Source organism: Allobosea sp. Root381 (assembly GCF_001429395.1).
Taxonomy (GTDB): Bacteria; Pseudomonadota; Alphaproteobacteria; order Rhizobiales; family Beijerinckiaceae; genus Allobosea.
This window is the reverse complement of the sequence record NZ_LMJT01000001.1, coordinates 224,132-446,454: the sequence shown is the minus strand read 5'-3', so window position 1 is coordinate 446,454 and position 222,323 is coordinate 224,132. Positions and strand designations below refer to the sequence as shown.

The window sequence follows — 222,323 nt, the reverse complement described above, 5'->3', positions numbered from 1 at the left end:
GCAGCAGCTCCATGCTTGACCGTGGAATGGCCACGATCACGCAAAAAACCACACGATCCCTGCCGAGCCCGCGCATCGAGCCGTCGTCAGCACGGCCTCCTTTATTGCCCGCTCCTGACGCTGTCAAGGCAGGGGAAAGCGGGTTAACGTATTGGAATATCTATAAATTCAGGCGGAGTGCGACATTCTTGCCGCATTGCGAAGGCGATTGTGGCCTTTTTTCAACCGGAGTCGGTTGGGTTTCGAAGGTTGGAGCAGGCTCGCCGTCATTTCGGGGCGTTGCGCGGCAACGAGCCCGGAACCCCTAACCGCCGGACTGCCAGGAAAAGTTGAGCGGCGGCCGCGCCGGTACATCGATGCTGCGGTCTTCATGGGTTCCGGGCTCAGGCCTGCGGCCTGCCCCGGAATGATGTCCGTTGCCGAGCGCGCGGATTCTCTTACCCCGCCTCGCGGATGCCCTCGGCCGTGGCGAGATCGACCGAGACCATCTGGCTGACGCCGCGCTCGGCCATGGTCACGCCGAAGAGCCGGTCCATCCGCGCCATCGTGATCGGGTTGTGGGTGATCAGGATGAAGCGCGTCTGCGTTGAGCGTGCCATCTCGTCGAGCAGGTCGCAGTAGCGCTCGACATTGGCGTCGTCGAGCGGGGCGTCGACCTCGTCGAGGACGCAGATCGGCGAGGGGTTGGTCAGGAACACCGCGAAGATCAGGGCGGTCGCGGTCAGGGCCTGCTCGCCGCCGGAGAGCAGCGTCATCACCTGCGGCTTCTTGCCCGGCGGGCGGGCGAAGATTTCGAGCCCGGCGTCGAGAGGGTCCTCGGCATCGACCAGCTTCAGCTCGGCCGTGCCCCCGCCGAACAGCACGGCGAAGAGCCGCTGGAACTCGGTGTTGACGATCTCGAAGGCGGCGAGCAGCCGCTCGCGCCCCTCGCGGTTGAGCGCGCCGATCGCCTGCCGCAGCCGGCGGATCGCCTCGCCGAGATCGTCGCGCTCGGATGTCAGCCCTTCGCGCTTGCCCTTGACCTCGGTCAACTCGTCCTCGGCCCGCAGATTGACCGCGCCCAGCCTTTCGCGCTCGCCCTTCAGCCCGGACAGGCGGCGCTCGACGCTCTCCTGTTCGGGGGGCGCTTCGCCGGGCTTCATCCCGGCCAGCGCGTTGAGGCCGTCGAGCCTGGTCTCGAGCCCGTCCTCGATCTGCCGCGTCACATCGGCGAGGCGCTGACGTGCCGCTTCCAGCTTCGCCTCCGCCGCGGCGCGGATCTCGCGGGCGCCGGCCAGTCCTTCGAGCGCGATGCGCGCCTGGCGGTCGGTCTCGGACAGCGCTGCCTCGCCGACGGCCAGCCGGTCGGCGGCCTCGCGGCGCAGCGTCTCGGCGCCCTCGATCTCGGCCAGCAGCCGGCGCCGCTCGGTCAGGAAGGTGTCCGGGGCCTCCAGCAGCGCGGTGCGCTCGACTGTCACGGCCTCGATTCGGCGGCGCGTCTCAGCCGCTGTCTGGCCGCTCGTGGCGGCGCGCTCGCGCCAGGCCTTCATGTCGGCGGCGATGGCGGCGCGTCGGCTGGCCCGCAACTCGGTCTCGCGCGAAAGCGTCTGCACGCGGGCGCGCGCATCCGAGGCGACGACGCGCTGCTCGCCGAGCACGACGCGCGCCTTCAGCAGCGTGTTCTCCAGCTCGGCCGAAGGCGGCAGCGCGCCGGCCGACTGTTCCTGCGCCGTCACCTGCGCTGCCGTCTCCGCGATCGTCTGGCCGAGCCGGCCGATCGCCTCCGTCAGGGCCGAGCGTCGGGCCGCCGCCTCGCTGGCCTTGCGCTCGGCTGCGGCGAACTGCTCGCGCGACTGGTCGAGACCGCGCCGGGCCTGCCGTGCGGCGTCGAGCGCGCTCGTCTCCGTCTGCGTCGCGGCCCTGGCCTCCTGCGCCGCGAGATCGAGCGCCTTGCGCGCCTCTTCGACATCCTCGCGCGCGGCCTGGGCCTCGCGTTCGAGATCGCCCAGCCGGTTCTTCTCGGCGAGCCGGCGCGCCGCCGGGGAGGGCGCCTCGGCCGCGCTGGTAAAGCCGTCCCAGCGCCAGATGTCGCCTTCGCGTGAAACCAGCCGCTGGCCGAGCTTCAGCGCCTCGCGCAAGCGTGCTCCGTTTTCGCGCGGGACGACGCCGATCTGCGACAGGCGGCGTTGCAGCGCGGCCGGCCCGCGCACATGCGCTGTCAGGGGCTCGGCGCCTTCCGGCAGGACGGGGTCGGGGTCGGCGTCTCCCGGCCCGGTCTCGCGCCAATGGCTCGGCGATGCGGTGTCCGTCGCCGCGTCGAGATCGTCGCCGAGCGCCGCGCCCAGCGCGACCTCGAAACCCTTCGCCACACTGATCGAATCGAGCACCGGCGGCCAGCGCCCGCCGCTCGCCGGCGCCAGCAGCTTCTGCAGGGTGCGGATCTCGGTTTCGAGCCGCTGCGCCTTGCGGTCGGCCTCGCTCAGCGGCCCGCGCAGCTGTGCCTCGCGCTCGCGGGCGGCGCCCAGCGCAGAGCGTGCGGCGGTGGCGGCGGTCTCGCTCTCGCGCATCGCGGCCTCGCCCGCCTCTATGGTCTCGCGCAACGCCTCCAGCGGCGCGGCCGGGCTGCTCGCATCGAGCGCAGCCTGGTCCCGCAGCAGGCGCTCGCGCTCGCTCGCGGCGCGGGCCTCGCGCTCCCTGGTCTCGCGCAGCGCCCGCTCCAGCGCGCCGCGGCGGGCCGCTAGATCGGACAGGGCGGCCTGGGCCGCGCCATGCTCGGTCTCGGCCAGCGCCAGGGCGGCCTCCGCCTGCGTCAGAGCGGCAGTGGCGGCCTCGGCGCTGCCGGACGCGCCCTCGCTGTCGCGGATCAGCGCCGCATCCTCGTTTGCCAGCCGCGACAGGCTCTCGCTGGCGTCGCGGGCGACGCTGTCCTGGCGGGCGAGATCGCCCTGCAGCTCGGCCAGGCGCTTGCCGAGTTCCTCCGAGCGCTGCCGGGCGCGCCGGTTCGCGGCCTCGAGCTCGTCGAGGCCGCGCTTGAGCCGCACCAGCGCTGCGGCGGCGGAAGCCTCTGCATCGCGCAAGCCGGGCAGCGCATGCGCCGCGACGGCCTGCCGCTTCGCAGCCTCGGCCTGGATGCCGGTCTGGTCGGCGACGCCGCGGAGAGCCGCCTCCAGCGCCTGTCCGGCCTGCGCCTCCTGCGCCCTTGTCTCGTGATGCGCGATCAGCGCCAGCGTCGCCTCGGCCCGGCGGATGTCGGCAGCGAGGCTGCGATAGCGCGAGGCCTGCCGCGCCTGGCGCTGCAGCGCCTCGATCTGTCCGTCGATTTCGCCGAGCACGTCCTCCAGCCGCGTGAGGTTCTCTTCGGCGCCCTTCAGCCGCAGTTCCGCCTCGTGGCGGCGGCTGTGGAGGCCTGCGATGCCGGCGGCATCTTCCAGGATGCGCCGGCGCGATTGCGGCTTGGCCGAGATCAGCTCGGAGATCTGCCCCTGCCGCACCAGGGCGGGTGAGCGGGCTCCGGTCGCGGCATCGGCAAAGAGCAGCTGCACGTCCCGCGCCCGCACCTCCTTGCCGTTGACGCGATAGGTCGAGCCTTCCTCGCGCTCGATCCGGCGCGTGACTTCGAGCACATCGGTCTCGTTGAAGGCGGCCGGCGCCTTGCGGTCGCTGTTGTCGAGCGTCAGCGCGACCTCGGCCATGTTGCGGCCGGGGCGCTCGTTCGAGCCGGCGAAGATGACGTCGTCCATCCCCGAGCCGCGCATGTTCTTGAACGAGCTTTCGCCCATCACCCAGCGCAGCGCTTCGACGAGGTTGGACTTGCCGCAGCCATTGGGGCCGACGACGCCGGTGAGCCCCGGCTCGATCAGGAATTCGGTCGGCTCGACGAAGGTCTTGAAGCCGGTGAGCTTCAGGCGCGTCAGCTGCATGGACGCATCCTCGCGTCATTGCGAGCGTAGCGAAGCGATCCAGAAGGGCTTGCTCGACGGCCCCTGGATTGCTTCGCTACGCTTGCAATGACGGATGAAACTCGTCCTTGAAGACGACCGCCCTCAGCCGCCGACGAGCGGCTCCAGGATCTTGTCGAATTCGGCGATCGAGAGCGCACCAGAACGCTTCTGCCCGTTGATGAAGAAGGTCGGCGTCGACTCCACGCCAGCCTTGGCCCCACGATCCTTCACTTGCGTGACGGCGTCATAGATATCCTGCCTTTTCAAGCAGGCCTCGAAGGAATCCTGTGTGAAACCGGCCTGCTTGACCATGGCCGACAGCGCGTCGACCGGCTTGTCGCTGAAGGCCCAGCTCTTCTGCTGGGCGAAGAGCAGATCGGTCATCGGTACGTATTTGTCGTTGCCGTTGCAGCGGGCGAGCATGAAGCCTGCCGTCGCCAGCGGGTCGAGCGGGAACTCGCGCAGCGTGAAGCGCACCTTGCCGGTGTCGATGTACTTCGCCTTGAGCGCCGGCCAGGTGTCCTTGTGGAAGGTCGCGCAATGGCCGCAGGTCAGCGACGCGTACTCGATGATCGTGACCTTGGCGTCGGCCGAGCCGAGCCACACATCGCCGAGCGGGCCGGGCGTGGCGAGGTCGGCCTGGGCCTGGGCGGAGGGCGAGCCCAGCATCGCGGCTGCCGCGATCCCGGCTGCGCCGGTCAGAAGCTGTCGCCTGTTCGTCATCGTCGCTGTTCCTGGAAGTGCAAAGGTTGAAGGTCGCAAATGATCCGCCGGGACCATAGAGGCCGGAACGATTGTGGCAAGATCGTCACCACCCGATGCGGCATGCGCTCACGAAGCTGTGTCGTCGCGGCTGTGCCTCGTGCTTTGCGCGATGTTTTGTCCCAGCCGCTCCAGCGCTGCGCGCAACTCCGGATCGGCCACGCCCGAGACCTGCCGGCCGACGCGCGCGACCGTTTCCGAATCGAGCGGCTGCGGCGCCCGCTTCGGTACGGCTGCCTCGACTGGTCCCTGCTTCAGCACCAGCTTGCCGACGGCCCGCCAGCCGAGATGCGTGTTGACGCGCTCTAGTACGATCGGCCCGAGCTGTTGCATCTCGAGCGCAAACGCGCTCTCGACCCGCACCACCATCGTCGCGGGCTCGGACGCCTCGCCGGGCGCCGGGCGGCGGCGCGGCCAGTCGATCTTGAGCGGCCGCGTGCGCTGCGCCAGCCTCTCGCCGACGATCTCCGGCCAGAGCGAGACGATGGCCCGCCCCGCGAAGCCCTGCGCGGCGAGCGCAGGCGCGAGCAGTTCGTCGATCAGGTCAGCGAGGGGTTTTGCGGCCATGCGCCATTGTGAGGCCGCAGGGAGCGGGCGGCAAGCGGCGGCGGGGAGGAGCAAGGGGAGGGCAGCTGGCGATCAGGTGTCACAATCAGCCATTATGGGCGCCGTTGGAGAGGCGTCGCCCTATGTCACACATCATCTTTCTGCATGGAGCGTCCAGCAGCGGCAAGTCGACCATTGCCAGGGCGTTGCAGGCCAGAATCGATCAGCCGTTCTGGCACATTTCCATAGATCACCTGCGCGATGCCGGCGTGCTCCCGACGGAACGCTTTCGCACGGGCGAATTCTCCTGGCGCGAAGCGCGGAAAGCATTTTTCGAGGGCTTCCATGGCTCGCTCCGCTCATATGCCGACGCCGGCAACAATCTCATCCTGGAGCATATTCTCGACACGGAAGGTTGGCTGGACATCCTGCGTGGTTTGCTGGCCGCACATGATGTGCTGTTCGTGGCAGTGCATTGTCCCTTGGAGCTTCTGGTCGATCGCGAGATGCAACGTGGTGATCGGCCGCCGGGGAGCGCAAAGCGCGACTTCGAAACGATACACCAGCAAAAGGTCTATGATATCGAGCTCGATACTCGAGATGGCGTGGATTTCAACGTCAGGCGCATCCTGACAGGATGGTGCTCTGGCGGTCGGTCATCGTCATTCTCCGGAACTATGCGAATCTGAGCGCAGAGAATGCGCGTCGAGCACGCCGATTTTGACGGAACCGCGCCGTCATTCCGGGATTTCGCGCCAGCGAAGGACCCGAAACCCATGCACACCTAAACAGATGCGAAGGCTCCTGCGCTCGACGTCTCGTCCGCAACCGTTGCGTTGTCCAGGCGTTGTTGCTCCGCCGCCCATGGCGATGAAACCCGAAAGCGCGAGATCACCATGAGATTGTCCGGCGGCTGCAACTGCGGACAGGTCCGGTACGAAATCGACGGCGAACCCATCCGCGTCGGCATCTGCCATTGCGAGACCTGCCGGAAGGATTCCGGCTCGGCCTTCTCCTATTTCGGCATCTGGCCGAGGGCCAGCGTGACACTGTCGGGCGAACTCGGCTGCTGGCAGAGCCGCGCAGGCGGCGAGCGCTTCTGCCCGCAATGCGGCTCGTCGCTGTTCAGCTGGGCGGAAGGGTCGGGCGAGATCGAGATCAAGCTCGGCACGCTGGACGGCCCTCCCAACGCGCTCGCGCCGGCCTATGAACTCTGGACCATCCGACGCGAGCCGTGGCTGGCGCATCTGAAGGACGCGGAGCAGCACGTGCGAAACGGCGAGGACACAGGCAACTGATGCCGGAGCCCTCGCGCGGGTTGAACACGCTCAGGCGTTCGCCCCGCCATCGACGGTGATGCCCGTCCCCGTAATCTGCCGCCCGCCCGGCCCGGCAAGGAAGGCGACCGCCGCCGCGATATCCTCCGGCTTGCCGAAATGGCCTAGCGCGGACAAGGCCCGCTGGCCGTCGGCCGTCTCTCCGTTCGCCGGGTTCATGTCGGTGTCGGTGGAGCCCGGCTGGACCAGATTGACGGTGATGCCGCTTGGCCCGAGCTCGCGGGCGAGGCCGCGCGTGAAGGAGAGCAGCGCCGATTTGGTCATCGAATAGATCGTGATGCCGCCGAAAGCCACGCGATCGGCGAGGTTGGAGCCGATCGAGACGATGCGGCCGCCCTTCGGCAAATGCGCGATCGCGGCCTGCGAGGCAAGCACGACCGAGCGGATATTGACCGCGAGCAGCGCGTCGATGTCGGCGAGGCTCGCTTCCGCAACCGGGCCGCCCCGGGCGATGCCGGCATTGTTCACGAGGATGTCGAGCCCGCCCAGGCTCTTGGCCGCCTCGTCCACCGAGCGCTTCACCGCCGCCGCATCGGCGCTGTCGGCCTGGATCGCGAAGCCGCGTCGCCCCTTGGCCTCGATGGCGCGCACCACCTCCGCAGCGCGATCCGCGGAGCGCTCATAGGTGATGGCGACGTCCGCGCCTTTTTCCGCCAGGGCCAGGGCAATGGCCGCCCCGATGCCGCGCGACGCGCCGGTGACGAGGGCGCGCTTGCCAGTCAGTTCGCTCATGGTCAGTCCTTTTTGTATCAATCGATACACAAATAGCTAGGAGCGTTGCATCGCCGGGTCAAGGGAATTAAATATCGAACGATGCAGAAAACGGGTGGACCAGATTCCGGGGCTGGAGCGGGGCAGCGGACGCGCGGCCGTCCGCGCGGCTTCGATCGCGATTCGGCGCTCGAAACGGCGACCCGGCTGTTCTGGCGCAAGGGCTATGCCGCGACCTCGGTCTCCGACCTCACCGAGGCCATGGGCATCGGCTCGCCGAGCCTCTATGCCGCCTTCGGCTCCAAGGAAGGCCTCTATGCCGAGGCGCTGCGCCATTACGGCGAGCGCTACGAGGCGCTGGTCTGGGGCAATTTCCGCGCCGCCGCCACAGCGCGCGAGGCCGTCAGGGCCCTGCTGATGGATTCGGCCGCGGCGCTGACCGGCTCCTGCGGCGCGAACGATCCGCTCGGCTGCATGGTGACGCTCTCTGCCGTGGGCAGCGAGGGCCATGCCGAGCTCGGCGAGCGTGTCCGTATGGCGCGGCATGACGGCCTGATGCGGATCGAGGAACGCCTGTCGCGCGCGGTGGCTGAGGGCGAATTGCCTCCGGGCAGCGACGTCGCCGGCCTCGCGCGCCTGTTCGTCGCGGTGCAGGCCGGCATGTCGATCCTGGCGCGCGACGGGGCGAGCCGCGCCGAGCTCGAGGCCGCGGCCCTCCACGCCATGCAGGCTTGGCCAAAACCCTCCGAAGGTTGAGACGCTGCGTTCCGGCTTGCCCGGTCCGATGAAGACGCTACACCAGCCCCATGACCGCGCCCGCCGCCGCCGATCTCCTTGCCTGGTATGACCGCCACCGCCGCGCGCTGCCCTGGCGTGCGGTCGCGGGCGAGCGGGCTGACCCCTACCGCGTCTGGGCCTCCGAGATCATGCTGCAGCAGACCACGGTCACGGCAGTGAAGCCCTATTACGAGCGCTTCATGGCGCGGTTTCCGACCGTCGAGGCGCTTGCCGCGGCGCCATCCGAGGATGTCATGCAGGCCTGGGCCGGGCTCGGCTATTACTCACGCGCCCGCAATCTCCATGCCTGCGCGATCGCCGTGATGGGCGAGCATCGTGGCCGCTTCCCCGACACCGAGGAGGGTTTGCGCGCGCTTCCCGGCATCGGCGCCTATACGGCCGGTGCCGTCGCCGCCATTGCCTTCGATCGGCCGGCGGCGGCGGTCGACGGCAATGTCGAGCGCGTGATGACGCGCCTCTTCGCCATCACCGACGAACTGCCCGGTGCCCGGCCGCTGGTGCGCGAGCGCGTGCTCAACCTGATGCCGCCGGGTCGGCCCGGCGATTTTGCGCAGGCCCTGATGGATCTCGGCGCGACCATCTGCACGCCCCGCAACCCGGCCTGCGGGCTCTGCCCCTGGCGCGAGCCTTGTGTCGCCCGCCGCTCCGGCACACAGGAGAGTTTTCCGCGCAAGGCGCCGAAGAAGGCGGGCGTTATCCGCCACGGCGCGGCCTTCGTGCTGCTGCGGCAGGACGGCGCGCTGCTGCTGCGCACCCGCCCGCCGAAGGGCCTGCTCGGCGGCATGGCGGAGGTGCCGACCAGCGAGTGGCGCGCCGGCTACGAGTTGGACGGTGCCGCGCAGGACGCCCCGTTCGTGACGCGCTGGCACAGGCTGAACCCGCCGGTGCGACACGTCTTCACGCATTTTCCACTGGAGCTGACCGTGTTCCGGGCCGAGGCCCCGGCGGACACCGCCGCCCCGCCCGGCATGCGCTTCACGCCGCGCGAAGACCTGGGCAGGGAGCCCTTTCCGAGCGTGATGCTGAAGGTGCTGGAGACGGCGGGGTTTGGGCCGTCCGGGCGCTGAGCCGGCGTGTTGCTGTCATTGCGAGCGTAAGCGAAGCAATCCAGAGGACGTAGGCTCTACGCCGCCTGGATTGCTTCGTCGCTTGCGCTCCTCGCAATGATGGGATTGGCCCGCCTTTGCCTCAGGCTGCCGTCATCTGCGCGCGAATCTCGCCGCGCAGGTCGTCGAGCAGCGTCAGCCCGGCCGGCCGCTCGACATGCCAGAAGGTCCAGCCATTGCAGCTCGGCAGGCCCTGGACGAGGGCGCCGACCTTGTGGATCGAGCCGACCGCCGGGCCGAGCACGAGCGTGCCGTCGGCGCGGATGACGGCCGTGTGGCGGCGTTTTGCATCGGTGACGGTTTCGCCCGCCTTGACCAGCCCGGCCTCGACCAGGCTGAGGAAGGGCACGCGCGGCTCGCTGCGCTTGGAGGGCGCGGTCGCGAAGGCCTCCGGAGGCAGGGGCTGGATGCCGGCGATGCGCTTGCGCGCCGCCTCGGCATAGGTCGTGTCGCGCTCGATGCCGATGAAGCGCCGGCCCAGCGCCTTGGCGACGGCACCCGTCGTGCCGGTGCCGAAGAACGGATCGAGGATCACGTCGCCGGGATTGCTGGCCGAGAGCATGACGCGGGCCAGCAGGGCTTCCGGCTTCTGCGTCGGATGCACCTTGGTCCCGGCGCCGTCTTTCAGGCGCTCTTCGCCCGTACACAGCGGCAGATACCAGTCGGAGCGCATCTGCAGGTCGTCATTGCCGCCCTTCAGTGCCTCGTAATGGAAGGTGTACTTCGAGCTTTCGCCGCGCGCCGCCCAGATCAGCGTCTCATGCGCGTTGGTGAAGCGCCGGCCGCGGAAGTTCGGCATCGGGTTGGCCTTGCGCCAGACGATGTCGTTCAGCATCCAGAAGCCGAGATCCTGCAGGATCGCGCCGACGCGGAAGATGTTGTGGTAGCTGCCGATGACCCACAGCGCCCCGTCCGGCTTCAGCACGCGGCGCGCGGCGGTGAGCCAGGCGCGGGTGAAGGCGTCGTAATCGGCGAAGGACGAGAACTTGTCCCAGTCGTCGTCGACGGCGTCGACGAGGCTGTCGTCGGGCCGGCGCAGATCGCCGCCGAGCTGGAGATTATAGGGCGGATCGGCGAAGATCAGGTCGACGCTCGCCGCCGGCAGCCGCTCCAGCGCCGCGACGCAGTCGTCGACGATGATCTGGTCGAGCGGAAGTTCGGCAGGAAGACCGATTTGTTCGTGAAGGCTCCTGGCCTTCAGACGGGGAGCCAGCGCAGGCCGTCCGGTACGCGAAACCTGAATCCGGACGGCGGCGCTGGTGGTCCCGGTACGCAGAATACCCATGAGCCCCAAGACCGTTACGCAACTTCAACAGTCGCGATCATGGCGAGTCAGGGTAAAAGCCGGGTTTCCAGGATGAAAAAAATGCGTCTCGTTTTGGGGCTGCAGATTTTGCCCAGGTCCTTGACGGATCAGGCGAATTCCTAACTCCGGGTTAACGGCGTAGCCTTTCCCCAGATTGGCCGCAGCCTGCAGCCGTCGCTTGACCGTTGCGGCGCGGCCGCGCTGCATGTCCGCGATGACGGCGCGGTTTCTCACGGAAACATGGGTCTTTCCGGGCAGGCCGCAGGCCTGGGCCCCGAACCCGGAAGCGACGTGCGTTATCGTTTGGCTCGTGGACAGCGAGCGCCCTTGCCGAAATCCGTATCGGTTCTGGGTTCCGGGCTCTTCGCTGCCCCGAAACCCCGGAAAGACGGCGCGGCTCCGAAAAAAACCAGCTTACTCTAAAAAGCGCTGGCGCTCCGGAAGGCCGGCTCGATGCCGGCGAGCAGCGGCGCCTCCACCGCGCGAAACCAGACGCCTTTCACCGGCGCGAAGCTGTAGCGATGTTCGGGGCAGGGGCCGTGCGCCGTCAAAGCGCTGCGGTGCCGCGCGGTCGCGTAGCCGGCATGGGCGGAGAAGCCATAGGCGGGGTAGCGCTGGCAGAGGCGCGCCATCATCGCGTCCCGCGCCACCTTGGCGACGATCGAGGCCGCCGCGATCGAGGCGATGAGCGCATCGCCGCCGATGATCGCTTCGCATCGGCAGGCCAGTGCCGGCGGGTCGTTGCCGTCGACCAGCACGCTGGCCGGCATGACCGGCAGCGCCGCCACGGCGCGGCGCATCGCCAGCAGCGTCGCCTGCCTTATGTTGATGGTGTCGATCTCGGCCGCGGTCGCGCTGGCGACGCCGACGGCCAGCGCCGATTCGGTGATGAGGGCGAAGAGTTCCTCGCGCCTGGCCGCTGTCAGGTTCTTCGAATCGTCGAGTCCGTCCGGCACCGCATCGGGGTCGAGAATCACGGCGGCGGCCACCACCGGCCCGGCGAGCGGCCCGCGGCCGACCTCGTCGACCCCGGCGAGCGGCCAGAGCCCGTTCGCGATGGCATGCGTCTCACGGCTGAAATGGGCGACCATCGCGGCGTTATGCCGGAGCGGCGAGGAGGAAACCAGACGGTTCCATGCGCTATCCCCGTCATTGCGAGCGTAGCGAAGCAATCCAGAAGGGCGTAGAGCGCTGCCGCCCCTGGATTGCTTCGCTACGCTCGCAATGACGGCTGCGGAGCAAGTCGTCGCTCAAAACAAACTCAACTGCGCCTTGTCCTTCTCCGGCTTGACGAAAAGGTCGTTGCGCAGGCGCGTGCGCGTGCCGTTGAACCCGAGGCGCTCGGCCGCCATCTCGAAGCGCCGGCCGATCATCCAGGCGTAAGGACCGGAGCCGATCTGCCGCTGGCCCCAGGCCGCGTCGTAATCCTTGCCGCCGCGCGTCGAGCGGATCAACGAAACGACATGGCGCAGCTTGTCGGGATGATGCGTCAGCAGCCAGTCCTGCACGAGGTCCTTCACCTCCAGCGGCAGCCGCAGCAGCACATAGCCGGCCTCGCGCGCACCGGCCGCCTTGGCCGCATCGAGGATGCGCTCGATCTCGTGCTCGTTGATGGCGGGGATGATCGGCGCGACCAGCACCGTCACCGGGATGCCGGCCTCCGACAGCCGGCGCACCGTCTCCAGCCGCTTGGCCGGGGAGGCGGCGCGCGGCTCCATGCCCCGCGCGACCTTCGGGTCGAGCGTCGTGATCGAGATCGCGACCTTGGCCAGCCCCTGCGCCGCCATCGGCGCCAGGATGTCGATGTCGCGCTGCACCAGCGCCGACTTGGTCACGATGCCGACCGGATGGTTGAAGCGCTGCAGCACTTCCAGGATCTGGCGCATGATCCGGAGCTTGCGCTCGATCGGCTGATAGGCGTCGGTGTTGGTGCCGATCGCGATGGTGCGCGGCTGGTAGGACGCCGCCGACAGCTCCTTCTCCAGCAGGAGCGCGGCGTCGGGCTTGGCGGTCAGCCTGCTTTCGAAGTCGAGCCCCGGCGACAGGCCGAGATAGGCGTGGCTCGGCCGCGCGAAGCAGTAGACGCAGCCATGCTCGCAGCCGCGATAGGGATTGATCGAGCGGTCGAACGAGATATCCGGGGAATCGTTCCTGGTAATGATGGTGCGCGGCTTCTCGACCGAGACCTCGGTCTTGAACGGCGCCAGCTCGCCGAGCGAACCCCAGCCGTCATCCTCCTCGATGCGCTGCTCGGCCTCGTAGCGCCCGCCCGGATTGAGCGTCGCGCCGCGCCCGCGCCGCCGCTCGGGGTCGATGCGGCTGCCGACATGGGCCAGCGGGTCGGCCGGCGCGATGCGGGCGGAAGCCGACATCGCCGCGCTGTCCGTTCGCTTCAGGTCCTGCCGTTTCAGGTCCTGCCGCTTCGGCGGCTGTGCCGGAAGAGGCCGCAAGGCGGGGCTGCTCTGGCGCATGGCTCGAAAAACCATCTCTGGAGCCACCGGGAATCGGCAGCCTCGATGCTGTTCAATGTGAACATATAGAGAACGAATTGCAAGCGGCGGGATTGCGGCCGCCTGCGCCGCCCCATAAGGAATGGCCGATGCTCACGGCGGTGATACGGGTCGATCTCTCGGCGGAGGCGCTTGCCGCCACCTTCTCCGTCCTGATCCCGGCGGTCGCAGAAGGCTTCCTCGGCCATGCCGTCGTGATCGATGCCACGGGCCTGCCCGAGATCGAGCGGATGGCCGATGCGACAGGTGCGAGCTATCTGCGCGCCGGCAGCGCCGGCGACTGGCATCTCGGCGCCGCGCAGGCGCGTGGCGACTGGCTCTTCCTGCTTGCGGCGGGCGATGTTCCGCAGGCGCATTGGCCGCAGGCGGTCGAGCGTCATTTGATCCTTTCGGCCGATGCCCCGGCCCTGGTTCCGCTGCGCGGCATCGTCGGCTCCCTGCGCGAGCGCGCCAGCCTCGCCTTCGGGCCCCGCGGCCTGCGGCCGGGGCTGGTGGTGCCGAAGCGCCAGGTCATGGCGGGGCGTCTGGATGCGGCGCCGCGTCGCCTGGCAGCGCGCCGCGAACGGGCGGCGCACTGAGCGGCAGCGCCGCAAAGACGATGTACTGCGTCGTCAACTTCACCTTTCGGCCCCGAGGGCCGGCAACGCGGGAGAGCGAAGATGGAAATCAAGCGGAGCGGCTCGCAGCCTTCGGGAAAAGGCCCGGCGGAGTATTTCACTGGCGCGGTGCGGATCGATCCGCTGTTCAACCCGCCCGAGCCGGCGCGGATCGCAACCGCGCTCGTCACCTTCGAGCCCGGCGCCCGCACGGCCTGGCATACCCACCCGCTCGGCCAGACGCTGATCGTCACCGCCGGCTGCGGCTGGGCGCAGCGCGAGGGCGGGCCGGTGGAGGAGATCCGCGCGGGCGACGTCGTCTGGTTCCCGCCCGGCGAGAAGCATTGGCATGGCGCCACGGCGACGACGGCGATGACCCACATCGCGCTTCAGGAGAAGCTGGACGGCTCCGCCGTGGACTGGCTGGAGCATGTCGGCGACGCGGATTACCGCCGCTGAGGCGCGACTGCTTCTTTCAAGATGGGGCGGGTCGAGATGTCGAAGTATCCTGCGGTCAGATCTGCTGCGCCCTGAACGTATCGCAGCTCTGCATCGAGCCCGTCCGGAATCCGGTGTTGAACCAGCGCTGTCGCTGCGCCGAGGAGCCGTGGGTGAAGGAGTCCGGCACGACCTGTCCGCGCGAGGCCTTCTGCAGCATGTCGTCGCCGATCGCGGCGGCGGTCCGCATCGCCTCTTCGATGTCGCCCTGGTCGATGCGCCCCATCGCCTGGATGTTGTGGGCCCAGACGCCGGCGAAGCAGTCCGCCTGAAGCTCGATCCGCACCGAGATCGCATTGGCTTCGCGCTCCGAGGAGCGCTCGCGCAGCTGGTTGGCCTTGGGCAGGATGCCGAGCAGGTTCTGGATGTGGTGGCCGACCTCGTGGCCGATGACATAGGCATAGGCGAAGTCGCCGCCGCCGCCGAGCTTGCGCTGCATCTCCTGGAAGAAGGAGAGGTCGAGATAGACGCGCTTGTCCGGCGGGCAATAGAACGGTCCCATCGCGGCCTGGGCGGTGCCGCAGGCCGAGCGGTCGACGCCGGAGAACAGCACCAGCCGCGGCGGCTCGTAGCGACGGTTGGCCTGCTGCGGCAGGATCTTGGTCCAGACGTCCTCGTTCTGCGCCAGCACGGCCGAGACGAAGCGGCCCATCTCGTCCTGCGGTGGCCCGGACGATTTGCGCGTCTCCTCGGTGGGGGCGCCGCGCCCGCCGATCCCGCCGATCAGCTCGGCCCCGCCGATCAGCAGGCGCGGATCGATGCCGAGCGCCCAGCCGACCAGGCCGAGCACGACGATTGTGCCGATGCCGAGCCCGCCGCGCCCGCCTGGAAGCCCGGCGAAATCGCCGCCGCCGCCGCGCCGGTCCTCGAGATTGTCGGACTGGCGATAATCTTCCCACTGCATGGCGCAGCCCCCGTGGACCATAGCCCGGCGCGCGCATCCTTCCGGACGCGGCGTGACGGCGATCTCATTGTTTCAGCATCGGATTGATCCGAAAAGTGAATTCCGCCTTCCGGTCCGATGCTCCAGCGCAATCTCATCGAGAGAGGGCAGGAACTCAAGCCGTCATTCAACCGGCCTCGGGTTCGGCGGTTCCGGCCGCCGCCGCCCCGTCGAGCGCCGCCTTCAGCGCGCGCATGTCGCGCCAGGCGAGCCGCTTGTCGAGCGGGCGGCGCAGCAGATAGGCCGGGTGCAGCGTGGCGATCGCGCGGATGCGCCGCGAGCCGGTGTCGTACTCGACCCATTTGCCACGCGAGGCCATGATTCCCTTGAAGCCGAGCAGCCCCTGGGCCGAGGGCGCGCCGACGCAGACGAGGATGTCAGGCGAGGCGAGCTCGATCTGGCGCTGGATGAAGGGCAGGCAGATCGCCACTTCCTGCGGCGTCGGCGTCCGGTTGCCCGGCGGCCGCCAGGGCAGGAGGTTGGCGATGTAGACGTCGTCCTTGCGGCTGAGCCCGATCGCCGCCAGCATCCGGTCGAGCAATTGTCCGGAAGGTCCGACGAAGGGCAGGCCGGCGCGATCCTCGTCGGCGCCAGGCGCCTCGCCGACGATCATCACCTTGCCGGCCGGATTGCCGTCGGCAAAGACGAGGCTCTTCGCGGTCGCCTTCAGCGCGCAGCCGTCGAAACGGCCGAGCGCCTCCTTGAGTTGGTCGAGCGTCAGCGCCTCCTGCGCCAGGGCCTTGGCACTCAGCGTCGCGTCGTCGGGGGCCGTGGCGGCTGCGGCATTCGGGCGCGCCACGGCGGCTGCGCCCTGTCCGGCGCGCGGCGGCAGCGTCCGCCGCAGGCGCGAAGCATCGGGCGCGGCCTGCGCAGCAGCGAAATGGTCATGCGGCGTCTCGTCCAGCGCCTCGGTGATGCCCATTTCGGCATACCAGGCGACAAGCTCGGCGGGATCGGGCGCTGCGGTCAGGGACATCGCCTGTGTCTATCATGGCCGGGTGGAGCTTCGCGAGCCCCGGGATTCGCACCCGGCCTATGCAGCCCTGATTCTGGGGAGCCGGCCTGAAACCCACCGGGTGATCCCGAGGGCTTGGTCCGCCACCATCTCCGCGCCGTCTTCCCGGAGCGGCGTGTCTTTGCTGCTTGTCCAGGATGATGCCGAGGAGGTGAGCGCGGGCGGAGACATGAGGCCAGACCGCGTGCGGCTTCGGCGGCCGACACGGTTGCAAATTGGAACTCACGCTTGGATAGAGGGGTTCCAGACTGCCGGGCCGGCCGCCTTGAACGGGCAGCCAAGACGGTTCATATGTAAACTAATTGGCTTTGAGGCCCGGCTCGGGCCTTCGGAGGACGGGATGGATCTCGAACAGGCGCAGGCCGAACCGCGCGAGAGCATGGACTACGACGTCGTCATCGTGGGCGCCGGTCCGGCAGGGCTCGCCGCGGCGATCCGCCTGAAGCAGCTCGACGAGAACCTCACCGTCGTCGTGGTCGAGAAGGGCGCGGAGGTCGGCGCGCATATCCTGTCGGGCGCGGTGATCGACCCCATCGGCCTCGACAGGCTGCTGCCCGACTGGCGCGAGGATCCCGAGCGCCCGCTGACCACGGAGGTCAGCGAGGACCTCTTCTACTTCCTGACCGGGCCCAACGGCATCCGCCTGCCGAATTTCGGCATGCCGAAGCTGATGAACAACCACGGCAATTTCGTCGGCTCGCTCGGGCTGGTGACGAAGTTCCTCGCCGCCCGCGCCGAGGCGCTCGGCGTCGAGATCTATCCGGGCTTCGCCGCCGCGGAACTGCTCTTCAACGAGGACGGCTCGGTCGCCGGCATCGCCACCGGCGACATGGGCATCGCCAGGGACGGCACGGTTTCCGACCGCTTCACCCGCGGCATGGAGCTGCGCGGCCGCTACACGCTGCTGGGCGAGGGCGCGCGCGGGTCTCTCTCCAAGATCGCGATCCGCAAGTTCGGCCTCGACGCGAACCGCGAGCCCCAGAAATACGGGATCGGCCTGAAGGAGATCTGGCAGGTCAAGCCGGAGAAATTCCACAAGGGCCGCGTGCAGCACTCCTTCGGCTGGCCGCTCGACAACTCCACCGGCGGCGGCTCCTTCCTCTACCATTTCGACGACAACCTGGTCTCGGTCGGCTTCGTCATCCACCTCAACTACAGCAACCCGACGCTCTCGCCCTTCGACGAGTTCCAGCGCTTCAAGACCCATCCGTTGATCCGCGACACCTTCGAGGGCGCCAAGCGCCTCTCCTACGGCTCCCGCGCCATCACAGAAGGCGGCTGGCAGTCGGTCCCGAAGCTGACTTTCGCGGGCGGCGCGCTGATCGGCTGCGCTGCGGGCTTCGTCAACGTTCCTCGCATCAAGGGCAGCCACAACGCTGTGCTTTCCGGCATGCTGGCGGCCGAGAAGCTGGTGCCGGCGCTTGCCGCCGGGCGCTCGCATGACGAGGTCGTCGAGATCGAGACCAGCTGGCGCGACAGCGCCATCGGCGCCGATCTCAAGCCGGTGCGCAATGTCAAGCCGCTCTGGTCGAAATGGGGCACCTTCGCCGGCATCGCGCTCGGCGGCATCGACATGTGGTTGAACCAGCTCTTCGGCTGGTCGCCTTTCGGCACGCTCAAGCATGGCAAGCCGGACCATGCGACGCTGAAGCCGCTCGCCGAGGTCACGCCGATCGTCTACCCGAAGCCCGATGGCAAGCTGTCCTTCGACAAGCTGTCGTCGGTCTTCCTCTCCTCGACCAATCACGAGGAAGACCAGCCGGCGCATCTGAAGCTCACCGACCCGTCGATCCCGATCGAGAAGAACCTGCCGCTCTACGGCGAGCCGGCGCGGCTCTACTGCCCGGCCGGCGTCTACGAAGTGGTCTACAAGGACCCCGAGGCGAAGACCGAGCCGCGCTTCGTGATTAACGCGCAGAACTGCGTCCACTGCAAGACCTGCGACATCAAGGACCCGGCCCAGAACATCACCTGGACCGTGCCCGAAGGCGGTGGCGGCCCGGGCTACGCGAATATGTGAGAAGCGGGCTTCGTTCCCTCCGCAGCCGTCGCGCAGCGTTTCCCGTCATTGCGAGGAGGCGCGGCCGACGAAGCAACGCAGGGGGACGCAGAGCTCTACGCCCCCCTGGATTGCTTCGCTTCGCTCGCAAAGACGGTGAGCGCGAACACGGCTCAAAAAAAGGGGCGCGCCGCTGCCGGCGCGCCCCTTTTCCGTGGCGCCCGCGGCTGCGGGCGAGAGGCCGCTCAGCCCTTGCGGATCACCGGCGCAGGGGTCGGCTTCTCAGGCTGGGCGCAGCCGGCCGCGAAGCCCGCAAGCAGAGCGACGGCGGCGACGCTAAGAACGATCTTCTTCATTGGAACAATCCTATACGAATCGCCTTGCAACCTCTGCTAGGCGAAGCATCGTAGCGTCGAAAACATGGATGCACCGCTAACGAATTCTTGGTGACGCTGCGGTGCTGCCTGTTTCCCGGCACTGTTGCATCGCCGCTACGACCATCCTGCATTTCGACGGGGAGCGGCTTGCCGCCCTGCCTGGAAAGAGCCATCTTGCGAGTCTAGGCGCAACGGTCACGGTCGCACTGAAGACCGCGTCTCCCGCCGCTTGGCGAGGCGGCGGACCGAGGGAGAATGGCAGTCGTGGTATTTGGAATGAAGAGCCGTGGTCGCGTCACGACGGCTGCCTTGGCGTTGCTGCTGGCCCTGCCTGTCGCGGCGGCAGCACAGGGCGCGACGCCGCGCGCGAACGAGCAGTTGGAGCCCGCCGAGAGCCTCGAGGGCAATTATCTCGCCGCTATCGTCGCAGGCGCCGGGCGCGATCTCGGCGCGGCCTCGGTCTATCTCCGCGAGGCGATCAAGGCCGATCCGCAGAACAACGACCTCCTCGAGCGCGCCTTCGTCGCCTTCCTGGCCGACGGCGCGATGCCGGACGCCTTTCGCGCCGCCGACAAGCTGATCCAGCGCGATCCGAGCAATGGGCTGGCGCAGCTCGCCGTCGGCATCCGCGCGCTCAAGCAGAAGAGTTATGCGACGGCCCGCAACCATCTCCAGCGCGGCGGGCGCGGCCGGGCGGCCGACATCACCGCGACGCTGCTCGCGGCCTGGTCCTTCCTCGGTTCCAACCAGACGAATCGCGCCATCGAGACGCTGGAGCGGCTGCGCGGCGAGCCCTCCTACAACCTCTTCCGTGATTACCATGCCGGGTTGATCCTCGATGCCGCCGGCCGCAAGGCCGATGCCGAGAAGCGCCTCAAGAGCGCCTATGAGTCCGAGAAGACGACCCTGCGCCTGGTCGATCTCTGGGCGCGCATGCAGGCGCGCAACGGCGATTTCGAGGGCGCTGCCGCGACCTTCAGCGAGTTTGACCGGCTGCTGCCGAACCACCCGATCGTGCGCGACGGCCTCGCCAAGGTCGCCGCCAAGGAGGCGCCGACCCGTCAGGTCGCAACCGCCCAGCAGGGTGCTGCCGAAGTGCTCTACGGGCTCGCCAGCGCCGGCAACCGCCAGGGCGACGAGGCGGCGGCGCTGCTCTATCTGCGGCTCGCGATCTATCTCGACCCGAATCACGACCTCGCGATCCTGACGCTGGGCGACATTCTCGAACGCGCCCGCCAGCCGGAGGATGCGGTCGCCGTCTACGAGAAGATGCCGGCCGCCTCGCCGCTGCGTCCCAACGCCGAGATCCAGGCCGGCCTCGCGCTCGAGAACCTCGGCAAGTCCGAGGAGGCGGTGAAGCACCTCAAGGACCTGATCGCCAGCCGGCCGGACGATGTCGACGCGCTCTCGGCGCTCGGCAACGTCTATCGCTCGCGCAAGCTCTTCCAGGAGGCGGCCGAGACCTACGACAAGGCCATCGCCAAGATCGCCTCGCCCGGCCGCGCCAACTGGGATCTGTTCTATTTCCGCGGCATCGCCCGCGAGCGCACCAAGCGCTGGGCCGAGGCCGAGGAGGATCTGCGCAAGGCGCTCGAGCTGCTGCCCGAGGCGCTCGGCCGCGAGCGGGCGCTGGTGCTGAACTATCTCGGCTATTCGCTGGTCGACCAGCATCTCAAGCTCGACGAGGCGCTCGGCATGCTGCGCCGCGCCGTCGAGCTGCGGCCGCGCGACGGTTACATTACCGATTCGCTTGGCTGGGCCTATTACCGCCTCGGCCGCTACGACGAGGCGACGCGCGAGCTGGAGCGGGCCATGGAGCTGCGCCCCTCCGACCCGGTGATCAACGACCATCTCGGCGACGTCTACTGGAAGACCGGGCGCAAGCTCGAAGCGGGCTTCCAGTGGAACCACGCCCGCGACCTCAATCCCGAGCCCGAGGATCTGGCCAAGATCAAGCGCAAGATCGAGCGCGGCATGGAAGACGGCCCATCCGCCAATGCGGTCGAGCCCAAGGAAGAGACCGGACCGAAGCAGGATGGCGGCTGAGGCCCCTTCGCTGCCTTCGTCGCCTCGCCATTACTTCCGCCCGTCATTCCGGGGCTTCGCGCCAGCGAAGAGCCCGGAACCCAGGACCGATGAGGTTGCTCTGAAATGCCCGCAGTCCCGTCATTGCGAGCGCAGCGAAGCAACGACGGGAAGTGCAGATCGACGCGATCGCAAGCTGCCTGAGGCCGGGGCGGCTCTTCCAGCATGAAGCAGAATTAGCGTGCCCGCCCTGCTGACGACCCGCGCCCGCGCCAAGATCAACCTGACGCTGCGCGTCCTCGGCCGGCGCGCCGACGGCTATCACGAGCTAGACAGCCTGGTCGCCTTCGCCGGCGTCGGCGATGCGCTCTCGCTCGAAGCGGGGGCCGAGCTCTCGCTGACGCTCAGCGGGCCTCGAGGGCAGGGCCTCCCCGTCGATGACGGCAATCTCGTGCTCCGCGCCGCGCGCATGCTCGCCGGCGAGGTTGCGGGAAGGGGCGCTGCGCTCCGGATGGGCCGCTTCCATCTGGTCAAGCGGTTGCCGGTCGCGTCCGGCATCGGCGGCGGGTCGGCCGATGCGGCGGGGGCGCTGCGCCTGCTCGCGCGGCTGAACGGGCTTGCGCCCGACGACCCGGCGCTGCTGCGCGCGGCGGCACGGATCGGCGCCGACGTGCCGGTCTGCCTCGATTCGCGCGCCCGCGTCATGGCCGGTATCGGCGAGAGGCTGGGGCCGGCCCTGAAGCTGCCGCCGCTTTTCGCGCTGCTGGTCAATCCCGGCGTGCCGGTCGAGACGGTGGCGGTGTTCAGGGCGCTCGGTCTTCAGGCCGGGCAGGCGGGGCCGGGGGCGGGGGGAGAGGCTCCAGCCGTCGCCGACAGCGCCGCCGGCCTGATCGCGACGCTTGCCGTCAGCGGCAACGACCTTGAAGCACCTGCCCGCCAGGTCGCGCCGATCGTCGATAGCGTGCTCGCCGAGCTGCGCGCGCTGCCGGGCTGCCGGCTCGCCCGGATGTCGGGCTCCGGCGCGACCTGCTTCGCCCTCTTCGACGACTGCCGCACGAGCGCCGCCGCGGGCAGGGCGCTCCGCCGGCTGCGGCCCGACTGGTGGATCAAGGCGACGCTGCTGCGTTGACGTCCGCCGAGATCGCTTGCGAAACACCACGTCATCCCGGACAGGCTGCATCCGGTACCGAGGCATGCGCAACAGGCACAGGCTTCCAGCGGAACCGCGCCGCCATTCCTGGGCAGGCCGCAGGCCGGAGTTCCGAACCTCAGAACCAATGCCTTTCATCGCATGGCTCATGGACAGCGCGCGCTCGTCGCAAAGGGGCATCGGTTCTGGGCTGCGCGCTCTTCGCTGACGCGAAGCCCCGGACAGACGACGTGTTGACCAGCAGGCTCATCCGTATCTGTAGAAGATGTGCCGGCCGATCACGTCCATCTTCTTCAGCTTCTTGGCCCAGTGAGGATGGACGTAGTCGGCATGGTAATGCGTCGAGGCGCCGACATCCTCGAGATAGATCTTGCCCTCATAGACCTCGCGCGCGATCCGCTCGGCCAGCTGCCATGGCTCGGGCTCTGTAATGCGCAGAGACTTGCCCTCGCAGGCGAAGGTGAACTGGCAGGCGAGCTTGCGGTGGCGGTTCTGGTAGACGACGCCGCAGACGGTGTCCGGATAGCGCCCGCTCATGACGCGGTTGAGCACGACCTGGGCTACGGCGGCCTGCCCGTCCTCCCCTTCCGAACGGGCCTCGAAATAGACCGCCTCGGCCAGGCAGCGCTGCTCCTGCGCGCGCTTCTCGGGCTTGATCAGCCCGGCATAGATCTGTTGCGGCTCCGGCGGGGGCTCGCGCGATTCCGGCCAGGCGAGCGGCGTCAGCGCGGCGATGATGGTGCGGTGGCTGATAGGCGTCACCGAGCGCCGGGCGGGCACGGAAATCGGCGGCGTCGCTCCCTCGCTGTTCTGCAGGCGCGCGCTCCGGGGCGGCGACGCCTCGGACGGGCCAGCGTCGCCGTCCGTGCGGGGGGCCAGGTGGAGCGCGAAGCGGCCGGAGATCAGGCCGGACCAGTCGTCGGGCTCGTCGACCCGGATCTCGTCGCCATCGGTGGCGTTCAGGTGAACGGGCTCGATGCCGATGCGCTGCGTATCGCTGTCGCTCCCGAGAGATGCCTCGGAATGGATGGGCAAGGTGGTTGGCGTGATATGGGCCGGCGGCACGACGAAAGCCGTGAGCGCGAGCAGCGCCGCAAGGGCGATGCGCGTCATGGGGTCTACTCCGGGGAAGGGTCAAGCCTGGCCTTCGCGGCGCCGGGCGAGCGGCGGCCGGATCGGCTGATCTTCTGACTTGGTGCTGTTCGGCGGCCTGGTTCGAGGGGAACGAGCGCGCCACTCAACTGCGATGAAGGGGCAGCCGCACGCATTGCGGCATCAAGCGATGTGTTTCCTTGCCGGCCGGCCCTCGGGAAAGCAGCGAGCCTGCGACGGATCGCAACTCCACTGGCCCGGCGGGATGGCGGAAGGGGGAAGCTCTGGGGAAGCGAAGGCATTGAGCTTGACCGGGGCGCCGGAAGCGATGACCGCATCGCGGTCGACAACGTGAACAGGCGTCACGAAGGAAAAAACTGGGATCGCAAGCGGACGGATCGCAGTTGTAGGCAGTGGCCCCGAATTATGTTCGGGTATTGTGTGTTGATGTTACTTTACGTCAAAGATTTTTGATCTCCGTCTCGTGTCGTTGTTTATCGAATGGTGCGCCCTATGGGCATAAAATCCGGCATCTTTGTGATCTGATCTATATAAAATTCAATCCTGCGGCATCATGTACATGGCGATGCACATCCCAGGAGGCGGCGCGAGGGGCGATGGCAGCGCCCCGCAGACGCAGGCTCAACCCGCAATTTGCGCTATCGCATTTGACGGTTGGCAGCGGAGTGCTATCGCTTGGGGCAAGGAGTGCAGCGCTTGCCCTATGGCCGCCACAGAACCGGGATGCGTGGATGGGTCGCCATAGCGGCTGCCTATCTGCTCGTCCTGCAGGCGGTCGTCGCGGGCCTGGCCTCGGGAGCCCATGCGGCCGACCGGGTGCTGGCGCAAAGCCTCGGCATGACGCTCTGTTCGCCGCTGGGCTCGCATGATCCGGGCGCGCAGGGCGGTGCTTCCGGCCAGGAAGCCGGGCAGCCCGACATGATGGAGCATTGCCGGACGGCCTGTGCGCTCGCATCGAACGTCCTCGTCCCGACCTCGGATACCCATGTCGCGGTCGTCTATCGCGACGTCGACCGCGTCGCCTTCGCGCGCCAGCTCGATACGCCCCAGGGCTATGTCGGCGGCCGATCCCCCGCCAATCCTCGAGCGCCGCCGTCCCGCGCCTGACGCCCGCCGCGCACCCTGACGGGGCGTGGCCGGGTATCGGAAGGGGACGCCCGTGATGCGCGATCGAGCCGCATCGACCGGGCCGGAAGCGCAGCCCGCCTAACCGGATCGGTCGGCACGCCGCAGACGCGCCGCCGCTCCAGCCGCGGCTTGCGCACCCCTCCCGCTGCCCCGGACAGACCGGCGCTTTCCTTAGGCGAGCGCCACCGCCGTCACGAGGACATCGATATGCTCAGCTCTCTCAAATCGCTTTTTTGCGCCCTGGCCCTGGCCGGGTGCTCCACGGCCGCGCTCGCCGCCCCGACCGAGGTCACCGATGCGCTCGGCCGCAAGGTCGTCGTCGATTTGCCGGTCAAGCGCGTCGCCGTGAACTTCAACTTCGAGGAATTCACCGCGGTCGCCGGCGTCGCCGGCTGGCAGAAGGTCGTCGGCATCTCGCGAGCGCCCTGGGAAGGCTGGCGGCCCCTGATCTTCGACCGCTACAAGACGGTGATCCCGAACCTCGCCGCGATGCCGGACATCGGCCACAGCGACGACGGCAGCTTCAGCGCCGAAAAGGTGATCGGCCTGAAGCCCGACGTGCTCCTGATGTCGGACTGGGGCTACAAGGCAACCAAGACGCAGATGGAGCAGATCGAAGGCGCCGGGATCCCCGTCGTCATCATCGACTACAACGCCCAGCGCCTCGACCGGCATCTCGCCTCGACGCGCGCCATCGGCAAGGTGATGGGCCAGGAAGCGCGGGCCGAAGAGCTCGCGACCATCTACAAGCGCGAATACGATGACATCCTTGCCCGCGTCGCGAAGGCCAAGGCGGCGGGCGCTGCGACGAAGACCGTCTATGTCGAGCTCGGCCGCGACGGCGCAGATACGATCGGCAACACCTACAACAACACCATGTGGGGCGGGATCATCACCGCGCTCGGGGCGACCAACCTCGCGACGGGCAAGATCCCGGGGCCCTGGGGGCCGCTCAATGCGGAAGCTGTCATCGCTGGCAATCCCGACCTCATCCTGTTCGCCTCGTCGTCATGGGTCGGCAAGACCAAGGCGGTCCGCACCGGCTACGACGTGGCGCCCGAAGAAACCCGCGCCAGCCTCAGGCCTTACACGCAGCGCCCGGGCTGGGCGGACATCAAGGCGGTCAAGGCCGGCGAGATCAGCGCCATCGAGCATGGCCTGGCCCGCACGCTCTATGACTTCGTCGCGATGCAGTACATCGCCAAGCAGCTCTATCCGGACGCCTTCGCGGATGTCGATCCGGTCGCGAATTTCAGGGCCTATCACGAAAAATTCCTGCCCATCCCGTTCGGCGGCACCTGGATGCTGTCGCTCAAGCCCTGACGCGCCGGCCCCTTGCGGCCCGTGAGGCTGCAAGGGGCGGTTCTCACCCTGATCAGGAGCGGCCCATGTCCGTCGATCTCATGCGTTTTCCCCGCCCTGCTTCCTTGCCGCCTTCACCGGCCGAACGCCTCGCCGCGCCGGTGCCGCGAACCGCTTCCCGCGATGTGCGTGGCCGCCAAGGCGAGATCGCGCAGCTCTACGCTGCGATGGCCTGGCGCCGGGCCGCCGTGCTCCTGTTCGGAGCGGCCTGCGCCGTGCTCGGGCTGGTGCTGGACGTCGCGACCGGCCCGGCGCTGCTGTCGGTGAGCGATGTCGCCGCGTCCGTCCTCGGCCTGGCGCAGGACCGCACGGTGGACGCCATCGTCTGGTCGATCCGGCTGCCGACGGCGCTCGTCGCGCTCGTCGTCGGGGCGGCACTGGGGCTGTCGGGCGCAATCATGCAGACCATCCTGAACAACCCGCTGGCGTCCAGCTATACGCTCGGCGTCTCGGCCGGGGCCGGCTTCGGCGCGGCCTTGGTGATCGTGCTCGGCGTCATGCTGCCGGTGCCTGAGGCCTATGCCATTCCGCTGATGGCCTTCCTCTTCGCCTGCCTGGCCTGCGCCGGCGTCTACGGCATCGGTTCGTCGCGCGATTCCTCGCCCCAGATGCTGCTGCTGGCGGGAATCGCGCTGCTCTTCCTGTTTCAGGCCCTGCTGGCGCTGCTGCAGTTCGTCGCTTCGCCAGAGGCGCTGCAGCAGATCGTCTTCTGGCTGTTCGGCAGCCTGCAGAAGGCGAGCTGGAGCAAGCTCTGGATCATCTCCGCCGTGCTCGTCCTCTGCCTGCCCGTCCTTGTCGCGGATGCCTGGCGGCTGACGGCGCTGAAGCTCGGCGACGAGCGCGCCCGCGGGCTCGGCGTCGACGTCCGCCGGCTCAGGCTGCGCTCCTTCGCGCTCATTTCGGCGCTCACCGGCGTCGCGGTCGCCTTCGTCGGCACGATCGGCTTCGTCGGGCTGGTCGCGCCCCACATCGCGCGCATGCTCGTCGGCGAGGACCAGCGCAGCTTCCTGCCGGCGTCCGCGCTCTACGGGGCGCTGCTGCTCTCGGCCGCCTCGATCGCGAGCAAGACGGTCCTGCCGGGGGCGATCGTCCCGATCGGCATCGTCACGTCGCTGGTCGGCGTGCCGTTCTTCATCTGGCTGATCATGCGCAACAGGAGGGCTTTCTGGTGAGGGTGACCGTCAAGGACCTGACCGTGCGCTACGGCGCGACCGAGGTGATTCCGGGACTGGATCTCGTGGCCGAGGCCGGAGAGGTGCTCGCCGTGATCGGCCCGAACGGCTCCGGCAAGTCGTCGCTGATCAAGGCGATCGCCGGGGTGATGCCGCATGGCGGCAGCATCGCCTTCGACGGTACGCCGATGCGGCCGTCGCGCATCGGCTACATGCCGCAGGACATTGCCGGCCGCACGGCGCTGACCGTGCTGGAGACGGTGCTGCTCGGGCGCCTCGGCCGGCTGGGCCTGCGCGTCGGCGCCGCCGATCTCGATGCGGTCGAGGCCGTGCTGCACGATCTCGGCCTGATGGCGCTCGCCTCGCGCTATCTCGGCGAGCTGAGCGGCGGCCAGCGCCAGCTCGTCTTCCTCGCCCAGGCGCTCGCCTCGGAGCCGGCGCTGCTGCTGCTCGATGAGCCGATCAGCGCGCTCGACATCCGCCACCAGCTCGCGGTCATGGAGATCGTGCTCGGCGCGACCCGGGAGCGGGGGCTGACGACGCTCGTCGTGCTGCATGACCTCAACGTCGCCGCCCGCTTCGCCGACGCGATCGCCGTGATGCAGCGCGGGTGCCTGGTCTGTCACGGCAGTCCCGCAGCGACGATCGAGCCTGCCATGGTCGCCAGCGTCTTCGCGGTCCAGGCGGCCATGTCGATGGCCCCGGACGGCAAGCCGATCATGACGCCGCTGAGGGCGCTGTGACCGGGCGCGCGTAGGCGAACTTATCCCCGCCGCCTTGGGCGGTGCCTATTCTGCACGCGCTGTGACCGACCAAGGGGGCTGTCGCGAGGCGTCGTGCGGCCGGGTGCAGGAGCGGGTTCCGCAAGGTTCCGGCCGTCGCGGGCCGGAGCGTGCGGAGGTGGCGCGGTCGTCTCGTCCCAAGGCAAGGACGAGGCCCTTCGCCGTCCCAAAATCCCCGCGCGCGGAGCCGGGCGGCGCCAAGGCCAGCGTCGCATCGACCTTCGACATCGACCTTCGACTTCGGCTCGCGGCCAGGCCCGCGCGCCGCCCGGCTCCGCGCATCCCCTTTCGGGCGTGCCATGCGAAAACCCTGCGGCGGCAGCCGGCCGGGGCTTTTGGTGTGGGCTCCGCCGCATGGTCGGGCGTGTCCCGACCATGACGGAGAGAGGACGCGCCTTCCGCGTCGGGAAACCTTGAGCGCTCAGTGCGCGCGTGCGACGCAGAAATCGACCGTCTCGTTCAGCGCCCGCTTCATCGGCGAGTCCGGGAACAGCCCGAGCGCGTCCTTGGCCATCTTGGCGTAGTGCTCGGCCCGCTCGATCGTGTCGTCGAGCGCGCGATGGCGTTTCATGATCGCCCGCGCCTCCTCGAGATCGCCGTCGCGGATCTCGCCGTCCTGCAGCGTGCGCTTCCAGAAGGCGCGCTCGGCGGCGCTGCCGCGCCGGAAGGAGAGCACGACGGGAAGCGTGATCTTGCCCTCGCGGAAATCGTCGCCGGTGTTCTTGCCGAGCTTGGCCGCGACGCCGCCATAGTCCAGCGCATCGTCGATCAGCTGGAAGGCGATGCCGAGATTGAGGCCGTAGCTGCGGCAGGCAGCGGCATGGGCCTTGGGCGATTCGGCGATCACAGGCCCGACCTCGCAGGCGGCGGCGAAAAGCTCGGCCGTCTTGCCGCGGATCACGGCGAGATACTCGTCCTCGGTGGTCTCGGTGTTCTTGGCGACCGAGAGCTGCAGCACCTCGCCCTCCGCGATCACGGCGGCGGCCGTGGACAGAATGTCGAGCGCGCGCAGCGAGCCGACCTCGACCATCATCCGGAAGGCCTGTCCGAGCAGGAAGTCCCCGACCAGCACGCTTGCCTCGTTGCCCCAGAGCATGCGGGCGGCGAGCTTGCCGCGGCGCATGTCGCTCTGGTCGACGACGTCGTCATGCAGCAGCGTCGCGGTATGCATGAACTCGACCGAGGCCGCGAGCTTGACATGGCCCTCGCCGCGATAACCGCTAAGGCCCGCCGTCGCGAGCGTCAGCATTGGCCGCAGCCGCTTGCCGCCGGACGAGATCAGATGGTTGGCGACCTCGGGAATCATGGTCACGTCGGAGCCGGTGCGCGACAGGATCATCGCATTGACGCGCTCCATATCGGCGCGCACGAGATCGACCAGGGCCTCGATCCGGGCATTCCCGGCGCCCTTTCCGGTCTCCTTGTCCTCGAACGCGACGACGACACCCATACGATCCACTCCGGTGGCCTTCCGCATTTTGCGGCGCGGTAAAGCCTTGCCACAACCGCCGCATGCCTGGCCAGCCCCGCAAACCGGCGCTGACGCCGCAGGATGAAGGAACGCGAGCCGGGATGCCCACTCAACGCTGGCGATCCCGCGCCCATGCCGAGGGGCGTTTCCGGTCAGCCGCTCAGGATGACGGCTTCGAAAGGATAGGGCTTGCGCCTCAGCCCGCGGATGGGCTCCATCGCTTCATGCATGAACTCCTCCGCACCAACGACCTCGTCCTGCTCGGCGCCATCGAGGCGCTGCTCGCCTCGGCCAATCTCGATTGCCTGATCGCCGACCAGCACATCAGCGCGCTCGAAGGCATGATCGGCGCCTTCCCGCGCCGGCTGCTCGTGCGCGATGCCGACCGCATGCGCGCTCGCGCTCTTTTGATCGAGGCGGGCTTTGGCGGCGAACTGCGCGATGAGTGACGTGAGCCCGGGGCTGGGCGAGATCGTCGAGGACAGGCTGCTGGATGGCCGGCTGATCCTGCGGCAGCCGAAGCGCGGACACCGTGCCGGCAGCGACGCGATCCTGCTCGCCGCCGCGATCCCGGCGCTCGGCGCAGGCCCGCTCCTCGATGTCGGCGCGGGCGTCGGCACCATCGGGCTCGCGGTTGCGCTGGCGCAGCCGGCATTGCAGGTTGTGCTGCTCGAGCGCGATCCCGAGCTCGCGGCGCTGGCGGCGGAAAATGGCGCGCTGAACGGGCTCTCGGGGCGCGTCTCGGTGGTGAATGCCGATATCGCCGGCCCCGAAGCCGACGTCGGCCTGCAGGCGGCGAGCTTCGCCTGCGTCGCCATGAACCCGCCCTTCTATCCGCCGCAGGACACCAAGGCCTCGCCGGTGCCGAACCGGCGCGCCGCCCATGTCGCCGAGGGTTCGCTCGACCCCTGGTTCAAGGCCGCGCGGCGGCTGCTGCGGCCGGGCGGGCGGATCGCCCTGATCCATCGGGCGGAGGCGCTGGCCGAAATCCTCGCCGCCCTCGGCAAGGGTTTCGGCGATGTCGCGGTCCGGCCGATCCATGCCCGCGTCGAAAGCCCGGCTATCCGCATCGTCGTGACCGGCGTGCTCAACAGCAGAAAGCCGGCAGCGCTGCTGCCGGCTTTCGTTCTCAACGGGCCCGATAACCGCTTCACCCCGGAGAGCGAGGCGCTCCATCGCGGGCGTGCCGTGCTGCCGATGGTAGCCGATCAGTAATAGTAGCGTGGCCCGTAGAAGGGCACGACCGGCGGCACGAAGACCGGCGGAGGCGGGCGATAATAGCGCGGCCCGTAATAGCCGCGCGGCGGGCCGTAATAGCGCGGCGGGCCATAGTAGCGGCGTGGCCCGTAATAGCGTCGCGGGCCGTAATAATACTGCGCCTGCTGCACCAGGCCGCCATCGTCCTGAACGGCCTGGCCGGCAGAGACCGATGCAGCGCTCGCGGGCGCGGCGATCAGCGAAACACTGCCCAGGGCCGTTACGGCCGCCAAGGCGAGAAGCATCTTGCGGAACATGGACTTGGTCCTCCTCGATGAACGCGGAGCCGGCTTTCGCGATGCGTGCGGCGGCCGTCTTGCAGGGAGGCTAGGCTCCCTGAGCTGAACGGCACCATGCCGCGCCGTTCAGCCTGTCTTCACATTGCGGCCACATCTCGGCGCGCAACACGCCTTACCGGCAGACGCGAACCGGGCGGATGACCCAGCGATAGCCGTTCCAGACGCGCCGATCGGTATAGAAGCAGCGCGGGCGATAGGCCGGGCGGCCACGGTAGCGCGGCGGGCCATAGTAGCGGCGCGGCCCGTAATACTGCGCCTGCTCCACCAGTCTGCCCTCGGCCGGAGCCGTCTGGAGGATGCCGGCGGAGATCGGCGCGGCCGTCGCGGGGGCGGCCGCGAAAGCTGCGGCTGCGAGGGTGAGGGCGCCGAAGGTGGCGGCGGCGATACGGGATGACAGCATTGGATTTCTCCTGGATCCTAGACACCGCCGACCCGGCTCGAGCGCTCGCCCCCGAACGCCGCGGATCTTGCGGACAGCCTTGACCATAAGCCCGCGAGGATGAACGGAAGCTGTCCGGCGCGCCATTGCCCGGCCTCAATCGGCCGGAAGATGCCGGTTCCTCCGCAATTCGCGGGATCGGAGCCGCCATCCTCGCAAAAGCGGATTCCACTTTTGCGGCACATGCTCTAAGCACGCCGCCACCCTTGAGAATTCGGAAGGCTCCAGTCTTGGCCGCCCCAGACATGTTTCCCGCTGCCCAGTCCGACGCGCTGGACCCGACGCGCTCCTTCCAGGGCCTGCTGCTGACGCTGCAGCGCTTCTGGGCCGAGCGCGGCTGCGTCATACTCCAGCCCTACGACATGGAGGTCGGCGCCGGCACCTTCCACCCGGCGACGACGCTGCGCGCGCTCGGGCCGAAACCCTGGAAGGCGGCCTATGTCCAGCCCTCGCGCCGCCCCAAGGACGGCCGCTATGGCGAGAACCCCAACCGGCTGCAGCACTACTACCAGTTCCAGGTCATCCTGAAGCCGTCGCCGCCGAATCTGCAGCAACTCTATCTCGACTCGCTGCGTGCCATCGGCGTGGATCTCGCCTTGCACGATGTCCGCTTCGTCGAGGACGACTGGGAAAGCCCGACGCTCGGCGCCTGGGGGCTCGGCTGGGAGTGCTGGTGCGACGGCATGGAGGTGAGCCAGTTCACCTATTTCCAGCAGGTCGCGGGCGTCGAATGCGCGCCCGTTGCCGGCGAGCTGACCTACGGGCTCGAGCGGCTGGCGATGTATGTCCAGGGCGTCGAGAACGTCTACGATCTCAACTTCAACGGCGGCGAGGGCGAGGATCGGATCTCCTATGGCGAGGTCTTCCTGCAGGCCGAGCAGGAGTTCTCGCGGCATAATTTCGAACACGCCAATACCGAGATGCTGTTCCGGCACTTCTCCGACGCAGAAACCGAGTGCAAGGCGTTGCTGGCGGCAGGTTGGGAAGAGCGTGCTGCGCCGGCTGAAGTTCCAGAGCACTACCGGGACGATCCCCGTTATGGAGCCTTTGGTAGCCCGGCGGTCGAGCAGCGCCATGCGCTGGCGCTGCCAGCCTATGACCAGTGCATCAAGGCCAGCCACATGTTCAACCTGCTCGATGCGCGCGGCGTGATCTCGGTCACCGAGCGCCAGAGCTACATCCTGCGCGTCCGCGAACTCTCCAAGGCCTGCGGTGCCGCCTGGCTGAAGACCGCCGGTGGGGGAGCCAACTGATGCCCGATCTTCTGCTCGAACTCTTCTCCGAAGAGATCCCCGCCCGTATGCAGCGCAAGGCGGCGGACGATCTCCGCAAGCTCGTGACCGATGCGCTGGTCGAACGCGGCCTCGTCTATGAGGGCGCAAAAGCCTTCGCCACGCCGAGGCGCCTGGCGCTGCACATCGCAGGCCTCCCCGTGCGCGGCCGCGACATTCGCGAGGAGCGCAAGGGCCCGCGCGTCGGCGCGCCCGATGCCGCCGTGCAGGGCTTCCTGAAGGCTGCGGGGCTGGCTTCGCTCGACCAGGCGACCATCGTCAGCGACCCGAAGAAGGGCGACTCTTATATCGCCGTCATCGAGAAGCCCGGCCAGGAGACGGTCGCGGCAATCGCCGAGATCGTGCCTGCCGTCATCCGCGCCTTCCCCTGGCCGAAATCGATGCGCTGGGGCAAGGCATCGAGCGCCGGCGCCAGCCTGCGCTGGGTGCGCCCGCTGCATTCGATCCTCTGCACCTTCGGCGCCGAGACCGAGGATACCGAGATCGTGCCCTTCGAGGTCGATGGCATCGTCTCCGGCAACGTCACCCATGGCCACCGCTTCCATGCGCCCGGCGCGATCACGGTGAAGCGCTTCGACGACTATGTGACGTCGCTGGAGAAGGCGAAGGTCGTGCTCGATGCCGACCGGCGCAAGGAAATCATCCTCGCCGATGCGAAGACGCTGGCCTTCGCGCAGGGGCTCGAGCTGGTCGAGGACGAGGGGCTGCTCGAGGAGGTCGCCGGCCTCGTCGAATGGCCGGTCGTGCTGATGGGCTCCTTCGAGGAACGCTTCCTGGAGATCCCGGGCGAGGCCATCCGCGCCACCATCCGCGCCAACCAGAAATGCTTCGTGCTGCGCGATCCGGAGACCGGCGCGCTCGCCAACCGCTTCCTGCTGACCTCGAACCTGATCGCCAGCGACGGCGGCACGGCGATCACCGCCGGCAACGGCCGCGTCGTGCGGGCGCGTCTCTCGGACGCCGCCTATTTCTGGCAGACGGATCGCGGCCCGCTGCCGGATCTCGACACCTTCCAGGCCAGCGCTGAAAAGCTCGACCTCGACCTGTCGAAGCCGCTCGACCAGCGCATGGCCAAGCTGGACAAGCTCGGCGTCGTCTTCCACGCCAAGCTCGGCACGCAAGGTGAGCGCGTCCAGCGCATCGCTGCGCTGGCGCGGGAACTGGCGCCGATCGTCGGCGCCGATCCGGAGAAGGCGGAGCGCGCCGCAAAACTCGCCAAGGCCGATTTGCCGACCGAGATGGTCGGCGAGTTCCCCGAGCTGCAGGGCCTGATGGGCCGCAAATATGCGGAATTGCAGGGCGAGGACCCGAGCGTCTCGGCGGCGATCGAAGAGCATTACAAGCCGGCCGGCCCGTCCGACCGCGTGCCGACCGATCCGGTTTCGGTCGCGGTCGCGCTCGCCGACAAGCTCGACACGTTGGTCGGCTTTTGGGCCATCGATGAGAAGCCGACCGGGAGCAAGGACCCCTACGCGCTGCGCCGCGCGGCGCTGGGCGTAATCCGGTTGGTGGTAGAGAATGGCGTCAAAGTCAGATTGACTGGGTTCTTAGATAGAGCATTTGGCCGAGTATCCACAGCCGGTCGTTTTGCCGAATTGGATAGCATCGCCGAGCAGGCTACCGAGCTTAATGAACGGGTTGGTCGACAGTTCGGTTTAGATGTGGAAGCGTACGTTCAGGCACAATTGAGTCCTGCGGCTGCTCGCGCCTTCATTGAGAAAACAGAAATGGGGATGTTGGCTGCGTACGCTGACCTCCTGTCCTTCTTCCATGACCGTTTGAAGGTGATGCTCCGAGACCAGGGCGCGCGACATGACCTCGTCGATGCAGTACTAAGCAAAGGCGCCTCCGACGACCTGCTGCTCATCACCCGCCGCGTCGCGGCGCTCGGCCGCTTCCTCGACACCGAGGACGGCCGGAACCTGCTGGCCGGCTACAAGCGCGCCGCCAACATCCTCAGGGCCGAGGAGAAGAAGGACGGTGAGGGCGCCTTCGCGGGCGCGCCGGAACTCCAGCTCATCGCCGATGCCGGGCTCATCGAGGAGAAGGCGCTCGCGGTCGCGCTCGCCCAGGCGACGCCGAAGGCGGAAGCCGCCGTCGCCGCCGAGGATTACGAGGGCGCCATGGCGGCGCTGGCCGAGCTGCGGCCGGCGGTCGATGCCTTCTTCGATCAGGTCACGGTCAACGATCCCGATCCGGCTCTCCGTGCCAACCGCCTGAAGCTGCTCAACCAGCTGCGCCAGGCGACCCGCGCGGTCGCGGATTTCGACCGCATCGCCGGTTGAGTCCGGCGCGGGAAACCCCTCTCCCTATGGGAGAGGGGCTCTGCGTCGCGCTTCCCGCCTCCTTCGCCGGCAAAGCCGCAATGGAACTCTTTTCGGCGCCGGAACGTTGTCTGCGCGGGGCCGAGCCGTCGCGAATGCGTCGGGGCGGAGGCCCCGGGGGGCCGGCATTGCGGCCGCGACGGAGGATTTATTTCATGGGTATTTTGATTTCGCTTCTGATCACCGTTCTCGTCATCGGCCTCGTGCTCTATCTCGTGCGGATGCTGCCGCTCGACGCGCAGATCAAGAACGTCGTCCAGATCATCGTCATCGTCATCGGCATCATCTCGCTGCTGCGCTATCTTGCCGTGTTCTGAGGGCCGGCATCGCAGACGGCGGTAACGGACTACCCCGACAGGGGCTGATTGACGCCGAATCGCGCTTGCGTCAGAGTTGAATCGTTCCAGAGGGCCTCGGACTTTGCGTCTCGGGGCCCTTTCCTGTTGCTGGGCGAAGTGACGATGAACGCGTCGAACCGCACGACCCATATCCGCCTGACCTCGCATCCCGAGCCCGGCAGCGCCGCGACGCGCTTTCCCATCCGCTGGGGCGCGGCGACGGCCGCCGAGCGCGGCCCCGTGATCGCATCGACCACGACGCCGGCGGACCGCAACGTCATCGGCGCCCATGGCGGCTCCTATTCGGTCTATCGCGCGCTCGCGATCTCGGCGCGCGCCATGAACCCCTCTCAGCGGCCGGATTTGCGCAACACCCACCCCACAGCAGAGATTCCCGAACAGCCGCAATGGTCTCAAGCCGGCACAATCGTCTCGCTGGACCCCTTCGGCCATCGCGTCGCGCAGGATTTCGGCGGGCTGATCGGGGAGGGCGTCGACATCCGGCCGACCATCGCGGTCACCAGGGCCAGGCTCAACCTGCCGGAGATTCTCGCCGCCATGGCGGCCCACAGGCTCGCCCCCGACGAGCAGATCCTGCACGCCTCCGGCGACATCAGCGTCACCAAGATCGCGATCGACCCGGTCTGGCACCTGCCGGGCATCGCCGAACGCTTTGGTACCAGCGAGCAGGAACTGCGCCGCACACTGTTCGAGCAGACCGGCGGCATGTATCCCGAGCTGGTGACGCGGCCGGATCTGCGCGTCTTCCTGCCGCCCATCGGCTCGATCACGGCCTATGTCCTCGGCGAGGTCGCCGCGCTCTCCGATCCGAAGCGCCGCATCGCCTGCCGCGTCCATGACGAGTGCAACGGCTCGGACGTGTTCGGCTCGGACATCTGCACCTGCCGGCCCTATCTGACGCATGGCATCGAGGAATGCGTGAAGGAGGCACAGAGCGGCGGCGTCGGCCTGATCGTCTACAATCGCAAGGAGGGCCGGGCGCTGGGCGAGGTCACGAAATTCCTCGTCTACAACGCCCGCAAGCGCCAGGAGGGCGGCGATACCGCCGCGACCTATTTCGAGCGCACGGAGTGCGTCGCCGGCGTGCAGGATGCGCGCTTCCAGCAGCTGATGCCGGATGTCCTGCACTGGCTCGGCATCACCCGGATCGACCGGCTGATGTCGATGTCGAACATGAAATACGATGCGATGGTGCAGTCCGGCATCGAGATCGGCGAGCGCGTGGCGATCCCGCCGGAGCTGATCCCGCTTGACGCCTCGGTCGAGATCGAGGCGAAGAAGGCGGCCGGCTACTATGCTCCCGATGGCGCGCCGGGCGACAACGCGCTGAAGGCGACCCTCGGCCGCAACCTCGACAAGTTCTGAAAGCCATGCCTGACCGTGATCCGGACGCCCTGCGTCTTCTCCTGAAGCCGGCCGCGGTCCGCGCCCGGGCGCAGGAGATGCTTGAGCTCGGCCTGGCCGGAAAGCTGCTGCATTTCACGGTGCGGCCGGAGCAGCTTTCCGCCTGCGTCGACTATGTGCTCGAGACGATCACGGCCAATTACCCCTCGCTCGACATCCCCTTCCATGCGCGCTGGCGCCATTTCACCATCGCCGGCATCGATCGCTGGGAGGTCCTGAACCGCGGGGCGGATTTCCGCGACGCGGCCGAGCGTGGCCGCGCCGCCTATGATCTCGCCGTCGTCAGCGTCCTGCTCGATGCCGGCGCCGGGCCCGCCTGGTCCTATCGCGACAGCGTGAGCGGCAGCCAGGTCGGCCGCTCCGAGGGGCTGGCGCTGGCCTCGCTCGACATGTTCGCCGCCGGCCTGTTCTCGTCCGATCCGGCGCAGCCGCTGCGGGCCGATGCGGCGGCGTTGAAGCGGCTCGACGCCGCCGCGCTTGCCGCGGGCTTCCTGGTCGGCCCGGCCAACCCGCTGCTGGCGGTCGAGGGGCGCTCCGCCCTGTTGAACCGGCTGGGCGAGGAGCTTGAGCGCCAGGGCATGACCCGCCCCGGCGACCTGTTCGACGCCTTCCACGCCGCGGCCGAGACCGGGACATTGCGCGCGGCCCATATGCTCGGCGAGGTCCTGGCGCGATTTGGCGGCATCTGGCCGTCGCGGCTGACGCTGGGCGGCGTCGCGCTCGGCGACACCTGGCGCCACCCTTTGATCGCGCCCGGAACCTCCACCGAAGGCCTGGTTCCCTTCCATAAGCTTTCGCAATGGCTGACCTATTCGCTGATCGAGCCGCTGGAATGGGCGGGCGTATCGGTCATCGACGTCGACGAGCTCACGGGCCTGCCGGAATACCGCAATGGCGGGCTGCTGCTGGATCTCGGCGTCATCGCGCTGAAGGACGAGGCCGATGCCGGGCGCCGGCACGAGGTCGGCTCGACGCTCGTCGTGGAATGGCGCGCGCTGACGGTCGCGCTGCTCGACGAGATCGGCAGCCTGGTCCGCCGGCGGCTGGGGCGCACGCGCGAGGACCTGCCGCTCGCCAAGGTGCTCGAAGGCGGCACCTGGGCGGCGGGGCGGCGCATCGCGGCCGGGAAGCGCGCAGGCGGCGGCCCGCCCTTGACGATCATCAGCGACGGCACGGTATTTTGACAGGCTCGCACGTAACCGCGCCGTCAACCCGGACAAGCGGCGAAACCGCGCGGCTCCGGGATCCATCGGAAGGGCTCCGGAACTCTACGATGGATCCCGGAGCGCCGCTTCGCTACGTCCGGAATGACGGCTCGCCTGCTGAGGTGGGAGCCTGCGCGACATGACAAAGAACAGGGCTGAGAGCATGACCACACAACAGGACGGGGTCACCGTCGTCGATCACCCGCTGGTCCAGCACAAGCTCACGCTGATGCGCCAGAAGGACCGCTCGACCAAGAGCTTCCGCCAGCTCCTCAACGAGATCGGCATGCTGCTCTGCTACGAGGTCACGCGCGACCTGCCGATCGAACTGGTCGAGATCGAGACGCCCCTCACGGCCTCGATGCAGCCTGTGATCGCCGGCAAGAAACTGGTGTTCGCGCCGATCCTGCGCGCCGGCGTCGGCTTCCTGGACGGCATGCTGGAGCTCGTTCCGGCGGCCCGCGTCGCCCATATCGGCCTCTATCGCGACCCCGACACGCTGCAGGCGGTGGAGTATTACTTCAAGGCGCCCTCCGACGTCGCGGACCGCATGATCGTGGTGATGGACCCGATGCTGGCGACGGCCAATTCCGCCGTCGCCGCGATCGACCGGCTGAAGGAGCGCGGCGCCAGGGATCTGCGCTTCGTCTGCCTGCTGGCGGCGCCGGAAGGGATCGAGCGCCTGCGCGGCGCCCATCCGGATGTGCGCATCTGGACGGCGGCGATCGACGAGCGCCTCGACGAGCACGGCTACATCGTGCCGGGCCTCGGCGATGCCGGAGACCGGATGTTCGGCACGCGCTGAGCAGGATGATCCCGCGCCGGGTTACCAGCGATAGGGGTAGTCCGCCCTGCCATAGCCATCGGGGATGTCGTCATAGTCATAATAGGCGTCGTAATCCGGCATGACCGGCCGCATCATGACCGGCCTTCCATAGCCATAGGCCGGCATCGGCCGCTCGACCACATAGCTCCGGTAGCGCGGCGAATCGTCGATCATCGTTCCGCCGGCCGGGTCGCGCGTCAGCGGCGGGGCGTAGTAGATCGTGCCGCGCACGCTCGCGGCGCCGCCGAGCGCCGGGTCGCGGGTCCAGCCGCCGGCCGGATCACGGATCACGAGGCCGGTGTCCTGTGCGAAGGCGCCGGCCGGAAAGAGCGCCAGCGCGGCAACAAAAGCCAAGCTCTTCATCATAGCCGATCTCCTGCCGGTTTCAGGGTGCCGAATCAACGTTGTCGCAGGGTCATGGTTCCGGAGGCGGCAGGGCGAATGCTTGGGCTGCGCTTGCTCGGATGCGGACGCAAAAGGCCCGCCCCGTTCAGGGGCAGGCCACCGTCGTGCGCTAAGGCGCGAAAACAGTTGTGATGTGATCAGTCGATGATCTGGATCACGCGGCGCGTCCGCGGCTCGACCACCACAGCGCGGTCGTTGACGACCGTGTAACGATAGCCATGCGCGCCGAACTCGTCCGGAACCTGACGATAGACAACGCCGCGGTTCGGCAGCACGCTACCCACCGCGACCTCCTGGCTATAGCGGTAGGACGGCACGTCCTGCTCCATCACATAGGTGCGGAAGCGCGTCGAATCGTCGATCATGGTGCCGCCCGCGGGGTCTCGCGCCAGGGACGGATTGGGGTTTTCGATCATCACGCCGGGCACCATGCCGGGGGCGGCGAGTGCCGGATCGCGTGTGAAGCCGCTGCCCGCGGGGTCTCGGATGATCGGACCAGTCGATTGGGCGAAAGCGCTGACGGGAATGATCGTCAGCGCGGCTGCAAAGGCCATGCTCTTCATCATGTCTCATCTCCTGCCGTTTCGGGGATGCAGGAACAACGCGGCAGCGGGAACGAGGTTCCGGCCGGATTCGGGCCGAAAACGCGGAAACCCGCCCCGTTGCCGGGGCGGGCTGCCTGTTCTTGCGCCATAAGGCGCCGGCTGGTCGCGATCAGTTGATGATCTGGACGACGCGGCGGGTGCGCGGCTCCACCAAGACCGTGCGGTCGTTCACCACCGTATAGCTGTAGCCCGACGGCGCGCCGTACTCGGCCGGGACGTCGCGATACACCACGCCCTGCTGCGGCAGGACCGTGCCGACCGCGACCGGCTCGGCATAGGTGTAGGACGGCACCGACTGCTCCACGACATAGGTGCGGAACTTCGGCGTCGCCGCATCGCCGATGATCGCGCCGACCACCGCGCCGCCGACGCCGCCGACTGCAGCGCCGATCGGCCCGCCTACGACGGCACCGCCAATGGCACCCGACGTGGCGCCGCTGACCGCGCCGCCCGCCGCGCCGCCGGAGGGCTGCGTCTGGGTCTGAACCTGGGTCTGGGCAATGGCGGCGGCCGGGACGATGGCGAGGGCCGCAACGAAAGCAAGCTTCTTGATCATGTCGTTCTCCTTCCGAGCGAAAGTTCGGGGGGACAACGGCGGTGGGGTGCGTGTGTTCCGAAGAATGTCGGTAACGAGATGTTACGCTCTGTGCCACTGCACCGGGAAAGCGCACCTTCTCAAAGGCTTGCGAAGTCAACTCTGCAGAGGCGCGACGGCTGCCGTTGCCGTCATTGCGACGAAGTGGCGTTTCAAACCCGGGATCACGCTCGGGTTCAAAGGAGTACGGTTCAGGAACACGCGCAAAAAAAAACGGCGGGCCCTGGGAGCCCGCCGTCATTGCATTCCCAGGCGAAAAGACTACTTCGGCGCAGCCTTGAGGGCCGGGCTCAGCTTCTCGGCATCGCGTTTGATGAGCGCGGCGAAGCCTTCCGGCGTCCGCTCGGCGGCCGTGGGGATGACGGTGCCGAGATCCATCAGGCGCTTCTTGGTGTTCTCGTCGTTGAGCGCCTTGTCGAGCGCGGCGACCAGCTTGTCCACGGCCTCCTTCGGCGTGCCCTTGGGTGCGACGATGCCGTTCCAGGCCTCGATCTGGTACTCCGGCAGGCCGGCTTCCTTGGTGGTCGGCACGTCGGGCAGGGCGGGCGAGCGCTCGGCCGAGGCGATGGCATAGGCCTTGATCGTGCCGGCCTTGACCTGCTCCGCGACGCTGACGATCTGGTCGCACATGAAGTCGATCTGCCCGGAGACGAGATCGTTCAGGGCCGGGCCGGTGCCGCGATAGGCGACCGAGTTGAGCTTCGGCACGCCGAGCTGCCCCTTCAGCAGGGTGCAGGTCGTCCAGGACACCGAGCCGACGCCGGCATGGGCCTCGTTGAACTTGTCGGGGCTCGCCTTCACAGCGGCGACGAAGCCCTTGAGGTCGGTCGCGTCGAGGTTCTTGCGGGCGACGATCAGGATCGGCGTGCCGCCGGCGAGGCCGATCGCCTGAAGGCCGTCGATGGGATCGTATTTCAGGTTCGGATAGGTGGCAGGCGCGGCCGAGAAGGTGCCGAGATGGCCCATCGCGATGGTGTAGCCGTCCGGGGCGGCGGTGAGCGCCCGCGTGATGCCGGTGGTGCCGCCCGCGCCGGCGACGTTCTCGATGACGATCTGCTGGCCGAGCGTCTTCGACATGTTCTCGGAGACCATGCGGGCGATGATGTCGGTCGGCCCGCCGGCGGCGAAGGGCACGATCATCGTGATGGGCTTCGTCGGATAGCCCTGGGCGCCGGCGCCGCCGGCGAGGGCCAGGGTCAGGGCGGCCGCGAGGCCGAGTGCTGCTTTCTTCATGGGCGTCTTCCTCGTCGGTTCTTTTGAAGGCCAAGGTTTCTTTGAAGGGAAAGTGGGGCTGCCCCGCGGGCGGGGCAACCCCGTCATTCGGTGAAGACCTCGTCGCGTTTCTTCGACATCGAGGGCAGGAGCGCGATGACCAGGATCGCGACGGCGACCACCAGCAGGCCGGCCGAGATCGGCCGCTCGATGAAGGTCATGAACGACCCGCGCGAGATGATCAGGGCCTGCCGCAGCTTCTCTTCCATCAGCTTGCCGAGCACGAAGCCCAGCAGCATCGGCGCCGGCTCGAAGCCGAGCTTGATCAGCAGGTAGCCGAACAGGCCGAACAGCGCGGTGAAGATGACGTCGACGGGCTGGTTGTTCACCGAGTAGATGCCGATCGAGCAGAAGATCAGGATCGCCGGGAACATCAGGCGATACGGCACCTGCAGCAGTTTCACCCACAGCCCGACCAGCGGCAGGTTGATGACCAGCAGCATCAGGTTGCCGATCCACATCGAGGCGATCATGCCCCAGAACAGGTCCGGGTTCTTGGTCATGACTTGCGGACCGGGGATGATGCCGTGGATCGTCATCGCGCCGACCATCAGCGCCATCACCGCGTTCGGCGGGATGCCGAGCGTCAGCAGCGGGATGAAGGCCGTCTGTGCGCCGGCATTGTTGGCCGATTCCGGCCCCGCCACGCCCTCGATCGCGCCCTTGCCGAAGCGGGACGGATCCTTGGCGATCTTCTTTTCCAGCGTGTAGCTGGCGAAGGGGCCGAGCACGGCGCCGTTGCCGGGCAGGATGCCGAGGATGCCGCCGATGAAGGTGCCGCGCAGCACCGGCGCCGTCGACTGCTTGATGTCGTTCCAGTCGGGCAGGAGGCGGCCGATCTTCGACCTGACGACGTCACGCGCTTCCGGATTTTCCAGGTTGCGCAGGACTTCGGCGAAGCCGAACACGCCCATCGCGAGCACGGCGAAGTCGACGCCGTCCGCCAGCGGCGGGAAGCCGAAGGTCATGCGTTCCTGGCCGGTTTCGAGGTCGGTGCCGACGGTCGAGAGCAGCAGCCCCAGCATGATCATGCAGAACGCCTTGAGGATCGAGCCGCGCGCCAGCACGACCGCGAAGCACAAGCCCATCACCATCAGCGAGAAGTATTCGGCCGGCCCGAACAGCAGCGCCAGCCGCGTCAGCGGCGCGCCGAGCGCCGCGATGATCAGGGTGGCGAAGCAGCCGGCGACGAAGGAGCCGATCGCGGCGGTGCCGAGAGCGACGCCGGCGCGGCCCTGCTTGGCCATCTGGTGGCCGTCGAGCGTGGTGACGACCGCGGTCGCCTCGCCGGGGATGTTGACCAGGATGGCCGTGGTCGAGCCGCCATACTGCGCGCCGTAATAGATGCCCGCGAGCATGATCAGCGCACCGACGGGGTCGAGCCCGAAGGTGATCGGCAGCAGCATCGCGATGGTGGCGACCGGGCCGACGCCGGGCAACACGCCAACAAGCGTGCCGACAAGGCAGCCGACGAAGCACAGGGCGATGTTCTTGAGCGTCAGCGCGATGCCGAATCCAAGCCCGAGATTGGCGAACATTTCCGTCATGGATCAGATTCCCAGAAGCCAGGGCGCGAGCGGGATAGGCAGGCTGAGTGCGTATTTGAACATCAGGGCGCAGCCGGCCGTCATCGCGGCGGCGAAGATGATGAGCTCCTTCGGGCGCACATCGGTGGCGGCGAAGCCCGAGACCAGCACGACGATCGGCCCCGAGACGAGCATGCCGAGCGCGGGTACCTTGAGCGGGCCGATCTCGAAGCCGCGGATGGTCAGGCCGAACAGGCAGGCGGCACCGAGCACGAAGAAGACCCCGCGCCAGGAGAAGCCGGTGAGCTTCTCGCCGTTGTAGCGCAGCGAGTTGGCCGACAGCAGCAGCCCGAGCCCGGCGCAGATCACGGCGAAGGACTTGGGCAGCATGCCCGGGCCGAGCTGGCGCAACGTCCCGGTCGGCAGGTCGCGCGACAGGAACAGGGCAAGCAGGGCCAGGGCCAGCATGAACAGGCCCGCGGCGAAATCCTGTGTCGAACGGATGCGCAGGCTCCGCGCGGCCTCGATTTTGTTGAGACTCATCAATGTCCTCCGGTTTGGGGAGCCGCGGCGCGCGTCGCGGGCTTTCGGGTCTGGGCCGGTATGGTAAAGGGCAGCGGGCTGTACTCGTCGATCAGGGTGACGCTCTCGCGCAGGATGGCAAGGAAGTCGTCGCGAGCGGAGAGCTTCTGGTGCGGCCGCCAGGCGACGCCGACGAGGGCGCCGGGGGGCGGAGGATCGAGCATGGCGCCGCGGAGGCGCCGGAGCGTCACGCCGGGGAAGCTCAGCCGCGAGACCCAGTCTGGCGCCAGCGCCATGCCGAGCCCAGCCGCTACCGCCGACATCATGGCGGGCTTCTCGGTCGCCTCGATCACCACGTTGGGCACGGTTCCGACGCTTTCGAAATAGGCCATGACGAGGTCGTAGGCGAAGGGGCGGATTCGCTTGGACGGCACCACGAAGGGCTCGCCGACCAGGTCCTGCATCGTCAGGTCGTCGCGCGCGGCGAGCGGGTGTTCCTCGTTCAGCACGACGATCGGCCGTTCGACCCGCAGCACCTCATAGGCGCAATCCGTCGGCTTGCGCGGCGGACGGGTCAGGGCGAGGTCGAGCTTGCCCGCCTCCAGCATCTGGATCAGTGGCGCCGTCATCGCCTCGACGAATTTGATCTCGACGCCGGGATAGCGCTCGCGGAAGGCGACCAGCGCCTCGGGAACGAAGCTCGACGATGCCGCGTCGATCGCGCCGATCCGGAGCAGCTTGCCGGAGGCCAGCGACGCGTCGCGGACGGCGCGCGCGGCATAATCCATCCGGGCCAGGATCGCCCGGCCCTCCTCGAGCAGGACGAGGCCGGCACGCGTCAGCGCCACCTGACGCGTGGTCCGCGTCAGCAGGGCGGCGCCGAGCTCCTCCTCGAGGGTGCTGATCTGCCGGGAAAGGGCTGGGGGCGCCAGGCCGAGCCGCTCTGCCGCGCGGCCGAAATGAAGCTCCTCCGCCACCGCGATGAAGCATCGCAGTTGCCGAACATCCATAGGCGTTCCTTCGTCCCCTCTGGCGTATCGTTTTGACCGATATCTTCCAGCCGATGCCGCAAAGCCGATTAGCGGCTTGAGCCGCGAAAGCGACCCTAGAACAATTCATAATCTTTGTGAAACAAAGCTCTTCGCAATCCCGGGGGAGCTGCGGCCTTCAGGCTGCGGCAGCACGCCGCAGGCGCCGCAGCAGCCTGCCGTCGATCAGGGCGAGCCCGGCGAAGATCGCCGCCATGCCGGCGAAATGCCGCGGCAGCAGGCTTTCTCCGAGGAACCCGACGCCGAGCAGGATCGCGCTGACGGGGATCAGGAAGGTGACGAGCATGACATTGGTTGCCCCGGCGGCGCGCATGATCCGGAAGAAGATGATGTAGGCGAGCGCCGTCGAGATCAGCGCAAGGCCGACCGCCGCAAGGATGGCCTGCTGCGAGGGCACGGGCAGCGTCCACGGCGGATGCAGGACGAAGACGATCGGAAGCATCATCAGCGTCGAGGCCGAAAGCTGGCCGGTGGCGGCGACGAGCGGCGGCAGGTTGCGGAAGCGCTTCCCGAACAGGCCGGAGAAGGCATAGGAGATCGCCGCAAGCACGCAGGCGAGCTGCGCCGCCAGATTGGAGCCGAGGCCGCCGAGAGCGTCCGGGCCTATCAGGATGCCGACGCCGATCAGCCCGGCCAGCACGCCGCCGAGCTTCAGCCCGGTAACTCTTTCATTGCCGAAGCAATGCATCACGAGCACGGCGAAGATCGGCGTGGTCGCGTTCAGGATCGAGGCGAGGCCGCTGGCGATCTGCTGCTGACCCCAGAGAAACAGGCTGAACGGAACGAGGTTGTTGAGGATGCCCATGCCGAAGAAGGCGAGCCAGATGCTGCGCCCCACCGCCATGGATAGCCCGCTGATCCGCACCGCGAGAAGCAGGGCCAGTGCCGCCAGCCCGACGCGGACCTGGACCACGGCGAAGGGCGGCCATTCCGCGACGGTGAGCTTGTTGAAGAAGAACGACCCGCCCCACAGGATCGACAGGAAGACGAGGAGGAGCCACTCGATCGGGCCCATGCGCAGCGAAGGGGCGGGAGGTGGCGGCGTCATGGCAGGATCGATGCTCGCGAAGCGGGACATCCTGCGTCAGTAGGCGGCCGGGCATGGCCCGGCCACCCGATTCGCGCAAATCTCGCCTCAGGCCGCCTCGGCCTCCCGCGCCTGCCACATTGCCTTGAAGGCGGGGCGGGCCTGGCAGGCGTCGAGCCAGGCTTTGACATGGGGAGCCGCCTCGAAAAGCGACGTCGCGGGCTTCGCGTAGCGGATGACCTCGGCGACGTTGATGTCGGCGACGGTGAAGCGCCCGCCCATGACGAAGCCGCCGCCTTCCGCCAGCGCCCGGTCGAGCACGGCGAAGGGGGCGGGCAGGGCGGTGAGCGCTGCCTCGACGAGCTTCGGATCGCGCTTCTCCGACGGATAGCCCGCCAGATGGTACAGCAGGTTGAGCGCATGGGTCTCGCATTCGGTGGCGGCCCAGAGCGACCACATCACGGCGAGCCCTTCCTCCTTCGCATCCTTGGGCGCCAGCGGCCCGCCATGCTTGCGGGCGAGGTAAAGGTTGATCGCCAGCGACTCGTGCAGCTTGAACCCGTCATCGTCGATGCTCGGGATATGGCCGTTCGGATTGACCTTGAGGAATTCGGGGCTGCGCGTGTGGAGCGGCGCATCCGGCGCCGACGGATCGGCCACGCGATAGGCCTGGATTACCGGCACATGCTTGAAGGCGAGGCCGAGCTCGTTGGCGAGCCAGACATTGCGCGTCGCGCGCGAGCGATAGCAGCCGTAGATCGTCAGGGACATGGCGGGTGGGCCTTTGCAGGAGAGACGTAGCGGCTGCTGTCGTAGCAGGAGAAGCCGTCGCCCCGCATCCCGTCCGGCAGGAAATTTTTATCCTGCCAGGACCCGCTGCGGCGGGAAGGTGATCTCCACCAGCGTGCCTTCCTTCTTGACGCTGGTGATCGACATCGCGGCACGATTCGCCTCGACCAATGCCTTGGTCAGCGGCAGGCCCAGGCCGGTGCCGCCGGCGCGGCGGGTCGTCGGCACCTGGCGGAAGGGCTCGAGCGCGAGCTCGATTTCCTTGTCGTCCATGCCGATGCCGGTGTCGCGCACCCGCAGGATCGCCTCGCCCTGGTCGCCCAGCGCCGTCGAGATGATGACTTGCCCGCCCGCATCGGTGAACTTCACCGCGTTCGAGAGCAGGTTGATCACGATCTGCCGGATCGAGCGCTGGTCTGCCACCACCGGCGGCAGCTTGGGCGACAGCCCCGAGCGCAGCACGACGCGGCCGCGCTGGGCCTCCGGCTGCAGCAGGCTGACGGCCGAGAGCGCGATCTCGTTCAGGTTGACGCTGACGAAGTCGAGATCGAGTTTGCCGGCCTCGATCTTGGCGAGGTCGAGCAGGTCGTTGACGAGGCTGATGACGTAGCCACCCGACTGGTGGATGTCGCGCAGGTACTCCTTGTAGCGCTCGTTCTCGATCGGCCCGAAGCGCTCCTCCGCCATCACCTCGGCGAAGCCGATGATGGCGTTGAGCGGCGTGCGGATCTCGTGGCTGATCTTGGCGAGCACGTCGGATTTCTGCGCGCTGGCCTTCTCGGCCGCCTTGCGCGCCTCGACGAGCTCTCCTTCCGTCTTCTTCCAGGCGGTGATGTCGCGCAGCACGGCGCAGTAGCGGCGCTCCGTGCCCTCGGCGATCTGGCCCATCGTCATGAACAGCGGGATCTTGCCGCCCTGCCTGACCCGCCCGACGACCTCGCGGCCGTCATTCATCACGGAGGCGACGCCGCCGCCCTGCAGCCCCTCGAGATAGTCGAGCGCGGGCGCATGGCTCTCGGCCGAGAAGAGCAGGGTGAACAGCTCGCCCGTGACCTCGCGCTGATCATAGCCGAATAGCGCCTCGGCGGTCTTGTTGAGCGAGAGGATGCGGCCGCGATCGTCGACGGTGACGACGCCGTCGGTCGCGGTGTCGAGCATGGCGACGAGCTCGCTCATCCGCGCGTCGCGGACGTCGGCGTCGAGCCTGAGCGCCTCGACCCGGGCGGCGCTCTCGCGCTCCTCCGCCTCGAACTCGGCCGCGAGTTCCGCCTCCTCTGCCTCCTCGGGCGTCAGCACCTTGACGTCGCCGCCGCCATTCGGATGGCGGAAGGCGATCAGCGTCGCCGCTTCTCCCTGCCAGGACACGCTGGAGAGCACGGCATCGACGCTGACGAGTTGGCCGAGCCGGTCGACCAGCAGGGTGCGGCCGCCATCGCTGCGGGTGGCCTCGCGGATCAGCCGGCCGACGCCGCCGCCCGCCGTCAGATCGGCGAGATCGGCGTAGTCGAGCAGGTCGAGCAGCGTGCGGTTGACGTAGAGCGCCTCCTCGCCGCGGTTGACGAGCACCGCGATCGGCAGCTTGTCGAGCACGTCGGCATGGGAATTGGGCAGGCGCGGGCGTGTCGCGCCGGCCTCGGCATCGATGTCCGTCGGCACGGTCGGAGCGCCGCTAGCCTCGGAGGCTTCTGTCGCTTCGGTGGGCAAGCCGGTCACGGGGGCCATGCTCGCCTCGGCCGCAAGGGCGGCATCCTCCTCCTTCAGGCGAAGCGGCATCGCCTGCGGCAACCGCTGCGCGACGGGCTCGTCCTCTCCGGCGATTCGGGCACCGAGAGCCTTGGCGATTTCGCGAAAGGCGTTCCGCTCGGCCTTGCTCAGATTGGCCTTCGACGGTTCGAGCACGGGGCGCACGGACGCCAGATGCCCGTTGCGCAGCGGCACGATGTTGCCGGCCGCGCTGGCGGGCTCCGCCGGGACGGCATCGTCGCTATCGGATCCGGTCAGAAATTCTTGGTCGCTCTGCGTCTCGGTCGCCGCCTGAGCTGTATCCGCTGCTGGTTCGTCTGCCTCCTCGCGGTCGAGCGCGGTCTCGATCGGCGTTGAAACGGCTTCCGTGGCCGGCTCGATCTCGGCTGTATCCTCCGCCGAGGCGACGACGGCCGCGTCGAGCGCTGCGACGACCGTTGTCTCGGGCACGAATTCGCCCGTTGCTTCGGGCGCATGTGGGTGCTCAGCGGCCGGCGACGGGGCAGGCGCTTCCACCGTGATTTCGGCCTCGACGGCCTCGTCCTGCGGCGCGAGGGCGAGCGGGAAGGGCTCGCGCGCAGTGGGGCGCACGAGACCGAAGCCACGGAATCCGGAAGGCTGGCGCGCGGCGTCCAGCACCGGCACGCCCGACAATTCGACGCGCGCGCCTTCGCCCGGCGTCGCGGTGCGCCAAAGCACCTCGTGGCCGCTCCAGGTCGCGGAGCCGGCGAGGCGGGCCGGCAGGTCGCCGCTGCGATCGATCACATCACTGCCGATCAGGTCGGCCCAGTTGCGGCCGGGCAGCGCGGCTGCAGCTTCCGGTCCGACCAGTTCGGCGATGTTCGGCGAAAGGCTGGTGAGGCGGCTGGTGGCGTCGCTCTGCCAGAGAAAGCGGATCGTGGTCGGCGCTGCCTTCGGCGCCGGCGCCGCGGGCTCCGGCTCGGCCGTCGCCGCCAAGGTCTCGGCAGGGGGGATGACGATTCCCAGGCGCCGCAGCTCGGCCGACTGTACCGCGATGGCAAGGACCGATTCGCCCGAGGCCGATTCGCCCTCTCCCAATTCGATGAGCTTGCAGCCGCAGGTGACGAGCGTCGCGGCAAAGCCCGGGGTCAGCCGCAGGCGCTCCAGCCGTACGCCGGAGCGGGAAGCGAGGCCGCCGGCCAACAGGGTCAAGCGCTGGCGTGTCGCCGCGGGCAGGGAAAAGCTGGCGGCATCGCCGCCCAGCAGGGCGTGTCCGGCGGCATTGGCGAAGCCGACACGGCCTGCCTGCCGATCCCAGAGCAGCAGCACGCCGCCAGCCGCGAACGAAGCGAGGCTCTCGTCCTTCGCCGCCGCCGCGCCTTGCCGCGCCCAGTCCTGTCCGGCCCCGCTCATGCTTGCCCGCTCTTGAGTACGTGCCATATGGTCCACGCCAATATGGCTAACAAAGCCTTAATAGCTGTGAAATCGGTGCAAATCCATGCGGCGCCCCAGGCTGTCCCCGCCCGCTTGGAAACAGCGTTAACGGCGCGTCCGGTTCGGGCTATGATCGTCATCGCAGCGCAACAATTTTGTTGCAATGCAAAACAATCGAGCGGAGCATGGCCAGAAGAGCGGCCCAGGCGGATACCCCAGCATAGACGGCACCCGGACAGGAGGACCAGCCATGGCGGATAGGAACCCTTACGAAGTCCCCACTGAAATGCGTGAATTTGCCGAGCGCAGCGTCGATCAGGCCCGAAAGGCCTTCGATGGCTTCATCGGCGCTGCTCACAAGGCTGTGGACAGCGCTCACGGCTCGGCCGAATCCGCCCGCGCCAATACGCAGGACGCCGCCCGCAAGGCGATCTCCTATGCCGAGAACAATGTCGGCGCCGCTTTCGATCTCGCCCGGAAGCTGGTCCAGTCGAAGGACTTGACCGAGGTCCTGGAGCATCAGTCCGAATTCGTGAAGGCGCAGATCGCCGCGCTCCAGTCCCAGCTCAGGGACCTCGGCGAGGCCGCACAGGATGCCGCGGCCAAGGCGGCCGAAACGGTGACGAAGGCTGCGAGGCCGAAATAGGCACGTCCGCGATGACGTCGCGGCGATCGCCGTGGGCGCCGCCGCGGAGCCTGAATGACGAGCGGAAGGCCGGCAGCCCGCCGTGCCGAACTGCTGCAGCGCCGAAGGAGAGCCGCGATGGTCAAGCCTGCTCCGATCTCCCCCGAATCCCGGCTTCCGGCCGCCCCGCCGCCCGAGGCCGCCACCGGCGGCGCGCCGGCCGGGACGCCAGCCGCAGCGGAGGCGTCGCCACCGAAGGCGCCCGCTGCTCCGCCGGCGCGCGACCCGGCTCCGGCCCTGCCGAAGGCGGCCGAAACCGCTCCGGCGGCCGTGGTCGAGCCGGTCGCAAAACCTGCTGCCACGGCTCCTGCCGAGGCGAAGACCGCCGTTACGAAGGCGGCTTTCAAGGCGCCTGTTCCCGAGATCCCTGCTCCGGAGATCGCTGCTCCCAAGACGCCTGCTCCTAAGCCGCCGGTTTCCAAGGCCGCCCGCGCCGTCAGGCCGGGGCGGAAGGCGCGCCTGGCTCCGGCAAGGCTTCGCACCGAGAAGCCCGCTGCCAAGCAGGCAGCGCCGGTTCCGCCTGTCACCAAGCCTTCTCCCGTCTCCAAGCCGTCTCCAGCCTCCAAGCCCGTGCCTGTCTCGAAGCCCGTGCGCAAACCTGCATCCGAATCGGTATCATCCACCGCCAGAACGGCCGCCGCGGCGCCGGCCGGGATTGAGAAGGCCAAGGCAGCGCCGTCGCTGGGCGCAACCGCGCTGCCGCGCCCGCCGGAATTCGCCGCGATCACCTCCGCCGCGGTGATGACGCAGGCGCTGGCGATGGCGAAGGCCTTCGGGGAGCTCCAGGCCAGGATGCTCGACCATGCCTGCGCCGAGCTGAAGGCGAGGCTCGGCGAGGCGGAGACGCTGGCGCGTACCGACAGCGCAGCCGATGCGGTCGTGCTGCAGGCGAGGGCGGTGCGCCGTTCCTATGATGCCTATGCCGAGCACCTGAAGCAGCTGGCGCGGATCGCCGGCAAGGCTGCCGGCAAGGGCCGGGACTAGAGCGGGGACGAGGGCTGAGCCAGCGGCGCCGATCCGGAATTCGTCGTAGACAACTGTGCTTTACGGTGGATCCCGGATCTCCGCTTCGCTGCGTCCGAGATGACGGCGAGGGGCGTTTGTGGTCAGAGCCCCCGAAACTCACTGGTTTCTTGTCAGGCCAGGCTCTCGGGATGAGGGCTGGAGTGTCGAAACGAGCTCCGAAGCGACCCTTCGCAGGGTGCGTCGAAAACATCCGCCGAAACCTGCGATTCACCGGTTGCAATCGTGCGGCGTCGGTTCTAGGTTCCGCGCCGCCGCCGATCACGCGAATGCGACCGATCGCCAAGCGCCGGGGTGCGGGCAGCCATAGCTCAGTTGGTTAGAGCGCTAGATTGTGGATCTAGAGGTCCCCCGTTCAAGCCGGGGTGGCTGTACCACCCGACCCCACTCCGCCCATGCAGCGATCAGGCCTTCGCCCGGAAGGCCCCTTTGGCGCTCTTGAAGCCGTTCATTCCATTCGCCATATCTTGATCAAGCGGGAGGGCTTCGCCTCTCGCCTGCGGGGCGCTGCGATGCGGGCCCCGGTCGATGGGAGCGCCCTCCGGGGGCTCCGGCAGGTCAGGGGCAGCCCTGGCAGGGCAAGGTCTTGGAATGACGCGTACCCCTAGTCTGTCGCATCCGTTCCTGCTCGGATTCGATGACATCGAACGAGCTCTGGACCGGGTCGCCAAGGGCGCCAGCGAGGGATATCCCCCTTACAACATCGAGCGCCTGCAGCGTTCGGAAGAGGAGCCGGACAGGCTCCGAATCACCCTCGCGGTAGCAGGCTTCTCGCGCGAACAGCTCGAGATCACGCTCGAGGAGAACCAGCTGACCATCCGTGGCCGGCAAAGCGACGACAAGAATCGCCAGTTCCTGCATCGCGGCATCGCCGCCCGCCAGTTCCAGCGCAGCTTCCTGCTCGCAGAGGGCATGCAGGTCCTGGGAGCCGATCTGTCCAACGGCCTGCTGGCGATAGATTTGGTCCGGCCGGAACCGGAAAGGCTCATCCGGCGTATCGATATCGTGAGCCGCGACTGAAAGACGAAGGATGCAATAGCGGTTTTTGCATCCGTTCATATTCTCCGACGTATCATGGAAACCGCACTCGCACTGCTCTGAAGGAGGGCGCGATGACCGACAGGACGATGATCCAGACCAGCCCGCTGACCCCCGCCGAATTCGCGGCGCTGGGCACCGGCGAGGTCGCCTATCTCAAGCCGATGACCTCGGACGAATTGCAGCGGATCTTCCCGCAAGCGCCAGAGATCCAGTCCGGGCTGCAGCTCTTCGCGCTGCTTTCGGCCGATGGCGCGCCCATCCTGGTGACCGATTCGCGCGAAGCGGCCACTGCCAACGCCTGGGAGCATGATCTCCAGATGGTCAGCGTCCACTGAGGTAGCCTCAGGGCGCGGTCGCGAGCCCCGCGACCGCTGCCTGCAGGCGGCGGATGTCGTCTGCGCCGGAAAGGCGGTGATCGCCGTCCTTGACCAGCGTCAGCACCACCGGATCGCCGCTCAGGTGCTCGACCAGCCTGAGCGCATGGCGCCAGGGCACATCCGGATCGCGCATTCCCTGCAGGATATGGACGGGGCACCCCGTCCTGATCTCCCCGCCGAACATGAGCAGCTTGCGGCCGTCCTCGATCAGTGCCCGCGTGATCGGCGTCGGCTCCGGCGAATATTCCGACGGCCTGAGCCAGGCGCCCTCGGTTAGGATCGTCTGGCGAATCGCCTCGGGCATCTGCGCCCACATCAATTCTTCGGTGAAATCGACGGCGGGTGCGATCAGCACCATTCCAGCGGGAGCGAGCGGGGTGCCGAGCAGGCGCCGCGCCGCCAGGAGCGCGATCCAGCCGCCCATCGAGGAGCCGACCAGGATCGGCCGCTGCCCGCAGCGGGCGGTGACGACGGCGAGCGCGTCCTCGAGCCAGTGCGACAGGGTCCAGCGTCCGAAGTCGCTGCCACTCTCGCCATGGCCGGCATAGTCGAAGCGCAGGAAGGCGCGGCCCGTCTCGGTGGCCCATTGCGCCAGCGCATTCGCCTTTGTCGCGCGCATGTCGGAGCAGAAGCCGCCGAGCCAGACCACCGGCGCACCGGCGCCCTCCTGCGACAGATAGGCGATGCGGCGGCGCTCCGCGCCGTCGCCGACCTCCAGCCATTGCGGCGCATCTCGCTCCAACCCAAATCTCCTGTGACGAATCGGCGTGGCGGGGCGAATATAGGCTGCGAATTCCGGTCGCGAGCAGGCATAGTCGCGCAAATCGCCGCGGTCATTTCCGCGCAGACGAAAAGAGTTGTTCCGAAACGGTGAGCATGTCCTTTCAGCCAGGCGCGCATCTCTCGCTGCCTTCGACCGAGGCCCACCCGCTCGTCGGGCGGACGATCCTGCAGATCATTCCCGATCTCGAGGCCGGCGGCGCCGAACGCACGGCGGTCGATGTCGCCAAGGGCCTCACCGATGTCGGTTCCCGCGCCCTGGTCGCGACCGAGGGCGGCAGGCTGGTGGCCGAGCTACAGGCCGTGGGCGGCGTCTGGCTGCCGTTCCCGGCGGCCTCGAAGAACCCGCTGGCGATGGCGCTGAACGTCCGCAAGCTGGTGTTGCTCTGCCGGCATGAGGGCGTCGAGTTGATCCATGCCCGCTCGCGCGCGCCGGCCTGGGTCGCGCTCGCGGCGGCGCGCGTTCTCAAGCTGCCCTTCGTGACCACCTATCACGGCTCCTACAACAGCCGCTCGGCCGTGAAGACGCTGTATAATTCGGTGATGGCGCGCGGCGACGTTGTCATCGCCAACTCGGCCTACACCGCCGGGCTGATCCTGGCGAAGCACGGCTTCGCGCGCGATCGCATCCGCGTCGTCAACCGGGGCACCGATTTCTCGTCCTTCGCGCCTCAGGCGGTGGCGCCGGAGCGCATCCAGTCGCTGCGCCGGGCCTGGGGCGTCGAGCCGCATCAGCGCATCGTGCTGCTGCCCGGCCGGCTGACCGGCTGGAAGGGCCAGCGCGTCCTGATCGAGGCCGCCCGCATCATGCGCGACGGCGGCGACACCGACACCGCCTTCATCCTCGCCGGCGATCCGCAGGGCAGGGACGGTTACGTCAAGGAGCTCGACCAGCAGATCGCCAAGGCGGGTCTCGAAGGCCGGGTGAAACGCGTCGGCCACTGCGCCGACATGCCCGCTGCGCTGCTGGCGGCGGCGATCGTTGCCGTGCCCTCGACGGAGCCGGAGGCGTTCGGCCGAGTCGCGGTCGAGGCGCAGGCGATGGGCATTCCGGTGGTCGTCTCGGATCTCGGCGCGGTGCCCGAGACCGTGCTGGCCCCGCCGCAGGTCAGCCCGGGCGAGCGCACCGGCTGGCGCGTTCCGCCGGGCGACGCACCGGCGCTCGCCGCCGCGCTCGAAGGCGCGCTGAGCTTGCGCCCGTCGGCACGCGACAACCTCGCCCTGCGCGCCCGCCAGCATGTCGAACGCCATTTCTCGCTGGAGACGATGGTGCGCGAAACCCTCGACGTCTATTGCGCGTTGCTCGGACGCTGACCATCTAGGCTATTCAGCCTCTTCCATTGACAATGCGCGTCTTTGTGCAATGTGTCTGCTCACGGGCGCGCGAAGCGCCATTCACAGGAGAATACTGCCATTCGTCGTCCTTTCCGTGCTGCCCCGACCCCGACCAAGGAAGGTCCGCGCTCCAACCGCGACATTCGCGGCGTCCGCGAGGTCCAGCTCATCGACGATACCGGCGCCAACCGTGGCGTGGTGTCGTTCTTCGAGGCCCTGAAGATTGCCGAGGATGCCGGTCTCGACCTCGTCGAGATCGCCCCCAACTCCGTGCCTCCGGTCTGCAAGATTCTCGATTACGGCCGCTTTCGCTTCCTGGAGCAGAAGAAGGCGTCCGAGGCGCGCAAGAAGCAGCGCACCATCGAGATCAAGGAGATCAAGCTCCGTCCGGGCATCGACAAGCATGACTACGACGTCAAGATGAAGGCCATGCTCGGCTTCTTCGAGGAAGGCGACAAGGTCAAGGTGACGCTGCGCTTCCGCGGCCGCGAAATGGCCCACCAGGATCTCGGCGTGAAGGTGCTCGAGCGCGTCAAGGCCGATCTGGTCGAGACCGCCAAGGTCGAGAGCGACTGGCAGCTCGAGGGCCGCCAGATGGTCATGGTGCTGGCGCCGAAATAAATCTTGGCTTCGAAGTAACGATCCGCCGATCGCATGAGGCGGTTTGCATCAGGCCCGGCCCCAGTGCCGGGCCTTGTCATGTCCGGGCCTCGACGGAACGACGGCGTCATTCTGCGGCAGGCTGCAGGCCTGAACCCAGAACCGGTTCCGAAGCTCGTCAGGGTGCCGTGAGCCCGGCGCCTTGCCATTGCCGGTCTCGGTTCCGGGTTCCCGGCTCTTCGCTACGCGAACCCCCGAAAGACGAGGTGATCCGATCCAGCCGCAAGAGGCCCCTAACTGACCGAGCGGATGATCTCGCGATAGGCGGCTTCAGGGAAGGCCTTGAGCGTCTTGGTGCGGACATTGCCGAGCATGGCGAGCTGCAGGCAGAAGCGGGCGATCACCGCATCGTCGGGGGCCTCTCCGATGATGACCATGTCGTACTCGCCCATCGTCATGAAGAAGGACTTGAAGTCGCCGCCCATGCTGCCGATCAGCTTCTTGGCGGCGTCGAGGCGGGTGGGCGAATCCTTGACGTTGCGCGCGCCCTGGTCGGTCCAGTTCGCCAGCATGATGTAGGTCGTCATAGCGCGTCTCCCGACCCGGGATTTCCGCCGGAGGCGCCGGGCGGCGGCGGGCTTGTCGCCACGCGGCTCCGGACGGGACTTCGCGATGTCCGCCGGGCATCGCCACGATAGCACGAAGTAGAAGATGACGCAGCGGAATGCAGTCCGCGCGCCGTCTCATGCGGGTTTGCGCAGCAGCCCGCCGAGCATGGCGTCCAGCGCCTCGGTCGCGCCTTGCAGTGCCGTCTCCGGGGCCGGCGCATGCGCAATCCATTGCGCGGCGTGCTGGGTCGCACCGACGAGGAGCCGTGCCACGGCTTCCGGATCGACCGGCATCAACCGGCCATCGGCGATAAGTTCGCCCAGCCCCTTGGTCATCATCCGGATGCAATCGTTCTGGATCGGCCATTGCCAGGGGTCGCCCAGGACGGCCGGCCCGTCGCGCAGCACGATGCGCTGGATTTCCGGCTCCCGCGCCATTGCAAGATAGGCGACGCATTCGTCGCGGAAGCCGCTCCAGCGATCCGGCGCCCTGGCGGAAACGGCGCGCAGCCGAAGCGTCATCTCGGCGTCGATTTGACCGAGAACTGCCGCGAACAAGCCCTTCTTGTCGCCGAAATGGTGGTAGAGTGCGCCGCGCGTCAGCCCGGCCGCGGCTGTCAGGTCGTCCATCGCGGTTTCCGCATAGCCGACGGTCCCGAAGGCCACGCGAGCCGCGGCGATCAGGCTGGCGCGGGTTTCCGCGATCATGTCGGCTCGAAGCCTGCGGCTCATTCACAATCCTTCCACATACGTCTTGTATGTTAATTGACATACGGGGCGTATGCAATTACGCGTTCACATACACAATGTATGTAAGTGCGACCGGACGAGGTTTCCATGTTCAGCCCCTACCGCGCGATCTTCGCCGCTCCCGGCGCGCTCGGCTTCTCAGGCGCGGCCTTCGTCGCGCGCCTGCCTTGGGCGATGACGACGCTGGGGATCGTCACGATGCTATCCCAGTCGCGCGGGGAATACGGCCTGGCCGGTTCGGTCGCCGCCACTTTCGCCTTCGCGAATGCCCTGATCGCACCGCAGCTGTCGCGCCTGGTCGATCGCTTCGGGCAGCGTCGGATCGCCGTCCCGTCGATGCTGCTGGCGCTGGTCGCCTTCGCTGCTCTCATCGTCGCGACGCGCCTCGAAGCGCCGGTCTGGACGTTGTTCCTGTCAGCGGCACTGGTCGGCTTCATGCCCAGCTTCGGGGCGCTGGTCAGGGCGCGCTGGACGGACATCTACCGCGGACAGCCCGATCTGCGCACGGCATTCGCCTTCGAATCCGTCGTCGACGAGGCGGTCTATATCGTCGGGCCGGTCCTCGCCATCGGCCTCAGTGTCTCGCTGTTTCCGGAGGCCGGACCGCTGGCGGCGGCTGTGTTGCTTGCGGTCGGGGGCGCGGCCTTCATCATCCAGCGCGGCACTGAGCCGGCGGTTCACGATCAGGGAGAACAGGGCGCCTCCGCGATCGGGCTCTGGCCGGTGCGCGTCATCGCCCTCGTCATGGTCGCGATTGGCGCGATCTTCGGCACGGCGGAGGTCGCGACCGTGGCTTTCGCCGAGGCCCAGGGCCACAAGGGCGCCGCGAGCCTGGTCCTGGCGAGCTATGCCAGCGGCTCGCTGATCGTCGGGCTGCTGTTCGGCACGCTGCGGCCGCGGATCTCGCTGGTCGCGCAGCTGCAGCTCGCCGTCGGGCTCGCGATGCTGACGACCCTGCCGCTGCTGATCGTCGGCGATCTCGTCTCGCTCGCCTTCGTGCTGTTCCTGGCGGGGGCCTCGGTCTCGCCGACGATTATCGTCGCCATGGGGCTGATGGAGCAGGCCGTGCCGCCGGCCAAGCTGACCGAGGGCATCACCTGGGGTACGACCGGGATCGGGGTCGGGATGGCGCTGGGCTCCCTCGGATCCGGTTGGGTGATCGACCTCTACGGGGCGTCGAGCGGCTTCTGGATCTCGATCGGCGCGGGCGTCGCCGCGCTGGCGATCGTGGTCGCGGGAAGGCGTGCCTTCGCGCATGAAGGGGAGCGCGGTTCGGTCGTGGCCTGCGAACCGGCTTGAGCGATCTGTGCGCCGGCTTCCGCATCGCGCTTGCCAGCCCCGCCCTTTTCTGTCATACGCGCGGCCTTCGATCGCCCGGCTGATAAGGGCTGCCGTGGCGGTCGTCTTTGCTTCCAGCAAGCAAAACTGATGCGGCGCAATTCGCGCGACCGCGACCAATGAGGAGCTGAAATGCCCAAGATCAAGACGAAATCGGCCGCTAAGAAGCGGTTCAAGATCACCGGAACCGGCAAGGTGCTCTATGCCCAGGCTGGAAAGCGTCACGGGATGATCAAGCGGACCAATAAGCAGCTCCGCAATCACCGCGGCACCAACGTCCTCTTCGAGGGCGATGCGGCCAACGTGAAGAAGTACTTCCTCCCCAACGGCTGACGCCCCCTGAACTTCCGGAGATCATGACATGGCTCGCGTGAAACGGGGCGTAACGTCCCACGCCAAGCACAAGAAGACACTCAAGGCCGCCAAGGGCTTCTATGGCCGCCGCAAGAATACGATCCGCGCCGCCAAGGCGGCCGTCGATCGCTCGATGCAGTACGCCTATCGCGACCGCAAGAACAAGAAGCGCTCGTTCCGTGCGCTCTGGATCCAGCGCCTGAACGCCGCGGTTCGCGAGCACGGCCTGGTTTATTCGGTCTTCATCGGCGGCCTCGCCAAGGCGGGCATCGAGCTCGACCGCAAGACCCTGTCGGCCATGGCCATCGACGACGCCGCCTCCTTCACGGCGGTGGTCGAGTCGGTCAAGGCTGCGCTCGGCACGGAAGCCAAGGCCGCCTGAGCGGACTGGTATCGGTGAATTTGGAAAAGGCCGGCGGTGACGCCGGCCTTTTTCGTTTGTCCGTCAGGCTCGGACAGCGCGGGGAACCCTCTCCCGCAGGGAGAGGGCAGGTGAAGGGTGGTCCATTCGACACTGCGGCCGTGACCCGCCCCCCCCCTCTGAGGAACTCGCGACGCGTGACCTCACGTCTGCACGCTGTCATCCGCTGCAGGGCGCCAGCTGTCGCCTGCGCCCTCGACGATGCGGGCATAGGCTTCCTCGGGCGTGTCGGCGTGGCAGAAGAGCTCAAGGTCCTCGGGGCGGATCATCCCGGCCTCGGCCATCACCTCGAGGTTGAGCAGGCTCTTCCAGTAGGCGCTGTCGTAGAGCACGATCGGCACCGGCCCCATCTTGCCGGTCTGCACCAGCGTCATGATCTCGAAGAGCTCGTCCAGCGTGCCGAAGCCGCCGGGGAAGACGACAAGCGCCGCCGCCCGCATCGCCAGATGCATCTTGCGCATCGCGAAATAATGGAAGCGGAAGGTCAGGTCCGGCGTCGACCAGGCGTTGGGCTCCTGCTCATGCGGCAGGGTGATGTTGAAGCCGATCGAAAGCGCGCCGGCTTCGGTGGCGCCGCGATTGGCCGCTTCCATGATGCCGGGCCCGCCGCCGGTGGCAATGACGTGGTCGCGCCCGCTATTGCCCTCGGCCAGCGCTCCGCCGCGCTCGGAGGCGAGCCGCGCGAAGGCGCGCGCCGCCTCGTACCATGGCTCGCCCTCGCGCACCCGCGCCGAGCCGAAGACGACGATGGTCGAGACCACGCCACGCGCGCGCAGATGGTCCTCGGCCTTCTGGTATTCGAGCATGAAGCGGGCACCGCGCGTCGAATCGCCGAGAAGGAAGTCGCGGTCGAGCGCGGCGAGGCGGTAGGAGGGCGAGTTCTTCTGGGCTGTGCTGTCAGGCATGGAATCGATCCGGTTGGCTTGGTCGCGCCAGCCTAGAGCGGGTTCCGCCAAGGAGGAACCAAGGGCTCCGACCGGCGTGATTGCCTCTAGCTTCGGCGCAGGCGACACCCTAGAAGAGCCTCGCAAACGGACCAGAGCAGGCATGAACGAGATCGATCACCTGGGCACGAGCCTTCTCGCCGACGTGGCGGGGGCGCAGGACGAGGCCGCGCTGGAGCAGGTCAGGATCGCGGCGCTCGGCAAGGCCGGCTCGATCTCGGCGCTGCTCAAGACGCTGGGCGCGATGACGCCGGACGAGCGCAAGGAAAAGGGCCCGCTGATCAACGGCCTGCGCGACCGCGTCCAGACCGCGCTGACCGCCCGCAGGGAGGCGCTGGCCGAGGCCGCGCTCGAGGCCAAGCTCGCCTCCGAGACGCTCGACGTCTCGCTGCCGGTGCGCGAGGGGCCGGAGGCGCGCGGCCGCATCCACCCGATCAGCCAGGTCATCGACGAGATCACCGCGATCTTCGGCGATATGGGCTTCTCGATCGCGGAAGGCCCGGATGTCGAGACCGACGATCTGAACTTCACCAAGCTGAACTTCCCCGTCGGCCACCCGGCCCGCGAGATGCACGACACCTTCTTCTTCGCGCCGGACGCGAGCGGAGAGCGCAAGCTGCTGCGCACCCACACCTCGCCGGTGCAGGTCCGCACCATGCTGGCCCAGGAGCCGCCGATCCGTGTGATCTGCCCGGGCCGGACCTACCGCATGGATTCCGACCAGACCCACACGCCGATGTTCCATCAGGTCGAAGGGCTCGTCATCGACAGACAAGCCCATCTCGGCCATCTGAAATGGGTGCTGGAGGAGTTCTGCAAGGCGTTCTTCGAGATCGACAATGTCAAGATGCGCTTCCGCCCATCCTTCTTCCCCTTCACCGAGCCTTCGATGGAGGTCGATATCCAGTGCTCGCGCAAGGGTGGCGAGATCCGCTTCGGCGAGGGCGACGACTGGCTCGAGATCCTCGGCTGCGGCATGGTTCACCCGAACGTGCTGAAGAACTGCGGCGTCGATCCGGAAGTCTATCAGGGTTTCGCCTGGGGCATGGGCATCGACCGCATCGCCATGCTGAAATACGGCATGCCGGACCTGCGCCCCTTCTTCGAGGCGGATGTGCGCTGGCTCTCGCATTATGGCTTCCGCCCGCTCGACCTGCCGACCCTGACGGGTGGCCTGTCGTCGTCGTGACCAAGCGGGCAGGGCAGGGGACAGCGTGATGACGCCCGCGGGCTGGGCTGCACTCTTCGCAGGCGCGCTGACCGCAACCAATCTGGTCAGCCAGGCGATCGCGCTGTGGCGCCTGCGCAAGCCGCTGGAGCGCTCGGCGCTGCTCGCCGCGCTGCCGGCGGTGACGATCGTGCGGCCGGTGCGCGGCATCGAGGCCTTCAGCCGCGAGACCGCGATCTCGGGGCTGGAACTCGATTATCCGCATTATTCCACGATCTTCTGCGTCGCCGATGCCGACGACCCGATCATCCCGCTGGTCGAGGAGCTGATCGCGCAATATGGCGCCGACAAGGTCCGCCTGATCGTCGGCGATGTCGCCGTCAGCGCCAATCCCAAGCTCAACAACTGCGTCCGCGGCTGGGAGGCGGCGAAGACCGACTGGGTCATTCTCGCCGATTCCAACGTGCTGATGCCGAAGGACTACATCCAGCGCATGCTGGCCGCCTGGCGGCCCGAGAGCGGCCTCGTCTGCTCGACGCCGGCGGGCTCGCGGCCGTTCTGCTTCGGGGCGGAGGTGGAGTGCGCCTTCCTCAATCCGTTCCAGGCGCGCTGGCAATATACGGCCGAGGCCGTGGGCCTGGGCTTCGCGCAGGGCAAGTCGATGCTCTGGAACAAACCCTTCCTCGACGCCAATGGCGGCATCGCCGCGCTCGGCGCCGAGATCGCCGAGGATGCGGCCGCGACCAAGCTGGTGCGCGGGGCCGGCAAGCATGTCCATCTGGTCGGCCAGCCCTTCGAGCAGCCGCTCGGCGCGCGCCGCCTGCGCGACGTCGTACAGCGCCAGTTCCGCTGGGCGCGGCTGCGCCGCGTCACCTTCCTGCCCTTCTTCCTGCCGGAAATCCTGTCGGGCCCGCTGCCGGCGGTGATCGCGGCGGCCTTCGCAGCGCCGGCCTTCGGTCTCTCGCCGCTGCTTGGCGCGCTGATGGTGCTGCTGCCCTGGTATGCCGGCGAGATCGTGCTTTCGGTTGCGGTCGGCTGGTTCGTCAGCTGGCGCACGCCGATCGCGCTGCTGGTGCGCGACATCGCCTTTCCCGGCATCTGGGCCTATGCCTTCGTCGGCGGCGACGTCAGCTGGCGCGGTAACGCCATGAAGATTCGCATCGATGGCGAAAACGCGCTGAACGATGCCGTACCGGCGGTCACGAACAAGGTCGCACGCGATGGCGGTTGATCGTCTCGCCGCCCTGCCGGCACCTGGCCGCGACATGCATTTGATCTGCGAGCGCTTCCGCCCTGTGAGAGCGCTTCCTGCGATGGAAACGGAAGAATGAAGTTCACGCTCTCCTGGCTCAAGGACCATCTCGAGACCGACGCTTCGGTCGATGCCATCGCCGAGACCCTGACCCGCGTCGGGCTCGAGGTCGAGGGCGTCGAGGACAAGGCCAAGGCGCTCGCGCCCTTCACCATCGCCTATGTCATCGAGGCCAAGCAGCATCCCAATGCCGATCGCTTGCGCGTCTGCATGGTCGATACCGGCGCGGGCGAGCCCGTCCAGGTGGTCTGCGGCGCGCCCAATGCCCGTACCGGCATGAAGAGCGTCTTCTCCCCGCCCGGCACCTATATCCCCGGCAAGGACATGACGCTCGGCAAGGGCGTGATCCGCGGCGTCGAATCCAACGGCATGCTCTGCTCGGCCGCCGAGCTGCAGCTCTCCGAGGATCATGACGGCATCATCGACCTGCCCGAGGACGCGCCGGTCGGACAGCCTTACGCCGCCTATGCCGGGCTCGGCGACCCCGTCATCGAGATCGCGGTGACGCCGAACCGCGCCGATGCGCTGGGCCTCTCCGGCATCGCCCGCGACCTTGCCGCCGCCGATCTCGGCACGCTGAAGACGCCGGCGGTGGCACCGCTGCGCGGTGCCTTCCCGTGCCCGGTGGACGTGAAGCTCGACTTCGCACCCGAGGACAAGGCGCTCTGCCCGGCCTTCGCGCTCAGGCTGGTCCGCGGCGTCAGGAACGGCCCTTCGCCCGAATGGCTGCAGGCGCGGCTGCGCGCGGTCGGCCTGCGCCCCATCAACGTGCTGGTCGACATCACCAATTTCATGACGCTCGACCGCAGCCGCCCGCTGCACGTCTTCGACGCGGCCAAGGTCAAGGGCGATCTCGTCGTCCGCCGCGCCAAAGCGGGGGAGAGCATCCTCGCCCTCGACGGCAAGACCTATGAGCTGACCGACGAGCAGGTCGTCATCGCCGACGAGAACGGCGTCGAGTCGCTCGCCGGCATCATGGGCGGCGAGGCCTCGGGCTGCGACGAGGGCACCACCGACGTGCTGGTCGAGAGCGCGCTCTGGGACCCGCTGAACATCGCCCGCTCCGGCCGCGCCCTCGGCATCACCTCGGATGCGCGCTACCGCTTCGAGCGCGGCGTCGATCCCGATTTCTGCCGGCCGGGCCTCGATCTCGCGACCGCGATGATCGTCGAGCTCTGCGGCGGTGAGGCCTCCGAGATGGTCTTCGCTGGCGCACTGCCCGAGAGCCCGCGCGCCATCGACTTCCCTTGGTCCGAGGTCAAGCGCCTGACCGGCCTGGAACTGCCGGAGGCCGAGATGAAGCTCGCCTTGACCTCGCTCGGCTTCCACGTCTCGGGCGCGGGTGAGCGCGTCAAGGTCGCCCCGCCGTCCTGGCGCGCCGAAGTCGCCGGCAAGGCAGACCTCGTCGAGGAGATCCTGCGCATCGCCGGGCTCGACCGCGTCGCCTCGACTCCGCTGCCGCGCATCAAGGGCGAGGTCCCCAAGCCCGTCCTGACCGTGCTGCAGAAGCGCACCCGCGGCGCCAAGCGCCTGCTCGCCAGCCGCGGCATGGTCGAGTCGGTGACGTGGTCCTTCATCTCGCAGGATGCGGCGACGCTCTTTGGCGGCGGCTCTCCTGCGCTCGCTCTCGCCAACCCGATCGCGGCCGACCTCTCCGACATGCGGCCCTCGCTGCTGCCGGGTCTGATCCGCTCATCGCAGGCCAATGCCGATCGCGGCTTCGGCGATGTCGCGCTGTTCGAGGTCGGCCAGGTCTTCCAGAGCGACCAGCCGGAGGGCCAGCTGATGGCCGCCGCCGGCCTGCGCCGCGGCACCGCGCGCCTCGAAGGCGCCGGCCGCCACTGGGACGGCGCGGCAAAAGCCGTCGATGCTTTCGACGCCAAGGCCGACGTGATGGCGCTGCTCGCCGGGCTCGGCGTGCCTGTCGGCGGGCTGCAGGTCGTGCCAGGCGGGCCGGATTGGGCCCACCCCGGCCGCTCCGCCACTTTGCGCTTCGGCCCGAAGGTCGTCATCGGCGCCTTCGGCGAGGTCCATCCGCGCGTGCTCAAGGCGCTCGACGTCAAGGGCCCGCTGGTCGCCTTCGAGATCCATCTCGATGCGCTGCCGCTGCCGAAATCCAAGCCGACCAAGGTCAAGCCGAAGCTCGTCCTCTCCGGTTTCCAGCCGGTGACGCGCGACTTCGCCTTCATCGTCGACAAGGCCACCGCCGCCGGCGAGATGGTCAAGTCGGCCCAGAACACCGACCGCGCCCTGATTTCCGAAGTCTCGGTCTTCGATCTTTATGAAGGGCAGGGCGTCGAGGCCGGCAAGAAGTCGGTCGCGCTGGCCGTCACGCTCCAGCCGGTCGAGAAGACGCTGACGGAAGCCGAGATCGAGGCCGTCGGTGCCAAGATCGTGGCGGAGATGGCCAAGCGCTACGGTGCGGCGCTGCGGGGATAGTCGCGAAGACAATCGGAACGTGGCGGTTATGCCCTCCCCAGTTGGGGGCTAGGGTAGGGCGGAAAGCCCGCGGTCCATCCTGATGGCTTCGCCGAGCGGCATTGCCCCAAGCGCGGCTCTCCCACAGCATGCGGGCTCGGGAGAACTGCGCTCGTTGTCGCATTGTTGCTGCGATGCAGCATTTTATTGATGTGAATTGTGTAATAATCCGTGCAGGCAATCGCCCGCATTTCGGGTTAAGCGCACTCGTTCCCCAGCCTCCGACAGTTCATGTCCATCACAGAAATCCCCGTCAGGGACAGCCTCTTCCCCGGCTTTCGCCTGCTCGACGTCGCGACGTCGGGTGCGCGCATCCGCGTGCGGACGGGCGGGGAGGGGCCGCCATTGCTGCTGCTGCACGGCTACCCGCAGACGCATGCGCTCTGGCATAAGGTAGCCGGGCTGCTGAAGGACCGCTTCACCCTCGTCTGCGCCGATCTGCGCGGCTATGGCGACAGCGACAAGCCGCCGAGCGATGCCGAGCATTTCCCCTATTCGAAGCGCGCCATGGCGCTCGATATGGCGCAGGTAATGAGCGCGCTCGGGCATGAGCGCTTCATGGTCGGCTCGCATGACCGCGGTGCCCGTGTCGCTCATCGCCTCGCGCTCGACCATGAAGCTCGGGTGACACGCCTCGCCACGCTGGACATCGCGCCGACGCGCGAGATGTACGCGAACACGACCGACGCCTTCGCCCGCGCCTATTGGCACTGGTTCTTCCTGATCCAGCCCGCGCCGTTCCCGGAGCGGATGATCGGCGCGGATCCGGAAGGCTACTGGCGGAAGAAATGCGGCGCGGGTTCGGCCGGGCTTTCGCCTTTCGCGCCCGAGGCGCTCGACCATTACCTGCGCTGCTTCGCCGATCCGGCGGCGATCCACGGGTCCTGCGAGGATTATCGCGCCGCCGCCACGATCGATATCCGCCATGACGACGCTGATGGCGGGCGCAAGCTGGCGCAGCCCCTGCTGGCGCTCTGGGGCGCCAACGGCATCATCGGCAAGTGCTTCGACCCGCTGGCGCTCTGGCGCCTGCGCGCCGAGAACGTCCAAGGCCGGGCCCTTCCGGGCGGGCATTATCTGGCCGAGGAGATCCCCGATCTCGTCGCAGCCGAATTCACCGCATTCTTCGGAGAGCAGTCATGAGCCGGACCAACCGCGTCTACCGCATCGCCGCCATCGCCGGTGACGGCATTGGCAAAGAGGTCATGCCGGAGGGGCTGCGCATCCTCGAGGCGGCTTCCAGGAAGTATGGCTTCGAGCTGCGCCTGGACGAGTTCGATTTCTCGTCCTGCGACTACTACGCCAAGCACGGCAAGATGCTGCCCGACGACTGGAAGGACAAGATCGGCGGCCATGACGCGATCTTCTTCGGCGCGGTCGGCATGCCCGCCCAGGTGCCGGACCACATCTCGCTCTGGGGCTCGCTGCTGCTCTTCCGGCGCGAATTCGACCAGTACGTCAACCTGCGCCCCGTGCGGCTGATGCCGGGCGTTCCCGGTCCGCTCGCCGGCCGCAAGCCCGGCGACATCGACTTCTTCGTCGTGCGCGAGAACACCGAGGGCGAGTATTCCTCTGTCGGCGGCCGGATGTTCGCCGGTACCGAGCGCGAGATCGTCATGCAGGAGACGGTGATGAGCCGCGTCGGCGTCGACCGCGTGCTGAAATACGCGTTCGAGCTGGCGCAGCGCCGTCCGCGCAAGAAGCTGACCTCGGCGACCAAGTCGAACGGCATCGCCATCACGATGCCTTACTGGGACGAGCGCGTGAAGGAGATGGCGAAGAGCTATCCCGACGTTACGGTCGACCAGTACCATATCGACATCCTGACCGCGCATTTCGTGCTGAACCCGGACCGTTTCGACGTGGTCGTCGCCTCCAACCTCTTCGGCGACATCCTCTCCGACCTCGGCCCGGCCTGCACCGGCACGATCGGCATCGCGCCCTCGGGGAACATCAACCCGACCGGGGACTTTCCGTCCCTGTTCGAGCCGGTCCACGGCTCGGCACCGGACATCGCCGGCCAGGGCATCGCCAATCCGATCGGCCAGATCTGGTCGGCGGCGATGATGCTCGACCATCTCGGCGAGACCGAAGCCGCCAAGGGGATCGAGGCCGCGATCGAGCGCGCGCTGGGCGATGCCCGCACCCGCACCCGCGACCTCGGCGGTTCGCTCGGCACCGAGGCCGCCGGCAAGGCCGTCGAGCAGGCGCTCTGACGAAACGCACCGCGGATTTCCGCCTACCTCTTGCCTACCGCCTGAAATTCTGGGATTGCGCCGGCCAGAACCGGCCCCGTCACGAAAAGGGACTGACCGACACATGGATTTCTCATCCTCAACCTTCTGGGTCTCGTTGCTCCAGATCATCTGGATCGACCTGCTGCTGTCCGGCGACAACGCGATCGTCATCGCGATGGCGGTGCGCTCGCTGCCGGAGAAGCAGCGCAAGGTCGGCATCTGGCTCGGCTGCGGCGCCGCCGTCGCGCTGCGCATCTTCTTTGCGATCATCGTGTCCTACCTGCTGAACATCCCGTTCCTGAAGGTGGTCGGCGCGCTGCTGCTGTTCTGGATCGCGATCAAGCTCGCCAAGGGCGAGGAGGAATCGCATAGCGACATCGCCGCCAGCGACAATCTCTGGAAGGCAGTCCGCACCATCGCCATCGCCGATGCGGTGATGAGCCTCGACAACGTGCTCGCCATTGCGGCGGCGGCGCGCGGCCATTTCGAGCTCTTCGTCTTCGGCCTGCTGCTCACCATCCCGCTGATCATCTTCGGCGCCAACATGCTGTCGAAGGTGCTGGAGCGCTTCCCGATCCTCATTTGGTTCGGTGCGGGTCTGCTCGGCTGGATCGCCGGCGAGATGCTGGTCTCGGACATCGCCGTCCTGCAGTGGTTCCAGACCGTGCTGCCGAGCTGGGTCGTCACCGTGCCTGTCACGGATACCCATCCGGCCGGTCTCGCGACCGACAAGACGGTCTATTACGGCGCTGCCGTGATCGGAGCGGCCTTCGTCTGCGCCGTGGCCTACTTCCTCAAGAAGAAGCCCGTGGACCAGCCGGGCTGAGGCTGAGAGCGGGATCCGATCAGGCTGGATCAACCTGATCGGCACGTGCTCTGCCCTCAGTCGAGCAACGCCATCGCGGCGGCCAGGATCTCCTGGCCGCCGTTTTCGTATAGACGCAGGATTCCGCTCGCCGTCCGACCTCCGGCCGGGTCTTCAACGCGGAAGCCTTCGGCGGAAACGAGTCTGACCGCGAAGCTCTCCGGAGCGCGCAGAAAGCCGGTGCCGAGCGCCTTCACATAAGCCTCCTTGGCGGCCCAGAGCCGTGCGAAGGCGAGCGGCCGTTCGTCGGCGTCAAGCGCCCGTAGCAGCGCGGCCTCGTCGGGGTGGAGCGTCGCGTAAGGCGGCTCGGCTGCCGGATCGACGCGCTCGACATCGATGCCCACCGGCTGCGGCGCCAAGGCCACCGCGACCACCCCGGCCCGCGTCGCCAGCGAGATGTGCAAACCGCGCCCAGTGGCCCCCGCGAGCAGCGGGCGTCCCGCCTCCTCATGCGTGATCGTGATCTCGTCGGGTGTCGTTGCGAGCTGCCGCGCGAGGATGCGGCGCGCCGTCTCGCGCCTGAGCTGCGATCGTTCCGCCAGATTGGCCGGCCGGGCGCCGGTCGCGATCAGCCACCCAGCAGGAAGCGTTGCCGCGGCGGCATGGTGAGAGTCGAGCCAGATCATCGCTTCAGGCTAAGCAGTTCCGGGCCGCGTTGAAACGCCGATCCCGTCATTGCGAGAAGCGTCAGCGACGAAGCAATCCAGCGGTGGCGCGCTCTACGCCCTCCTGGATTGCTTCGCTTGCGCGCGCAATGACGGCGCATGATGCGATCCAGCGAGGTCCAGGGCGATCTGGGGGCCGATCCCGCCACAGCTCGTCCCGCCCTGTGTCAGGCTCATGCGGCCTCGTCGCGGCGGGCCGTTGACCTCGGGCGGGCTTCGTCCTTGGAAGAAGCAGGGGATTGCGCCCGGAACCGGGCGATGGGAGGATTTCATGGGAAAGGCTGCGGCTCCAATGACGGGAGCCGGCATGTTGCTCGGGGCCCGCAAGGTCGCGGTCCTGATGCCGGGCGTCGTGGTCTTCGCCGTGGCGTTCGGCGCCGCCGCCGCCGGCAAGGGCTTGAGCCTATTCGAGACGGCGCTGATGAGCGCGACGGTCTATGCCGGCGTCGCCCAACTCGTCGCGATGGAACTGTGGCGGCCGGAATGGAGCTGGGGCGCCATTGCAGGGCTTGCCGTCGTCACGGCCACCGTCAATGCCCGCATGGTCCTGCAGGGGGCCTCGCTCCAACCCTGGTTCGCTGCCTATCCGAAGACGCTCAACGCAGCCCACCTCTTTCTCTTCACCGATGCGAGCTGGGTCATCGGCACGCGTTACCGGGCGGAGGGCGGGCGCGATCTCGGCGTCCTGATCGGGTCCGGCCTCGCGCTCTGGGTCGTCTGGCTGATCGCGACGGTGGCGGGCCATCTCGCCGGCGCGCTGGTCTCCGATCCGCGCCGATACGGCCTCGACCTCGTCATGCCGATCTTCTTCGCAGCGATGATCGTGCCGCTCTGGCGCGGCCGGCGCGCCGCGCTGCCCTGGGTCGTGGCCGGCCTCGTTGCGCTCGTCACGGCGAAGCTCTTCGAGGGCTACGCCTTCATCATCGTGGGGGCGCTCTCGGGCGCGCTCGTCGGAGCTTTCCGCGATGACGCTGCCTGATCCCGGCGCCTGGGGCGCGATCCTCGCTATCGCGGCGATGACGGTGGCGACCTATCTCTGCCGCATCTCCGGCGTGGTGCTGATGGGCTTCATCCCCCTGACGCCGCATGTCCGGCGGGGCCTCGCCGCGCTGCCCGGATGCATCATTGCGGCGACGGTGCTGCCGCTGATCGAGCGTCTCGGCCCGGCGGCCGCGGTCGCGCTGCTGGCGGCGATCGGCAGCATGGTGCTGCGCCGCAACGAGCTGCTTGCGCTCGTCGTCGGCATGAGCGCCATCGCGGGCCTGCGCGCGCTCGGCTTCTGATCCATCACGCCGACCGATCGCTTCCATCACATCCCGTCATTGCGCCATGCGGGTCTGTCTGTTGACGAAGAAGGGCGCGGGGCAGACGGTGGCGCCCATCAACGACCGTTGGAGCATCGCGCGAAAAAGCGGGAACCGATTTTCGCAGAAGCGGTGCTCTGGCACTTCAGCAATCGATCGGAGCTTGGAATGGCCTGGTATTCGCAGACATGGACCTGGTACGAGGGCGAGTGGCTCGAGGGCAACCCGCCCTTCATCGGTCCGCGCAGCCACGCCTCCTGGCAGGGCTCGACCGTCTTCGACGGCGCCCGCTGGTTCGACGGCGTCGCACCCGATCTAGACCTGCACGCCGCCCGCGTGAACCGCTCGGCCACGGCGCTCGGGCTGAACCCGACGGTCGGCGCCGAGGAGATCGTCGCGAAAGCCCGCGAGGGCATCAAGAAGTTCAGCGGCGACGTCGCCCTCTACGTCAAGCCGATGTACTGGGCCGAGGCCGACGGCGTCTCGACCATCATCCCCGACGCGGAATCGACCCGCTTCGCGCTTTGCCTGTTCGAGGCGCCGATGGGCGAGCCCGGCGCCGGCATGGCGGTTACGCAGGGCGCCTTCCGCCGCCCGACCTTCGAGACCGCTCCGACCGACGCCAAGGCCGGCTGCCTCTATCCCAACAATGCCCGCACGCTGCGCGCCGCCAAGGCCGCCGGTTTCGACAACGCGCTGGTGCTCGACATGCAGGGGAACGTCGCCGAGACCGCGACCTCGAACATCTTCCTCGTCAAGGACGGCGTGGTGAAGACGCCGGTGCCGAACGGGACCTTCCTGAACGGCATCACCCGCCAGCGCGTGATCAAGCTGCTGCGCGAGAGCGGCGTCGCGGTCGAGGAGACGAGCCTGCGCTACGGCGATTTCGAGCAGGCCGACGAGATCTTCTCCTCGGGCAACTACTCGAAGGTCGTGCCGGTCGGTCGCATCGACGGCCGCCAGCTCCAGCCCGGCCCGCTCTACCGCAAGGCGCGCGAGCTCTACATGGACTTCGCCAAGAGCACGAAGGCCTGAGGCGCGAACGCCCGAAACGCGGAGGCCCGAAGCAGATGGCCCGGCTTGCGACCCGCCTGACACGGCAGCTCGGCATCGAGCATCCCATCCTGTCGGCGCCGATGGCGCTGGCGGCAGGCGGGGCGCTCGCCGCCGCGGTGACGCGGGCCGGCGGACTCGGGCTGATCGGCGGCGGCTATGGCGACGGGGCCTGGCTCGAGCACGAGTTCGCGCAGGCCGGCAATACCCGCATCGGCTGCGGCTTCATCACCTGGTCGCTGGCGAAGCAGCCGCATCTGCTCGCCGCGGCGCTGGCGCACCGGCCGGCGGCCATGATGCTCTCCTTCGGCGATCCGCGGCCCTTCGCGGCCGACATCGCCGCGGCGGAGGTGCCGCTGATCTGCCAGTGCCAGTCGCTCGACCATGTCCGGCAAGCGCTCGATGCCGGCGCCGCCATCGTCGTCGCCCAGGGTAGTGAGGCAGGGGGCCACGGCCATCGCCGCGCGACGCTGCCCTTCGTGCCCGAGGTGGCGGACCTGCTCGCCCGCGAGAGCCCCGATACCCTGCTGCTCGCGGCGGGTGGCATCGCCGACGGGCGCGGGCTCGCGGCGTCGCTGATGCTGGGCGCCGACGGCGTCCTCGTCGGAACGCGCTTCTGGGCGAGCCGCGAGGCGCTGGTCCATGGCGGACACCATGCGGCGGCGCTGGCCGCCACCGGCGACGGCACCGTCCGCAGCTCCCTGCCGGACATCGCCCGCCGGCTCGACTGGCCGAAACCCTTCGACATCCGCGTCGCCGATAACGGCTTCATCCGGCGCTGGGCCGGCCGCGACGACGCGCTCGAGGCCTCGATCGAGCAGGAGGCTCCGGCCTTCCGCTCGGCCTTCGCCGCCGGCGATGCCGAGAACGCGGCCGTCGTCTTCGGCGAGGCGGCAGGTCTGATCGCCAACGTCTCGCCCGCAGGCGAGATCGTCACGCGCATGGTCGATGAGGCGGCGACGCTGCTTGGGGAGAAGGCGAGGGGGTTTCTCGCCTGACTACCGCAGCAGCCGCAGCACGCCTGCCAGTTTGAGCCCAAGGCCGGCGGCCGTCGCATAGGCCACCGCCGCAGCGGCCGCAACCAGCGTCAGCGCGACGAGGCGGGGCTCGAACGGCACCCAGGCCATCGCGCCGAGCGCCCGCGGCGCCAGCCACCAGCCGACGAAGCCCGACAGCGCTGCGGCCAGGGCGACCACCGCGACGAAGCGCGGCAGTCGCGGATGCGGCTCGGTCAGCCCGCGCCGCAGCGCCAGCACGAACAACGTGCCGACATTGATCCACGCCCCGGCCGCCGTCGCGAGAGCCAACCCCTGCGCGCCCCAGTCGCGCCAGAGCAGCAGCTTCAGCGCGAGATTGGCTCCGATCGCGGCGAGCGAGACGATCATCGGCGTCGTGGTGTCGCCGCGCGCCTGGAAGGCGGAGACCTGAGTGCGCACCAGAACCATCGCCGGCAGACCGAGCGAATAGGCGAGCAGCACCATGCCGGCCGCCTCGCTCGCCTGGGCATCGAAGGCGCCGCGCTGGAACAGGGCGGCGACGACGAGCTCCGGCACGGCGACGAAGGCCGCGACGAAGGGCGCGCTGGCGAAGAGCGCGATGGCGACGGCCTGGTTCTGGGCGCGGTTGGCGCCGGCCTCGTCGCCCCGCGCGATATGCCGGCTCATCGCCGAGAGCGCGACCGTGCCGACCGCGATCGCGATCAGGCCCAGCGGCAGTTGGTAGAGCCGCTCGGCATAGTAGAGCGCCGCATAGGCGCCGCGCGGCAGCATCGAGGCGATGATGGTGTCGGCGAAGAGCGCGATCTGCACGCCGGCGGAGCCGATCACCGCCGGCCCGAACTTGCGCAGGAACTGCCGGATATTGGCGTCGATCCGAGGCCGGACGAGACGCGCCGAAACACCGGCGCGGCGCGCGGCGATCCAGAGCACCAGCCATTCGAGGATGCCGGCCAGCGCCACGCCCCACGCCGCCGCATGGGCGGCGCTCGGGAACAGGAAGGAGACCGCCAGCGCCGCGACGATGCTGATGCTGAGCAGGATCGGCGCCGCCGCAAAGGCCGCGAAGCGGTCGACCGCGCTCAGCGTGGCGCCGAGGAAGGTGACCATCGTCACGAACAGGAGATAGGGGAAGGTGATCCGCGTCAGCGTCACCGCGAGCTCGAAGCGCGCCGGATCGCTCGTCAGGCCCGGCGCCAGCAGCGTCACCATCAGCGGCATGAAGGGCAGTGCCAGAGCCAGCAGCACGAGCTGGACGATCAGCAGCAGCGTGAACAGCCGGTTGGCGAAGAGCGAGGCGACCTCCGGCCCCTCCCGCTCATGGATGCGCGAATAGGCCGGCACATAAGCCTGGTTGAAGGCGCCCTCGCCGAAGATCGCGCGAAAATGGTTCGGCAGGCGCAGCGCCACCGAGAACGCGTCCATCATCGCGCCCGCGCCCAGCACCGCGGCCAGCACGACGTCGCGCGCGAAGCCGGCGAAGCGCGAAACCAGCGTGAAGCTGCCGACGGAGAGGATGTTGCGAAGCATGGGGATGGCGGCGTGCCCTGGTCCGGAGGCCCGGACGGGCCGCCTTCATCACAGATCGTGGCGCGTCCGTCTACCGGATCAGCGGCGGCAGCGCGTCGCCGCGCGGATGATCGACCGTGCGCGCCGCGAAGCCGACGCGCTCGCCGATCAGATAGAGCGGCCGGCGCTTCACCTCCGCGAAGATGCGCCCGACATATTCCCCGATCATCCCGAGCGAGAGCAGCTGGATGCCGGAGAAGAACATGATCGAGACGATCAGCGACGGGAAGCCGGGCAGGTCGGTGCCGAAGACCATCGTCCGGATGACGAAGTAGAGGGCGGTGAAGGTCGAGATCAGCGCGATCACCGCCCCGGCCCAGGTCGCGATCTTGAGCGGCACGGTCGAGAAGGAGGACAGCCCGTCGAAGGCGAAGCTGAACAGCTTTCGGTAGCGGAACTTGGTCTCGCCATGCTCGCGCTCGGCGACATCGAAGGTTACGCCCGTCCCGGGGAAGCCGACCCAGGCATAAAGGCCTTTCGAGAAGCGCGCACGCTCCGGCAGGGCACGCAGCGCATCGACCACCTTGCGGTCGAGCAGGCGGAAGTCGCCGGCGCCCTCGGGCAGCTCGGTTTCGCCGAAACGGGCGAAGAGCCGATAAAACATCCGCGCGAAATTGCGCTTCAGCGCGCTCTCGCCATCGCGGTCCGAGCGCTGGCCGTAGACGTTGAGGAAGCCCTCGCGCCATTTCTGCAGGAAGGCGGGAATGGTTTCCGGCGGATGCTGCAGGTCGGCGTCCATGATGACCACCGCATCGCCGGCCGCATGGTCGAGCCCCGCCGCGATGGCGATCTCCTTGCCGAAATTGCGGCTGAAGGAGATGGCACTGATTCGCCCGTCATTGGCGCTGAGCTGCTTCAGCACCGAAAGCGTGCCGTCGCGGCTGCCGTCGTCGACGCAGACCAGCTCCCAGGACGAGACGGCGCCGTCGAGCACCTGCTTCAGGCGCTCGACCAGCAGCGGCAGGCTGTCGGCCTCGTTGTGGACGGGCACGACGATCGAGAGCTCCGGCCGGCTGGACGGGTGCCGAGGCGCCGGCGCGGCGGAGGAGGGTGAAAATTCGGACACGCGATCGACCTCTCGATGGGCCCCCCGCACGGCATTCGGCCCCGGAGGGGCCGTGCCGGATGACGCGACCCGCACAGAACCTTAAACCTTGCTTGCTCACAAGCCCGGCGGGCCTTTAGCAAATCGCGGCTGAACGGATGACAACAGGACAGATGGCCAGCGGATTCGTTTTATGCGCCGACGACTTCGCGATGACGGCGGGCGTCAGCCGTTCCATCCTTGCCCTGCTGGAGGCGGGCAAGCTGTCTGCCGCCGGCGCGATGACCAACCGCCCGCATTGGCGGGATTTCGCGGGCGCCTTCGGAGCGCTGGCGGAACGGGCCGATCTCGGCCTGCATCTGAACCTCACCTGCGCCGCGCCGCTCGGCGCGATGCCGAGGCTGGCGCCCGGCGGCGAATTCCCGAAACTGCGCGATCTGGCGCGGGCGAGTGTGACTTCGCCGGTCGCGCGTCGCGAGATCGAAGCCGAGATCGCGCGCCAGCTCGACGCCTTCGAGGACAGGCTGGGCCGTCCGCCCGATTTCGTCGACGGTCATCAGCATGTGCATGTGCTGCCCGGCGTGCGCCGCGCCGTGCTGGAAGCGGTGATGCGCCGCTATTCCGAAGGCCGTGTCTATCTTCGCGATCCAGCCGATTCGCCGGCGGCGATCCGTGCGCGCGGCGTCGCGGTCGGCAAGGCCCTGACCATCGCGGGGCTGGCGCTGGGCTTCCGCCGGGCGGCGCTGCGCCGCGGCATCCCCGTCAATCGCGGCTTCTCCGGCGTCGCCCCCTTCGATCCGGCGCGGGATTTCGGCGCCGATCTCCAGCGCTTCCTGGTGCGGCCGGGGCCGGCCCATCTGGTGATGTGCCATCCCGGCTTCGTCGACGACGAGCTGAAAGGTCTCGACCCCGTCGTCGCGACGCGGCCGATCGAGCATGCCGCGCTTGCCGCCTTCGAGCCGGCAGGGCTCACCATGGTGCGCTTCGCGCAGCTGCGCTGAGGCGCAATCGAAAATTTACCAGATTCTGACAGCGTCTCCGGCGATGCTCGCGCCCGGCCTTTGCCCTGATCGAGCCGCTTCGGGGATTGTCGGCGCAATGATGTGGTTCAAGCGAGCGGCCAAGGTCGAGTCCGCCGCGCAGGCGATCCCTGCGAAGCGCGGGTCCGGGCGTTCGCTCGGCAGCCGGATCGCCGCTGCGGCGGTCGCTATCGTCGCGGTCGCCATCCTGATCGTGGTGGTCGCGGCGGCGCGCTACAACGACACCAAGACGCGCGACGACCTCGATCAGAAGATGCAGGCGCTCGAGCTGATGGTGGTCAACGCCTCGCCCTCGCTGATCCTGTCGCGCGACACCAACACGCTGGGCTACATTCTCAATTCGCTGCGGCGCGACCCGGACTTCAAGGCGGGTTTCGTCGCCGACGATCTCTCGGCCCTGGCCAGCGCCGGTCGCAACGAGGAGGCGAGGCTCGCCTTCACGCCGCGCTCGCTCGCGGCCCAGCTCGGCAGAGAACCCTGGGACGTCATGCAGAAGGAGACCTCGTGGCAGGTCGAGGACAAGACCTCGATCACCCGGCTGCATGTCGTCAGGATCGGCGGTCATCAAAAGCAGATCGGTTATGTCGCGCTGCGCTTCGACAAGAGCCGGCTGCTCGCGCGCGTGGATTTCGAGCATCTCGTCACCGTCGGCTTCGGCATCCTGATCCTGCTGGTGCTGGGGCCGCTCCTCTGGTTCTCGCTGTCGCGGACGATGAGGCCGCTGAAGAGCATGACGGAAGCCATCGTCAGCATCTCGGACGGCCGGCTCGACACGCCGATCGATGCCCTGGGCCGCGGCGACGAGATCGGCTCCATCGCCCGGGCGCTCGGCATCCTCAAGCTGCGGCTGGCCGAACGCGCCACGCTGCAGGAGAAGCAGCACGTCACCGAGGCCGAGCGGCGCCGGCACCAGCAGAACGTCGATGAGGCGATTGCCTTGTTCCGGGGCGAGGTCGGTGTCGCCCTGGACGCCTTCAAGAGCAATGCCGACCGCATGAGCGAGGCTTCCGACGGCCTCGCCCGCACCGCGGCCGAATCGTCCGGCCGCGCCGCCCGCGCGGCGCAGAACGCCCATGGCGCCTCCGGCAACGTCGAGAGCGCGGCCCAGGCGGCCGAGGAGATGGGAGCCGCCATCCGCGAGGTCGAGTTCCAGGTGCGCCGCGTCCGCACCGAGATCGTCGAGGCGGCCTCGATCTCGCGTGATACTGCCGGCTCCGTCCGCGAGCTCGACGAGACAGCTCGCGCCATCGGCGAGGTCGTCAACCTGATCCGCGACATTGCCGCCCAGACCAACCTGCTCGCGCTGAACGCGACGATCGAGGCGGCGCGCGCCGGCGATGCCGGGCGCGGCTTCGCGGTGGTCGCTTCCGAGGTTAAGAGCCTCGCCTCCCAGACCGCGGCAGCGACCGACCGCATCGTCGCCCAGGTCGGCGCGATCCAGGGCGCGACCGGCCAGGTCGTCGGCTCGATCCAGAACATTGCGGAACGCATGAATGCGATCGAAAGCTTCGCCAACGCGGTCGCGGTCTCGATCGAGCAGCAGGCGATCGCAACCGGCGAGATCGCCAGCGGCGTCGCGATGGCCAGCTCCTCGGCGCTCTCCGTGTCGAGCGATCTCAGCGTGCTGGCCGACAGCGTTGAGGAAACCGGGCGCTCGGCGGAGGAGGTGCGCGGCGCGGCGGGAGAGGTGGCGGCCCAGGCGGTCAGGCTGCGCTCGACCGTGGACCAGTTCCTGCGCGGCGTCGCGGCCTGAGGGCTACGCGGCGCCCTTCGCAGCCGGAGCACAAAAAAACGGGGCCGCGAGGCCCCGTTTTCGTTCGTATCGTGATCGCTCAGGCTCAGGCCTTGGCGGCGTCGTACATCTCGGCGACGTAGTCCCAGTTCACCAGGCTCTCGAGGAAGGCCTTGAGATAGTCGGGACGACGGTTGCGGTAGTCGATGTAGTAGGAGTGCTCCCAGACGTCGACGCCGAGGATCGGGCTCGCGCCATGGACCAGCGGGCTCTCGCCGTTCGGGGTCTTGGATACCGCGAGCTTGCCGCCCTTGACCTCGAGCCAGGCCCAGCCCGAGCCGAACTGGCCGACGCCGGCGGCGACGAAGTCTTCCTTGAACTTGTCGACCGAGCCGAAGGAATCGACGATCGCCTTCTCCAGCGCGCCGGGGATCTTGCCGCCGCCATTGGGCTTCATCCACTTCCAGAAGTGGAGGTGGTTGTAGTGCTGGCCGGCATTGTTGAACACGGCCGGGTTCTTGCCATGCGAGGCCTTGACGATCTCCTCGAGCGACTTGCCCTCGAATTCCGTGCCCTTGATCGCGTTGTTGCCGTTGGTGACATAGGCGAGGTGGTGCTTGTCGTGATGGAACTCGAGCGTTTCCTTCGACATGAAGGGCTGGAGCGCATCATGGGCATAGGGCAGATCGGGAAGGGTAAAGGTCATTTGGCCTCTCCTTGGGGCTGGCAATAGCTTGAACTGAGAATGGCTTGCCGCCGGGCGGCCTGGGCCGGGTTCTCCTCCGGAGAGAAGCGCCCGCCATTCGCTTCGTTAGTTAAGCCTCCGCCGGCGCTCCGGCAACCGCTGTCCGGGGAGGACGCCAATGCACGGCGGAGCCGCGCCTCAATCTCGCCCGATTTCTCGCCCTATGCGGGAACACAAATTGAAACTCTCTCTTATTCAATACGTTACAATATAGGCGGACAGGACCGGCCAATCCGGCCGGCCTGGCGGGTTGCCAAGAATGCCTTCGAGCATGCTGCCGAGGACTCTCCTTTGATCACGATCTTCATTTTGCTGGGCCTCGGACTTCTTGGCGGCGGCATCGCGGCCATCGTCGACGGGCTGCCCTACATGGTCCTCGAGCGTGGCTTCACCAAGGTCATCATCGGCACGGTGCTGGCGAGCGGCGGCGTCCTGATGCTGGCGCTCGCCTGGGTGCTGATTGAAATCCGGCGGCTGAAGAAGACGATTGCGGGCGCCGCGACGGCGATGTCTGTGATCTCGACGGTCGCGAGCCCCGAAGCCCGGCGCGAGCCCGTGCCGCAAGCCGGGCTGGCAGGTGCCGGCGTCGGTGCGCTGGCCGGCGCAGGCGCGACGCTGACCGGCGTCCAGGCGCTCGAAGCCTCCGCTTCGCCGGAATGGGCAGAGGAGCCGGCCGAGCCCGTAAGGGCCGCCCCCGAGCCCGGCCTTGGCCGCGCGCTCGCAGAGCCGGCGGAGCCGGCCGCTCCCGAGCAGCCGGAGGCCGCCCGCGACGCCGGGGCGCTTCCTGATTTCCTGCCGCACCGCACCGTTGAAGCCGATGACGAGCCCGAGGCCCTGCCAGTTCCCGAGGACGCCGACGCCGAGCCGGAGCTCAAACTCGCGGCCGAGCCCGAGGCCGAAGCGGCGCCGCAGGCAACCACCCTGGCACAAGCCGCCCTGGCCGATGAGCCCGGGGCGGAGCCATTCCCTGCGGCCGTGGAGGAGCAGGCGCAGGCCGAGGACATCGAGCAGGTCGAGGCTGAGGCCGAAGCCGACCGGCCGGTTTCCGTTACGCCCGGCCCCGCCGACATCGAGGACCCCTTCGCGCCGGCGGCGGTCGACCCGGCCGCGCGCACGACGGACGAATTCGGCCTGCTGCGCGAGAGCCTTGCGGGCCTGCGGCTCGATCCGGCGCCGGTCTCCGGCCGCATCGAGCCGACCTTCGGCGAGACTGGGCTGGGCCAGAAGCGCGACGAGGAGCGCGATGGTGAGAAGCCCGCGGACAATCTGTCGCTCGCGGACAGTTGGATGGAGCCGGCCTGGGAGCGGCGCATGCCGACCTTCGGCGAGCCGGAGCCGGAGCCGGATGAGCCCGGATCGCCGGATGCTCTCCGGCCCGGAGAGCCCGAGGTGGGCCTGCCTGAGACCGCAGGCGAGCCCATCTCTGTGGAACCCGACGTCCCGCGTCCGACTGCACCGGCGCCCGAGCTGCTCTGGCCGAAGCTCGACATGCCGGCGCAGGAGCTGCGCCCCTGGCCGCCGCAATCGCGCGAGGCCGAGGCCTTCGATCCGCAGCCACCGGCGGCTGCGCCCGAGGACAAGCAGGTTGCTTCCGCGGACGACTTCGCCTCCGTCGCTCCCGATGTCGAGTCCGATGCCGATGCGGCGCCGAAGGCCGACGCCCCTGAAGCAGCAACCGCACCCGAGCCCGCTTCGCCGGCTGCCTCCAACGAAGGCGTCGTCGGCGCCTATCAGGTTGGCGAGGCGCATTTCACCATCTATGCCGATGGCTCGATCCAGGCGCGCACGCCCGATGGCGACTACAGCTTCGCCTCGATGGACGAGCTCAAGGTCTACCTTGCCAGCGAGAAGAGCCGGCTCGGTGTGTGAGCGAGCGCAACCGTCGCGCCCGCTCCACCGTCATTGCGAGCGCAGCGAAGCAATCCAGTAGGGCGTAGAGCTCTGCCGCCCGTGTTGCTTCGCGGCGCGGATCAGCCGGTGCCGGCCTCGGGCCAGCCTTCGCCGGCGGCCTGGATGGCGAAGGCATAGGCGAGCGCCGTCTCCTTCAACGAGTCGAAGCGGCCGGCCGAGCCGCCATGGCCGGCCTCCATGTTGGTGTGCAGCAGCACCGGGCCACCGCCGGTCATGGTCGCGCGCAGGCGCGCCACCCATTTCGCCGGCTCCCAATAGGTCACGCGCGGATCGGTCAGCCCGCCCATCGCCAGGATCGGCGGATAGGTCTGCGCCTTGACGTTGTCATAGGGCGAATAGCTGCGGATCATCTCGAAGGCGGCGAGATCGCGGATTGGATCGCCCCATTCCGGCCATTCCGGCGGCGTCAGCGGGAGGGTGTCGTCGAGGATCGTGTTCAGCACGTCGACGAAGGGCACTTCCGCGACGATGCCGGCGAACAGCTCCGGCGCCATGTTCGCGACCGCGCCCATCAGCATGCCGCCGGCGCTGCCGCCCTCGGCCACGATCCGGCCACGCGCCGTGAAGCCGGCATCGGCCAAAGCCTCGGCCGCGGCGATGAAGTCGGTAAAGGTGTTGGTCTTCTTCTCGCGCTTGCCGTCGAGATACCAGCGCCGGCCCTTGTCGGTGCCGCCGCGGACATGGGCGATGGCATAGACGAAGCCGCGATCGACCAGGCTGAGCGGCCTTGTCCGGAACGAAGCCGACATCGCCGAGCCATAGGAGCCATAGCCGTAGAGCAGGCAGGGCGCCGAGCCGTCGAGGGCCATGTCGGCCCGGTGCAGGATCGAGATCGGGACCTGCTCGCCATCCTTCGCCGTCGCGAAGATGCGCCGCACACGATAGGCCTCCGGATCGTGGCCGGAGGGCACCTCCTGCCGCTTCAGCAGCGCGCGCTCGCCCGTCGCCATGTCGTAGTCATAGGTCTCGGCCGGGCGCGCCATCGAGGCGTAGATGAAGCGCAGGATGTCGGTCTCGAACTCGTAGCCGGCATCGAGGCCCAGCCCATAGGACTCCTCGTCGAAGGCGATGCTGCTTTCGCTTCCCGTCGCCAGATCGCGGATGACGATGCGCGGCAGCCCGTCCTCGCGCTCCAGCCGGATCAGCCGGCCCTTGAGGCAAAGATGGCTCAGGATCAGCCGCCCCTGCCTGTGCGGGATCAGGTCCCGCCAATGCGCGGGCGAGGGATCGGCGACCGGCGCGGTGACGATTTTGAAGTCCTCGGCGCCGTCGGCATTGGTCAGGATCAGCAGATCGTCGCCATGATGTTCGACATCGTATTGCCGGCCGATCTCGCGCGGCGCGATCGTAACGGGGGCTTTATCCGGTGCCGCGAGATCGACCACGCGGATCTCGGAGGTTTCGTGGTCGCTGATCGAGATCAGAAGGAAGCGGCCGGATTGCGTTTCGTCGATATCGACGAACATGCCGGCATCGGCCTCGTCATGCAGCAGCGTGTCCTGGTCCGGCGCCTCGCCGAGCCGGTGCCTGAAGACCTTCGAAGGGCGATGGTCGGCATCGACCCCGACATAGAAGAACGAGGCGCTGTCGGCGGCCCAGACAATGTCGCCGGTCGTATCGGGGATCAGGTCGCCCAGATCCTCGCCGCGAGTGAGATCGCGGACCCGGATCGTATGCAGCTCGGAGCCGGCCTCGTCGGCGCTCCAGCCGAGCAGGCGGTGGTCGGGGCTATGGGCGGTGTCGCCGAGATCGAAGAAATCCTTGCCCCGCGCCAGCGCGTCGGCGTCGAGCATGATCTGTTCGCGCCGGGCGCCGGCCGTCTTCTTTCGGGGGTTGCTTTCCGTTGCGGCAGGCTCGTCGGAGCGCGGCTTGCGGCAGATCAGCGGATGCTCGCCGCCCTTGCGGTAGCGTGAATAGTAAAGGAACGGCCCGTCCGGCTGCGGAACGCTGGAGTCGTCTTCCTTGATCCGGCCGCGCATTTCCTTGACGAGATTGCGCTGCAATTCCCGCGTCGGCGCCATCAGTGCCTTGCAATAGCCATTCTCCGCTTCGAGATAGGTGCGGATATCGGCCGGGAGCACATCGGGATCACGCAGCACATCCTTCCAGTTCGACGCGCGAAGCCAGTCATAGTCGTCGCGAAGCTCCGTGCCATGGACCTGTGTCCTCTTGGTGCGGATCTCGGCACGCGGCGGCGAAGGCTTGCGCTGCTGCGGCGTCTTTGCGCCGGAAACGGGATTTGAGCGCATCGACGACGTCTCCACCTTGCAATCCGCAGACTGGTAGAGAGCACGCTCCCGGCTGGCAAGACCGGCGCCGGACTGGCAGATGCAGCTTTGCCCGCCGGCCGGTTACCATGTTTATTTCCCGGAGACTGAATATTTCGTCTAAGCGATGTATTCGCGCTGCATCTTCACTTGCGGAGATGCTGCGGTTCGACTACACGATCAGAAATGACTCGCTGGCGTTGTGTCTGAGTCGATAGTGCTGGCGACTCTCAGTAAGGGTCGCGCAAGGCAATGTCGCGTAAGATGCGTTCGACGATGGTCGTTTTTCAGAAGCATCTCTCAAGGAGTGGGCCATCATGGCAGAAAACGAAGGATCGGATTTCATCGAGCTGACTGCGGATATTGTTTCTGCCTATGTCTCGAACAATTCGGTTCCCGCCGCCGATCTGCCCGCGCTGATCGGGGAGGTGCACTCCGCGCTGAGCCGCGTGATCAGCGGCGCGGCGCCGGTGGCACCGGCGGAGGCGCCGAAGCCGGCGATCCCGGTCAAGAAGTCGATCACGGCCGACTATCTGATCTGTCTCGAGGACGGCAAGAAGTTCAAGTCGCTCAAGCGCCATCTGCGCACGCAGTACAACATGTCGCCGGAGCAGTATCGCGAGAAGTGGGGCCTGCCGCCTGACTACCCGATGGTCGCGCCGAACTATGCCGAGGCGCGCTCGCAGCTGGCGAAGAAGATGGGCCTGGGCCAGCAGCGCCGCAAGCGCCGCTGAGACAGGTGGAGCCCCCCGAGCGGGCTGTCCACGCACATGAAAAAGGCCGCCGCATCCCGGCGGCCTTTTTTATGCGGGTTTTCGGATCATGGACCGCAGGAGCGAGGGTTCGCGACGACACCGTCCCGCGGATGCCGGCAGTACTCCGGCTCGGCCGCTCCTGACTCGCGCTGACGGGGATAAGCTGCGGCGTGCTGCCGCTTGCCTTGATATAGGAATATTTTCATGCATCCATGATCGCCGCGTGGCCGTCGCCCATGCGGTCGAACTGGAACGTATCATGAACATGCTAAATCGTGAAACTGTCGATCCCGTGTCCCCTGCCGCGCTGGTGCGGCTGGCCGAGGTCGCCGTCGCGGCGATCTCCCATGTCCCCTGCGCCAGCCTGCGCGGGCCGCAGCGCGGCCGGCGGCCGATCGCGCGGGCGCGGCAGACGGCAATGTATCTCGCCCATGTCGCCTTCGGCCTGACCCTGACCCGCGTCGGCATTTGCTTCGGACGGGACCGCACGACCGTCCGCCATGCCTGCGCCCTGATCGAGGATCGTCGCGACGACCCCGCGCTTGAACTCGGGCTTTCCGCGCTGGAGGCCGGGCTGGTCGCGCTGACGGGCCGCCTCAATGCCGCAGTTGGCAGCGAGGTGCGGCCGTGAGCCGGGCGGGAGAGGGGCAGGGGGCCCGCGCGCGACTGTTGCGCCATCTGGCGCAAGCGGGCGCCTTCGGTTGCCCGTCGCCGCTGGGCTGCGGGCGGGTCGCGCTCTATCGCAGCAGCGGCGGCACCACGCTCGGCGCCGGCTATGCCGCCCCCGAACTGGTCGAGGCGCTGGTCGCGGAGGGGCTGGCGGCCTGGAGCGGCGAAGGCGCGGCGCGGCGGCTTGTGGCGGCCGAACCCGAGGGTGGGGCAGGGCGGCCAAGGGCCGAGGCCGTCATCGATGTCGAGGGCCGGATGCAGCCTGTGACGCTGGACGAGCGCGAGAGCCCGCTGCTCTGGCTGCATCGTCGGCCGGGCAAGGATGGCCGACCTCAGATCTCCGCCGAGGAATTTGCGGCGGGAGAGCGCTTCCGCGCCGATCTCACCCGCGCGCGGATGATGCCGCGCATGACGATGAACTGGGACGCCTCGCTCGCGCCCGATGATCGCGGGGCCGGCGGGCGCGATCCGGCCAGCGCCTCGGATGCGCAGCTCGCCGCGCGCCAGCGGGTCCGGCTGGCCTGCGACCGGCTCGGCCCCGACCTCTCGGGCCTCGCCATCGATGTCTGCGGCTTCCTCAAGGGGCTCGACCTTGTCGAGTGCGAGCGCGGCTGGCCGGCCCGCTCGGCCAAGGTCGTGCTGCGTCTCGCGCTCAAGGCGCTGGCGGCGCATTACGGCATCGCGACGCCGGCGCCAGCCTCGAGAGCCCGCGCCTCGGTCTGGCATGGCGAGAATGCGCGCCCGGGCATCATGCCGGGGCTGACGGGGTGAGGCGATGTTTCTGGTTTGCCGGGTTCCGCCTGGATAGCCCGGCCGGCGCTCAGGCGGCGGCGCTGCGGGCGTCGGATTTGATGCGCTCGATCATCGAGCGCACGCCGTTGGAGCGCTGCGGCGTCAGATGCGCGGCGAGGCCGAGCTTCTCGTAGATCGCGAAGGCGTCGGTCTTGAGAATGTCCGCGGCGGTGCGGCCGGAATAGATCGCCAGCGCCAGCGCCACCAGCCCGCGCACGATATGGGCGTCGCTGTCGCCGCTGAAATGCAGCCGGGTCTGCGGGCCCGGGCCGCCGTCGTTGCGGGACACGAGCCACACCTGGCTGGCGCAGCCGCGCACCTTGTTGGCGTCGTTATGCGCGTCCTCGGGCAGCGGCTCCAGTTCCTTGCCGAGCTCGATCAGGTAGCGATAACGGTCGTCCCACTCGTCGAGCAGGTCGAAATTGCCGATGATCTCGTCGAGGCCCGTGCTCATGTCCTGCCCGTCGCGGCAGTTGCGTGGCCGTCGGCTCGCGCATTGCCCTGTTGCATGGCCAGCGTCTTCGGCGCCTTGCACGGCCGCGTCAAGCACGCAGGTGGGCCGCGGGCCGTGGCACGTCAGCGCGCCGGCGCTGCGATCCCGCGCTGCCCTGCGTCGCTGCGGCCAGCGGCGGCCGCTGCCGTCAGGGCGAGCACGCGCTGGCGTGTCTCGGGGTCGAGCCCGGCTAGGATCTGCGCCGCTTCGCGCGCGGCCATGGTGGCGCCCGAAACGGCGCGGATGCCGGAGAGGGCGGTCTGCGGATCGACCTGCGCAGCCACCTGGGCCGCGGCGCTGATCGTCGCTACGGCTGCGCCATCCTCCGTCCTGTCCCCCAGGACGGGTGAGTTCAGCGTGATCACGCCGATCACCGCCAGGCTTCGCAGGATATAGGCCATCTCTGTCCCCACTCCGAAAATTGGCGCTGTCGCACCCCATTCCTGCGGCGATCCTAGGCAGGATGCGGAAAAATCGCGTGATTCCGGAAGCTCAAAGGCGCTGGCCGATCTTCAGTTTCCGTTCACCCTGCTTCCCGACAACCAGACCCGGCCGGCAGGGGGTAATATGGCATATAAGTCGTTATTTTTGCTGTGAAATCTGCGCTGAGGCCGAGCCTTCGGCGGTTTTCGCATGGCTCTGCCTTAAGCCCCGCTTAAACCGCCCGGGCCGAAATTGCCCTCAAGCGGGCACGGTGGCCCAAACGAGTTAGGCGTAGCATTGCTCATGAAGATGCAGGCGGTCAGGACGCAGGTGGCGGCGATGGTGCACGCATCGGTGCTGGCGGATTCGCTCGAGCGCATGCGCCATGAGCGCTTCATCCTGACCCGCCTTCTGGTCGGCGCCGTCGCGCTCGGTCTCGCCCCGGCCTATCTCGCCTGGCGCGGTACCCTCGGCGCCCTCGAGACTGCGGTGATCGTGGCGGCGGCGCTGCCGCTGCTGGCGGTGGTGGTGCTGTCGCGCACCGGCGGGCTCGACACCGCGCAGGGAATGTCGGCTTCGGCCCTTGCTCTCTTCATCGGCGCGCTTTCCGGCATGACCGGCGGCGCCTCATCCCCGATCCTGTTCTGGCTCGCGGCGGTGCCGGCGGAGGCGATCCTCTCCGGCTCGCGCTCCCATGTCGTCCGCGCCGGCGCGATTGCAGCCGTCACCCTCATCGCCGTGATCGCGCTCGATCGTCTCGGCCTCTTCGCCGGCCAGATGCCCTGGTGGGACGGCTTGATGCCGCTCCTCGTCTTCGTCGCGATCCTGCAGGCGATGGCGGTCGCCGCCGCCATCCTGCATCGCCGGGCCGACGAGATGCGCGAGCACCGCGCCGCCGACCGGCGTGCCCGGCTGCTGCTCGACCATGTCGGCGATCTCGTGACCTGGCACGATGCCGGCGGCGCCGTGATCTTCGCCAACGAGGCCGCCCGGACGCTCGCCGGCGCCGAACCGAGCGAACTGCACGGGCGCGGCCTGTTCGAGCGCGTCCATGTCGCCGACCGCCCACTCTTCCTCAAGGCGCTGAGCGATGCCGCCCATGGCGCCGGCCACGCCACTGCCTGCTTCCGCACGCTCTTCGTCCCGCAGAGCGGCAGCGAGAAGTCGTTCCCAGTTTCGCTCTGGCTCGAGATGCAGGCCCATCGCGTCGAGACAGCCGGCCCGCAGGATGGTGCCGCCGTCGTCTGCGTGATGCGCGACATCACCGCCCGCAAGGCCCGGGAGGACGAGCGCGAGCGCGGCCATGCCGAGGCGGTGGAGGCGAGCGACGTCAAGGGGCGTTTCCTGGCGACCGTCAGCCATGAGCTGCGCACGCCGCTGAACGCGATCATCGGCTTCTCCGAGATGCTGGCAGGGGAGGAACAGCGCTGGCTCGATGCCGGCAAGCGGCTCGAATATGCCCGCATCATCCACAGCTCGGGCCATCACCTGCTCGATGTCGTCAACACGCTGCTCGACATCTCCAAGATCGAGAGCGGCACGATGACGATCGACCAGGAGCCGGTCGACCTCGCCGAGATGGCGCAGGATTGCTGCGCGCTGATGGCGCTGCGGGCGCAGGGCGGCGAGATCGAGCTCGACCGCGTCGTCGGGCCGGACCTCCCGCCGGTGCTGGCCGACCGCCGCGCCCTCAAGCAGGTGATGCTCAACCTGCTCTCCAACGCCATCAAGTTCACGCCGGCGCAGGGCCGCGTCGTGCTCGCCATCGTGCGCGACGGCGACATGATCGACCTCTCTGTCTCCGATACCGGCATCGGCATCGCCGCCAATGACCTCCCGCGCCTCGGCGACCCCTTCTTCCAGGCCAAGGGTTCCTATGACCGCGCCTATGAGGGCACCGGCCTCGGCCTTTCCGTGGTGCGCGGCCTCGTCGGCTTGCATGGCGGGCGCCTCTCGATCGAGAGTGCGCCGGGCGTTGGCACCCGTGTCGCCGTCCGGCTGCCGGTCGCGGGCTTCGCGGATGCCGCCCAGCCGGCCAAGATCGCCACCTTCGCGCGCGCGCCGCGCCGCGGCTTCGAAACCAAGGCGCCATACCGCCTTACCGCCTGAGCATGAGCTGACCGCATGTCCACCATCGCCGCCCGCGCCCATCACGGCGCTTCGCTCTCCGCACCGGTCCGGCGCGCCGCGCCGAAGCCGCGCCGCAAGACAAGCTGGCTCGGCCGGATCGCCCGCACCGCTCTGCACAGGCCGGGTCGGGCCCTCGTTCTGCTGGTCTTCGCCAGCGTCTCGGCCGTCATCCTCGCGAACGCGCTGTTCTTCCAGAAGGCGCGCCATCCGGCGCCGATGGTCGCAGCGCCCGCGCAGCCTGCTCCGGCCCGTGCCGTCGAGCGTCGCGTCGAGCAGCCGGCTGTGATGGCCGAGCCCGTCGCGCCCGCAATCGGCACCCAGGCGCCGGCCTTCGGGGCTCCGCTGCCGCCGGTGCGGCCGAGCGACCTGCCGCAGCAGGCACGCGAATCGGCCGTGCGCCCGCCGGCCGCCGTGACCAATGTACCGCGCACCGCCGCCGCCCCGGCGCCTGCGCCCGTCGAGGCCCGCAGGGCCGCGCCCGCCCGCGACCCGATTGCCGACCTGATCAATGGCGACATGCGCCCCCCGGGCGAGATTCGCGGCGTCGCCCAGGCGCGCTCGAACGCGCCGCGCCGCAGCGCCGAGAACTAAGCGGGGCAAGCCGCATCGATGGCGCGCCTCACCGCTGAATTCTGGGTCTCCGCCTATCTCCGGCAGGCCGCGCATGACGGCCTCGTCGCGGTGCTGAGACGCCGGGGGGCGGCCGAGGCCGGCGCCATCTTCGTCAAGCTCGACCGCCTCGATGGAACGGCCGCCCTCTACGGGCCGGCGCCGCAATCGCTCGCGCAGGATGACGGCATCCGCCGCTTCCAGCTCCTGCTCGACAGCGATCCCGGCAGTGTCGAGGAGCGGGTCGAGCGCGAGCGGCGCTTCGATTCCGACCTTTGGCTGGTCGAGATCGAGAACCGGCAGGGCGACCCGAGGCTTGAGCTGGCCCAGGAGTAGCCTTGTAGCGGCCGGCGGCTTAGCCCTGCTCGCGCTTCTGCTGCAGCTTGCGCAGCACTTCGCCGGCGCTGATCGCGCTCTCCGGCCGCGCCGGGCCGAGGCGTGCGGGCGTGCCGCTCGGGTCCATCGCCGGCTGGTGCTGGCCCTTGCGGGCGGACGCCTGCAGCCTTGTCCCGCTGACCTGCATGACGAGCCGTAGCGCCACCGCCGGGCGCACCGCGCGCATCAGCGCCACAACGGCATAGATCCGCTCGACCGAGCGGGCGGCGTCGTCGCCGAGCCGGATCAGGAAGCGCGTCGCCTCCTCGACGCTGGCGCCGGCAGCCGTCAGGGCCAGCGCGGCGAGGTCCCGTGAGGCGTCGGTCTCGATCGCCCGCGCCAGGGCCGGCCCGCCGCCGAGATGGCCTGCCAGCGCGTCGAAGGCACTGGCAGGCTCCTCCGCCGCCAGGGCGAGCCAGTTGCCGAAGATGTCGCCCGAGACCGGCTCGCGCCGCTCGGAGGGGCTCAGCGAATCAAGCGCCGCCAGCGAGTCGAGGATGGCGAGGCGCCGCTCCGGCCCGGCTGCGAGGAAGAGCGGTGCGAGCTCGACATTGGGAACGTCGCGGCGCGACAGCAACGGCTGGGCATAGGCCGCATCCGCCCTGCCTCGCGCCAGCAGCAGGTCGAGCGCCGCCCGGGGCAAGGCGATGGCCGTGTTGGCCATCAGCGCGAAATCGATGGCCCTGTCGTCGCGCTCGGTGAGCATCAGGATCACGGTGTCCGTCAGGTCCGGCCGCGCCGGGAGGGCGCCGGCGAGCCTGCCGTCTGGGTGGCCGGCGAACGTCTCGAGCTCCGACGGGCTCAGCGGCAGGCCGTGGCGCAGCAGCGCCGCGAGGACCGCGCCGCCACGCGCCCGCAGGGTTTCCAGGGCGACAGGCGGTGCGTGGCGCCAGCCGGCGAGCTTTCGTGCGAGGCTGATCGCGGAGGGCTCGTCGGCTCCGGGGACGAGGGCCGCCGCCATCTCGCCGAAGGCGGCGAGGTCGTCCGGCGCCGGATGCGGCGTCGACATCAGCAGATCCGCCTTCACCCGCAGCGAAACCTGGCCGAGATCGAGCCCGCCGTCGCGTGCGAGGCGGGCGAGTTGTGCGAGTTCGGCTGAAATTCGCGACGGCATGGCGGGCTCGGGCGGTAATCGGACACGGAGACGGGCGATTCTTGGCGTCCGTGCAGGATAATCCCCGAGGCTTTAAGGCAGCGTTAACCATGTCCGGGCCTGATGCGAGCCGGAGAGTGCTCTCCCACGACCGCAACCCAGGCGCCAAGACATGGAGGCGCATCATGGCCGTCGTCATCCCCCTCGCGCCGCGGCTGCGTGCGCAGGCTTCAGAGGCTCCGGCTGCCCCGCGGCAGGAGCCGGCAATGATCCTGTTTTTCACCGGCGTTCGCTACGAGCGCGAGCCCGAGCCGGCTGCGCCAGAACCGACGGGCCGGCGCAGGCGGCGCATCGTGGCTACGGTGGCGGCCGGCGCGCCGAAGCGGCCTAAGAAGGCGACGATCTCCAGGCAGCCGGCGTGAGCGAGTGCCCTGCCGACAACGGGCGCGCCCTGTCCCGGCGCAGCCGCCGGCTGGCCGCGCTCCTGATCGGGCTCGGGGTGAGTGCCTGCACGAGCACGGGCGATCTCGGCCGGCCGCGACAGGACTACTGGAGTCAGGTCGTCGCGCCGCAGGCCGGCTTCTGGTCGGCCACCGCGCGCGGCGAGGCCGCCTCGCATTTCCGCTTGACCGACGATGAGGAGCAGCTGCGCGACCGCGCCTGGCGTTTCATCATGCCGGCCCATGAGCGCAGCGTCTTCCAGAGGCAGGTGTCGGATCTGGCCCATCACCGGATACTGCCGGCGCAGGCGCAATCCGGCGCCGTCTCCGACTACTTCAATGCGCTGACCTCCGGCTCCTTCTCGTCGCAGGCCTCGCGCTATAACCGTCTGGCCGAGGATGTGAATGCCGACCGGCTGCTGATCGGCCCCTTCCGCGCCAATGCGATGCGGGTCGTCGCCGCTGACCGGGTGCGGATGCGCACTGCCGAGGGCTCGCCCCATGTGCCATCGACGCAGATCGAGCCGGCCCAGGCCCGCGTGATCGAGAACGAGGGACTGATCCTCTGGGTCTGCGAGCGCATCAATTTCAGGCTCGAGAGCTACCGCTACGCGCTCGCCAACCTCGTCGTCGAGATGCCGTCGCGCGAGGGCATCCGCGCCGAGCGCGCCATCATGGCGCTCGAGGCCGAGGCCGGCCCGCTCTGCAAGATGCAGCTGATCGGCACCTTCGGAGGGGAGGGGGGCAGGCCCCCGGTGGTCTACAAGGGCTGAGCCCGTTTCCGATCGGGCTGAAACGCATTAGCCATCATCGCGAGGAGCGTCAGCGACGAAGCAATCCAAGGGCCGCAGGGCTCTGCGCCCCCTGGATTGCTTCGCTTACGCTCGCAATGACGGGAATTGATACGACCTCATGGATCATGCCTAATCAGCCATGCCGCAGGCGACGCCTGTCGCCAGCGCCTCGGCGTCGGCCTTGTCGGAGGGCTGCCGCATCAGCACGCGCGCCACGATCAGCCCCTGGTCGGTATCTGAAACCACCCGCAGCTCGCGCGCCGCCTCGCCCTCTTCGTCGCGTGCGATCCGCTCGTCGCGCTGCTCCTCTGTCATCACCACGAACTCGACGACCCCGCGGATCGCGGCGCGGTCGGTGATCGCGTAGATCACGCCGCCGCCGCTGCGATGCAGGGTCAGCCCGAGCGGCAAAGTGCCGGTGTGGGCGACGACGCGCATCGGCCCGGCCGCGAGATCGTAGCTGCAGATGGCCGTTACCGTCGCCGGATCGGCCTCGCGTGGCAGGGGCAGGCTGCGCCCGTCGCCGACGGATGCGATCAGCTCGGCCCGGCCGCCCGTCCCCAGCGCGCGATAGGCGTGGTTGGCATCGCTGAGGGAGAGGACCGGGATCAGCAGGATCGTCACGATATGGACGATGCCTGCGAGCACCAGCCCGGCGGCGGTGGCGAGCAGCAGCCGGCGGATGCCGGCGGCGATCCGTGCGCCGAGATCGCGCGGCCTCGCCGCGGCGCCTTTCGCGGAATCGCGTCCGGCCGCGTTCATTGGCAGTCGAGGCGCTGGATGCGCGGCAGGCTCTCCGGCCGCGTCTCGCCGGCCTGGGTCGCGATCGGCGTGTCGTAGAGCCGCAATCGCAGCTGGAGGCGCCCGCTCGTCGGCAGGGGCAGCCAGTTGCCGGCCTGCGGCCAGGAGGCAGCGGCGATGCGCAGCGAGCCGTCCTCGTCACGCAACACCTCGGCATCGGTGAAGCCGCTGCGGTCGAGCGGCAGGCGGAAGGCCCGCCCGTCGGCGTCGGTGACGCTCAGCGTCCAGCCGCGCGTGGTCGGCGTCACCCCGGACAGGAGATAGCGGCAGCGGCCGTCGAGCAGCGAGCCCTGGTCGTCGCGCTCGGCGACCAGCTCGAGTCCCTCGCCGGCGCCGAGCGGCAGATGCACGCCGCGGGCGAGCCAGGCGCGCATATAGGGGTCGATGTCGCGCCCGCCGCTGCGCGGCCAGGCCTGCCAGGGCCCGATCTCGACCTTGCCGAGGAAGGGGCGGCCGGCCACGGCGAGATGGGCCGAGGCCAGGCCGAGCCCGGCGCCGAGCGCGATCACATAGGCGAGGTGGAAGACGCGCACGGTCCTGCTTTCAAAACCGGCCCGTCGATGGTGGCCGGCGGCGCGAGTTGAACCAGCGCGAGCGGGCGCGTCAACGGATTCGCGACTGCGCGCCGGCCGAAACCTCGCGGATGCCGACCTGCAGGCGCGGCCCAGCGGCGCGTGCAGGCTCGATCGTCTTGAACATCGCGCCGACGGCCGAGAGCACCTCGAAGGACTGGCGCGGCATATGTCCGGCGCCCGGCCCGGAGGTCGCGGTGGCGGCGGCCGGCGCCGGCGCCCTGGCGACGGCCGGGGCCTTCGGATCCGGCGGCGCGACGCCCGGGATCGGCTTCAGCTCCAGCCCCTGGTGGGCGAACTGCATGATCTCCTTGAAGGTCATTGCCGGCAGGGAGCCGCCGGTCATGTTGTTGGTCTCGGAGGAATCGTCGTTGCCGAACCAGACCGCCCCGACGAGGTTGCCGGAATAGCCGACATACCAGGCGTCCTTGTAGCCGTTGGTCGTGCCGGTCTTGCCGGCGGTGACGACGCCTTCCAGCGCGGCACGACGGGCAGTGCCCTCGGTCGGCACCTTGGCCAGCATGAAGTTCATGTCCTGCGCGACCTGCGTGCTCAGGACTTGGGCCGCCGGCTCGTCGCGATCGTGCCGATAGATCGAGTCCCCTTGCGAATTATGGATCTCCAGCGCGGCATAAGGCTTGGCGCGCTTGCCGCCATTGGCGAGGACGGCGTAGCCGGCGGCCATGTCGATCACCGTCACCTCGGCGGCGCCGATCGGCAGCGAGACCGTGTCGTTCAGCGGTGTGGTCAGCCCCATCGCCCGGCTTGTCTCGATGATCTTCATCCGGCCGATGCGGGCGGCGCGCGCGACATGGGTCTCGCCCGTCGCCTGTCCCATCGCGATCGACATCTGTACCGGGATCGTGTTGATCGACTTCGCCAGCGCCACCGTCAGCGGCATCGAGCCGGAGAAGGACCGCCCGTAATTGTTGGGGCACCAGTTGCCGATGCAGACCGGGCGGTCCGTGACCGTGGTGTTCGGCTTGTAGAGCCCCGCCTGGAGCGCTGCCGCATAGACAAAGGGCTTGAACGACGAACCGGGCTGCCTGAGGCTTGCCGTCGCGCGGTTGAACTGGCTCGCACCGTAGTCGCGACCGCCGACGATGGCGCGCACCGCCCCGTCCGTATCCATCACCACCGTCGCGGCCTGCTTGGCGCGATAGGCCGGCCCGTGCTGGCGCAGGATCGACTCGACCGTCTCGTCGGCCCGCTCCTGGATTGCGGGGTCGTGCGGGGTCTTGACGGTCAAGACGCGGTCGGGGCCGATCTTGCCGTCATCCGCCAGCCGCCGGATCTCGTCGAATGCCCAGTCGAGATAATAGTCGGGACTCGAATCGCGACGCCTGTCGACCGGGGTTGCCGGGTTGCGCTTGGCGCTGTCGACCTGGCCGGCCGTCATGAAGCCGGCATCGACCATCGCGTTCAGCACGTCGTTGGCGCGCGAGCGCGCCGCCGGCAGGTTGACATGCGGCGCGAATTTGGACGGCGCCTTGAACAGGCCGGCCAGCATCGCGGCCTCGCCGAGGCTGATGTCCCGCACCGACTTGCCGAAATAGTAATCCGCCGCCGCAGCCACGCCGAAGGTGCCGCCGCCCATATAGGCGCGGTCGAGGTAGAGCTTCAGGATCTCGTTCTTGGTGAGCCGCTGCTCCAGCCACAGCGCCAGAAAAGCTTCCTTGATCTTGCGGTCGAGCGAGCGCTCATTGGTCAGGAACAGGTTCTTGGCGAGCTGCTGCGTCAGCGACGAGCCGCCCTGGACGACGCCGGAGGCGCGCGCATTCACGGTCAGCGCCCGGAACGTGCCGATGACGTCGATGCCGAAATGGTCGTAGAAGCGCCGGTCCTCGGTGGCGAGAACCGCCTTGAGCAGATGGTCGGGCATCTCCTCCAGGCTCAGCGAGTCGTCGTGGCGGGCGCCCCGATGGCCGAGCTCGACGCCGTAGCGATCGAGGAAGGTGACGGCGAAGACCTGGTGCCTGAGCGCGTCCTCGCGCCCTTCCTGGAAGGAGGGGATGGCGAAGGTCAGCATCACCAGGGCGCCGACGATGCCGATGTTCAGCCCTTCGCTGGCGAACTCGGCCGCGACCCTCTGGCCGCCGGACAGGGTCAGCCGGTCGGAGAAGCTGCGGATGCGCTCATAGCCATCGCCTGCCCGCCGCGCCGCGCCCCACAGCCCGGCATCGACCCATGAATCGACCGCAAGCGCGAAGCGCTTCAGTCGGGTCGTCCAGCCTGCCTTCCTGAATTCCATTACAACTCCGGAATTCCGTCGCGAGCTGCCGTGACGCACGGCCGCGACATCGTCCTGCCGCGCCCGGGCCGCCTCGGCACCATAATCCAGCCCCTGCCGGGATAGATACTGCTTCCTGCCACAAGGTTAAGTGGGCTGGATCACATTCTTGCGGATGAGCAGGTTACGGGCCAGCGCGTCCGTGCCGTTTCGGGACGGACTGTGCTGCGGTTGCCACCGTTTCGCCGCCCTTCCATCCAAATTCCGGGCAGAGCATAAGGCCGCATGACCAGCGACCGAAAAACCGACGAGCCATTCTGGCGCACGACCCCGCTCGAGGCGATGGACCGCGAGCAGTGGGAGTCGCTCTGCGACGGCTGCGGCCGCTGCTGCCTCGTCAAGCTCGAGGACGAGGATACCGGCAGGATCCTCGCCACCGACATCGGCTGCCGCCTCTTCGATGCCGGCACCTGCCGCTGCAAGGACTATGCGAACCGCTCCGTCCAGGTGCCGGACTGCGTGACGCTGACGCCGCACGACGTGCGCACGCTGCCCTGGCTGCCGCCAACCTGCGCCTATCGGCTGGTCGCGGAGGGGCGGGACCTGCCCTGGTGGCACCCGCTCGTCTCGGGCGATCCGGATACGGTGGTCGCGGCGGGCGTTTCCGTGCGCGGCCGCGTATACGGCAACGAGGACGAGGTGCCCGACGACGACGTTCCCGACAGGATCGTCAACTGGCCCCTGCGCTGGCCGAAGAAGGCGCGGGCGCCGCGGCGCTGAGATGGATGCCAGCCGGCGGGCAGGCTTGTCTCGGACGACCTCAATCCTTACTCTTACCAGTAAGAGTAAGGAGGATCGCCATGCGCATCACGTCGAAGGGGCAGGTGACGATTCCGGCTGACATCCGGGAGCGGGCGGGATTGCTGCCCCATACCGAGGTGGCGTTCGCGTTCGACGGCAAGGTCGTCAGCATCGTCCGGGCCAAGGCCGGCAAGAAGGCCGGACGTGGGGCGCGCTTCGTCGCGCATCTGCGCGGGCGTGGCGATGTCGCCATGAGCACCGAAGACATCATGGCGCTGACCCGCGAGACCGAATGAGCGCCATACTGGTCGACAGCAATGTCCTTCTCGATGTGATGACGGAAGACCCGCACTGGTTTGCGTGGTCCGCGCAGGCGCTCGAACAGGCGGCCGACAGCGCTCGCCTCGTCATCAATCCGGTCATCTATGCGGAGGTTTCGGTCCGCTATTCGCGCATCGAGGATCTCGATGCCGCCTTGCCGAAAGAGATGATCGAACGGGAGGAGGTTCCCTATGCGGCCGCCTTCCTCGCCGGAAAGTCCTTCCTGTCCTATCGGCGGCGTGGCGGCGCAAAACTCTCGCCGCTGCCAGATTTCTTCATCGGAGCTCATGCGGCAGTGGCTGGCTACCGCCTGATGACGCGCGATGCGACGCGCTACCGAAGCTATTTTCCGACGGTTCAGCTGATCACGCCGGAGTAGATTGCAGTTGCCCGGAGGGTCGAGCGCGATCTGCGGCCATCATCCCCCGGCTCATTGATTGTTCATCCGCTTTTCGGCATGACCGCACCGTCCCTGCCGTCGGTGCCCGGGCGCGATGGGTGCTGCGCGGAAACTTTTGGATCGCCTCGGCGTTGCTGCGCCGGGCTGAATGAAGAGGTTTGAGTGATGGCTGGCGGGAAATGGGTCTACACCTTCGGCGACGGCAAGGCCGAAGGTGAGGCGGGCATGAAGAACCTGCTCGGCGGCAAGGGCGCGAACCTGGCCGAGATGAGCAATCTGGGCCTGCCGGTGCCGCCCGGCTTCACCATCACGACCGAGGTCTGCTCCGCCTATTACGACAATGACAGGCAGTTTCCGGCCGAGCTCGACGCGCAGGTCGAGGCCGCGCTCGCCGGCATGGCGAAGCTGACCGGAAAGACCTTCGGCGATCCGGCCAATCCGCTGCTGGTTTCTGTCCGTTCCGGCGCTCGCGCCTCGATGCCGGGCATGATGGACACCGTCCTCAATCTCGGCCTGAACGACGAAACGGTCGAGGCGGTGGCGAAGGCCTCGGGCGACGCCCGCTTCGCCTGGGACAGCTATCGCCGCTTCATCACGATGTATTCCAACGTCGTGCTCGATGTTGACCACGGCCATTTCGAGGAGGCGCTCGAGGACTACAAGGAGCGCAAGGGCTACAACCTCGACACCGATCTCGGCGCCGAGGACTGGAAGGCGCTGGTCGCCAAATACAAGGCGATCGTCGCCAAGGAACTCGGCAGCGACTTCCCGCAGGACCCGCAGGCGCAGCTTTGGGGCGCGGTCGGTGCGGTCTTCTCCTCCTGGATGAACGCACGCGCGATCAAGTATCGCGAGCTCAACGACATTCCGGCCGCCTGGGGCACGGCGGTCAACGTCCAGTCGATGGTGTTCGGCAATATGGGCGACACCTCGGCGACTGGCGTCGCCTTCACCCGCAACCCATCGACCGGCGAGAATGCGCTCTATGGCGAGTTCCTGATCAACGCGCAGGGCGAGGACGTGGTCGCCGGCATCCGCACGCCGCAGGACATCACCGAGGCCGCCCGCAAGGAGGCCGGCTCGACCAAGCCCTCGATGGAGAACGAGATGCCGGAGGCCTATGCGGAGCTCGTCCGCATCTACGGCATCCTCGAGAAGCATTACCGCGACATGCAGGACATGGAGTTCACCATCCAGGAGGGCAAGCTCTGGATGCTGCAGACCCGGTCCGGCAAGCGCACCGCCAAGGCGGCGCTGCGCATCGCCGTCGAACTGGCGCAGGAAGGCCTGATCACGCAGGACGAGGCGGTCGGCCGGATCGAGCCCGGTGCGCTCGACCAGCTTTTGCACCCGATGATCGACCCCAAGGCCGAGCGCCGCGTGCTGACGACCGGCCTGCCGGCTTCGCCCGGCGCCGCCGCAGGCGAGATCGTCTTCAATTCCGATGCCGCCGAAGCCGCGAAGAAGGCCGGCCGCAAGGTCATTCTCGTCCGCGTCGAGACCTCGCCCGAGGACATCCACGGCATGCATGCCGCGGAAGGCATCCTGACCACGCGCGGCGGCATGACCTCGCATGCGGCCGTGGTTGCGCGCGGAATGGGCAAGCCCTGCGTCTCGGGCGCCGGCCAGATCCGCGTCGACTATGCCAAGGGCACGCTCACCGTCGGCCAGACCACGCTCAAGGCCGGTGACATCCTCACCATCGACGGCGCCAACGGCCAGGTGCTGCTCGGCGAGGTCAAGATGCAGAAGCCCGAGCTCTCCGGCGAGTTCGCCACGTTGATGGGCTGGGCCGACAAGGTCCGCCGTCTCAAGATCCGCGCCAATGCCGAGACGCCGGAAGATGCCCGCACCGCCCGCGAATTCGGTGCCGAGGGCATCGGGCTCTCCCGCACCGAGCACATGTTTTTCGAGGAAGGGCGCATCCAGGCGGTGCGCGAGATGATCCTCGCCCAGGACGACAAGGGGCGTCGCGCGGCGCTGGCCAAGCTCCTGCCGGTGCAGCGCCAGGACTTCGTCCAGCTCTTCACCATCATGCAGGGTCTGCCGGTGACGATCCGCCTGCTCGATCCGCCGCTGCACGAGTTCCTGCCGCATGGCGAGGCCGAGATCGCCGCCGTCGCCGGCGCGCTCGGCGTCACGCCCGAGGCGCTGAAGCACCGCGCCGCCGAGTTGCACGAGTTCAACCCGATGCTCGGCTTCCGCGGCTGCCGCCTCGCCGTGGCCTATCCCGAGATCGCCGAGATGCAGGCCCGCGCCATCTTCGAGGCGGCGGTGATCGCCGCGAAGGAGACCGGCAAGGCGGTCATCCCCGAGGTGATGGTGCCGCTGGTGATGGGCGTGCCCGAGTTCGACCTCGTCAAGGCCCGGATCGACGCGATGGCCAAGGAGGTCATCGCCGAGAGCAAGGTCGAGCTCAGTTATCAGGTCGGCACCATGATCGAATTGCCGCGCGCCTGCCTGCGGGCGGAGGAGATCGCGGAAAGCGCCGAGTTCTTCTCCTTCGGCACCAACGACCTGACGCAGACCACGCTCGGCATCAGCCGCGACGACGCCGCCTCCTTCCTCGGCGCCTATACGAGCAAGGGCATCCTCGCCGCCGACCCCTTCGTCACCATCGACCAGGAGGGCGTCGGCGAATTGGTGAAGCTCGCGGCCGAGCGCGGCCGCAAGGCGCGTCCCGACATCAAGCTCGGCATCTGCGGCGAGCATGGCGGCGACCCGGCCTCGATCGGCTTCTGCGAGAGCGTCGGACTCGACTATGTCTCCTGCTCGCCCTTCCGCGTGCCGATCGCGCGGCTGGCGGCGGCGCAGGCTGCGCTGGGCGCGGTGAAGGCCAAGGAAGGCTGAGCGGGGCAGGGGGCCGGCTTTGGATCAATCGATCCAGAGGCCGCGCTTGCGGTGCCAGTCCTCGATCGACTCCTCGGGATAGCCGTCGAAGCGCTGGTCGCGGTCGCCGATCGCCGGCTCGACCCAGTTCGCCTTGAAGCGCAGCAGGATATGCGTCTTCTCCGGCGGAACCGGCAGGTCGCTGTCGATAGCCGCGGCGAAGGGGTGGACGAGGTCGGGCCAGCGCGGATCGAAGAGCCAGAGCGCCGTTCCGCAATGCGTGCAGAAGCGTCGCTCGCCGGAGGAGATCTCGCAGTTTCCGTCGTCGTCGACGATCTCGGCCCGGAACAGCCCGAGCGCGCTCTCGCCCTCGATGTCCAGCGTCCGGGCGTCGCCGGAGAGGTTGATCGCGAAGCCGCCGCCGCCCGCGGTCTTCCGGCAGATCGAGCAATAGCAGAGCTGGTACGGCACGGGCGCATGGCTCTCGAGCCTGAAGCTGACCTTGCCGCAGCGGCACGAGCCTGCGAGTTTCATCGGCATCGCCGTTCTCCTGTTGCGCCGTCCATTCATGCGACAACAGGGCCCGCGGAGCCGGGTTCCAGCCCCTCGCTGGACCCTCATTGCATTTCGTGCTAGTTCCACCCATGTAAGACGAGATGCGGCCGGGTTCTGGCCAATCCTCCGCGCGGGTTCACCCGGTCGGCGGGCACGAATCAGATCCACCACACATCGACTACAAGGCCATGGCAGGCGTCCGCGCGTCGCGTCGTGTCTTCACCACATACGCGGATCTGAAACGTAAGGATTGCCTTCATGAACAAGGGCACCGTCAAGTGGTTCAACACCACCAAGGGCTATGGCTTCATCACCCCTGAGAACGGCGGACAGGACATCTTCGTCCACATCAGCGCCGTCGAGCGCGCCGGCCTGCGTGAGCTGGTCGAGGGTCAGGTCGTTTCCTACGAGCTGATCGCCGATCGCAAGACCGGCAAGTCCTCGGCCGGCAACCTCGCCGTCGCCTGAGGCTGGCCGCCAGGGCATCGGATGGATCCGATGCCGATACACTGAGACGGATCGACATTCGGCGTCCGCCAGGACGCGTGTCCCTCTGTCGATCGGGCCGGCGCCTTGTGTGCCCGCCCGGTTTTCAACGCACCATCAAGACACCTTCCGGCGCTGTGGCTTAGCGGTTCGCCGGCAGGGAAGAGCAAAAATTCAAGGCCGGGCGCAATCCGGCGGCACAGCCGATACCCACATGTGCCCCTTGCGTCGCGGCGTCCGGAAAGACCTGTTTTGACTCAATTTACCGACCTCGGCCTGGCCGAGCAGCTTCTCAAGGCGCTCGCCTCCGAAGGTTACACCACGCCCACGCCGATCCAGGCGCAGGCTATCCCTCCGATTCTCAAGGGCCGTGACCTGCTTGGCGCCGCCCAGACCGGCACGGGCAAGACGGCGGCGTTCTCGCTGCCGCTGCTGCACCGCATGCTCAACAATCCGCGCCGGCTGCAGCCGCGTTCGGTGCGCGCGCTGATCCTCTCGCCGACCCGCGAACTCGCCGCGCAGATCGAGACCTCGATTCGCACCTACGCGCAGTTCACCACGGTCAAGTCGACGGTGATCTTCGGCGGCGTGCCCGTCGGCAAGCAGATCCGCGCGCTCGGCCAGCAGGTCGACATTCTCGTCGCGACCCCGGGCCGCCTGCTCGACCTCGTCGACCAGCGCGCCGTGTCGCTGCGCGAGATCGAGTTCCTCGTCCTCGACGAGGCCGACCAGATGCTCGACCTCGGCTTCATCCATGCGCTGCGCCGGATCGCCACCCTGATCCCGAAGGAGCGCCAGACGCTGCTGTTCTCGGCGACCATGCCGAAGCCGATCCGCGACATCGCCTCCGCCTATCTCAGCGATCCGGTCGAGGTTTCGGTCGCGCCCGTCGCGACCACCGCCGAGAAGATCGACCAGCGCGTGATCCACACGACGCCCGGCGACAAGCCTGCCTTGCTGGCGAAGACGCTGAGCGTTCCCGAGATGGAGCGCGCCATCGTCTTCACCCGCACCAAGCACGGCGCCGACAAGGTCGTCCGCCAGCTTGAGGTGTCAGGCATCAAGGCGGCCGCGATCCATGGCAACAAGAGCCAGGGCCAGCGCGAGCGGGCTCTGGGCGCCTTCCGCGACGGCGAGCTGCGCATTCTCGTCGCCACCGACATCGCCGCCCGTGGCATCGATGTCGACGGCATCAGCCATGTCGTGAACTTCGACCTGCCGAACGTGCCCGAGACCTATGTCCACCGCATCGGCCGCACCGCGCGCGCCGGCGCTTCGGGCCTGGCCATCGCCTTCTGCACGCCGGAGGAGCGGGGCGATCTCGCCGCTATCGAGAAGCTGACCCGCGTCGCCATCACGCCCATGGGCGAGGTGCCGTATTGGGACGGCCGCACGCCGAAGAAGCCGCCGCAGAACCAGGGCCGCGGCGGACGCGGCCAGCAGGGCGGCGGCGGCCGCGACCAGGGCCGTCCGCAGGGCGACCGCCAGGGCAGGCCGCAAGGTCAGCGCCAGGCCAAGCCCGGCAATGGTGGTGGCCAGCGCCCCGACGCAGGCCGTCATGACGCTCCGCGCCAGGACCGCCAGCCGCGTTCCGATGTGCAGGGCCAGCGAAAAGAAGGTGGTACTGCCAAGGAAGGACTTGGCGGCGTCGCGTTCTTGCAGCAAAGAACACAGCAACCACGCACCAACGGCGCCCGGCGGCGCGCGAACTGACGCGCTAGCGAGCTGACAGCGGGCAGGGTCGATCCTCGCGATCGACCCGTTCCCAGCGCCAAAGGGCACACGAAGGACGACAGTATGGCAAAAGAAGAACTGCTCGAATTCGACGGTACGGTGGTCGAAGTGCTGCCGGACGGCAATTACCGGGTGAAGCTCGACAACGAGCATGTGATCCTGGCCTATGCGGCCGGCAAGATGAAGAAGAACCGCATCCGTACGATCGCGGGCGACCGCGTGGTCGTCGAGATGTCGCCCTACGATCTCGATCGTGGCCGCATCAACTTCCGCCAGAAGACCGCAGGCCCCGCGCCGGGCGGCCCTCCGCGCAACCAGAACTTCCGCCGGCGCTGATCACAGCATGCGGTTCACGCGCGCCGAGCTGGTTTTCATCGCGCTCGGCGCCGGCCTCGGCGCCATCGTCTCGGCCGCCGTCACGGCAGGCTGGATCGCGCCTTCTGCGAGCTTTCCTCCCTTCGTCCTCGTGCTGCTGGGGCTCGGCCTGTCCGAGATTTTGGCCGGCTTCGCGCTCGGCCGCTCTCCCGGCAGCCTGATCGCCATGCCCGCGCGCATCCTGGCCTTCGCGCTGGGCGTCGGGGTGCTGGCGCTGCTGCAGGGCGGGCTGGCGTAGGGACGTCTCGACCACGACGGCGACCCCACGAAAAAACCCCGGCGTAAGCCGGGGTGTAAGTGGTCTTTTCCGTAGTCAAAGGGTTCGAACGTCGAACCTAGTAGCCAGCCCTCTGCCAGTGCTGAGAGCCTGGGCTCACCAGAACCTTGCGATGGCGGGTTTTGTATCCGGCAGGAATGGTCTCGTGCACGACCCGCGTCGGCTGCACCATCACCCTGCGCTGCCGTTCCGTGTAGACGGCGGGAATGACCTTGTACTCGACCCTGGCCGGCGCCGATTCGACGACGCGCTGGCGGAAGCCGTATTGCGGCTCGTCATAGACCCAGCATCCGGTCGTGCGGCCAAAGGCATCGGTGGTGACTTCCCAGCGCTGGCCGCCGGGCGAGATCAGCACCTTTTCCTGGATCGAATAGTATTGACCCTCGACCTGGACCGGGATCTTCCGGGCCGGCTGGATCATCACCTTCTCGGTGACGTAGTCGTAGCGTGCCGGCACGACCCGACGCCGGGTCTGCGCCTTCCGCACCAGCCTGGTTTCCGTGACCGTGCCGTAGACGGGCGGGGTCTCGACCAGATTGTAGCAGGCGGCGCCCTGGCAGCCATCGGCCTGCGCAGTCGTGGCGCCGAGAAGCAGCGCCGCCGAGAAGGCGGATGCCGTGAAAGCCGAGATGGTGAGAACCTTGCGCGTCATGCCGACAACCTGCCCCGCCAAACCTTGCGCGACGCTGGCGTCGCTTGTTGACGCCAGAAGGCCGGGAACCAGAGGTGAACGCAAGGTAAACGCTAAAACAAGGTAAAATTAACCAAGGTGCTCCACGGGCCCGCGTTCACGCAGCTTGCCGGTACGTGAAGCTGAAAGATCGAATGCCGCGGAGTTTCGGATCGTCAGCGCGCGCCGTCTGGGCCAGACGGACGTTTTCTGACCAAAAATGGGTGCCGAGCCGCCTCCGGTTATCGATCTCGATGCCAGAAAAATCCTGTGATCGGCAATATCCAACTTAGATGTCGAACTTGAAGACTGATGCTGACGCAGAGATCGCTCTTCTCGATCGTGCAATCGGCGCCTTCCGTCTCTGGCGAATGCTGTTGCGCCCGCCTGGGCAGGCGCCTAACAATCGACCGGCCGAACAACGTTTTCGGCTGAGGTCCGGCGGATCGCGGACCTTTTCTGCGGGGAGGCTAACGAACTCGGAGGAGACATCGATGACTCGACGTATTCGCTTCGCGTTGCCCTATGCCTTACTGGCCTCATGCGTCCTGTCCGGCTCGGCGGGCGCCCAAGCTCCGAGCGGAACGCCCGGACTCACCAGCACCGCCGTCATGGCCGGCCGTGACCTGACCTGGGACATGGCCTTCCTGCCCGACGGCACGATGTTCTTCACCGAGAAGTGCCGCGGCCTCTCGGCAAGGCTGCCGTCCGGCGCGGTCAACGCCCTGCTCGGCATGAAGGATTCCAAGGGCTATGCCGACACCGCGTCCGACCTCTTCTGCAGCGGTCAGGCGGGGATGAACGGCGTGGCGATCGACCCCGACTTCGCGACCAACCGCTTCATCTACGTCTACTCGGCCTCGAACCTGACGGCGCCGGGAAGCAACCGGGTGCTGCGGCTCACCGTCAGTCCCGATCTGACCAAGGTCTCGAACCGGCAGGATATCGTCGCCGACATCGCCTATAAGCCGGCGCCCAGCAACCATCCCTTCGGCGATCCGGGCGCGCATAATGGCGGGCGCCTCCGCTTCGGCCCCGCGGACGGATTCCTTTACGTCACGACGGGCGATACCCATAACGGCGAGGTGCCGCAAAGCCCGACCCGTATCGGCGGAAAGGTGCTGCGCATCGACCGGGACGGCAAGGCCGCGGCCGGCAACAACCCGCCGCAGGGCTTCGATGCGCGCATCTTCACCTACGGGCATCGCAACCCGCAGGGCATCTGTTTCCGTCCGGGCAGCAACCAGCCCTACACGGCCGAGAACGGTCCCTGGCACAGCGACGAGGTGACGGCGCTGACCGCCGGCGGCAATGCCGGCTGGGATCCGCGTCCGAATGTCGGCGGGCGCGCCGACTGCCCCGACAATTATTGCGGCTACTCGCCGAACCAGATGGGCGCGGTCGATCCGAAGGAGCGCTCCGCCTTCATGCCGATGACCGACACCAAGACCTATCCCAACGCCATGAAGCCGGCCTGGAACAACGAGCAGCTCTCGCAGGGCATGTCGTCATGCGCGTTCCTGAACGGCTCACAGTGGAAGGACTGGAACGGCCGGATGGTGGTGACGTTCATGGGCATTGGCATCCACGGCACGCCGGTCGGCAACCGCCTCGACATTCTCGACATCGCGCCGGACGGCGCGTCCGCCAAGCGCAGCACGGTGTCCTTGCCGATGCCGGCGGGGCGCTTCCGCTCCGTCGTGCAGGCGCCGGACGGCAGCATGTACGTCGCCACCGACCAGGGCGACGTCTACCAGCTCAAGCCCAACTGAGCTGATCGGCAGCCGCGCCTGCCATAGCGGCGGCGCGGCTGACCGGTTCTTCGGCTGTTTCGACCGGGTTCCGCGATTCCGTCCGACCCGGATCTCGCGCATGATGGAAATCCTGCCCATGGTTGAGCTTCGACACCTCGGCATAGCCCTTTTTGCTGCGCTCCTGACATCTTCGCCCGCTTTCGCGAGTCCCGAACTGGCCAAGAGCAAGAACTGTGTCGCCTGCCATTCCGTCGAGCGGAAGATGATCGGGCCGGCCTACAAGGCGGTGGCCGAGCGCTACGGCAAGGATGAAGCCGCGATCAAGGTCCTGACCGAAAAGGTGGTGAAGGGTGGTGGCGGCAATTGGGGCCAGATGCCGATGCCTCCGCAGCCGACCGTCTCACCGGAGGAGGCGGAGACGCTGGTGAAGTGGATTATGTCGCAGCAATAGGGATCGGCGTTTCAATCCTGGCCGATCCTGCCCCGATCAGGTCTGCCCCGGCCGCAGCTTGTAGAAGACGTGCTGGCCGATCGTGTCCATCTTCTTCAGCTTCTTTGCCCAATAGGGCCGCACATATTGCGCGTGATAATGCGTCGAGGCGCCGACATCCGCCAGGTAGGTCGTGCCCTCGAAGACCTCGCGGGCGATGCGGACCGCGGCGCGCCAGGGGCCGGGCTCGGTGATGCGCAGCGACTTGCCTTCGCAGGTGAAGGTGAACTGGCAGGCGAGATAGCGGTGGCTGTTCTGGTAGACGACGCCGCAGACGCTGTCGGGATAGAGCCCGCTCTTGACGCGGTTGAGCACAACCTGCGCCACCGCGGCGCGGCCGTCTTCCGATTCCGAGCGCGCCTCGAAATAGACGGCTTCCGCCAGGCAGCGCTGCTGCTTGGCCATGTCGGCAGCGGCGATCAGCCCGGTATAGTGATCGCGCCCGCCCGGCTGAGCCTTGGCGACGCGGTGCTCCGACGAGGAAGGTGCCCCGGCGATGAGGCCGGAATCCTCCGCCGGCTCCAAGGGCGCGGGCACCAGCGTGGTCACGCTGTAGGAGACAGACGGCGTCGACGAGCCCTGCGCGATCGCAGGCAGGATGCCGGGCGTCGCGCCGTCGATCGTGCGCGGCACATTGCCATAGGGGTGCTCGGAACCGTTGGACGATCGCAGCGCATCGGGGGAGGAATCCGACACGGCCGGATCGGTGAGGCCCTGGTCTTCCGGCAGGGGCTCGAAGCCGACCGGCGGCCCGCTGATGTCGGCCTCGCGCATCGCCTCGAGCGAGAAGCCGCCCGAGATCAGGCCGGGCTGGGTGTCACCGAAGACGACGCGCTCGAGTTCGCGCGGGGCTTTCGCCGAGATGCTCGGCCGCAGGCGAGGAAGGGCATCGCCCTTCGCCTTGCGGTCGACCTTCGGGAAGTCGCCGGCGGAGCGCTTCATGTCCTCGCGCGGCTGGCGCGGATCGATCACCACGCGACGCTCCGGATCGTCGAAGGAGAGATGCGCCTGCCGGATCGCCGAGGAGAGGGAGAGCCCGGGCAGGCGGAAGGCGCTCGCCGCGACCAGCATCGAGGGGCCTTCCTCGAGTTCGGAAGCGAAGCCGGGCTCGGAACGCAGCAGGGCGGTGGAGGGCAGGGCGTCGAGGCTGAAGTTCTGGCCGGCGGAAGCGGTGAAGGAGACCAGCATCCCGACCGACAGCGCCCAGGGCGCGACCGTCGCCAGCGCCCATTTGAGGCCGACCGAACCGATGCGTCTCGTACGCCTGCGCAAACGCAAATGACTCAAACCCGCTCACCCGATCTGGAACATGCGGTGCAGCCCGCGCACGGACGGTGCGCATTCGCATGATTCCGTTATCGCCCCGGTAGGGTTGAGCGGTGGTTAACGCGGACGGGGGGAAACGTCGCCGGCTCGTCCGGCCGGCTCCTGCGGGGCTGGCCGGAAAAGTACACGGGCTATAACAGGAATGTGCGACGGGCGGTCATCATCCGCGTGGTCATTCCGGGTCTCCGCTGCGCCCGGAATGACCACGCGGGGAACAATGGCGGGCAGAGTCTTGAAGGTGTACGACGTAATTCCGGCCAGACTCGCTGGATGAAGGGCTGGCAAGGTTGGTGGGCCGCCGGCAACCAGCCTTTTCCATGCGAGCGCGTGATGCGCCATGCCACGAATTCGCGTTGTCGCAACAAAGCGATCGGCAGTAACGTGCAGGCACACGACCTAACATCAGGTTCCGGAGATTCGCCATGAGTGTCGCGCCGAGTTCCGCCCGGGGGCGCAGCTATGCTCCGGAACTGATCCTGGCCGCCGGCTGTGCCGTAGCGCTGATCACCTTCGGCCCGCGCGCCTCTGCCGGCCTGTTCCAGATCCCGATGACGGTCGAGTTCGGCTGGGGGCGCGACACTTTCGGCCTCGCCATCGCCATCCAGAACCTGCTCTGGGGCCTCGGCGCGCCCTTCGCCGGCGCCATCGCCGACCGCTACGGCACCGTGAAGGTGCTTTGCGTCGGCGCGCTGCTCTATGCGGCGGGGCTCGTCATGATGGCCTATGCCACGACCCCGCTGCAGCTCCATTTCGGCGCCGGCGTGCTGATCGGCTTCGGCCTCTCGGCCTGCTCCTTCAACCTCGTGCTCGCGGCGTTCGGCAAGCTGCTGCCGGAGCAGTGGCGGCCGATGGCCTTCGGCGCCGGTACGGCCGCCGGCTCCTTCGGCCAGTTCCTGTTTCCGCCGATCGGCAACATCCTGATCGATACGCTCGGCTGGCAGCAGGCGCTGGTGATATTCGCCTTCACGCTGCTGCCGGTGCTGCCGATCTCGATCCTGCTCTCGACGCGCAAGCTCGGCAGCGGCCTGCAGGCTGCCGCGAACCTGCCGAACCAGACGATTGCGCAGGCGCTGGGCGAGGCTTTCCGGCACCGCTCCTATGTCCTGCTCGTGCTCGGCTTCTTCACCTGCGGCTTCCAGCTCGCCTTCATCACCGTGCACATGCCGGCCTATCTCAAGGATATGGGCCTGCCCGCCTGGGTCGGTGGCTGGACGCTCGCCGTGATCGGCCTCGCCAATGCGGTCGGCTCGCTCTCCTCGGGCTGGCTCTCGACGCGCATGCCGAAGCGCCATCTGCTGGCCTGGATCTACCTCGGACGCGCCGTCGCGATCGCCGTCTTCATCATGCTGCCGCCGAGCCCGCTGACCGCGATTTCGTTCGGCATCGTCATCGGCCTGTTCTGGCTCTCGACCGTGCCGCCGACCTCGGCGCTGGTGATGCTGATGTTCGGCACGAAGTACATGGCGATGCTCTACGGCTTCGCCTTCTTCTCGCATCAAGTCGGCGGCTTCCTCGGCGTCTGGCTCGGCGGCCTGCTCTACGAGCAGATGGGCAGCTACCAGATCGTCTGGTGGCTCTCGGTCGCGCTTGGTGTCGTCTCGGCGCTGATCAACCTGCCGATCGTCGAGAAACCGGTCGAACGCACGGTGCCGCAGCCGGCGTGAGATCCGTCATGCTCGGGCTCGACCCGAGCATCTCCTCCACGGGATTCTCGGGACAAGCCCGAGAATGACGCCTGGTGCCGTGCCGGGTTAGGGTCTGTACCGTTCAGCCCAATACCGGAGATTGCCATGTCCACCTTCAAGGCCCTTGTCGCGACCAAGGGCGAGGCCGGCCCGGACCTCACCTTCACGGAGTTCGCCGAGAGCGAGCTCATGGAAGGCGACGTCACCGTCCGCGTCACGCATTCGACGGTGAACTACAAGGACGGCCTGGCCCTCACCGGCAAGGCGCCCGTGATCCGGCGCTGGCCGATGATCCCCGGTATCGACTTCGCCGGCCGTGTCGAAACCTCCGAGCACCCCGATTTCAAGCCGGGGGATCTCGTCATCCTCAACGGCTGGGGCACTGGCGAGACGCATCTCGGAGCCTATGCCCGGAAGAGTCGGGTCAAGGGCGACTGGCTGGTGCCGCTGCACGCCGGCCTGAACCCCGACGAGGCGATGGCGATCGGCACCGCTGGCTACACCGCCATGCTCTGCGTGCTGGCGCTGGAGAAGCACGGGCTGAAACCGGCCGACGGCCCGGTGGTCGTCACCGGCGCGGCCGGCGGTGTCGGCTCCGTCGCCGTGGCCCTGCTTGCGAAGGCAGGGTGGCATGTCATCGCCTCGACAGGGCGGCCTGAGGAGGCGGATTACCTCAAGGGCCTCGGCGCCGCCGAGATCATCGACCGCGCCGAACTCGCCGCGCCCGGCCGCCCGCTCGGCAAGGAGCGCTGGGCTGCCGGCGTCGACGCGGTCGGCTCGCACACGCTGGCCAACGTCCTCTCGATGACGCGCTATGGCGGCGCCATCACCGCATGCGGCCTCGCCCAGGGCATGGATCTGCCGAGTTCGGTCGCTCCCTTCATCCTGCGCGGCGTTTCGCTGCTCGGCATCGATTCGGTGATGTGCCCGAAGCCGCGCCGTCTGGAAGCCTGGGCGCGTCTAGCTAGCGACCTCGATCGCGAAAAGCTCGCCCTGATGACCACGACGATCCCGCTCGCGGACGTGGTCGAAACCGCCAGGGCGCTACTCGACGGCAAGGTGCGCGGGCGGGTCGTCGTCGAGATCGGGTGATCGGCTGGGCGCACTCAGGTGCATCCCCCAAAGTTGCCATTGATTAATGATACAACCCATGATTGCGTAACAGCGACGCGCAATCATGGGGGGAGCCATGGAAGCAACGAATCTGCTCGGCACCTTGGTGCTCGCGGGGCTGATGGGACTTGTCGGGCAGGGCGCGCGGACGATCGTGGGGCTGAAGAAGCTCCACGACGCCAACGCAACGCAGCCGCCGGGAACTCAGGACGGGTTCGTCGCCAGCCGAATGTTCGTCAGCCTGATGATCGGCTTCATCGCGGGCGTGCTGGCGGCGCTGGTTTTCGGCATCAGGGACCTGCTCGGCCCGGCCGGTTTCAGCCTCGAAACACTGCTCGGCCTGGCCGCGGCCGGCTACGCCGGGGCGGACTTCGTCGAAGGCTTCATGGAAAAGGCGCCATTCGCGGCGGCCCAGGCCGGCCCGGCGAGCGCTGCTGATGTAGCGGTCCCGCCCTGGCCGGCTCGCGCCGATGCCGTGGCCTCGCTGGCGGTGACGAGCCTCGCCGCCCAGCTCAGTTCGCAGGCATCGCAGCTCCAGGCTGCCGTCGAGTCCCTGAGAGCGCCGGCCGCGGGCAGCCCGCCGGACAGCGGCTGGGCATCGTTCGCCGCGTCGGGACGCACCGCGACGCTGACGCCGGAACTCGTGGCACGGCTCTTCGTGCCGGCGACCCCACGCGGCAACATCAGGACGCATCTGCCGAGCATCGTCGAGGGGTTGCGGGCCTGCGACCTCGCAGATCGCGAGATGCTGCTCATGGCGCTGGCAACGATACGCGCCGAAAGCGAAGCCTTCGTGCCCATCGACGAGTTCCAGAGTCGGTACAATACCGAAAGGGAGCCCTTCGACAGATACGATCCGGGGACAGAGAAGGGCAGGGAGCTCGGCAATATCGAGCCTGGTGACGGTGCACGCTTCAAGGGCCGGGGCTTCGTCCAACTGACAGGGCGGGACAACTACACCCGGATTGGAGGCCAGATCGGCGAGGACCTCGTTGGCCAGCCGGAACTCGCCAATGATTCGAGGATCGCCGGCCTCATCCTGGCGCAGTTCCTGGCGAACAACGAGGATACCATCCGCGTCGCGCTCGCGCAGGGGGATTTGAGGAGCGCGCGCCGCCGGGTGAATGGCGGCAGCCATGGCTTCGACCGGTTCAAGGATGCCTATGACAAGGGACTGAGAAACATCCCGGTGGATATCGAGATCTGAGCCCCTGTTACGCGGCAGAGCGGGCTCGCCCGGTCTCCCGTCGCGCAGCCCGTGCCGGGAAAGCTCGGCCCGCCCTGACCACCACGATCACCCGGTTCCCTCGAACAGCGCCCGCCGGCGCGCGAGTTCCGCGCCGCAGAAATCCATGAAGGCGCGGATGCGCGGCGCGTGGCGGATGTCGGGGTGGGTCAGGACCCAGAGCCCGGTCGAGAAATCCGGGTTGGGCGGAAGCAGCCGCATCAGGCTCGGCCGCTGATCGGCGATGAAGCAGGGCACCGGGCCGATGCCGAGACCCTGCTCGACCGCCTCCGCGATGCCGAGCACGGCGGAGCTCTTCAGCGCGATCCGCTCCGGCGCGACATGCTCGCGCACGAAGCGGGCCGCCTTCACATGGGAGAGCTGGTCGCCCAGCGCCACCCAGTCGCGCTTGTAGAGCAGCGTCGGGTCGATGATCTCCTCGGCGCTGACGCCGTCGTCCGTGCGGCCGTAGATGGCCCAGGCGATGTCGGCGATGCGCCGGCCGACCAGCGTCTCGCCCGGCGTGTCGCTCGCCCTGATCGCGATGTCGGCGTCGCGCTTCGACAGGTTGAGCGCCTGGTTGCCCATGACGATGTCGAGGCGGATCAGCGGGTGCGCCCGGCGGAAATCCGCAAAGATTGGCAGCAGGACGTTCTGGTGGAGCGTGTCGGTGGTGGTGATGCGCAACTCGCCCGACGGCGCGACATCCCGCCCGGCCAGCCGGCGCGAGAAGGCGGTGACGTCCTCATCCATGCGCGCCGCCAGCGCGGCCATCTCGACGCCCGCGGCGGTTGCGACATAGCCCGTCTTGCGCCGCTCGAAGAGCTGCTGGCCGACACACTCCTCGATCTGGCCGAGGCGGCGGAACACCGTGGAGTGGTTGACGCCGAGCGCCGCGGCGGCGCCCGTCAGCCCGTTATGGTCGGCGATCGCCTTGACCAGTCGGAAATCGTCCCAGGCGAGATTGGCGTGCATCGGCGGCGGCATCCTCGATCCGGCGAAGGCAAGCGGAAATCTTGCGCCGATGCAAGGCCGTTCATGCGTATCTCAGCGCGGGGCGGCGGCGCGGCGCAGCCGGTCGTTGATCGCTTCGCCGAGACCATGCTCGGGGATCGGAGCCACTGCGATGGAAGGCCGGGCCAGGGCGTCGAGCTTGCGCAGATGCCCGAACAGGTTGGTAGCGGCCTCGACCAGGTCGCCGCTCGGGCTGAGATTGAGCGCATGTGGGAAGTTCTGCGGTTCCGGCCCGAAGCCGAGCCAGCCCTCGCCGGGCCGCGGCGCTTCCGCATTCAGGCGGACCTGTGCCGCCGGCGCGTAATGCGAAGCGAGCAGGCCGGGCGAGATCGGCGCCATGCCGGCTTCGCCGGCAAGCACGAGCGTGCGACCGATCACGCCCTCGATCGCGCTGCGCGGCACGCCGCCAGGGCGCAGCAGGCGCGGCGCGCCGCCGAGGCAGGCGACGATCGTCGATTCGAGCCCGACCTCGGTCGGCCCGCCATCGAGAACCGCATCGATCCGCCCGTCAAGATCGGCCAGCGCATGTTCGGCGCTGGTGGCGCTGATCCGGCCGGAGCGGTTGGCGGAAGGGGCGGCGATCGGGCGCCCCACCGCCTCCAGCACGGCATGGGCGAGCGGGTGGGCGGGCACGCGCAGGGCGACGGAGGGCAAGCCGGCGCGGGCCAGCTCGCTGACTTCGCAGGCCGGCGCGGCCGGCACGACCAGCGTCAGCGGGCCCGGCCAGAAGGCCTTGGCGAGGGCCAGCGCATTGGCGTCGAACAGGCCCTGGCGGCGGGCGGCGGCGACATCGGGCAGATGGGAGATCAGCGGATTGAAGCTCGGCCGCTCCTTCGCCGCGTAAATCCCGGCGACGGCCGCACCTGAGGTCGCATCGGCGGCGAGGCCGTAGACCGTCTCCGTCGGCAGCGCGACGAGCCCGCCCAGCCGCAGCAACTCAGCGGCGCGCAGGATGCCCGCCGCATCGGCCGGAAGCCGCTCGGTGATGCGGCCCGCTTGCCGCCCGGCCGGATCTTGCTTCGGCAGTTCCTGACCCAACGCTCGTCTCCGAGGTCCGCCACCCCGGCGGCCTCGATTGACCGTGGATGGTTTACAACTAAACTAACTGCGGCGGCTACGAAGATCGCCCGCCGTTGGCACGTGGCATCGGGGATAGTTCCTCGCTACCATCGCGGCAACGTCTAAAGCGGTATCGGCCGATGCTGGCACGAAGGCCGGCGGGCAGGCTCGGCAGGCCTGAGAACCGCCGGGCGGACCGCCGCCAGGGAGAAACGAAGATGAGCTATCGCGCCCCGGTCGAGGATATTCTCGCCACGCTGCGCCATGTCGCGGGCCTCGAGCAGCTTGTCGCGGACGGCCTAGCGCCGGAGCTCGACGGCGGCGTGACCGAGGCCGTGCTCGACGAGGCGGCGAAGTTCGCGTCCGACGTCATCGCGCCGCTGAACCGCATCGGCGACCAGCATGGCTCGACCTTGAAGGACGGCGTCGTCACCACGCCGCCGGGCTGGAAGGCTGCCTACACCGCCTGGGCGGAAGGAGGCTGGAACGCGCTGCCGGCGCCCGAGGAGCATGGCGGCCAGGGGCTGCCGGCCTTGCTGCAATCCGCCTGCACCGAGATGTGGAACTCGGCCGCCTTCGCCTTCGCGCTCGGGCCGTTGCTCACCGTCGGCGCCATCGAGGCGCTGCATGCCCATGGCTCGGAGCATCTCAAGGAGACCTATCTCGCCAAGCTCGTCTCGGGCGAGTGGATGGGCACGATGAACCTGACCGAGCCGCAGGCCGGCTCGGATCTCAACGCGCTTCGCTCCAAGGCCGAGCGCGCGGCGGACGGCACCTACCGCATCACCGGCCAGAAGATCTTCATCACCTATGGCGAGCACGACCTGACCGAGAACATTGTGCATCTGGTGCTGGCCCGCCTGCCGGATGCTCCGGCCGGAACGCGCGGCATCTCGCTCTTCCTGGTGCCGAAATATCTCGTCAATGCCGACGGCTCGCTCGGCGCTCACAACGATCTGCGCTGCTCCGGTATCGAGCACAAGCTCGGCATCCATGCCTCGCCGACCTGCTCGATGGCCTTCGGCGACAAGGACGGCGCCATCGGCTGGCTGATCGGCGAGGAGAATCGTGGCCTCGCCTGCATGTTCACGATGATGAACAATGCCCGCCTCAACGTCGCCATCCAGGGCGTCGCCATTGCCGAGCGGGCCTATCAGCAGGCGCTCGGTTTTGCGCGCGAACGACGCCAGGGCGCGGCGCTCGATGCGCCGAAAGGCGCAGGCATGAGCCCGATCATCGTCCATCCTGACATCCGCCGCATGCTGATGGAGATGCGCGCCAAGACGCAAGCGGCGCGCGCCATCGCCTATCTCGTCGCCGCCGCGCTCGACCGTTCGCGCCGCGAGCCTGACGCCGAGAAGCGCAAGGCGGCGAGCGAGCGCTGCGCGATCCTAACCCCCATCGCCAAGGCCTATGCCACCGATATCGGCGTCGAGGTCGCCTCCACCGGGATCCAGGTCCATGGCGGCATGGGCTATATCGAGGAGACCGGCGCGGCCCAGCATCTCCGCGACGCCCGCATCGCGACGATCTACGAGGGCACCAACGGCATCCAGGCGATCGACCTCGTGCTGCGCAAACTGCCGCTCTCCGGCGGCGAGGCGGTGCTGGCGCTGATCGCCGAGATGCGCGCCGTGGTCGCCGAGCTGGAGGGAGCGAACGCGCCGGGCTTCGGCCGCAGCGCCGCCCGCCTCGGCGCCGCGGTGGATTCGCTCGAACGCGCCACCGAATGGATGCTGGGCAGCATAGGCACGCGCCAGGCCGAGGCGCTGGCCGGCGCGACGCCCTATCTCAAGCTCTTCGCCCTGGCCCAGGGCGGCACCAGCCTGGCGCGGAAAGCCTTGGCGAGCCGGGCCGAGGACAACGGCGCCGACGATGTCGCCACCGCCCGCTTCTTCGCCGAGATCCTGGCGACCGAGGCACCGGCGCTCGAACTGGCGATCACCGAGGGGGCAGGGGCGGTCGAGGATGCAGCCGCGGTCTTCGCGGCGTGAGTGCTGCGCCGCTCCGGTCAGGCACCCGCCGGCTTGCGGGCGCGGATATGCAGGAAGAGCGGCGCCATCAGCGTGTCGGCCAGATAGGGCTCGCGCGCGGCGGTCTCGGGATCGATCCGCGGCTCGGCCATGTGCTCGATCACGAGCCCGGCCGCAACGATGAAGGCGACCCATTCGCTCAGCGTCTTGTGGAAGACCGGCACGCGGAAGGGCGCGCTCGCCGCCCTCTCGTGCTCGGGCACGGCGCCGAAGCGCCAGACCTCGACCGCGCCGGCCGGGTCGCTGAAATATTCGCTGATGAGCAGCCCGGTGACGGTGCCGTCGCCCTCGCGGAGGACCTTGCGGTTCGGCGGGGCGAAGCAGGGATGCAGGATCGAGAACTGCAGGAAGCCGCCGGGCTTGAGCACGCGCGCCGCCTCCGCGATGCCGAGGTCCTGCCGGTGCATGTCCATCAGCGACATGAAGGCGGTGGCGAAGTCGAAGCTCTCGTCGGCGAAGGGCAGGGCGGTGCCGTCGCTTTCCAGATAGGTGATGCCGAGCGGCGCCTGTGCCTCCGCCTCGCGGCCATGGCGGATGAAGGTCGGCGCGATGTCGATGGCGGTGATCCGCGCGCCGCGCTCGGCGAGCTTGCGGGTGTTGCCGCCCTCGCCGCAGCCGATGTCGAGGCCTCGGAGACCGGCGATCGGCGGCAGGTTCGCCAGGAAGACGGGCGTGTTCAGCGCGTCGCGATAGAGGTCGTAGCCGGCGCGCGCATGTTGCGTCCAAGTCTCGGCATTGGCCTCCCAGCAGGCGGCGACATGCGTTCTGTCCATCGTCGGGCTCCTTCGCGCGGGGAGGGTGTCTATAGGGAAGCGCGCCGCGCCTGGCCAGCTCCGTCGAAAGCTTCATCGTGACCGTCGCTCCCGCGCTCGCCGGCCATATCTGCCTCGTCGCGGGCGCCTCGCGCGGGCTGGGGCGCGGCATCGCCAGGGCGCTCGGCGAGGCGGGCGCGACCGTCGTCGTCACCGGCCGCTCCAGCGAAGCCGGCCCCCGCACCGACCAGCGCGCCGAGACCTTCGAGGACACGGCCCGCGAGGTCGAGGCGGCGGGCGGAAAGGGCCATCCCTATCGCTGCGACCATACCAGCGAGCGCGAGGTCGATGCGCTGGTCGCCTGGTGCCTGCGCCGCTTCGGCCGGCTCGATTGCGTCGTCGATGCCGTCTGGGGCGGCAATGAGGGCTATGACGGCGAGCGCTATCCGGACGGCTCGGCCTACGGCACGCCGTTCTGGCGCAGGCCCGCGGCGCGGCTGGGCGAAAGCTTCGAGAGCGGCGTCTATGCGCAGCTGTTGCTGGCACGGGCCGTCGCCCCGGCGATGGTGCAGGCTCGCAAGGGGTTGCTCGTCACGGTCGCCTTCGATACGGCTAGCGGCTATCTCGGCGACGTCTTCTACGATCTCGCCAAGGCGGCGATGAACCGGCTGACGCTGGCGATGGCGGCCGAGTTTTCAACCTTCGGCGTCACCGCGCTCGGCCTCTCGCCCGGTCATGTCCTGACCGAGCGAGTCCGCGATGCCGGGCTGGCGGAGGCGACCACCGAGACGCCGCTCTATGCCGGGCGGGCGGTGGCGGCGCTCGCCGCCGATGCCGCGGTGGCGCGCCATGCCGGACAGGTGCTGCATGTCGCAGACCTCGCCCGCGCCTATGGCTTCACCGATGCCGACGGTAGCCGGCCCGGGTGCTACACCATCCCACGCTGATCGCCATGGCGGCGCCGGAACGCAGGGGCGTTTCATCGGTTTGACATGCCGGCGGGATGAGCGTTCCTGCCGCCTCCGATCCGCGGAACAGCGAGATTCGCGCCATGCTGACGATCCACGGCATTTGTCCCGATGCGCGCGACAAGCTCCGCCACACCGTGCTGCCGCCGGACGAACCCTTTCCGGCGGATGCCATCTGGATCGACCTGCTCAATCCGAGCCAGGAGGAGGACCGGCGCGTCGAGCGGCATCTCGGCGTCTCGATTCCGACCCGCGAGGAGATGCATGACCTCGAGCCCTCCGAGATCATCTACACCGAGAACGGCGCGCATTACCTGACGGCGCGGGTCATCTGCCAGTCCGAGACCATCGTGCCGAAGCTGGCCGACGTCACCTTCATCCTCACCGAAAAGGCGCTGGTGACGGTGCGCTACGATGAACCCGGCGCCTTCAACATCTTCCTCAACCGGGCAGCCAAGCCGGGCGGTTGCGGGCTGCTGCCTGAAGCGGTGCTCGACGGGCTGATCGAGGCGATCGTCGACCGCGCCGCTGAAGTGCTGCGCGGCGTCGGCGACAAGATCGACATGGCCTCGCGCCGCGTCTTCGCCGGCCGCGGGCAGGATGTCGAGCATGGCGGCGTCTACCAGGTCGTGATCCAGCGCATCGGCCAGCACGAGCACATCATCTCGAACGTGCGCGAGAGCATGGTCTCGATCGAGCGCGTGCTGCTCTTCCTCTCGGCGAACTATGCCCGGCCGAAGAAGGCGCAGAGCGGCTTTTCGGCCGAATGGCGCTCGGCGGTGCGCGACGTGCAGGCCATCGAGGAGCACGCCACCTTCCTGTCGAACAAGCTGCAGTTCATGCTCGATGCGACGCTGGGCCTGGTCTCGATCGAGCAGAACAAGATCATCAAGCTGTTCTCGGTCGTCTCGGTGGCGCTGATGCCGCCGACGCTGATCGCCTCGATTTACGGCATGAACTTCAAGACGATGCCGGAACTGGACTGGCAGTGGGGTTACCCGCTGGCGATCGGGCTGATGATCCTCTTCGCGGTGCTGCCCTACCTGTTCTTCCGCTGGAAGAAGTGGCTCTGAGCGTCGCGTGTCGTGATCACCACCTGAAGCAGGCCTCGATATTGTTGCCGTCGGGATCCAGGACGAAGGCGCCGTAATAATTGCCCGCGCCCTGGCGGGGCCCGGGCGGGCCATTGTCGCGACCGCCGGCCGAAAGCGCTGCTTCATGGAAGGCATCGACCATCGCCTCGTCCCTGGCGACGAAGGCGACATGCGTCTGGTTCAGCCCGGCGCGTGAGCCCGGCGCCCAATAGGACGGCCGGCTGATGCCGATCCAGAGATAGGGGATGCGCTCCTCCGCGCTCTTCCCGAACACGAACGATTCCGGGCCGTTATCGGCGGTCTGGAGGCCCAGCGCAGCCGCGACCGCGTCGTAGAAGCGACGGGCCTTCTGCAGGTCGGTGACGACGAAGCCGGTATGGTCGATCATGCCCGATCAATGCCGGGAAGGGGTGTCGGTTCCCGGCGCCGCCGTCGCTCAGCCCATCACCCGCGCCACGACCTTGTTCAGCGCCGCGCCGTCCCGCTCCAGCCAGCCGGGTACGGGCAGGTTCTTGGAGCGCAGGAATTCGGGATTGAACAGCTTCGACTGATAGCGCGTGCCGTAGTCGCAGAGGATCGTCACGATGGTGTGGCCGGGCCCCATCTCCTTCGCCATACGGATCGCGCCGGCGACATTGATGCCGGACGAGCCGCCGAGGCACAGCCCCTCATGCTCCAGCAGTTCGAAGACCAGCGGAACTGCCTCCTCGTCCGGAATCTGGAAGGAGACGTCGATCGGCGCATCCACCAGATTGGCCGTGATGCGCCCCTGGCCGATGCCCTCGGTGATCGAGGAACCCTCGGCCTTCAGCTCGCCGGTGGTGTAATAGGAATGCAGCGCGGCGCCGAGCGGGTCGGCGAGGCCGATCCGCACCTTCGGGTCGAAGCCCTTGAGCGCGATGCCGACGCCGGCGAGCGTGCCGCCGGTGCCGACCGCGCAGATGAAGCCGTCGACCTTGCCGTCCGTCTGCTGCCAGATCTCCGGTCCGGTGGTCTCGACATGGCCCTGGCGGTTGGCGACGTTGTCGAACTGGTTGGCCCAGATCGCGCCGTTGGGTTCCGTCTTCGCCAGTTCCTCGGCGAGGCGGCCCGAGACCTTCACATAGTTGTTCGGGTTGACGTAGCCGACCGCTGGAACCTCGACCAGCGTCGCGCCGGCGAGCCGCAGCATGTCCTTCTTTTCCTGGCTCTGCGTCTCGGGGATCACGATCACCGAACGGTAGCCCAGCGCATTGCCGACCAGCGCTATGCCGATGCCGGTATTGCCGGCCGTGCCCTCGACGATGACTCCGCCTGGCCGCAGCAGCCCGCGCTTCTCGGCGTCCCGGATGATGGCGAGCGCGGCGCGGTCCTTGACCGACTGGCCGGGGTTCATGAATTCGGCCTTGCCGAGGATGGTGCAGCCCGTCGCTTGCGAGGCACGCTTCAGCTTGATCAGGGGCGTGTTGCCGATTGCTTCGATGACGCCGTCGCGCATGCTCATGCCTCGATTTCCCTGTTTGCTCCCAACCTGATAGGCGAAAGCCGCAAGCAGGTCATCACCGGCGCGCCACCTCTCGCAAGGTTGGAAGCGGCGCGGTTCGCGGTGGCCCTGACGGAGAAGATTTCACCACGATGACCCTCGCCATGAATGAGATCCTTGTCGTGGCCCGGCTCGGCCAGCGCGGCGACGGCATCGCGCCGAGCGAGACCGGGGACGTCTTCGTGCCTTATGCGCTGCCCGGCGAAACCGTCCGCGTGGTGCGCGATGGCGAGCGCGGCCAGCTGGTCGAGATCATCACCCCCGCCGATTCGCGCATCGCCGCGATCTGCCCGCTCTTCACCCGCTGCGGCGGCTGCGCGGCCCAACACATGGCGCCCGGCCTCTACCGCGAATGGAAGCGCCGGCAGGTCGAGACGGCGCTGTCGCGCGCGGGCGTCACGGCACCGGTCGCCGAGATCGTCGACGGCCATGGCGCCGGGCGTCGCCGCGTCACCTTTCACGCCAGGCGCGAGGGGCCCGGCATGCTCGTCGGCTTCATGGTCGCGCGCAGCCATGATCTCATCGCGATCCCCGCCTGCCCGGTGCTGGCGCCGGGGCTCGCGCGCGCGCCGGCCGCGGCCCAGCTGATCGCCAACCGGCTCGGCGGCTCGAACAAGCCGCTCGACCTGCAGGTCACGGCCTCCGAGGCCGGGCTCGACATCGACATCCGCGGCCACGGCCCGGCCGGCGACAAGCTCCGCCTGTCGCTGACCGAGGCGGCGGAGCGGCTCGATCTCGCGCGGCTCTCGATGCATGGCGACATCGTCGTCGAGCGCCGCCCGCCGCAGCAGCGCATGGGCAAGGCGATGGTCGGCCCCGCGCCCGGCGGCTTCCTGCAGGCGACCACCGCCGGCGAGGATGCGATCGCGGCGCTGGTGCTGGCAGCGCTGCCGATCAAGGCGAAGCGCGTCGCCGATCTCTTCGCCGGCTGCGGCCCGATCTCCTTCCGCCTCGCCGAGCGCGCCCAGGTGCTTGCGGTCGAGAGCGACAAGGCGGCGGTGCTGGCGTTGACGCGGGCGGCCGCGGCGACGCAGGGCCTCAAACCCATCGCAAGCGAGGTCCGCGACCTGTTCCGGCGTCCGCTGCTGGAGCACGAACTCAATGGCTTCGATGCGGTTGTGCTCGATCCGCCGCGCGCCGGCGCGGAGGCCCAGGCGAAGCGGCTGGCGGCGGCAAAGACCGGCACGGTGATCTATGTCTCCTGCGACGCGGCGACCTTTGCCCGCGACGCCGCGATCCTGATCGCAGGCGGTTATGCGCTGGAAGGCGTGACGCCGGTCGATCAGTTCCGCTATTCCGCCCATATCGAACTCGTCGGCGTCTTCCGCCGGCGCAAGAAGTGATTGCCGGAGGCTTCCTTGAGCGCATCCATCCTCGACGACATGGCCGCGATCGTCGGGCCCAGAAACATCGTCACCGACGCCGACGCGATGGTGCCCTATCTGAAGGAGTGGCGGGACCTGTTCCGCGGCAAGGCCCAGGCGGTGGTGCGCCCGGGTTCGACGGCCGAGGTCTCCGAACTGGTGAAGCTCGCCGCCCGCACCGGCACGCGGCTGGTGCCGCAGGGCGGCAATACCGGCCTCGTCGGCGGCCAGATCCCGACCGCCGAGGGCCGCGAGATCATTCTCTCGCTCCAGCGCATGGACAAAGTCCGCGCCGTCGATGCGCAGAGCGACACGATGACCGTCGAGGCCGGGCTGTCGCTGCAGAAGGCGCAAGCCGCGGCCGAGGCAGCCGGGCGACTGTTCCCGCTCTCGCTCGCCTCGGAAGGCTCCTGCACCATCGGCGGGAACCTTGCGACCAATGCCGGCGGCACCGCGGTGCTCGCCTATGGCAATGCCCGCGAGCTCTGCATGGGTCTCGAGGTGGTGCTCGCCGACGGGCGGATCTGGAACGGCCTGCGCCAGCTGCGCAAGGACAACACCGGCTACGACCTCAAGAACCTCTTCATCGGCTCGGAAGGAACGCTCGGCATCATCACGGCCGCGGTGCTGAAGCTGTTTCCGCTGCCGGCGGCGCGCGCCACGGCTTTCCTCGCCGTGCCGGGCCCGGATGAGGCGCTGGCCCTGCTCAACGCTGCCAAGGCGGGTGCCGGCGGCACGCTGACCACCTTCGAGATCATGCCGCGCATCGGCCTCGACTTCGTCCTTCGCCATGCATCAGGCACGCGCGATCCGCTGTCGGGACCCTCGCCCTGGTATGTGCTGATGGAGGTCTCGGCCCAGTCCGCGACCGGGCTCGACGAGGCGGTCGCGGCCTTCCTCGGCGATGCCATGGAGCAGGGGCTCGTCACCGATGCCGCGCTCGCCGGATCGCTGACCCAGCGCGCCGATTTCTGGAAGCTGCGCGAGATGCTCTCCGAGGTGCAGACCTATGAGGGCGGCTCGATCAAGCACGACGTCTCGGTGCCGCTGCATGCGGTGCCGGAGTTCCTGACGCGGGCCACGGCTGCGGTCGAGGCGATGGTGCCGGGTTGCCGGGCGCTACCCTTCGGCCACATGGGCGACGGCAACATCCACTTCAACGTCAGCCAGCCGATCGGCGCCGACAAGGCGGCCTTCCTCGCCGGCTGGAGCGCGATGAACGAGGCGGTCCACGCCATTGTCAGCGAGCTGCACGGCTCGATCTCGGCCGAGCACGGCATCGGCCGCCTCAAGCGCGACCTGCTGCCCGGCGTGAAGGACGCCGTCGAGCTCGACCTGATGAAGACGCTGAAGACGACGCTCGACCCGCAGGGCATCCTGAACCCGGGGGCGGTGCTGCAGATCTGAGTTCCAACAGTTCGTGCCGGGATCGGTTCGTCTTGTTCGAACGCTTACGCTCGCAATAACGGCAACGGATCAACTCGGTCTGATCGAAGAACGCCTCAGAATAGGCTGCCTTGGGCATCGTCCTTCGGGCGGGGTGTGCGGGCAGGGGGCTTCGATGCCTCCTTGGCAGCTTCGACACGGGTTGCATCGAAGGGCTCCTGCAATTCCGGCCCGTCATTCGCCACCTTGTTCACAGCGTTGCCGATCCGGACCATCTCCAGCAGATCGTCCGGAGGCGGCCTGAGCAGGCTCTCCGCAGCGCGGGCATCCGCCACGGGATCGAGCCAGTCGTCAAAGTCCCGGGGCGCGATGATGACCGGGCAGCGGTCGTGGATCGCAGCCATCAGCCCGTTGGCCGTACCGGTCAGCGGCGCGACGGTGTCGATCTCCGAGCCGTCCGGCGAATGCCAGGTCTCCCACAGCGCAGCCAGGGCGAATGGCGCCTGGTCGGGCCGTCGGAACAGATAGGCGCGGCTCTCGGCCTGCCGGCCCTTGCCGAGGCGATGCCATTCATAGAAGGCATCCGCCGGCATCAGGCAGCGCCGCCTTGTGAGCGCGGCGCGGAAGGAGGGCTTCGTCGCGGCGCTCTCGCTCCGGATGTTGACGACGAGCGGGAAGTCCTTGGGGTCCTTGACCCAGCCGGGGATGAAGCCCCAGCGCATCAGGATGAACTGGCGCGCACCCTCGTGCAGCCGCACCACCGGCACCGGCTGCGTCGGCGCGATGTTGTAGCGCGGCGGAAAATTCGGCTGCTCGCGATAGGCGAAGACCTTCCGCATCGCCTCGGGTGGCAGGGTGATGGCGTAGCGACCGCACATAGTCGGCAGTTGTGACGAGGTGTCCTTGTCGGATCAATACTTTGTTTGGGTTTTCCGAAGCATAGTCCCGCCAGTTTTGAGGATCATGATGACCGTCTCCGCGATCAGGATAGCGGCGGGCATGGCGGAGAGGTCGAAGGTGCAGCGCCTCTCCACCGACTTCCTCAACCGCTACAATGAAGCTCTCATGCTGATCGAGCTGGCGGCCGAAGACAGCAGCGTCATCGACGATCTGAAGAGCTGGCGCGGCCTCGGCTATCGCGAGCATTTCGAGGTTTCCGCCCTGCGTTGCGCTCCGTCGGCGCTCGCCGCCTACGACGCCGTCGTGCCGGCGCGGCGCGCCGGCTTCGAGGAGCTCTGCCGGGCCATGGCCCGCCTCGTCATGACAGCGACCGCGCTCCTCGCGGAAAAGCGCACCGGGCTCGAGCCCGCGATCGTCGTCTCGATCGCCAGCGAATCCCTGCGCCGCCAGATCGGCCGGGCGACGCAGTTCATCAACGCCAATGGCACGCTCGATATCGGCAGCATCGAGAGCCGCGCGCTGCAGGACGAGATCGACGCTCTGCTGGCGCGCTGATCAGCCGTCGCGCCGTCCGCCGATCAGGAATTCGCGATTGCCGTCGCCGCCCTCGATCGGCGAGGGGACGGGCCCGTCGACGCCGAAGCCGAGCCCGGCCATCAGCCCGGCGATGTCGGTGCAGACGCTCTCATGCACCGCTTCGTCGCGCACGATGCCCTTCTTGAGGGCGGCGCGGCCGGCCTCGAATTGGGGCTTGATCAATGCCGCGATCTGCGCGGCCGGCGCCAGCAGCGCCGTGACTGCCGGAAGCACGAGCCGCAGCGAGATGAAGCTGACGTCGATGGCGGCGAGCGAGGGCGCTTCCGGCAGCTCCGCCGGCGTCAGCATCCTGATGTCGCGCGCTTCCAGGCTCAATACGCGTGGGTCCTGCCGCAGCGAGGCATGGAGCTGGTCGCGGCCGACATCGACGGCGATGACGAAGCGCGCCCCGCGCTTCAGGAGCAGGTCGGTGAAGCCGCCGGTCGAGGCGCCGACATCGAGGCAGACGCGCCCGGCGGGATCGTAGCCGAAGGTGTCGAGTGCCCCTGCCAGCTTCAGGCCGCCGCGTGAGACGTAAGGATGTGGCGCCTGCGCCGTCAGAGCACTATCCTTGGCCAGCATTTCGGAGGGCTTGCGGACGGGGCGGCCATCGGCCGTGACCAGCCCGGCCGCGATCGCGGCCTGTGCCCGTGCCCGGCTCTCGAACAGGCCTCTTTCGACCAGGAGCTGGTCGGCCCGGCTCTTCATCATGCCGCTCCAAAGGGGCCTCAGGCCCGCTTGATCGCCGACGGCGCGCCGAGCACGGCCTCGACGGTCCGCACGATGCCGGCGGCGTCGAGGCCGGCGCGGGCATACATCACCTCGGGCTTGTCATGGTCCTGGTAGATGTCCGGCAGCGTCAGCGTGCGCACCTTAAGCCCGCCATCGAGCCGGCCGCTCCGGGCGAGCAGATGCAGGACATGGCTGCCGAAGCCGCCGACCGAGCCTTCCTCGACCGTGATCAGGATCTCGTGCTCGCTGGCCAGCCGCAGGATCAGCGCCTCGTCGAGCGGCTTGGCGAAGCGGGCATCGGCGACCGTGGTCGAGAGCCCGCGCTGGCCGAGCAGTTCCGCCGCTGCGAGGCATTCCGCGAGCCGCGTGCCGAGCGATAGCAGCGCCACGCGCGTGCCCTCGCGGACGATCCGGCCGCGGCCGATCTCGAGCGGCACGCCGAAATCGGGGATCTCGACGCCGACGCCCTCGCCACGCGGATAGCGGAAGGCGATCGGCCCCTCGTCGAAGTCGGCCGCGGTCGCGACCATATGAGTGAGTTCCGCCTCGTCGGCCGCCGCCATCACCACCATGTCGGGCAGGCAGGCGAGATAGGCGATGTCGAAGGAGCCGGCATGGGTCGCGCCATCCGCGCCGACGAGGCCCGCACGGTCGAGCGCGAAGCGGACCGGGAGCTTCTGCAGCGCGACATCATGCACGATCTGGTCGTAGGCGCGCTGCATGAAGGTCGAGTAGATCGCGACGAAGGGCTTGTAGCCCTCGGTCGCAAGCCCGGCCGCGAAGGTCACGGCATGCTGCTCGGCGATGCCGACATCGAAGGTCCGGGCCGGGAATTCCTTGCCGAAGCTGTCGAGCCCCGTTCCAGACGGCATGGCGGCCGTCACCGCGACGATCTTCTCATCCTGCCGCGCGGCCTTGATCAGCGCATTGGCGAAGACGCCGGTATAGCTCGGCGCATTGGCGGGGGCTTTCGCCTGCTGGCCGGTGACGGGGTCGAATTTGACGACGCCGTGATATTTGTCGGCGCTGGCCTCGGCAGGGGCATAACCCTTGCCCTTCTGCGTCACGACATGGACGAGGATCGGCCCCGTCTCGGAATCGCGGACATTGCGCAGGACCGGCAGCAGATGATCGAGATTATGCCCGTCGATCGGCCCGACATAGTAGAAGCCAAGCTCCTCGAACAGCGTGCCGCCGGCGAGGAAGGCGCGGGCGAACTCCTCCGTGCGCTTCGCCTTCTCGTGGAAGAAGCGCGGCAGCCGCTCGGCCAGATGCTTGCCGATCTCGCGCAGCGAGCGATAGGTGCGGCCCGAGACCAGCCGCGCAAGATAGGCCGACATCGCCCCGACCGGCGGGGCGATCGACATGTCGTTGTCGTTGAGGATGACGACGAGCCGCGAGCCGAGCGCACCCGCATTGTTCATCGCCTCATAGGCCATGCCGGCCGACATCGCGCCGTCACCGATCACCGCGACGACATTGTTCTTGCCGCCCGAAAGATCGCGCCCGACAGCCATGCCGAGCCCGGCCGAGATCGAGGTCGAGGAATGAGCCGCGCCGAACGGATCGTATTTGCTCTCAGAGCGCCGGGTGAAGCCGGAAAGGCCGCCCGGCTGGCGCAGCGTGCGGATGCGCTCGCGCCGTTCGGTCAGGATCTTGTGCGGATAGGCCTGGTGGCCGACATCCCAGATCAGCCGGTCGCGCGGCGTGTCGAATACGGCGTGCAGCGCGACGGTGAGTTCGACCACGCCGAGGCCCGCACCGAGATGCCCACCGGTGACGGAGACCGCGTCGATCGTCTCCTGCCTCAGCTCGTCGGCGAGCTGGCGCAGCGCTGAATCTGGGAGCCGGCGCAACGCTTGCGGAGAGCCAACGCCGTCGAGGAGGGGCGTGAGAGGGCGTTTTGTCACGGCACGGTCCTATCGCATCGCGGCCCCCGCGCACAAGGGCGCGCATCGACAATCCGCCGCGCTTCATTATCGTGCGACGCCCGAAACGTCAGTGCCATTCTAGCGAAAGCATGACTCAGCGGCACTTGGCCGCGACTTGCAGCGAAGCCCATGAACGATCTTGCCAATACAATCGCCGATCCCGCCCTGCTGTCCGCGCGGCGCCTCGCCGGGGCGTTCGCTGCGAGGCGCCTGTCGCCCGTCGACGTCGTCGATGCGTTGCTCGCGCGCATCGACAGGTTGGAGCCCAGGCTTCAGGCCTTCGTCGAGGTCTATCGCGACGAGGCGAGGCTCGCGGCCGAGGCTGCCGACAAGGCCATCCGCGCCGGCCAGGCGGTCGGGCCTCTGCATGGCATGCCGGTCGCGCTCAAGGACCTGGTCGAGCTCGAGGGCCGTATCACGACCGGCGGCTCGGCGATCTGGCGCGACCGCCGCTCGACGCTGACGGCGACGCTGGCGCGGCGCCTGCTCGCGCAGGGCATGATCGTGCTCGGCAAGACCCATACGGTCGAGTTCGCCTCCGGTGGCTGGGGGCTCAACCAGCATATGGGCACGCCGCGCAATCCCTGGGACGCGACCCATGCGCGCGCCCCGGGCGGCTCCAGCAGCGGCTCTGGCGTCGCCGTCGCGGGGCGCCTCGTGCCTTGGGCCGTCGGCACCGACACCAGCGGCTCGATCCGCCTGCCTGCCTCCTTCTGCGGCCTGACCGGCCTCAAGCCGACGCTCGGCCGAATATCGACTCATGGCGTGCTGCCGCTCTCCCCCTCGCTCGATACGCCGGGCCCGATGGCGCGCGACGTCGAGGATGCCGCGCTGCTCTACAATGCGATGCAAGGGCCCGATCCGCTCGATCCGACGACGCGCGGCATCGCGGCCGAGGACCCGATGCCGGGGTTGAGGCACGGCGTCCGGGGCCTCCGTCTCGGCCGGATGCCGGAGAGCGAGCGCGAAGGCGTCGATGCCGAGATGCTCGCGGCCTATGACAGCGCGCTGGCGGTGCTGGCGGGGCAGGGCGCCGAGATCGTCGATGTCGTGCTGCCGTTCCCGCTTGGCGTCTTCCTGCAGCCGCAGCCCATGGTGCAGGCCGAGGTCTTCCACCATTATGGCGCCATCGCCGGCGATCCGGCGCGGCAGCTCGACGATGCCGTCAGGGCGCGCGTTCTCGCGGGCGCGGGCGTCACGGCCGAGGCCTATCTCGCCAACAAGCGCGAGCACGGGGAGCGCAAGCGGCTGCTCGAGGCGGCGCTCGAAGGCATCGATGCTCTGCTGACGCCCGGCACCGCCTTCGCCGCGCTCAGACTCGACGAGATCGACCCGGCGGTGATGCTCTCGCGCTTCAACGGCTTCGCCAATTATCTCGGGATGTGCGCGCTCTGCCTGCCCAGCGGCTTCAACGCGCAGGGGCTGCCGCTCTCCATCCAGATCGCCTGCCGGGGCTACCAGGAGGCGACGGCGCTGCGCATCGGCTACGTCTATCAGCAGGCGACCGACCACCATCTGCGGGTTCCAGCCGGGGTGATGTGAACAGAGGTGGCGGGCGTCCCGGAGAGACGGTGCGGGGCCGTCTCGTCCGGCGCGGGCAGAAAGCGGGTGGGTTGCAGCTCCTGACGATGGGATAGCGGGGGCATCGCTCCCCGGGGACTTTCCCATGTCATCGCCCGTCATGTCATCGCCCGTCCTTCTCGCCTTGATCCTGACCGGCGTGCTGGCGCAGTTCGCCGACAAGCTCGCCCTCGACACCATCACGCTCGCCGCAACGCAGGCTGGCGCCAGTCCCCGCCTCGTCGGCCTCCTCGTCGCGGCGCAATCCGCGGCCTGGCTCCTGGTCTCGCTGCCCGCCGGGGTCGTCGCGGATCGCGTCGCGCCGCGCAGCCTGATCCTGCTCGGCGGCGGCCTGCTGACGGCGGGCTCGCTCATCGGGGCCGGCCTGCTCGCCTCCGGGCTGCTTGGCTGGGCGCTCGCGCTCTCGACCTTCGTCGCCGCTGCCGGGCCGGTGGTGATCGCGCTCTCCGTCTTCGTTCTGCTGCCGCGCCTGGTCGCGGTCGCCGAGTTTCCCCGCGTCAACGGCCGGATCGAGCTCGGGCGCGCCTGCCTCAGCCTCGCCGCGCCGCTGATCGCCGCCTGGGCGGTGGCGCAGGGCATGCCGGCGCTGGGGCTGGCTCTCTGCGGCCTCGCCGGGCTCATCGTGCTGGCTGCGGGCTCGCGCCTGCCCAGCGACCGCCCGGCGCCGCAGCCGCGTCGGCCTTTGCACCGCGCCATCGCGGAGGGCGGCGCCTTCGTCCTGCGGCATCCCTATCTCAGGCCGATCGCGCTCTGCGCCATCGCCTGGAACATGGCCTTCTTCGCCTTCCTCGCGATCGTCACGCCCTATGCGGCGCGCATTCTCCTGCTCGAACCGGAGCGTATCGGCCTGGCCTCGTCAGTCTATGGAGCCGGCCTGATCGCCGGAGCTCTAGCCGGCCCCGGTCTGATAGCGCGGCTTCCGACCGGCATGCTGCTGGTCTTCGGGCCGGCCTCGTCCCTGCTTGGCGCCGGCCTGCTCGCGCTTGCCCCGCTGCAATGGGGCTGGCCGGCCCTGGCCTTCGCCTTCGCGCTGTTCGGCTTCGGGCCGATCCTCTGGTTCATCACGCAGACCAGCCTGCGCCAGGCGGTGACGCCGCAGCCCCTGCTCGGCCGCGTCAGCGCGACCCTGACCACCGCGATGTACGGCATGCGCCCGGTCGGTGCCATCGGCGGCGGCCTCGCCGGCGAAGCCTTCGGCCTCTCGGTAGCGATCTGGCTGCCGGTCGTGCTCTTCGGCCTGTCGACGCTGGCGATCCTGGCCTCGCCGATGCCAGCGCTGAAGACGTTGCCGGAGGGCGAACTCAGCGTTCAGGCAGCGGAATGAACTCGGTCTCGTCGCCCGGCACCGTGTCGAAGCGGCCGGTCTTCCACTCGTCCTTGGCCTGCTCGATGCGCTCCTTCGAGGAGGAGACGAAGTTCCACCAGATGTGTCGCGGGCCGTCCATCGGCTCGCCGCCGACGATCATCAGACGAGTCTGGTCGACGCCGAGGATCGAGATCCGGTCGCCCGGCTTGAAGATAAGCAACTGCCCGGCGCCGAACTCGTCGCCGGCGATGTCGACCTTGCCGGAAACGATGTAGATCGCGCGCTCGTCATAGTCGGGGTCGAGCGGCAGGATCGCGCCCGGCGAGAGCACGGCCTCGGCATAGAGGGTTTCCCAGGGGAACTTCACCGGCGAGGTCTGGCCATAGGCCGAGCCCATGATCAGGCTGATCCGCTTTCCGCCTTCGACGATGCGCGGCAGGTCGGGCGCGGCATGGTGCTTGAACTCGGGCGCGATCTCCTCATGCGACTTCGGCAGGGCGAGCCAGGCCTGGATGCCGTAGAGCTTCGGCCCGCTGGCGCGTGCTTCCAGCCCTGTGCGCTCGGAGTGCACGATGCCTCGTCCCGCCGTCATCAGGTTCACCGCACCGGGGCGGATCGCGAGCGCGGTGCCGAGCGAGTCGCGATGCATGATCTCGCCGTCGAAGAGATAGGTCACGGTCGAGAGCCCGATATGAGGGTGTGGGCGCACGTCGAGCCCCTCGCCGAGATGGAACTCCGCCGGCCCCATCTGGTCGAAGAAGATGAAGGGCCCGACCATCTTGCGGCCGATCGAGGGCAAAGCGCGCCTGACCGAAAAGCCGCCGAGGTCATGCGCGCGCGGCACGATCACCTTCTCGATGGCCTCGCAGGAGCGGGCATCGCCCAGGATCGGATCTTCGGCTGGCAGTTGCGACATTGCGCCCTCGCATGATGGCTTGGATCAGTCCGCGGCAGACTGATCCCTCCGCCGTTGCTTCGCAAGGGCGCCGGAACCGGGCGGTGCGGGCCGAGGGTGTCACCCGCAAGGCGATCGCGGGAACTGCCTTGACGAGAAATGCAACCTATACGAGTATTTTTCTACGGAGACTATTGAAGCGACAGGGGGCGGTGGGCATGGCAAGAATTGTGATCGATCCGGGGCATGGCGGGCATGCGACCATCCCGGGGGACTCGACATGGAACAACGCGGTCGGTCCGGCCGGCACGCTCGAAAAGACCTTGACCCTGGATCTGGGCATCGCGGTCGCCGAGCGACTGCATGCCGCCGGGCACAGCGTGCTGCTGACCCGCGACAGCGACGTCAACCTCCGCCTGCGTGATCGCGCGAAAGTGGCGAGGGAGAGTCTCGCCGATGCGTTCGTCTCGATCCACTTCAATGGTTCGAGGGGGCATGACGCCCAGGGCTCGGAAACGCTGGTACACCTCAATTATTCGACCAGGTCGGCCGAGCTCAGTCTCGCCGTGCAGGATGCCGTCTTGAGGGCGACGCAACTCGACGACCGCAACACGTCCTTCGACCGAAGGCGCCGCATCAAGCCGCAATCGCTCGGCGTGCTGAATCCGGCCTACCATGCGGCCAATACGGCGGCGTGCCTCCTGGAAGTCAGTTTTCTGGATCGCGCCGACGAGGAGCAGAGGCTGAAGGCTCCGGCCTATCGAGCCGCCATCGCCCAGGCGATCGCCGACGGAATCGAGGCCTATACCGGCAAGGCGACCACGCGCGTGCCGGTGGCCGTCGCGGATCTGGGCGACGCCATCGAAGTCGCGGTCGCGAATGAGCCCGGGATCAACAGCCCGGAGATGCTGCTGGGTCTAGACAAAGCCGAATGGGCCGCAGGGCCGGATGACGGTACGGCCGATCCCGACGAGGAGGTCCGCATGCCGCCTAAGGCGTTCTCGCAAGCCTTCGTTCTCGGCAATGGCCCGGCATTCGCCCTGCTGCCCCGCGACAAGGACTGGCCGCTGCTGGACGAATTCGTCGGCTTCATCGCTGCGTTGCGGCTCGACCACTTTCAGCCCGACGAATTCCTCGAATTCGGCGGCATGAACGGCTCCGGGAAATGCAAGGGCAAGAACGACTTTCCTCCCAAGGATCTGTGGGAGAACATCAGGCACACGGCGAAGATGCTCGACGCCATCCGGGCGGACATCGGCGCTCCGGTGCGGATTCTGTCCTGTTACCGCGCCCCGGCCTATAACGACTGCGTCCGTGGCGAGAGCCGCAGCTTGCACATGGAGTTCAATGCCATCGACTTCACCTGCGCCGTCGGCACGCCGGAGACCTGGCGGCGGATCGCCGCCAAGCTGCGCGACAAGCATACCGACTTCACAGGGGGAATCGGCGTCTATCCGGAGCGGCACTTCGTCCATATCGACACGCGTCGCCGTGTCGCGAACTGGCGTGGCAGATAGACCCTGACGAGGTCAGTTAGGAACGCGCCGTCATCCTGGACAGGCCGCGAAGCGGCGCAGCTCCGGGATCCATCATAGGGCTCGGTCGTGTTTCAAGATCGATCCCTGGCACGACCTCCGGTCGTGCAGGAAGACGGCGGGGTCCACGCAAAATCAGCGAGCTCCAAAGAGCCCGCGTCCTACCTGTCGACGTCCAGCGGCGTCGTGCCGGCCGGCTTGCCGTCGGCGGAGAGCGTGATCTTCTCGATGCGCGCTTCGGCCTGCTTGAGCAGGGCATCGCAGCGCGCCTTCAGCGTCTCGCCGCGCGTATAGATCGCAATCGATTCCTCGAGCGGCACGTCGCCCCGTTCCAGCCGGGCGACGATGTCCTCGAGCTGCTTCAGCGCTGCCTCAAAGGGCAGGCCGGCGACGTCGTCATTGGATGTGGCTTCGCTCACAGCATGATTCCCGTTTGCGGCATGCTTATCGGCCGGAGCGGCGCCCCCCGCAACCCCGCCGGGCCAAGATAAGGCAAGCTCCTGACAGGGCTCAGACCGGCAGGGCAGAACTCTTCTTGATGCTGCGCAGCGTCAGGGTCGACTGCACGCGGGTCACACCCGGAAGCTGCGTCAGGATGTCGGTGTGGATGCGCTCGAAATCGGCGCTGTCGCGGTAGATCACCCGCATCAGATAGTCATGCGCGCCGGCGAGCAGGTGACATTCCAGGATCTCGGGGAGGCTCTGGACCGCCTGCTCGAAGCCTTCCAGCGAGGCGCGTCCCTGCTGATCCAGCGTGACGAAGACGAAGGCGGTGCCCGGGAAGCCCGCGATCTTGTCGTCGAGGATCATCGCATAGCCGCGGATCAGCCCGCTCTCCTCGAGCTGCCGGACGCGCCGCAGGCAGGCCGACGGGGAGAGATGCACCTTCTCGGCGAGGTCGGAATTCGTGATGCGTCCGTCGGCCTGCAAGATGCGCAGGATGGAGCGGTCGCGGGAATCGAGTTCGATGGTCATCGTGCGGTTATCCTCCGCGCGATGCATTGTCGCAAAATGCACGCGATGCAAGCAATGATCTGCAGAGATTTGAACAAAGGGCGCTCGGATTCGCGGTGTTGTAAAGGAAACCCCGCACGAAACTGCCCGCCTCGGAATGCTGCCGCAGCCGGTCAGGCGAGGCGCAGCGCGAAGGGCGAGCCTTCGAAGGCATCGGCTCCCCGCCCGATCCGCGCGATGGCCGCGATCATCCGGCCGTCGCGGCCGAGCAGGGAATCGGCGATCGCGACGAGCCGCGCATTCGGCGTCGCCGAGGGCGATGCGCGGCGCAGATCGTCCGCAATCTCTTCCTCATCCCGGCCGGGACCGAGCGCGCAGGCTGCGATGAAGCCTGCGGCAGTCGAGCGGCTGACGCCGGCCCAGCAATGGATCACCAGCGGGGCGGCGCGGTCCCAGCCTTGCACGAAAGCGAGGAAGCGCCCGACCTGCTCCTCGCCCGGCAGCACATGGCCCTCCAGCGCTGCGTTGATGTCGGACATGCCGAGGAAGAGATGGTTTCGCTCGCTGATCGCGGCCGGCCGCTCGACGACGGTGCCGACATTGATCAGCGTCACCAGATGGCTGGCGCGAACCTTCGCCACGGTTTCGTGGAACTTCGACAGGGAGGTGACGTGCAGGGTCGGCATGGGGATGTGTCCTGCTGGAGTTCGTCGGAAGCGAATAGTGCAGGCGAACTGCGACGTCACCCCGGAGCGTCGCCGTTCCCGGCTGGTCTGGAACGATGGGGCCCACCGGCCAGAATGCCATGGTTCCAATATAAACCATTGCCCTCTAGAAGCGTTGGCTGGGCACTCCGCCCATCGCGCGAGCCCTGCATGAATCTCTGGTTCCGCCTGATCTGGTTGCTGTTGACCAGCCCCTTCGGCCCACGGCTGAAGGCGCCGGCGGATGTCTCGGCGCTCGGCTTCCGTGTCTGGCCGCATGACCTCGACACCAGCCTGCACATGAACAATGGCCGCTACTGGTCGCTGATGGATCTCGGCCGCACCGACCTGATGCTGCGCACCGGGCTGTGGCGGGCGGTGCTGCGGCATCGCTGGGTGCCGGTGGTCAATGCCGGCATGATCCGCTTCCGCCGCGAGCTGCGCCTGTTCCGGCCGTTCCGGATCGAAACCGCGATCCTGTGTTGGGACGAATCCTGGCTGGTGATCCAGCACCGCCTGCTCACGCGGGGGAAGGATGGCGGCGAGATCGTGGCGGCGCATGCGCTGGTGCGCGCGGCGCTCTATGACCGCGCCGGGCGCGCTTATGTTCCCGTCGCCCGGCTGATGGCCGAGATCGGGGTCGTGCAGGAGAGCCCGCCGCTGCCGCCTGAGATCGAGGCCTTCCTCGCATCGGAGGATGCGATGCGGGAAACTGGCACGCGCGGGTCATCCCGCTGAGGGCTCACTCCGCCGCGACCCGCGTCGCGCGCCACTGCGCCAGCAGGGCTCGCAGCGCGCCCGGCTTCAGCGGCTTGTTGAGCAGGTGGACATCGAGCGCGGCCGCCGCCTCGCGGACGGTCGGCGAACGGTCGGCCGTCAGCAGAATCGCCGGCAGGCGCCCGCGCGACCGCTCGCGCAGGGTGCTGATCGCGGTCAGCCCGTTGCCATGGTCGAGATGGTAGTCGGCAATCACGACATCGGGCTCGCCGCGCTTCATCAGGACCAGCGCCTCGTCGAGCCCGGCCGCCGTCCCAACGCTGCAGCCCCAGCCTTCGAGTAGCCGCTTCATCCCGTCCAGGATCGTGGGCTCGTTGTCGATCACCAGGAGCTTCAGTCCCGCCAGCTGCCCTGCCGGGGCGGCGCGCGGCGCAGCGCCGGTGGTCATCTCGGGCAAGGGGGAGGCGCGCGGCACCAGGACGGCGAAGCGCGTGCCGCGCCCGGGCACCGAGCCCAGCGAAAGCCTGTGGTCGAGCGTGCGCGCGATGCGCTGGACGATCGAGAGCCCGAGGCCCAGCCCGCGGGCCACCCGTGCGCCCTGGTCGAGTCGCTGGAACTCGCGGAAGACGGTTTTCTGCTTGCCCTGCGGAATGCCGAGCCCGGTGTCGAGCACCTCGACCGAGACATGCGGGCCGCGTCGGCGCGCGCCGACCAGAACCTTGCCGCCGGGCGTGTACTTGATCGCGTTCGAGACGAGGTTCTGCAGCAGCCGGCGTAGCAGTCGCCGGTCCGAACGCAGCGCCAGCCCGGTCGGCATGAAGACGAGCTTCAGGCCCTTCTCCTGCGCGCTCGGCTCGAATTCGCGCTGGAGCTGGCGCATCAGCTCGTCGAGGCGGAATGAGCTGAGTTCGGGTTTCAGCGCGCCGCCGTCGAGGCGCGAAATCTCGAGCAGTGCGGTCAGGATTTCCTCGACCGCGTCGAGCGAGGCGTCGATGTTCTCGGCCAGTTCGGGGCTGCCGGCGGTGCGGTCGCGCTCCACCAGCGAGGTCGCGTAGAGCCGCGCCGCGTTCAGCGGCTGCAGGATGTCGTGGCTGGCGGCGGCGAGGAAGCGCGTCTTCGAGGCGTTGGCCTCCTCGGCTTCCGCCTTGGCGCGCTGGAGCTCGGCATTGACGCGCAGGATCTCCTCGGTGCGCTCGACGACGCGCCGCTCGAGGCTTTCGTTGGTGCGCTCCAGCTCCTCCTCCGCCGCCACGGCCTCCGTGATGTCGGTATAGGTCGTGACGAAGCCGCCATCGGGCAGCGGGTTGGTGCGGATCTCGATGACCTTCTTCGACGGATAGAGTTTGAGCCGCACCGGCTCGCGGTCATGCACGAAGCTCTGCAGACGCGCCGCCATCAGTTCGTCGCGCTGGCCGTCGCCATAGGCGCCGCGCCCGGCATTGTAGCGGACGATCTCGTCGAGGCCGGTGCCGAAGCGCACCATCGCGGCCGGCAGGTCGTAGAGCTCGATGAAGGCCTGGTTCCAGGCCAGCAGCCTGAGGTCGCGGTCGAGCACGGTGATGCCCTGGCCGGCATGGTCGAGCCCGTGTTGGAGGATGTCACGGTTGTATTGCAGCGCGGCCGAGGCGTCGTCGAGCAGCTTGAAGGCAGCCTCGGTCGTGAGGTTGCGCCGCCGCAGCAGCAGCGACAGCACCAGCCGCGAGGAAGCCGCGCCGATCGCGGAAGAGAGCAGGTGCTCGCCGAAGCGCAGCAGGTGGATGTCGGCGTCGCGGGCGGGGCTGGGCTCCTCGCCGCGGCCGCTGGCGAAGCTCTCGAAGGCGCGTTGGGTCCGCTCCTGCCCGAGGTAGCGGCCGATGGTCGATTGCAGCTCGGCTTCCGTGACGCTGGAGCGCCAGAGCGAGAACGACTGCGCCATCGTCGCGCGGTCGGATTCGACGAAGGCATTGGCCTGCAGCCGCTCCATCGCGGTGGCCGGGCGCAGCAGCGAGAAGCCGATGTAGGCGAGGATGTTGAGCCCGAGGCTCCAGACGACGCCGTGCGGCAGCGCCGGCAGGTCCAGCCCGAGCAGCGCCTCGGGCCGCAGCATGGCATTGCCGAACAACCCGCTGGCGACGACCTCGCCCCAGTAGCCTCCGGCAGGAGCAAGGCTCGGCATCAGCAGCGTATAGGCCCAGGTCGCGATGCCGATGATCAGCCCGGCGGCGGCGCCGAGCGCCGTGCCGCGGCGCCAGACGAGCCCGCCGAAGAACGCCGGCGCGATCTGCGCCGTCGCCGCGAAGGAGAGCAGCCCGATCGCGACCAGCGCCTGCTCGCCCGCGGCGCGGTAATAGGCATAGCCGAGCAGGATCACGAAGAGGATCGCGACGCGCCGGATGATCACCACCTGCGAGCCGAGATCGCCGCCGGTCGAGCGGTTGCCGGGGTCCTGCGCGGCGTGCTCGGCCGTCGTGTCGGCGGGGTCGCTGAGACCTCGGCGCCCGCGCAGCAGCAGCGGCATGACGAGGTGGTTCGAGATCATGATCGCCAGCGCGACCGAGGCGACGATCACCATGGCGGTCGCGGCCGAGAGCCCGCCGACGAAGACAAGCAGGGCAAGCAGCCCGGCCTCCTTCTGCAGCGGGAGCAGCAGCACGGTCATGTCGCGATCGACGCCCGCGCCCGGCATCAGCAATTCGCCCGCGACCGCGAGCGGCAGCACGAACAGGTTGATCAGCACGAGGTAGACCGGGAACATCCAGGCCGCGCGGCGCACGTCGCGCGCGTCGCGGTTCTCGACGATCGTCATGTGGAACTGGCGCGCGAGCAACAGAGCCGCGCAGGACGAGAGCAGGGTCAGCGTCAGGAAGGTCGGCCAGCTCGAGGTGCGCTCCCAGATCGGTGGCATGCCGCTCGGCAGCGCGGCGGCCTGGGCGAAGAGGTCTCCGGCGCCGTCATAGAGCCCATAGACGACGAAGACACCGAGCACGAGGAAGGCGATGAGCTTGACCAGAGACTCGGCCGCGATGGCGAGCACGAGCCCGTCCTGATGCTCGGTCGCGTCGATATGGCGTGTGCCGAACGCGCAGGCGAAGCCTGCCAGCACCAGCGCCACCAGGAAGGCTAGGTCGGTGAGGACCGGCACGTCGGCAGTGATCGGGCGCCCGCCGGTCGCCGTCAGCAGCACCGACAGCGAACTCGCCACCGCCTTGAGCTGGAGGGCGATGTAGGGCAGGGCGCCGATCACGGCGACGAGGCATACCAGCGCCGCGACGCGTTCGCTCTTGCCGTAGCGGGCGCCGACGAAATCCGCGATCGAGGTGATGTTCTGCGTCTTGGCGATGCTGACGATGCGGCCGACGAAGCGGTGGCCGAAGCCGATCACCAGCACCGGGCCGACATAGATGCCGAGGAAGTCGAGCCCGGCCCGGCTGGCGAAGCCGACCGAGCCATAGAAGGTCCAGGAGGTACAGTAGACCGCGAGCGCCAGCGCATAGATCGTCGCCCGCGCCCGGCCGTTGACCAACCGCCGCCCCGAGGTGTCCGCGGCATGCGCGATCGCGAAAAGCGCGCACAGATAGGCCAGCGCGACCATCACGACGGACCAAGCGGGGATCATTCTGCCTCCATCGGCGGGCGCCGCGCGTGCACGACCTTAATGGATGAGGCCGGCGGATGGGAGCCGGTTTCCATGGGGCAATTCCTGCTCTAGCCTCGACCGGGCAATGCGACGCAGCCTTATTGCGCTGTCGCGCCCAGTCGAGAGAAGAGGCTTCAACATGCTCGATGAATTCAAGAAATTCGCGCTCAAGGGCAATGTCGTCGATCTCGCCATCGGCGTGATCATCGGCGCGGCGTTCAGCAAGATCGTCGATTCGCTCGTTTCCGACATTATCATGCCGTTCTTCGGGGCGCTCGGAGGCCTCGATTTCTCGAATTACTATATCGGCCTGAACAGCGGCGTCACGGCGCCGGTCCTCGACGAGGCGAAGAAACAGGGCGCGGTGCTCGCCTATGGCTCCTTCATGACGGTCGCGCTCAACTTCCTGATCATCGCCTTCGTCCTGTTCCTGGTGGTGAAGGGCATCAACCGCCTGCGCCGGCAGGAGCAGGAAAAGCCCACGGCCCCGCCGCCGCCAGCCGAGGACGTCATCCTGCTGACCGAGATCCGCGATCTGCTGCGGCAGAAATCGGTCTGAAGCGCGCGATCGGGCGCGCCGATTCATCACCGCGACCGATCGACCCGATCTCGCGATTTCATGCCCGCTTGCGCCGTCATCGGCTAAAGCAGGCGGTGTCACAGTCGCGAGGTCGAAACGCATGTCCACCGTCACGCTTCCGGGCTCCAGCCTGATCGCCGAACTGCGGCCCGAGGCACGCAACGCGCCCGAGAGCGGCATTGTCGAGGTCGTAAACCATGGCCGGCTGAAGGAGGGGCTTATCCCGCTCTGGGTCGGCGAGGGCGATCTGCCGACGCCGGACTTCATCGTGCGGGCCGCCAACAAGTCGCTCGCGGCCGGCGAGACCTTCTACACCTGGCAGCGCGGGATTCCGGAACTCCGCGAGGCGCTGGCCCGCTACCACACGGCGCTCTACGGCCAACCCTTCGCGATGGATCGCTTCTTCGTCACCGGCTCGGGGATGCAGTCCGTCCAGATCGTCGTGCGCATGATCACCGGGCCGGGCGACGAGGTGGTGATCCCGACGCCGGCCTGGCCGAATGTCGCCGCCGCCATCGGCGTCGCTGGCGCGATCCCGGTCAATGTGCCGATGGACTACGTCCAGGGCCGCTTCACGCTCGATCTCGACCGGCTGGCGGCGGCGATCACACCGAAGGCCCGCGCGATCGCGATCAATTCGCCGGCGAACCCCACCGGCTGGACCGCGACGAAGGACGAGCTCGCAGCGATCCTGGCGCTGGCCCGCGAGCACGGCATCTGGATCATCGCCGACGAGATCTACGCCCGCTTCGTCTATGACGGCTCGGCCCGCGCAGCCTCCTTCCACGACGTGATGCAGCCTGAGGACCGCATCCTCTTCGTACAGACCTTCTCGAAGAACTGGGCCATGACCGGCTGGCGCGTCGGCTGGATCGAGGCGCCGCCCGCCTTCGCGCAGATCATCGAGAACCTGATCCAGTATTCGACCTCAGGCTCGCCGGTGTTCGTCCAGCGTGCCGCCATCGCCGCCCTCGACGAGGGCGAGTCGTTCATTGCCGAGCAGATCGCCCGCGCCACCGAGGGGCGCCGCATAATCGCCGAGGGGCTGAAGGCGACCAACCGCGTCACGCTCTCTCCGCCCGACGGCGCCTTCTACCAGTTCTTCTCGGTCGATGGCTGGACGGATTCGCGCGCGCTCGCCATCGACCTCGTCGACAAGGCCAATGTCGGGCTCGCGCCCGGCACGGCCTTCGGCGCCGGCGGCGAGACGGGCCTGCGCCTCTGCTTCGCGCGCAACGCCGCGGATCTGACCGAGACGGTGGTGCGGCTGCAGCGCGCGCTGGCGCAGGGCTGACGAGGCGGGCTTTCCCAGGCCTGCTCTGCATGCAGGGCGGGCCTGCGCGCTTTTGCGCGCTCGGCGTTTGACCGCGCCGTCCCCGGCGATCATTACCTCGGGGCAGCGGCGCAGGCTGGCGGCGCGCAGCGCGGACGCCATGACTCGCTCGGCATTTCACTCGACCGGAGTTGCGACCCTTTCGCTCGAGGCGATGGTCGTCGTCATCGCCGCCTGCGGAGGCGCGGCGCTTGCCTTCTTCGCCGTGCCGGCGGCCTGGCTCTCGGGCTCGATGCTCCTGGTGTCAATCGTTGGCCTGATCCGGCCATTGCCGGACCTGCGCAAGCCCTGGTTCGATGCCACCATGCTGGTTTCGGGCGCGCTCATCGGCTCGGCCGCGACGCCGGAAGCGCTTGCCGCGGCTGCGCGTTACCCGGGCTCGCTCGCGCTGCTGATGCTCGCCCTTGCCGCGATCATGCTCACGAGCGGCGCCTATCTGCGCTACGTCGCGCGCTGGTCCTGGATCGACGCGCTGCTCGCCTCGGCGCCCGGCGCGCTCTCGGCGGTGATAGCGGTGGCGCAGGCCAAGGGAGCCGACATCGGCAAGATCGCCGTCGTCCAGCTCTTCCGCATCCTCGTCCTGGTCGCCTTCCTCCCGAGCATCATGCAGATCGCCGGCCATGGCGTTGCCGGGCAGCCGCCCGAGACGTTGATCGTCGGAGCCGGCGAGTTCCTGTTGATCATGGCCTGCGGCCTTGCTGCGGGCCTCGCCTTCGAGCGCATGGGCGTGACGGCGCCGATGATCCTGGGGGCGACGACCGCCAGCGCGATCCTTCATGGCGCCGGAATCGTGCATGGCACACTGCCGGGCTCGATCCAGATCGCGGTGCTGATCATGCTCGGCGCGGTGATGGGCGGGCGCGTCTCATCCGTGAAGCGACGCGAGCTTGCGGCCCTGTTCCCGCTCGCCATCGGCGGCTTCGTCGTATCGATCGCGGTCGCCTGCGCCTTTGCCTGGCCGGCTGCCTGGCTGGCCGGCGTGCCCTTCGCCACGGCGATGGCAGCCTTCGCTCCGGGCGGGCTCGAGGCGATGGCGATGCTCGCCTTCGCCATGGGCCTCGATCCGCTCTATGTCGGGGCCCATCATCTCATGCGCTTCGTCGCGCTCGGGCTGGCGATGCCCTTCATCGTCGCCCATCTGAAGGCCGAGCCGCCGAAAGGGTAGCGAGCTCCCCTGTTCGGCCTTGTCGGTGCTCGCCGCCGTCACCCCGGCTCTTGCCGTCTCTGCGTCCGGGATGACGGCGTCGACGTCGGCGAATGGCGCCTCCGAACCTCAGTCGAGGCCGATCGTCGTGAGGTCCTGGAACCAGTGCTGGGCCAGAACGAACTTCTTCACCTTGGGCGAGAGCGCGTGCGGGTTGGTGTCGTGCACCACCCAGCCGAGCACGGCGTCGTCGACGATCTTCTCATGCGCCTTGGCCAGAAGCTCGTCCTGCTTGGCGACGTCGAAGGTCTTCATCGCTTCGTCGAGCAGCGCGTCGACCGCCGGGCTCGACCACGTGCCCCAGTTCACGCCGACCGGAGCGACCTGGTTCGAATGGAAGAAGCGGATGATCGCGTAGAGTGGGTCCGAGGTGACATAGGCGATGTTGTTCGAGGTCACGTCGCCGTTCATCTCGTCCTTCGCGCCCCTGCGCCAGCGCGTGTAGAGCACTTCCAGCTCGACGACCTTGAACTCGACCTCGATGCCGACATCCCGAAGGTTCTGCTGGATGAACTCGTTCATCGGCAGTGACTGCATCTGGCCGGAGCCGCCCTGCGCGATGACGAAGGTGGTCTTGAGCGGCTTGTCCTTCGAATAGCCGGCTTCGGCGAGCAGCTTCTTCGCGGCTTCCGGATCGTACTTGATCTGGAAGGAGGGCTTGCCGAACCACGGGCTGGTCGGATCGACCTGGCCCACGGCGGGCCGTGCCAGCCCGTTCATCAGCGCGACGACGCCCTCGCGGTCGATGGCGAGGTTGAGGGCCTTGCGCAGGCGGACATCCGCCCAGGGCGAGCCCGGCGCGACCGAGAGGTGGTAGTTCCAGACATGCGGGGTGACGTTCTCGACGATCCGCATCTTCGCCGCCTTGAGCTGCGGCACGGTGTCCGGCGCCGGCGTCTCGATCATGTCGACCTGGCCGGTGATCAGCGCATTGGTGCGTGCCAGAACCTCGGGCATCGGCAGCAGGACGAGGCGATCGACCTTGGCGAGGCGCTTCTTGTCCCAGTATTCGGCGTTCTTCACCAGCTCGGCGCGCTCGCGGGGCACTAGCTTGTCGAGCTTGAACGGGCCGGTGCCCGAGGGCGTCAACGCGAATTTGTCCCAGTCCTTGCCCACCTTCTCGTACTGCGCGGGCGAGGAGACCAGGAACCAGAGCATCTGGTAGGGGAAGAAGGAATCGACCGCCTTGGTGGTGATCTCGACCGTCTTCGGATCGACGACCCGGTAGCTTGCGACCGAGGGCAGACGCGGCTTGACCTGCGCGGCCTGCCGGCGGTCGTAATGCGGCGCCTTTTCGTCGAGCACCTTGTCGAGGTTCCAGACCACGGCTGCGGCGTCGAGCGCCGAACCATCATGGAACTTAACGCCGTCGCGCAGGGTGAAGAGCCATTTCTTCTGGTCGGCCGGATCGACCTTCCACTCGGTCGCGAGCCCGGGCATGAGCTTGCCCGGCCGATCTGCGACATCCATTTCCCAGGCGACCAGCGGGTCGTAGAGCGTATAGCCGGTGAACTTGTAGGCACCGGCACCGCGATCCGGCTGGCCGGACGTCAGCGGAATATCGGCCATCGAAATGCCGTAGCGCACCACCGATTCCGCTTGAGCGGCGGTGGCGAGGGAAAACGCTATTGCCGCGGAAACAGCCAGACGTTTGAACATGCATGCACCCCAATGGCGGACGATGCATGCAGGTCAGCAAGGGGCGTGCCACCTGCGGCGCTTTCAAGCGCACGTCATTGCGGAGAGCGAAAGCGACGAAGCATTCCAGGGGCGTTGGGCGCCAAGTCCTGCTGGATTGCTTCGCTCGCAATGACGGTTGTAACGACCGCGCCGCTTCAGCTCTGGCCTGGCCACACCGCCCCGTTGGTGTTCGTCAGTACGGCATAGAGCGAACTGGTGCCGCAGATGAAGAGCCGGTTCCGCCGCGGCCCGCCCCAGCAGACATTGGCGACGACCTCCGGGATCGCGATCTTGCCGATCAGCGTGCCGTCGGGGTGGTAGACATGGACGCCGTCGGCGGCGCTCGTCCAGATGCGGCCTGCTACATCGAGGCGGAAGCCGTCGAACAGCCCGGCGGTGCAGCGGGCGAAGATCGATGAGGCGCCCAGCTTCGTCCCGTCCTCCGACACGCGAAGGGCGCGGATATGGCGTGGGCCGTCCTCGGGATCGTGGCTGGCGCCGGTGTCGGCGATGTAGAGGATGCGCTCGTCCGGCGAGAAGGCGAGGCCGTTCGGCTTGACGAAATCATCGGTGACGAGCGTCAGCTCTCCGGTGGCGCCGTCGATGCGATAGACGTTGCAGGCGCCGATCTCGCTGTCACCCTTGTTGCCTTCATAGTCGCTGAGGATGCCGTAGTCGGGGTCGGTGAACCAGATCGAGCCGTCGGACTTCACCACAAGATCGTTGGGCGAGTTCAGGCGCTTGCCCTGATAATGGCTGGCGAGCACCGTGACCGAGCCGTCATGCTCGGTGCGCGTCACCTGCCGGCCACCATGCTCGCAGGTGACGAGCCGGCCCTGGGGATCGACCGTGTTGCCGTTGCTGTTGCGCGCCGGCTGGCGGAAGACGCCGACCTGGCCGGAGAGCGCGTCGTAGCGCAGCATCCGGTCGTTGGGGATGTCGGACCAGACCAGGCTGTTATGCGCCGGGAACCATGCCGGCCCCTCGGCCCAGCGCGAGCCGCTCCACAACCGCTCGACCCGCGCCGAGCCCGGGATCACGCGGTGGAAGCGCGGGTCGAGGATCGTCGCGCCGGTTCCGTCGATAACGCCGAACATGAATGACCTCCAAAGAGTGCTGAGAGCCCGGTCGTCATTCTCGGGCGAAGCGAAGCGCAGACCCGAGAATCTCCTGAAAGCGATGCTCGGGGCAAGCGCGAGCATGACGCGACTGGACCTTGCCGCAATCTCAGAGTTCCAGCCCCGCATCCCAATAGGGCGTCTGGCCATAGAGATCGCCGAGATAGTCCACGAAGGCGCGGACCTTCTGCTCCATGTGGCGCCGGCTCGGATAGACGGCGTGGACGGCAACGCGCCTGCCGACGGAGTATTCCGGCAAAATCCGCTGCAGCGCGCCCGATTTCAGCTCCGGCCCGACATCCCAGGTCGAGCGCAGCGCGATGCCGACGCCGGCGAGAAGCGCCTCGCGCACCACCTCGCTCGAATTCGTCCGCAGCGGACCGTTGACCCGCACCGTGACCGGCCCCTCGGGGCCGTCCAGGCGCCAATGGTCGGTGTTGTGCGCGATCAGCATATGCCGCGCGAGATCCTCGATGCTGCCCGGCAAGCCGGCCTGCGCGAGATAGTCAGGCGCAGCGCAGAGCACGCGGTGATTGGGGGCGAGCCGCTTTGCCACCAGGCTCGAATCGCGCAGGTCTGCGATGCGGATGGCGAGGTCGAAGCCCTCTCCGACGATGTCGATGAAGTCGTCGGTCAGGACGAGATCGACCGTCACCAGCGGGTGGGCGTCGAGGAAGGGCTTGAGATGCGGCGCTATGTGGAGCCGGCCGAAGGAGGTGGGCGCCGAGACCCGCAGCGTCCCTCGGGCCTGGCCCGTCCCGCTGGCGACCCAGGCCTCGGCATCCTCGATCGAGGACAGGATCGAGACGACGCGCTCGTAGAAGCCCTGGCCGGCCTCCGTCAGTGAAAGCTGCCGCGTCGTCCGCTGCAGCAACCGTATGCCCAACCGCTCCTCGAGTCTGCGGATGCGCTTCGAGATGACGGCCGGCGACAGGCTGAGCTGCCGGCCCGCGGCCGACATGCTGCGCGCCGTCACCACATGCGCGAACACGTCGAGATCTCCGAAACGATCCATAGCCGGTGGTGTGCTCCTGCCATCTTTTCCGAATTGGAAATAATCATGCGCGTTGCTCACGCTGCAAGCAGTTTCGATTTCGTCTAGGGTCGGCGATGTCGCCCAGGAATCCTCCCCATGTCCGCCATCGCCTTTCCCGCGCCCGATCCGTCGATCCTCGCCCGCCGCGGCGAGATCATCCAGGGCCTGTCCGGGCTGGTCGCGCCGGAGGCGCTGATCGTTGCCGAGGATGAGCGCCGGCCTTACGAGACCGATGCCCTGACCGCCTATCGCCGCCTGCCGCTCGCCGTCGTGCTGCCCTCGACGACGCAGGAGGTCGCGGCCGTGCTGCGCTTTTGCGGCGAGCAGGGCGTGCCGGTCGTGCCGCGCGGCGCCGGCACCTCGCTCGCGGGCGGCGCGATCCCGCAGGAGGACGCGGTGGTGATCGGCGTCTCGAAGATGAACCGCATCCTCGAGATCGACTACGCCAACCGGGTCGCGAAGGTGCAGGCCGGCGTTACCAATCTCGCCGTCACCGGCGAGGTCTCGGCCGAGGGCTTCTTCTACGCGCCCGACCCGTCCTCGCAGCTCGCCTGCTCTATCGGCGGCAACATCGGCATGAATTCGGGCGGGGCGCATTGCCTGAAATACGGCGTCACCACCAACAACGTGCTCGGCGTCACGCTGGTCATGCTCGATGGCTCGATCGTCGAAATCGGCGGGGCTGCGCTGGATGCGCCGGGGCTCGACCTGCTCGGCCTCATCGTCGGCTCGGAAGGCCAACTCGGCATCGTCACAGAGGCGACGGTCCGCATCCTGCGCGCGGCCGAGGGTGCGCGGCCCGTGCTCTTCGGCTTCCCGACCAGCGAGCAGGCGGGCGAGGCGGTCGCGGCGATCATCGGCGCCGGCATCATCCCGGTCGCGATGGAGTTCATGGACAAGCCGGCGATCGAGATCTGCGAGGCCTTCGCCAAGGCCGGCTACCCGATGGATGTCGAGGCGCTGCTGATCATCGAGGTCGAGGGCTCGGATGCCGAGATGGACGCGCAGCTCGCCCGCATCGTCGCGATCGCCAGGGAGCACGGCGTCAAGACGGTGAAGGAGAGCAAGTCCGCGATGGAAGCGGCGGCGATCTGGAAGGGCCGCAAATCCGCCTTCGGCGCGACCGGGCGCATCGCCGACTATATCTGCATGGACGGCACCATTCCCACCGGCCAGTTGCCTCATGTGCTGCGCCGCATGGACGAGATCGTGAAGGGCTACGGGCTTCGCGTCGCCAATGTCTTCCATGCCGGCGATGGCAACCTCCACCCGCTGATCCTCTACAACTGCAACGATCCGGTCGAGGCGCAGAAGGCCGAGGATGCCGGCATGGACATCCTCAAGCTCTGCGTCGAGGTCGGCGGCTGCCTCACCGGCGAGCACGGCGTCGGCATCGAGAAGCGCGACCTGATGACCTTCCAGTTCAACGCCGAAGACCTTGCCCAGCAAATGCGGGTGAGAGCGGTGTTCGACCGGAACTGGCTGCTCAACCCGGCAAAGGTGTTCCCGCTCGAGGGAAGGGTGGCGGCATGACAAAGCTGCGCGCATGACCCTCCACATCCCCACCACCGAACCGCAGGCCTGCGCCATCGTGAAGTCCCTGATCGACGGGGCGACGCCGCTCTCGATCATGGGCGGCAACACCCGTACCGGTCTCGGCCGGCCGACGCAGACGCAGAGCACGCTTTCCAGCGCCGGTCTCACCGGCATCACGCTTTACGAGCCGGCGGAGATGGTGATCGGCGCGCGCGCCGGCACGTCGCTGGCGCTGGTGCAGCAGACGCTGGCCGAGCGCGGCCAGATGCTGCCCTTCGAGCCGATGGACCACCGCGACCTGCTCGGCACCGAGGGCGAGCCGACCATCGGCGCCGTCGCTGCCGGCAACATTTCCGGGCCCCGGCGCATCAATGCCGGTGCTGCGCGCGACTCGCTAATCGGAATCCGCATGGTCAACGGCCGCGGCGAGCTGGTGAAATCGGGCGGCCGGGTGATGAAGAACGTCACCGGGCTCGATCTGGTGAAGCTCGTCGCCGGCAGCTTCGGCACGCTCGGCTTCCTGACCGAGGTGACCTTCCGCGTGCTGCCGGTGCCCGAGCGCATCGTCACCCTGGTCTGGCGCGGCCTGTCGGACGAGGCTGCCGTCTCGCTGCTCTCGGCGGCGCTCGGCTCGCCCTTCGAGCCTTTCGCCGCGGCGCATCTGCCGGAGGGCATCGGCGCCGATCAGGCCCGCACGCTGCTGCGGCTGGAGAATTTCTCCGACTCGGTCGTCTATCGCAGCCATGAACTCGCCGATCTGCTGCGTGTCCATGGCGCGCCGGAGATGCTGGAGGGCGATGCGTCGCAGGATCTCTGGCGCGATGTCCGCGATGCCCGCTTCTTCGCCGGCACCGACGAGGCCGTCTGGCGGCTTTCGCTGGCCCCGACCGCCGGGCCCCGCGCGGTCGCCGCGATCGCCGAGCGCTTGCCCGGCGCGCGCTGGTTCTATGACTGGGGCGGCGGGCTGGTCTGGCTCGCGGTCCCCGCCGGGGTGGATGCCGCGGCCGCGACGATCCGCAGCGCGATGCAGCCCCATGGCGGCCATGCGACGCTGGTGCGCGCGCCGGCCACGATCCGCGCGACTGTTGCGGTGTTCCAACCGCTGGCGGAGCCGCTGATGCGCGTGACGGCCGATATCAAGAAGAGCTTCGATCCGGTCGGCCTGTTCGAGCCGGGGCGGATGTATGCGGGGATTTGAGGCAAGGCGCGGGTAACCCTTCTCCCGTGAGGGAGAAGGGCAGGGATGAGGGCCAGCGGCCGATCACAAGGGGACAACGGCACCGTGGTGTCTTCTTGTGCAACGGCAGGCCCTTCATCCGGCGCTCCGCGCCACCTTCTCCCATTCGGGAGAAGGAAGGGCTGTTGCGGGTGACAGGACGATCAGAGCGTAATCATGCAGACGAATTTCACCCCCGAGCTTCTCGCATCCGATCCGCGGCTTCCGGCCTCGGAGAAGATCCTGCGCACCTGCGTGCATTGCGGCTTCTGCACCGCGACCTGCCCGACCTACCTCCTGCTCGGCGACGAGCTCGATTCCCCGCGCGGGCGCATCTACCTGATCAAGGACATGCTAGAGAACGGCAAGCCGGCCACGCCCGAGGTGGTGAAGCATGTCGACCGCTGCCTCTCCTGCCTGTCCTGCATGACGACCTGCCCGTCGGGCGTGCACTACATGCACCTCGTCGACCATGCCCGCGCTCATATCGAGGAAACCCATAAGCGCTCCTGGCACGACAGGCTGCTCCGGCGCATCCTCGCCGCCGTGCTGCCCTATCCGGAGCGCTTCCGCCTCGCCATGCTCGGCGCGATGCTGGCGAAGCCTTTCGCGCCCGCCTTCGGCGCCTTGCCCTTCGTCGGCGACCGGCTGAGGGCGATGCTGGCGCTCGCGCCGGGCCGTCTTCCGACGCGCTCGCATATGGAGGGGCCCCAAAGCTTCGCGCCCGAGGCCGGGGCCGTCCCGGCGAAGCGCGTCGCTATCCTGTCGGGCTGCGCCCAGCCGGTGCTCGACCCCGCGATCAACGAGGCGACGATCCGGCTTTTGACCCGCCACGGCGTCGAGGTCGTACTGCCCAAGGGCGAGGGCTGCTGCGGCGCGCTCGTCCACCATATGGGCCGCGAGCATGACGCGCTCGCCTTCGCCCGCGTCAATATCGACGCCTGGATGGCCGAGATCGAGGGCAAGGGGCTCGATGCGATCCTGATCACCGCCTCCGGCTGCGGCACCACGATCAAGGATTACGGCTTCATGTTCCGCAACGAGCCGGCCTATGCCGAAAAGGCGGCGAGGGTCGCCGCGCTGGCGAAGGACGTCACCGAATTCCTCGAGACGCTGACGCTCGCGCCCGTCCGCGACGTCGCGATGCCGATCGCCTATCACTCCGCCTGCTCGATGCAGCACGGCCAGCAGCTCAAGGACGGGCCGAAGCGCCTGCTCGCCGCCGCCGGTTTCCGCGTCAAGGAGGTGCCGGAGGGGCATATCTGCTGCGGCTCGGCCGGCGTCTACAACATTCTCCAGCCCGAGATCGCCGGACGCCTGCGCGAGCGCAAGGTCGGCAATATCGAAAAGACGAAGCCGATGCTGGTCGCGACCGGCAATATCGGCTGCATGACCCAGATCGCGAAGGGCTTTGCCGACAAGGGCTCGGACGTGCCGGTGGTCCACACAGCCGAATTGCTGGACTGGGCGACCGGCGGCCCGCTGCCGGAGAAACTGCACAAGGCAGGGATTGCGGACAGGCCGCTGCGGACGCGGGGGCTGGCGGCTGCGGAGTAGCAGGCTTCGCAGGACACGCGATTTCCTTCCCCCTTGTGGGGAAGGGTTAGGGATGGGGGTGGTGCCGCTCGGTGAGCTCTCGCAAGCGGGGCAACCCCCACCTCCAACTCCTCCCCACAAGGGGGAGGAGGGCGTGTTGCGGTTCTCGTGCTTGCCCGTTTCCGTCGCGCGGGCTACCGAACGCCGGTGTCGGATTTGTGGGACGAAGCCGGCCGACAAAACAGACAACGCCCGACAACGAAACGAAGTGCCATGTCCGCCGAAAAGCCTGCTTCCGCCAAGCTGAAAGCCCGCCAGCCGCGCGGTTTCGTCGATCGCGGTCCGGCCGATGTCGCCGCGACCGAGCGCATGCTCGCCGTCATCCGCGAGAGCTTCTCGGTCTATGGCTTCGACCCAGTCGAGACGCCCTTCGTCGAATACACCGACGCGCTCGGCAAATTCCTGCCCGACCAGGACCGGCCGAACGAGGGCGTCTTCTCCTTCCAGGACGATGACGAGCAGTGGCTCTCGCTGCGCTACGACCTGACGGCGCCGCTCGCCCGCTATGTCGCCGAGAATTTCGACGCGCTGCCGAAACCCTATCGCAGCTACCGCGCCGGCTATGTCTTCCGCAACGAGAAGCCGGGGCCGGGGCGGTTCCGCCAGTTCATGCAGTTCGACGCCGATATCGTGGGCTCGGGCTCCGTCGCGGCCGATGCCGAGATCTGCATGCTTGCAGCCGACACGATGGAGAAGCTCGGCATCAAGCGCGGCGACTATGTCGTCAAGGTCAACAACCGCAAGGTGTTGGACGGCGTGATGGAGGCCATCGGGCTGGGCGGCGAGGAGAATGTGGGCCGCCGGCTGACCGTGCTGCGCGCCATCGACAAGTTGGACAAGTTTGGCCCCGAGGGCGTCCGGCTCTTGCTGGGCGAGGGGCGGAAGGACGAGAGCGGGGATTTCACGAAGGGCGCGGGGCTGAGCGAGGAGCAGGCCGACGGCATTTTGCTCTACGTTCTAGCCGCCCCGGGCCATACGCAGAATGACATTGATACAGGAACGCCCGGCGAAGCGACTGTCGCGTGGAAATTCTCTGACAGCGACGTTGAAATCAGAATGGGAAATGGCCTGACGGTCGAAAAACTCGCCAAGTTGTTTCCGGAGAACACGGTTTATCAAGACGGAATTCGCGAACTTCGCGAACTGAACGAGTTCGTTTCGGCAAGTGGCTACCAGCTTGATCGCATTCGCATCGACCCCTCCGTCGTCCGAGGCCTCGAATACTACACCGGCCCGGTCTACGAGGTGGAGCTGACCTTCCCGGTCACCAATGACGACGGGCAGGTCGTGCGCTTCGGCTCGGTCGCGGGCGGTGGGCGCTATGACGGGCTGGTCGGCCGCTTCCGGCCCGAGCCCGTGCCGGCGACCGGCTTCTCGATCGGCGTCTCCAGGCTCTATTCGGCGCTGAAGGCGGTGAAGTCTCCCATCGTCGACCAGAAGAACGAATTGCCGCTCGTCGTCGTCACCGCCATGGACAACAAGTCGCCGGAGTTTATGCCGGGCTATCAGGCGATGGTCTCGGCGCTCCGGCAGGCAAAGGGCGAGAACGGTAAGCCGCTCGTCCGCGCCGATCTCTATCTCGGCGCCTCCGGCTTCAACGCCCAGATGAAATATGCCGACCGCCGCGGCGCGATCTGCGCGGTGATCCAGGGCTCGTCCGAGCGCGAAGCCGGCACGGTCGTGATCAAGGACCTGATCCTCGGCGCCGAGCTCGCCGCCGCTGCGCGCGACGTGAAGGATTCCGCCGAGCACAAGGCCAAGCAGGCGGAGGCTCAGTTCGCCGTGCCGGTCGCGGAGTTGGTCGAGGGCGTGAAGCGAGTTCTCGCGCGACATTCGTAGAGCGCGGGGAACCCTTCTCCCTTGTGGGAGAAGGGCAGGGATGACGGCCCGCCGCTGATCGCCAGGCCGCAACGGCGCCGTGGCGCTCTCAGCGGAAACGGCAGTCCCTCATCCGGCGCTCCGCGCCACCTTCTCCCATCCGGGAGAAGGTAATGGGGCGTTGCGGTTCCCGTGCCTGTCGATTCCCGTTCACCCAATTCCCTCAAACCGGTCGAAAATTCTGGCCGCCGCTGCTAGGACAGCGCCCGCAACAGGATGAAGCAGCCGTGCCCGCCATCGCAGCCAGCATCGAGACCGTGATCGCGCTGTTCGCGCGCGAAGGCTATGCCCGCGCCGAACCCGCGATCCTGCAGCCGGCCGACGTCTTTCTCGATCTGTCGGGCGAGGACATCCGCCGCCGCATCTTCATGACGCAGGATGCCGATGGCCGCGACTGGTGCCTGCGGCCGGAATACACCATCCCCGTCGCGCTCGATCACATCGCCTCCGGGTCGAGCGAGCCGGCGGCCTATGCCTATGCCGGGCCGGTTTTCCGCATGCGCAGCCGCGAGCCCGGCGAGTTCGCCCAGGCCGGCATCGAATCCTTCGGCCGCGACGATTTCACCGCGACCGATGCCGAGATCATGGCGCTGACCGTCGAGGCGACGGCGATGCTCGGGCTGACGAAGCCGAAGATCCTGATGGGCGACGTCGCGCTGCTCGGCGCGCTGCTCGACGGCTTGTCCGTTCCGGCCGGCGCCCGCCGCCGGCTGATGCGCGCCGTCGTGCAGGGCAGGGGCCCGCAGGCGGTCGATGCGCTTGATCCTGCGGCTGCCGAGGGCGGCTCCGCCCATGCCGGCCTGCTCAAGGCGCTGGAAGGGCAGGATCCCAAGGCCGCCAAGGCCTTTGTCGAGGACGTGCTGTCCATCGCCGGCATCTCGACGGTCGGCGGCCGCAGCGCCGGCGATATCGCCGAGCGTTTCCTGGCCCGCGCCGCCGAGCGCGAGAACCCGGTCAATGCCGATGTGAAGGCCCTGCTGGCGCAGGTTCTGGCGATCAAGGGCGATCCTGACACGGCTTCCGCCGCGCTGCGCGCGCTCGCCGACCAGGCTTCGCTCGATCTCGGCCGCGAGCTCGACGCTTTCGACGAGCGCACCGGCTTCCTCGCCGTGCGCGGCGTCGATGTCGGGGCAATCGCCTTCCAGGCCGCCTTCGCCCGCAATCTCGATTACTATACCGGCTTCATCTTCGAGCTGCACGATCCCGATCGTCCGGACATCAAGCCGGTCGCCGGCGGCGGCCGCTACGACGACGTCCTGCGCCGTCTCGGCGCGGCCGCGCCGATCCCGGCCGTCGGAGCCTCGATCTGGCTCGATCGCCTGGCGGGAGAAGCCGCATGACTGAGACCCCCCTCGTGAACGACGCTCCGCTCGTCCTGGCCGTTCCCTCCAAGGGCAGGCTGCAGGAGAACGCCACCGCCTTCTTCGGCCGCGCCGGGCTGAAATTCGTCAAGTCGCGCGGCGAGCGCGACTATCGCGGCACGATCGCCGGCGTCGAGGGGGCGGAGGTCGCCTTCCTCTCGGCCTCCGAGATCGTGGCGCAACTGGCCTCGGGCGCCGCCCATCTCGGCATCACCGGCGAGGATCTGGTGCGCGAGCAGGTGGCCGATGCCGATGCCGCGGTCGAGATGCTTACGCCGCTCGGCTTCGGCCACGCCAATGTCGTGGTCGCCGTGCCGCAGGCCTGGATCGACGTGCGCAGCATGGCCGATCTCGACGATGTCGCCTCGACCATGCGCATCCGCCAGGGCCGCAAGCTCCGCGTCGCCACCAAATACGTCAATCTGACCCGGCGCTTCTTCGCCAGCCACGGCCTCGCCGACTATCGCATCGTCGAGAGCCTGGGCGCGACCGAGGGCGCGCCGGCGGCCGGCTCGGCCGAGATCGTGGTCGACATCACGACGACCGGTGCGACCCTCTCCGCAAACGCGCTGAAGATCCTCGACGATGGCGTGATGCTGGCCTCCGAAGCCAATCTCGTCGCCTCCGTCCGCGCGCCCTGGGGGGCGCGCGCGAAGGCGGCTGCGAACGCCATCCTGTCGCGGATCGCGGCCGAGGAGGAGGCGCGCTCGGTGCGTGAGATCCGGGCGCGGCTCGATGCCGCCTCCGATACGCTGGGCGATCTCGCTCGGCTGTTCGGCGCCAGGCTGCCCTTCGGGGCGAGCGCGCCCGGCGGGATCGTGACGATCCACTGCCCCGAAAAGGCGGTGTTCGCGCTGGTGGATCATCTGGCGAAGGCCGGTGCCGACGACATCACCGTCAGCGCGCCCGCCTATGTCTTCCGCAAGGCCAATCCGCTGATCGAGCGGCTCCGGGCGCGTATCTGAACGGGATTTCCTTGCTCCTGCGCAGGTGTGCCCAAAATTCTCCGCGTTGTCGGTCGATGAGTGGTTCGGAAATCGTAGGCGAATCCGCTTCGCGGTTGATCGCGGCGCGATAGCCCGCTACGCGTTTCATGAGACCGACCGCTGGGGCTGCGGCCCTTCCGTGCGTCCGCGCGCGACTTCAGGTTAGACGACCGGGTAAGACGACAATGATTCGACGCCTTGGCTATGCCGCCGTTCTCTCCGCGATCGCCGCGCCGCTGCTGCTGCCGTCCGACGCAAACGCCCAGCGCCGCCAGCAGATGCCGTCGCGCGAGGAGCTGGGGACGCCGCAGGCGCCGGCCCAGCCGCAGCAGGAAAAGAACTTCCCGCTTGGCGCCTCCTGGACGGTGGTTTCGCTCAACGGCAGGCCGGTCGCCGACCGGCGCGCCACCTTCCAGGTCGACAGCAACCTGCGTGGCACCGGTTTCGGCGGCTGCAACACATTTTCGGCGGCTGCTTATCCGATGCGCCAGCAATCCTTCGCCGTCGGGCCGCTCGCCCTGACCAAGCGCAGCTGCGACAAGGGCGCCTCGGATTTCGAGCGAAGCTTCCTGACCGCGCTACGTGCCACTCGCAACTGGGACCTCGTCAACGGCAAGCTCGTGCTCAAGGGCGGCGCGGGCGAGATCCAGTTCGACCGGGCGCTGTAAAGAACCCGCTCTTTCCGTATCCGCGGTTCTTTCGGAAACGCGACGTCATCCCGGGCAAGCTGCGTCAGCAGCGCGGCTTCGGGATCCATCGAGAGCTCCGGAGTTCTCGGATGGGGCGCGGGATCGCATCGGGTGCCGTCGCAGAACGCGTGCTGCCCCTGGATTGCTTCGTCGCTTGCGCTTCTCGCAATGACGGGGAGAGCGTTTCAATCTGATCGAAGAGCGCTCTAAACATGCCTTCTCCGTCATGGTCGGGCTTGTGCCGGCCATCCAAGTCTTCGTCGCCAAGGCCGGTGTTCAAGACGTGGATGCTCGCCACAAGGGCGAGCATGACGCGCTGTGAAGCGAAGCCGTACGGCAGCAGCAGGCCTACGCCTCCGCCGCCGCCTTCGACGTTTCGCGCGGTGTGAAGGTGCCGTCGTCGTTCGGCTCCATCGTCACGATCGCCTCATGCATGCCGCGCAGCGCCGAGCGATGGCCGATCGAGACGATGCGCGTGTCCGGCAGCTCGCGCGAAATGGCGTCGTAGATCTCGACCTCGAGCTTCTCGTCGAGCGAGGCGGTCGCCTCGTCGAGGAAGAGCCAGTCGGGCTTGGCCAGCAGCGCCCGCGCCACGGCAAGCCGCTGCTGCTCGCCGCCGGAGAGGCGCTGGCCCCAGAGGTCGACCTCGTCCAGCCGGTCGGCGAGATGGCCGAGCCGGACCTTTTCCATCGCCTCTCGGATCTCGGCCTCGCCATAGGCCTCGGCCTCGGCGGGATAGGCCAGCGCCGCCCGCAGCGAGCCCTGCGGCAGATAGGGGCGCTGCGGCAGCAGCATGATCTCGGCGTCGGCCTGGATGCCGACCTTGCCGGAGCCGAACGGCCAGATGCCGGCGATGGCGCGGAACATGGTCGACTTGCCGGAGCCGGACGGGCCGACCACCAACGTCGAGCGCGCCTTGCCGAGATCGAGCTCTCCGATCCGCACGATGGGCTGGCCGTTCGGCAACTCGAGCACAGTCTCGGAGAGGCTGATCTCGCTTTCGCCGATCCGCTCGCGCCGCATCGTCGCATCCGCCGCGTCGTCGCGCGCCTTCTCGATCTCGTGCTCGAAGCTCGTCAGACGGGCGATCGAGGCGAGATAGGAGGCGATCGAGGAGTAGCTGTTGATGATGAAGGAGAGCGCGGTCTGCACTCGGTCGAAGGCGCCTGCGACCTGCATCATCACGCCGAGCGTGATCGTGCCGGCGAAATAGTAGGGCGCCAGGATCATGTAGGGCAGCACGACGCTGACCTGGTTGTAGGACAGCGTGAAGGTGGTGAGCTTCAGCCGGCGCCAGACCAGCCGGTAGAAGTTCTCGACGATCTCGCCGAAGCGCTGCGAGAGATGCACGCGCTCGGTGCGCTCGCCGGACATCAGCGCGATCTGCTCGGAGTATTCGCGCAGGCGCGCCAGCGAGAAGCGGAAATTCGCTTCGCGCCGCTCCTGCTCGAATTCGAGGCCGATCAGCGGCCGGCCGATGAGGTGAGTCAGCCAGGTTGCCGCCGCCGCATAGAGGAAGGCGACCCAGAAGATGTAGCCGGGGATCGCGATGTTGGTGCCGGGCAGGTTGAAGGCGACGTTGATGTTCCAGAGGATGATCGAGAACGAGACGAGGGTGGAAATCTGCGTCAGCAGCGGCAGCGCGAAGCCGTAGGTCGAGTTGACGAAGGAGCGCGTATCTTCCGCGATGCGCTGGTCGGGGTTGTCGACCGTGCCGGCGAGCGCGATGCGGTAATGCGTGCCGCGGCCGAGCCAGCGAGCGTTGTACTCCTCCGCCATGAAGCGGCGCCAGCGGATCAGCAGGGTGTAGTTCGCGAACATCTCGATCAGGTTCGAGACGACCCAGATCCCCGCCCAGATGCAGAACACCCAGAACAGCTGGTACCAGAACGCCGCCGCATCCTTGTTCTGCAGCGCGTCATACATATCGCGGTTGAAGAAGGAGAGCCTGAGCGTGATGCCGACCTGGACCTGGTTCAGCACGATCAGGAAGACGAAGAGCGCGACGGCGAGCGTGCCGAGCCGGATCTGGAACGGCCCGATCGGCCAGAGATTGGCGGTCGTCGTCTGCTGCGATTCGAAATAGGGCGAGGCGAGCCGGGCGATCTTCGCGATCACCGGCACGAAGGAGATCGCGTAGACGAGGATGCTGAATACGCCGACCGTGGTCGGCAGGCTGGTCGGGAAGGCGGGTATTCCGGTGTCCGTCGGCCAGAGTCCGGTCTGGCCGAGCAGCGCGGCGCCGCCGAAGAGGACGTATTCGATGCCGAAGACCGCGCAGAAGATGCGCAGGAAGAAGGCGAGCGAAGGCGCCCTGAAGGTCACGAAGGCGAGCAGCAGCCCGATGACGCCCATGCCGATCGTGCCGGCATTGCCGATCTGCTGTCCGACGACGAGCGCGATCACGGCTAGCGCGGCTACGGCGAAACTCAACGGGCGCATCGGCTGTTCCTGGTGAATGCTTGAATCGCGACGGGAGCCGCGGATGCGACCATGTCGCAGCCGATACGGCCTTTCAATGGCGATGCTCCCGGATGAGCAAAATGTCATCGCGGGACAAGGCTAAGGCCATCATCGCCGGGTTGCGCCGCCATCACCGTCATTGTGAGGAGCGAAGCGACGAAGCAATCCAGGGGCGGCAGTGCTCTACGCTTTGCTGGATTGCTTCGCTTCGCTCGCAATAACGGCAGCGGACGCAGCGGTGCGGACGCGAAGCGGCGGCAGGCTCCACGTTCTGCCCGCTCGCCTCAGTCCGCGGCGACGATCTTGCCGCCATCCCATTTGAACATCGAGAAGCTCGGCGAGCTCAGGTCGCCGTTCTTGTCGTAGGCGAGCGTGCCGATCGCGGTCTTGATCTGGAGCCCGTCCTTCAGTGCCTTCGCCGTAGCCGTTGCGTCGGTCGCCTTGCCGGCCTTCTCGATGCCCGCCTTCAGGACCTCGACCGCGGCATAGGCGTTGAGCGTGAAGGCCTCGGGAGGGATGCCCTTTTCCTTCAGCGCCGCGACCGCCGCGGCGGAGTCGGGGTTCTTCAGGGCGTCGGTCGCGTTGGTGAACAGCGTCCCGGCGGCCGTGCTGCCGCCGATCGCCCAGAACTCCGTGTTGGACAGGCCCTCGCCGCCGACGATCGTCGCCTTGACGCCGGCATCGGCGAGCTGGCGCGAGAGCAGGCCGCCCTCGGGGTGGTAGCCGCCGAAATAGATCAGGTCGACATCGGCGGCCTTCAGCCGCGTGACGACGGCGGACAGGTCCTTGTCACCCGGATTGACCGTCAGCGAGACGACCTCGGTGATGCCCCCGGCATTGATGCCCTTCTTGAAGGCGTCGGCCAGGCCTTTGCCATAGGTGCCCTTGTCGTGGACGATGGCGACCTTCTTGCCCTTGTGGTTCTTCAGGACATAGGCCGCGGCGATGTCGGCCTGCTGGTCGTCGCGGCCGCAGGTGCGGAAGACGTTGGTGAGGCCGCGCGTCGTCAGCGCCGGCGTGGTCGCCGTCGGCGTCACCATCAGCACGCCGCTCTCGGCCAGCACGTCCGACACCGCCATGGCGGCGCCGGATGTCACCGGCCCGATGACGAACTTCACATTGTCGCCGACCAGCAGATTGGCGGCGGAGACGCCCTGCTTCGGGTCGGCGGCATCGTCGGCGAGCTTCAGCACGAGCTTCTGCCCGAGCACGCCGCCGTTCTTGTTGATGACCTCGACGGCCGTCTGCGCGCCGTTCTTGACCTGGTCGCCATAGGCGGCGACCGCGCCGGTCAGCGGCGCGATCAGCCCGATCACGATATCGGCGCGGGCGGCCTGGGCCGACATGAACAGGGTTGCGGCGAAGGCAGCGCCGGAAAACAGTGCGGAGGTTTTCATGGACCTCTCCCGATCGGTGTTGGGTTTTCGCGCCGGCTCAAGCTGGAGGCGCTTGCCTCCTTTATAGGCGAGACAAGGGGCCGAGGACATCATGTCGGCTCGCGGGCGGAGCGCCTCCGTTGCATGGCGCACAACGTCGCGCCCAAGAAGAGGATACGCCAAAGAAAAAGGCCCGGCTTGCGCCGGGCCTTCCTTGTATTTGCCTGAGAGGCTGGATCAGAAACCCATGCCGCCACAGAAACCGGGCCTGCCCGGTTTCGGCACTTGGACGCTTTGGGCGTCTGGACTTCCTCAGAAGTCCATGCCGCCCATGCCGCCGCCGCCCATCGGGGGCATCGGGGCGTCCTTCTTCGGCAGCTCCGCGATCATCGCCTCGGTGGTGATGAGCAGGCCGGCGATCGAAGCCGCGTCCTGGATCGCCGTGCGCACGACCTTGGTCGGGTCGATGATGCCGGCCTTGACCAGATCGCCGTACTCGCCGGTCTGGGCATTGTAGCCGTAGGAGTAGTCCTTCGACTCGAGCAGCTTGCCGATCACGACCGCGCCGTCATCGCCGGCGTTGTCGACGATCTGGCGGGCCGGAGCGGCGATCGCCTTGCGGACGATCTCGACGCCGGTCTTCTGGTCGTCGTTCTGGGTCTTGATGCCCTTGACCGAGGAAAGCGCGCGCAGCAGGGCGACGCCGCCGCCCGGCAGGATGCCTTCTTCCACCGCAGCGCGGGTGGCGTTCAGGGCATCGTCGACGCGGTCCTTCTTCTCCTTGACCTCGACCTCGGTCGCGCCGCCGACGCGGATCACCGCGACGCCGCCGGCGAGCTTGGCCAGGCGCTCCTGGAGCTTCTCGCGGTCGTAGTCCGAGGTGGTCTCCTCGATCTGCGCCTTGATCTGCGAGACGCGGGCCTCGATGTCCTTCTTCTTGCCGGCGCCGTCGATGATCGTGGTGTTCTCCTTCTCGATGCGCACCTTCTTGGCGCGGCCGAGCTGGGCGAGGGTCACGGTCTCGAGCTTGATGCCGAGGTCTTCCGAGATCATCTGGCCGGCGGTCAGGATCGAGATGTCCTCGAGCATGGCCTTGCGGCGGTCACCGAAGCCCGGAGCCTTGACGGCAGCGACCTTCAGGCCGCCACGGAGCTTGTTGACGACGAGCGTGGCCAGGGCCTCGCCCTCGACGTCCTCGGCGATGATGAGCAGCGGCTTGCCGGTCTGCACGACGGCCTCGAGAATCGGCAGCATCGCCTGCAGCGACGACAGCTTCTTCTCGAAGATCAGGATGTAGGGGTCTTCCAGCTCGGCGACCATCTTCTCCGAGTTGGTGATGAAGTAGGGCGACAGGTAGCCGCGGTCGAACTGCATGCCCTCGACGACGTCGAGCTCGGTCTCGGCGGTCTTGGCCTCCTCGACGGTGATGACACCCTCGTTGCCGACCTTCTGCATGGCCTTCGAGATCATCTCGCCGACCGACGCGTCGCCGTTGGCCGAGATGGTGCCGACCTGCGCGACTTCCGCGTTCGAGGTGACCTTCTTCGAGTTCTTCTTGAGGTCGGCGATGATGGCCTCGACGGCCAGATCGATGCCGCGCTTCAGGTCCATCGGGTTCATGCCGGCCGCAACCGACTTGGAGCCCTCACGGACGATCGCCTGGGCCAGGACCGTGGCGGTCGTGGTGCCGTCGCCGGCATGGTCGTTCTGACGGGACGCGACTTCGCGAACCATCTGGGCGCCCATGTTCTCGAACTTGTCGGCGAGCTCGATCTCCTTGGCGACGGTGACGCCGTCCTTGGTGATGCGCGGGGCGCCGAAGGACTTCTCGATGACGACGTTGCGGCCCTTCGGGCCGAGCGTGACCTTCACCGCGTTGGCGAGGATGTCCACGCCGCGCAGCATCTTGTCGCGGGCGTCGGTGGAGAACTTGACTTCTTTAGCTGCCATGAGAGCAACTCCTTGAAAATGACGGGAAAGAGGCTGTCAGGCGGCTATCAGCCGACGACGCCCATGATGTCGGATTCCTTCATGATGAGGAGATCCTGGCCGTCGATCTTGACCTCGGTGCCGCTCCACTTGCCGAAGAGGACGCGATCGCCCTTCTTGACGTCGAGGGCGACGAGCTTGCCGGCTTCGTCACGGGCGCCGGGGCCCACGGCGACGACCTCGCCCTCCTGGGGCTTTTCCTTGGCGGTGTCGGGGATGATGATGCCACCCTTGGTCTTCTCTTCGCCATCAAGGCGGCGGACCACGACGCGGTCATGCAGCGGACGGAACTTCATGGTTCTGTCTTCCTCTTGCTCAAATTCAATACGGGCCTCCGAGGGCCCGCCATGGGCATCTGTTAGCAGTCTCAGTATGTGAGTGCCAACGGATGGCGCGGAGATAGGAGCGTGCCCGCCGCGAGTCAAGGAACCAACCGTTGAAAGGTTAAATCCCGCGGCCTTCGGCCGTCCCGGCTGGCAACCTCCTCGGAACACGCTAGCATGGCGAAATGACGACCCGTCTGCCCGATCCCGCCACTCCTGCCCCGCAACTGGACGACATTGCCCGGACCTGCGTCGCGCTGCATGTGCGCATGACGGCGCGCGCCGTGACCCGCGCCTATGACGAGGCGATGCGTCCGACGGGGTTGAAGATCACGCAGTTCGTGCTGCTCTCGGCGCTCAGCACCGGCGCCTGGCGCTCCGTGACCGAGCTGGCCGAGCGCTTCGCACTGGAGCGCACCTCGCTCACCCGCAACCTGCAGCTGCTGGTGACAGCGGGGCTGATCGAGCCGGTCGAATGCAAGGGCCGCGCCTCGATCTATGCCGTGACGGAGCGGGGACGCGCCGCGATCGAGGCCGCGATCCCGCATTGGCGTGCCGCGCAGGAGCGCATCGAGGGCGGTCTCGGCGCCGACAACTGGAGCGAACTGCGCGACCGGCTCAAGGCGCTGCGCCGCGTCACCCGCGAGGCGCCCTGAACGCGGCTTGACCACAAGATCGAACGCCACCTAACGTGTATATACACATGACTGAGGTGAGCAATGGCGCGTGAAGTCGGGGTGGTGGCGCGGGAGACCCTTCTCGCCGGGAGCGGGCTCGAATTCCTACGTGGCATGATAGCGGGGCGCCATCCCGCGCCGCCTTTCGCCGATACGATGGATTTCGAGCTGATCGAGGTCGATGAGGGCAGGGTCGTCTTCACAGGACGGCCCTCGGCACGCTTCTTCAACCCGCTCGGAACCGTCCATGGCGGCTGGACCGGAACCATCCTCGATTCGGCCATGGCCTGCGCCGTGCATGCGACGCTGAAGTCCGGCGAGGGCTATACGACGCTGGAGATGAAGGTGAACTATGTCCGTCCGGTCATGCCGGGAAGCGGCATCGTCCGTTGCGAGGGCAGGGTGATCCATCGCGGTGGAACGGTCGCGACCAGCGAGGGCCGCCTCACCGATGAACGCGGCAAGCTGCTGGCGCACGGCACCGAGACCTGCGCCGTCTTCCCGGCGAAGTCTACCGCCGGCTGATCGCGACGGCTCCGGCGACGATCAGCGCCGCCCCCATATAGGTGGTGTAGAGCGGCACTTCGCCGAAGACGAAATAGCCGAGCAGGCTGGCCCAGATCAGCGCCGTATATTCCAGCGGCGCGAGCCGCGACGCTTCTGCCTTGGCGAAGGCCGATGTCAGCGTGAGATGGCCGGCGACGCCGAGCGCACCGGCCGCGAGATAAGTCAGCAGGTCGCCGGCCGTCATCGGCGCGAAATAGAGCATGGCGGGGATGGCGAGCAGCAGCGCCGGCCCGCAATTCTGGAAGGCCACGATGACGGCCGGGTGCTCCCGCATCGCGATCCGCCGCAGCAGGACCAGGTTGAAGGCATATGTCACGGCCGAGAACAGCGCGGCGGCGACGCCGAGGCCGGCACCGCTGACATGGCCCTGCAGGCGCGGCCAGACCATCACCAGCATGCCGGCGACACCGAAGGCCAGCGCCTGGAAGATGCGGCTGTCCATCCGCTCCTTGAGCAGCAGCCCGCCGAGCAGTGCGACGAAGACCGGGGCGAGGAAGGCGAGCGTCAGCGCCTCCGCCAGCGGCAGCACAGACAGCGAATAGAAGAAGCTGCCCGCGGTGAGCACGACGACCGGGACCCGGATGGAGTTGCCGATCACGCTCCGGCGCGTCGGCATGGCGGGCCGCACGAAGGCCAAGACCGCAAGCGAGCAGATGCCGCCCATGGCGAAGCGCATGAACAGCGCCAGCACGAAGGGCTGGGACTGCATCTGCGCCTTCATCACCGCATCCATCAGGGTGAGCAGCGCGATGCCGATCAGGGCGCGAAGAGCCGGCCCGGCACTCATCTTCGAGGCAGGGGCAGGCGGAAGTGATACTCCCAGGTCGCGGAGACGTCTGCGAGATAGCGCTCGCCCGGCCAGCGCCGGAAGCCGAGCTTCTCGTAGAAGCGGTGGCCGCGCGCGAAGCGGCTGTCCGACCACAGCATGATCTCGCTATAGCCGCCGTCTTGCGCGAAGCGCAGCGCCTCGGCGAACAGCGCCTGCGCCAGGCCGGAACCGCGGAAGGCCGGCGCCGCGTAGACCTTGGTGATCTCGACCGCGTTCTGCTCCGGCACGGGTGCGACGCCGAGGGAGGCGGCGATACCGCCACCGGGCGCATCCGCGATCCAGAGCTTGCCACCCTTGGCGGCGAAATGGCTGGCGGGCCGTCGCAGCTCGGGAAATTCGGACCACTCGAACAGGCAGTTCGGATATTCGGCGAAGCTCGCCGCGATGAGGATCGCAAGCGGCTCGGAATCGTCGTCGCGGGCAGGGCGCAGGGTGAAGCTCGGGGCGGTCATGACAGCCCGCTTAGGGCCAATCCTGCCAGCGCGGTAGGGGGGTGCCGCGATCCTCCCCCATGCCGCCGACGCAGCGGGCCGCTCGCTTCCGCATGGAAAAGGCAGGACAGCCCTCCAGCCATCTGTTTTGGCGCATTTTCTTCACGCGAACCGATACCCACTTCGCTCGAAAATGCTCTAGGCCATGTAACGGCAGGTTCGCGCCGCGAGCCCTGAGTCGCGAACCGGACGACATGACAGAGACGAGATGACGGTCCTGCTGCCCTTCATCGTCAATGCCGGGCTGAACTTCGTCCTCGGCCTGCTGATCGCCTTCTTCCTCGGCCCGGCCGAGTTCGGCCGCTATGCCATCGGCGCGGCGATCATCGTGCTGGTCAACACGGCGCTGCTCGACTGGATCAGGCTTTCGGCGGTGCGCTTCTACTCGCTGACGACGCGGCAGACGCAGCCCGAGATCCGCGCGACCCTGGATCTGCTGGTTGCCGGCGTCAGCATCTGCCTGTGCGCGCTCTTGCTGGCGGCGGTCGTCGCCGGCATCGATTTCCGCATGCCGGCGATGATGCTGTCGGCCGCCGTGCTTGCCGGCATCGGCGCCGGGCTGTTCGACTATCACGGCGCCATCGCCAGGGCGCGCTTCCTCGATGCCGCCTATGCCCGGCTGATCATCGTCAAGAACCTGATGGCCCTGATCCTGATGGTCGGCGGCGCCTGGCTGACGCGCGATCCGACGGTGGTGCTCCTCGGCGGGCTGCTCAGCGTCGCGATCGCACTGGTTTCGGTTCGCCGCACGCTGGCCGATGCGCCGCTCTCGTTCTCCGCGGCGCGCCCGGGGCTGACCTGGACCTTCGCGAAATACGCACTGCCCCTGGTCGCCGGAAACGCGATCTACTCGCTGATTCCGCTGCTCAACCGCTCGCTGCTGGCTGGCGCGCATGGCTTTGCCGAGGCCGGCTATTTCTCGCTCGCCTCCGATCTGGGGCTGCGCCTGTTCGGCATGCTGGGGGCGATGCTGGAGATCGTGTTGCTGCGGCAGGTCATCCGCCTCGACGAAACCCGCGGGCGGCGCGCCGCGCAGAAGCGCATCGCGGCCAATATGGTGATCGTGCTGGCCGTGGCGCTGCCGGTCGCGGCCGGCTTCTGGCTGGTGCTGCCGGCCTTCGACAGCCTGGTGGTGCCCCCGAGTTTCCGGGGCAGCTTTTCGGCCTATATGGCGCCGCTGCTGCCGGGCTTCCTCGCGATCACGATCTTCCAGGCCGCGCTCTACCCGGCCTTCCTGATCGAGAAGCGCACGATCGTCACCACGCTCGCTGCGGTCGTCGGCTTCGGCGTCAACCTCGCCATCGTCGTCGCATTGACCTCGGGCCCGCTCGCCTATGCTCAAGCGCAGAGCGCGGCCTTCCTCGTCGTCCTGGCCATCACCGCCGTCGCCGCGCTGCGCGCGCTTCCGGTGCTGCCGCCGCTGCGCGATGTGGGGGCGATCCTGCTCGCGGTGGCGGCAATGGCAGCGGCGATCTGGCCGCTGCGAGCCCGCTTCGCGGCCGTGCCGGAGCTCGCCTTGCAACTCGTCCTCGGTGCGCTGGTCTATGGCGCGGTGATCCTGCTTTGCGACGTCGCACGCTCGCGCACGCTGCTCTCGCTCTGGTGGGCCGGAAGGCGGGCGCGGAAGCGCTGAGGCCAGCTTGCCGGCAACGCTTCCTTCACCCTGTCCGTTTCGACGCCGATAAGGTTAATCGCCTGAATTCGCTGCGTTAGCCGCTTTCAGGGCCCGCCAGAGTCAACGATTCACCATTCGTTTTAAGGCTGCTCCTCAGGGTTGCCGTCCAGTCGATGCCTGAGAGAGTTGCGTCATGCGTCCAGTCCTCTTCGTTTCGGTGCTAGCGTTGTCGGCGGCCTCCGCCGTATCCGGCCCGGCGCTCGCCCAGGGTTATGGCCAGGGCTACGGCTATGGAGCCCAGCCAGACCCGATGGTCGCCGCCTCCCGGCAGCGGCCCAATTATGGCGGCGGCTTCATCGAGATGCTGATGACCGGGCGGGATCCGAGCCCGCAGGGCCGGGGCGGGGCGGTCTATAACCGGCCGGGCGGCGCCTATTCCGCCTATGGGCAGCGCACGCGCGCTCCGGCGGGTTACGAGGCCGACCCCTTCGAGCAGGCGGCGCGGCAGCCCGCGCCGGGCCGGCGCGTCGCGGCGCTGGGCGAGCCGATCGAGATGGAGCGCCCCATCGAGCGCGTCATCCCGCCGCGCTTCCAGAAGCAGGAGGTCGCCTATGACGGGCCGCACAAACCCGGCACCATCATCATCGACACGCCGCAGCGCTATCTCTTCCTGGTGCAGCCAGGGGGGCGGGCGCTGCGCTATGGCATCGGCGTCGGCCGGCCGGGCTTCTCCTGGGCCGGGATGAAGACGGTGAGCCGCAAGGCCGAATGGCCGACCTGGACGCCGCCACCAGAAATGCTCAAGCGCCGCCCCGACCTGCCGCGCTTCATGCCGGGCGGGCCGGAGAACCCGATGGGCGCGCGCGCGCTCTATCTCGGCTCCTCGCTCTACCGCATCCACGGCACGAACGAGCCGCACACCATCGGCCAGGCGGTCTCCTCCGGCTGCATCCGCATGACCAATGACGACGTCAAGGACCTCTACGGACGCGTGCCCGTCGGCGCGCGGGTGCTGGTAATCTGACGCCACTCCGCCTCTCGCGTCAGCTATGAAAAACCCCGCCCGGCGCGAGCCGGGCGGGGTTCCTTGTTTCAGGGGCCGCGACAGGCGGCCGGCAAGGGCTCAGGCCCAGCTGTCGTCGTCGCCGCCGAAGAAGCTCGAGCCGTCGTCGAAGCCGTCGTCCGCCGGCTCGTGAGCGGCCTGCTGGTAGTTGGCCTCGTTCGAGGAGCCGTCGTCATAACCGGCCGGCTGCGCGTTCGCCGCCGCATCCTGCGAGGCGCTGTCCTGCGACGCCGTCTCCGCCGGCTTGGCCTCGGAACCGGCTTCGCCGGCCTTGGCCGAGCCGCCGCCGAAGGCGTTGGTCAGCACGCTGCCGAGCATCATGCCGCCTGCGACGCCGGCCGCGGTCGTAAGCGCGGTCGCCATGAAGCCGCCGCGGCCGGGGGCCTGCTGCTGGCCCTGGTTCGACCACGGGCTCGGCCGTCCAGCCGGGCCGGGCTGGCCATCGGGTCCGGGTTGGCCGCCGGGAGCTGCCGCCATCATGCCCTGGCGCCCGGTCCACGCCGAGGAAGGCGCCGAAGCGGGTTCTTCCTGCGAGCGCTGGGGGAAGGACGGGACCGAGCGACGCGGCTGGTTCGGCTGGGGGCCGCCGCCGAAGATGCCGGACAGGAAGCCGCCGGCCTGCGCCGGAGCTTCGGCCGGCCGGCTCTGCAATTCGCGCAGCTGCGCCTGCAAATCCTCGACCTGCGCCTGCAGGTTCGTCAGCGCGGTTTCCTGGACATAGACCGCCTGTGCCATGGCATAGGGCGCGTAGGGCTGCTCGCGCAGGCGCTCCGCGATGAAATTCTCAGCCTCGGGGTCTCTGGGCTGGTTGGCCGCCTGCCGAAGGCGGTCGAAAATACCGGCGATCACGTCGCGTTCTTGCGGCGTCATCGTCATCTCCTCTCATGTCGGACGGCGCGGTTGCGCCGCCGCTCAAGAGGTGGTGACTCCCTGTGACCGTATCAAGGCGATTGCGACCCTGCGTCACGCCTCACGCCACCGTGCCGAGCGTGGCCTCGGACCGATGCTCAGGCGTTGCCGACATTGCTGTAATTGAAGCCGCGGCGGCGCATATCCTCCGAGCGGTAGATGTTGCGCAGGTCGACCACGACCGGCTGGCGCAGCGCGGCCTTGACGCGGTCGAGGTCGAGCGCCCGGTAGGCGTTCCATTCGGTGACGATCACGAGCGCGTCGGCGCCTTCGATGCAGGAATAGGCATCCGGCGCGAAGTCGACGTCGCGCAGCAGCGCCTTCGCCGGCTCCATGCTCTCGGGGTCGTGCGCGATGATCGTGGCGCCGGCGTCCTGCAGCGCAGCGATGATCGCCAGCGACGGCGCCTCGCGCATGTCGTCGGTGTTCGGCTTGAAGGCGAGGCCGAGCACGGCGATGCGCTTGCCGCGCACGCTGCCGCCGCAGGCCGCGATCACCTTGCGCGCCATGGCGCGTTTGCGCTGGTCGTTGACCGCCACCACCGTCTCGACGATGCGCAGCGGGCTGGCGAGGTCCTGCGCCGTCTTCATCAGCGCGAGCGTATCCTTGGGGAAGCAGGAGCCGCCGAAGCCCGGCCCGGCATGCAGGAACTTGGCGCCGATGCGGTTGTCGAGCCCGATCCCGCGCGCCACCTCCTGGACGTTGGCGCCGACCGCCTCGCAGAGATCGGCCATCTCGTTGATGAAGGTGATCTTGGTCGCGAGATAGGCGTTGGCGGCGTATTTGATCACCTCGGAGGTGCGGCGCGAGGTGAAAAGCAAGGGTGCCGCGTTGAGATAGAGCGGCCGGTAGAGCTCCTCCATCACGCCGCGGGCGCGCTCGTCGTCGGTGCCGATGACGATCCGGTCCGGGCGCTTGAAATCGCCGATGGCGGCGCCTTCACGAAGGAATTCGGGGTTCGAGACGACGGCGAAGTCGGCCTCCGGCCGCGCCTCGCGCATGATGCGCTCGACCTCGTCGCCGGTGCCGACCGGTACCGTCGATTTCGTGACGATGGCGGTAAAGCCGTCGATCCTGGCCACGACGTCGCGCGCCGCCTGATAGACATAGGAGAGATCGGCATGGCCGTCGCCGCGCCGCGTCGGCGTCCCGACGGCGATGAAGACGGCATCGGCACCGCCGACGGGGCCTGCAAGCTCGGTCGTGAAGCTCAGCCGGCCCTCGCGTACGTTCGTCGCGACGAGGTCGTCGAGGCCGGGCTCGAAGATCGGGATCTCGCCGCGGTTGAGCGCGTCGATCTTGGCGGCGTCCGTATCGACGCAGGTCACGACATGGCCGAAATCGGCGAAGCAGGCACCCGAGACCAGGCCGACATAGCCCGAACCGATCATCGTCACGCGCATAGGCTTGCCTTCCCCCCGCTCGCTGGCGCTTCCGCAAGGCGCGGAAAGGCGGCATGCACGACCAGCGCCGTCCGCCTACACCAGATTCCGGCCTCCCGCAAAACGGCTGCGGGCCTCACCGTGCCGTAACCCGGTGAAGCCCGCAATCGTCCTGAAGCATACCGTCCGACGCAGCGTCAGATGCTGGCGTCGTCCGAGGTGAACTCGTCGAAGACCTCGCCGGGTTCCGGCACGAGCAGCTGCCCGCGGTTCAGCACCACGACATTGCTGCCGGTGGGCACGCGGCTGTGCAGGTCGATGATGTCCTGGTTGAACATCCGGATGCAGCCGCTGGAAACGGACTGGCCGATCGTCCACGGCTCGTTGGTGCCGTGGATGCGGTAAAGCGTGTCGCGGGAGCCCTGATAGAGATAGAGTGCGCGGGCGCCGAGCGGGTTGTCGAGGCCCGGCTGCATGCCGCCGGCCCAGGGGCCGTTCTTCTCCGGGTCGCGGGCGATCATGGCCTGGGTCGGGGTCCAGCGGGGCCACGCGGCCTTGCGGCCGACGCTCGCTCGCCCGCGCCAGGACATGCCCTGCTTGCCGACGCCGATGCCGTAGCGGATCGCCCGGCCGTTCTCGCGCACGAGGTAGAGGAAGCGGTTATCCGTATCGACGACGATCGTGCCCGGCTGCTCGCGCGTCGGATAGGAGACCTCCTTGCGCAGATAGCGCGGATCGACCTCCGTGAGATCGGTCGCGGGGAGGGGGAATTCCTCGTTCGGGCGCTCGCCATACATCGCCAGATACTGGGCGCTGATATGCGGGCCCGCGCTCACCGTTTCGATGGGCTGCTGCTGGGCACCGACGCAGGCTGCCAGCAGCAGGGGCATCAGCAGGGCCGCCACGCGCTTCAGCGGGCGGTCGAAGAAAGAAACGGCGAAGGCGGCGGCGGGCATCACGGCGGACATGGAGTTGGGCTCTGCCTTATTGGTCTTGCGAAAACCGAGGATCAACGGCGCAATGGTCTTTGCGTTCCATAGAGAACGCATGACACCGTTCAAGGCGGATGACATGGCCGCGGGGTGAATACGATGTGGCGAAAGTGTGGCGGGGTGTGGCTGTTGTATAACGGCAACAATGCGCCTGCCCGCACCGGCGGTTCAGGACGACAGGGCGTTTCGCTTGGGATTCAGGCACGTCCCGCAAGCCAGTCTTGCGACAGACTTCCATAGTTTAAGTTATTCTTCACGCATTTGATTAAGTCTAGTTTGAATATGCGTGGGTGCCGCAAGGTTGGAGTAGCGGATTTCCGTCCAGATCACGAACAGACGAGACTAGCCGATGCCTATGTTGCGTTTCGCAGGGACGCAGCCCTCCGCAAGAAAATTTCAAAAGACCGGCATCGCTTTCGACAAGATTGAAAATCTGTTGGAAGGGTTCGATTTTCAGGCCGGCACCACTTTCAAACTGGGCCGCTCATGAAAAAGCTTCTGTCTGTCCGCCTGCCGATCGCGACCCGCCTCGCTATTGTCGGTGTTTTCTTTGTTGGCCTTGCCGTTGCCGCGTCGGTTCTTGTTTCGCTGCAGGCGGCCGAGAAGGCCATGCGCGAGCGCGCCCAGGTCAGTCTCTCGGTGAACATCAACCTTCTCCGGGACCTGCTCATGACCAAGGGCGAGCCGAGGCTCGAGGGCGACAAGCTGTTCTTCGGCAACGAGCTGGTGAATGGCAATTTCGCCGCCGTCGACAAGGTCAAGACGCTGGCCGGCAGCACGGCCACGATCTTCATGGGCGACGTCCGCGTCGCCACCAACGTGCAGAAGCCGGACGGTTCGCGCGCTGTCGGCACGAAACTGGCGCCGGGTGCGGCCTATGACGCTGTCTTCAGGCAGCGCGCCACCTATTCCGGCGCCGCCGACATTCTCGGTACGCCCTATTTCACGATCTACGAGCCGATCATCCAGAAATCCGACAACACTGTGATCGGCGTGCTCTATGTCGGCATCAAGCAGCAGGATTTCCTGGCGGTCATCAGCGAGATGATCACCGGCAACGTCATTGCCGGCGTCTTGATTGCCGCTGTCGCCGGCGTGGCGCTGTTCCTGCTCGTGGGCCGGATGATGAAGCCGCTCGCCAGCCTCAAGGGCGCGATGGAGCGCTTGGCCGCAGGTGATCTCGCCTCTGTCGTTCCGACTTTCCGCAGCGGCGAGTTCGCTGACATGGCAGGAGCGGTGGACGTGCTGCGCAGCGCCGCGATGGAGAAGGAGCGTCTTGAGGTCGAAGCGGCGTCCCAGGCCAGCCTGATGGACGAAACGCGCCGTTCGACCGAGGAGCAGCGCCAACTCTCCGCCCAGCAGCGGCTCCAGCAGGCGCAGGAACTCGAAAAGGTCGTCAGCGCGCTTGCCGCGGGTCTGGCCGAGCTGTCGCAGGGCAACCTGACGCATCGCATCGCGGCCGATCTGCCGGCCGATTACGTCAAGCTGCGCGATGATTTCAATGCGACGGTCGACCGGCTGTCCTCGACGGTGCGCACGATCCAGGTGACCTCGGCCGATGTCGGGCTCGCCGCCCGCGAAATTAACATGGGTGCCGACGACCTCTCGAAGCGCACCGAGGAGCAGGCTTCGAGCCTGGAAGAGACCGCCGCAACCACCGAGGAGCTCGCAGCCTCGGTCAAGGCCTCGGCCCAGGCCTCGAAGGAGGCCGCCTCCATCGCCGACGATGCGATGCAGGCGGCGCAGTCGGGCGGGCAGATCGCTGGCCAGGCGGTCGAGGCGAAGGCGCGCATCGAGAGCGCCTCGACAAAAATCTCCGACATCATCCGGGTGATCGACGACATCGCCTTCCAGACCAACCTGCTGGCGCTGAACGCGGCGGTGGAAGCGGCCCGTGCCGGCGATGCCGGCAAGGGCTTTGCGGTCGTGGCCTCCGAGGTGCGCACCCTGGCGCAGCGCTCCAGCGCCGCCGCCAAGGACATCTCCGGGCTGATCTCGTCCTCCAACATGGAGGTCGGCGAGGGGGTCAAGCTGGTGCGCCAGGCCGGCGAGCAGCTCGACCAGATCCTGTCGCATTCGCGCAAGGTCGCAGCCACCATCGCCGACATCTCGGCGGCGGCCGGCGAGCAGGCCAACGGCATCGACGAGATGAGCCAGGCGGTGGCGCATCTCGACGAGATGACGCAGCAGAACGCGGCGCTGTCCGAGCAGAGCGCGGCGTCGGCCGCCTCGCTCTCCTCCCGCATCGGCCAGCTCAACGACCTCGTCGCGGCATTCAGGACCGGACAGGAGCAGGGCGCGGCGAACTCCGAGCCGGACCGCCTGCGCAAGCTCGCCGAGGCCGCCTTCGTGCAGGGCAGGCAGTCGGNTCGGCCGCCTCGCTCTCCTCCCGCATCGGCCAGCTCAACGACCTCGTCGCGGCATTCAGGACCGGACAGGAGCAGGGCGCGGCGAACTCCGAGCCGGAGCGCCTGCGCAGGCTCGCCGAATCCGCTTTCGCGCAGACCAGGACACATGTCCCGAGGGAAGCCGAGCCCCGGCATCAGACCGCCGAGCCGCGCCATCGCACGCCTGCCCCCATGAAGAAGGTCGCGAACAGCCGCGCCAGCGACGCTGGCTGGGAAGAGTTCTGACCGAACACGGCGGGCCGCTTCTCAGGCGCTGCTCCCCACCGCGATCATGATGCTGGCGATGTCGCCGTAGAGCGATGACCATATCTGCCCTGGCGCACCGCCGCTGTGCGTCAGGCGTGGTCACCCACGGCCAGCGCGGCCATCGACAGCGGCCCGCCCGGTTGACTATGGAAGATGGTCGCGACAGGGCGTGCGGCTTGTATCTTGCCTGCGCCCAGCTGCGACCTGCAGGCCTGGGAGTGACAACCGATGAGCAGCAATCTGAGAATCGATGGCGGGCGACTGGTGTCGCGCCTGACAGCACTCTCGGTGATCGGCGCTACTCCCGAAGGCGGTTGCCGACGGCTCGCCTTGACAGACGAGGACCGGCAGGGGCGCGACTGGCTGGTCGCCGAGATGAAGGCGCTCGGCCTCGATGTAAAGATCGATGCGATCGGCAATATCGTCGGCATCCTCAAGGGCCGCGAGGACGGCCCGGCCGTGATCATGGGCTCGCATATCGACACCGTCGGGACGGGCGGCCGGTTCGACGGGGCGCTCGGCGTGGTCGCCGGGGTCGAGGTGCTGGCGACGCTGCGCGATGCCGGCGTGACGCCGAAGCGCGACATGGCCGTGATCGCCTTCACCAACGAGGAGGGCGCGCGCTTCCATCCCGACATGCTCGGCTCCTATGTCTGGGCTGGTGGCATGAGCGTCGCGGCGGCGCATGCCGAGCTGGATGCGGAGGGCGCCGCGCTCGGCGCGGAACTGCGGCGCATCGGCTATGAGGGCGCCGAGGAGCCGGGCTTCCTGCCGGCGCATGCCTATCTCGAACTGCATATCGAGCAGGGGCCGGTGCTGGAGAATGAAGGCGGTGGCCTTGGCGCGGTCACCGGCATTCAGGGCATCTGCTGGCTGGAGCTGACGCTCAAGGGCCGCCCGAGCCATGCCGGCACGACGCCGATGGCCTATCGCAAGGACCCGGGCCTGGCGGCCGCGCGCATCAACATCTTCGCCAACGAGGTGACCAGGACGATCCCCGGTCAGCTCGCCAATTCCGGCGTGATCCGCGTGCAGCCGGCCAACGTCAACGTCGTGCCCGAGACCGTCGTCATGACGCTCGACCTGCGCAATCCGGACGATGCCCTGCTGGCGGAGGCGGAGGCCGCGATCCGGACCTTCTGCGCCGAGCTTTCGGCCCGCGACGGCATCGAGATCGGCTTCCGCGATCTCGCCCGCTTCCCGGCCACGCCCTTTGCGGAGGAGCTGATCGCGACCGTCGAGCAAAGCGCCGCCGAACTCGGCCTGTCCGCCCGCCGCATGATATCGGGGGCCGGCCACGACGCTCAGATGATGTCGCGGCTCTGCCCGACCGCGATGGTCTTCATTCCCTCGATCGGCGGCCTCTCGCACAATCCGGCCGAGTTCAGCACCGACGAGGACATGGCGGCGGGCGCGAACGTCCTGCTCAGTGCGGCTTGGCGCGTCGCGAATGCGTGATGACGTCGCCGACGCTTCGGCAATCCGCCCCTTGAAAACAGGCTAGCCCATGACCGACATCGCATCGCTTTCGGCCGCCGAGCTCGGCCCGCTCTTCGCCAGCCGCGAATTGTCGCCCGTCGAGGTCGCGCAGGACGCGCTCGAGCGGATCGAGCGCTTCGAGCCTAGCATCAACGCCTTCGTCCTGCGCGATGCAGAGGTCACGCTCGCCATGGCCGAGGCCTCGCAGACACGCTGGCTGAAGGGCGAGCCGCTCGGCCCGCTCGACGGCGTGCCGGTCACCATCAAGGACAATATCGGCGTCGCCGGCTGGCCGATGCACCGCGGCTCGGCCGTGGCCTCCAACGCGCCCTTCCCGGATGACGCGCCGGCCGCGGCGCGGCTGCGCGAGGCCGGCACCGTCTTCCTCGGCAAGACGACGATGCCTGAATATGGCTGGAAGGGCGTCGGCGATTCGCCGCTCTCCGGCATCACCCGCAATCCCTGGAACATTGCGACCGGGCCCGGCGGCTCCTCGGCCGGGGCGGCATCCTGCGCGGCCCTCAATCTCGGCTGCATCCATATCGGCACGGATGGGGCCGGCTCGGTGCGCATCCCCGCGGCCTTCACCGGCGTGGTCGGCCTCAAGCCGACCTACGGCCGCGTGCCGGCGTGGCCGATCTCGACGATGGGCTTCCTCGCCCATCTCGGCCCGCTGACCCGCACGGTCGCCGATACGGCGCTGGCCATGAACGTCATCGGCCAGCCCGATGCGCGTGACATGACCGCGATGATCGGCCGGCCGCCAGATTATGTCGACGGGCTCAAGGGCGGCGTGAAGGGGCTGCGGGTCGCGTGGTCGCCGAAGCTCGGCGGCGATGTCCTGGTCGATCCCGAGATCGCCGCGCTGACGCAGGCTGCGGCGATGGTCTTCCGCGATCTCGGCGCCAGCGTCGAGGAGGTCGATCCGGGTTTCGATGATCCGATCGAGCCGCTGATGACGATCTGGTCCGCCGGAGCGGCGCTTGCGCTGCGCACGATCGCGCCGGCAGAGCGGGCGCGGATGGATCCGGGCCTCGTCGCGGTAGCCGGGCAAGGCGAGCGCGTGACGGGCGCTGCTTATGTCGATGCGCTGCTGAACCAGCGCAATGCACTTGCGCAGAAGATGGCGCAATTTCATGCACGCTTCGACCTGCTGCTGACGCCGACCCTGCCGCTGCCGGCTTTCGCGGTCGGCGCGAATACGCCGGCCCATGGCGGCTATGGCGACGACTGGACGCGCTGGACGCCCTTCACCTACCCGTTCAACCTCACCCAGGCGCCGGCGATCTCGCTGCCCTGCGGCCTGACCGGCGCCGGCCTGCCGGCGGGACTTCAGTTGGTCGGCGCCTTCGGCCGCGATGCGCTGGTGCTGCGGGCGGCGGCGGCGTTCGAAGCGGCGCGGCCATTTCCACGCATCGACGCGCCGGCGGGGTCGGTCTGACGCTCGCTCGCATCAGCGGCGCGGCTCGATAAGCTCACTCAGATTGCTGTGCGCGACGCGCTCGCGTGTCGCCGGACTCAGCTGGCGCAGCAGGTTCTGGACGCTTTCGAACTTCATCGTCTCGCTGGCCTGCGAGCGGTGGCTCGCATCGGTGCCGACGATGAAGCGCCGGGGCATGGCCTCGATCAGCTGAAGCCACTCCGGCCAGATCGAGCGCCCGTCCTGCAGGATGGTGTAGTCCGGCGCCCGCGGATGTCTCGGCCAGGTTCGGGCGCTGAGTTCATAGGTCAGGTTGGGATGGCGCTCGAGCATGCGCCGGGCCAGGAACAGCGGTGTGTAGCCGCCATGTGCCCAGATTACCGGCACGTCGGGAAAGGCGTCGAGCAGGCTGGATAGCTCGCGCATCCGGGTTAGCTCGATATGCACGAGAACCGGCACACGATGCTTGCGCGCCAGCGCCAGGACACCTCTCATCATCGGGCCGAGAGGATCGAAGTCAGTCTCGTTCAGGCCGGGCGAGGGGAAGTGCACCGCCGAGATCTCGCCGATGCCCTTGTAGAGGCCGGACGCCAGCAATTCGTCGAGACGCGCTAGGAGGGTCGGATCGTCGGTGGTCCAAGCAGATCGGAAGATCGATCGTTCAGGCGAGATCGAGGCAAAAGGGATGAAGAGATCGGGATGTCGCCTGGCCGCCTCGGCGATCGTCTTGTTGTCGCTGGCACGGCCCCAGAAGACGACCGCGCGCGTCGCCCCGAAGCGGCGCATCAGATCAAGCTGCATGGCCTCGTCGTTGAGATGGACATGGCTGTCGATGAACGGAATCGGCGGACCGTCGCTGCCTTGTTGAACCGTAGGCGCCGCACTCGCCCGCTTTTGCTGGCGGCGTGGTTCCTGCGTATCGGGCGCCTGAGCCTGCGCCGCGCAACTGACGAGGGCCGCTGCCATCGCCGCCCAAATACCGCGCATCCGCGTCTCCTTCGATGACGTTACGTTATCTGGGGTTCTATCATGACGATGCGACCGGTCCCCATTTGATCGGCCAGTGTCGGCGCGGTCCGGTTTTCGACACGACATGGCATGACGGTTGTCACGCTCGTCTGAACCTTGGCTGCAGCGTAACAAATCGCAGAATTTTCTTTTCGCTCCCTGATCTCCCCTTCCGCAGCCCTTTCGGCGGTAAAAGCGGCGATCGGTTCCGTTTGGCACGAACCCTGCAGGTGGTCCGGCGCGTGCGGACGGTTGTCTGACGAGTTGTCACGGCGGATTTTTCTGCCCAAACTCGCGCCAAGGTCGCCCGCATAGAGGTTGCCGTTTCAGGGGAGAAATCGATGGACCGCAGGACATTTCTGAAGAGCGCGGCGGGGGCCGGTGCCTTGGCTGCGACCGGGGGGCTCGCGATGCCCGCCCTGGCACAGGGCGCATCCGCCAAGACCCTGCGCTTCGTGCCCCAGGCCAACCTCGCCAATTTCGATCCGATCTGGGGGACGCAATATGTCGTCCGCAATGCGGCCCTGCTGGTCTGGGACACGCTCTACGGCATCGACTCGAAATTCCAGCCGCAGCGCCAGATGGTCGAGAGCGAGGAGGTTTCCGCCGACGGCCTGACCTGGACCTTCAAGCTGCGCTCCGGCCTGAAATTCCATGATGGCGCGCCGGTGACGTCGAAGGACGTCGTGCAGAGCCTGATCCGCTGGTCGGCGCGCGATCCGATGGGCTTGATGATCCGCGCCATCCAGAACGAACTCGTGGCGGTCGACGACCTCACCTGGAAGTGGTCGCTGAAGCAGCCCTATCCGAAGATGCTGCTGGCGCTGGCCAAGAACAACGCGCCCTGCTCCTTCATCATGCCGGAGCGCATCGCCAAGACCGACCCCTTCACGCAGATCACCGAGTATATCGGCTCCGGCCCGATGAAGTTCGTGCGCAACGAATGGGTGCCGGGCGCCAAGGCGGTGTTCGAGAAATTCGCCGACTACAAGCCCCGTTCCGAGAAGGCGGACTGGCTGGCAGGCGGCAAGAACATGCTGTTCGACCGCGTCGAGTGGATCATCATGCCCGATGCCGCGACGGCCGCCGCTGCGCTGCAGAACGGCGAGGTCGACTGGTGGGAGACGCCGCTGGCGGACCTCGTGCCCATCCTCAAGAGCCACAAGGACATCAGCGTCGATATCGGCGATCCGCTGGGCAATATCGGCGCCTTCCGCATGAACCACCTGCACCCGCCCTTCAACAACCTGAAGGTGCGCCAGGCGGTGATGACGGCGCTGAACCAGGAAGACTACATGCGCGCCATCGTCGGCGACGACGACAAGCTCTGGAAGCCGATGGCCTCCTTCTTCACGCCCGGCACGCCCCTCTACACCGAGGAGGGCGGCGAGATCATGAAGAAGAAGAGCGTCGCCGACGCCAAGAAGCTCCTCGCCGAGGCCGGCTACAAGGGCGAGCCCGTCACCTGCGTCGTGGCGCAGGACATGGCGGCCACCAAGTCGATGGGCGACGTCACGGCCGAGCTGCTCAAGAGCATCGGCATGAATGTCGACTTCGTCGCGACCGATTGGGGCACCGTCGGCGCCCGGCGCGCGCAGAAGACGGCGCCGGGGCAGGGTGGCTGGAGCATGTTCCACACCTGGCATGCCGGCGCCGACTGCGTGAACCCGTCCTCCTACACCGCCGTGCGCGCCAATGGCGAGAAGGCCTGGTTCGGCTGGCCGGACGTGCCGGCCGTCGAGACCGAGGTCACCAACTGGTTCAACGCCAAGGACATGGCCGAGGAGAAGGCCGCGATGGGCCGCCTCAACAAGGCTGCCGTGGAGAACGTCGTCTACGTGCCGACGGGCTTTTATCTCGGCTACCAGGCCTGGCGGAAGAACGTCTCGGGCGTGACCAGCGGGCCATTCCCGGTCCTCTGGGGCGTCTCGAAGGCTTGAAGCCACCACGCGCACGGGAGCGCGCCGCCCCCGTGCCGACCCGGACCGCGCCGCTCGGAAGGCGCAGTCCCGCTATCCCGATCGCCCGCCGCGACCCAGAAGGGTCGCGGCGCCGCCCGAAACCGGATTGAGCGAAAAATGGCCGGAACTCCGCAATGCTAGCCTTTGTCGTCAGACGCATCATCACGACAATTCCCGTGATGGCATTCGTCGCACTCTTCGTCTTTTCCCTGCTCTATATCGCGCCGGGCGATCCGGCCGCGATCATCGCCGGTGACCAGGCCTCGCCTGCCGATGTCGAGCGAATCCGCGCGAATCTCGGCCTGGACAGGCCCTATCTGGTGCGCTTCGCCGAATGGTCCTTCCGCGTGCTGCAGGGTGACCTCGGCACCTCGATCTTCACCTCTCTGCCGGTGACGCAGCTCATCGCCCAGCGCATCGAGCCGACGCTGTCGCTGATGGTGCTGACGCTGATCTTCTCGGTCACGATCGCCGTCCCGATGGGCGTCCTCGCCGCCTGGAAGGCCGGCAGCTGGATCGATCGCGGGGCCATGGCCTTCGCCGTCTTCGGCTTCTCGGTGCCGGTCTTCGTGGTCGGCTACCTCTTGGCCTATGTCTTCGCGCTGAAGCTCGACTGGGTCCCGGTGCAGGGCTACACGCCGCTCTCGCAGGGCGTCTGGCCCTGGTTCAGGAACCTGATACTGCCTTCGGTCACGCTGGGGCTGGTCTATATCGCGCTGATCGCGCGCATCACTCGCGCCACCATGCTCGAGGTGCTGCAGCAGGACTATGTCCGCACCGCCCAGGCCAAGGGCGTCGGGCAGCGCGAGATGCTCTTCCTCCACGCGCTCAAGAACGCCGCGGTGCCGATCGTCACGATCGTCGGCATCGGCATCGCGCTCCTGATCGGCGGCGCCGTCGTCACCGAGAGCGTCTTCGCCATTCCCGGCCTCGGCCGGCTCACCGTCGATGCCATCCTGCGGCGCGACTATCCCGTCATCCAGGGCGTCGTCCTGATGTTCAGCCTGGTCTACGTGCTGGTGAACCTGATCATCGATCTGACCTACACCCTCGTCGATCCGAGGATACGTTATTGACGATGCAAAGCTCTCTTCCGGCGCCTGCCAGCCTGGCCGCCTCGCCTGAACCCGGCGTCGCCCCGGTGCTTGGCCGCGCGGCCCGCTTCCGGCGCTACCTGCGCCGTCACCCCTCCGTCGCGATCGGCGGTTTCCTGCTTGTGCTCATGGCGCTGATCGCGATCTTCGCGCCGCTGCTCTGGACCGTCGACCCGACGGCCATCGCGACCTCGCGGCGCACGCGCGTGCCGTCCGAACTCTACTGGTTCGGCACCGATATGCTCGGCCGCGACATCTATTCGCGCGTCGTCTACGGTGCGCGGGTCTCGCTCGTCGTCGGCTTCAGCGTGGCGGTGCTGGCCTCGATCGTCGGCCTCGCGATCGGGCTCTTCGCCGGCTTCGTGCGCTGGGCCGACGGCATCGTCATGCGGGTCATCGATGGCATGATGTCGATCCCGCCGATCCTGCTCGCCATCGCGCTGATGGCGCTGACGCGCGGCTCGGTCGGCAACGTCATCATCGCCATCACCATCGCCGAGATCCCGCGCGTGGCGCGCCTCGTGCGCGGCGTGGTGCTGTCGTTGCGCGAGCAGCCCTATGTCGAGGCGGCGGTCGCCAATGGTGCGCGGGTCCCGCGCATCATCTTCCGGCATATCCTGCCCAACACCTTCGCGCCGATGAGCGTCCAGGCAACCTATATCTGCGCCAGCGCCATGATCGTCGAGGCGATCCTGTCCTTCATCGGCGCGGGCGTGCCGCCGGCGACGCCCTCCTGGGGCAACATCATGGCCGAGGGCAGGGCGCTCTGGCAGATCAGGCCGCATATCATCCTGTTCCCGGCGATCTTCCTCTCGATCACCGTGCTCGCGGTGAACCTCCTCGGCGACGGCCTGCGCGACTCCCTCGATCCGCGCCTGGCGAAGGCGCTCTGACGACGATCCTCGTCGAAACCTCCGGGCGCGCTTCTGCGCCCGGAGCAGACCATCCCTGTTGCCGCAGGCGCTTGACGCCGAGGCAATGCCCAGCCGAGCATTCGCCCATGCCTGACGTTTCAGCCGCTCCGGCCCGGGGTCTGTGCAAGGCGCCCGCCATGGAGATTTTCCGGTGAGCCGTATCCTGACCATCGCCGCAGCCCAGCTCGGCCCGATCCAGCGCGACGAGAGCAGGGCCTCCGCGGTTGCCCGCATGATCGAGCTGATGCGGCAGGCCAAGGCCGGCGGTGCCGATCTCGTCGTCTATCCGGAGGCGGCACTGACCGCCTTCTTCCCGCATTGGTGGATCGACGACGAGGCGGAGCTCGACAGCCATTTCGAGAGCGCCATGCCCTCGAACGAAACCGCGCCGCTCTTCGACGAGGCGAAGCGCCTCGGCGTCGGTTTCCATCTCGGCTATTGCGAGCTCAGCCATGAGGAAGGCCACAAGCGCCGCTTCAACACCGCGATCCTGGTCGACAAGGCCGGCCAGATCGTCGGCAAATACCGCAAGATCCATCTTCCCGGCCATCCCGAACACCGCCCCGAGGCACCGTTTCAGAACCTCGAGAAGCGCTATTTCGAGACCGGCAATCTGAGCTGGCCGGTCTGGCGCACGATGGACGCCAATATCGGCATGATGATCTGCAACGATCGCCGCTGGCCCGAGAGCTACCGCGTCATGGGCTTGCAGGACGTCGAGCTGATCGTGCTTGGCTACAACACGCCCAAGCACAATCCGTCCGCCCCGGATCATGACCGGCTCGGCAACTTCCACAATCAGCTCGTGATGCAGGCCGGCGCCTATCAGAACGCCAGCTGGGTCGTCGGTGTCGCCAAGGCGGGGCCGGAGGCCGGCGTCGACCAGATCGGCGGCTCCTGCATCATCGCGCCGAACGGGGAGGTGGTCGCCCAGGCCGTGACCGAGGGTGACGAGCTGGTGCTGGCCCGCTGCGACATGGATCTCGGGCGGAGCTACAAGACCACCACCTTCAACTTCGCCAAGCACCGCGAGCCGCAGACCTACGGCCCGATCATCGAGCGCAAGGGCGCGATGGCGCCGGTGTGAACGTTCAACCTCTTGATCCGTCATTCCGGATCGGCGCGGCTTCGCTGCGCCCGGAATGACGGCGTCTTGTTCTGAAATCAAAACGGCGGGCGAGGAAGCTCAATGACACATGATCTCATCCTGAAAGGCGGGCGTGTCATCGACCCGTCGCAGAAGCACGATGGCGTCGCCGACGTCGCCTTCACCGACGGCAAGGTGTCCGGCTTCGGCAAGGACCTGAAGGGCGCCAAGGAAGTCCGCGACGTCTCCGGCTACATCGTCTCCCCCGGCCTGATCGACCTGCACACCCATGTCTATTGGGGCGGAACGTCGCTCGGCATCGATGCCGACGAGTTCTGCCGCGTCTCGGGCGTCACCACCTCGGTCGACACCGGTTCGGCCGGGCCGGGCAACTGGCCGGGCTTCCGCAAGCACGTCATCGAGAAGAGCCAGGCCCGCATCCTCGCCTATCTCCATGTCTCGCATGCCGGCATCTACGGCTTCGACCACCGCGTCATGGTCGGCGAGAGCGGCGACCTGCGGATGATGAACCCGATCGACGCGGTCAAGGTCGCCGACGAGAATCGCGACTACATCGTCGGCATCAAGGTCCGCGTCGGCCTGCACGCCTCGGGAAATTCCGGCACCGTGCCGCTGAACATCGCGCTGCAGGTCGCCAACGAGGTCGGCATGCCGCTGATGTGCCATATCGACCATCCGCCGCCATCCTATGAGGAGGTGGTGAACATGCTGCGGCCCGGCGATGTCCTCACCCACGCCTTCCGCCCCTTCCCAAACGCGCCCTGCACCGCGCAGGGCACGGTGAAGCCGGAGGTTCAGGCCGCCCGCAAGCGCGGCGTCATCTTCGACATCGGCCATGGCAAGGGCTCGTTCTCGTTCAAGACCACCCGCGCCATGCTCGCCAATGGCTTCGAGCCGGACGTGATCTCGTCCGACGTCCACAAGCTCTGCATCGACGGGCCGGCCTATGACCAGGTCACCACGATGTCGAAGTTCCTGCTCATGGGGATGAGCTTGAACAACGTGATCGCGGCCTCGACGGTGAATGCCGCGATGGCGCTGAAGCGTCCCGAATACGGCTCGCTCAAGGTCGGCTCGCTCGGCGACGCCACCATCCTGACGGTGAAGGAAGGCAAGTTCGACTATGCCGACGTCACCGGCGAGCATATGACCGGCGACAGGAAGATTGTCTCCGAGGGCGTCGTGCTCAAGGGCGCCTGGTGGCATCCCAAGCGGAGCAACAAGTTCAGGAAGGTCGCGGCCTGACGGATGCGCTCGTCATGCTCGGGCTTGACCCGGGCATCTCCCGCAAGAGATTCTCGGGTCTGCGCTGCGCTCCACCCGAGAATGACGCCGCATCTTTTGCACGAACCAGGCCCCGCATGTCTGAAACGACCTGGCGCCCGATGACCGCCGTCGACCTGCACGCCGTCCTGGCGGTCGCAGGGCTCGTCCACCCCGCCTATCCGGAGGACGAGGCGGTCTTCGCCGAGCGGCTGGCGCTGGCGCCTGAGGGCTGCCATGTGCTCGTCGACGAGGAGGGACTGTTGCTCGGCTACCTCGTCAGCCATCCTTGGCCGGCGGGCGCCGTGCCGGCCCTGAATGCGCTGCTCGGGGGGATTCCGGCCGGCACGGGCAACTGGTACATCCACGATCTCGCGCTGCTGCCCGAAGCCAGGGGCAGCGGCGCCGCAGGGCGGATCATCGCGCAGGTCGCAGGTCTTGCCCGGCAGGCCGGCTGCACCGGGCTCGCCCTTGTCGCGGTCAACGACTCGGCCGAATTCTGGCTCCGGCACCGGTTCCGCCTGGTGGACGATCCCGCGCTTGCGGCCAAGCTCGCGAGCTATGACGATGCGGCGCGCTATATGCGTCGCGATTTGCAAGATCGACGGTGAATGGCTGACGCTGCCGGCGTCGGCAATATGACTGAGGAGACGACGAGATGAGTGCCGAAGACAGGCTGCAGGAATTGGGCTTGACGCTGCCGGAAGTGCCGTCGCCGGTGGCCACCTATGTCAGCTTCAAGCGGGTTGGGGACATCGTCTACCTCTCCGGCCAGGGGCCGAAGCGGGCGGACGGAACCTACCCGACCGGCAAGGTCGGCACGGACGTGACCATCGAGGAGGCCTATGGCCATGCGCGGCAGACCGGCCTCGGTCTGCTCGCGGCGATGAAGAAGGCGGCGGGCTCGCTCGACAAGGTCGAGGTCGTCAAGCTGCTCGGCATGGTCAACGGCGCGCCGGATTTCGCCGACCAGCCCAAGGTCATCAATGGCTGCTCGGACCTGTTCGTCGCCGTGCTCGGCGAGAACGGTCGCCATGCCCGTTCCGCCGTCGGCATGGGCTCGCTTCCGAACAACATGACGGTCGAGATCGAAGCCATCGTCCGGGTGCTGCCATGACCGCTTCAGGCTATGACGCGCTGAAGGCCGAGATCGCCCGCGTCTACGGCACGCCGGCCGTGGTCATCGACCTCGACAAGGTCGACGCCAACATCGCCCGCCTGCAGGCGGCCTGCGACGCCGCCGGCGTCGCCAACCGCCCGCATATCAAGACGCATAAATCGCCCGAACTCGCCCGGCTCCAGGTCGAGGCCGGTGCGCGCGGCATCACCTGCCAGAAGCTCGGCGAGGCCGAGGTCATGGCCGATGGCGGCATCGACGACATCCTGATCAGCTACAACATCCTGGGCGAGCAGAAACTCGGCCGGCTGGGTGCGCTCCAGCGCCGGGTCCGGATGATCGTCGCCGCCGACAACCCCGTCACCATCGCCGGCTTGCCGCAGGCGGCCGAGATCGCCGGGCGTGACCTCGAGGTCGTCGTCGAATGCGACACCGGCCGCAAGCGTGCCGGCGTCGAGACGCCGGGCGAGGCGGTCGAACTGGCCAAGCAGATCGCCGGCTCGAAGGGCCTGCGCTTCGCCGGTTTCCTGATGTACCCGCCCGAGGATGGCTGGGAGCGCACGCAGATCTTCCTCGACACCGCCAATGCCGGATTGCGCGATGCCGGACTCGAAGCCGGCATCGTCTCCACCGGCGGCTCGCCGAACATCCCGAACATGGGCAAGCTCAAGGGCGCCACCGAGCATCGCTCGGGCACCTCGATCTTCAACGACCGCATGCAGGTGGCGGCCGGTGTCGCTTCGCTCGACGACTGCGCGCTGACGGTCTACGCGACCGTGGTCAGCCGGGCAGGGGCCGAGCGCGGCATCCTCGACTCAGGGTCGAAGACGCTGACCAGCGACAAGGGCAATCTCGACGGGCACGGCTACATCCTGGAATATCCGGCGGCCCGGATCGCGCAGTTCGCCGAAGAGCATGGCTTCCTCGACCTTTCCGCGAGCAATGATCGCCCGGTCGTCGGGGAGGTGGTGCGCGTGGTGCCGAACCATGTCTGCGTCGTCGTCAACATGGTCGACCGCCTCGTCACCGTCCGTGGCGACAAGCTGATCGGCGAACTGCCGGTCGCGGCGCGCGGCATGCTGGGCTAAAGCGGGGGCGCGCGTCATGGCCGGGCTTGACCCGGCCATCTCCCGACGCGTTCGCAGAATGCAGAGATGCTCGGGGCAAGCCCGAGCATGGCGCCGACCGTCATTCCGGATGCTTCGCATTCCAGGCGGCGGCGTAGTCCGTGCAGAGCCGGTCCAGTTCCTCGCGGTCCGTGACGCCCGCCGGGCGGCTGCGCGACGGCGAGGCCTGCTGGAACGGCACATAGCGTTGATGCGCCACCCGCCAGAGCCGGCGCATTTCGGCCAGCGGGTCGGCATGGTCGTCGACGCGGATGTCGAAGCTCGGCACCGGCTCGCCGGCCCAGATGCGGATCGCCGCCGATTGCCGGCCACGCTTGTCGCCGCCGGCCTTCTCGCCGGCCTCGAGCGCGACCAGCAGGCGCTCGTCGAAATCGAGCGCGGACGCCGCGATATAGGCCTTCAGCGTCTGCTCGATCACCTCGGGTCCGGCCAGCATGTTGCCGGCGACCGAGATCTGCGGCCCGTCCACGGCACCGGCCCAGTCGATGCAGGCCGCGCCGGTAAAGGCGGCGATGCGGCCCTCGCGATCGATGACATGCAACTGGCGATGCGCCCGGCCTTCATCCGCCGCGACCAGCGTCGCGACGATTTCGACCGCCGAACGGCCCTCCTGCAGCAGCCGGTAGCCGTCGATGCCGTAGAGCGGGTTGACGAAGGCCTGGGTGGCGATGGCACCGATCCGGCCGCCGCCATAGGGCACGCGCGAGCCGACGGCGAAGGCGCAGGTCGAAACGGCGACGCCATAGGCGCCAGTGGCGGCGTCGCGCGCGACGATGGACCAGGTCATGAGCTCGATCTCTCAGCGGCCGGCTGCATAGGCCTGCATCAGACGCGGCGTCGCCGCGGCGCGCAAGAGCCCGTCGCGGCTCGTCTCCGCGGCCGTGAGGCGCCCGATCGTCCAGGCCGGGGCGCGTTCGAGCTTATGTCCACGTGCGACGAGGTCGGCGAGAACGGCCTCCCCGATGCTCTCCTCCACCGCCAGATGGCCCGGCTTCGCCTCGCGCGGATAGAAGGTCGAGGGAAAATGCTGGGTGTGGAACAGCGGCAGGTCGATCGCCTCCTGCAGGTTGAGCCCGTGATGGACGCGCCGCAGGAACAGCCCGAGCTGCCACTGCTCCTGCTGGTCGCCGCCGGGCGTGCCGAAGACGAGGCGCGGCTCGCCGTTTTCGAAGGCGAGCGAAGGCGTCAGCGTGGTGCGCGGCCGCCTGAACGGCGCCAGCGACGAGGGCAGCCCCTCTTCGAGCAGGCAGGCCTGCGCTCGCGAGTTCAGCGGGAAGCCGAGTTCGGGGATCACCGGGTTGGATTGCAGCCAGCCGCCCGACGGGGTCGCGGCGATCATGTTGCCCCATTTGTCGATGACGTCGATATGCACCGTGTCGCCGCGCCGCCCGGCCGCGACCATCGAGGCCATGGTGGGCTCGCCGACCGTGGCGCCGCCGGCGGCGGAGTGGCCGGCGATGCGCACGCCGGCCATGGCGCGCGCGACCTGGTCCTCGAAACCCGGGATCACGCCCGGCCGCAATTCCTGCGAGGCCTTGTCGGTGATCAGGCTGCGACGCCCGCGGGCGTACTCCTCGGAGAGCAGCGTCGCCAGCGGCACCTTCACGAAATCGGGGTCGCCGTAATAGGCCTCGCGGTCGGCGAAGGCGAGCTTCATGGCCTCGGCGACATGGTGGACGAAGGCCGCGCTATCGGGGCCCATTCCGGCGATGTCGATACCCTCGAGGATCTTCAGCGTCTGCAGGAAGACCGGTCCCTGGCCCCAGGGGCCGATCTTGAAGACCTCCCAGCCGTGATAGGTCACGCTCGCCGGGGTCTCGTAGCTCGGCTGCCAGCGCGCCATGTCGTCGGCGGTCAGCAGGCCCTTGTGCCGGCGCCCGGAGGAGTCGATCACCTCGGTCGTGCGGCAGAACGAGTCGATCGCCTCTGCGACAAAGCCCTTGTACCAGGAATCATAGGCCGCCTGGATCTGCTTCTCGCGGCTGCCGCCGGCGGCTTCGGACTCGTTCAGGATGCGCTTGTAGGTGTCGGCCGCGGCCTGGTTGCGGAACAGCGCCTTGGCCTGAGGGACCTGCCCGCCCGGCAGGTAGACCGCGCCGGAGGTCGGCCATTCATTGGTGAACAGGTCGGTCAGCCCGGCGATCGTGTCCGAGACGCGCGGCAGCATCGGATGGCCGTTCTCGAAATAGCCGATCGCCGGCTCGAGGATCTCGCGCAGCGGCAGGCTGCCATGGTCGCGCAGCAGCGTCATCCAGCCGCCGAAGGCACCCGGCACCACCGCCGAGAGCGGGCCCGAACCGGGCACGAGATCGAGCCCCAGCGCCTTGTAGGCCTCGATGGTCGCGGCCTGCGGCAGGACGCCCTGGCCGCAGATCACTTCGACCTTCTTGGTTTCCGCCGAATAGAACACCGCCGGCATCTCGCCGGCCGGGCCGACGAGATGGGGCTCGACGACCTGCAGGACGAAGGCTGCCGCCGCGCAGGCGTCGAAGGCGTTGCCGCCCTTTTCCAGCATGGCCATGCCGGTCGCCGTGGCGAGCCAGTGCGTCGACGTACAGACACCGAAGGTGCCGAGGATTTCAGGGCGGGTGGTGAACATGCGGTATCCCTAGTCTCAGTTTTCTTTGGGGTCGAGGACGTCGCGCAGGCCGTCTCCGAGGAGGTTGAAGCCGAGAACGGCCAGGAAGATGCAGATGCCGGGTGCCACCGACATCCAGGGCGCCTGCTCCATGAAGTTCTTGGCGACGTTCAGCATCTGGCCCCAGGAGGGCGAGGGCGGTTGCTGGCCGAGGCCGAGAAAGGAAAGCGCCGCCTCGAGAATGATCGCCTGTGCCATGAACAGGGTCGACTGCACCACGATCGGCGACATCGTATTGGGCAGGATGTGCCGTAGCACGATGCGCAGGTCGCGCGCACCGACCGCCCGCGCCCCCTCGACGAAATCCTCCGCCTTGACGCTCATCACCTGCCCGCGCACCAGCCGGACGAAGATCGGAACGGCCGAAAGCCCGATCGCGATCATCGCATTGGTCAGCGACGGGCCGAGCACGGCCGCGAAGGCGATCGCGAGGATCAGGAAGGGGCAGGCGAGCATCGCCTCGGCGACGCGCGAGATCGCCGCATCGACCCAGCCGCCATACCAGCCGGCGAGAAGGCCGAAGGGCACGCCGATGCCGAGCGCGATCAGGACGGACATGATGCCGGCCAGCAGCGAGGCCTGCGCGCCGAAGAACAGCCGCGAGACCTGGTCGCGCCCGAGTTCGTCCGTGCCGAACCAGTAGAGCTCGGAGGGCGGCTTGCGGATAGCGAGGAAGTTCGACTTCAGCGGGTCCGCTAGCGGCAGAAGCGGCGCGAGCAGCGCCATTAGCACGAAGGCGAGCACCACCGTGCCGCCGATCAGGGCCGAGCGGTTGCGGGCGAGCCGGGTGAAGAGGCCAGGGCGCGGCCGGAGACTGGTTTCGGCCGCGCTGGGCGCGGTTTCGGTCGCGGTCATGGCCATCACTTCGCCCTCAGCCGCGGGTTGACGAGGATGTAGAGCACGTCCGCCAGCAGGTTCATCAGGATGAAGCCGATGGCCGTGCACAGCACCACGCCCTGCACCACGCCGTAGTCGCGGTTGAAGACCGCATCGACGATCAGCTTGCCGAAGCCGGGGATGGTGAAGACCTGCTCGGTCAGCACGGCCCCGGCCAGCAGTTCGCCGAAGAGCAGCGTCGTCAGCGTGATGATCGGCACCAGCGCGTTGCGCAGCGCATGGCGGTTCACCACCGCGTCCTCGTCGAGGCCCTTGGCGCGGGCGGTGCGGACATAGTCCGAGCGCAATACCTCGAGCATCGCCGAGCGGGTATGGCGCATCAGGAAGGCGGCGAGGCCCGAGCCCAGCACGAAGGCCGGCATGATCAGCCGCTCGATCGCGCCCCAGGGATCGCTGAAGAACGGCTCGTAGCCCGAGGCCGGCAGCCATTTCAGCTCCACGGACACGATCAGGATCAGCATGATCCCGAGCCAGAAGTTCGGGATCGACAGGCCCGACAGCGCGACCGCGCTGGCCGAATAGTCCACGACGGTATCCTTCCGCCGCGCCGCCAGGATGCCCGCGGGGATGCCGATGCCGACGGCCACGATGATCGAGGCGATGGCGAGCTGCAGCGTCACCGGCAGCTTCTGCAGGATCAGCCCGAGCACCGGCTCGCCGGTGCGCAGCGAGCGGCCGAAATCGCCCTGCAGCACCTGCCCGAGCCAGGCGAAGAACTGCACCACGATGGGATCGTCCATCCGGTAGATCTGGCGCAGCCGCGCGATCACCTCGGGATCGCGCTCCTCGCCGGCGATGACGAGGAACGGGTCGCCCGGCAGCGCGCGCTGCAGGGCGAATACGAACAGCGACACCAGGAACAGCGTCGGGATGGCGATGAGGGCCCGCCGGCCGATCAGAGCGAGCATTGCTGGCTCATCCACCATCCCGCCGACGCATACTCCGCGTCATTGCGAGCGAAGCGAAGCAATCCAGTGTCGTAGCGCGCGACGCACTGCTGGATTGCTTCGTCGGCTTCGCCTCCTCGCAATGACGCTGCGGGTAGGGACAAAGCCTTGGCCGTCACTGCCGCTTCATCCCCGCGAGCCGGATCATGCCGTCGGGGCTGATCACGAAGCCGGAGATGTTCGCGCGCTGCGCGAAGAAGACTGTCTGGTTGTAGAGATAGATGATCGGCAGCTCGTCCTGCAGGATCACCTGGGCGGCGTCGTAGAGCTTCTTGCGCTCGGCCGGGTCGTAGACCGTCCGCGCCTGGTCGAGCAGCTTGTCGACTTCGGCGTTGGAATAGCGGCCGTCGTTCTGGTTGCCCTTGCTGGTGACGAACTGGTGCAGGTTGCCGTCCGGGTCGATGCGACCGGACCAGCCGACGCGGCTGAGCTGGAACTTGCCCTGCTGCTGGTCACGCAGCTGGCTGGCGAACTCCGTCGAGCGGATCTGCAGATCGATCCCGACTTCCTGTGCCATCGCCTGGATGACCTGGCCGAGCTGCGAATCCACCGGGTTGTTGGTGACGAAGAACTCGGCCGAGACCTTGGCGACGCCGGCCTCCTTGAGCAGAGCCTTGGCCTTCTCGACATTACGCTCGGGCACCGGGAAGGCGGCGCTGACATAGCTGCTGGTCGGCGGGAAAGGCTGGATGATCGGCGCGTAAAGTCCCTCGAACACGACCTGGCTCAGCACCTTGCGGTCGATCGCCAGCGAAAGCGCCTGGCGGACGCGCTTGTCCTTGCCCATCGGCTGGTTGGCGGCCTCGCCATGGGCGGTGTTGATGGTGATGCCCTGGTAGCCGATGTTCGGCGTGCTCTCGACCTTGAGGGACTTGTCTCCCTGCGCCGATTTCACGTCGGTCGGCGCCAGCCGCTCGATCATGTCGAGCTCGCCGGCCCGCAGATTGGCGAGACGCACCGTGGTGTCGGGAATCGCGCGGTAGAGCACGCGGTCGAAATGGTAGTTCTGCGCTTCCCAATGCTCCTTGAAGCGCTCCAGCACGATACGGTCGTTCTGGACGCGCTCGACGAATTTGTAGGGGCCGGAGCAGACCGGCTTGGCGCCGACATCGCCCGCCAAGCTCTTCGGCGCCAGCATCATGCCGGCACGGTCTGTGAGCTGCGCCAGCAGCGTCGCATCCGGGCGCTTGAGCTTGAGGGCGATCGTGGCCGGGTCCACCACCTCGATGCTGTCGACGGAGGCGAGTTCGGACTTGCGCAGCGAGTCGGGCAGGGTGCGGGCGCGTTCCAGATTGGCCTTGGCGGCCTCGGCGTCGAAAGGCTCGCCGTCATGGAACTTGGCGTCGGTGCGCAGCTTCATCGTCAGCGTCAGGCCGTCGGCGGAGAACGACCATTCGCTGGCGAGGCGGGGGACGATCTTCAGGTCGGGCGTGATGTCGAGAAGCTTGTCGCAAAGGCCCTTGAAGACGATGCGGCCGACGAAGGTGCGGGCCTTGTGCGGATCGAGGACGTCGGGGTCCTCCTGCAGGCCGATGCGCAGGGTCGATGGTGCCTGCGCGAGCGCAGGTAGTGTGGCAAGGGCGAGCGCGGTGGCCGAGGCCAGGGCGGTAAGCAACTTCATCGAATGTCCCCTCTTGTTATTTTTTCGACGGTGACGATCCGAGGATCGTCCCGGCTGGTACCAGCCTGCGGCAAAAATGTCGCCGCGTCGATGCCCCCCGCGACGCCATCGCCAGGCGGCGTCGGGGCAGGCTTCCCGACTGATCGCGCGATGCAATCCAACGGCCATGTCAGGAACCTGCGGCGGGCGACGCAGGCATGCGCGGGGCCCGGTCGCCTTGACGGGCGCGGCCGACTACAAGACGAGAAAGCGACGCGCCGCCGCAAGGCGCGGAAGTGGAGGACAGAATGCTGCTGGGTGTGATCGCCGACGACATGACGGGCGCGACGGATGTCGCGCTGATGCTGAACCGGAGCGGCATGCGCACCGTCCAGCTGATCGGCGTGCCCCGCGCCGGGCAGGCCTTGCCGGAAGCCGATGCCGTCGTGGTCGCGCTGAAGTCCCGCACCAACCCGGTGGCCGAGGCGGTGGCCGATTCGCTCGCCGCCTGCGAGGCGCTGCTCGCCGCCGGCGCCAGGCAGATCCTGTTCAAATACTGCTCGACCTTCGATTCGACGCCCGCCGGCAATATCGGCCCCGTCGCTGACGCGCTGGCCGAGCGGCTTGGCGCCGGGATCGCCATCGTCTGCCCGGCATTCCCCGCCAATGGCCGCTCGATCTATCAGGGCTATCTCTTCGTCGGCGCAGTGCCGCTGCATGAGAGCTCGATGAAGGACCATCCGCTGACCCCGATGCGCGATTCGAGCCTCATCCGCCTCATGGCTGCGCAGACCAAGGCTGGCGTCGGGCTCGTCGACTACGCGACCGTGCTTGCCGGGGCTGACGCCGTGAAGGCGCGCTTCGACACGTTGACCGGCGAGGGCACTCGCTATGTCGTCACCGACGCGCTGACCAATGCCGATCTGATGGTGCTCGGCGAGGCCGTCGCCGATCATAAGTTGCTGACCGGCGGCTCCGGCATCGCGATGGGCCTGCCGCAGAACTTCCGCAAGGCCGGCCTGCTGCCCGAGCGTGCGATCGCCGAGAGCATCAAGGCGCCGGCGGGCCGTGCCGGCATCATCTCCGGCAGCTGCTCGACGGCGACGCGCGGCCAGATCAAGGCCGCGATCGAGGCCGGTTACCCGGCGCTCAAGGTCGATCCGTTCGAGCTGGTCTCCGGCACGCAGGATGCCGGGAAGCTCGCCGCCTGGGCGCTGGCGCAGCCGGCCGACAAGCCCTTCCTGCTCTATTCGAGCGACGATCCCAAGGAAGTCGCGGCGGTCCAGGACAAGCTCGGCCGCGAGAAGGCCGGCGAGACGGTAGAGCACGCCTTCGCCCGCACCGCCGCCCTGCTGGCCGAGGGTGGCATCTCGCGCCTGCTGGTCGCCGGCGGCGAGACCTCCGGCGCGGTGGTGCAGGGGCTCGGCATCGGCATGCTCGAGATCGGCCCCGAGATCGATCCCGGCGTGCCCTGGACCCGCGTCGCCGACGGGCGGGACATGGTCATCGCCCTCAAATCCGGCAATTTCGGCGCCCCGGACTTTTTCCTGAAGGCCTGGAACCTGCTGCGCTGAGCCGCTTCGCAGCCGTCATCGCGAGCGAAGCGAACATCCAGTGAGACGTCAGCGCGCTGCAACCCCTGGCTCGCTTCGTCGCTTCGCTCTCCGCGATGACGGGAACGGCTGTCTTGTCCGCTGTTCCGCAGCTGCGAAACCCGTATAGGATGCACCGCACAAGGAGGCCTGCATGGACATGGCGTTTCTCGGCGATCTGCTGACCAACGTGGCCGACCGGGGTCGCGCCCTGATCGGATTCGAGCGCCTCCTGAACCAGCGCAACCGGCCGATCGACCGGCTCTGCGAGGACCTGCTGTCGGGCCGCGGCGAGGCTTCCGGCATGGCGCTCGCGCAGGGCGTTCTCGAAGTCTGGGAGCGGCTCGACCGGCCCGGCCGCCAGGCCTTCTTCGCCATGCTGAAGGAGCGTTTCGGGCCCGACGGCGAACGGCTCGACAAGGCGATCGCCGCCTATCGCAAGGAGCCGAACGCAGCCGCGATCACCGAGCTTCATCTCGCCTCGGAGCCGCGCCGGCAGGAGCTGCTGCGACGCCTCAACCTCGCGCCGGGCGGCACGCATGTGCTGGTGCGGATGCGCGAGGCCCTGCTTGAGGCGATGGAAAGCGATCGCGAGCTCGCAGCGGTCGACGCCGATTTTCGCCACCTCTTCGGCTCCTGGTTCAACCGGGGCTTCCTGGTGCTGCGCCGCATCGATTGGCGCACCCCGGCGAATCTGCTGGAGAAGATCATCGCCTACGAGGCGGTGCACGAGATCCAGGGCTGGGACGATCTGCGCCGGCGCCTCGAGCCGGCCGACCGGCGCTGCTTCGCCTTCTTCCATCCGCAGCTCATCGACGAGCCGCTGATCTTCGTCGAGGTCGCGCTGACCGGCGAGATTCCGCGCAGCATCGGCGAGGTGCTCAGCACCGAGCGTCAGGTCCTGCCGGCGAAGGACGCGACGACGGCCGTGTTCTACTCGATCTCGAACTGCCAGGAGGGCCTGCGCGGAATCTCCTTCGGCAACTTCCTGATCAAGCAGGTCGCGGAGGACCTGAAGCGCGAACTGCCGGGCCTCGACACCTTCGTCACGCTGTCGCCGGTGCCGGGCTTCGCGCGCTGGCTGGATGGCATCGTCGCCGATCCCGGCGAGTTCGCCCTGACCAACGAGGAGCGTTCCGAGCTGGCGCGGCCGGCCGGCGAGACGATCTCGCTCGACGAGCCGACCAGGGCGCGGCGCGACAAGCTGCTCGGCCAGATGACGGCGCAGTACATGCTCCGCGCCCGCACAGGTTCGGGCCGCGTCATCGACCCCGTCGCCCGCTTCCATCTCGGCAATGGCGCGCGGCTGGAACGGATCAATGTCGGCGGCAACCTGTCGGCGCGGGGCCTGCGCGAGTCGCATGGCGTGATGGTGAACTACCGCTACGATCTCGACGACATCGAGACCAACCACGAGGCCTTCGCGACCCGCAACACGGTGGTCGCCTCCTCGGGCGTGCGCAAGCTGCTGCGGCCGGCCGCTGCCTGACCCGAGACCTTCCGGAAACGCCTGAAAGGACCCGAAATCATGGGCAACCACCTGTTCGACCTCGTCCGCGCCCGCATGCCTGCGGCCGACGCCACCTTCGCCACCCTCGATGACGGCCGGCGCTATACCTATGCCGACATGGTCGCGGCGTCGGGTCGCTTCGCCAATGCTCTCGTCGCGCTCGGCGTGAAGCCTGGCGACCGCGTCGCTGTGCAGGTGGAAAAGAGCATCGACGCCCTGATGCTCTATCTCGGCACGGTGCGCGCCGGCGGCGTCTTCCTGCCGCTAAACACCGCCTATACCCCGGCCGAGATCGAGTACTTTCTCGGCGATGCCGAGCCTGCCGTCTTCGTCTGCGACCCGGCCAAGGCGGAGGCGCTGAAGCCCTATGCCGAGAAGGCCGGCGCGAAGCTCGAGACGCTCGGCGTCGGCGCGGGCTCGCTCTTCGACAAGGCGAGCGCCGCTGCGCCCGATTTCGCCGATGTCGCCCGCGGGCCGGACGACCTCGCCGCCATCCTCTACACCTCGGGCACGACCGGGCGCTCGAAGGGCGCCATGCTCTCCCACGACAATCTCGCCTCGAACGCGCTGGCGCTGGTCGATTACTGGCGCTTCGGCAAGGACGACGCGCTGCTGCACGCGCTGCCGATTTTCCACACCCACGGCCTCTTCGTCGCGACGAACTGCGTTCTGTTCTCCGGCGCTTCGATGATCCTGCTGCCGAAATTCGATCCCGAGCAGGTGTTCAAATACCTGCCTCAGGCGACCTGCATGATGGGCGTGCCGACCTTCTATGTGCGCCTGCTCCAGGATGCGCGCCTGACGAAGGAGGCGACGAAGCATATGCGCCTCTTCGTCTCCGGCTCGGCGCCGCTGCTGGCCGAGACCCATCGCGAATGGCGCGAGAAGACCGGCCACGCTATCCTCGAGCGCTACGGCATGACCGAGACCAACATGAACACCTCGAACCCCTATGAGGGTGAGCGCGTCGCCGGCACGGTCGGTTTCCCGCTGCCGGGGGTGACGGCGCGCGTGGTCGATCCCGAGGGCGGCAAGGCGCTTGCGGCCGACGAGATCGGCATGATCGAGGTGAGGGGCCCCAACGTCTTCAAGGGCTATTGGCGCAACCCCGAGAAGACGGCGGCCGAGTTCAAGCCCGACGGCTTCTTCATCACCGGCGACCTCGGCAAGATCGACGCCGCCGGCTATGTCCACATCGTCGGGCGCGGCAAGGACCTGATCATCACCGGCGGTTACAACGTTTATCCGAAGGAAGTCGAGACCGAGATCGACGAGATGCCGGGTGTCATCGAGAGCGCCGTGATCGGCTGCCCGCATCCCGATTTCGGCGAGGGCGTCACCGCCGTCGTGGTGGTCAAGCCCGGCGCGACGGTCACCGCCAAATCGATCGCGGCGGCGCTCGAACAACGGCTCGCGAAGTTCAAGCAGCCGAAGCAGGTCTTCGTCGTGGCCGACCTGCCGCGCAACACCATGGGCAAGGTGCAGAAGAACCTGCTGCGCGAGCAGTACAAGGACATCTACGCCAAGCAGGTGAAGGCGGGGGAGTAACCCCCGGCTCAGGCGGCGAAGCGGCCATAGGGCACCGCTTCGCGCCCGGCGCGCAGCGTGCTGGCCCACCAGTGCAACTGGGCCAGCATCGTCGCCATGGCGCGTTCGGCCGGGTCGGCGTCGCGCAACTTCCCCGCTTCGTCGAACTGGTCCCAGACATTGGCGAAGGTGACGCCGTCGCGGATCGTCGCCGCATGCAGTTCCGCGAAGACGAGGCGCAACTGCTCGACGGCGCGCAGCCCGCCCGAGATGCCGCCATAGGACACGAAGCCGACCGGCTTGCCGCGCCACTCCTCTCCGACGAGATCGATCAGCTGCTTCAGCGGCGCCGGATAGCCGCGGTTATATTCCGGCGTGACGACAAGGAACGCGTCGGCCTGCGCGATGCGCGCCCGCAAGGCCGAGACGCTGGCATGAGGGCCGCGCGGATAACGCGCCGGCAGCTCGAGCTGGTCGCTGTCGAGCAGGTCGAGCAGGAACGGCCCTTCGCCTGCGATCTGGCCGCAGGCCCAGCGCACGATGGCGTCGCCGCGACCGCCTTCACGCGTGCTGCCGGGGATCAAGGCGAGGCGGATCGGCTGCGGATGGGAAGACATCGAAGGCTCCTTGGCGAGGCATGGGAGCTGGTCGTATAGAACCTCAACAATAGTTGAGGTCAAGCGATGATTGCAGGCGAATTGACGGTGGGCGAGGTGGCGCGAAGGAGCGGCCTCGCTGTCTCGGCCCTCCATTTCTACGAGCGGGAAGGGCTGATCCGTTCCTGGCGCAGCGACGGCAACCAGCGACGCTATGGCCGTGACGTGCTGCGCCGGATCGCCATCGTGAAGGTGGCGCAGAAGGCGGGCGTGCCGCTGCGCACGATCGCCGAGGCGTTCCGCTCGCTGCCCCTGGAGCGAACGCCCGATGCGGGGGACTGGGCGCGCATGTCGAGCGCCTGGAAGGACGAGCTCGAACGCCGGATCGAGCGCCTCTCGCGGCTGCGCGACCACCTCACCGATTGCATCGGCTGCGGCTGCCTCTCGATCGCGAGCTGCCCGCTGCACAACCCCGACGATGCGCTCGCCGCAGCGGGAGCCGGCCCGCGCTTGCTCGACCCGGACTGAGTATCTGCCGCTCAGGCGCGGTGCAGGTTGTCCAGCGGGAAGCGGGCGACGTCGGCGAGCAGCTCGACGAAGCCCTTTGCCTGGTGCTCGGCTGTCGCCTTGCCCTTCTCGGCGGTGGCGAGGCTGGCGTCGCCGGCTGCGCCCGAGGGGTGGATGTCCTGCGCCATCCAGGCCATGGCGTGGAGGCCCGTCGGGCGCAGCCAGGAATAGCCTTCCTCGGCCATCTCGACCGTGCGCGGCTTGAAGAGCGCGGCTTTGCTCATATCGACCAGGTCCGGGCGGAAATACAGCATCAGCGAGGTCTCGATATCGCCGGCATGGATGCCGTGATGCGCGTCGAGATCGCCATAGAGGCCGGGCGGCAGGCCGAAGGCCGTCCAGGCGGTGTTGACCGCTACCATGCCGTGATTCACCCGCAGCTCCCGTGCGACGATCTTCGCCGGGTCGATATTGCCGCCATGCGAGGTCACGAGGATGAGCTTGCGCAGGCCGGCGCGCTTCACGCTCTCGCCGATTTCGATCCAGCTGCGGATCGCGGTTTCCCAGCCGAGCGTCAGCGTGCCCGGCGAGTGGAGGTGCTCGTTGGACTTGCAGATCGCCTGGGTCGGCAGGACGAGGACGTCGAGCTCAGCCGGCACGAGCGGCATCGCCAGCGCCAGCATCGCGTTCATCACCGTGGTGTCGACGGAAACCGGCAGATGCGGGCCATGCTGCTCGATCGCGGCGAGAGGCAGCACGGCGACCGTGCTTTCGGCCGGCAGGCCGGCGAAATCGCTGGATTTCAGATCGCCCCAGAAGCGCGCGCTCATCGTGTCTTGGTCCCTGTCTTCGATTTGGCCGCACCCTAGAGCATCGCCACGGCCGACGAACGGAAATTTGCGCCTGCGAGGTCGGATAGGCTGTGGGCAAGCCTCCCGCAGGGCCGGTCGACCGCTTGCGGAGGTTTTCAGCGACCCGATCCGCGTGCATAGACAGGGCCGGCGCGCGCACGACGGCAGGGCTCGCCGGCACGGCAGCAGGAGAGGGTCACCAGCATGATGAAGTATCGCATCGACCGGCGCGCGGCATTGGGGCTGATCGGCGGCTCCGCGGCTTCCATGCTCGTGACCGTCCCGGGCGCGCGCGTCAGCGCCCAGACCCTCGACAAGGTCTCCTACCAGACCAACTGGCGCGCCCAGGGCGAGCATGGCGGCTTCTATCTCGCCGCCGCCAACGGCATCTACAAGAAATATGGCATCGACGCCGAGATCCGTCCGGGCGGGCCGCAGCAGAACCCGACCCAGCTCCTGCTCGGCGGGCGTGTCGACATGATCATGGGCAATTCGCTGGAAGCCCTGCATTTCGCCCAGGAGAAGCTGCCCTTCCTGTGCATCGCCTCGATCTTCCAGAAGGACCCGCAGGTCCTGATCTCGCACCCCAACCAGGGCAACGATTCCTTCGAGGCCCTGAAGGACAAGCCGATCCTGATCGGCGCCCAGGGCAGGGTCGCCTTCTGGCCCTTCCTGAAGCTCAAATACGGCTATCGCGACGAGCAGGTCCGACCCTACACCTACAACATGGCGCCGTTCCTGGCGGACAAGCGGATCACGCAGCAAGGCTTCATTTCGTCGGAGCCGTTCGTCATCCGCAAGGCGGGTGTCGAGCCGGTGGTCCATCTGCTGGCCGATGCCGGCTTCGAGAACTACAACACCTCGATCTCCATCTCGCAGAAGATGGCCGACGAGAAGAAGGACCTCGTCCAGCGCTTCGTCACCGCCTCGCTCGAGGGCTGGGCCGAGTACATCAAGGGCGGGCCGGGCATCGCCGAGGCCAATGCCCGAATCCTCAAGGACAATCCGGACATGGACCAGGAGAAGCTCGACTACGCGCTCAAGGTCATGCGCGACAACGGCCTCGTCCTGTCCGGGGACGCGCTCACGCTCGGCATCGGCGCCATGACCGATGCGCGCTGGGAGCGCTTCTACAAGAGCATGGCCGAAGCCGGCGTCATCCCGGCCGGGGTCGACCATCGCAAGGCCTACAGCCTCGACTTCGTCAACAAGGGCGTCGGCAAGGCCTGATACCTGTCATTCCGGGGCAGCGCGTAGCGCTGAACCCGGAACCCACGATCGGGTGAGCCCCGGTCGAGCAACATCGCCAACGCTCGCCCCGTCGTGGGTTCCGGGTTCAAGCTCAAGGGCTTGCCCGGAATGACAATCGGCGCGGCAATCAACGGATCATCAGGCTTTGGACACGGCCTATCTGAGCAGACCCCATGAAGAGCAGGCAGGCGGCGCAGAGCCGCTCGTCAGCGTTCGCAACGTCTCGAAACGCTTCGGCAACGGCACGCTCGCCGTGCACGACGTCAACCTGAACCTCGGCGCCGGCGAATTCATCAGCCTGCTCGGCCCGTCCGGCTGCGGGAAATCGACCCTCCTGCGGATGATCGCCGGGCTCGGATCTCCCTCCGGCGGCACGATCGAATGGCCGACCACCGGGCGTGACGCCTCGGGCGAGCCGCAGCGCGATCTCGGCTTCGTCTTCCAGGACCCGACGCTGATGCCCTGGGCGACGGCGCTCGCCAATGTGATGATGCCGCTGACGCTGAAGGGCGTGCGCAAGGCCGAGGCGCGCGAGCGGGCGGCGGCGATGCTGGCGCTGGTCGGCCTTGCCGGCTTCGAGAAATCCTATCCGCGTGAGCTTTCGGGCGGCATGAAGATGCGGGTCTCGATCGCGCGCGGGCTGGTGCTTCGCCCCAAGATCCTGCTGATGGACGAGCCCTTCGCGGCGCTCGACGAGATCACCCGCCACCGCCTGAACGACGACCTGCTCGAGCTTTGGTGGAAGGAGAAGTTCACGGCTGTCTTCGTCACGCATTCGGTCTTCGAGTCGGTCTATCTGTCGAAACGGATCGTGGTGATGGCGGCGCGTCCCGGCCGTGTCATGGCCGATCTCGACGTCGACGCTCCCTATCCGCGCGACGAACTCTTCCGCACTTCGCCCGAATACGCCCATCTCTGCCGCGTCATTTCCGGCAAGCTGAAGGAGGCGATCGGCTCATGAGCGCGCCCATCTCCGAGACCCATGTGCCGGCACATGGCGGCACCGATGCGGAGTCGCGCCCGGTCTTCGCGACCGAGCCACGCATCCTCGGCCTTCCCTCCGGTGCCTGGCCGCGCATCCTTGCCCCGCTCGCGATCGGCGTGCTGGCGCTGGCGCTCTGGGAATTCATGGTCCGCTGGAACGAAATTCCGCACTACGTTCTGCCGGGGCCGCTGCTGGTCGGCGAGACCCTCGTCGCCGATTGGGGCACGCTCTCCGGCTCGCTCTGGATCACCCTGAAGATCACCTTCATGGCGCTCGCGGCGGCTGTCGTCGTCGGCGTCACGCTGGCGGTGCTCTTCACCCAGTCGAAATGGCTGGAGATGTCGCTCCTGCCCTATGCCGTGATCCTGCAGGTCACGCCCATCGTCGCGATAGCGCCGCTGATCATCATCTGGGCCGGCGAGATCGACCTGTCGCTGCTGATCTGCGCCTGGATCGTCGCCTTCTTCCCGATCCTGTCCAACACCATCCTCGGGCTGAATTCGGCCGACCACAACCTCGTCAACCTGTTCCAGCTCTACGGCGCGACCCGCTGGCAGACGATGCGCTATCTCAAGCTGCCGGCGGCCCTGCCGTATTTCCTGGCGGGGCTGAAGGTGTCCGGCGGTCTCGCCCTGATCGGCGCTGTCGTGGCGGAGTTCGTCGCCGGCACCGGCGGCAGCGCCTCGGGGCTGGCCTATCGCATCCTCGAATCCGGCTACCAGCTCAAGATCCCGCGCGTCTTCGCCGCGCTGCTGATGATCTCGCTCTCGGGCGTCGCGATCTTCCTCGTGACGAGCTGGATCTCGCATCTGCTGTTGCGGCGCTGGCACGAGAGCGCCCTGAAGCGCGAGAACTGAGCCGATCGGACCATGGGCCCGGACACGGTTCGCGGCAGGGTGGTTTACGCGAAATAGGCGAGCTTGCGGTCCACCGGCAGCGCGTCGATCTCGCGCAGCCCCGCTTCGGAACCGGCGGCGGGCAGGGCAGGCGGCGCGGGCGGATAGCTCTCGGAAAGACGCTCCTGGAGCGCGACAGCCGGCGAGTGCTGCTCCATCGGCGCGGCCGGCGTCTCGTCGAGCATCTCGTGGAATACGATGTCGTCGTCGAGCGGCTGGATCGAACCGAGCCTCGTTTCGCGCCTGGCCCGCTCCAAGGCCGCGAGTTGACTTGCCGCTTCGACCGAGGCGACGTCGTCGATCTCGACGATGTCGATGTCGCTCTCGGGCGCCGCGTAGCGCTTCGACGTCGGCTGCGCCGGTGCGGCGAAGGTCTCCGCCTCGGCCGCGCCCGGCGTCAGGCCGGCGACCGCGCGAAGGTTGCTGTCCAGCATAGCGACCGTGTCGGCGATCTTGTCGATCTGCAGCACCGTGCCTTCCACTGTGGCGGTCGCGGCCGATATTTCGGCGGCGCGCTGGTCGAGTGTGTTGCAGACCGCCTCGTCCGCGCCTGCCTCGCGCAGGCTCCAGGCGGCCTCCTGGATGCTTTCGGTGGCCTGGACGATGGTTCCTGCAGCCGCTTCGATGCGCGCCGCGAGGCCCGAGGCCCGCTCCTCGGCTTTGCCGCTGATGCGTTCGAGGTCGATGCGCAGGTCCGCGATCAGGGCTGCGGCTTCGCCGATGCCCGGTTCGGGAGGCGGATCCTGCAGGCCGAGGCCGATAACGCTCTGGAGCCGGCTGACGGCGCCCAGGACCTGCAGCGTGTCCGCATGCCGGTTGCGCCTGGCGAACTCAGCCATGAACCAGCGGCCGCGGGAGGTCTCCATGACCGCCGCCTCGATCGCCTCATAGTCCGTGTCGCTCAGCGGTGTCAGCGAACGCGCTTCGCTCATGACCGACCTGTTCCTGGAGGACCGGCCAGTCTAAGGATTCAAGCCGGCCGTGATGCACCACCCGGAATTCTGCCAGTGGACGCTTAAGGAATCGTTTCGGCTGCGCCTTCGGCGAAGCGCGAGCCTGTCACGATCCGCGCTCGGGTGTGGCCCGCTTGCCCTTGCCAAGGGGTACCCGCGCGGCGATACAGGCCACGGGGGCAAGCCGGTGCCGGGAAGGGCGCCGCAGCGGATTGAGACCATTATCGTGCGCGCGAAGGACCTCGACGAGAGCCATGGCGAGCCCTGACAGCGCCGAGCCGCAAGCCGTTTTCCGCGATGATGGCGGCACGCTGGCCGTGGCGCTCGCGGGCTCCTGGAGCGCCGACCGCGCCCCGCGAATCGAAAGCCTCGCCCGCGAGATTGCCGGGCGCGTCGCCAAGGCCTCGCGCGCGCGGCTGGACCTCTCGGCCGTGGTCAGGCTCGATACGCTCGGCGCCTATGTCCTGAACCGTCTCAAGCACCAGCAGGAGGAGGGCGGTGCGGCCGTCGAGATCGTCAGCCGACGGCCGGAGCATGCCGTGCTGCTGGCCGAGATAGCGGTGCATGATCACGAGGTTGAGCCGCCGCATCGCCACTTCCGGGTCGTTGACGTCCTGGTGAACATCGGTGCCGCCGTGGTCCGGTTCGGCCGCGACATGGTGGCCGGCGCAATGTTCCTGGGCGAGGTCGTCGTCGGCTCCGCCAGCGTCGTGCTCGGCCCGCGCAAGTTCCGTGGACCCTCGCTCATCAACCAGATCGAGCTGATCGCCTTCAACGGCGCGCCGATCATCATGCTGATCTCGTTCCTGGTCGGCTGCATCGTCGCCCAGCAGGGCATCTTCCAGTTGCAGCAGTTCGGCGCGACGGCCTTCGTGGTCAACCTCACCGGCATCCTGATCCTGCGTGAGCTCTCCGTGCTGCTGACCTCGATCATGATCGCCGGGCGCTCCGGCTCGGCCTTCACCGCCGAGATCGGCTCGATGAAGATGCGCGAGGAGATAGACGCGCTGCGGGTGATGGGGCTCGATCCGATCGAGGTTCTGGTGATTCCGCGCATCCTGGCGCTGATCATCTCCCTGCCGATCCTGACTTTCATCTCGGCGATGTCCGGCCTGACCGGAGCGGGGCTGGTCGCCTGGCTCTATGGCGGCATCGGCGTCGACACCTTTCTGGCCAGGCTGCAGTCGGTCATCACCTGGCAGCACTTCGCCGTCGGACTGATCAAGGCGCCTTTCATGGCCTTCGTAATCGGGCTGATCGCCTCGATCGAGGGGCTTGCGGTCAAGGGTTCGGCCGAATCGCTCGGGCGGCAGGTCACGGCCTCCGTGGTGAAGGCGATCTTCATGGTCATCGTCGTCGACGGGCTCTTCGCCATGTTCTTCGCATCCATCGAGTTCTGAGGATGGTGAGCGTGGCCGATCAGCAAGACCGGGAGGCCGGCCAAACGGCGGGCGGAGGCGGGCAGGCCGCAGCGCCCGAGCCGGAGGCGGTGATTCGCGTGCGCGATCTCAGGGTCGCGTTCGGGGACAAGGTGATCATGGACGGGCTGAATCTCGACGTCCTGCGCGGCGAGATCCTCGGTTTCGTCGGCGGCTCGGGGCAGGGCAAGTCCGTGCTGACGCGCACCATCCTCGGCCTCGTGCAGAAGTCGCGCGGCACGATCGAGGTGTTCGGCGAGAACGTCGACGAGCTGAGCCCGCCCCAGCGCCGCACGCTCGAGCGGCGTTTCGGCGTGATGTTCCAGCAGGGCGCGCTGTTCTCGGCCCTGACCGTGAAGCAGAACATCCAGGTGCCGATGCGCGAGTATCTGCAGCTGTCGCCCGCCCTGCTCGACGAGATGGCGCTGGTGAAGCTCGACCTCGTCGGCCTGAAGCCCGATGCGGCCGACAAGCTGCCCTCCGAGCTCTCTGGCGGCATGATCAAGCGCGCGGCGCTTGCGCGTGCGCTGGCGCTCGATCCGGAGATCGTCTTCCTCGACGAGCCGACCTCGGGGCTCGACCCGATCGGCGCGGCCGAGTTCGACGATCTCATCATGACGCTCAAGCAGACTTTGGGGCTGACCGTGTTCATGGTAACCCACGATCTCGACAGCCTTTATTCCGCCTGCGACCGAATCGGCGCGCTGGCGGATAAGCGCGTCATCGCGGTCGGGCCGCTCGCCACCATGCTGGCCTCCGACCATCCTTGGCTGAAAGCCTATTTCGGCGGAAAGCGGGCGCAGGCCCGGTTGCCGGCGAGCGAACGGGAAAAGACAGTCTAGCCCATGGAATCGCGGGCAAATTACGCGCTGGTCGGACTGTTCACGCTCGCCGTCCTGGCTGCGCTGTTCGGCTTCGTCTACTGGTTCAACAGCGGCGGAACCGGGCGCAAGACCGATGTGCGCGTGATCTTCAGCGGCACCGTCACCGGCCTCGGCCGCGGCTCGAGCGTGCTCTTCAACGGCCTGCGCGTGGGCGAGGTCACCCGAATCGAATTGCAGCCGGACGATCCGCGCCGCATCTTCGCGGTCATCCAGGTCGACGGGACGACGCCGCTGCGTGTCGACACCCGCGCTCGCATCGAGGCGCAGGGACTGGCCGGCGTGGTTGCGGTCCAGCTTCTCGGCGGCGACCCTGGCTCGCCGGTCCTGACCGCGCAGCCCGGCCAGGACATGCCGACGATCGTTGCCGAGCGCTCCGAGTTCCAGGACATCATCGAATCCGTGCGGACCATCGCCAAGCGGGCCGACGACGTGCTCGGCGGCATCGAGGGGCTGGTCAAGGACAATGCCGGCTCGATCAGCAACACGGTGCGCAACGTCGAGAAGTTCTCGACCGCGCTCGGCAACAATTCCGAGGGCATCGACAAGCTGATGCAGAGTTTCGGCACGATCGCCGACACCATCGCACCCCTGGCGACGAAACTGGGCGTGCTCAGCGAGGAGCTGACCGAGATCGTCCGCTCGGTGGACGACAAGAAGGTCACGGCCATTGTCGACAACGTCGACAAGTTCACCGCGGCGCTGGGCGCGTCCAGCGGCGATGTCGGCAAGGCGGTCAGCGACGTCGCCTCGATCACCGACAAGCTGAACAAGGCGGCCGATCAGGTCGAGGGCGTGCTGAAGAGCGCGCAGGCCTTCCTCAACACGGCCGCCGGTCAGGACGGCCGCAGCGCCTTCACCGAGGTCAGCGACGCCGCGAAGTCGATCCGCGTGCTCGCCGACAATCTCGACAAGCGCACGGCGGAGATCACCGCCGGCATCAGCCGCTTCACCGGCCCGGGCCTGCGCGACATCGAGACGTTGGCGACCGACGGCCGGCGCACGCTGGGGGATCTGAACCGCACCCTGCGGAGTTTGGAACGCAACCCGCAGCAGTTCATCTTCGGCGGCAAGCCTCCGCTGCCTCAATACGGTGGATCCCGCTAGACGATGACGATCAAGGCCCCGCCTGCGCCCAATCCCTTCCTCCGGAAAGCCGCTCTTGCCGCGCTCGTGCTCGGGGCCGGCGTGCTGCTGGCTGGCTGCGGCGGCGGCAGCGCGCCTACCACCTTCGACCTGACTGCCCCGCGCGACTTCGGCCGCATCGGCGGCTCGCGCGCGATCCTGATGGTTCAGGAGCCGACGACGGTACAGGCCCTGGATTCCGACAGCGTCATCGTCCGGGATTCGAGCGGCGCGCTCTCGTTCCTCGGCGGCGCGCAATGGGCCGATCGCGTGCCCAAGCTGGTGCAGGTCCGCCTGATCCAGACCTTCGAGAACGGCAGCAGGCTCGGCGCCGTGGCGCGACCGGGCGACCGCGTGACGCCGGAGCTGCAGTTGCTGACCGATATCCGCAGCTTCAACATCGACACCGCAAGCGGCATGGCGGTCGTCGAGATCACCGCCAAGCTGGTCGGGGACCGCACCGGTGACATCCGCCGGGCGAAGCTCTTCGCCGCTCGCGTGCCCGCCGCTGCCGGAGGTGCCGAAGCAACGCGCGCGCTCGACCAGGCCTTGTCGAAGGTGCTGATCGACATCGTTCGCTGGGCGCGCTGAGAGGCGAGGGCGGTTCAACTCTCCACCGTCGCGATTTTCGCAATGACGGTCGCGATTCCACCGAAGCATCATGCTCGCTGGGAATGTGTTCTGACGAAAACGCGGGTCATTCCGGGGCTTCGCGAAGCGAAGAGCCCGGAACCCGGAACCGATGCCCGTTCCGTGCAGTCAGCGGGTTCTCTGCATCGTGGCGATGAAATACATCGGTCCTGGGTCCGGGCTCATGCCTGGGGCCCGCCCAGGAATGCCCCGAGACGCGGTGCGAAATCTGCGGACCCCGGAAAAAAAGGCCGCCCCGAGGGGCGGCCTTTTCGTTACTGCCCGGCGTAGCGAAGCGCTTACTCGAAGCGCCCGCTCGCATGGGAGAGCATGGTGTAGACCTTGCCGGTCTCCGAGGTCAGGTAGGTCTTGGCGACCATCGAGTCGCGGTCGTCCTTGGCCGCTTCGGCCAGCAGGCGCTCGAACTCGTCGATATAACGGTCGACCGTCTCCTTGAACTCGGCGTCGCGGCGGTACTTCCGCCGGATCTCGTCGAAGGTCTGCTGGCCCTGCAGCGTATAGAGCCGGCGCGTGAAGACGTTGCGCTCGCCGCGCTTGTAGCGGTCCCACAGTTCGACGGCCGCGTCATGGTCGATCATCCGAGCGATGTCGACCGAGAGCGAATCGAGCCGCTCGATCGAATGCGCCGTCGGCTTCGATGCTTCCGGAAGCTTCTCCTCGCGCGAGGCGCGGTTCAGGAGATCCGAAAGCCAGCCCGTCTTGGCAGGCTGCTGCGGCTCCGGCGCCTGCTGGCGGCGGGGCGCCTCCTGCACGGGCGCGGCCGCGGCGGGAGCCGGGCGCGGTGCCGGGGCAGGGCGCGCCTCGGCGCGGGTTGCAGCCGAGGTCGCGGGCTCCGGCGTCGCGTCGATCGAGGGCCGCAGCAGCGGCTCTGCCGCCTGGGCCCGGGTCTGCACGACCGGCGCCTGGACTGGGGCGGGCTGGGGCAGGGCGGCCGGAGCCGAGCGCCTGGCCTGCCCGGTATCGACCGGCAGGGCGACGTCGCTGCGGCGGCCCGAGCGGGTGACGATCTCGGTCAGCTCGTTCAGCGCCTTGATCTGCTCCGCTACGACGCGGCGCATGGCCGAGGTCGATTCCTGCGTTTCGCGCGGCAGGTCGAGCACGCCGCGAGTCAGTTCAGCCCGCGTCTGCTCCAGCTCGCGCTGGATCTCGGCGGCGACGCCGCGCATGTCCTGTGCCGCGCCCTGGAAGCGCTCGGTGACCTTGGCCAGTTCGCTGCCGACCTCGCTGGAGACCTGCTCATAGGCCTGGCGCAGGGCCTGGGCCGTACGATCGCGCTCCTTATTGGTCGTCGTGCGGATCGTCTCGAACTGCTGCGTGATCGCGCCGGTCGCGGCTTCGGTGGTCTCGCTCAGCACGCCGCTGATCTGGCGGGCCCGCGCTTCGGCCGTGCTCAGCGACTCGTCCATCAGCGCCGCGAAGGAGCGGGTGATCGATTCGACGTCGTCGGTCCGGTGCGCGATCAGGCCATGCAGTTCCTCGAGCGAGTCCTTGCGCTCGGCGAGGGCCTTGCCGACCCGCGCCTCGACCTGCTCCAGGCGGGTCGCGACGGCGTGCAGGGCCGCGGTGCTGGTCTGGGTCACATCGCTGAGCGAAGCGCCCTTGTCGTCCAGCTGGGCGACGAGCGTGGTGGTCTCGCGCAGCGTGCCCTCGGAGAAGGCCTTCAGCTCCGCGACCTGCACCGCGATCTGCTCCGAGGCCTTGCCGGTCTCGTCCATCACGGTTGCGACCACACTCTGCAGGTCGCCGACCCGGGCCGAGAGCCCGCCCTCGACGGCGGCGAGGTTCTTGTTCGCACCGTTGACGATCTGCTGCATGAGCTTGTTGGCCTCGCCCAGGCGGCCGAGCATGCCGCTGAGCTCGTCGCGGAGCTGCTCATTGGTGCTGACCAGCGCCTCGACCGACTGCCGCGACCCGCTCTCCAGCGTCTCGCGCAGGCTGTTCGAGGACGCGTCGAGCGCCGTGGTGATCTCGACGCCGCGGGCGCGCAGCCCGTCGATCATCGAGACGCCGCGGCTTTCGATCGCCTTGATGACCGAGTTGCCGACCGTGGCGACCTCGCCGGCGAGCGCCTCGCCATGCTGGCCGAGCGCCGCGACCATGCCGTTGCCCTTGTCCTCGAAGAGCATGCGCAGCGCTTCCGTCCGGTCGCCAAGCGTGGCGGCGAGCGCATCGCCTCGGGCCCCCAGCGCCGCAACCATGCCGTTGCCCTGGTCCTCGAAGAGCATGCGCAGCGCGTCCGTCTGGTCGCCCAGCGCGGCGGCGATCGCATCACCGCGGGCCCCGAGGGCCGCGACCATGCCGTTGCCCTTGTCCTCGAAGAGCAGGTGCAGCGCGTCCGTCCGGGCCGCGAGCGCGGCGGCGATCGCGTCGCCGCGTGCGCCGAGCGCCGCAACCATGCCGACGCCCTTGTCGTCGAACAGGATGCGCAGTTCCTCGGCGCGCTCGCCGAGCGATGCCGCGATCGCATCCGACTTGCCCTGCAGCGTGTCGGCGATCTCCTGGCCTCGCGTGTCGAGCGTGCCGGAGACGGTGTCGAGTCGGTTGACGACCCGCTCCTCGAAGCGCGCGACGCTGCGGTCGAGCGTGTCGGCGATCTGGAGCGCGCGGCCGCCCAGCGTGGCGTTGATGGTGTCCGCCTTGTCGCTGAGGGTGCGGGTAAGCGACTCGCTCTTCGAGGTCACGACCTCGCCGATCTCGTCGGCCTTGGCCGCCAGCGCGCGAGTGACCTCTCGGCCGCCCTCCGCCAGGACGCGGGCGATGTCGACCGTGCGCTCGACCAGGGCCTCGTTCAGGGCCGTGGCGCGCGAGCCGAGATTGCCGTCGATCCGCGCGATCAGCCCATCGAGCGACGTTGCGATCTCGGCGCTCTTGGCGCCCGAGCGCTCCTCGAACAGCTTGATCTGGCTTTCCATCGCGTCGGTGGCTTCGCGCGTGCGCTCGGCCAGGATGGCGGCCGCGTCCGTTGCGCGGTTCCCGACCCGATCGGCCAGCGCCATGCCGTCCTCGCCGATCAGCTTGTCGACGCTGGAGATGGCGTTCGTCACCGCGACGGTGAGCGCCTGGGCGTCCTCGGAGAGCTTGCCTGCGAGGTCGCCGCCCTTGTGGACGATGACGTCCTCGAAGGACGCCAGGCGCGAGCCGAGCACGTTCTCGACATGCTGGCCCTGATTGTCGAACAGCTGCGCAAAGGCGCTGAGGCGGTCGCCCAGAGAGATCTCGATCGAGCGGCCCTGGTTGTCGAACAGCTGCGCGAAGGCGTTGAGACGGTCGCCGAGCGCGACCTCGATCGAGCGGCCCTGCTCGTCGAAGAGCCGGTTCAGCGCGTCGTGGCGGATGGAGAGCGCCTCCGTCAGCGCCTGGGCGCGGCCCTCGACCGAGCGGAGCATCGACTCGGCGTTCGCCGACAGCGCCTCGTTCACGCGGCCGCCCTGCTGGGTCAGCGCCAGGACGATTTCCTTGCCGGTGCCGGCCAGGAGGGTGCGTGCTTCCTCGGCGTGGACGGTGAAGGTCGCGCGCAGGCCCTGCGTCGCTTCCGTGACCCGGTCGGCGATGTCGCGGCCGTCGACATTGATGGTCTCGGTCAGGGCGCGGGTGGCGTCGCCCATGCGGCGGGCCAGATCCTCGCTCTGCTCGCCGAGCAGCGTATGGACCTCGCGGCCGGCGCTGACGAGATCGCGCAGCATGGCCTCGCGCTGGTCGCCGAGCAGCGTGCCGACCTGCTCGCCGGTCTCGCTCAGGCGCAGCAGGAAGCCGCTCTGCTGCTGCTCCAGCGCGGCCTGCGCGGTTTCTGTGGCATCCTTGAAGCGGGCCGTAAGGGCGGCGCCGCGCTCGTCGAGCCGCTGGTCCAGCCCTTCGCCGGTCTCGGCCAGCCGGCTGATCAACGCGTTGCTGCGTTCCGCCAGCACGCTGTGGACCGAACGGCCGACATCGGCGACGCGGCTGGCGAGCGCCTGGCTCTCGCTGCCGAGCAGATCCTTAACCTCGAAGCCGACCTGCGACAGCTTCACGGTCATGGCTGCGGACTGCTCGTCGAGCAGCCCCACGACCCGGGCACCGGTCTCGGACAGGCTCGCCGTGAGAGCTTCGCTCTGGCTGCCGATCAGGACCTGGACCTGATCGCCGGCCTCGCCGAGCCTGCGGACGAACAGCTCGCTCTGGTCGCCGAGCACCTTGGCGACGTCGGCGCCCGCGCCGGAGACGCGCGAGACGAGGGCCTCGCTCTGCCCCGACAGCAGCCGGACCATGTCGGCGCCGGTCCCGGAGACGCGCGTGACGAGCATCTCGCTCTGGTCGTCGAGGAGCTTGACGACGCTGGTCGCAGTGCCGGAGACGCGTGCGACGAGGGTTTCGCTCTGGCCTTCCAGCAGTCTGGCGGCCTCGGCAGCAGACCCGGAAACGCGCGAGACCAGGGTCTCGGTCTGATCTTCCAGCAGCCTCGCGACGTCGGCAGCGGAGCCGGAAACGCGCGCGACCAGGGTTTCGCTCTGGCCTTCCAGCAGCTTGGCCGCCTCGGCCGCCGTGCCGGTGACGCGCAGAACGAGCGTGTCGCTTTGGCCTTCCAGAAGCTTGACGACTTCCGACCCGGTTCCGGAAACGCGCGAGACCAGCGTCTCGCTCTGGTCGGCGAGCAGCCTTGCGACCTCGGAGCCCGTGCCGGATACGCGCGAAACCAGGCTGTCGGCCTGCTGGCCGAGCATCGACTGGACGGTCTCGCCCGTTTCCGCCAGGCGCGTCACCAGGCTGTCGCCGCGCTCGCCGAGCACGGATTCAAGGTTTTCGGTGACGCCGGCGACCTTCGTCGCCAGTGCGTCGCCGTGACGGCCGACGGTCTCGCCGAGCGACTGGCCGGCCTCGCCGACACGCAGGATGATGGCGTCGCTGCGCTCGCGCAGCACGTCGTCGACGGTGCGCGCGGTATCGTTGAGGCGCGAGACCAGCGTCTCGCCCTGGGTGCCGATCAGCGTGTTGACGCTCTCGCCGACCTCGCGCAGGCGGGTGGCGATCGCTTCGTTCTGGCGCGTGAGCAGGCCGTTGACGCCGCGGCCGACTTCGGCGAGGCGGGTCGTGACGCTCTCGCCTTCCTCGGCGAGCGAGCTGCGCAGGTTCTCGCCGGTCTCGGCCAGGCGCACGCCAAGAGCTTCGCTCTGGTTCTCGATCAGCGCCACCATGTTGCGGCTGCTGGCCTCGAAGCGCTCGGCGGCCTCGGTGCCGCGCGCGGAGATGTCCTGGGCCAGCGAATCGCCGGTCAGGCGCAGGGTCTCGTTGACGCCCTCGACGCGCGATTCCAGCGTGCTGACCACATGCGCGCCGGTCTCGGTGATGGCGCGCGAGACGTCGCGGGCGCCGCTGGCGAAGCCCTCCGTCAGCACCGCGCCGGTGCGCTCGAGCGAGGCGGTGATCTCGCGAGCGCGGCCGTCGAGCAGGGTGGAGAGGTTGTCGCTCGCGCCGGAAAGCCGCTCGCTGACCTCGCCGGAGGTGACCTGGAGCCGCTCGACCAGCTCGCCGCCGCGGCCGCTGATCTCGTCGATCATGCGCTCGCCGGCGCGTCCGAGGGCCTGGGTGATCTGGTCGCCCTTCTCGCCGAGCGAGCCGGTGACGCGGTCGCCAGCCTGGGCGACGGCCTCCGCGATGGCGCGGCTGGCGTGGTCGAGGTCCTTGGACAGGCCTTCATGGGCGCCGCTGATGGCGAATTTCACGCGCTCGGCATTGCCGACCACGGCCTCGCGCTGGGTCACGAGCTCGTCGATCAGCGAGCGCAGCCGGATCTCGTTGTCGGCATAGGCGCGCTCGAGCGTCGCGATCTCGCCGCGCACGATCGTTTCCAGCTCGCCGGCACGCGCCACGGCGCGCTCGATGCCGTCGCCCATGGCGGCGACCTCGCGGCGGATGGTCTGGCTCAGCGACAGCACGGAATCGGCGCCGACCACCTCGGGCTCGGCCAGCCGAAGGGCGACCTCGGTCATGGCGCGCGAGACGAGGCGCATCTCCTGCGTCCGGCGATAGAGCGCGGCCAGTACGAAGAAGAAGACGACGGGCGCGCCGATGGCGAGCGCCAGCAGCGTCCATTCGCCGACGCCGAAGGCGGCGAAGCGCTCGGGCAGGCCAGCATCGAGCGAGCCGAAGCGGTTGAGCAGCACGAAGGCAGCGCCGCCGAGCCAGGTGAGCGAGGCGAGCGCTGCGAACCAGTAGGGCTTGGCGGAGGGGCGGACGGAGAAGGCCTGGACGAGCGAGGTGGAATCGCGCCGGTCGTCATTGGCGACGCGGCTCGTGTCGGGGGCGATGGCGGGGCGGGGCGGCGGCGCGGCGGCAGGCTGAGCGGCGGCAATGGCTGCGGGCTGGGCCGCGGCCGGCTCGATGCGCGGCAGGTCGAGCTTCAGGTCGTGCTCGGCCGCGGCGGGCAGCTTTGGCTCCGGCTGCTGGTCAGCGTCGCCGTCGGACTTCGGCTGATCGAGCCGGAGAGCCTCCTCGATCGCCGACATGGCGGCTTCGGTCGGATCCTGGAGCTTCTTTTGCCGATTCATAATGTGCCGCCTCGCCACGCTACAAGGATGGGAACTGATCGTGATCGCCGCGCCCGCACGGACCGCCTCTGGTCCTGGCGAGGCAGAAACACTGCTCCCATCGTTTACCGAATGAAAGGGTAGTGGAGGCTCTAAGGCTTGGAAACCCGGTTAGGGCGCAGATTCACAAACGTCGTTAACGCCTCGTTCACCATAACGGCGCTTCCTGGACGCTTGCCCTGCCGCCGCCAGCGCGACTGGCCATACGTTATTTTCGAGCAGCCGATGCCGCAAACGCCCATCGATTTCGACCATCTCTCGCGCCAGACCGGCGGCGACCATGCCCTTGAGCGCGAGCTTCTCACCCTCTTCGCCGAGCAATGCATCCGGCATCTGCGCACCATCCATGTCGCCGAGGACGTCAAGGCACGCATGGATGCCGCCCACACGCTGAAGGGGGCGGCGCAGGCCGTCGGCGCCTGGGTGGTCGCAGAGGCGGCGGATGCGATCGAGCGACGGCTCGCCGCTGCCGACCAGCCCGGTGCGGAGGCCGCGATGGATACGCTCGCACTGGCGGCGGCCGAGGCGCGCGCCGTCATCGCCCGCCACGATTGTGCGGCCTGATCGCGCGCAGGCGCTGCCCGGCTTTGCGGCAGGCGCGGCGCAAAGCTCTTTCCACCCCGGTTGGAAATGATCTAAGGCGAGGCGCGATCGCTTTGCCCTGCTGCGCAAGCGTTGTCCTCCTGGAGTATATGATGCCGAAGATCACCTTCATCGACGCTCGGGAAGAGAGCCGGACCGTCGAAGGCGAAACCGGGTCCACGGTGATGGAAGTCGCGATCCGCAACGGCGTGCCGGGCATCGAGGCCGAATGCGGCGGCGCCTGCGCCTGCGCAACCTGCCATGTCTATGTCGACGAGGCCTGGGCCGAGAAGACCGGCGCGCCTGAGCCGATGGAGGAGGACATGCTCGACTTCGCCTTCGAAGTCCGCCCGACCTCGCGGCTTTCCTGCCAGATCAAGCTGCGCGACGACCTCGACGGCCTCGTCGTGAGGACGCCGGCCCGGCAGGGCTGAACATCCGGCCCTTATTCCGCCGCGGCCGGCACTGCCGGCTTCAGCACCGTCTCGCCGCCCGGTACCGGGTGGCGCGGCACGAGGAAGGCCAGCGCGAGCGAAACCGTCGCCACGCCAGAGCCGATATAGAAGACGATCGCCGGGTCACGCAGCCAGATCAGGCCGAAGGTCACCGGCAGGAACACGGCGGCGATGTGGTTGATCGTGAAGGCCACCGCCGAGGTCGGCGCGATGTCGGCCGGATCGGCGATCTTCTGGAAATAGGTGCGCTGCGCCAGCGTCAGCGTGAAGAAGACGCCGTCGACGATGAACAGCGCGCCGGCGACATAGACGCCCCAGCCGGCGAAATGTCCGTGGCTCGCCAGCGCGTAGCCGACGAAGACCAGAATCAGCGAGACGTTCTCGATCTGGATCGTCGCGCGCTCGCCGATCTTGCCGACGAGATGACCCAGCATCGGCCCCATGAAGGTGTTGATGCCATAGGTCGCGAGCAGCAGCATGGCGGTGGCCGAGACGTCGTAGCCGAAGCGCTCGACCAGGAGGAAGCCGCCGAAGGCCATGAAGATTTGCCGGCGCGCGCCCGACATGAAGGTCAGCGCGTAATACAGCCAGTAGCGCTTGCGCAGGACGAAGCCCTTGTTCTGCGGAACCGCGCCCTGGAAGCGCGGGAATGCCAGCCAGGCCAGCACCGACAGCGCGACCACGAGGCAGCCGGATGCCAGAAAGACGATCTCATAGCCCGGCTGGAAGACGCGCCAGATCACGGCGATGGCGCCGAAGGCGAGCAGCTGCGCCGTGGCTGAGGCGCCGGCAATCCTGCCGAGCAGCCGCGGCGCCTCCGCCTTCGGCAGGAGCTGGAGCTGCAGCGATTGCTGGGCCGTCTCGTAATAGTGGAAGCCGAGCGACATGATCGTCGTCGTCAGCAGGAGGCCGCCGAGCGTCGGGTAGAAGCCGGTGATGGCGACGCCGATGCCGAGCGTCACCAGGCTGAGATAGGCCAGCACCTGCTCGCGCATGAACCAGAACAGGATGATGGCGGTGAAGGCCAGGAAGCCCGGAATCTCCCGCACCGACTGCAGCAGGCCGATATCGGCGCCGGTGAAGCCGCCCGCCTCCTTGGCGAAGTTGTTCAGCAGCGCGCTCCAGCTGGCATAGCCGAGCCAGTTGATGAAGGCGAGCGCCATCAGGAAGGTGGCGGGCGATCGCAGCAGCGCAGCGGAACCGCGCGGGGCGGGGGCGATGTCGCTCATCGGAGCACCCTGCAGGAAGCGCGGCCCGGCAGGCCGCGGCGTCGCACGGCAATCGGCGTGCGACGCTCTTCTTAGTGCAGCGGCACGGGGCTGGATAGCTGCGTTCGGCGGTGGCGACCACGCGCTGACCCGCGGGTGGCCATGCTCGCGGGAGAGGCCGTTTGCGCTGGATCATTGCGCCGGCGCGGGGAGCCCCTAAGCTGCCAGACGCAACGCAGCGAGGAGTTCATGATGTACAAGTCGATTCTCGTGCCCGTCGATATCGCCGAGTCGGAGATGGCGGTCGCCGCGATCTCGGCGGCGGTATCCTTCGCCAAGACCTCGGGCGGTACGGTGAGGCTGGCCTATGTCCGCTCGCTCGTGCCGATCACCTATATGGAATTCGTGCCGGCCGATTTCGACGCCGAGCAGCAGCAGGATGCCGAGGCCAAGCTCGCCGCCATCGCGGCCAAGATCGACCTGCCCTCGGAGCAGGTTTCGGCGAAGGTCCTGATCGGCTCCGTGCATGGAGAGGTGCTGGCCGAGGCCGATGCCAGCGGCGCCGACCTGATCGTCATCGGCTCGCACGAGCCCGGCATGCTCGCCTATGTCATCGGCTCGAACGCCTCGGCGATCGTCCGCCGCGCCAAATGCTCGGTGCTCGTCGTGCGCTGAGCGTGGTCAGGCGGTGAGGCGCCCCGGCACCAGAGCGTCCGGGACCTCGCCGCTCGCCAGTTCGCGCGGCCGGTTGAGCACCACCATCGGCTTGACCTGCCACAGCGAAAAGGCGCCCAGCAGAAGGCCCAGCAGGGCGCTGGAATGCGCGCCCTGCAGCAGTGCGCGCAGGATGAAATAGGCCAGCATCAGCAGCGCCAGGCCGCTGACCGTAACCAGTGCGAACCAGATGCTCTTCGGCTTGCCGGCGATGAAGCGCGCGCGCGGATTGGCCCTCGCGATCGCCGCGGCGAGCGCCGAGACGAAGGCGTGGTAGCCGCGATCGTTCCTTTCCATGTCGGTCAACGAGCGCCAGGACAGGTTGCCGAAGGAGAAACTCCTGCCGTCGCTGAGCCGCAGCTGCGTCCTGAAGCCCTTCGAGCTGACATTGCTCGGCGCGTGGATGAAGCGGATCTGCTCGACGGCCTCGAGTCGGATGCGCTCGACCTTGCGCGTCGAGTCGATCACGAGGGTGTCGCCCTCGAGCCTGTAGCTCAGCTCGAAACCGACCGGCCGCGGGCGCTGGCGCCAGGACGGGGCAGGGACGTCGTCGTTGGAGAGTGAGTGCTGCATGGAGCGAGCCATAGCCGCTCGCGCTGCGCTTGTCAGCGCACCAGCGCCTTCATCGCGCCGTCGAGCCCGTCGAGTGTCAGCGGGAACATCCGGCCGCCCATCAGCCCGCCTATCTGGCGGATCGACTGAGTGTAGCTCCACAGATGCTGCTGCACGGGGTTGAGCCAGACGGATTTCGGGAATTTCGCGGTCAGCCGCTCCATCCAGACGGCGCCGGCCTCCTCGTTCCAGTGCTCGACCGAGCCACCCGGCATCGCGATCTCGTAGGGGCTCATCGAGGCGTCGCCGACGAAGACGACGCGATAATCGGGCGGGTAGGTGCGCAGCACGTCCCAGGTTGGGATCGCCTGGTCGTGGCGGCGCCGGTTCTCGCGCCAGACCCGCTCATAGGGGCAGTTGTGGAAGTAGAAATGCTCGAAATGCTTGAACTCGGCCCGCGCCGCCGAGAACAGCTCCTCCGCCAGCTCGACATGCCAGTCCATCGAGCCGCCGACATCGAGGAAGAGCAGCACCTTGACCGCATTGTGCCGCTCGGGCCGCAGCTGGACGTCGAGATAGCCGTGCTTGGCCGTCTCGCTGATCGTGCCGTCGAGATCGAGCTCTTCCGCGATGCCCGTACGGGCGAAACGGCGCAGGCGGCGCAGGGCGACGCGCAGGTTGCGCACGCCGAGCTCGCGGCTGTCGTCGAAATCCTTGAACTCGCGCTTGTCCCAGACCTTCACCGCCCGGAAATTACGGTTTCCGTCCTGCCCGATGCGGACGCCCTCGGGATTGTAGCCATAGGCGCCGTAAGGCGAGGTGCCGGCGGTTCCGATCCATTTGGAGCCACCCTGGCGGCGCCCCTTCTGCTCGTCGAGACGCTGCTTCAGGGTTTCGAACAGCTTGTCCCAGCCCAGCGCCTCGATCTGGGCTTTTTCCGCGTCGGTGAGGAACTTCTCGGCGAGCTTGCGCAGCCACTCTTCGGGAATGGCGGCTTCCTCGATGGCCTGGCCGAGCGTCTCCATGCCCTTGAAGACCTGGGCGAAGACCTGGTCGAAGCGATCGAGATGGCGCTCGTCCTTCACCAGGCAGGTGCGGGCGAGATAGTAGAATTCATCGACCCGGTGCTCGGCCAGGTCGGCATCCACGCCTTCGAGCAGCGCCAGATATTCCCGCAGCGTGACGGGCACCTTGGCGGCGCGGAGATCGGTGAACAGGCGCAGGAACATGCGCCTACTTTGGGGGCAATGCAGTTCCGGTCAAGCAGCACCCTCGCATTCGAGGGGCTGCTCGCTCCGGATCGTCGGCTTACGCCACAGCGTCGGCGAGATCCTTGGTCACCTTGAATTTGACCACGGTCTTGGCCGGAACCTTGATGGTGGCGCCGGTCGAGGGGTTGCGGGCCTCGCGGGCCTCGCGCTTGGCGGCCGAGAGCTTGCCGACACCGCCGAGCGTCACGTCGTCGCCGGACTTCAGCGTCTTGGCGACGACCGCGCCGAGCGAGGCGAGGACGGCGGAAACGTCGGTCTTCGACTTGCCGGTCTCGTCCGCGATGGCGGCGATCAGTTCGTTCTTGGTCATGGGATCCTCCTAGGGAGAGAGATGTAGTGGCGTCGTGCGCCGGGCCGGCCTTCGTTTCGGTCTTGCTTCACGAAGCGCCGATGTCGGATATCGCATGGCGCCACTGGGCCAGTTGCCACGACTATCGTCGAAAGGCGATGCCTGCGGCGGTAGATACGCACAGGAAACGGCTTCGTTCCCAGCCTAGGCGTGACAAATATGGCTGTTGAAGCGTGTTTCGGTGCTCCGATTGACAGCGAGGACCAGTATATTTCAAGCTTGAAATAATAAGGGCGATTTGGGGATCGGTATGAAGGCTGTCATCGTCGGGGGCGGAATTGGCGGGCTGACGCTCGCGCTCATGCTGCATGCTCGCGGCATCGCCGCGACGATCTACGAGCAGTCCGGGGAGATCCGGGAGGTCGGCGTCGGCATCAACACGCTCCCGCACGCGATCCGGGAACTCGCCGAGCTCGGCCTGCTGCCGGCGCTCGATGCGGTGGCGATCCGCACGCGCGAGCTCGTCTACATGAACCGCTTCGGCCAGACCGTCTGGCACGAACCGCGCGGCCTGCATGCCGGGCTTGCGGCGCCGCAGTTCTCGATCCATCGCGGGCGCCTGCAGAGCCTGATCCGCGATGCGGTGATCGAAAGGCTCGGGCCGGACGCGCTCCGCTGCGGCCGCCGGCTCCAGGGCTTCATTCAGGACGATGGCGGCGTCACCGCGCATTTCGTCGATTCCCGCCGGGGGGAGGCGGGCGAGACCGCGCGCGGCGACATCCTGATCGCGGCCGACGGCATCCATTCCGCGGTGCGCGCCCATTACTTCCCGAACCAGGGCCCGCCGAGCTGGAACGGCGTGCAGATGTGGCGCGGCGCCTGCGACTGGCCGGCCTTCCTCGACGGCGAGAGCATGATCATCGCCGGCGGCATGGCCGGCAAGCTGGTGCTCTATCCGATCGCAGCGGGGCAGGCGCCGAAGACAAAGCTGACCAACTGGGTCGTCTGTGTCCGAACGGGCGATCCTGCCAAACCGCCGCCGAAGGAAGCCTGGTCGAAGCCGGGCCGGCTCGAGGACGTGCTGCCCTTTGCGCGCCGCTTCACCGTGCCCGGCGTCGATATCCTCGCCCTGATCCAGGCCAGCCCCGGCTTCTGGGACTACCCGATGTGCGACCGCGACCCGCTGCCGCGCTGGACCCATGGCCGCGTGACGTTGCTCGGCGACGCGGCCCATCCGATGTATCCGGTCGGCTCGAACGGCGCGTCCCAGGCGATCCTCGATGCGCGCTGCCTTGCCGACCTGCTGGTGCGGGCCGAGCATCCGCGCCAGGCGCTCGCGGCCTATGAGGCGCAGCGCCTGCCAGCGACGGCGGAGATCGTCGCGCTGAACCGCCGCGGGGGGCCCGAGCGCGTCATCGACGCCGTCGAGCAGTTGGCACCCAACGGCTTCGACGATGTCGAGCGGGTGATGAGCTATGCTCGGCGCGAGGCGATCGTGCAGTCCTATGCCGGCAAGGCCGGCTTCGCCCGTGAGCAACTCGCCAGGAGGGGCTGAGCTCCACCGCCGATCCGCCATTGCGAGCCCCAGGCCTGGCCTTCGGCAATCCCAAGGGCAGGCTCCGCGAAGCAATCCAGGAGGCGTAGAGCGCTGCCGCCCCTGGATTGCTTCGCTGCGCTCGCAATGACGGAACCGGCGCGGTCGAGCCGGTTCGAAGCCGGCCGTGAGAAGCTCAGCCAGCTTCCGTAAGCTGTGAGATCCGGGATTTCAGCCGGGCATTGTCCTGCTCGCAGGCCTTGAGGCGGCGCGCGAGATCGAGCGGCACGGGAGCCGACGCCTCCGGTATCGCGTCGAAGGCGACGCCGACGCGCTCGCCGTCGCGCCAGCGCACCCGCGCCGCATAGCTGCGCTGGCGCTGCGCGATCTCGAGATCGAAGGCGATGGGCAGCGCGACGGCGTCCGAGAGCAGAAGCATCGCGCCACCCTCCGAGAGGTTGCGGATGGTGCAGTCCAGCGTCGAGCAGCGCTGGTTGAAGGAGACACGCCCGCTCAGAAGGCTGCGCAGGCGAGGCGTCTTGCCGCGTTCCGTCGTCATCCCGTCGGTTCCGGCTCGGTCCATGCATCGCCGCGCAATCGCGGCTGCCCCATGGTTATGGCCTGCGGACCGACCGGACGCAGCTTTAAGCTTCGCTTAACCTTAACGGCCGCGCGTTCAGGCGCCTTCGGGCGGCGGCGGCAGGAAGTCGACCTCGTGCTTGGCCGAGAGCGCCACGACATCGGCCGGGTTCTGGTTCGCCATCGAATGGATGCCCCAGAACAGGTCGTAGAGGCGGGCGGTCGGCGAGACCCAGAACAGGCACTTCACGGTCGTGTCGCTCTTGTTGAACAGCCCGTGCGGGACGTTCCGCGGCAGCCGGATCAGGTCGCCGGGCAGGGCGTGGCTCTCGGCGCCGTCGAGCACGAGATCGAGCCGGCCCTCGAGCATGTAGATGAACTCGTCCTGCGTCGTGTGGATATGCGGCGGCACGAAGGTGCCGGGGGGGAAGGTGGCGTGCCAGGAGAAGGAATCCTCGCTGAGGGTCTTCGGCACATAGGTCTGGCCGAGAATGTTCCAGCTGATCTGGTCGAGACCTTCATTGGCCCGGGTCACCCCGGCTGTCAGCGGCTTCATGGCTTGTCCTCTCCGTACCTAGAAATGCAGGAAGCGGTCCTTGACCGCATGGTCGCTGCGCAGGTCGTCGCTGGTCCCGCGCCAGACGACGCGGCCCTTCTCCAGCACGACATGGCGGTCGGCGATCTTTGCCAGCGCATCGACGTTCTTGTCGATCACCAGGATCGACTCGCCCTCCGCCTTCAGCGCGGCGAGGCAGGACCAGATCTCCTGGCGGATGATCGGCGCCAGCCCCTCGGTCGCCTCGTCGAGGATGGTCAGTCGCGGATTGGTCATCAGCGCCCGGCCGATCGCCAGCATCTGCTGCTCGCCGCCGGAGAGCTGGTTGCCGCGGTTGGCGCGGCGCTCCTTCAGGCGCGGGAAGAAGGCGTAGATGCGCTCGACGTCCCAGCGCGGCTTGCCGAAGCGGTTGGCCGCCGTCGCGATCAGGTTCTCCTCGACCGACAGCGTCGGAAAGATCATCCGCCCCTCGGGCACGAGGCCGATGCCGGACTGCGCGATGCGGAACGGCGCGGCGCCCGTGAGGTCCCGTCCCGCAACGGTGACGCGCCCGGCCCGCGGCGGGATCAGGCCCATGATCGCGCGGATCGTCGTGGTCTTGCCCATGCCGTTGCGGCCCAGCAGCGTCACGACCTCGCCCTCGGCGATCGAGAGGTCGACCCCGAACAGGATCTGCGCCTCGCCATAGCCGGCATCGAGCCCTTCGACGACGAGCATCGCTAGCCCTCCTCACCGAGATAGGCTTCGCGCACGGCGGGGTCCGCCCGGACTGTCGCCGGATTGCCCGAGGCAATGACGCGGCCGTAGACCAGCACGCTCACCGTGTCGGCGAGCGCGAAGACGGCCTCCATGTCGTGCTCGACCAGCAGCATGGCGTAGCGGCCCTTGAGGCTGCGCAGAAGCGCGATCAGCCGCTCGCCTTCCTCGCGCCCGACGCCGGCGAGCGGTTCGTCGAGCAGGATAGCGGCGGGCTCCAGCGTCAGTGCCATGGCGATCTCGAGCGCGCGCTTCTCGCCATGCGAGAGGCTGCCGGCCAGGACATGGGCACGGTCGGCCAGGCCGACAGCCTCGATCGCCGCGCGGGCCGGGCCGTTCAGGCTCTCGTCATGCGCGGCATTGCGAAACAGCGCGAGCGGATGCGCCGCACGGGCCTGCACGCCGAGTGCGACATTCTCCAGCACGGAGAGGGAGGGAATCGTGGAGGTGATCTGGAAGGTGCGAGCGAGGCCGGCGCGGGCGCGCTTTTCCGGGGGCAGGGCGGTGATGTCGCGCCCGCGGAAGCTGATGCTGCCGGTATCGGGGCGCAACATCCCGGAAATCTGGTGGACCAGCGTGGTCTTGCCGGCGCCATTGGGGCCGATCAGTGCATGGAGTTCGCCGGGCGCGACCGAGAGGCTGACGCCGTCGGTGACCTTCAGCGCACCGAAGGTCTTTTGCAGCCCGGCGAGGACCAGGACCGGCTCAGTCATGACGGCCGAGCCCCAACTTGCGCAGCAGCCCGACCAGCCCGCCATGCGTGAACAGCACGAACAGCACGATCATCGGGCCGAAGATGACCTTCCAATGCTCGGTGAGCCCTGAAAGCACGTCTTCGGTCAGGAGGAAGGCGATCGCTCCGATGATCGCGCCATGCAGCGAGCCGACGCCGCCGAGCACGACCATGAAGATCAGCTCGCCCGAGCGCGGCCAGGACATGAAGGCCGGGCTGACGAAGTCGGTGTGGTTGGCGAGCAGGAAACCGGAGAGCCCCGCGATCATGCCGCTGATCACATAGGCCAGCAGCTGGATGCCCTTGACGCGGAAGCCCGTGACGGCGACCCGCGTGGCGTTCTCGCGTGCTGCACGCAGCGCGCGGCCGAAGCGCGAGGCGACGATGACGCTGATCAGGCCGTAGCAGGCGATCAGTACGCCGAGGACCACGTAGTAGAAGCCGGTCCGGTTCTTGAACGGCTCGAAGCCGAGGAGCGTGCTGCGCTCGTAGAGCGTCAGCCCGTCGTCGCCGCCATAGGCCGACAGCGCCTGCGCCAGGAAATAGACCATCTGCCCGAAGGCGAGCGTGATCATGATGAAGGTCACGCCGCGCGTGCGCAGCGAGACGGCGCCCGTGACCGCTCCGAACAGCGCGCAGAGCAGCACCACCACCGGCAGGATCAGCAGCGTCTCGGTCTGCCCCTCGGTGATCATGATGCCGGTGGCATAGGCCCCGATGCCGACGAAGGCGGCATGGCCGAAGGAGACGAGCCCGCCCACGCCGAGGATCAGGTCGAGCGAGAGCGCCGCTATGGCGAAGATCATCGCGCGCGTCAGCAGCGTCAGCCAGTGCGGGGGCAGGCCGAGCGACACCGCGACCGGCAGCAGCGCCAGCAGGGCGAAGAGGATGATGGCGATGACCGGCCGGCGACGGGTCGGAGCCGGAATCGCCGCCGCTGCGTCGGCGCTGCTCATGCGCGCCCCTTCGCCGGCAGCAGCCCCTCGGGCCGGACATAGAGCACGATCGCCATCACCAGATAGATCAGCATCGAGGACAGCGCTGCGCCTGCCGCCCGGGCGGAGGGCGCGCTCATGAACAGGCGCAGCAGGTCGTTCATGAAGGAGCGGCCAAGCGTGTCGACGAGCCCGACGATGAGCGCGCCGACGAAGGCACCGCGGATCGAGCCGATGCCGCCGACCACGATGACGACGAAGGCGAGGATCAGGATGTTGTCGCCCATGCCGGGTTCGACCGAGAGGATCGGTGCCGCCATGGCACCCGCGAAGGCCGCGAGCATGGTGCCGAAGGCGAAGACGATCATGAAGAGCTTGTTGATGTCGACGCCGAGCGCCGAGACCATGGGGGCGTTCGAGGCGCCGGCCCGCAGCAGCATGCCGGTGCGCGTCTTCTCGACGATGAACCAGAGCAGCGCGCCGACCGCGAGGCCTGACCCGATCAGCGCGAAGCGATAGGTCGGGTAGAGGATTCCGTCGAGCAACGCGACATTGCCGGCGAGGAATTCGGGCACAGGCACGGAGAGGGGCGCCGCGCCCCAGACGATCTTCACGCCCTGGTTGAGCAGCAGGATGAGCCCGAAGGTCGCGAGCACCTGGTCGAGATGGTTCCGTTCGTAGAGATGCCGGAACACCAGGAATTCGAGCGCGAGCCCGATCACCAGCGCGGCCGCCAGCGCCAGCACGAGCCCGAGTACGAAGCTCCCGGTCAGCGAGACGAAGGTCACCGCCAGATAGGCGCCGAGCATGTACTGCACGCCATGCGCCAGGTTGATGAAGTCCATCACGCCGAAGACGAGCGTCAACCCGGCCGCGACCAGGAACAGCAGGATGCCGAGCTGGAGGCCGTTCAGGAGCTGGACGATGAGGAGGCCGGTGGTCATGTCATATCGCCCGTCATGCTCGGGCTCGACCCGAGCATCTCAGTAAAGAGATTCTCGGGTCTGCGCTACGCTTCGCCCGAGAATGACGAAAAGGCTCACTTCAGCCCGCAATCCTTCGCATGCGGATCGGCGTAATCCGTGAACACCTTCTCGGCGATCTCGGTCTGGAACTTGCCGTCCGGCCGCTTGGCGACCTTGACGAGGTAGAAATCCTGGATCGGATAGCCGTTGGTGTTGAACTTGAACTTGCCGCGCAGCGAGGTGAAGTCCGCCTTCTTGATCGCGGCGCGCAGCTTGTCCTTGTCGCCCGTGCCGCCGGCCGCCTTGACGGCGGAGTCGATCAGCATCGCCGCGTCATAGGCCTGCTGGGCGTAGGAGCCGGGCACGATCTTGTAGGCCGCCTCATAGGCCGCGACGAACTCCTTCGTCTGCGGGTTGTCCATGTTCGGCGCCCAGGTCATGCCGCCGAACAGGCCAACCGCCGCATCCTGCTGCGCCGGCAACGTCGATTCATCGACCGTGAAGGCGGACAGGAACGGAATCTTCCCCTGCAAACCGGCCTGCGACCACTGCTTGACGAAGTTGACGCCGAGGCCGCCGGGCAGGAAGGCGAAGACGACGTCCGGCTTGGTCGAGGCGATCTTGGCGAGGTCGGAGGCGAAATCCATCGAGGTCAGCGGCGCATAGACCTCGTCGACGACCTCGCCCTTGAAGTAGCGCTTGAAGCCGGCGAGCGAGTCCTTACCCGCCTGATAGTTCGGCGCGATGATGTAGGCGCGCTTGTAGCCCTGGTCCTGTGCGTATTTGCCCAGCACCTCGTGGACCTGGTCGTTCTGGTAGGAGGTGACGAAGAAGTTCTGGTGGCAGCCCTTGCCGGCCATGGTCGAGGGGCCGGCATTGGGGCTGATCAGGATCGCGCCCGAATCCAGCACCGGCTTGGCGATGGCGCCGAGGATGTTGGAGAAGACCGGGCCGACGACGAAGTCCGCCTTGGCGGATTCGACATAGCTCTTCACCTTGGTGACGGCGACGTCCGGCTTCAGCTCGTCGTCGATCACCGTGATCTGCACCGGCACGCCGCCGAGCTTGCCGCCGTTCTTGTCGACCGCGAGCTGGAAGCCGTCGCGGACCTGCTGGCCGAGCGCGGCAGCCGGGCCGGTCAGCACGCTGACGACGCCGATCTTGATCGGCTCCTGCGCCTGGGCCGAGGCGAACTGAGCGGAGGCGAGGCCCAGAGCCAGCAGGCCGGCACCGAGCGAAAGCGAGAATTTGAGCGTCATGTCGGTTGTCCTCCCGGGACGAGCGAGAAAGCGACGGCGCGGCAGGGGTCCCCTCGAC

The 222,323-nt window shown here is 68.0% G+C and carries 203 protein-coding genes and 1 tRNA gene; 116 read left to right on the top strand and 88 right to left on the bottom strand.

From position 1 onward, the window contains the following. Window positions 1-437 precede the first annotated feature (437 nt). The 3 genes from ASE63_RS02090 to ASE63_RS02080 all read right to left on the bottom strand — a co-directional run bounded on the left by ASE63_RS02090 (window position 438) and on the right by ASE63_RS02080 (window position 5,249). A complete protein-coding gene (locus ASE63_RS02090; RefSeq protein ID WP_056795700.1) occupies window positions 438-3,899 on the bottom strand; it encodes an AAA family ATPase in 3,462 nt (1,153 codons plus the stop codon). Window positions 3,900-4,022: 123 nt separating this feature from the next. Next, window positions 4,023-4,643, bottom strand: coding sequence for a DsbA family protein (locus ASE63_RS02085; protein WP_056795696.1), 621 nt, complete (start codon window positions 4,641-4,643; stop codon window positions 4,023-4,025). A 108-nt stretch (window positions 4,644-4,751) separates the two neighbouring features. Next, complete coding sequence (locus tag ASE63_RS02080; protein ID WP_056795693.1) at window positions 4,752-5,249, bottom strand: DciA family protein; 498 nt, start codon at window positions 5,247-5,249, stop codon at window positions 4,752-4,754. A 122-nt stretch (window positions 5,250-5,371) separates the two neighbouring features. Between ASE63_RS02080 and ASE63_RS02075 the strand changes: the two genes are divergently transcribed. Further along, on the top strand, window positions 5,372-5,917 hold the full coding sequence (locus ASE63_RS02075) for an AAA family ATPase (protein WP_056795691.1): 546 nt from the start codon (window positions 5,372-5,374) through the stop codon (window positions 5,915-5,917). A gap of 207 nt (window positions 5,918-6,124) precedes the next feature. Further along, window positions 6,125-6,526, top strand: a complete 402-nt coding sequence (locus ASE63_RS02070) for a GFA family protein (RefSeq protein ID WP_056795688.1) — start codon at window positions 6,125-6,127, stop codon at window positions 6,524-6,526. Window positions 6,527-6,556: 30 nt separating this feature from the next. Here ASE63_RS02070 and ASE63_RS02065 read toward each other — a convergent pair whose 3' ends face one another. Then, window positions 6,557-7,297 carry an SDR family oxidoreductase gene (locus tag ASE63_RS02065; RefSeq protein ID WP_056795686.1) on the bottom strand — a complete coding sequence of 247 codons (741 nt, stop codon included), beginning with the start codon at window positions 7,295-7,297 and terminating at the stop codon, window positions 6,557-6,559. Window positions 7,298-7,378: 81 nt separating this feature from the next. On the opposite strand from ASE63_RS02065, the gene ASE63_RS02060 reads away from it, so the two are divergent. Both ASE63_RS02060 and mutY read left to right on the top strand, forming a co-directional pair. Continuing rightward, complete coding sequence (locus ASE63_RS02060; RefSeq protein ID WP_056795683.1) at window positions 7,379-8,032, top strand: TetR/AcrR family transcriptional regulator; 654 nt, start codon at window positions 7,379-7,381, stop codon at window positions 8,030-8,032. 50 nt (window positions 8,033-8,082) lie between these two features. Continuing rightward, a complete protein-coding gene (gene mutY, locus ASE63_RS02055; protein WP_056795680.1) occupies window positions 8,083-9,141 on the top strand; it encodes an A/G-specific adenine glycosylase in 1,059 nt (352 codons plus the stop codon). 121 nt (window positions 9,142-9,262) lie between these two features. On the opposite strand, the gene ASE63_RS02050 is transcribed toward mutY, so the two are convergent. The 4 genes from ASE63_RS02050 to ASE63_RS02040 all read right to left on the bottom strand — a co-directional run bounded on the left by ASE63_RS02050 (window position 9,263) and on the right by ASE63_RS02040 (window position 12,858). Then, window positions 9,263-10,465 (bottom strand): site-specific DNA-methyltransferase, encoded by a 1,203-nt coding sequence (locus ASE63_RS02050; RefSeq protein WP_056795677.1) that lies wholly within the window; start codon window positions 10,463-10,465, stop codon window positions 9,263-9,265. 24 nt (window positions 10,466-10,489) lie between these two features. After that, entirely contained in the window at window positions 10,490-10,720 is a 231-nt protein-coding gene (locus ASE63_RS27040) for a hypothetical protein (protein WP_156410142.1), read from the bottom strand. A gap of 185 nt (window positions 10,721-10,905) precedes the next feature. Further along, on the bottom strand, window positions 10,906-11,577 hold the full coding sequence (locus tag ASE63_RS02045) for a ribonuclease HII (RefSeq protein ID WP_082609568.1): 672 nt from the start codon (window positions 11,575-11,577) through the stop codon (window positions 10,906-10,908). Between the two features lie 159 nt (window positions 11,578-11,736). Continuing rightward, window positions 11,737-12,858 carry a PA0069 family radical SAM protein gene (locus ASE63_RS02040; RefSeq protein ID WP_082609626.1) on the bottom strand — a complete coding sequence of 374 codons (1,122 nt, stop codon included), beginning with the start codon at window positions 12,856-12,858 and terminating at the stop codon, window positions 11,737-11,739. Window positions 12,859-13,085: 227 nt separating this feature from the next. Here ASE63_RS02040 and ASE63_RS02035 point away from each other — a divergent pair, with 227 nt between their 5' ends. Next, entirely contained in the window at window positions 13,086-13,574 is a 489-nt protein-coding gene (locus tag ASE63_RS02035) for a hypothetical protein (RefSeq protein ID WP_056795671.1), read from the top strand. Between the two features lie 81 nt (window positions 13,575-13,655). Beyond that, on the top strand, window positions 13,656-14,051 hold the full coding sequence (locus ASE63_RS02030; RefSeq protein ID WP_056795668.1) for a cupin domain-containing protein: 396 nt from the start codon (window positions 13,656-13,658) through the stop codon (window positions 14,049-14,051). A 55-nt stretch (window positions 14,052-14,106) separates the two neighbouring features. On the opposite strand, the gene ASE63_RS02025 is transcribed toward ASE63_RS02030, so the two are convergent. Both ASE63_RS02025 and ASE63_RS02020 read right to left on the bottom strand, forming a co-directional pair. Then, window positions 14,107-14,994: a neutral zinc metallopeptidase gene (locus ASE63_RS02025; RefSeq protein ID WP_056795664.1), complete on the bottom strand. Its 888-nt coding sequence runs from the start codon at window positions 14,992-14,994 to the stop codon at window positions 14,107-14,109. 166 nt (window positions 14,995-15,160) lie between these two features. After that, window positions 15,161-16,009: a uracil-DNA glycosylase gene (locus tag ASE63_RS02020; RefSeq protein WP_056795660.1), complete on the bottom strand. Its 849-nt coding sequence runs from the start codon at window positions 16,007-16,009 to the stop codon at window positions 15,161-15,163. Window positions 16,010-16,388: 379 nt separating this feature from the next. Here ASE63_RS02020 and ASE63_RS02015 point away from each other — a divergent pair, with 379 nt between their 5' ends. The 3 genes from ASE63_RS02015 to ASE63_RS02005 all read left to right on the top strand — a co-directional run bounded on the left by ASE63_RS02015 (window position 16,389) and on the right by ASE63_RS02005 (window position 21,578). Beyond that, on the top strand, window positions 16,389-18,068 hold the full coding sequence (locus ASE63_RS02015; RefSeq protein WP_056795657.1) for an electron transfer flavoprotein-ubiquinone oxidoreductase: 1,680 nt from the start codon (window positions 16,389-16,391) through the stop codon (window positions 18,066-18,068). A gap of 632 nt (window positions 18,069-18,700) precedes the next feature. After that, window positions 18,701-20,470: a tetratricopeptide repeat protein gene (locus ASE63_RS02010; protein ID WP_244491238.1), complete on the top strand. Its 1,770-nt coding sequence runs from the start codon at window positions 18,701-18,703 to the stop codon at window positions 20,468-20,470. Between the two features lie 220 nt (window positions 20,471-20,690). Further along, complete coding sequence (locus ASE63_RS02005; RefSeq protein ID WP_056795655.1) at window positions 20,691-21,578, top strand: 4-(cytidine 5'-diphospho)-2-C-methyl-D-erythritol kinase; 888 nt, start codon at window positions 20,691-20,693, stop codon at window positions 21,576-21,578. Between the two features lie 267 nt (window positions 21,579-21,845). Here the strand turns inward: ASE63_RS02005 and ASE63_RS26345 are convergent, their stop codons facing one another. Beyond that, on the bottom strand, window positions 21,846-22,712 hold the full coding sequence (locus tag ASE63_RS26345) for a cell wall hydrolase (RefSeq protein WP_082609567.1): 867 nt from the start codon (window positions 22,710-22,712) through the stop codon (window positions 21,846-21,848). A 723-nt stretch (window positions 22,713-23,435) separates the two neighbouring features. On the opposite strand from ASE63_RS26345, the gene ASE63_RS01995 reads away from it, so the two are divergent. The 4 genes from ASE63_RS01995 to ASE63_RS01980 all read left to right on the top strand — a co-directional run bounded on the left by ASE63_RS01995 (window position 23,436) and on the right by ASE63_RS01980 (window position 27,117). Beyond that, entirely contained in the window at window positions 23,436-23,819 is a 384-nt protein-coding gene (locus ASE63_RS01995) for a DUF2946 family protein (RefSeq protein WP_056795652.1), read from the top strand. A 228-nt stretch (window positions 23,820-24,047) separates the two neighbouring features. Continuing rightward, window positions 24,048-25,163 (top strand): ABC transporter substrate-binding protein, encoded by a 1,116-nt coding sequence (locus tag ASE63_RS01990; RefSeq protein ID WP_056795649.1) that lies wholly within the window; start codon window positions 24,048-24,050, stop codon window positions 25,161-25,163. Window positions 25,164-25,228: 65 nt separating this feature from the next. Next, window positions 25,229-26,374 (top strand): iron ABC transporter permease, encoded by a 1,146-nt coding sequence (locus ASE63_RS01985; RefSeq protein ID WP_244491237.1) that lies wholly within the window; start codon window positions 25,229-25,231, stop codon window positions 26,372-26,374. After that, window positions 26,371-27,117, top strand: coding sequence for an ABC transporter ATP-binding protein (locus tag ASE63_RS01980; RefSeq protein WP_056795646.1), 747 nt, complete (start codon window positions 26,371-26,373; stop codon window positions 27,115-27,117). The genes ASE63_RS01985 and ASE63_RS01980 overlap by 4 nt, the downstream gene beginning before the upstream one ends. A 460-nt stretch (window positions 27,118-27,577) precedes the next feature. On the opposite strand, the gene ASE63_RS01975 is transcribed toward ASE63_RS01980, so the two are convergent. After that, the gene (locus tag ASE63_RS01975) at window positions 27,578-28,606 is read right to left on the bottom strand and encodes a polyprenyl synthetase family protein (protein WP_056795643.1); all 1,029 of its coding nucleotides are present in this window, start codon (window positions 28,604-28,606) and stop codon (window positions 27,578-27,580) included. A 245-nt stretch (window positions 28,607-28,851) separates the two neighbouring features. Between ASE63_RS01975 and ASE63_RS01970 the strand changes: the two genes are divergently transcribed. After that, window positions 28,852-29,076, top strand: a complete 225-nt coding sequence (locus ASE63_RS01970) for a DUF2007 domain-containing protein (RefSeq protein ID WP_056795640.1) — start codon at window positions 28,852-28,854, stop codon at window positions 29,074-29,076. Continuing rightward, window positions 29,069-29,842, top strand: a complete 774-nt coding sequence (locus ASE63_RS01965; protein ID WP_056795636.1) for a methyltransferase — start codon at window positions 29,069-29,071, stop codon at window positions 29,840-29,842. The genes ASE63_RS01970 and ASE63_RS01965 overlap by 8 nt, the downstream gene beginning before the upstream one ends. Here ASE63_RS01965 and ASE63_RS01960 read toward each other — a convergent pair. Then, window positions 29,836-30,141 (bottom strand): hypothetical protein, encoded by a 306-nt coding sequence (locus ASE63_RS01960; RefSeq protein ID WP_056795633.1) that lies wholly within the window; start codon window positions 30,139-30,141, stop codon window positions 29,836-29,838. The two genes, ASE63_RS01965 and ASE63_RS01960, sit on opposite strands and share 7 nt — an antisense overlap. 154 nt (window positions 30,142-30,295) lie before the next feature. After that, window positions 30,296-30,583: a hypothetical protein gene (locus ASE63_RS01955; protein ID WP_056795629.1), complete on the bottom strand. Its 288-nt coding sequence runs from the start codon at window positions 30,581-30,583 to the stop codon at window positions 30,296-30,298. A 284-nt stretch (window positions 30,584-30,867) separates the two neighbouring features. Here ASE63_RS01955 and ASE63_RS01950 point away from each other — a divergent pair, with 284 nt between their 5' ends. The 6 genes from ASE63_RS01950 (at window position 30,868) to upp (ending at window position 38,011) form a co-directional block, all read left to right on the top strand. Further along, the gene (locus ASE63_RS01950) at window positions 30,868-31,875 is read left to right on the top strand and encodes a glycine--tRNA ligase subunit alpha (RefSeq protein ID WP_056795626.1); all 1,008 of its coding nucleotides are present in this window, start codon (window positions 30,868-30,870) and stop codon (window positions 31,873-31,875) included. Beyond that, window positions 31,875-34,199 (top strand): glycine--tRNA ligase subunit beta, encoded by a 2,325-nt coding sequence (gene glyS / locus ASE63_RS01945; protein ID WP_056795622.1) that lies wholly within the window; start codon window positions 31,875-31,877, stop codon window positions 34,197-34,199. The genes ASE63_RS01950 and glyS overlap by 1 nt, the downstream gene beginning before the upstream one ends. A 194-nt stretch (window positions 34,200-34,393) precedes the next feature. Further along, the gene (locus ASE63_RS27845; protein WP_181300606.1) at window positions 34,394-34,555 is read left to right on the top strand and encodes a Thivi_2564 family membrane protein; all 162 of its coding nucleotides are present in this window, start codon (window positions 34,394-34,396) and stop codon (window positions 34,553-34,555) included. Between the two features lie 144 nt (window positions 34,556-34,699). Further along, window positions 34,700-35,962, top strand: a complete 1,263-nt coding sequence (locus ASE63_RS01940) for a GTP cyclohydrolase II (RefSeq protein WP_056796568.1) — start codon at window positions 34,700-34,702, stop codon at window positions 35,960-35,962. A gap of 5 nt (window positions 35,963-35,967) precedes the next feature. Continuing rightward, complete coding sequence (locus ASE63_RS01935; RefSeq protein ID WP_056795619.1) at window positions 35,968-37,185, top strand: URC4/urg3 family protein; 1,218 nt, start codon at window positions 35,968-35,970, stop codon at window positions 37,183-37,185. A gap of 184 nt (window positions 37,186-37,369) precedes the next feature. Beyond that, the gene (gene upp / locus ASE63_RS01930) at window positions 37,370-38,011 is read left to right on the top strand and encodes a uracil phosphoribosyltransferase (RefSeq protein ID WP_056795617.1); all 642 of its coding nucleotides are present in this window, start codon (window positions 37,370-37,372) and stop codon (window positions 38,009-38,011) included. 21 nt (window positions 38,012-38,032) lie between these two features. Here the strand turns inward: upp and ASE63_RS01925 are convergent, their stop codons facing one another. The 10 genes from ASE63_RS01925 to ASE63_RS01880 form a co-directional block, all read right to left on the bottom strand. Continuing rightward, window positions 38,033-38,398 (bottom strand): hypothetical protein, encoded by a 366-nt coding sequence (locus tag ASE63_RS01925; protein WP_056795614.1) that lies wholly within the window; start codon window positions 38,396-38,398, stop codon window positions 38,033-38,035. 176 nt (window positions 38,399-38,574) lie between these two features. Then, window positions 38,575-39,003: a DUF1236 domain-containing protein gene (locus ASE63_RS01920; RefSeq protein ID WP_056795611.1), complete on the bottom strand. Its 429-nt coding sequence runs from the start codon at window positions 39,001-39,003 to the stop codon at window positions 38,575-38,577. A 148-nt stretch (window positions 39,004-39,151) separates the two neighbouring features. Further along, a complete protein-coding gene (locus tag ASE63_RS01915; protein WP_056795608.1) occupies window positions 39,152-39,598 on the bottom strand; it encodes a DUF1236 domain-containing protein in 447 nt (148 codons plus the stop codon). A 300-nt stretch (window positions 39,599-39,898) separates the two neighbouring features. Continuing rightward, complete coding sequence (locus ASE63_RS01910; protein ID WP_056795605.1) at window positions 39,899-40,870, bottom strand: tripartite tricarboxylate transporter substrate-binding protein; 972 nt, start codon at window positions 40,868-40,870, stop codon at window positions 39,899-39,901. 83 nt (window positions 40,871-40,953) lie between these two features. Next, window positions 40,954-42,456, bottom strand: coding sequence for a tripartite tricarboxylate transporter permease (locus ASE63_RS01905; RefSeq protein WP_056795602.1), 1,503 nt, complete (start codon window positions 42,454-42,456; stop codon window positions 40,954-40,956). A gap of 3 nt (window positions 42,457-42,459) precedes the next feature. Next, on the bottom strand, window positions 42,460-42,978 hold the full coding sequence (locus ASE63_RS01900) for a tripartite tricarboxylate transporter TctB family protein (protein WP_056795599.1): 519 nt from the start codon (window positions 42,976-42,978) through the stop codon (window positions 42,460-42,462). Continuing rightward, window positions 42,978-43,967, bottom strand: coding sequence for a LysR family transcriptional regulator (locus tag ASE63_RS01895; RefSeq protein WP_082609566.1), 990 nt, complete (start codon window positions 43,965-43,967; stop codon window positions 42,978-42,980). Before ASE63_RS01895 ends, ASE63_RS01900 begins: the two co-directional genes overlap by 1 nt. A gap of 157 nt (window positions 43,968-44,124) precedes the next feature. Then, window positions 44,125-45,054, bottom strand: a complete 930-nt coding sequence (locus tag ASE63_RS01890; RefSeq protein WP_056796566.1) for a DMT family transporter — start codon at window positions 45,052-45,054, stop codon at window positions 44,125-44,127. An 87-nt stretch (window positions 45,055-45,141) separates the two neighbouring features. Then, a complete protein-coding gene (locus ASE63_RS01885) occupies window positions 45,142-45,804 on the bottom strand; it encodes a glutathione S-transferase family protein (RefSeq protein WP_056795594.1) in 663 nt (220 codons plus the stop codon). A gap of 87 nt (window positions 45,805-45,891) precedes the next feature. Then, a complete protein-coding gene (locus ASE63_RS01880) occupies window positions 45,892-48,939 on the bottom strand; it encodes an ATP-binding protein (protein WP_056795590.1) in 3,048 nt (1,015 codons plus the stop codon). Between the two features lie 271 nt (window positions 48,940-49,210). Between ASE63_RS01880 and ASE63_RS01875 the strand changes: the two genes are divergently transcribed. The 5 genes from ASE63_RS01875 (at window position 49,211) to ASE63_RS01855 (ending at window position 52,044) form a co-directional block, all read left to right on the top strand. After that, entirely contained in the window at window positions 49,211-49,606 is a 396-nt protein-coding gene (locus tag ASE63_RS01875) for a phasin (RefSeq protein WP_082609564.1), read from the top strand. 117 nt (window positions 49,607-49,723) lie between these two features. Next, on the top strand, window positions 49,724-50,629 hold the full coding sequence (locus ASE63_RS01870; RefSeq protein ID WP_156410140.1) for a hypothetical protein: 906 nt from the start codon (window positions 49,724-49,726) through the stop codon (window positions 50,627-50,629). 339 nt (window positions 50,630-50,968) lie between these two features. Then, a tRNA-His gene (locus ASE63_RS01865) sits at window positions 50,969-51,045 on the top strand. 214 nt (window positions 51,046-51,259) lie between these two features. Beyond that, the gene (locus tag ASE63_RS01860; RefSeq protein WP_056795579.1) at window positions 51,260-51,688 is read left to right on the top strand and encodes an Hsp20 family protein; all 429 of its coding nucleotides are present in this window, start codon (window positions 51,260-51,262) and stop codon (window positions 51,686-51,688) included. A gap of 92 nt (window positions 51,689-51,780) precedes the next feature. Further along, entirely contained in the window at window positions 51,781-52,044 is a 264-nt protein-coding gene (locus ASE63_RS01855; RefSeq protein ID WP_056795576.1) for a DUF1150 domain-containing protein, read from the top strand. A gap of 7 nt (window positions 52,045-52,051) precedes the next feature. Here the strand turns inward: ASE63_RS01855 and ASE63_RS01850 are convergent, their stop codons facing one another. Then, window positions 52,052-52,828: an alpha/beta hydrolase gene (locus ASE63_RS01850; RefSeq protein WP_056795573.1), complete on the bottom strand. Its 777-nt coding sequence runs from the start codon at window positions 52,826-52,828 to the stop codon at window positions 52,052-52,054. Between the two features lie 134 nt (window positions 52,829-52,962). Between ASE63_RS01850 and ASE63_RS01845 the strand changes: the two genes are divergently transcribed. Further along, window positions 52,963-54,180 carry a glycosyltransferase family 4 protein gene (locus tag ASE63_RS01845; RefSeq protein WP_056795570.1) on the top strand — a complete coding sequence of 406 codons (1,218 nt, stop codon included), beginning with the start codon at window positions 52,963-52,965 and terminating at the stop codon, window positions 54,178-54,180. Window positions 54,181-54,279: 99 nt separating this feature from the next. Then, on the top strand, window positions 54,280-54,822 hold the full coding sequence (infC, locus tag ASE63_RS01840) for a translation initiation factor IF-3 (protein WP_056796564.1): 543 nt from the start codon (window positions 54,280-54,282) through the stop codon (window positions 54,820-54,822). A 272-nt stretch (window positions 54,823-55,094) separates the two neighbouring features. Here the strand turns inward: infC and ASE63_RS01835 are convergent, their stop codons facing one another. Together ASE63_RS01835 and ASE63_RS01830 are read right to left on the bottom strand one after the other, a co-directional pair. Next, on the bottom strand, window positions 55,095-55,388 hold the full coding sequence (locus tag ASE63_RS01835) for a GYD domain-containing protein (RefSeq protein ID WP_056795567.1): 294 nt from the start codon (window positions 55,386-55,388) through the stop codon (window positions 55,095-55,097). 156 nt (window positions 55,389-55,544) lie between these two features. Next, entirely contained in the window at window positions 55,545-56,141 is a 597-nt protein-coding gene (locus tag ASE63_RS01830) for a TetR/AcrR family transcriptional regulator (protein WP_056795564.1), read from the bottom strand. 105 nt (window positions 56,142-56,246) lie between these two features. Between ASE63_RS01830 and ASE63_RS01825 the strand changes: the two genes are divergently transcribed. From ASE63_RS01825 to rplT, 3 genes are all read left to right on the top strand, one after another. Continuing rightward, window positions 56,247-57,458 carry an MFS transporter gene (locus ASE63_RS01825; protein ID WP_056795561.1) on the top strand — a complete coding sequence of 404 codons (1,212 nt, stop codon included), beginning with the start codon at window positions 56,247-56,249 and terminating at the stop codon, window positions 57,456-57,458. Window positions 57,459-57,629: 171 nt separating this feature from the next. Next, entirely contained in the window at window positions 57,630-57,830 is a 201-nt protein-coding gene (gene rpmI / locus ASE63_RS01820; protein WP_056795558.1) for a 50S ribosomal protein L35, read from the top strand. 28 nt (window positions 57,831-57,858) lie between these two features. Beyond that, the gene (rplT, locus tag ASE63_RS01815; RefSeq protein ID WP_056795555.1) at window positions 57,859-58,233 is read left to right on the top strand and encodes a 50S ribosomal protein L20; all 375 of its coding nucleotides are present in this window, start codon (window positions 57,859-57,861) and stop codon (window positions 58,231-58,233) included. Window positions 58,234-58,415: 182 nt separating this feature from the next. On the opposite strand, the gene ASE63_RS01810 is transcribed toward rplT, so the two are convergent. Beyond that, a complete protein-coding gene (locus ASE63_RS01810; protein WP_056796561.1) occupies window positions 58,416-59,177 on the bottom strand; it encodes a TIGR00730 family Rossman fold protein in 762 nt (253 codons plus the stop codon). Between the two features lie 142 nt (window positions 59,178-59,319). Here ASE63_RS01810 and pheS point away from each other — a divergent pair, with 142 nt between their 5' ends. From pheS to ASE63_RS01780, 6 genes are all read left to right on the top strand, one after another. Beyond that, a complete protein-coding gene (gene pheS, locus ASE63_RS01805) occupies window positions 59,320-60,405 on the top strand; it encodes a phenylalanine--tRNA ligase subunit alpha (RefSeq protein ID WP_056795551.1) in 1,086 nt (361 codons plus the stop codon). 28 nt (window positions 60,406-60,433) lie between these two features. Continuing rightward, window positions 60,434-61,615, top strand: coding sequence for a ceramide glucosyltransferase (locus ASE63_RS01800; protein WP_082609563.1), 1,182 nt, complete (start codon window positions 60,434-60,436; stop codon window positions 61,613-61,615). Between the two features lie 96 nt (window positions 61,616-61,711). Further along, window positions 61,712-64,135: a phenylalanine--tRNA ligase subunit beta gene (gene pheT / locus ASE63_RS01795; RefSeq protein WP_056795549.1), complete on the top strand. Its 2,424-nt coding sequence runs from the start codon at window positions 61,712-61,714 to the stop codon at window positions 64,133-64,135. A 270-nt stretch (window positions 64,136-64,405) separates the two neighbouring features. Further along, window positions 64,406-65,317 (top strand): alpha/beta hydrolase, encoded by a 912-nt coding sequence (locus tag ASE63_RS01790; protein WP_082609562.1) that lies wholly within the window; start codon window positions 64,406-64,408, stop codon window positions 65,315-65,317. Further along, window positions 65,314-66,390 (top strand): tartrate dehydrogenase, encoded by a 1,077-nt coding sequence (locus ASE63_RS01785; RefSeq protein WP_056795545.1) that lies wholly within the window; start codon window positions 65,314-65,316, stop codon window positions 66,388-66,390. Before ASE63_RS01790 ends, ASE63_RS01785 begins: the two co-directional genes overlap by 4 nt. Window positions 66,391-66,493: 103 nt before the next feature. Further along, window positions 66,494-67,237, top strand: coding sequence for a TerC family protein (locus tag ASE63_RS01780; protein ID WP_056795543.1), 744 nt, complete (start codon window positions 66,494-66,496; stop codon window positions 67,235-67,237). 56 nt (window positions 67,238-67,293) lie between these two features. Here the strand turns inward: ASE63_RS01780 and ASE63_RS01775 are convergent, their stop codons facing one another. After that, window positions 67,294-67,902, bottom strand: coding sequence for a 4'-phosphopantetheinyl transferase superfamily protein (locus ASE63_RS01775; protein ID WP_056795540.1), 609 nt, complete (start codon window positions 67,900-67,902; stop codon window positions 67,294-67,296). A gap of 346 nt (window positions 67,903-68,248) precedes the next feature. On the opposite strand from ASE63_RS01775, the gene ASE63_RS01770 reads away from it, so the two are divergent. The 4 genes from ASE63_RS01770 (at window position 68,249) to ASE63_RS01755 (ending at window position 71,296) form a co-directional block, all read left to right on the top strand. Further along, window positions 68,249-68,920 (top strand): AzlC family ABC transporter permease, encoded by a 672-nt coding sequence (locus ASE63_RS01770; protein ID WP_244491236.1) that lies wholly within the window; start codon window positions 68,249-68,251, stop codon window positions 68,918-68,920. Next, window positions 68,907-69,224 carry an AzlD domain-containing protein gene (locus tag ASE63_RS01765; protein WP_056795535.1) on the top strand — a complete coding sequence of 106 codons (318 nt, stop codon included), beginning with the start codon at window positions 68,907-68,909 and terminating at the stop codon, window positions 69,222-69,224. Before ASE63_RS01770 ends, ASE63_RS01765 begins: the two co-directional genes overlap by 14 nt. A gap of 189 nt (window positions 69,225-69,413) precedes the next feature. Next, entirely contained in the window at window positions 69,414-70,280 is an 867-nt protein-coding gene (locus tag ASE63_RS01760; protein ID WP_056795532.1) for a branched-chain amino acid aminotransferase, read from the top strand. Window positions 70,281-70,315: 35 nt separating this feature from the next. Continuing rightward, window positions 70,316-71,296 carry a nitronate monooxygenase gene (locus ASE63_RS01755; protein WP_056795527.1) on the top strand — a complete coding sequence of 327 codons (981 nt, stop codon included), beginning with the start codon at window positions 70,316-70,318 and terminating at the stop codon, window positions 71,294-71,296. Here the strand turns inward: ASE63_RS01755 and murJ are convergent, their stop codons facing one another. Both murJ and ASE63_RS01745 read right to left on the bottom strand, forming a co-directional pair. Beyond that, complete coding sequence (gene murJ / locus ASE63_RS01750; RefSeq protein ID WP_056795524.1) at window positions 71,297-72,823, bottom strand: murein biosynthesis integral membrane protein MurJ; 1,527 nt, start codon at window positions 72,821-72,823, stop codon at window positions 71,297-71,299. A gap of 70 nt (window positions 72,824-72,893) precedes the next feature. Continuing rightward, window positions 72,894-73,928, bottom strand: a complete 1,035-nt coding sequence (locus ASE63_RS01745; RefSeq protein WP_056795521.1) for a glycosyltransferase family 2 protein — start codon at window positions 73,926-73,928, stop codon at window positions 72,894-72,896. Between the two features lie 152 nt (window positions 73,929-74,080). Here ASE63_RS01745 and ASE63_RS01740 point away from each other — a divergent pair, with 152 nt between their 5' ends. Continuing rightward, window positions 74,081-74,908: a ChbG/HpnK family deacetylase gene (locus ASE63_RS01740; protein WP_056795518.1), complete on the top strand. Its 828-nt coding sequence runs from the start codon at window positions 74,081-74,083 to the stop codon at window positions 74,906-74,908. Window positions 74,909-75,005: 97 nt separating this feature from the next. Next, a complete protein-coding gene (locus tag ASE63_RS01735; protein WP_162261701.1) occupies window positions 75,006-76,700 on the top strand; it encodes a HAMP domain-containing methyl-accepting chemotaxis protein in 1,695 nt (564 codons plus the stop codon). 85 nt (window positions 76,701-76,785) lie between these two features. On the opposite strand, the gene ASE63_RS01730 is transcribed toward ASE63_RS01735, so the two are convergent. Next, window positions 76,786-77,385, bottom strand: coding sequence for a superoxide dismutase (locus ASE63_RS01730; RefSeq protein WP_056795511.1), 600 nt, complete (start codon window positions 77,383-77,385; stop codon window positions 76,786-76,788). Between the two features lie 330 nt (window positions 77,386-77,715). Between ASE63_RS01730 and ASE63_RS01725 the strand changes: the two genes are divergently transcribed. Further along, window positions 77,716-79,293, top strand: coding sequence for a hypothetical protein (locus ASE63_RS01725; protein WP_056795509.1), 1,578 nt, complete (start codon window positions 77,716-77,718; stop codon window positions 79,291-79,293). Between the two features lie 101 nt (window positions 79,294-79,394). Here ASE63_RS01725 and ASE63_RS01720 read toward each other — a convergent pair whose 3' ends face one another. Beyond that, entirely contained in the window at window positions 79,395-81,584 is a 2,190-nt protein-coding gene (locus ASE63_RS01720; protein WP_056795507.1) for a S9 family peptidase, read from the bottom strand. A 335-nt stretch (window positions 81,585-81,919) separates the two neighbouring features. On the opposite strand from ASE63_RS01720, the gene ASE63_RS01715 reads away from it, so the two are divergent. From ASE63_RS01715 to ASE63_RS01705, 3 genes are all read left to right on the top strand, one after another. Then, entirely contained in the window at window positions 81,920-82,336 is a 417-nt protein-coding gene (locus ASE63_RS01715) for a MucR family transcriptional regulator (RefSeq protein WP_056795503.1), read from the top strand. 280 nt (window positions 82,337-82,616) lie between these two features. Then, window positions 82,617-82,988 (top strand): helix-turn-helix domain-containing protein, encoded by a 372-nt coding sequence (locus ASE63_RS01710; RefSeq protein WP_156410139.1) that lies wholly within the window; start codon window positions 82,617-82,619, stop codon window positions 82,986-82,988. Beyond that, a complete protein-coding gene (locus ASE63_RS01705) occupies window positions 82,985-83,797 on the top strand; it encodes a DUF6456 domain-containing protein (protein WP_082609559.1) in 813 nt (270 codons plus the stop codon). The genes ASE63_RS01710 and ASE63_RS01705 overlap by 4 nt, the downstream gene beginning before the upstream one ends. Before the next feature lie 49 nt (window positions 83,798-83,846). On the opposite strand, the gene ASE63_RS01700 is transcribed toward ASE63_RS01705, so the two are convergent. Both ASE63_RS01700 and ASE63_RS01695 read right to left on the bottom strand, forming a co-directional pair. Then, the gene (locus tag ASE63_RS01700; RefSeq protein ID WP_056795498.1) at window positions 83,847-84,272 is read right to left on the bottom strand and encodes a SufE family protein; all 426 of its coding nucleotides are present in this window, start codon (window positions 84,270-84,272) and stop codon (window positions 83,847-83,849) included. Between the two features lie 122 nt (window positions 84,273-84,394). Then, window positions 84,395-84,712, bottom strand: a complete 318-nt coding sequence (locus ASE63_RS01695; protein ID WP_056795494.1) for a hypothetical protein — start codon at window positions 84,710-84,712, stop codon at window positions 84,395-84,397. Between the two features lie 325 nt (window positions 84,713-85,037). On the opposite strand from ASE63_RS01695, the gene ASE63_RS01690 reads away from it, so the two are divergent. The 3 genes from ASE63_RS01690 to ASE63_RS01680 are packed head-to-tail and all read left to right on the top strand — an operon-like array spanning window position 85,038 to window position 87,809. Then, entirely contained in the window at window positions 85,038-86,843 is a 1,806-nt protein-coding gene (locus ASE63_RS01690; protein WP_056795491.1) for a PAS domain-containing sensor histidine kinase, read from the top strand. 15 nt (window positions 86,844-86,858) lie between these two features. Further along, window positions 86,859-87,455 (top strand): hypothetical protein, encoded by a 597-nt coding sequence (locus ASE63_RS01685; RefSeq protein ID WP_056795488.1) that lies wholly within the window; start codon window positions 86,859-86,861, stop codon window positions 87,453-87,455. An 18-nt stretch (window positions 87,456-87,473) separates the two neighbouring features. Then, window positions 87,474-87,809, top strand: a complete 336-nt coding sequence (locus ASE63_RS01680) for a DUF1491 family protein (protein WP_056795485.1) — start codon at window positions 87,474-87,476, stop codon at window positions 87,807-87,809. A gap of 19 nt (window positions 87,810-87,828) precedes the next feature. Here ASE63_RS01680 and ASE63_RS01675 read toward each other — a convergent pair whose 3' ends face one another. Next, window positions 87,829-88,962 carry a hypothetical protein gene (locus tag ASE63_RS01675; protein WP_056795482.1) on the bottom strand — a complete coding sequence of 378 codons (1,134 nt, stop codon included), beginning with the start codon at window positions 88,960-88,962 and terminating at the stop codon, window positions 87,829-87,831. Window positions 88,963-89,126: 164 nt separating this feature from the next. Between ASE63_RS01675 and ASE63_RS01670 the strand changes: the two genes are divergently transcribed. Together ASE63_RS01670 and ASE63_RS01665 are read left to right on the top strand one after the other, a co-directional pair. Then, window positions 89,127-89,363, top strand: coding sequence for a hypothetical protein (locus ASE63_RS01670; protein WP_056795480.1), 237 nt, complete (start codon window positions 89,127-89,129; stop codon window positions 89,361-89,363). After that, window positions 89,360-90,154 (top strand): hypothetical protein, encoded by a 795-nt coding sequence (locus ASE63_RS01665; RefSeq protein WP_056795477.1) that lies wholly within the window; start codon window positions 89,360-89,362, stop codon window positions 90,152-90,154. Before ASE63_RS01670 ends, ASE63_RS01665 begins: the two co-directional genes overlap by 4 nt. Window positions 90,155-90,304: 150 nt before the next feature. On the opposite strand, the gene ASE63_RS01660 is transcribed toward ASE63_RS01665, so the two are convergent. The 3 genes from ASE63_RS01660 to ASE63_RS01650 all read right to left on the bottom strand — a co-directional run bounded on the left by ASE63_RS01660 (window position 90,305) and on the right by ASE63_RS01650 (window position 93,799). Beyond that, window positions 90,305-90,937 (bottom strand): hypothetical protein, encoded by a 633-nt coding sequence (locus tag ASE63_RS01660; protein WP_056795474.1) that lies wholly within the window; start codon window positions 90,935-90,937, stop codon window positions 90,305-90,307. Further along, window positions 90,934-91,509, bottom strand: a complete 576-nt coding sequence (locus ASE63_RS01655; protein ID WP_056795471.1) for a DUF1214 domain-containing protein — start codon at window positions 91,507-91,509, stop codon at window positions 90,934-90,936. Before ASE63_RS01655 ends, ASE63_RS01660 begins: the two co-directional genes overlap by 4 nt. 70 nt (window positions 91,510-91,579) lie before the next feature. After that, window positions 91,580-93,799 (bottom strand): PBP1A family penicillin-binding protein, encoded by a 2,220-nt coding sequence (locus ASE63_RS01650; RefSeq protein WP_056795468.1) that lies wholly within the window; start codon window positions 93,797-93,799, stop codon window positions 91,580-91,582. A gap of 264 nt (window positions 93,800-94,063) precedes the next feature. On the opposite strand from ASE63_RS01650, the gene ASE63_RS01645 reads away from it, so the two are divergent. The 4 genes from ASE63_RS01645 (at window position 94,064) to ppdK (ending at window position 98,150) form a co-directional block, all read left to right on the top strand. Further along, window positions 94,064-94,558 carry a YcgN family cysteine cluster protein gene (locus ASE63_RS01645; protein WP_056795464.1) on the top strand — a complete coding sequence of 165 codons (495 nt, stop codon included), beginning with the start codon at window positions 94,064-94,066 and terminating at the stop codon, window positions 94,556-94,558. A gap of 80 nt (window positions 94,559-94,638) precedes the next feature. Beyond that, window positions 94,639-94,875, top strand: coding sequence for an AbrB/MazE/SpoVT family DNA-binding domain-containing protein (locus ASE63_RS01640; protein WP_056795462.1), 237 nt, complete (start codon window positions 94,639-94,641; stop codon window positions 94,873-94,875). Then, the gene (locus ASE63_RS01635) at window positions 94,872-95,279 is read left to right on the top strand and encodes a type II toxin-antitoxin system VapC family toxin (protein WP_056795459.1); all 408 of its coding nucleotides are present in this window, start codon (window positions 94,872-94,874) and stop codon (window positions 95,277-95,279) included. Before ASE63_RS01640 ends, ASE63_RS01635 begins: the two co-directional genes overlap by 4 nt. A 186-nt stretch (window positions 95,280-95,465) precedes the next feature. Next, window positions 95,466-98,150 carry a pyruvate, phosphate dikinase gene (gene ppdK, locus ASE63_RS01630; RefSeq protein WP_056795456.1) on the top strand — a complete coding sequence of 895 codons (2,685 nt, stop codon included), beginning with the start codon at window positions 95,466-95,468 and terminating at the stop codon, window positions 98,148-98,150. A 24-nt stretch (window positions 98,151-98,174) separates the two neighbouring features. Here ppdK and ASE63_RS01625 read toward each other — a convergent pair whose 3' ends face one another. Next, window positions 98,175-98,669: a GFA family protein gene (locus ASE63_RS01625; RefSeq protein WP_056795454.1), complete on the bottom strand. Its 495-nt coding sequence runs from the start codon at window positions 98,667-98,669 to the stop codon at window positions 98,175-98,177. A 273-nt stretch (window positions 98,670-98,942) separates the two neighbouring features. On the opposite strand from ASE63_RS01625, the gene ASE63_RS01620 reads away from it, so the two are divergent. The 4 genes from ASE63_RS01620 to ASE63_RS01605 all read left to right on the top strand — a co-directional run bounded on the left by ASE63_RS01620 (window position 98,943) and on the right by ASE63_RS01605 (window position 101,517). Then, the gene (locus ASE63_RS01620; protein WP_056795451.1) at window positions 98,943-99,152 is read left to right on the top strand and encodes a cold-shock protein; all 210 of its coding nucleotides are present in this window, start codon (window positions 98,943-98,945) and stop codon (window positions 99,150-99,152) included. A gap of 270 nt (window positions 99,153-99,422) precedes the next feature. Further along, a complete protein-coding gene (locus ASE63_RS01615; protein WP_056795448.1) occupies window positions 99,423-100,883 on the top strand; it encodes a DEAD/DEAH box helicase in 1,461 nt (486 codons plus the stop codon). 84 nt (window positions 100,884-100,967) lie between these two features. Beyond that, complete coding sequence (infA, locus tag ASE63_RS01610) at window positions 100,968-101,240, top strand: translation initiation factor IF-1 (RefSeq protein WP_056795444.1); 273 nt, start codon at window positions 100,968-100,970, stop codon at window positions 101,238-101,240. A gap of 7 nt (window positions 101,241-101,247) precedes the next feature. Further along, window positions 101,248-101,517: a hypothetical protein gene (locus ASE63_RS01605; protein WP_056795442.1), complete on the top strand. Its 270-nt coding sequence runs from the start codon at window positions 101,248-101,250 to the stop codon at window positions 101,515-101,517. Window positions 101,518-101,614: 97 nt separating this feature from the next. Here ASE63_RS01605 and ASE63_RS01600 read toward each other — a convergent pair whose 3' ends face one another. Further along, complete coding sequence (locus ASE63_RS01600; RefSeq protein ID WP_056795439.1) at window positions 101,615-102,208, bottom strand: hypothetical protein; 594 nt, start codon at window positions 102,206-102,208, stop codon at window positions 101,615-101,617. 512 nt (window positions 102,209-102,720) lie between these two features. Between ASE63_RS01600 and ASE63_RS01595 the strand changes: the two genes are divergently transcribed. Together ASE63_RS01595 and ASE63_RS01590 are read left to right on the top strand one after the other, a co-directional pair. Beyond that, window positions 102,721-103,998: a PQQ-dependent sugar dehydrogenase gene (locus ASE63_RS01595; protein ID WP_056795436.1), complete on the top strand. Its 1,278-nt coding sequence runs from the start codon at window positions 102,721-102,723 to the stop codon at window positions 103,996-103,998. A 100-nt stretch (window positions 103,999-104,098) separates the two neighbouring features. Further along, a complete protein-coding gene (locus tag ASE63_RS01590; RefSeq protein WP_200962508.1) occupies window positions 104,099-104,431 on the top strand; it encodes a c-type cytochrome in 333 nt (110 codons plus the stop codon). Between the two features lie 36 nt (window positions 104,432-104,467). Here ASE63_RS01590 and ASE63_RS01585 read toward each other — a convergent pair whose 3' ends face one another. Continuing rightward, window positions 104,468-105,742 (bottom strand): cell wall hydrolase, encoded by a 1,275-nt coding sequence (locus ASE63_RS01585; RefSeq protein ID WP_056795432.1) that lies wholly within the window; start codon window positions 105,740-105,742, stop codon window positions 104,468-104,470. 476 nt (window positions 105,743-106,218) lie between these two features. Here ASE63_RS01585 and ASE63_RS01580 point away from each other — a divergent pair, with 476 nt between their 5' ends. The 3 genes from ASE63_RS01580 to ASE63_RS01570 all read left to right on the top strand — a co-directional run bounded on the left by ASE63_RS01580 (window position 106,219) and on the right by ASE63_RS01570 (window position 109,801). After that, window positions 106,219-107,460: an MFS transporter gene (locus ASE63_RS01580; protein WP_056795430.1), complete on the top strand. Its 1,242-nt coding sequence runs from the start codon at window positions 106,219-106,221 to the stop codon at window positions 107,458-107,460. Window positions 107,461-107,586: 126 nt separating this feature from the next. Beyond that, on the top strand, window positions 107,587-108,573 hold the full coding sequence (locus tag ASE63_RS01575) for an MDR family oxidoreductase (protein ID WP_056795427.1): 987 nt from the start codon (window positions 107,587-107,589) through the stop codon (window positions 108,571-108,573). Between the two features lie 97 nt (window positions 108,574-108,670). Continuing rightward, complete coding sequence (locus ASE63_RS01570) at window positions 108,671-109,801, top strand: hypothetical protein (RefSeq protein ID WP_056795426.1); 1,131 nt, start codon at window positions 108,671-108,673, stop codon at window positions 109,799-109,801. An 87-nt stretch (window positions 109,802-109,888) separates the two neighbouring features. On the opposite strand, the gene ASE63_RS01565 is transcribed toward ASE63_RS01570, so the two are convergent. Together ASE63_RS01565 and ASE63_RS01560 are read right to left on the bottom strand one after the other, a co-directional pair. Beyond that, a complete protein-coding gene (locus ASE63_RS01565; RefSeq protein ID WP_056796551.1) occupies window positions 109,889-110,794 on the bottom strand; it encodes a LysR family transcriptional regulator in 906 nt (301 codons plus the stop codon). A 72-nt stretch (window positions 110,795-110,866) separates the two neighbouring features. Continuing rightward, a complete protein-coding gene (locus ASE63_RS01560) occupies window positions 110,867-111,871 on the bottom strand; it encodes an L-threonylcarbamoyladenylate synthase (protein ID WP_244491235.1) in 1,005 nt (334 codons plus the stop codon). A gap of 239 nt (window positions 111,872-112,110) precedes the next feature. Here ASE63_RS01560 and ASE63_RS01555 point away from each other — a divergent pair, with 239 nt between their 5' ends. Then, window positions 112,111-113,886, top strand: a complete 1,776-nt coding sequence (locus tag ASE63_RS01555) for an acyl-CoA dehydrogenase family protein (RefSeq protein WP_056796545.1) — start codon at window positions 112,111-112,113, stop codon at window positions 113,884-113,886. 17 nt (window positions 113,887-113,903) lie between these two features. Here the strand turns inward: ASE63_RS01555 and ASE63_RS01550 are convergent, their stop codons facing one another. Next, entirely contained in the window at window positions 113,904-114,698 is a 795-nt protein-coding gene (locus ASE63_RS01550; protein WP_056795423.1) for a class I SAM-dependent methyltransferase, read from the bottom strand. Between the two features lie 77 nt (window positions 114,699-114,775). Between ASE63_RS01550 and ASE63_RS01545 the strand changes: the two genes are divergently transcribed. After that, entirely contained in the window at window positions 114,776-115,624 is an 849-nt protein-coding gene (locus ASE63_RS01545) for an SDR family NAD(P)-dependent oxidoreductase (protein ID WP_056795421.1), read from the top strand. Window positions 115,625-115,680: 56 nt separating this feature from the next. Further along, window positions 115,681-116,718 (top strand): magnesium transporter CorA family protein, encoded by a 1,038-nt coding sequence (locus tag ASE63_RS01540; protein WP_244491234.1) that lies wholly within the window; start codon window positions 115,681-115,683, stop codon window positions 116,716-116,718. A gap of 16 nt (window positions 116,719-116,734) precedes the next feature. Here ASE63_RS01540 and ASE63_RS01535 read toward each other — a convergent pair whose 3' ends face one another. Together ASE63_RS01535 and ASE63_RS01530 are read right to left on the bottom strand one after the other, a co-directional pair. After that, a complete protein-coding gene (locus tag ASE63_RS01535) occupies window positions 116,735-117,127 on the bottom strand; it encodes a VOC family protein (RefSeq protein WP_056795418.1) in 393 nt (130 codons plus the stop codon). Window positions 117,128-117,175: 48 nt separating this feature from the next. Beyond that, on the bottom strand, window positions 117,176-118,222 hold the full coding sequence (locus tag ASE63_RS01530) for a cysteine synthase A (protein WP_056795416.1): 1,047 nt from the start codon (window positions 118,220-118,222) through the stop codon (window positions 117,176-117,178). Between the two features lie 143 nt (window positions 118,223-118,365). Between ASE63_RS01530 and ASE63_RS01525 the strand changes: the two genes are divergently transcribed. Both ASE63_RS01525 and ASE63_RS01520 read left to right on the top strand, forming a co-directional pair. Beyond that, window positions 118,366-119,604, top strand: a complete 1,239-nt coding sequence (locus tag ASE63_RS01525) for an RsmD family RNA methyltransferase (RefSeq protein ID WP_056796539.1) — start codon at window positions 118,366-118,368, stop codon at window positions 119,602-119,604. 39 nt (window positions 119,605-119,643) lie between these two features. Continuing rightward, window positions 119,644-121,032 (top strand): FAD-binding oxidoreductase, encoded by a 1,389-nt coding sequence (locus ASE63_RS01520; protein ID WP_056796535.1) that lies wholly within the window; start codon window positions 119,644-119,646, stop codon window positions 121,030-121,032. 95 nt (window positions 121,033-121,127) lie between these two features. Here the strand turns inward: ASE63_RS01520 and ASE63_RS01515 are convergent, their stop codons facing one another. Further along, on the bottom strand, window positions 121,128-121,889 hold the full coding sequence (locus tag ASE63_RS01515) for an SOS response-associated peptidase (RefSeq protein ID WP_056795413.1): 762 nt from the start codon (window positions 121,887-121,889) through the stop codon (window positions 121,128-121,130). Between the two features lie 121 nt (window positions 121,890-122,010). Between ASE63_RS01515 and ASE63_RS01510 the strand changes: the two genes are divergently transcribed. Further along, complete coding sequence (locus ASE63_RS01510; RefSeq protein WP_156410138.1) at window positions 122,011-122,466, top strand: hypothetical protein; 456 nt, start codon at window positions 122,011-122,013, stop codon at window positions 122,464-122,466. On the opposite strand, the gene ASE63_RS01505 is transcribed toward ASE63_RS01510, so the two are convergent. Next, window positions 122,467-123,195, bottom strand: a complete 729-nt coding sequence (locus ASE63_RS01505; protein ID WP_056796532.1) for a TlyA family RNA methyltransferase — start codon at window positions 123,193-123,195, stop codon at window positions 122,467-122,469. Between the two features lie 20 nt (window positions 123,196-123,215). Next, a complete protein-coding gene (gene dxs / locus ASE63_RS01500) occupies window positions 123,216-125,129 on the bottom strand; it encodes a 1-deoxy-D-xylulose-5-phosphate synthase (protein ID WP_056795408.1) in 1,914 nt (637 codons plus the stop codon). A gap of 150 nt (window positions 125,130-125,279) precedes the next feature. Here dxs and ASE63_RS01495 point away from each other — a divergent pair, with 150 nt between their 5' ends. Together ASE63_RS01495 and ASE63_RS01490 are read left to right on the top strand one after the other, a co-directional pair. Further along, window positions 125,280-126,692: an amidase gene (locus ASE63_RS01495; protein WP_056795405.1), complete on the top strand. Its 1,413-nt coding sequence runs from the start codon at window positions 125,280-125,282 to the stop codon at window positions 126,690-126,692. Between the two features lie 124 nt (window positions 126,693-126,816). After that, on the top strand, window positions 126,817-128,055 hold the full coding sequence (locus tag ASE63_RS01490; protein WP_082609556.1) for an MFS transporter: 1,239 nt from the start codon (window positions 126,817-126,819) through the stop codon (window positions 128,053-128,055). Here ASE63_RS01490 and ASE63_RS01485 read toward each other — a convergent pair. Further along, window positions 128,033-128,953 (bottom strand): pirin family protein, encoded by a 921-nt coding sequence (locus ASE63_RS01485; RefSeq protein ID WP_056795400.1) that lies wholly within the window; start codon window positions 128,951-128,953, stop codon window positions 128,033-128,035. The two genes, ASE63_RS01490 and ASE63_RS01485, sit on opposite strands and share 23 nt — an antisense overlap. A gap of 83 nt (window positions 128,954-129,036) precedes the next feature. Between ASE63_RS01485 and ASE63_RS01480 the strand changes: the two genes are divergently transcribed. Continuing rightward, window positions 129,037-130,449, top strand: coding sequence for an N-acetylmuramoyl-L-alanine amidase (locus tag ASE63_RS01480; RefSeq protein WP_162261700.1), 1,413 nt, complete (start codon window positions 129,037-129,039; stop codon window positions 130,447-130,449). A gap of 179 nt (window positions 130,450-130,628) precedes the next feature. Here the strand turns inward: ASE63_RS01480 and ASE63_RS01475 are convergent, their stop codons facing one another. The 3 genes from ASE63_RS01475 to ASE63_RS01465 form a co-directional block, all read right to left on the bottom strand. Further along, a complete protein-coding gene (locus tag ASE63_RS01475) occupies window positions 130,629-130,886 on the bottom strand; it encodes an exodeoxyribonuclease VII small subunit (RefSeq protein ID WP_056795393.1) in 258 nt (85 codons plus the stop codon). Window positions 130,887-130,977: 91 nt separating this feature from the next. Then, complete coding sequence (locus tag ASE63_RS01470; RefSeq protein WP_056796528.1) at window positions 130,978-131,442, bottom strand: Lrp/AsnC family transcriptional regulator; 465 nt, start codon at window positions 131,440-131,442, stop codon at window positions 130,978-130,980. Between the two features lie 152 nt (window positions 131,443-131,594). Next, a complete protein-coding gene (locus tag ASE63_RS01465) occupies window positions 131,595-132,107 on the bottom strand; it encodes a tyrosine phosphatase family protein (protein ID WP_056795390.1) in 513 nt (170 codons plus the stop codon). A 189-nt stretch (window positions 132,108-132,296) separates the two neighbouring features. On the opposite strand from ASE63_RS01465, the gene ASE63_RS01460 reads away from it, so the two are divergent. After that, window positions 132,297-132,863 carry a thioesterase family protein gene (locus ASE63_RS01460; RefSeq protein ID WP_056795388.1) on the top strand — a complete coding sequence of 189 codons (567 nt, stop codon included), beginning with the start codon at window positions 132,297-132,299 and terminating at the stop codon, window positions 132,861-132,863. Between the two features lie 4 nt (window positions 132,864-132,867). Here the strand turns inward: ASE63_RS01460 and ASE63_RS01455 are convergent, their stop codons facing one another. After that, entirely contained in the window at window positions 132,868-136,437 is a 3,570-nt protein-coding gene (locus ASE63_RS01455) for a PAS domain-containing hybrid sensor histidine kinase/response regulator (protein ID WP_056795385.1), read from the bottom strand. Window positions 136,438-136,597: 160 nt separating this feature from the next. On the opposite strand from ASE63_RS01455, the gene mscL reads away from it, so the two are divergent. The 3 genes from mscL to ASE63_RS01440 all read left to right on the top strand — a co-directional run bounded on the left by mscL (window position 136,598) and on the right by ASE63_RS01440 (window position 139,536). Then, window positions 136,598-137,017, top strand: coding sequence for a large conductance mechanosensitive channel protein MscL (gene mscL, locus ASE63_RS01450; RefSeq protein ID WP_056795384.1), 420 nt, complete (start codon window positions 136,598-136,600; stop codon window positions 137,015-137,017). A gap of 121 nt (window positions 137,018-137,138) precedes the next feature. Then, a complete protein-coding gene (locus ASE63_RS01445) occupies window positions 137,139-138,332 on the top strand; it encodes a pyridoxal phosphate-dependent aminotransferase (protein WP_056795381.1) in 1,194 nt (397 codons plus the stop codon). Between the two features lie 139 nt (window positions 138,333-138,471). Then, window positions 138,472-139,536: an AbrB family transcriptional regulator gene (locus ASE63_RS01440; RefSeq protein WP_156410137.1), complete on the top strand. Its 1,065-nt coding sequence runs from the start codon at window positions 138,472-138,474 to the stop codon at window positions 139,534-139,536. 108 nt (window positions 139,537-139,644) lie between these two features. Here ASE63_RS01440 and ASE63_RS01435 read toward each other — a convergent pair whose 3' ends face one another. The 3 genes from ASE63_RS01435 to ASE63_RS01425 all read right to left on the bottom strand — a co-directional run bounded on the left by ASE63_RS01435 (window position 139,645) and on the right by ASE63_RS01425 (window position 143,388). Next, window positions 139,645-141,234 carry an ABC transporter substrate-binding protein gene (locus tag ASE63_RS01435; RefSeq protein WP_056795376.1) on the bottom strand — a complete coding sequence of 530 codons (1,590 nt, stop codon included), beginning with the start codon at window positions 141,232-141,234 and terminating at the stop codon, window positions 139,645-139,647. Between the two features lie 176 nt (window positions 141,235-141,410). Beyond that, window positions 141,411-142,352, bottom strand: coding sequence for an SMP-30/gluconolactonase/LRE family protein (locus ASE63_RS01430; protein ID WP_056795374.1), 942 nt, complete (start codon window positions 142,350-142,352; stop codon window positions 141,411-141,413). A 130-nt stretch (window positions 142,353-142,482) separates the two neighbouring features. Further along, window positions 142,483-143,388, bottom strand: a complete 906-nt coding sequence (locus ASE63_RS01425) for a LysR family transcriptional regulator (protein WP_056795371.1) — start codon at window positions 143,386-143,388, stop codon at window positions 142,483-142,485. Window positions 143,389-143,505: 117 nt separating this feature from the next. On the opposite strand from ASE63_RS01425, the gene ASE63_RS01420 reads away from it, so the two are divergent. From ASE63_RS01420 to ASE63_RS01390, 7 genes are all read left to right on the top strand, one after another. Further along, window positions 143,506-144,942: an FAD-linked oxidase C-terminal domain-containing protein gene (locus tag ASE63_RS01420; RefSeq protein WP_056795369.1), complete on the top strand. Its 1,437-nt coding sequence runs from the start codon at window positions 143,506-143,508 to the stop codon at window positions 144,940-144,942. Window positions 144,943-144,955: 13 nt separating this feature from the next. Next, window positions 144,956-146,143, top strand: coding sequence for an FAD-binding protein (locus tag ASE63_RS01415; protein WP_056795367.1), 1,188 nt, complete (start codon window positions 144,956-144,958; stop codon window positions 146,141-146,143). A 195-nt stretch (window positions 146,144-146,338) separates the two neighbouring features. Further along, window positions 146,339-147,718: a glycolate oxidase subunit GlcF gene (gene glcF / locus ASE63_RS01410; RefSeq protein ID WP_056795365.1), complete on the top strand. Its 1,380-nt coding sequence runs from the start codon at window positions 146,339-146,341 to the stop codon at window positions 147,716-147,718. A gap of 252 nt (window positions 147,719-147,970) precedes the next feature. After that, window positions 147,971-149,596, top strand: a complete 1,626-nt coding sequence (gene hisS, locus ASE63_RS01405; RefSeq protein WP_056795363.1) for a histidine--tRNA ligase — start codon at window positions 147,971-147,973, stop codon at window positions 149,594-149,596. Window positions 149,597-149,862: 266 nt separating this feature from the next. Further along, window positions 149,863-150,975, top strand: a complete 1,113-nt coding sequence (locus ASE63_RS01400) for an ATP phosphoribosyltransferase regulatory subunit (RefSeq protein WP_056795362.1) — start codon at window positions 149,863-149,865, stop codon at window positions 150,973-150,975. Further along, window positions 150,972-151,961 (top strand): ATP phosphoribosyltransferase, encoded by a 990-nt coding sequence (gene hisG, locus ASE63_RS01395; protein ID WP_056795359.1) that lies wholly within the window; start codon window positions 150,972-150,974, stop codon window positions 151,959-151,961. The genes ASE63_RS01400 and hisG overlap by 4 nt, the downstream gene beginning before the upstream one ends. Before the next feature lie 206 nt (window positions 151,962-152,167). Further along, the gene (locus tag ASE63_RS01390) at window positions 152,168-152,650 is read left to right on the top strand and encodes an META domain-containing protein (protein ID WP_056795355.1); all 483 of its coding nucleotides are present in this window, start codon (window positions 152,168-152,170) and stop codon (window positions 152,648-152,650) included. Between the two features lie 369 nt (window positions 152,651-153,019). Here the strand turns inward: ASE63_RS01390 and ASE63_RS01385 are convergent, their stop codons facing one another. From ASE63_RS01385 to groES, 4 genes are all read right to left on the bottom strand, one after another. After that, window positions 153,020-155,113: an ABC transporter ATP-binding protein/permease gene (locus ASE63_RS01385; RefSeq protein ID WP_082609552.1), complete on the bottom strand. Its 2,094-nt coding sequence runs from the start codon at window positions 155,111-155,113 to the stop codon at window positions 153,020-153,022. A gap of 305 nt (window positions 155,114-155,418) precedes the next feature. After that, entirely contained in the window at window positions 155,419-156,480 is a 1,062-nt protein-coding gene (locus ASE63_RS01380; RefSeq protein ID WP_162261710.1) for a branched-chain amino acid ABC transporter substrate-binding protein, read from the bottom strand. A gap of 342 nt (window positions 156,481-156,822) precedes the next feature. Further along, window positions 156,823-158,460 carry a chaperonin GroEL gene (groL, locus tag ASE63_RS01375; protein WP_056795346.1) on the bottom strand — a complete coding sequence of 546 codons (1,638 nt, stop codon included), beginning with the start codon at window positions 158,458-158,460 and terminating at the stop codon, window positions 156,823-156,825. 47 nt (window positions 158,461-158,507) lie between these two features. Beyond that, entirely contained in the window at window positions 158,508-158,795 is a 288-nt protein-coding gene (gene groES / locus ASE63_RS01370) for a co-chaperone GroES (RefSeq protein ID WP_056795343.1), read from the bottom strand. 212 nt (window positions 158,796-159,007) lie between these two features. On the opposite strand from groES, the gene ASE63_RS01365 reads away from it, so the two are divergent. Next, window positions 159,008-159,478 (top strand): MarR family winged helix-turn-helix transcriptional regulator, encoded by a 471-nt coding sequence (locus ASE63_RS01365; protein ID WP_056795341.1) that lies wholly within the window; start codon window positions 159,008-159,010, stop codon window positions 159,476-159,478. 63 nt (window positions 159,479-159,541) lie between these two features. Next, on the top strand, window positions 159,542-160,024 hold the full coding sequence (locus ASE63_RS01360) for a PaaI family thioesterase (protein ID WP_056795338.1): 483 nt from the start codon (window positions 159,542-159,544) through the stop codon (window positions 160,022-160,024). Here ASE63_RS01360 and ASE63_RS01355 read toward each other — a convergent pair. Next, window positions 160,011-160,853, bottom strand: a complete 843-nt coding sequence (locus tag ASE63_RS01355) for a DMT family transporter (protein WP_056795337.1) — start codon at window positions 160,851-160,853, stop codon at window positions 160,011-160,013. The genes ASE63_RS01360 and ASE63_RS01355 overlap by 14 nt on opposite strands. Next, window positions 160,850-161,347 (bottom strand): GNAT family N-acetyltransferase, encoded by a 498-nt coding sequence (locus tag ASE63_RS01350; protein WP_056795334.1) that lies wholly within the window; start codon window positions 161,345-161,347, stop codon window positions 160,850-160,852. Before ASE63_RS01350 ends, ASE63_RS01355 begins: the two co-directional genes overlap by 4 nt. Before the next feature lie 247 nt (window positions 161,348-161,594). Between ASE63_RS01350 and ASE63_RS01345 the strand changes: the two genes are divergently transcribed. Then, window positions 161,595-163,019 (top strand): hypothetical protein, encoded by a 1,425-nt coding sequence (locus ASE63_RS01345; protein ID WP_056795332.1) that lies wholly within the window; start codon window positions 161,595-161,597, stop codon window positions 163,017-163,019. A 175-nt stretch (window positions 163,020-163,194) separates the two neighbouring features. Next, window positions 163,195-164,025, top strand: a complete 831-nt coding sequence (locus tag ASE63_RS01340; protein WP_056795329.1) for a L,D-transpeptidase — start codon at window positions 163,195-163,197, stop codon at window positions 164,023-164,025. A 99-nt stretch (window positions 164,026-164,124) separates the two neighbouring features. Here the strand turns inward: ASE63_RS01340 and ASE63_RS01335 are convergent, their stop codons facing one another. From ASE63_RS01335 to ASE63_RS01325, 3 genes are all read right to left on the bottom strand, one after another. After that, window positions 164,125-164,934, bottom strand: coding sequence for a DUF2076 domain-containing protein (locus ASE63_RS01335; RefSeq protein WP_082609620.1), 810 nt, complete (start codon window positions 164,932-164,934; stop codon window positions 164,125-164,127). A 137-nt stretch (window positions 164,935-165,071) separates the two neighbouring features. Then, window positions 165,072-166,376 carry a UDP-glucose/GDP-mannose dehydrogenase family protein gene (locus tag ASE63_RS01330; RefSeq protein WP_056795323.1) on the bottom strand — a complete coding sequence of 435 codons (1,305 nt, stop codon included), beginning with the start codon at window positions 166,374-166,376 and terminating at the stop codon, window positions 165,072-165,074. A 176-nt stretch (window positions 166,377-166,552) separates the two neighbouring features. Next, complete coding sequence (locus ASE63_RS01325; protein WP_056795321.1) at window positions 166,553-167,323, bottom strand: L,D-transpeptidase; 771 nt, start codon at window positions 167,321-167,323, stop codon at window positions 166,553-166,555. Window positions 167,324-167,696: 373 nt separating this feature from the next. On the opposite strand from ASE63_RS01325, the gene ASE63_RS27035 reads away from it, so the two are divergent. From ASE63_RS27035 to ASE63_RS01310, 4 genes are all read left to right on the top strand, one after another. Further along, window positions 167,697-167,837: a hypothetical protein gene (locus tag ASE63_RS27035; protein ID WP_156410135.1), complete on the top strand. Its 141-nt coding sequence runs from the start codon at window positions 167,697-167,699 to the stop codon at window positions 167,835-167,837. Window positions 167,838-169,716: 1,879 nt separating this feature from the next. Next, window positions 169,717-169,980: hypothetical protein (locus ASE63_RS27975; RefSeq protein WP_210169304.1), on the top strand; the 264-nt coding region annotated here is incomplete at its 5' end. A 249-nt stretch (window positions 169,981-170,229) separates the two neighbouring features. Continuing rightward, window positions 170,230-171,459, top strand: coding sequence for a M20 family metallo-hydrolase (locus tag ASE63_RS01315; RefSeq protein WP_056795315.1), 1,230 nt, complete (start codon window positions 170,230-170,232; stop codon window positions 171,457-171,459). A gap of 49 nt (window positions 171,460-171,508) precedes the next feature. After that, entirely contained in the window at window positions 171,509-172,921 is a 1,413-nt protein-coding gene (locus ASE63_RS01310; RefSeq protein ID WP_056795312.1) for an amidase, read from the top strand. A 12-nt stretch (window positions 172,922-172,933) separates the two neighbouring features. Here the strand turns inward: ASE63_RS01310 and ASE63_RS01305 are convergent, their stop codons facing one another. Beyond that, complete coding sequence (locus ASE63_RS01305; RefSeq protein ID WP_156410134.1) at window positions 172,934-174,127, bottom strand: TatD family hydrolase; 1,194 nt, start codon at window positions 174,125-174,127, stop codon at window positions 172,934-172,936. A 122-nt stretch (window positions 174,128-174,249) separates the two neighbouring features. On the opposite strand from ASE63_RS01305, the gene ASE63_RS01300 reads away from it, so the two are divergent. From ASE63_RS01300 to ASE63_RS01265, 8 genes are all read left to right on the top strand, one after another. Further along, window positions 174,250-175,848 (top strand): ABC transporter substrate-binding protein, encoded by a 1,599-nt coding sequence (locus ASE63_RS01300; protein ID WP_056795308.1) that lies wholly within the window; start codon window positions 174,250-174,252, stop codon window positions 175,846-175,848. 155 nt (window positions 175,849-176,003) lie between these two features. Beyond that, entirely contained in the window at window positions 176,004-176,945 is a 942-nt protein-coding gene (locus ASE63_RS01295) for an ABC transporter permease (RefSeq protein ID WP_056795304.1), read from the top strand. A gap of 2 nt (window positions 176,946-176,947) precedes the next feature. Further along, the gene (locus ASE63_RS01290; RefSeq protein WP_056795301.1) at window positions 176,948-177,856 is read left to right on the top strand and encodes an ABC transporter permease; all 909 of its coding nucleotides are present in this window, start codon (window positions 176,948-176,950) and stop codon (window positions 177,854-177,856) included. Between the two features lie 172 nt (window positions 177,857-178,028). Further along, complete coding sequence (locus ASE63_RS01285) at window positions 178,029-178,964, top strand: N-carbamoyl-D-amino-acid hydrolase (protein WP_056795300.1); 936 nt, start codon at window positions 178,029-178,031, stop codon at window positions 178,962-178,964. A 102-nt stretch (window positions 178,965-179,066) separates the two neighbouring features. After that, on the top strand, window positions 179,067-180,230 hold the full coding sequence (locus tag ASE63_RS01280) for an amidohydrolase/deacetylase family metallohydrolase (RefSeq protein WP_056795296.1): 1,164 nt from the start codon (window positions 179,067-179,069) through the stop codon (window positions 180,228-180,230). Window positions 180,231-180,346: 116 nt separating this feature from the next. Next, window positions 180,347-180,859 carry a GNAT family N-acetyltransferase gene (locus ASE63_RS01275; protein WP_056795294.1) on the top strand — a complete coding sequence of 171 codons (513 nt, stop codon included), beginning with the start codon at window positions 180,347-180,349 and terminating at the stop codon, window positions 180,857-180,859. Window positions 180,860-180,906: 47 nt separating this feature from the next. Continuing rightward, window positions 180,907-181,365, top strand: a complete 459-nt coding sequence (locus ASE63_RS01270; protein ID WP_056795291.1) for a RidA family protein — start codon at window positions 180,907-180,909, stop codon at window positions 181,363-181,365. After that, a complete protein-coding gene (locus ASE63_RS01265) occupies window positions 181,362-182,453 on the top strand; it encodes an alanine racemase (RefSeq protein WP_056795288.1) in 1,092 nt (363 codons plus the stop codon). Before ASE63_RS01270 ends, ASE63_RS01265 begins: the two co-directional genes overlap by 4 nt. 100 nt (window positions 182,454-182,553) lie before the next feature. Here ASE63_RS01265 and ASE63_RS01260 read toward each other — a convergent pair whose 3' ends face one another. From ASE63_RS01260 to ASE63_RS01240, 5 genes are all read right to left on the bottom strand, one after another. Further along, window positions 182,554-183,279 carry a DUF1028 domain-containing protein gene (locus ASE63_RS01260; RefSeq protein ID WP_056795285.1) on the bottom strand — a complete coding sequence of 242 codons (726 nt, stop codon included), beginning with the start codon at window positions 183,277-183,279 and terminating at the stop codon, window positions 182,554-182,556. Between the two features lie 12 nt (window positions 183,280-183,291). Next, the gene (locus ASE63_RS01255) at window positions 183,292-185,091 is read right to left on the bottom strand and encodes a gamma-glutamyltransferase family protein (RefSeq protein ID WP_056795282.1); all 1,800 of its coding nucleotides are present in this window, start codon (window positions 185,089-185,091) and stop codon (window positions 183,292-183,294) included. A 15-nt stretch (window positions 185,092-185,106) separates the two neighbouring features. After that, window positions 185,107-185,985 carry an ABC transporter permease gene (locus ASE63_RS01250; RefSeq protein ID WP_056796525.1) on the bottom strand — a complete coding sequence of 293 codons (879 nt, stop codon included), beginning with the start codon at window positions 185,983-185,985 and terminating at the stop codon, window positions 185,107-185,109. Between the two features lie 5 nt (window positions 185,986-185,990). After that, window positions 185,991-186,935 (bottom strand): ABC transporter permease, encoded by a 945-nt coding sequence (locus tag ASE63_RS01245; RefSeq protein WP_056795280.1) that lies wholly within the window; start codon window positions 186,933-186,935, stop codon window positions 185,991-185,993. A gap of 154 nt (window positions 186,936-187,089) precedes the next feature. Beyond that, complete coding sequence (locus ASE63_RS01240) at window positions 187,090-188,595, bottom strand: ABC transporter substrate-binding protein (RefSeq protein WP_056795277.1); 1,506 nt, start codon at window positions 188,593-188,595, stop codon at window positions 187,090-187,092. 287 nt (window positions 188,596-188,882) lie between these two features. On the opposite strand from ASE63_RS01240, the gene otnK reads away from it, so the two are divergent. The 3 genes from otnK (at window position 188,883) to ASE63_RS01225 (ending at window position 193,224) form a co-directional block, all read left to right on the top strand. Next, window positions 188,883-190,148 (top strand): 3-oxo-tetronate kinase, encoded by a 1,266-nt coding sequence (gene otnK, locus ASE63_RS01235; RefSeq protein ID WP_056795275.1) that lies wholly within the window; start codon window positions 188,883-188,885, stop codon window positions 190,146-190,148. Window positions 190,149-190,320: 172 nt separating this feature from the next. Further along, a complete protein-coding gene (locus tag ASE63_RS01230; protein WP_056795273.1) occupies window positions 190,321-191,655 on the top strand; it encodes a malonyl-CoA decarboxylase in 1,335 nt (444 codons plus the stop codon). 39 nt (window positions 191,656-191,694) lie between these two features. Next, window positions 191,695-193,224 (top strand): malonyl-CoA synthase, encoded by a 1,530-nt coding sequence (locus ASE63_RS01225; protein ID WP_082609550.1) that lies wholly within the window; start codon window positions 191,695-191,697, stop codon window positions 193,222-193,224. Window positions 193,225-193,232: 8 nt separating this feature from the next. On the opposite strand, the gene ASE63_RS01220 is transcribed toward ASE63_RS01225, so the two are convergent. Further along, window positions 193,233-193,820 carry an NAD(P)H-dependent oxidoreductase gene (locus ASE63_RS01220; RefSeq protein ID WP_056795270.1) on the bottom strand — a complete coding sequence of 196 codons (588 nt, stop codon included), beginning with the start codon at window positions 193,818-193,820 and terminating at the stop codon, window positions 193,233-193,235. A 66-nt stretch (window positions 193,821-193,886) separates the two neighbouring features. Here ASE63_RS01220 and soxR point away from each other — a divergent pair, with 66 nt between their 5' ends. Then, window positions 193,887-194,327, top strand: coding sequence for a redox-sensitive transcriptional activator SoxR (gene soxR / locus ASE63_RS01215; RefSeq protein ID WP_056795266.1), 441 nt, complete (start codon window positions 193,887-193,889; stop codon window positions 194,325-194,327). Window positions 194,328-194,338: 11 nt separating this feature from the next. Here the strand turns inward: soxR and ASE63_RS01210 are convergent, their stop codons facing one another. Next, window positions 194,339-195,136, bottom strand: coding sequence for a creatininase family protein (locus ASE63_RS01210; RefSeq protein WP_056795263.1), 798 nt, complete (start codon window positions 195,134-195,136; stop codon window positions 194,339-194,341). A 225-nt stretch (window positions 195,137-195,361) separates the two neighbouring features. On the opposite strand from ASE63_RS01210, the gene ASE63_RS01205 reads away from it, so the two are divergent. The 3 genes from ASE63_RS01205 (at window position 195,362) to ASE63_RS01195 (ending at window position 198,250) form a co-directional block, all read left to right on the top strand. Then, window positions 195,362-196,387, top strand: a complete 1,026-nt coding sequence (locus ASE63_RS01205; RefSeq protein WP_056795260.1) for an ABC transporter substrate-binding protein — start codon at window positions 195,362-195,364, stop codon at window positions 196,385-196,387. 166 nt (window positions 196,388-196,553) lie between these two features. Beyond that, window positions 196,554-197,369, top strand: coding sequence for an ABC transporter ATP-binding protein (locus ASE63_RS01200; RefSeq protein WP_056795258.1), 816 nt, complete (start codon window positions 196,554-196,556; stop codon window positions 197,367-197,369). Further along, entirely contained in the window at window positions 197,366-198,250 is an 885-nt protein-coding gene (locus ASE63_RS01195; protein WP_082609549.1) for an ABC transporter permease, read from the top strand. The genes ASE63_RS01200 and ASE63_RS01195 overlap by 4 nt, the downstream gene beginning before the upstream one ends. Before the next feature lie 44 nt (window positions 198,251-198,294). Here the strand turns inward: ASE63_RS01195 and ASE63_RS01190 are convergent, their stop codons facing one another. Next, window positions 198,295-199,221, bottom strand: a complete 927-nt coding sequence (locus ASE63_RS01190) for a hypothetical protein (protein ID WP_056795255.1) — start codon at window positions 199,219-199,221, stop codon at window positions 198,295-198,297. A gap of 275 nt (window positions 199,222-199,496) precedes the next feature. On the opposite strand from ASE63_RS01190, the gene ASE63_RS01180 reads away from it, so the two are divergent. The 4 genes from ASE63_RS01180 (at window position 199,497) to ASE63_RS01165 (ending at window position 203,257) form a co-directional block, all read left to right on the top strand. After that, complete coding sequence (locus ASE63_RS01180) at window positions 199,497-200,642, top strand: MlaE family lipid ABC transporter permease subunit (RefSeq protein ID WP_056795251.1); 1,146 nt, start codon at window positions 199,497-199,499, stop codon at window positions 200,640-200,642. 137 nt (window positions 200,643-200,779) lie between these two features. Further along, window positions 200,780-201,502 carry an ATP-binding cassette domain-containing protein gene (locus ASE63_RS01175; protein WP_348271340.1) on the top strand — a complete coding sequence of 241 codons (723 nt, stop codon included), beginning with the start codon at window positions 200,780-200,782 and terminating at the stop codon, window positions 201,500-201,502. Between the two features lie 3 nt (window positions 201,503-201,505). Beyond that, complete coding sequence (locus tag ASE63_RS01170) at window positions 201,506-202,648, top strand: MlaD family protein (protein WP_056795247.1); 1,143 nt, start codon at window positions 201,506-201,508, stop codon at window positions 202,646-202,648. A 3-nt stretch (window positions 202,649-202,651) separates the two neighbouring features. After that, window positions 202,652-203,257, top strand: coding sequence for an ABC-type transport auxiliary lipoprotein family protein (locus ASE63_RS01165; RefSeq protein ID WP_056795244.1), 606 nt, complete (start codon window positions 202,652-202,654; stop codon window positions 203,255-203,257). 338 nt (window positions 203,258-203,595) lie between these two features. Here the strand turns inward: ASE63_RS01165 and ASE63_RS01160 are convergent, their stop codons facing one another. Further along, window positions 203,596-209,838: a hypothetical protein gene (locus tag ASE63_RS01160; protein WP_056795240.1), complete on the bottom strand. Its 6,243-nt coding sequence runs from the start codon at window positions 209,836-209,838 to the stop codon at window positions 203,596-203,598. A gap of 264 nt (window positions 209,839-210,102) precedes the next feature. Here ASE63_RS01160 and ASE63_RS01155 point away from each other — a divergent pair, with 264 nt between their 5' ends. Both ASE63_RS01155 and ASE63_RS01150 read left to right on the top strand, forming a co-directional pair. Then, window positions 210,103-210,441 (top strand): Hpt domain-containing protein, encoded by a 339-nt coding sequence (locus ASE63_RS01155; protein WP_056795235.1) that lies wholly within the window; start codon window positions 210,103-210,105, stop codon window positions 210,439-210,441. Between the two features lie 131 nt (window positions 210,442-210,572). Next, entirely contained in the window at window positions 210,573-210,893 is a 321-nt protein-coding gene (locus tag ASE63_RS01150) for a 2Fe-2S iron-sulfur cluster-binding protein (protein WP_056796516.1), read from the top strand. An 11-nt stretch (window positions 210,894-210,904) separates the two neighbouring features. On the opposite strand, the gene ASE63_RS01145 is transcribed toward ASE63_RS01150, so the two are convergent. Next, on the bottom strand, window positions 210,905-212,143 hold the full coding sequence (locus ASE63_RS01145; protein WP_056795230.1) for an MFS transporter: 1,239 nt from the start codon (window positions 212,141-212,143) through the stop codon (window positions 210,905-210,907). A 231-nt stretch (window positions 212,144-212,374) separates the two neighbouring features. On the opposite strand from ASE63_RS01145, the gene ASE63_RS01140 reads away from it, so the two are divergent. Then, window positions 212,375-212,797: a universal stress protein gene (locus ASE63_RS01140; protein WP_056795227.1), complete on the top strand. Its 423-nt coding sequence runs from the start codon at window positions 212,375-212,377 to the stop codon at window positions 212,795-212,797. A gap of 6 nt (window positions 212,798-212,803) precedes the next feature. Here the strand turns inward: ASE63_RS01140 and ASE63_RS01135 are convergent, their stop codons facing one another. The 3 genes from ASE63_RS01135 to ASE63_RS01125 form a co-directional block, all read right to left on the bottom strand. Next, complete coding sequence (locus ASE63_RS01135; RefSeq protein ID WP_056795224.1) at window positions 212,804-213,409, bottom strand: hypothetical protein; 606 nt, start codon at window positions 213,407-213,409, stop codon at window positions 212,804-212,806. Window positions 213,410-213,441: 32 nt separating this feature from the next. Next, window positions 213,442-214,617 (bottom strand): VWA domain-containing protein, encoded by a 1,176-nt coding sequence (locus tag ASE63_RS01130; protein ID WP_056795221.1) that lies wholly within the window; start codon window positions 214,615-214,617, stop codon window positions 213,442-213,444. 79 nt (window positions 214,618-214,696) lie between these two features. Further along, window positions 214,697-214,969 (bottom strand): HU family DNA-binding protein, encoded by a 273-nt coding sequence (locus ASE63_RS01125; protein WP_056795218.1) that lies wholly within the window; start codon window positions 214,967-214,969, stop codon window positions 214,697-214,699. A 289-nt stretch (window positions 214,970-215,258) separates the two neighbouring features. Here ASE63_RS01125 and ASE63_RS01120 point away from each other — a divergent pair, with 289 nt between their 5' ends. After that, the gene (locus ASE63_RS01120) at window positions 215,259-216,503 is read left to right on the top strand and encodes a flavin-dependent oxidoreductase (protein ID WP_056795216.1); all 1,245 of its coding nucleotides are present in this window, start codon (window positions 215,259-215,261) and stop codon (window positions 216,501-216,503) included. 175 nt (window positions 216,504-216,678) lie between these two features. On the opposite strand, the gene ASE63_RS01115 is transcribed toward ASE63_RS01120, so the two are convergent. From ASE63_RS01115 to ASE63_RS01085, 7 genes are all read right to left on the bottom strand, one after another. After that, the gene (locus tag ASE63_RS01115) at window positions 216,679-217,041 is read right to left on the bottom strand and encodes a PilZ domain-containing protein (RefSeq protein ID WP_056795213.1); all 363 of its coding nucleotides are present in this window, start codon (window positions 217,039-217,041) and stop codon (window positions 216,679-216,681) included. Between the two features lie 117 nt (window positions 217,042-217,158). After that, entirely contained in the window at window positions 217,159-217,617 is a 459-nt protein-coding gene (locus ASE63_RS01110; RefSeq protein WP_056795210.1) for a cupin domain-containing protein, read from the bottom strand. A gap of 18 nt (window positions 217,618-217,635) precedes the next feature. After that, window positions 217,636-218,334: an ABC transporter ATP-binding protein gene (locus ASE63_RS01105; RefSeq protein WP_056795207.1), complete on the bottom strand. Its 699-nt coding sequence runs from the start codon at window positions 218,332-218,334 to the stop codon at window positions 217,636-217,638. Window positions 218,335-218,336: 2 nt separating this feature from the next. Further along, the gene (locus tag ASE63_RS01100) at window positions 218,337-219,086 is read right to left on the bottom strand and encodes an ABC transporter ATP-binding protein (protein ID WP_056795203.1); all 750 of its coding nucleotides are present in this window, start codon (window positions 219,084-219,086) and stop codon (window positions 218,337-218,339) included. Further along, on the bottom strand, window positions 219,079-220,062 hold the full coding sequence (locus ASE63_RS01095) for a branched-chain amino acid ABC transporter permease (protein WP_082609547.1): 984 nt from the start codon (window positions 220,060-220,062) through the stop codon (window positions 219,079-219,081). The genes ASE63_RS01100 and ASE63_RS01095 overlap by 8 nt, the downstream gene beginning before the upstream one ends. After that, window positions 220,059-220,985: a branched-chain amino acid ABC transporter permease gene (locus tag ASE63_RS01090; RefSeq protein ID WP_056795200.1), complete on the bottom strand. Its 927-nt coding sequence runs from the start codon at window positions 220,983-220,985 to the stop codon at window positions 220,059-220,061. Before ASE63_RS01090 ends, ASE63_RS01095 begins: the two co-directional genes overlap by 4 nt. A 95-nt stretch (window positions 220,986-221,080) precedes the next feature. After that, window positions 221,081-222,265, bottom strand: a complete 1,185-nt coding sequence (locus tag ASE63_RS01085; protein ID WP_056795197.1) for an ABC transporter substrate-binding protein — start codon at window positions 222,263-222,265, stop codon at window positions 221,081-221,083. Window positions 222,266-222,323: the final 58 nt, after the last annotated feature.

What these genes read in the sequence shown, in the direction of transcription:
- ASE63_RS02090 (WP_056795700.1), bottom strand. Translation starts at nt 3,899, where the DNA reads ATGCAGCTGACGCGCCTGAAGCTCACCGGCTTCAAGACCTTCGTCGAG.
- ASE63_RS02085 (WP_056795696.1), bottom strand. Translation starts at nt 4,643, where the DNA reads ATGACGAACAGGCGACAGCTTCTGACCGGCGCAGCCGGGATCGCGGCA.
- ASE63_RS02080 (WP_056795693.1), bottom strand. Translation starts at nt 5,249, where the DNA reads ATGGCCGCAAAACCCCTCGCTGACCTGATCGACGAACTGCTCGCGCCT.
- ASE63_RS02075 (WP_056795691.1), top strand. Translation starts at nt 5,372, where the DNA reads ATGTCACACATCATCTTTCTGCATGGAGCGTCCAGCAGCGGCAAGTCG.
- ASE63_RS02070 (WP_056795688.1), top strand. Translation starts at nt 6,125, where the DNA reads ATGAGATTGTCCGGCGGCTGCAACTGCGGACAGGTCCGGTACGAAATC.
- ASE63_RS02065 (WP_056795686.1), bottom strand. Translation starts at nt 7,297, where the DNA reads ATGAGCGAACTGACTGGCAAGCGCGCCCTCGTCACCGGCGCGTCGCGC.
- ASE63_RS02060 (WP_056795683.1), top strand. Translation starts at nt 7,379, where the DNA reads ATGCAGAAAACGGGTGGACCAGATTCCGGGGCTGGAGCGGGGCAGCGG.
- mutY (WP_056795680.1), top strand. Translation starts at nt 8,083, where the DNA reads ATGACCGCGCCCGCCGCCGCCGATCTCCTTGCCTGGTATGACCGCCAC.
- ASE63_RS02050 (WP_056795677.1), bottom strand. Translation starts at nt 10,465, where the DNA reads ATGGGTATTCTGCGTACCGGGACCACCAGCGCCGCCGTCCGGATTCAG.
- ASE63_RS02045 (WP_082609568.1), bottom strand. Translation starts at nt 11,577, where the DNA reads ATGGTCGCCCATTTCAGCCGTGAGACGCATGCCATCGCGAACGGGCTC.
- ASE63_RS02040 (WP_082609626.1), bottom strand. Translation starts at nt 12,858, where the DNA reads ATGTCGGCTTCCGCCCGCATCGCGCCGGCCGACCCGCTGGCCCATGTC.
- ASE63_RS02035 (WP_056795671.1), top strand. Translation starts at nt 13,086, where the DNA reads ATGCTCACGGCGGTGATACGGGTCGATCTCTCGGCGGAGGCGCTTGCC.
- ASE63_RS02030 (WP_056795668.1), top strand. Translation starts at nt 13,656, where the DNA reads ATGGAAATCAAGCGGAGCGGCTCGCAGCCTTCGGGAAAAGGCCCGGCG.
- ASE63_RS02025 (WP_056795664.1), bottom strand. Translation starts at nt 14,994, where the DNA reads ATGCAGTGGGAAGATTATCGCCAGTCCGACAATCTCGAGGACCGGCGC.
- ASE63_RS02020 (WP_056795660.1), bottom strand. Translation starts at nt 16,009, where the DNA reads ATGTCCCTGACCGCAGCGCCCGATCCCGCCGAGCTTGTCGCCTGGTAT.
- ASE63_RS02015 (WP_056795657.1), top strand. Translation starts at nt 16,389, where the DNA reads ATGGATCTCGAACAGGCGCAGGCCGAACCGCGCGAGAGCATGGACTAC.
- ASE63_RS02010 (WP_244491238.1), top strand. Translation starts at nt 18,701, where the DNA reads ATGAAGAGCCGTGGTCGCGTCACGACGGCTGCCTTGGCGTTGCTGCTG.
- ASE63_RS26345 (WP_082609567.1), bottom strand. Translation starts at nt 22,712, where the DNA reads ATGACGCGCATCGCCCTTGCGGCGCTGCTCGCGCTCACGGCTTTCGTC.
- ASE63_RS01995 (WP_056795652.1), top strand. Translation starts at nt 23,436, where the DNA reads ATGCGTGGATGGGTCGCCATAGCGGCTGCCTATCTGCTCGTCCTGCAG.
- ASE63_RS01990 (WP_056795649.1), top strand. Translation starts at nt 24,048, where the DNA reads ATGCTCAGCTCTCTCAAATCGCTTTTTTGCGCCCTGGCCCTGGCCGGG.
- ASE63_RS01985 (WP_244491237.1), top strand. Translation starts at nt 25,229, where the DNA reads ATGTCCGTCGATCTCATGCGTTTTCCCCGCCCTGCTTCCTTGCCGCCT.
- ASE63_RS01975 (WP_056795643.1), bottom strand. Translation starts at nt 28,606, where the DNA reads ATGGGTGTCGTCGTCGCGTTCGAGGACAAGGAGACCGGAAAGGGCGCC.
- ASE63_RS01970 (WP_056795640.1), top strand. Translation starts at nt 28,852, where the DNA reads ATGCATGAACTCCTCCGCACCAACGACCTCGTCCTGCTCGGCGCCATC.
- ASE63_RS01965 (WP_056795636.1), top strand. Translation starts at nt 29,069, where the DNA reads ATGAGTGACGTGAGCCCGGGGCTGGGCGAGATCGTCGAGGACAGGCTG.
- ASE63_RS01960 (WP_056795633.1), bottom strand. Translation starts at nt 30,141, where the DNA reads ATGTTCCGCAAGATGCTTCTCGCCTTGGCGGCCGTAACGGCCCTGGGC.
- ASE63_RS01955 (WP_056795629.1), bottom strand. Translation starts at nt 30,583, where the DNA reads ATGCTGTCATCCCGTATCGCCGCCGCCACCTTCGGCGCCCTCACCCTC.
- ASE63_RS01950 (WP_056795626.1), top strand. Translation starts at nt 30,868, where the DNA reads ATGTTTCCCGCTGCCCAGTCCGACGCGCTGGACCCGACGCGCTCCTTC.
- glyS (WP_056795622.1), top strand. Translation starts at nt 31,875, where the DNA reads ATGCCCGATCTTCTGCTCGAACTCTTCTCCGAAGAGATCCCCGCCCGT.
- ASE63_RS27845 (WP_181300606.1), top strand. Translation starts at nt 34,394, where the DNA reads ATGGGTATTTTGATTTCGCTTCTGATCACCGTTCTCGTCATCGGCCTC.
- ASE63_RS01940 (WP_056796568.1), top strand. Translation starts at nt 34,700, where the DNA reads ATGAACGCGTCGAACCGCACGACCCATATCCGCCTGACCTCGCATCCC.
- ASE63_RS01935 (WP_056795619.1), top strand. Translation starts at nt 35,968, where the DNA reads ATGCCTGACCGTGATCCGGACGCCCTGCGTCTTCTCCTGAAGCCGGCC.
- upp (WP_056795617.1), top strand. Translation starts at nt 37,370, where the DNA reads ATGACCACACAACAGGACGGGGTCACCGTCGTCGATCACCCGCTGGTC.
- ASE63_RS01925 (WP_056795614.1), bottom strand. Translation starts at nt 38,398, where the DNA reads ATGATGAAGAGCTTGGCTTTTGTTGCCGCGCTGGCGCTCTTTCCGGCC.
- ASE63_RS01920 (WP_056795611.1), bottom strand. Translation starts at nt 39,003, where the DNA reads ATGATGAAGAGCATGGCCTTTGCAGCCGCGCTGACGATCATTCCCGTC.
- ASE63_RS01915 (WP_056795608.1), bottom strand. Translation starts at nt 39,598, where the DNA reads ATGATCAAGAAGCTTGCTTTCGTTGCGGCCCTCGCCATCGTCCCGGCC.
- ASE63_RS01910 (WP_056795605.1), bottom strand. Translation starts at nt 40,870, where the DNA reads ATGAAGAAAGCAGCACTCGGCCTCGCGGCCGCCCTGACCCTGGCCCTC.
- ASE63_RS01905 (WP_056795602.1), bottom strand. Translation starts at nt 42,456, where the DNA reads ATGACGGAAATGTTCGCCAATCTCGGGCTTGGATTCGGCATCGCGCTG.
- ASE63_RS01900 (WP_056795599.1), bottom strand. Translation starts at nt 42,978, where the DNA reads ATGAGTCTCAACAAAATCGAGGCCGCGCGGAGCCTGCGCATCCGTTCG.
- ASE63_RS01895 (WP_082609566.1), bottom strand. Translation starts at nt 43,967, where the DNA reads ATGGATGTTCGGCAACTGCGATGCTTCATCGCGGTGGCGGAGGAGCTT.
- ASE63_RS01890 (WP_056796566.1), bottom strand. Translation starts at nt 45,054, where the DNA reads ATGACGCCGCCACCTCCCGCCCCTTCGCTGCGCATGGGCCCGATCGAG.
- ASE63_RS01885 (WP_056795594.1), bottom strand. Translation starts at nt 45,804, where the DNA reads ATGTCCCTGACGATCTACGGCTGCTATCGCTCGCGCGCGACGCGCAAT.
- ASE63_RS01880 (WP_056795590.1), bottom strand. Translation starts at nt 48,939, where the DNA reads ATGAGCGGGGCCGGACAGGACTGGGCGCGGCAAGGCGCGGCGGCGGCG.
- ASE63_RS01875 (WP_082609564.1), top strand. Translation starts at nt 49,211, where the DNA reads ATGGCGGATAGGAACCCTTACGAAGTCCCCACTGAAATGCGTGAATTT.
- ASE63_RS01870 (WP_156410140.1), top strand. Translation starts at nt 49,724, where the DNA reads ATGGTCAAGCCTGCTCCGATCTCCCCCGAATCCCGGCTTCCGGCCGCC.
- ASE63_RS01860 (WP_056795579.1), top strand. Translation starts at nt 51,260, where the DNA reads ATGACGCGTACCCCTAGTCTGTCGCATCCGTTCCTGCTCGGATTCGAT.
- ASE63_RS01855 (WP_056795576.1), top strand. Translation starts at nt 51,781, where the DNA reads ATGACCGACAGGACGATGATCCAGACCAGCCCGCTGACCCCCGCCGAA.
- ASE63_RS01845 (WP_056795570.1), top strand. Translation starts at nt 52,963, where the DNA reads ATGTCCTTTCAGCCAGGCGCGCATCTCTCGCTGCCTTCGACCGAGGCC.
- ASE63_RS01835 (WP_056795567.1), bottom strand. Translation starts at nt 55,388, where the DNA reads ATGACGACCTACATCATGCTGGCGAACTGGACCGACCAGGGCGCGCGC.
- ASE63_RS01830 (WP_056795564.1), bottom strand. Translation starts at nt 56,141, where the DNA reads ATGAGCCGCAGGCTTCGAGCCGACATGATCGCGGAAACCCGCGCCAGC.
- ASE63_RS01825 (WP_056795561.1), top strand. Translation starts at nt 56,247, where the DNA reads ATGTTCAGCCCCTACCGCGCGATCTTCGCCGCTCCCGGCGCGCTCGGC.
- rpmI (WP_056795558.1), top strand. Translation starts at nt 57,630, where the DNA reads ATGCCCAAGATCAAGACGAAATCGGCCGCTAAGAAGCGGTTCAAGATC.
- rplT (WP_056795555.1), top strand. Translation starts at nt 57,859, where the DNA reads ATGGCTCGCGTGAAACGGGGCGTAACGTCCCACGCCAAGCACAAGAAG.
- ASE63_RS01810 (WP_056796561.1), bottom strand. Translation starts at nt 59,177, where the DNA reads ATGCCTGACAGCACAGCCCAGAAGAACTCGCCCTCCTACCGCCTCGCC.
- pheS (WP_056795551.1), top strand. Translation starts at nt 59,320, where the DNA reads ATGAACGAGATCGATCACCTGGGCACGAGCCTTCTCGCCGACGTGGCG.
- ASE63_RS01800 (WP_082609563.1), top strand. Translation starts at nt 60,434, where the DNA reads ATGACGCCCGCGGGCTGGGCTGCACTCTTCGCAGGCGCGCTGACCGCA.
- pheT (WP_056795549.1), top strand. Translation starts at nt 61,712, where the DNA reads ATGAAGTTCACGCTCTCCTGGCTCAAGGACCATCTCGAGACCGACGCT.
- ASE63_RS01790 (WP_082609562.1), top strand. Translation starts at nt 64,406, where the DNA reads ATGTCCATCACAGAAATCCCCGTCAGGGACAGCCTCTTCCCCGGCTTT.
- ASE63_RS01785 (WP_056795545.1), top strand. Translation starts at nt 65,314, where the DNA reads ATGAGCCGGACCAACCGCGTCTACCGCATCGCCGCCATCGCCGGTGAC.
- ASE63_RS01780 (WP_056795543.1), top strand. Translation starts at nt 66,494, where the DNA reads ATGGATTTCTCATCCTCAACCTTCTGGGTCTCGTTGCTCCAGATCATC.
- ASE63_RS01775 (WP_056795540.1), bottom strand. Translation starts at nt 67,902, where the DNA reads ATGATCTGGCTCGACTCTCACCATGCCGCCGCGGCAACGCTTCCTGCT.
- ASE63_RS01770 (WP_244491236.1), top strand. Translation starts at nt 68,249, where the DNA reads ATGTTGCTCGGGGCCCGCAAGGTCGCGGTCCTGATGCCGGGCGTCGTG.
- ASE63_RS01765 (WP_056795535.1), top strand. Translation starts at nt 68,907, where the DNA reads ATGACGCTGCCTGATCCCGGCGCCTGGGGCGCGATCCTCGCTATCGCG.
- ASE63_RS01760 (WP_056795532.1), top strand. Translation starts at nt 69,414, where the DNA reads ATGGCCTGGTATTCGCAGACATGGACCTGGTACGAGGGCGAGTGGCTC.
- ASE63_RS01755 (WP_056795527.1), top strand. Translation starts at nt 70,316, where the DNA reads ATGGCCCGGCTTGCGACCCGCCTGACACGGCAGCTCGGCATCGAGCAT.
- murJ (WP_056795524.1), bottom strand. Translation starts at nt 72,823, where the DNA reads ATGCTTCGCAACATCCTCTCCGTCGGCAGCTTCACGCTGGTTTCGCGC.
- ASE63_RS01740 (WP_056795518.1), top strand. Translation starts at nt 74,081, where the DNA reads ATGGCCAGCGGATTCGTTTTATGCGCCGACGACTTCGCGATGACGGCG.
- ASE63_RS01735 (WP_162261701.1), top strand. Translation starts at nt 75,006, where the DNA reads ATGATGTGGTTCAAGCGAGCGGCCAAGGTCGAGTCCGCCGCGCAGGCG.
- ASE63_RS01730 (WP_056795511.1), bottom strand. Translation starts at nt 77,385, where the DNA reads ATGACCTTTACCCTTCCCGATCTGCCCTATGCCCATGATGCGCTCCAG.
- ASE63_RS01720 (WP_056795507.1), bottom strand. Translation starts at nt 81,584, where the DNA reads ATGCGCTCAAATCCCGTTTCCGGCGCAAAGACGCCGCAGCAGCGCAAG.
- ASE63_RS01715 (WP_056795503.1), top strand. Translation starts at nt 81,920, where the DNA reads ATGGCAGAAAACGAAGGATCGGATTTCATCGAGCTGACTGCGGATATT.
- ASE63_RS01710 (WP_156410139.1), top strand. Translation starts at nt 82,617, where the DNA reads ATGAACATGCTAAATCGTGAAACTGTCGATCCCGTGTCCCCTGCCGCG.
- ASE63_RS01700 (WP_056795498.1), bottom strand. Translation starts at nt 84,272, where the DNA reads ATGAGCACGGGCCTCGACGAGATCATCGGCAATTTCGACCTGCTCGAC.
- ASE63_RS01695 (WP_056795494.1), bottom strand. Translation starts at nt 84,712, where the DNA reads ATGGCCTATATCCTGCGAAGCCTGGCGGTGATCGGCGTGATCACGCTG.
- ASE63_RS01690 (WP_056795491.1), top strand. Translation starts at nt 85,038, where the DNA reads ATGAAGATGCAGGCGGTCAGGACGCAGGTGGCGGCGATGGTGCACGCA.
- ASE63_RS01685 (WP_056795488.1), top strand. Translation starts at nt 86,859, where the DNA reads ATGTCCACCATCGCCGCCCGCGCCCATCACGGCGCTTCGCTCTCCGCA.
- ASE63_RS01680 (WP_056795485.1), top strand. Translation starts at nt 87,474, where the DNA reads ATGGCGCGCCTCACCGCTGAATTCTGGGTCTCCGCCTATCTCCGGCAG.
- ASE63_RS01675 (WP_056795482.1), bottom strand. Translation starts at nt 88,962, where the DNA reads ATGCCGTCGCGAATTTCAGCCGAACTCGCACAACTCGCCCGCCTCGCA.
- ASE63_RS01670 (WP_056795480.1), top strand. Translation starts at nt 89,127, where the DNA reads ATGGCCGTCGTCATCCCCCTCGCGCCGCGGCTGCGTGCGCAGGCTTCA.
- ASE63_RS01660 (WP_056795474.1), bottom strand. Translation starts at nt 90,937, where the DNA reads ATGAACGCGGCCGGACGCGATTCCGCGAAAGGCGCCGCGGCGAGGCCG.
- ASE63_RS01650 (WP_056795468.1), bottom strand. Translation starts at nt 93,799, where the DNA reads ATGGAATTCAGGAAGGCAGGCTGGACGACCCGACTGAAGCGCTTCGCG.
- ASE63_RS01645 (WP_056795464.1), top strand. Translation starts at nt 94,064, where the DNA reads ATGACCAGCGACCGAAAAACCGACGAGCCATTCTGGCGCACGACCCCG.
- ASE63_RS01640 (WP_056795462.1), top strand. Translation starts at nt 94,639, where the DNA reads ATGCGCATCACGTCGAAGGGGCAGGTGACGATTCCGGCTGACATCCGG.
- ASE63_RS01635 (WP_056795459.1), top strand. Translation starts at nt 94,872, where the DNA reads ATGAGCGCCATACTGGTCGACAGCAATGTCCTTCTCGATGTGATGACG.
- ppdK (WP_056795456.1), top strand. Translation starts at nt 95,466, where the DNA reads ATGGCTGGCGGGAAATGGGTCTACACCTTCGGCGACGGCAAGGCCGAA.
- ASE63_RS01625 (WP_056795454.1), bottom strand. Translation starts at nt 98,669, where the DNA reads ATGCCGATGAAACTCGCAGGCTCGTGCCGCTGCGGCAAGGTCAGCTTC.
- ASE63_RS01620 (WP_056795451.1), top strand. Translation starts at nt 98,943, where the DNA reads ATGAACAAGGGCACCGTCAAGTGGTTCAACACCACCAAGGGCTATGGC.
- infA (WP_056795444.1), top strand. Translation starts at nt 100,968, where the DNA reads ATGGCAAAAGAAGAACTGCTCGAATTCGACGGTACGGTGGTCGAAGTG.
- ASE63_RS01605 (WP_056795442.1), top strand. Translation starts at nt 101,248, where the DNA reads ATGCGGTTCACGCGCGCCGAGCTGGTTTTCATCGCGCTCGGCGCCGGC.
- ASE63_RS01600 (WP_056795439.1), bottom strand. Translation starts at nt 102,208, where the DNA reads ATGACGCGCAAGGTTCTCACCATCTCGGCTTTCACGGCATCCGCCTTC.
- ASE63_RS01595 (WP_056795436.1), top strand. Translation starts at nt 102,721, where the DNA reads ATGACTCGACGTATTCGCTTCGCGTTGCCCTATGCCTTACTGGCCTCA.
- ASE63_RS01590 (WP_200962508.1), top strand. Translation starts at nt 104,099, where the DNA reads ATGATGGAAATCCTGCCCATGGTTGAGCTTCGACACCTCGGCATAGCC.
- ASE63_RS01580 (WP_056795430.1), top strand. Translation starts at nt 106,219, where the DNA reads ATGAGTGTCGCGCCGAGTTCCGCCCGGGGGCGCAGCTATGCTCCGGAA.
- ASE63_RS01575 (WP_056795427.1), top strand. Translation starts at nt 107,587, where the DNA reads ATGTCCACCTTCAAGGCCCTTGTCGCGACCAAGGGCGAGGCCGGCCCG.
- ASE63_RS01570 (WP_056795426.1), top strand. Translation starts at nt 108,671, where the DNA reads ATGGAAGCAACGAATCTGCTCGGCACCTTGGTGCTCGCGGGGCTGATG.
- ASE63_RS01565 (WP_056796551.1), bottom strand. Translation starts at nt 110,794, where the DNA reads ATGCACGCCAATCTCGCCTGGGACGATTTCCGACTGGTCAAGGCGATC.
- ASE63_RS01555 (WP_056796545.1), top strand. Translation starts at nt 112,111, where the DNA reads ATGAGCTATCGCGCCCCGGTCGAGGATATTCTCGCCACGCTGCGCCAT.
- ASE63_RS01550 (WP_056795423.1), bottom strand. Translation starts at nt 114,698, where the DNA reads ATGGACAGAACGCATGTCGCCGCCTGCTGGGAGGCCAATGCCGAGACT.
- ASE63_RS01540 (WP_244491234.1), top strand. Translation starts at nt 115,681, where the DNA reads ATGAGCGTTCCTGCCGCCTCCGATCCGCGGAACAGCGAGATTCGCGCC.
- ASE63_RS01535 (WP_056795418.1), bottom strand. Translation starts at nt 117,127, where the DNA reads ATGATCGACCATACCGGCTTCGTCGTCACCGACCTGCAGAAGGCCCGT.
- ASE63_RS01530 (WP_056795416.1), bottom strand. Translation starts at nt 118,222, where the DNA reads ATGAGCATGCGCGACGGCGTCATCGAAGCAATCGGCAACACGCCCCTG.
- ASE63_RS01525 (WP_056796539.1), top strand. Translation starts at nt 118,366, where the DNA reads ATGAATGAGATCCTTGTCGTGGCCCGGCTCGGCCAGCGCGGCGACGGC.
- ASE63_RS01520 (WP_056796535.1), top strand. Translation starts at nt 119,644, where the DNA reads ATGGCCGCGATCGTCGGGCCCAGAAACATCGTCACCGACGCCGACGCG.
- ASE63_RS01515 (WP_056795413.1), bottom strand. Translation starts at nt 121,889, where the DNA reads ATGTGCGGTCGCTACGCCATCACCCTGCCACCCGAGGCGATGCGGAAG.
- ASE63_RS01510 (WP_156410138.1), top strand. Translation starts at nt 122,011, where the DNA reads ATGGCGGAGAGGTCGAAGGTGCAGCGCCTCTCCACCGACTTCCTCAAC.
- ASE63_RS01505 (WP_056796532.1), bottom strand. Translation starts at nt 123,195, where the DNA reads ATGAAGAGCCGGGCCGACCAGCTCCTGGTCGAAAGAGGCCTGTTCGAG.
- ASE63_RS01495 (WP_056795405.1), top strand. Translation starts at nt 125,280, where the DNA reads ATGAACGATCTTGCCAATACAATCGCCGATCCCGCCCTGCTGTCCGCG.
- ASE63_RS01490 (WP_082609556.1), top strand. Translation starts at nt 126,817, where the DNA reads ATGTCATCGCCCGTCATGTCATCGCCCGTCCTTCTCGCCTTGATCCTG.
- ASE63_RS01485 (WP_056795400.1), bottom strand. Translation starts at nt 128,953, where the DNA reads ATGTCGCAACTGCCAGCCGAAGATCCGATCCTGGGCGATGCCCGCTCC.
- ASE63_RS01470 (WP_056796528.1), bottom strand. Translation starts at nt 131,442, where the DNA reads ATGACCATCGAACTCGATTCCCGCGACCGCTCCATCCTGCGCATCTTG.
- ASE63_RS01465 (WP_056795390.1), bottom strand. Translation starts at nt 132,107, where the DNA reads ATGCCGACCCTGCACGTCACCTCCCTGTCGAAGTTCCACGAAACCGTG.
- ASE63_RS01460 (WP_056795388.1), top strand. Translation starts at nt 132,297, where the DNA reads ATGAATCTCTGGTTCCGCCTGATCTGGTTGCTGTTGACCAGCCCCTTC.
- ASE63_RS01455 (WP_056795385.1), bottom strand. Translation starts at nt 136,437, where the DNA reads ATGATCCCCGCTTGGTCCGTCGTGATGGTCGCGCTGGCCTATCTGTGC.
- mscL (WP_056795384.1), top strand. Translation starts at nt 136,598, where the DNA reads ATGCTCGATGAATTCAAGAAATTCGCGCTCAAGGGCAATGTCGTCGAT.
- ASE63_RS01445 (WP_056795381.1), top strand. Translation starts at nt 137,139, where the DNA reads ATGTCCACCGTCACGCTTCCGGGCTCCAGCCTGATCGCCGAACTGCGG.
- ASE63_RS01440 (WP_156410137.1), top strand. Translation starts at nt 138,472, where the DNA reads ATGACTCGCTCGGCATTTCACTCGACCGGAGTTGCGACCCTTTCGCTC.
- ASE63_RS01435 (WP_056795376.1), bottom strand. Translation starts at nt 141,234, where the DNA reads ATGTTCAAACGTCTGGCTGTTTCCGCGGCAATAGCGTTTTCCCTCGCC.
- ASE63_RS01430 (WP_056795374.1), bottom strand. Translation starts at nt 142,352, where the DNA reads ATGTTCGGCGTTATCGACGGAACCGGCGCGACGATCCTCGACCCGCGC.
- ASE63_RS01425 (WP_056795371.1), bottom strand. Translation starts at nt 143,388, where the DNA reads ATGGATCGTTTCGGAGATCTCGACGTGTTCGCGCATGTGGTGACGGCG.
- ASE63_RS01420 (WP_056795369.1), top strand. Translation starts at nt 143,506, where the DNA reads ATGTCCGCCATCGCCTTTCCCGCGCCCGATCCGTCGATCCTCGCCCGC.
- ASE63_RS01415 (WP_056795367.1), top strand. Translation starts at nt 144,956, where the DNA reads ATGACCCTCCACATCCCCACCACCGAACCGCAGGCCTGCGCCATCGTG.
- glcF (WP_056795365.1), top strand. Translation starts at nt 146,339, where the DNA reads ATGCAGACGAATTTCACCCCCGAGCTTCTCGCATCCGATCCGCGGCTT.
- hisS (WP_056795363.1), top strand. Translation starts at nt 147,971, where the DNA reads ATGTCCGCCGAAAAGCCTGCTTCCGCCAAGCTGAAAGCCCGCCAGCCG.
- hisG (WP_056795359.1), top strand. Translation starts at nt 150,972, where the DNA reads ATGACTGAGACCCCCCTCGTGAACGACGCTCCGCTCGTCCTGGCCGTT.
- ASE63_RS01390 (WP_056795355.1), top strand. Translation starts at nt 152,168, where the DNA reads ATGATTCGACGCCTTGGCTATGCCGCCGTTCTCTCCGCGATCGCCGCG.
- ASE63_RS01385 (WP_082609552.1), bottom strand. Translation starts at nt 155,113, where the DNA reads ATGCGCCCGTTGAGTTTCGCCGTAGCCGCGCTAGCCGTGATCGCGCTC.
- ASE63_RS01380 (WP_162261710.1), bottom strand. Translation starts at nt 156,480, where the DNA reads ATGTCGGCCCAGGCCGCCCGCGCCGATATCGTGATCGGGCTGATCGCG.
- groL (WP_056795346.1), bottom strand. Translation starts at nt 158,460, where the DNA reads ATGGCAGCTAAAGAAGTCAAGTTCTCCACCGACGCCCGCGACAAGATG.
- groES (WP_056795343.1), bottom strand. Translation starts at nt 158,795, where the DNA reads ATGAAGTTCCGTCCGCTGCATGACCGCGTCGTGGTCCGCCGCCTTGAT.
- ASE63_RS01365 (WP_056795341.1), top strand. Translation starts at nt 159,008, where the DNA reads ATGACGACCCGTCTGCCCGATCCCGCCACTCCTGCCCCGCAACTGGAC.
- ASE63_RS01360 (WP_056795338.1), top strand. Translation starts at nt 159,542, where the DNA reads ATGGCGCGTGAAGTCGGGGTGGTGGCGCGGGAGACCCTTCTCGCCGGG.
- ASE63_RS01355 (WP_056795337.1), bottom strand. Translation starts at nt 160,853, where the DNA reads ATGAGTGCCGGGCCGGCTCTTCGCGCCCTGATCGGCATCGCGCTGCTC.
- ASE63_RS01350 (WP_056795334.1), bottom strand. Translation starts at nt 161,347, where the DNA reads ATGACCGCCCCGAGCTTCACCCTGCGCCCTGCCCGCGACGACGATTCC.
- ASE63_RS01345 (WP_056795332.1), top strand. Translation starts at nt 161,595, where the DNA reads ATGACGGTCCTGCTGCCCTTCATCGTCAATGCCGGGCTGAACTTCGTC.
- ASE63_RS01340 (WP_056795329.1), top strand. Translation starts at nt 163,195, where the DNA reads ATGCGTCCAGTCCTCTTCGTTTCGGTGCTAGCGTTGTCGGCGGCCTCC.
- ASE63_RS01335 (WP_082609620.1), bottom strand. Translation starts at nt 164,934, where the DNA reads ATGACGCCGCAAGAACGCGACGTGATCGCCGGTATTTTCGACCGCCTT.
- ASE63_RS01330 (WP_056795323.1), bottom strand. Translation starts at nt 166,376, where the DNA reads ATGCGCGTGACGATGATCGGTTCGGGCTATGTCGGCCTGGTCTCGGGT.
- ASE63_RS01325 (WP_056795321.1), bottom strand. Translation starts at nt 167,323, where the DNA reads ATGTCCGCCGTGATGCCCGCCGCCGCCTTCGCCGTTTCTTTCTTCGAC.
- ASE63_RS27035 (WP_156410135.1), top strand. Translation starts at nt 167,697, where the DNA reads ATGCCTATGTTGCGTTTCGCAGGGACGCAGCCCTCCGCAAGAAAATTT.
- ASE63_RS01315 (WP_056795315.1), top strand. Translation starts at nt 170,230, where the DNA reads ATGAGCAGCAATCTGAGAATCGATGGCGGGCGACTGGTGTCGCGCCTG.
- ASE63_RS01310 (WP_056795312.1), top strand. Translation starts at nt 171,509, where the DNA reads ATGACCGACATCGCATCGCTTTCGGCCGCCGAGCTCGGCCCGCTCTTC.
- ASE63_RS01300 (WP_056795308.1), top strand. Translation starts at nt 174,250, where the DNA reads ATGGACCGCAGGACATTTCTGAAGAGCGCGGCGGGGGCCGGTGCCTTG.
- ASE63_RS01295 (WP_056795304.1), top strand. Translation starts at nt 176,004, where the DNA reads ATGCTAGCCTTTGTCGTCAGACGCATCATCACGACAATTCCCGTGATG.
- ASE63_RS01290 (WP_056795301.1), top strand. Translation starts at nt 176,948, where the DNA reads ATGCAAAGCTCTCTTCCGGCGCCTGCCAGCCTGGCCGCCTCGCCTGAA.
- ASE63_RS01280 (WP_056795296.1), top strand. Translation starts at nt 179,067, where the DNA reads ATGACACATGATCTCATCCTGAAAGGCGGGCGTGTCATCGACCCGTCG.
- ASE63_RS01275 (WP_056795294.1), top strand. Translation starts at nt 180,347, where the DNA reads ATGTCTGAAACGACCTGGCGCCCGATGACCGCCGTCGACCTGCACGCC.
- ASE63_RS01270 (WP_056795291.1), top strand. Translation starts at nt 180,907, where the DNA reads ATGAGTGCCGAAGACAGGCTGCAGGAATTGGGCTTGACGCTGCCGGAA.
- ASE63_RS01265 (WP_056795288.1), top strand. Translation starts at nt 181,362, where the DNA reads ATGACCGCTTCAGGCTATGACGCGCTGAAGGCCGAGATCGCCCGCGTC.
- ASE63_RS01260 (WP_056795285.1), bottom strand. Translation starts at nt 183,279, where the DNA reads ATGACCTGGTCCATCGTCGCGCGCGACGCCGCCACTGGCGCCTATGGC.
- ASE63_RS01255 (WP_056795282.1), bottom strand. Translation starts at nt 185,091, where the DNA reads ATGTTCACCACCCGCCCTGAAATCCTCGGCACCTTCGGTGTCTGTACG.
- ASE63_RS01250 (WP_056796525.1), bottom strand. Translation starts at nt 185,985, where the DNA reads ATGACCGCGACCGAAACCGCGCCCAGCGCGGCCGAAACCAGTCTCCGG.
- ASE63_RS01245 (WP_056795280.1), bottom strand. Translation starts at nt 186,935, where the DNA reads ATGCTCGCTCTGATCGGCCGGCGGGCCCTCATCGCCATCCCGACGCTG.
- ASE63_RS01240 (WP_056795277.1), bottom strand. Translation starts at nt 188,595, where the DNA reads ATGAAGTTGCTTACCGCCCTGGCCTCGGCCACCGCGCTCGCCCTTGCC.
- otnK (WP_056795275.1), top strand. Translation starts at nt 188,883, where the DNA reads ATGCTGCTGGGTGTGATCGCCGACGACATGACGGGCGCGACGGATGTC.
- ASE63_RS01230 (WP_056795273.1), top strand. Translation starts at nt 190,321, where the DNA reads ATGGACATGGCGTTTCTCGGCGATCTGCTGACCAACGTGGCCGACCGG.
- ASE63_RS01225 (WP_082609550.1), top strand. Translation starts at nt 191,695, where the DNA reads ATGGGCAACCACCTGTTCGACCTCGTCCGCGCCCGCATGCCTGCGGCC.
- ASE63_RS01220 (WP_056795270.1), bottom strand. Translation starts at nt 193,820, where the DNA reads ATGTCTTCCCATCCGCAGCCGATCCGCCTCGCCTTGATCCCCGGCAGC.
- soxR (WP_056795266.1), top strand. Translation starts at nt 193,887, where the DNA reads ATGATTGCAGGCGAATTGACGGTGGGCGAGGTGGCGCGAAGGAGCGGC.
- ASE63_RS01210 (WP_056795263.1), bottom strand. Translation starts at nt 195,136, where the DNA reads ATGAGCGCGCGCTTCTGGGGCGATCTGAAATCCAGCGATTTCGCCGGC.
- ASE63_RS01205 (WP_056795260.1), top strand. Translation starts at nt 195,362, where the DNA reads ATGATGAAGTATCGCATCGACCGGCGCGCGGCATTGGGGCTGATCGGC.
- ASE63_RS01195 (WP_082609549.1), top strand. Translation starts at nt 197,366, where the DNA reads ATGAGCGCGCCCATCTCCGAGACCCATGTGCCGGCACATGGCGGCACC.
- ASE63_RS01190 (WP_056795255.1), bottom strand. Translation starts at nt 199,221, where the DNA reads ATGAGCGAAGCGCGTTCGCTGACACCGCTGAGCGACACGGACTATGAG.
- ASE63_RS01180 (WP_056795251.1), top strand. Translation starts at nt 199,497, where the DNA reads ATGGCGAGCCCTGACAGCGCCGAGCCGCAAGCCGTTTTCCGCGATGAT.
- ASE63_RS01175 (WP_348271340.1), top strand. Translation starts at nt 200,780, where the DNA reads ATGGACGGGCTGAATCTCGACGTCCTGCGCGGCGAGATCCTCGGTTTC.
- ASE63_RS01170 (WP_056795247.1), top strand. Translation starts at nt 201,506, where the DNA reads ATGGAATCGCGGGCAAATTACGCGCTGGTCGGACTGTTCACGCTCGCC.
- ASE63_RS01165 (WP_056795244.1), top strand. Translation starts at nt 202,652, where the DNA reads ATGACGATCAAGGCCCCGCCTGCGCCCAATCCCTTCCTCCGGAAAGCC.
- ASE63_RS01160 (WP_056795240.1), bottom strand. Translation starts at nt 209,838, where the DNA reads ATGAATCGGCAAAAGAAGCTCCAGGATCCGACCGAAGCCGCCATGTCG.
- ASE63_RS01155 (WP_056795235.1), top strand. Translation starts at nt 210,103, where the DNA reads ATGCCGCAAACGCCCATCGATTTCGACCATCTCTCGCGCCAGACCGGC.
- ASE63_RS01150 (WP_056796516.1), top strand. Translation starts at nt 210,573, where the DNA reads ATGCCGAAGATCACCTTCATCGACGCTCGGGAAGAGAGCCGGACCGTC.
- ASE63_RS01145 (WP_056795230.1), bottom strand. Translation starts at nt 212,143, where the DNA reads ATGAGCGACATCGCCCCCGCCCCGCGCGGTTCCGCTGCGCTGCTGCGA.
- ASE63_RS01140 (WP_056795227.1), top strand. Translation starts at nt 212,375, where the DNA reads ATGTACAAGTCGATTCTCGTGCCCGTCGATATCGCCGAGTCGGAGATG.
- ASE63_RS01135 (WP_056795224.1), bottom strand. Translation starts at nt 213,409, where the DNA reads ATGCAGCACTCACTCTCCAACGACGACGTCCCTGCCCCGTCCTGGCGC.
- ASE63_RS01130 (WP_056795221.1), bottom strand. Translation starts at nt 214,617, where the DNA reads ATGTTCCTGCGCCTGTTCACCGATCTCCGCGCCGCCAAGGTGCCCGTC.
- ASE63_RS01125 (WP_056795218.1), bottom strand. Translation starts at nt 214,969, where the DNA reads ATGACCAAGAACGAACTGATCGCCGCCATCGCGGACGAGACCGGCAAG.
- ASE63_RS01120 (WP_056795216.1), top strand. Translation starts at nt 215,259, where the DNA reads ATGAAGGCTGTCATCGTCGGGGGCGGAATTGGCGGGCTGACGCTCGCG.
- ASE63_RS01115 (WP_056795213.1), bottom strand. Translation starts at nt 217,041, where the DNA reads ATGACGACGGAACGCGGCAAGACGCCTCGCCTGCGCAGCCTTCTGAGC.
- ASE63_RS01110 (WP_056795210.1), bottom strand. Translation starts at nt 217,617, where the DNA reads ATGAAGCCGCTGACAGCCGGGGTGACCCGGGCCAATGAAGGTCTCGAC.
- ASE63_RS01105 (WP_056795207.1), bottom strand. Translation starts at nt 218,334, where the DNA reads ATGCTCGTCGTCGAAGGGCTCGATGCCGGCTATGGCGAGGCGCAGATC.
- ASE63_RS01100 (WP_056795203.1), bottom strand. Translation starts at nt 219,086, where the DNA reads ATGACTGAGCCGGTCCTGGTCCTCGCCGGGCTGCAAAAGACCTTCGGT.
- ASE63_RS01095 (WP_082609547.1), bottom strand. Translation starts at nt 220,062, where the DNA reads ATGAGCAGCGCCGACGCAGCGGCGGCGATTCCGGCTCCGACCCGTCGC.
- ASE63_RS01090 (WP_056795200.1), bottom strand. Translation starts at nt 220,985, where the DNA reads ATGACCACCGGCCTCCTCATCGTCCAGCTCCTGAACGGCCTCCAGCTC.
- ASE63_RS01085 (WP_056795197.1), bottom strand. Translation starts at nt 222,265, where the DNA reads ATGACGCTCAAATTCTCGCTTTCGCTCGGTGCCGGCCTGCTGGCTCTG.